General features: G+C 61.4%; 205 protein-coding genes and 3 tRNA genes (2 of these 208 running past the window's edge). 111 read left to right on the top strand and 97 right to left on the bottom strand.

Going from position 1 to position 226820, the window contains the following annotated elements; all coding sequences use genetic code 11:
* From hpt to obgE, 3 genes are all read left to right on the top strand, one after another.
* Positions 1-479 carry the 3' portion of a hypoxanthine phosphoribosyltransferase gene (gene hpt / locus OIS50_RS10140; protein ID WP_264690523.1) on the top strand. Its footprint begins 61 nt before the window's first position, so the window shows 479 of its 540 coding nt (coding positions 62-540); its start codon lies off the left edge, out of view; the stop codon is at positions 477-479.
* Positions 480-557: 78 nt separating this feature from the next.
* Complete coding sequence (locus OIS50_RS10135; protein WP_264690522.1) at positions 558-1181, top strand: adenylate kinase; 624 nt, start codon at positions 558-560, stop codon at positions 1179-1181.
* Positions 1182-1445: 264 nt separating this feature from the next.
* Positions 1446-2552 (top strand): GTPase ObgE, encoded by a 1107-nt coding sequence (gene obgE, locus OIS50_RS10130; protein WP_264690521.1) that lies wholly within the window; start codon positions 1446-1448, stop codon positions 2550-2552.
* Between the two features lie 14 nt (positions 2553-2566).
* On the opposite strand, the gene OIS50_RS10125 is transcribed toward obgE, so the two are convergent.
* A complete protein-coding gene (locus tag OIS50_RS10125) occupies positions 2567-3055 on the bottom strand; it encodes a GAF domain-containing protein (RefSeq protein ID WP_264690520.1) in 489 nt (162 codons plus the stop codon).
* 317 nt (positions 3056-3372) lie between these two features.
* Here OIS50_RS10125 and OIS50_RS10120 point away from each other — a divergent pair, with 317 nt between their 5' ends.
* The 9 genes from OIS50_RS10120 (at position 3373) to OIS50_RS10080 (ending at position 11818) form a co-directional block, all read left to right on the top strand.
* Positions 3373-3957 carry a nucleotide exchange factor GrpE gene (locus OIS50_RS10120; RefSeq protein ID WP_264690519.1) on the top strand — a complete coding sequence of 195 codons (585 nt, stop codon included), beginning with the start codon at positions 3373-3375 and terminating at the stop codon, positions 3955-3957.
* 88 nt (positions 3958-4045) lie between these two features.
* Positions 4046-5191: a molecular chaperone DnaJ gene (dnaJ, locus tag OIS50_RS10115; protein WP_264690518.1), complete on the top strand. Its 1146-nt coding sequence runs from the start codon at positions 4046-4048 to the stop codon at positions 5189-5191.
* 159 nt (positions 5192-5350) lie between these two features.
* Positions 5351-5854: an RNA polymerase sigma factor gene (locus tag OIS50_RS10110; protein WP_264690517.1), complete on the top strand. Its 504-nt coding sequence runs from the start codon at positions 5351-5353 to the stop codon at positions 5852-5854.
* Complete coding sequence (locus tag OIS50_RS10105; protein ID WP_264690516.1) at positions 5854-6483, top strand: hypothetical protein; 630 nt, start codon at positions 5854-5856, stop codon at positions 6481-6483. The genes OIS50_RS10110 and OIS50_RS10105 overlap by 1 nt, the downstream gene beginning before the upstream one ends.
* A 132-nt stretch (positions 6484-6615) precedes the next feature.
* Positions 6616-7569: an ABC transporter ATP-binding protein gene (locus OIS50_RS10100; RefSeq protein ID WP_264690515.1), complete on the top strand. Its 954-nt coding sequence runs from the start codon at positions 6616-6618 to the stop codon at positions 7567-7569.
* A 129-nt stretch (positions 7570-7698) separates the two neighbouring features.
* A complete protein-coding gene (locus OIS50_RS10095; protein WP_264690514.1) occupies positions 7699-9060 on the top strand; it encodes an ABC transporter permease in 1362 nt (453 codons plus the stop codon).
* 97 nt (positions 9061-9157) lie between these two features.
* Entirely contained in the window at positions 9158-9628 is a 471-nt protein-coding gene (locus tag OIS50_RS10090) for a hypothetical protein (RefSeq protein WP_264690513.1), read from the top strand.
* Positions 9629-9688: 60 nt separating this feature from the next.
* On the top strand, positions 9689-10558 hold the full coding sequence (locus tag OIS50_RS10085) for a ChaN family lipoprotein (protein ID WP_264690512.1): 870 nt from the start codon (positions 9689-9691) through the stop codon (positions 10556-10558).
* 624 nt (positions 10559-11182) lie between these two features.
* A complete protein-coding gene (locus tag OIS50_RS10080) occupies positions 11183-11818 on the top strand; it encodes a hypothetical protein (RefSeq protein ID WP_264690511.1) in 636 nt (211 codons plus the stop codon).
* 62 nt (positions 11819-11880) lie between these two features.
* Here OIS50_RS10080 and OIS50_RS10075 read toward each other — a convergent pair whose 3' ends face one another.
* Positions 11881-12237: a HesB/IscA family protein gene (locus OIS50_RS10075; protein WP_264690510.1), complete on the bottom strand. Its 357-nt coding sequence runs from the start codon at positions 12235-12237 to the stop codon at positions 11881-11883.
* A gap of 221 nt (positions 12238-12458) precedes the next feature.
* On the opposite strand from OIS50_RS10075, the gene OIS50_RS10070 reads away from it, so the two are divergent.
* Complete coding sequence (locus OIS50_RS10070) at positions 12459-12992, top strand: DUF7935 family protein (protein ID WP_264690509.1); 534 nt, start codon at positions 12459-12461, stop codon at positions 12990-12992.
* A 152-nt stretch (positions 12993-13144) separates the two neighbouring features.
* Here OIS50_RS10070 and bshA read toward each other — a convergent pair whose 3' ends face one another.
* Positions 13145-14281, bottom strand: a complete 1137-nt coding sequence (gene bshA, locus OIS50_RS10065; protein ID WP_264690508.1) for an N-acetyl-alpha-D-glucosaminyl L-malate synthase BshA — start codon at positions 14279-14281, stop codon at positions 13145-13147.
* 224 nt (positions 14282-14505) lie between these two features.
* Positions 14506-17484 (bottom strand): glycoside hydrolase family 3 N-terminal domain-containing protein, encoded by a 2979-nt coding sequence (locus tag OIS50_RS10060; RefSeq protein WP_264690507.1) that lies wholly within the window; start codon positions 17482-17484, stop codon positions 14506-14508.
* Positions 17485-17888: 404 nt separating this feature from the next.
* Here OIS50_RS10060 and mutL point away from each other — a divergent pair, with 404 nt between their 5' ends.
* From mutL to OIS50_RS10045, 3 genes are all read left to right on the top strand, one after another.
* Positions 17889-19910 carry a DNA mismatch repair endonuclease MutL gene (gene mutL / locus OIS50_RS10055; protein ID WP_264690506.1) on the top strand — a complete coding sequence of 674 codons (2022 nt, stop codon included), beginning with the start codon at positions 17889-17891 and terminating at the stop codon, positions 19908-19910.
* 221 nt (positions 19911-20131) lie between these two features.
* Complete coding sequence (locus OIS50_RS10050; RefSeq protein WP_264690505.1) at positions 20132-20920, top strand: rhomboid family intramembrane serine protease; 789 nt, start codon at positions 20132-20134, stop codon at positions 20918-20920.
* A gap of 14 nt (positions 20921-20934) precedes the next feature.
* Complete coding sequence (locus OIS50_RS10045) at positions 20935-21825, top strand: rhomboid family intramembrane serine protease (RefSeq protein ID WP_264690504.1); 891 nt, start codon at positions 20935-20937, stop codon at positions 21823-21825.
* Positions 21826-22086: 261 nt separating this feature from the next.
* Here OIS50_RS10045 and mdh read toward each other — a convergent pair whose 3' ends face one another.
* Positions 22087-23031 (bottom strand): malate dehydrogenase, encoded by a 945-nt coding sequence (gene mdh, locus OIS50_RS10040; protein ID WP_264690503.1) that lies wholly within the window; start codon positions 23029-23031, stop codon positions 22087-22089.
* Between the two features lie 226 nt (positions 23032-23257).
* Positions 23258-24592, bottom strand: a complete 1335-nt coding sequence (gene tilS, locus OIS50_RS10035) for a tRNA lysidine(34) synthetase TilS (RefSeq protein WP_264690502.1) — start codon at positions 24590-24592, stop codon at positions 23258-23260.
* 125 nt (positions 24593-24717) lie between these two features.
* On the opposite strand from tilS, the gene OIS50_RS10030 reads away from it, so the two are divergent.
* From OIS50_RS10030 to OIS50_RS09990, 10 genes are all read left to right on the top strand, one after another.
* Positions 24718-25680 carry a glycerophosphodiester phosphodiesterase gene (locus OIS50_RS10030; RefSeq protein ID WP_264690501.1) on the top strand — a complete coding sequence of 321 codons (963 nt, stop codon included), beginning with the start codon at positions 24718-24720 and terminating at the stop codon, positions 25678-25680.
* Between the two features lie 26 nt (positions 25681-25706).
* Positions 25707-27485, top strand: a complete 1779-nt coding sequence (locus OIS50_RS10025; RefSeq protein WP_264690500.1) for an OstA-like protein — start codon at positions 25707-25709, stop codon at positions 27483-27485.
* 101 nt (positions 27486-27586) lie between these two features.
* Entirely contained in the window at positions 27587-28435 is an 849-nt protein-coding gene (locus tag OIS50_RS10020) for an outer membrane protein assembly factor BamD (protein WP_264690499.1), read from the top strand.
* A 53-nt stretch (positions 28436-28488) separates the two neighbouring features.
* Entirely contained in the window at positions 28489-28830 is a 342-nt protein-coding gene (locus OIS50_RS10015; RefSeq protein ID WP_059067678.1) for a DNA-directed RNA polymerase subunit omega, read from the top strand.
* A 22-nt stretch (positions 28831-28852) separates the two neighbouring features.
* Positions 28853-29395 (top strand): flavoprotein, encoded by a 543-nt coding sequence (locus OIS50_RS20535; protein ID WP_319805288.1) that lies wholly within the window; start codon positions 28853-28855, stop codon positions 29393-29395.
* A complete protein-coding gene (locus tag OIS50_RS20530; RefSeq protein ID WP_319805287.1) occupies positions 29392-30123 on the top strand; it encodes a phosphopantothenoylcysteine decarboxylase in 732 nt (243 codons plus the stop codon). Before OIS50_RS20535 ends, OIS50_RS20530 begins: the two co-directional genes overlap by 4 nt.
* Positions 30113-31045, top strand: coding sequence for a type IX secretion system protein PorD (porD, locus tag OIS50_RS10005; protein WP_264690498.1), 933 nt, complete (start codon positions 30113-30115; stop codon positions 31043-31045). Before OIS50_RS20530 ends, porD begins: the two co-directional genes overlap by 11 nt.
* 243 nt (positions 31046-31288) lie before the next feature.
* Positions 31289-32968 carry a DNA repair protein RecN gene (gene recN, locus OIS50_RS10000; protein WP_264690497.1) on the top strand — a complete coding sequence of 560 codons (1680 nt, stop codon included), beginning with the start codon at positions 31289-31291 and terminating at the stop codon, positions 32966-32968.
* A 110-nt stretch (positions 32969-33078) separates the two neighbouring features.
* Positions 33079-33366, top strand: coding sequence for a GIY-YIG nuclease family protein (locus tag OIS50_RS09995; protein WP_264690496.1), 288 nt, complete (start codon positions 33079-33081; stop codon positions 33364-33366).
* A gap of 169 nt (positions 33367-33535) precedes the next feature.
* Positions 33536-34363, top strand: coding sequence for an enoyl-ACP reductase FabI (locus tag OIS50_RS09990; RefSeq protein ID WP_264690495.1), 828 nt, complete (start codon positions 33536-33538; stop codon positions 34361-34363).
* 68 nt (positions 34364-34431) lie between these two features.
* On the opposite strand, the gene OIS50_RS09985 is transcribed toward OIS50_RS09990, so the two are convergent.
* The 3 genes from OIS50_RS09985 to OIS50_RS09975 form a co-directional block, all read right to left on the bottom strand.
* Positions 34432-35307 carry a carboxypeptidase-like regulatory domain-containing protein gene (locus OIS50_RS09985; RefSeq protein ID WP_264690494.1) on the bottom strand — a complete coding sequence of 292 codons (876 nt, stop codon included), beginning with the start codon at positions 35305-35307 and terminating at the stop codon, positions 34432-34434.
* Between the two features lie 139 nt (positions 35308-35446).
* On the bottom strand, positions 35447-36382 hold the full coding sequence (locus tag OIS50_RS09980) for a D-2-hydroxyacid dehydrogenase (RefSeq protein WP_264690493.1): 936 nt from the start codon (positions 36380-36382) through the stop codon (positions 35447-35449).
* Between the two features lie 161 nt (positions 36383-36543).
* On the bottom strand, positions 36544-36951 hold the full coding sequence (locus OIS50_RS09975) for an ACT domain-containing protein (RefSeq protein WP_264690492.1): 408 nt from the start codon (positions 36949-36951) through the stop codon (positions 36544-36546).
* Between the two features lie 243 nt (positions 36952-37194).
* Between OIS50_RS09975 and OIS50_RS09970 the strand changes: the two genes are divergently transcribed.
* A complete protein-coding gene (locus OIS50_RS09970) occupies positions 37195-39327 on the top strand; it encodes a carboxy terminal-processing peptidase (RefSeq protein ID WP_264690491.1) in 2133 nt (710 codons plus the stop codon).
* 80 nt (positions 39328-39407) lie between these two features.
* Here OIS50_RS09970 and yiaA read toward each other — a convergent pair whose 3' ends face one another.
* Positions 39408-39851 carry an inner membrane protein YiaA gene (gene yiaA, locus OIS50_RS09965; RefSeq protein ID WP_264690490.1) on the bottom strand — a complete coding sequence of 148 codons (444 nt, stop codon included), beginning with the start codon at positions 39849-39851 and terminating at the stop codon, positions 39408-39410.
* Positions 39852-40199: 348 nt separating this feature from the next.
* Between yiaA and OIS50_RS09960 the strand changes: the two genes are divergently transcribed.
* Positions 40200-40619 carry a TerB family tellurite resistance protein gene (locus tag OIS50_RS09960; protein ID WP_264690489.1) on the top strand — a complete coding sequence of 140 codons (420 nt, stop codon included), beginning with the start codon at positions 40200-40202 and terminating at the stop codon, positions 40617-40619.
* Between the two features lie 78 nt (positions 40620-40697).
* On the opposite strand, the gene OIS50_RS09955 is transcribed toward OIS50_RS09960, so the two are convergent.
* The 3 genes from OIS50_RS09955 to OIS50_RS09945 all read right to left on the bottom strand — a co-directional run bounded on the left by OIS50_RS09955 (position 40698) and on the right by OIS50_RS09945 (position 42780).
* The gene (locus tag OIS50_RS09955; RefSeq protein WP_264690488.1) at positions 40698-41348 is read right to left on the bottom strand and encodes a class I SAM-dependent methyltransferase; all 651 of its coding nucleotides are present in this window, start codon (positions 41346-41348) and stop codon (positions 40698-40700) included.
* A 119-nt stretch (positions 41349-41467) separates the two neighbouring features.
* On the bottom strand, positions 41468-41761 hold the full coding sequence (locus OIS50_RS09950; RefSeq protein WP_264690487.1) for a hypothetical protein: 294 nt from the start codon (positions 41759-41761) through the stop codon (positions 41468-41470).
* A 53-nt stretch (positions 41762-41814) separates the two neighbouring features.
* On the bottom strand, positions 41815-42780 hold the full coding sequence (locus OIS50_RS09945; RefSeq protein WP_264690486.1) for a proline iminopeptidase-family hydrolase: 966 nt from the start codon (positions 42778-42780) through the stop codon (positions 41815-41817).
* A 147-nt stretch (positions 42781-42927) separates the two neighbouring features.
* Between OIS50_RS09945 and OIS50_RS09940 the strand changes: the two genes are divergently transcribed.
* Both OIS50_RS09940 and OIS50_RS09935 read left to right on the top strand, forming a co-directional pair.
* The gene (locus tag OIS50_RS09940) at positions 42928-44487 is read left to right on the top strand and encodes a M28 family metallopeptidase (RefSeq protein WP_264690485.1); all 1560 of its coding nucleotides are present in this window, start codon (positions 42928-42930) and stop codon (positions 44485-44487) included.
* 332 nt (positions 44488-44819) lie between these two features.
* A complete protein-coding gene (locus tag OIS50_RS09935) occupies positions 44820-46943 on the top strand; it encodes a T9SS type B sorting domain-containing protein (RefSeq protein ID WP_264690484.1) in 2124 nt (707 codons plus the stop codon).
* A 124-nt stretch (positions 46944-47067) separates the two neighbouring features.
* Here OIS50_RS09935 and OIS50_RS09930 read toward each other — a convergent pair whose 3' ends face one another.
* From OIS50_RS09930 to OIS50_RS09920, 3 genes are read right to left on the bottom strand one after another with little or no spacing between them, the layout of a single operon-like run.
* Positions 47068-47652 carry a hypothetical protein gene (locus OIS50_RS09930; RefSeq protein ID WP_264690483.1) on the bottom strand — a complete coding sequence of 195 codons (585 nt, stop codon included), beginning with the start codon at positions 47650-47652 and terminating at the stop codon, positions 47068-47070.
* On the bottom strand, positions 47649-48509 hold the full coding sequence (locus OIS50_RS09925; protein ID WP_264690482.1) for a dienelactone hydrolase family protein: 861 nt from the start codon (positions 48507-48509) through the stop codon (positions 47649-47651). The genes OIS50_RS09930 and OIS50_RS09925 overlap by 4 nt, the downstream gene beginning before the upstream one ends.
* Before the next feature lie 51 nt (positions 48510-48560).
* Complete coding sequence (locus OIS50_RS09920) at positions 48561-49229, bottom strand: hypothetical protein (protein WP_264690481.1); 669 nt, start codon at positions 49227-49229, stop codon at positions 48561-48563.
* A gap of 161 nt (positions 49230-49390) precedes the next feature.
* Here OIS50_RS09920 and OIS50_RS09915 point away from each other — a divergent pair, with 161 nt between their 5' ends.
* Genes OIS50_RS09915 through OIS50_RS09905 form a run of 3 tightly spaced genes read left to right on the top strand, consistent with a single transcriptional unit; the run spans position 49391 to position 51995 of the window.
* On the top strand, positions 49391-50167 hold the full coding sequence (locus tag OIS50_RS09915; RefSeq protein WP_264690480.1) for a hypothetical protein: 777 nt from the start codon (positions 49391-49393) through the stop codon (positions 50165-50167).
* A gap of 30 nt (positions 50168-50197) precedes the next feature.
* Entirely contained in the window at positions 50198-51256 is a 1059-nt protein-coding gene (locus OIS50_RS09910; protein WP_264690479.1) for a sensor histidine kinase, read from the top strand.
* Positions 51237-51995, top strand: coding sequence for a LytR/AlgR family response regulator transcription factor (locus OIS50_RS09905; protein ID WP_264690478.1), 759 nt, complete (start codon positions 51237-51239; stop codon positions 51993-51995). Before OIS50_RS09910 ends, OIS50_RS09905 begins: the two co-directional genes overlap by 20 nt.
* Positions 51996-52277: 282 nt before the next feature.
* Here OIS50_RS09905 and OIS50_RS09900 read toward each other — a convergent pair whose 3' ends face one another.
* Together OIS50_RS09900 and OIS50_RS09895 are read right to left on the bottom strand one after the other, a co-directional pair.
* Positions 52278-52646 carry a cupin domain-containing protein gene (locus tag OIS50_RS09900; RefSeq protein ID WP_264690477.1) on the bottom strand — a complete coding sequence of 123 codons (369 nt, stop codon included), beginning with the start codon at positions 52644-52646 and terminating at the stop codon, positions 52278-52280.
* 16 nt (positions 52647-52662) lie between these two features.
* The gene (locus OIS50_RS09895; RefSeq protein ID WP_264690476.1) at positions 52663-52908 is read right to left on the bottom strand and encodes a Kazal-type serine protease inhibitor domain-containing protein; all 246 of its coding nucleotides are present in this window, start codon (positions 52906-52908) and stop codon (positions 52663-52665) included.
* 258 nt (positions 52909-53166) lie between these two features.
* On the opposite strand from OIS50_RS09895, the gene OIS50_RS20525 reads away from it, so the two are divergent.
* Together OIS50_RS20525 and OIS50_RS09880 are read left to right on the top strand one after the other, a co-directional pair.
* Positions 53167-53601: a YtxH domain-containing protein gene (locus tag OIS50_RS20525; protein WP_319805286.1), complete on the top strand. Its 435-nt coding sequence runs from the start codon at positions 53167-53169 to the stop codon at positions 53599-53601.
* Between the two features lie 150 nt (positions 53602-53751).
* A complete protein-coding gene (locus OIS50_RS09880; RefSeq protein WP_264690475.1) occupies positions 53752-54435 on the top strand; it encodes a YtxH domain-containing protein in 684 nt (227 codons plus the stop codon).
* Between the two features lie 648 nt (positions 54436-55083).
* Here the strand turns inward: OIS50_RS09880 and lysS are convergent.
* From lysS to OIS50_RS09850, 6 genes are all read right to left on the bottom strand, one after another.
* The gene (gene lysS / locus OIS50_RS09875) at positions 55084-56646 is read right to left on the bottom strand and encodes a lysine--tRNA ligase (RefSeq protein WP_264690474.1); all 1563 of its coding nucleotides are present in this window, start codon (positions 56644-56646) and stop codon (positions 55084-55086) included.
* 332 nt (positions 56647-56978) lie between these two features.
* Positions 56979-58028, bottom strand: coding sequence for a hypothetical protein (locus tag OIS50_RS09870; protein ID WP_264690473.1), 1050 nt, complete (start codon positions 58026-58028; stop codon positions 56979-56981).
* A 264-nt stretch (positions 58029-58292) separates the two neighbouring features.
* On the bottom strand, positions 58293-60431 hold the full coding sequence (locus tag OIS50_RS09865) for a carboxy terminal-processing peptidase (RefSeq protein ID WP_264690472.1): 2139 nt from the start codon (positions 60429-60431) through the stop codon (positions 58293-58295).
* A 216-nt stretch (positions 60432-60647) separates the two neighbouring features.
* Positions 60648-61619 carry a hypothetical protein gene (locus OIS50_RS20520; RefSeq protein WP_319805285.1) on the bottom strand — a complete coding sequence of 324 codons (972 nt, stop codon included), beginning with the start codon at positions 61617-61619 and terminating at the stop codon, positions 60648-60650.
* Between the two features lie 170 nt (positions 61620-61789).
* Positions 61790-62158, bottom strand: coding sequence for a hypothetical protein (locus OIS50_RS09855; RefSeq protein WP_264690471.1), 369 nt, complete (start codon positions 62156-62158; stop codon positions 61790-61792).
* 110 nt (positions 62159-62268) lie between these two features.
* Positions 62269-63468 (bottom strand): proline dehydrogenase family protein, encoded by a 1200-nt coding sequence (locus tag OIS50_RS09850; protein ID WP_264690470.1) that lies wholly within the window; start codon positions 63466-63468, stop codon positions 62269-62271.
* A 155-nt stretch (positions 63469-63623) separates the two neighbouring features.
* Here OIS50_RS09850 and OIS50_RS09845 point away from each other — a divergent pair, with 155 nt between their 5' ends.
* Positions 63624-64706, top strand: coding sequence for a bifunctional 3-deoxy-7-phosphoheptulonate synthase/chorismate mutase type II (locus OIS50_RS09845; protein ID WP_264690469.1), 1083 nt, complete (start codon positions 63624-63626; stop codon positions 64704-64706).
* A gap of 48 nt (positions 64707-64754) precedes the next feature.
* Here OIS50_RS09845 and OIS50_RS09840 read toward each other — a convergent pair whose 3' ends face one another.
* The 4 genes from OIS50_RS09840 to OIS50_RS09825 all read right to left on the bottom strand — a co-directional run bounded on the left by OIS50_RS09840 (position 64755) and on the right by OIS50_RS09825 (position 66634).
* The gene (locus tag OIS50_RS09840; protein WP_264690468.1) at positions 64755-65216 is read right to left on the bottom strand and encodes a hypothetical protein; all 462 of its coding nucleotides are present in this window, start codon (positions 65214-65216) and stop codon (positions 64755-64757) included.
* A gap of 9 nt (positions 65217-65225) precedes the next feature.
* A complete protein-coding gene (locus tag OIS50_RS09835) occupies positions 65226-65657 on the bottom strand; it encodes a hypothetical protein (protein ID WP_264690467.1) in 432 nt (143 codons plus the stop codon).
* A gap of 10 nt (positions 65658-65667) precedes the next feature.
* Positions 65668-66075 (bottom strand): hypothetical protein, encoded by a 408-nt coding sequence (locus tag OIS50_RS09830; protein WP_264690466.1) that lies wholly within the window; start codon positions 66073-66075, stop codon positions 65668-65670.
* Positions 66076-66145: 70 nt separating this feature from the next.
* Positions 66146-66634, bottom strand: coding sequence for a YdeI/OmpD-associated family protein (locus tag OIS50_RS09825; RefSeq protein WP_264690465.1), 489 nt, complete (start codon positions 66632-66634; stop codon positions 66146-66148).
* Between the two features lie 111 nt (positions 66635-66745).
* On the opposite strand from OIS50_RS09825, the gene aroB reads away from it, so the two are divergent.
* Positions 66746-67786: a 3-dehydroquinate synthase gene (gene aroB / locus OIS50_RS09820; protein WP_264690464.1), complete on the top strand. Its 1041-nt coding sequence runs from the start codon at positions 66746-66748 to the stop codon at positions 67784-67786.
* Positions 67787-67859: 73 nt separating this feature from the next.
* Positions 67860-69113 (top strand): 3-phosphoshikimate 1-carboxyvinyltransferase, encoded by a 1254-nt coding sequence (locus OIS50_RS09815; RefSeq protein WP_264690463.1) that lies wholly within the window; start codon positions 67860-67862, stop codon positions 69111-69113.
* Between the two features lie 198 nt (positions 69114-69311).
* Here OIS50_RS09815 and OIS50_RS09810 read toward each other — a convergent pair whose 3' ends face one another.
* The 3 genes from OIS50_RS09810 to OIS50_RS09800 all read right to left on the bottom strand — a co-directional run bounded on the left by OIS50_RS09810 (position 69312) and on the right by OIS50_RS09800 (position 73055).
* A complete protein-coding gene (locus tag OIS50_RS09810) occupies positions 69312-70142 on the bottom strand; it encodes an ABC transporter substrate-binding protein (RefSeq protein ID WP_264690462.1) in 831 nt (276 codons plus the stop codon).
* 91 nt (positions 70143-70233) lie between these two features.
* Positions 70234-71304, bottom strand: coding sequence for a M42 family metallopeptidase (locus tag OIS50_RS09805; protein WP_264690461.1), 1071 nt, complete (start codon positions 71302-71304; stop codon positions 70234-70236).
* Positions 71305-71486: 182 nt separating this feature from the next.
* Positions 71487-73055 carry an acyl-CoA carboxylase subunit beta gene (locus OIS50_RS09800; protein WP_264690460.1) on the bottom strand — a complete coding sequence of 523 codons (1569 nt, stop codon included), beginning with the start codon at positions 73053-73055 and terminating at the stop codon, positions 71487-71489.
* Positions 73056-73591: 536 nt separating this feature from the next.
* Between OIS50_RS09800 and OIS50_RS09795 the strand changes: the two genes are divergently transcribed.
* The 4 genes from OIS50_RS09795 to OIS50_RS09780 are packed head-to-tail and all read left to right on the top strand — an operon-like array spanning position 73592 to position 77102.
* Positions 73592-74671 carry a DegT/DnrJ/EryC1/StrS family aminotransferase gene (locus tag OIS50_RS09795; RefSeq protein ID WP_264690459.1) on the top strand — a complete coding sequence of 360 codons (1080 nt, stop codon included), beginning with the start codon at positions 73592-73594 and terminating at the stop codon, positions 74669-74671.
* Positions 74672-74679: 8 nt separating this feature from the next.
* Positions 74680-75381 carry a WbqC family protein gene (locus tag OIS50_RS09790; RefSeq protein WP_264690458.1) on the top strand — a complete coding sequence of 234 codons (702 nt, stop codon included), beginning with the start codon at positions 74680-74682 and terminating at the stop codon, positions 75379-75381.
* A 43-nt stretch (positions 75382-75424) separates the two neighbouring features.
* Positions 75425-76087, top strand: a complete 663-nt coding sequence (locus OIS50_RS09785; RefSeq protein ID WP_264690457.1) for a methyltransferase domain-containing protein — start codon at positions 75425-75427, stop codon at positions 76085-76087.
* Positions 76088-76139: 52 nt separating this feature from the next.
* Positions 76140-77102 (top strand): glycosyltransferase family 2 protein, encoded by a 963-nt coding sequence (locus OIS50_RS09780; protein ID WP_264690456.1) that lies wholly within the window; start codon positions 76140-76142, stop codon positions 77100-77102.
* A 62-nt stretch (positions 77103-77164) separates the two neighbouring features.
* Here the strand turns inward: OIS50_RS09780 and OIS50_RS09775 are convergent, their stop codons facing one another.
* Together OIS50_RS09775 and OIS50_RS09770 are read right to left on the bottom strand one after the other, a co-directional pair.
* Positions 77165-79756, bottom strand: a complete 2592-nt coding sequence (locus OIS50_RS09775; protein WP_264690455.1) for an ATP-dependent Clp protease ATP-binding subunit — start codon at positions 79754-79756, stop codon at positions 77165-77167.
* Between the two features lie 72 nt (positions 79757-79828).
* A complete protein-coding gene (locus OIS50_RS09770; protein WP_264690454.1) occupies positions 79829-80485 on the bottom strand; it encodes a WbqC family protein in 657 nt (218 codons plus the stop codon).
* A 130-nt stretch (positions 80486-80615) separates the two neighbouring features.
* Here OIS50_RS09770 and OIS50_RS09765 point away from each other — a divergent pair, with 130 nt between their 5' ends.
* Both OIS50_RS09765 and OIS50_RS09760 read left to right on the top strand, forming a co-directional pair.
* Complete coding sequence (locus OIS50_RS09765) at positions 80616-81500, top strand: hypothetical protein (RefSeq protein WP_264690453.1); 885 nt, start codon at positions 80616-80618, stop codon at positions 81498-81500.
* The gene (locus tag OIS50_RS09760) at positions 81497-82399 is read left to right on the top strand and encodes a lysophospholipid acyltransferase family protein (RefSeq protein ID WP_264690452.1); all 903 of its coding nucleotides are present in this window, start codon (positions 81497-81499) and stop codon (positions 82397-82399) included. Before OIS50_RS09765 ends, OIS50_RS09760 begins: the two co-directional genes overlap by 4 nt.
* Before the next feature lie 112 nt (positions 82400-82511).
* Here OIS50_RS09760 and OIS50_RS09755 read toward each other — a convergent pair whose 3' ends face one another.
* Positions 82512-83141 carry an L-threonylcarbamoyladenylate synthase gene (locus tag OIS50_RS09755; protein WP_264690451.1) on the bottom strand — a complete coding sequence of 210 codons (630 nt, stop codon included), beginning with the start codon at positions 83139-83141 and terminating at the stop codon, positions 82512-82514.
* 373 nt (positions 83142-83514) lie between these two features.
* Between OIS50_RS09755 and mltG the strand changes: the two genes are divergently transcribed.
* The 7 genes from mltG (at position 83515) to OIS50_RS09720 (ending at position 89157) form a co-directional block, all read left to right on the top strand.
* Positions 83515-84588, top strand: a complete 1074-nt coding sequence (gene mltG, locus OIS50_RS09750; RefSeq protein ID WP_264690450.1) for an endolytic transglycosylase MltG — start codon at positions 83515-83517, stop codon at positions 84586-84588.
* 104 nt (positions 84589-84692) lie between these two features.
* Positions 84693-85106 (top strand): acyl-CoA thioesterase, encoded by a 414-nt coding sequence (locus OIS50_RS09745; RefSeq protein ID WP_264690449.1) that lies wholly within the window; start codon positions 84693-84695, stop codon positions 85104-85106.
* Between the two features lie 133 nt (positions 85107-85239).
* On the top strand, positions 85240-86208 hold the full coding sequence (locus OIS50_RS09740) for a YihY/virulence factor BrkB family protein (RefSeq protein ID WP_264690448.1): 969 nt from the start codon (positions 85240-85242) through the stop codon (positions 86206-86208).
* 131 nt (positions 86209-86339) lie between these two features.
* Positions 86340-86426, top strand: a tRNA-Ser gene (locus OIS50_RS09735).
* Positions 86427-86479: 53 nt separating this feature from the next.
* A tRNA-Ser gene (locus OIS50_RS09730) sits at positions 86480-86564 on the top strand.
* 199 nt (positions 86565-86763) lie between these two features.
* Positions 86764-87120, top strand: a complete 357-nt coding sequence (locus tag OIS50_RS09725) for a hypothetical protein (protein ID WP_264690447.1) — start codon at positions 86764-86766, stop codon at positions 87118-87120.
* A 27-nt stretch (positions 87121-87147) separates the two neighbouring features.
* Complete coding sequence (locus tag OIS50_RS09720) at positions 87148-89157, top strand: PAS domain-containing protein (protein ID WP_264690446.1); 2010 nt, start codon at positions 87148-87150, stop codon at positions 89155-89157.
* Positions 89158-89275: 118 nt separating this feature from the next.
* Here the strand turns inward: OIS50_RS09720 and OIS50_RS09715 are convergent, their stop codons facing one another.
* Positions 89276-90265, bottom strand: coding sequence for a 2-hydroxyacid dehydrogenase (locus OIS50_RS09715; RefSeq protein WP_264690445.1), 990 nt, complete (start codon positions 90263-90265; stop codon positions 89276-89278).
* Between the two features lie 67 nt (positions 90266-90332).
* Here OIS50_RS09715 and OIS50_RS09710 point away from each other — a divergent pair, with 67 nt between their 5' ends.
* Positions 90333-91085 carry an LOG family protein gene (locus OIS50_RS09710; protein WP_264690444.1) on the top strand — a complete coding sequence of 251 codons (753 nt, stop codon included), beginning with the start codon at positions 90333-90335 and terminating at the stop codon, positions 91083-91085.
* 13 nt (positions 91086-91098) lie between these two features.
* Here OIS50_RS09710 and OIS50_RS09705 read toward each other — a convergent pair whose 3' ends face one another.
* From OIS50_RS09705 to OIS50_RS09695, 3 genes are all read right to left on the bottom strand, one after another.
* The gene (locus OIS50_RS09705; RefSeq protein WP_264690443.1) at positions 91099-92496 is read right to left on the bottom strand and encodes an MBL fold metallo-hydrolase RNA specificity domain-containing protein; all 1398 of its coding nucleotides are present in this window, start codon (positions 92494-92496) and stop codon (positions 91099-91101) included.
* 100 nt (positions 92497-92596) lie between these two features.
* Complete coding sequence (locus tag OIS50_RS09700) at positions 92597-92974, bottom strand: cupredoxin domain-containing protein (RefSeq protein ID WP_264690442.1); 378 nt, start codon at positions 92972-92974, stop codon at positions 92597-92599.
* A 266-nt stretch (positions 92975-93240) separates the two neighbouring features.
* Positions 93241-95757 carry a heavy metal translocating P-type ATPase gene (locus OIS50_RS09695; protein ID WP_264694307.1) on the bottom strand — a complete coding sequence of 839 codons (2517 nt, stop codon included), beginning with the start codon at positions 95755-95757 and terminating at the stop codon, positions 93241-93243.
* A gap of 258 nt (positions 95758-96015) precedes the next feature.
* Between OIS50_RS09695 and OIS50_RS09690 the strand changes: the two genes are divergently transcribed.
* Both OIS50_RS09690 and OIS50_RS09685 read left to right on the top strand, forming a co-directional pair.
* Positions 96016-96306 carry a heavy metal-binding domain-containing protein gene (locus OIS50_RS09690; protein ID WP_264694305.1) on the top strand — a complete coding sequence of 97 codons (291 nt, stop codon included), beginning with the start codon at positions 96016-96018 and terminating at the stop codon, positions 96304-96306.
* A gap of 275 nt (positions 96307-96581) precedes the next feature.
* A complete protein-coding gene (locus OIS50_RS09685; RefSeq protein WP_264694304.1) occupies positions 96582-96791 on the top strand; it encodes a heavy-metal-associated domain-containing protein in 210 nt (69 codons plus the stop codon).
* A gap of 128 nt (positions 96792-96919) precedes the next feature.
* Here OIS50_RS09685 and OIS50_RS09680 read toward each other — a convergent pair whose 3' ends face one another.
* Positions 96920-97618, bottom strand: coding sequence for a TVP38/TMEM64 family protein (locus tag OIS50_RS09680; protein ID WP_264694302.1), 699 nt, complete (start codon positions 97616-97618; stop codon positions 96920-96922).
* A gap of 477 nt (positions 97619-98095) precedes the next feature.
* On the opposite strand from OIS50_RS09680, the gene OIS50_RS09675 reads away from it, so the two are divergent.
* The 3 genes from OIS50_RS09675 to OIS50_RS09665 all read left to right on the top strand — a co-directional run bounded on the left by OIS50_RS09675 (position 98096) and on the right by OIS50_RS09665 (position 104587).
* On the top strand, positions 98096-99349 hold the full coding sequence (locus OIS50_RS09675; protein ID WP_264694300.1) for a zinc dependent phospholipase C family protein: 1254 nt from the start codon (positions 98096-98098) through the stop codon (positions 99347-99349).
* Between the two features lie 336 nt (positions 99350-99685).
* Positions 99686-100654, top strand: coding sequence for an alpha/beta fold hydrolase (locus tag OIS50_RS09670; RefSeq protein ID WP_264694298.1), 969 nt, complete (start codon positions 99686-99688; stop codon positions 100652-100654).
* Between the two features lie 366 nt (positions 100655-101020).
* A complete protein-coding gene (locus tag OIS50_RS09665) occupies positions 101021-104587 on the top strand; it encodes a class I SAM-dependent DNA methyltransferase (protein WP_264694296.1) in 3567 nt (1188 codons plus the stop codon).
* Positions 104588-104871: 284 nt separating this feature from the next.
* Here the strand turns inward: OIS50_RS09665 and OIS50_RS09660 are convergent, their stop codons facing one another.
* From OIS50_RS09660 to OIS50_RS09640, 5 genes are all read right to left on the bottom strand, one after another.
* The gene (locus OIS50_RS09660) at positions 104872-105303 is read right to left on the bottom strand and encodes a hypothetical protein (RefSeq protein ID WP_264694294.1); all 432 of its coding nucleotides are present in this window, start codon (positions 105301-105303) and stop codon (positions 104872-104874) included.
* Positions 105304-105503: 200 nt separating this feature from the next.
* Positions 105504-106904: a TolC family protein gene (locus OIS50_RS09655; RefSeq protein ID WP_264694292.1), complete on the bottom strand. Its 1401-nt coding sequence runs from the start codon at positions 106902-106904 to the stop codon at positions 105504-105506.
* A gap of 326 nt (positions 106905-107230) precedes the next feature.
* The gene (locus tag OIS50_RS09650) at positions 107231-110350 is read right to left on the bottom strand and encodes an efflux RND transporter permease subunit (protein WP_264694290.1); all 3120 of its coding nucleotides are present in this window, start codon (positions 110348-110350) and stop codon (positions 107231-107233) included.
* Positions 110351-110450: 100 nt separating this feature from the next.
* Positions 110451-111626 carry an efflux RND transporter periplasmic adaptor subunit gene (locus OIS50_RS09645; RefSeq protein WP_264694288.1) on the bottom strand — a complete coding sequence of 392 codons (1176 nt, stop codon included), beginning with the start codon at positions 111624-111626 and terminating at the stop codon, positions 110451-110453.
* Between the two features lie 194 nt (positions 111627-111820).
* Entirely contained in the window at positions 111821-112324 is a 504-nt protein-coding gene (locus OIS50_RS09640) for a YciE/YciF ferroxidase family protein (protein WP_264694286.1), read from the bottom strand.
* A 179-nt stretch (positions 112325-112503) separates the two neighbouring features.
* On the opposite strand from OIS50_RS09640, the gene xseA reads away from it, so the two are divergent.
* The 8 genes from xseA (at position 112504) to OIS50_RS09600 (ending at position 119319) form a co-directional block, all read left to right on the top strand.
* Positions 112504-114009, top strand: a complete 1506-nt coding sequence (gene xseA, locus OIS50_RS09635) for an exodeoxyribonuclease VII large subunit (RefSeq protein WP_264694284.1) — start codon at positions 112504-112506, stop codon at positions 114007-114009.
* Between the two features lies 1 nt (position 114010).
* Entirely contained in the window at positions 114011-114271 is a 261-nt protein-coding gene (gene xseB, locus OIS50_RS09630) for an exodeoxyribonuclease VII small subunit (RefSeq protein WP_264694282.1), read from the top strand.
* A 279-nt stretch (positions 114272-114550) separates the two neighbouring features.
* Positions 114551-114862: a hypothetical protein gene (locus OIS50_RS09625; RefSeq protein WP_264694280.1), complete on the top strand. Its 312-nt coding sequence runs from the start codon at positions 114551-114553 to the stop codon at positions 114860-114862.
* 11 nt (positions 114863-114873) lie between these two features.
* Positions 114874-115563, top strand: coding sequence for a hypothetical protein (locus OIS50_RS09620; RefSeq protein WP_264694278.1), 690 nt, complete (start codon positions 114874-114876; stop codon positions 115561-115563).
* Positions 115564-115778: 215 nt separating this feature from the next.
* Complete coding sequence (locus tag OIS50_RS09615; RefSeq protein WP_264694276.1) at positions 115779-116612, top strand: sensor histidine kinase; 834 nt, start codon at positions 115779-115781, stop codon at positions 116610-116612.
* Complete coding sequence (locus OIS50_RS09610) at positions 116609-117001, top strand: response regulator (RefSeq protein ID WP_264694275.1); 393 nt, start codon at positions 116609-116611, stop codon at positions 116999-117001. Before OIS50_RS09615 ends, OIS50_RS09610 begins: the two co-directional genes overlap by 4 nt.
* A 30-nt stretch (positions 117002-117031) precedes the next feature.
* Complete coding sequence (locus tag OIS50_RS09605; RefSeq protein WP_264694273.1) at positions 117032-118453, top strand: hypothetical protein; 1422 nt, start codon at positions 117032-117034, stop codon at positions 118451-118453.
* 296 nt (positions 118454-118749) lie between these two features.
* Positions 118750-119319 (top strand): hypothetical protein, encoded by a 570-nt coding sequence (locus OIS50_RS09600; RefSeq protein WP_264694271.1) that lies wholly within the window; start codon positions 118750-118752, stop codon positions 119317-119319.
* A 15-nt stretch (positions 119320-119334) separates the two neighbouring features.
* On the opposite strand, the gene OIS50_RS09595 is transcribed toward OIS50_RS09600, so the two are convergent.
* The gene (locus tag OIS50_RS09595) at positions 119335-119691 is read right to left on the bottom strand and encodes an MGMT family protein (RefSeq protein WP_264694354.1); all 357 of its coding nucleotides are present in this window, start codon (positions 119689-119691) and stop codon (positions 119335-119337) included.
* Between the two features lie 139 nt (positions 119692-119830).
* Between OIS50_RS09595 and OIS50_RS09590 the strand changes: the two genes are divergently transcribed.
* Complete coding sequence (locus OIS50_RS09590) at positions 119831-121951, top strand: M13 family metallopeptidase (protein ID WP_264694269.1); 2121 nt, start codon at positions 119831-119833, stop codon at positions 121949-121951.
* A gap of 561 nt (positions 121952-122512) precedes the next feature.
* Positions 122513-122947: a hypothetical protein gene (locus OIS50_RS09585; protein ID WP_264694267.1), complete on the top strand. Its 435-nt coding sequence runs from the start codon at positions 122513-122515 to the stop codon at positions 122945-122947.
* Positions 122948-122962: 15 nt separating this feature from the next.
* On the opposite strand, the gene OIS50_RS09580 is transcribed toward OIS50_RS09585, so the two are convergent.
* Positions 122963-123733: a peptidylprolyl isomerase gene (locus tag OIS50_RS09580; RefSeq protein WP_264694265.1), complete on the bottom strand. Its 771-nt coding sequence runs from the start codon at positions 123731-123733 to the stop codon at positions 122963-122965.
* A 232-nt stretch (positions 123734-123965) separates the two neighbouring features.
* Positions 123966-125147, bottom strand: a complete 1182-nt coding sequence (locus tag OIS50_RS09575; RefSeq protein WP_264694263.1) for a zinc dependent phospholipase C family protein — start codon at positions 125145-125147, stop codon at positions 123966-123968.
* Between the two features lie 280 nt (positions 125148-125427).
* Between OIS50_RS09575 and OIS50_RS09570 the strand changes: the two genes are divergently transcribed.
* Positions 125428-126462 carry a hypothetical protein gene (locus OIS50_RS09570; protein ID WP_264694261.1) on the top strand — a complete coding sequence of 345 codons (1035 nt, stop codon included), beginning with the start codon at positions 125428-125430 and terminating at the stop codon, positions 126460-126462.
* A 61-nt stretch (positions 126463-126523) separates the two neighbouring features.
* Here the strand turns inward: OIS50_RS09570 and OIS50_RS09565 are convergent, their stop codons facing one another.
* The 3 genes from OIS50_RS09565 to OIS50_RS09555 all read right to left on the bottom strand — a co-directional run bounded on the left by OIS50_RS09565 (position 126524) and on the right by OIS50_RS09555 (position 129179).
* Entirely contained in the window at positions 126524-127183 is a 660-nt protein-coding gene (locus OIS50_RS09565; protein ID WP_264694259.1) for a hypothetical protein, read from the bottom strand.
* A gap of 68 nt (positions 127184-127251) precedes the next feature.
* Positions 127252-127767 carry a CinA family protein gene (locus tag OIS50_RS09560; RefSeq protein WP_264694257.1) on the bottom strand — a complete coding sequence of 172 codons (516 nt, stop codon included), beginning with the start codon at positions 127765-127767 and terminating at the stop codon, positions 127252-127254.
* Between the two features lie 107 nt (positions 127768-127874).
* Positions 127875-129179, bottom strand: a complete 1305-nt coding sequence (locus tag OIS50_RS09555; RefSeq protein WP_264694255.1) for a metal-dependent hydrolase family protein — start codon at positions 129177-129179, stop codon at positions 127875-127877.
* 114 nt (positions 129180-129293) lie between these two features.
* Here OIS50_RS09555 and OIS50_RS09550 point away from each other — a divergent pair, with 114 nt between their 5' ends.
* Entirely contained in the window at positions 129294-129554 is a 261-nt protein-coding gene (locus OIS50_RS09550) for an acyl-CoA-binding protein (protein ID WP_264694253.1), read from the top strand.
* Between the two features lie 277 nt (positions 129555-129831).
* Here the strand turns inward: OIS50_RS09550 and OIS50_RS09545 are convergent, their stop codons facing one another.
* Together OIS50_RS09545 and OIS50_RS09540 are read right to left on the bottom strand one after the other, a co-directional pair.
* Positions 129832-130056 (bottom strand): CDGSH iron-sulfur domain-containing protein, encoded by a 225-nt coding sequence (locus OIS50_RS09545; RefSeq protein WP_264694252.1) that lies wholly within the window; start codon positions 130054-130056, stop codon positions 129832-129834.
* A gap of 66 nt (positions 130057-130122) precedes the next feature.
* Positions 130123-130662 carry a GNAT family N-acetyltransferase gene (locus OIS50_RS09540; RefSeq protein ID WP_264694250.1) on the bottom strand — a complete coding sequence of 180 codons (540 nt, stop codon included), beginning with the start codon at positions 130660-130662 and terminating at the stop codon, positions 130123-130125.
* A 141-nt stretch (positions 130663-130803) separates the two neighbouring features.
* On the opposite strand from OIS50_RS09540, the gene OIS50_RS09535 reads away from it, so the two are divergent.
* Positions 130804-131541, top strand: coding sequence for a hypothetical protein (locus OIS50_RS09535; RefSeq protein WP_264694248.1), 738 nt, complete (start codon positions 130804-130806; stop codon positions 131539-131541).
* A 109-nt stretch (positions 131542-131650) separates the two neighbouring features.
* On the opposite strand, the gene OIS50_RS09530 is transcribed toward OIS50_RS09535, so the two are convergent.
* Positions 131651-132142 (bottom strand): hypothetical protein, encoded by a 492-nt coding sequence (locus tag OIS50_RS09530; protein ID WP_264694246.1) that lies wholly within the window; start codon positions 132140-132142, stop codon positions 131651-131653.
* Positions 132143-132253: 111 nt separating this feature from the next.
* Here OIS50_RS09530 and OIS50_RS09525 point away from each other — a divergent pair, with 111 nt between their 5' ends.
* The gene (locus OIS50_RS09525; protein ID WP_264694244.1) at positions 132254-132877 is read left to right on the top strand and encodes a deoxynucleoside kinase; all 624 of its coding nucleotides are present in this window, start codon (positions 132254-132256) and stop codon (positions 132875-132877) included.
* A 155-nt stretch (positions 132878-133032) separates the two neighbouring features.
* Here OIS50_RS09525 and OIS50_RS09520 read toward each other — a convergent pair whose 3' ends face one another.
* The 3 genes from OIS50_RS09520 to OIS50_RS09510 form a co-directional block, all read right to left on the bottom strand.
* A complete protein-coding gene (locus OIS50_RS09520) occupies positions 133033-133707 on the bottom strand; it encodes a DUF2461 domain-containing protein (RefSeq protein ID WP_264694243.1) in 675 nt (224 codons plus the stop codon).
* 101 nt (positions 133708-133808) lie between these two features.
* Positions 133809-134603 (bottom strand): DUF547 domain-containing protein, encoded by a 795-nt coding sequence (locus tag OIS50_RS09515; RefSeq protein ID WP_264694241.1) that lies wholly within the window; start codon positions 134601-134603, stop codon positions 133809-133811.
* Between the two features lie 328 nt (positions 134604-134931).
* Positions 134932-135756: an MOSC domain-containing protein gene (locus OIS50_RS09510; RefSeq protein WP_264694239.1), complete on the bottom strand. Its 825-nt coding sequence runs from the start codon at positions 135754-135756 to the stop codon at positions 134932-134934.
* Positions 135757-135845: 89 nt separating this feature from the next.
* Here OIS50_RS09510 and OIS50_RS09505 point away from each other — a divergent pair, with 89 nt between their 5' ends.
* Entirely contained in the window at positions 135846-136685 is an 840-nt protein-coding gene (locus OIS50_RS09505; protein WP_264694237.1) for a DUF3667 domain-containing protein, read from the top strand.
* A gap of 74 nt (positions 136686-136759) precedes the next feature.
* Here the strand turns inward: OIS50_RS09505 and OIS50_RS09500 are convergent, their stop codons facing one another.
* Complete coding sequence (locus OIS50_RS09500; protein ID WP_264694235.1) at positions 136760-137722, bottom strand: YitT family protein; 963 nt, start codon at positions 137720-137722, stop codon at positions 136760-136762.
* 123 nt (positions 137723-137845) lie between these two features.
* Positions 137846-139519, bottom strand: a complete 1674-nt coding sequence (locus OIS50_RS09495; protein WP_264694233.1) for a S8 family serine peptidase — start codon at positions 139517-139519, stop codon at positions 137846-137848.
* Positions 139520-139675: 156 nt separating this feature from the next.
* Here OIS50_RS09495 and OIS50_RS09490 point away from each other — a divergent pair, with 156 nt between their 5' ends.
* The 3 genes from OIS50_RS09490 (at position 139676) to OIS50_RS09480 (ending at position 144342) form a co-directional block, all read left to right on the top strand.
* Positions 139676-142321: a PIG-L family deacetylase gene (locus tag OIS50_RS09490; RefSeq protein ID WP_264694231.1), complete on the top strand. Its 2646-nt coding sequence runs from the start codon at positions 139676-139678 to the stop codon at positions 142319-142321.
* Between the two features lie 159 nt (positions 142322-142480).
* Complete coding sequence (locus OIS50_RS09485) at positions 142481-142621, top strand: hypothetical protein (RefSeq protein ID WP_264694229.1); 141 nt, start codon at positions 142481-142483, stop codon at positions 142619-142621.
* Positions 142618-144342, top strand: a complete 1725-nt coding sequence (locus OIS50_RS09480; RefSeq protein WP_264694227.1) for a sodium:solute symporter family protein — start codon at positions 142618-142620, stop codon at positions 144340-144342. The genes OIS50_RS09485 and OIS50_RS09480 overlap by 4 nt, the downstream gene beginning before the upstream one ends.
* A gap of 279 nt (positions 144343-144621) precedes the next feature.
* On the opposite strand, the gene OIS50_RS09475 is transcribed toward OIS50_RS09480, so the two are convergent.
* The 8 genes from OIS50_RS09475 to OIS50_RS09440 form a co-directional block, all read right to left on the bottom strand.
* Positions 144622-145506 (bottom strand): DUF2911 domain-containing protein, encoded by an 885-nt coding sequence (locus OIS50_RS09475; RefSeq protein WP_264694225.1) that lies wholly within the window; start codon positions 145504-145506, stop codon positions 144622-144624.
* A gap of 96 nt (positions 145507-145602) precedes the next feature.
* Positions 145603-145851: a hypothetical protein gene (locus OIS50_RS09470; protein ID WP_264694223.1), complete on the bottom strand. Its 249-nt coding sequence runs from the start codon at positions 145849-145851 to the stop codon at positions 145603-145605.
* 21 nt (positions 145852-145872) lie between these two features.
* Entirely contained in the window at positions 145873-146376 is a 504-nt protein-coding gene (locus OIS50_RS09465) for a hypothetical protein (RefSeq protein ID WP_264694221.1), read from the bottom strand.
* Between the two features lie 56 nt (positions 146377-146432).
* Positions 146433-148283 (bottom strand): ABC transporter ATP-binding protein, encoded by a 1851-nt coding sequence (locus OIS50_RS09460; RefSeq protein WP_264694218.1) that lies wholly within the window; start codon positions 148281-148283, stop codon positions 146433-146435.
* A gap of 58 nt (positions 148284-148341) precedes the next feature.
* Positions 148342-148821 (bottom strand): energy transducer TonB, encoded by a 480-nt coding sequence (locus tag OIS50_RS09455; RefSeq protein WP_264694216.1) that lies wholly within the window; start codon positions 148819-148821, stop codon positions 148342-148344.
* Between the two features lie 165 nt (positions 148822-148986).
* Positions 148987-150507 carry a sodium:solute symporter gene (locus OIS50_RS09450; RefSeq protein WP_264694215.1) on the bottom strand — a complete coding sequence of 507 codons (1521 nt, stop codon included), beginning with the start codon at positions 150505-150507 and terminating at the stop codon, positions 148987-148989.
* A gap of 143 nt (positions 150508-150650) precedes the next feature.
* Positions 150651-151148 carry a YciE/YciF ferroxidase family protein gene (locus tag OIS50_RS09445; RefSeq protein WP_264694213.1) on the bottom strand — a complete coding sequence of 166 codons (498 nt, stop codon included), beginning with the start codon at positions 151146-151148 and terminating at the stop codon, positions 150651-150653.
* Between the two features lie 72 nt (positions 151149-151220).
* A complete protein-coding gene (locus OIS50_RS09440) occupies positions 151221-152249 on the bottom strand; it encodes an MBL fold metallo-hydrolase (RefSeq protein WP_264694211.1) in 1029 nt (342 codons plus the stop codon).
* 133 nt (positions 152250-152382) lie between these two features.
* Here OIS50_RS09440 and OIS50_RS09435 point away from each other — a divergent pair, with 133 nt between their 5' ends.
* Positions 152383-153117, top strand: coding sequence for a Bax inhibitor-1 family protein (locus OIS50_RS09435; protein WP_264694209.1), 735 nt, complete (start codon positions 152383-152385; stop codon positions 153115-153117).
* Between the two features lie 76 nt (positions 153118-153193).
* Here the strand turns inward: OIS50_RS09435 and OIS50_RS09430 are convergent, their stop codons facing one another.
* The 3 genes from OIS50_RS09430 to OIS50_RS09420 all read right to left on the bottom strand — a co-directional run bounded on the left by OIS50_RS09430 (position 153194) and on the right by OIS50_RS09420 (position 157145).
* Positions 153194-154441: an MFS transporter gene (locus tag OIS50_RS09430; RefSeq protein ID WP_264694207.1), complete on the bottom strand. Its 1248-nt coding sequence runs from the start codon at positions 154439-154441 to the stop codon at positions 153194-153196.
* An 86-nt stretch (positions 154442-154527) separates the two neighbouring features.
* On the bottom strand, positions 154528-156438 hold the full coding sequence (locus OIS50_RS09425) for a M61 family metallopeptidase (RefSeq protein WP_264694205.1): 1911 nt from the start codon (positions 156436-156438) through the stop codon (positions 154528-154530).
* A 50-nt stretch (positions 156439-156488) separates the two neighbouring features.
* Positions 156489-157145 carry a class I SAM-dependent methyltransferase gene (locus OIS50_RS09420; RefSeq protein ID WP_264694203.1) on the bottom strand — a complete coding sequence of 219 codons (657 nt, stop codon included), beginning with the start codon at positions 157143-157145 and terminating at the stop codon, positions 156489-156491.
* A gap of 107 nt (positions 157146-157252) precedes the next feature.
* Between OIS50_RS09420 and OIS50_RS09415 the strand changes: the two genes are divergently transcribed.
* The 3 genes from OIS50_RS09415 (at position 157253) to OIS50_RS09405 (ending at position 158959) form a co-directional block, all read left to right on the top strand.
* Complete coding sequence (locus OIS50_RS09415) at positions 157253-157969, top strand: phosphatase PAP2 family protein (protein WP_264694201.1); 717 nt, start codon at positions 157253-157255, stop codon at positions 157967-157969.
* A 141-nt stretch (positions 157970-158110) separates the two neighbouring features.
* A tRNA-Leu gene (locus OIS50_RS09410) sits at positions 158111-158192 on the top strand.
* A 107-nt stretch (positions 158193-158299) separates the two neighbouring features.
* Positions 158300-158959, top strand: a complete 660-nt coding sequence (locus OIS50_RS09405) for a phosphatase PAP2 family protein (RefSeq protein ID WP_264694198.1) — start codon at positions 158300-158302, stop codon at positions 158957-158959.
* Between the two features lie 198 nt (positions 158960-159157).
* On the opposite strand, the gene OIS50_RS09400 is transcribed toward OIS50_RS09405, so the two are convergent.
* The 5 genes from OIS50_RS09400 to OIS50_RS09380 all read right to left on the bottom strand — a co-directional run bounded on the left by OIS50_RS09400 (position 159158) and on the right by OIS50_RS09380 (position 165554).
* Positions 159158-161494, bottom strand: coding sequence for a GAF domain-containing protein (locus tag OIS50_RS09400; RefSeq protein WP_264694196.1), 2337 nt, complete (start codon positions 161492-161494; stop codon positions 159158-159160).
* Positions 161495-161591: 97 nt separating this feature from the next.
* Complete coding sequence (locus OIS50_RS09395; RefSeq protein WP_264694194.1) at positions 161592-162167, bottom strand: hypothetical protein; 576 nt, start codon at positions 162165-162167, stop codon at positions 161592-161594.
* Positions 162168-162291: 124 nt separating this feature from the next.
* Positions 162292-163227: a T9SS type A sorting domain-containing protein gene (locus OIS50_RS09390; protein ID WP_264694191.1), complete on the bottom strand. Its 936-nt coding sequence runs from the start codon at positions 163225-163227 to the stop codon at positions 162292-162294.
* 140 nt (positions 163228-163367) lie between these two features.
* On the bottom strand, positions 163368-163868 hold the full coding sequence (locus OIS50_RS09385; RefSeq protein ID WP_264694189.1) for a hypothetical protein: 501 nt from the start codon (positions 163866-163868) through the stop codon (positions 163368-163370).
* A gap of 261 nt (positions 163869-164129) precedes the next feature.
* Entirely contained in the window at positions 164130-165554 is a 1425-nt protein-coding gene (locus OIS50_RS09380; protein ID WP_264694187.1) for a dicarboxylate/amino acid:cation symporter, read from the bottom strand.
* Positions 165555-165692: 138 nt separating this feature from the next.
* Between OIS50_RS09380 and OIS50_RS09375 the strand changes: the two genes are divergently transcribed.
* The gene (locus tag OIS50_RS09375) at positions 165693-166721 is read left to right on the top strand and encodes a dipeptide epimerase (RefSeq protein WP_264694186.1); all 1029 of its coding nucleotides are present in this window, start codon (positions 165693-165695) and stop codon (positions 166719-166721) included.
* Between the two features lie 71 nt (positions 166722-166792).
* Here the strand turns inward: OIS50_RS09375 and OIS50_RS09370 are convergent, their stop codons facing one another.
* Positions 166793-167389 carry a DUF6799 domain-containing protein gene (locus OIS50_RS09370; protein WP_264694184.1) on the bottom strand — a complete coding sequence of 199 codons (597 nt, stop codon included), beginning with the start codon at positions 167387-167389 and terminating at the stop codon, positions 166793-166795.
* 161 nt (positions 167390-167550) lie between these two features.
* Here OIS50_RS09370 and OIS50_RS09365 point away from each other — a divergent pair, with 161 nt between their 5' ends.
* Together OIS50_RS09365 and OIS50_RS09360 are read left to right on the top strand one after the other, a co-directional pair.
* Positions 167551-168000: a MarR family winged helix-turn-helix transcriptional regulator gene (locus OIS50_RS09365; protein ID WP_264694182.1), complete on the top strand. Its 450-nt coding sequence runs from the start codon at positions 167551-167553 to the stop codon at positions 167998-168000.
* Positions 168001-168046: 46 nt separating this feature from the next.
* Positions 168047-168703 (top strand): YceI family protein, encoded by a 657-nt coding sequence (locus OIS50_RS09360; protein WP_264694180.1) that lies wholly within the window; start codon positions 168047-168049, stop codon positions 168701-168703.
* A gap of 98 nt (positions 168704-168801) precedes the next feature.
* Here the strand turns inward: OIS50_RS09360 and OIS50_RS09355 are convergent, their stop codons facing one another.
* The 3 genes from OIS50_RS09355 to OIS50_RS09345 all read right to left on the bottom strand — a co-directional run bounded on the left by OIS50_RS09355 (position 168802) and on the right by OIS50_RS09345 (position 172906).
* Positions 168802-169539 (bottom strand): hypothetical protein, encoded by a 738-nt coding sequence (locus OIS50_RS09355; RefSeq protein ID WP_264694178.1) that lies wholly within the window; start codon positions 169537-169539, stop codon positions 168802-168804.
* Between the two features lie 155 nt (positions 169540-169694).
* Positions 169695-170249, bottom strand: coding sequence for a hypothetical protein (locus tag OIS50_RS09350; protein ID WP_264694176.1), 555 nt, complete (start codon positions 170247-170249; stop codon positions 169695-169697).
* Positions 170250-170674: 425 nt separating this feature from the next.
* Complete coding sequence (locus OIS50_RS09345) at positions 170675-172906, bottom strand: S9 family peptidase (RefSeq protein WP_264694174.1); 2232 nt, start codon at positions 172904-172906, stop codon at positions 170675-170677.
* Between the two features lie 175 nt (positions 172907-173081).
* Between OIS50_RS09345 and OIS50_RS09340 the strand changes: the two genes are divergently transcribed.
* From OIS50_RS09340 to OIS50_RS09320, 5 genes are all read left to right on the top strand, one after another.
* Positions 173082-173363, top strand: coding sequence for an ATP-dependent Clp protease adaptor ClpS (locus OIS50_RS09340; RefSeq protein ID WP_264694172.1), 282 nt, complete (start codon positions 173082-173084; stop codon positions 173361-173363).
* Between the two features lie 93 nt (positions 173364-173456).
* Positions 173457-174071: a recombination mediator RecR gene (gene recR / locus OIS50_RS09335; RefSeq protein WP_264694170.1), complete on the top strand. Its 615-nt coding sequence runs from the start codon at positions 173457-173459 to the stop codon at positions 174069-174071.
* 203 nt (positions 174072-174274) lie between these two features.
* Positions 174275-176266 (top strand): glycosyltransferase family 2 protein, encoded by a 1992-nt coding sequence (locus OIS50_RS09330; protein WP_264694168.1) that lies wholly within the window; start codon positions 174275-174277, stop codon positions 176264-176266.
* Between the two features lie 141 nt (positions 176267-176407).
* Entirely contained in the window at positions 176408-177631 is a 1224-nt protein-coding gene (locus OIS50_RS09325) for a pyridoxal phosphate-dependent aminotransferase (protein ID WP_264694166.1), read from the top strand.
* A 153-nt stretch (positions 177632-177784) separates the two neighbouring features.
* Positions 177785-178795, top strand: a complete 1011-nt coding sequence (locus OIS50_RS09320; protein ID WP_264694164.1) for a bifunctional heptose 7-phosphate kinase/heptose 1-phosphate adenyltransferase — start codon at positions 177785-177787, stop codon at positions 178793-178795.
* Between the two features lie 159 nt (positions 178796-178954).
* Here the strand turns inward: OIS50_RS09320 and hemE are convergent, their stop codons facing one another.
* Positions 178955-180001, bottom strand: coding sequence for a uroporphyrinogen decarboxylase (gene hemE, locus OIS50_RS09315; protein WP_264694162.1), 1047 nt, complete (start codon positions 179999-180001; stop codon positions 178955-178957).
* A gap of 117 nt (positions 180002-180118) precedes the next feature.
* Complete coding sequence (locus OIS50_RS09310; RefSeq protein ID WP_264694160.1) at positions 180119-180739, bottom strand: MarC family protein; 621 nt, start codon at positions 180737-180739, stop codon at positions 180119-180121.
* 139 nt (positions 180740-180878) lie between these two features.
* Here OIS50_RS09310 and purE point away from each other — a divergent pair, with 139 nt between their 5' ends.
* Both purE and OIS50_RS09300 read left to right on the top strand, forming a co-directional pair.
* A complete protein-coding gene (gene purE / locus OIS50_RS09305) occupies positions 180879-181424 on the top strand; it encodes a 5-(carboxyamino)imidazole ribonucleotide mutase (RefSeq protein ID WP_059067942.1) in 546 nt (181 codons plus the stop codon).
* Between the two features lie 146 nt (positions 181425-181570).
* Complete coding sequence (locus tag OIS50_RS09300; protein WP_264694155.1) at positions 181571-182764, top strand: endonuclease/exonuclease/phosphatase family protein; 1194 nt, start codon at positions 181571-181573, stop codon at positions 182762-182764.
* A 492-nt stretch (positions 182765-183256) separates the two neighbouring features.
* Here the strand turns inward: OIS50_RS09300 and OIS50_RS09295 are convergent, their stop codons facing one another.
* Positions 183257-184399: an FAD-dependent oxidoreductase gene (locus tag OIS50_RS09295; protein ID WP_264694153.1), complete on the bottom strand. Its 1143-nt coding sequence runs from the start codon at positions 184397-184399 to the stop codon at positions 183257-183259.
* Between the two features lie 243 nt (positions 184400-184642).
* Between OIS50_RS09295 and OIS50_RS09290 the strand changes: the two genes are divergently transcribed.
* Together OIS50_RS09290 and OIS50_RS09285 are read left to right on the top strand one after the other, a co-directional pair.
* On the top strand, positions 184643-185359 hold the full coding sequence (locus OIS50_RS09290; protein WP_264694150.1) for a hypothetical protein: 717 nt from the start codon (positions 184643-184645) through the stop codon (positions 185357-185359).
* A 75-nt stretch (positions 185360-185434) separates the two neighbouring features.
* Positions 185435-186151: a hypothetical protein gene (locus OIS50_RS09285; RefSeq protein WP_264694148.1), complete on the top strand. Its 717-nt coding sequence runs from the start codon at positions 185435-185437 to the stop codon at positions 186149-186151.
* Positions 186152-186256: 105 nt separating this feature from the next.
* Here OIS50_RS09285 and dnaK read toward each other — a convergent pair whose 3' ends face one another.
* Complete coding sequence (gene dnaK / locus OIS50_RS09280) at positions 186257-188215, bottom strand: molecular chaperone DnaK (RefSeq protein WP_264694146.1); 1959 nt, start codon at positions 188213-188215, stop codon at positions 186257-186259.
* 318 nt (positions 188216-188533) lie between these two features.
* On the opposite strand from dnaK, the gene OIS50_RS09275 reads away from it, so the two are divergent.
* Both OIS50_RS09275 and OIS50_RS09270 read left to right on the top strand, forming a co-directional pair.
* On the top strand, positions 188534-189118 hold the full coding sequence (locus OIS50_RS09275; RefSeq protein WP_264694144.1) for a Crp/Fnr family transcriptional regulator: 585 nt from the start codon (positions 188534-188536) through the stop codon (positions 189116-189118).
* Positions 189119-189209: 91 nt separating this feature from the next.
* Positions 189210-189584 (top strand): DUF4260 domain-containing protein, encoded by a 375-nt coding sequence (locus OIS50_RS09270; protein WP_264694142.1) that lies wholly within the window; start codon positions 189210-189212, stop codon positions 189582-189584.
* Between the two features lie 46 nt (positions 189585-189630).
* Here the strand turns inward: OIS50_RS09270 and OIS50_RS09265 are convergent, their stop codons facing one another.
* The 4 genes from OIS50_RS09265 to OIS50_RS09250 form a co-directional block, all read right to left on the bottom strand.
* Positions 189631-190599 (bottom strand): alpha/beta hydrolase, encoded by a 969-nt coding sequence (locus OIS50_RS09265; protein ID WP_264694140.1) that lies wholly within the window; start codon positions 190597-190599, stop codon positions 189631-189633.
* Positions 190600-190627: 28 nt separating this feature from the next.
* Entirely contained in the window at positions 190628-191551 is a 924-nt protein-coding gene (locus OIS50_RS09260) for a pseudouridine synthase (RefSeq protein ID WP_264694138.1), read from the bottom strand.
* A gap of 63 nt (positions 191552-191614) precedes the next feature.
* Positions 191615-192049: a hypothetical protein gene (locus OIS50_RS09255; protein WP_264694136.1), complete on the bottom strand. Its 435-nt coding sequence runs from the start codon at positions 192047-192049 to the stop codon at positions 191615-191617.
* Positions 192050-192187: 138 nt separating this feature from the next.
* Positions 192188-194257 (bottom strand): VWA domain-containing protein, encoded by a 2070-nt coding sequence (locus OIS50_RS09250; RefSeq protein ID WP_264694134.1) that lies wholly within the window; start codon positions 194255-194257, stop codon positions 192188-192190.
* A 320-nt stretch (positions 194258-194577) separates the two neighbouring features.
* On the opposite strand from OIS50_RS09250, the gene OIS50_RS09245 reads away from it, so the two are divergent.
* On the top strand, positions 194578-194994 hold the full coding sequence (locus OIS50_RS09245) for a hypothetical protein (RefSeq protein WP_264694133.1): 417 nt from the start codon (positions 194578-194580) through the stop codon (positions 194992-194994).
* A gap of 224 nt (positions 194995-195218) precedes the next feature.
* Here the strand turns inward: OIS50_RS09245 and fabG are convergent, their stop codons facing one another.
* Entirely contained in the window at positions 195219-195968 is a 750-nt protein-coding gene (gene fabG / locus OIS50_RS09240; RefSeq protein WP_264694131.1) for a 3-oxoacyl-[acyl-carrier-protein] reductase, read from the bottom strand.
* A gap of 261 nt (positions 195969-196229) precedes the next feature.
* On the opposite strand from fabG, the gene OIS50_RS09235 reads away from it, so the two are divergent.
* The 3 genes from OIS50_RS09235 (at position 196230) to OIS50_RS09225 (ending at position 200128) form a co-directional block, all read left to right on the top strand.
* Complete coding sequence (locus OIS50_RS09235) at positions 196230-198572, top strand: TonB-dependent receptor (protein ID WP_264694129.1); 2343 nt, start codon at positions 196230-196232, stop codon at positions 198570-198572.
* Between the two features lie 8 nt (positions 198573-198580).
* Positions 198581-199432, top strand: a complete 852-nt coding sequence (locus OIS50_RS09230) for a DUF4249 domain-containing protein (RefSeq protein WP_264694127.1) — start codon at positions 198581-198583, stop codon at positions 199430-199432.
* 75 nt (positions 199433-199507) lie between these two features.
* Complete coding sequence (locus OIS50_RS09225; RefSeq protein ID WP_264694125.1) at positions 199508-200128, top strand: Riean_0653 family protein; 621 nt, start codon at positions 199508-199510, stop codon at positions 200126-200128.
* A gap of 85 nt (positions 200129-200213) precedes the next feature.
* Here the strand turns inward: OIS50_RS09225 and OIS50_RS09220 are convergent, their stop codons facing one another.
* The 3 genes from OIS50_RS09220 to OIS50_RS09210 form a co-directional block, all read right to left on the bottom strand.
* Entirely contained in the window at positions 200214-201056 is an 843-nt protein-coding gene (locus tag OIS50_RS09220) for a purine-nucleoside phosphorylase (RefSeq protein WP_264694123.1), read from the bottom strand.
* 113 nt (positions 201057-201169) lie between these two features.
* Complete coding sequence (gene sppA / locus OIS50_RS09215; RefSeq protein ID WP_264694121.1) at positions 201170-202930, bottom strand: signal peptide peptidase SppA; 1761 nt, start codon at positions 202928-202930, stop codon at positions 201170-201172.
* A 259-nt stretch (positions 202931-203189) separates the two neighbouring features.
* Complete coding sequence (locus tag OIS50_RS09210; protein WP_264694119.1) at positions 203190-204500, bottom strand: replication-associated recombination protein A; 1311 nt, start codon at positions 204498-204500, stop codon at positions 203190-203192.
* A gap of 161 nt (positions 204501-204661) precedes the next feature.
* Here OIS50_RS09210 and OIS50_RS09205 point away from each other — a divergent pair, with 161 nt between their 5' ends.
* Positions 204662-205606, top strand: coding sequence for a DMT family transporter (locus tag OIS50_RS09205; RefSeq protein ID WP_264694117.1), 945 nt, complete (start codon positions 204662-204664; stop codon positions 205604-205606).
* Positions 205531-206181, top strand: coding sequence for a hypothetical protein (locus tag OIS50_RS09200; protein ID WP_264694439.1), 651 nt, complete (start codon positions 205531-205533; stop codon positions 206179-206181). The genes OIS50_RS09205 and OIS50_RS09200 overlap by 76 nt, the downstream gene beginning before the upstream one ends.
* Positions 206182-206201: 20 nt before the next feature.
* On the opposite strand, the gene OIS50_RS09195 is transcribed toward OIS50_RS09200, so the two are convergent.
* Entirely contained in the window at positions 206202-206423 is a 222-nt protein-coding gene (locus tag OIS50_RS09195) for a hypothetical protein (RefSeq protein ID WP_264694115.1), read from the bottom strand.
* A gap of 171 nt (positions 206424-206594) precedes the next feature.
* Here OIS50_RS09195 and OIS50_RS09190 point away from each other — a divergent pair, with 171 nt between their 5' ends.
* The 8 genes from OIS50_RS09190 (at position 206595) to OIS50_RS09155 (ending at position 216454) form a co-directional block, all read left to right on the top strand.
* Positions 206595-207272, top strand: coding sequence for a response regulator transcription factor (locus tag OIS50_RS09190; protein ID WP_264694114.1), 678 nt, complete (start codon positions 206595-206597; stop codon positions 207270-207272).
* A gap of 112 nt (positions 207273-207384) precedes the next feature.
* The gene (locus OIS50_RS09185; protein ID WP_264694112.1) at positions 207385-208779 is read left to right on the top strand and encodes a HAMP domain-containing sensor histidine kinase; all 1395 of its coding nucleotides are present in this window, start codon (positions 207385-207387) and stop codon (positions 208777-208779) included.
* 365 nt (positions 208780-209144) lie between these two features.
* Positions 209145-209420 (top strand): hypothetical protein, encoded by a 276-nt coding sequence (locus OIS50_RS09180; protein ID WP_264694111.1) that lies wholly within the window; start codon positions 209145-209147, stop codon positions 209418-209420.
* A 90-nt stretch (positions 209421-209510) separates the two neighbouring features.
* Positions 209511-210725, top strand: coding sequence for an efflux RND transporter periplasmic adaptor subunit (locus OIS50_RS09175; protein ID WP_264694109.1), 1215 nt, complete (start codon positions 209511-209513; stop codon positions 210723-210725).
* A gap of 232 nt (positions 210726-210957) precedes the next feature.
* A complete protein-coding gene (locus OIS50_RS09170) occupies positions 210958-214167 on the top strand; it encodes an efflux RND transporter permease subunit (protein WP_264694108.1) in 3210 nt (1069 codons plus the stop codon).
* A 214-nt stretch (positions 214168-214381) separates the two neighbouring features.
* Complete coding sequence (locus OIS50_RS09165; RefSeq protein ID WP_264694105.1) at positions 214382-215839, top strand: efflux transporter outer membrane subunit; 1458 nt, start codon at positions 214382-214384, stop codon at positions 215837-215839.
* A 48-nt stretch (positions 215840-215887) separates the two neighbouring features.
* Complete coding sequence (locus OIS50_RS09160; RefSeq protein WP_264694103.1) at positions 215888-216124, top strand: hypothetical protein; 237 nt, start codon at positions 215888-215890, stop codon at positions 216122-216124.
* 153 nt (positions 216125-216277) lie between these two features.
* Complete coding sequence (locus OIS50_RS09155) at positions 216278-216454, top strand: hypothetical protein (protein WP_264694101.1); 177 nt, start codon at positions 216278-216280, stop codon at positions 216452-216454.
* Between the two features lie 211 nt (positions 216455-216665).
* Here OIS50_RS09155 and OIS50_RS09150 read toward each other — a convergent pair whose 3' ends face one another.
* Complete coding sequence (locus OIS50_RS09150; protein ID WP_264694099.1) at positions 216666-216872, bottom strand: hypothetical protein; 207 nt, start codon at positions 216870-216872, stop codon at positions 216666-216668.
* 141 nt (positions 216873-217013) lie between these two features.
* On the opposite strand from OIS50_RS09150, the gene OIS50_RS09145 reads away from it, so the two are divergent.
* Entirely contained in the window at positions 217014-217991 is a 978-nt protein-coding gene (locus OIS50_RS09145; RefSeq protein ID WP_264694097.1) for an energy transducer TonB, read from the top strand.
* 114 nt (positions 217992-218105) lie between these two features.
* Here the strand turns inward: OIS50_RS09145 and lpdA are convergent, their stop codons facing one another.
* Positions 218106-219500 (bottom strand): dihydrolipoyl dehydrogenase, encoded by a 1395-nt coding sequence (gene lpdA / locus OIS50_RS09140; RefSeq protein ID WP_264694095.1) that lies wholly within the window; start codon positions 219498-219500, stop codon positions 218106-218108.
* Between the two features lie 192 nt (positions 219501-219692).
* On the opposite strand from lpdA, the gene OIS50_RS09135 reads away from it, so the two are divergent.
* Complete coding sequence (locus OIS50_RS09135; RefSeq protein WP_264694093.1) at positions 219693-220466, top strand: tetratricopeptide repeat protein; 774 nt, start codon at positions 219693-219695, stop codon at positions 220464-220466.
* Between the two features lie 15 nt (positions 220467-220481).
* Here OIS50_RS09135 and OIS50_RS09130 read toward each other — a convergent pair whose 3' ends face one another.
* From OIS50_RS09130 to OIS50_RS09120, 3 genes are all read right to left on the bottom strand, one after another.
* Positions 220482-221723, bottom strand: coding sequence for an NAD(P)/FAD-dependent oxidoreductase (locus tag OIS50_RS09130; RefSeq protein ID WP_264694091.1), 1242 nt, complete (start codon positions 221721-221723; stop codon positions 220482-220484).
* Between the two features lie 54 nt (positions 221724-221777).
* Positions 221778-222095 carry a thioredoxin gene (trxA, locus tag OIS50_RS09125; RefSeq protein WP_264694089.1) on the bottom strand — a complete coding sequence of 106 codons (318 nt, stop codon included), beginning with the start codon at positions 222093-222095 and terminating at the stop codon, positions 221778-221780.
* A 122-nt stretch (positions 222096-222217) separates the two neighbouring features.
* Positions 222218-222658: a hypothetical protein gene (locus tag OIS50_RS09120; protein ID WP_264694087.1), complete on the bottom strand. Its 441-nt coding sequence runs from the start codon at positions 222656-222658 to the stop codon at positions 222218-222220.
* Positions 222659-222913: 255 nt separating this feature from the next.
* Here OIS50_RS09120 and OIS50_RS09115 point away from each other — a divergent pair, with 255 nt between their 5' ends.
* Together OIS50_RS09115 and OIS50_RS09110 are read left to right on the top strand one after the other, a co-directional pair.
* Positions 222914-223231: an HNH endonuclease gene (locus OIS50_RS09115; RefSeq protein ID WP_264694085.1), complete on the top strand. Its 318-nt coding sequence runs from the start codon at positions 222914-222916 to the stop codon at positions 223229-223231.
* 30 nt (positions 223232-223261) lie between these two features.
* Positions 223262-224341 (top strand): DUF6687 family protein, encoded by a 1080-nt coding sequence (locus OIS50_RS09110; protein WP_264694083.1) that lies wholly within the window; start codon positions 223262-223264, stop codon positions 224339-224341.
* A 181-nt stretch (positions 224342-224522) separates the two neighbouring features.
* Here OIS50_RS09110 and OIS50_RS09105 read toward each other — a convergent pair whose 3' ends face one another.
* Positions 224523-226820: the 3' portion of an AAA family ATPase gene (locus OIS50_RS09105; RefSeq protein WP_264694081.1), read on the bottom strand. 1128 nt of this gene lie beyond the right edge of the window; only the last 2298 of its 3426 coding nucleotides appear in the window; the start codon falls outside the window, past its right edge; its stop codon occupies positions 224523-224525.

The following is a 226820-nucleotide window of genomic DNA, read 5'->3' as shown; positions in this document are numbered from 1 at the left end:
AGCTGATTGCTGCTGTGCGCGCAGTGGCCCAGCAACTCAACCGCGACTACGCCGGCAAAAAACCTTTGCTGCTGGCCGTGCTCAACGGCTCGTTTATGTTCGCCTCCGACCTGATGAAGGAGTTAAGCATCGACTGCGAAATCAGCTTCATCCGGGTGGCGTCGTACCAGGGCACCAGCAGCACCGGCGAGATAAAGGAAATCCTAGGTCTGCAAGAGGCCGTAGAAGGCCGGCACCTGGTGGTACTGGAAGACATTGTTGACACGGGCCACACCATGAAGGCCCTGCTCGAGCAATTGCAGGCCAAGCAGCCGGCATCGGTTGAGGTGGCGACCCTGCTCATCAAGCCCGAATGCCTGCAACACCAGCTCAACATCAAGTACCAGGGCTTAGCCATTCCGAACGACTTTGTGGTGGGCTACGGCCTCGACTACGATGGCCTCGGCCGCAACTACCGCGACCTGTACCGCGCTGTGTAGCGCGCCCAGACTTGGCTAATCTTTCTTATATTACACTCGCCCCCGTTTTTCTCACAATCCCTCCCGCTTTCTCGCGTCATGCTTAATATTGTGTTGTTCGGCCCTCCCGGGGCTGGTAAAGGAACCCAGAGCCAAAACCTCATTCAGCGTTATGGCCTGGTACACCTCTCCACCGGCGACTTGCTCCGCTCGCAAATTGCTCAAGGCACCGAGCTTGGCCTCACGGCCAAAAAACTCATGGATGCCGGCGAGTTGGTGCCCGATGCGGTGGTGATTGGCATGATCGAGACGCAACTGGCCAGCAACCGAACCGCCGGCGGCTTCATCTTCGACGGTTTTCCGCGTACGATTCCGCAGGCCGTGGCGCTCGACGAGCTGATGCAGCGCTACGACACCGGCATTTCGTGCATGATTGCCCTGGAGGTAACCGAAGACGAACTGGTGAAGCGCCTGCTCGAGCGCGGCAAAACCTCGGGCCGCCCCGACGACCAGAACGAAGAGCTGATCCGGCGCCGCGTGGTGGAGTACAACACCAAAACCGCCCAAGTGGCCTCGTACTACGCCGAGCAGGATAAATTCCACGCTGTAAACGGCATCGGCTCCATCGACGGCATCTTCCAGCAACTCTGCCACCTCATCGATTCGCACCAGCCCGCTACGGTGGTTGATGGCAGCCAGGCCGCCGACGAGGTAAAAGCATAACTTTGCGGCGTGGGTTTGGCCTGCCGAACCCGCTACCGATACCATCCCGTCATCCTGAGCCAAGCGAAGGACCTTATCACGCTGGAACGGTGTTTACCAAACCCGTTCCGTCCTGACAAGACCCTACGCTTTGCTCAGGATGACGGCTTTATTGGAATGAGTGGATGAACGGATGAGCAGATGAGTAGATACGCGGCCAACCCCGCGCAACTCATCCATTCATCCGCTCATTCGCTCATTCACTCATCCAATTACTGACCGCCTGTGGCTTCCAACAACTTCATCGACTACGTAAAAATCTGCTGCCGCTCGGGTAGGGGCGGAGCCGGTTCGCGCCATATGTTCCGCGCCAAAGGCAAGCCCCTAGGTGGCCCCGATGGCGGCGACGGTGGCCGCGGTGGTCATATCATCCTCAAAGGCAACAAGCAGCTCTGGACACTGCTGCACCTGCAGTACAAGAAGCACGTAATTGCCGGCCACGGCGAAGGCGGCGGCGAAAACCTGCGCACCGGCGCACAGGGCGAAGACATTATCCTGGAAGTGCCCCTGGGTACCATTGCCCGCGACGCCGAAACGGGCGAAGTGCGGGCCGAGATTACCGAAGACGGGCAGCAGATCATCCTGACGCCGGGCGGCCGCGGCGGCCTCGGCAACGACCACTTCAAGTCGGCCACCAACCAGGCGCCAACCTACGCGCAGCCCGGCGAGCCGGGCCAGGAAGTCTGGAATATTCTGGAGCTGAAGCTGCTGGCCGACGTGGGTTTGGTGGGCTTCCCGAACGCGGGCAAAAGCACGCTGCTGTCGGTGGTTTCGGCTGCCACGCCCAAAATTGCCGATTATGCCTTCACCACCCTGGTGCCCAACCTAGGGGTGGTAGGCTACCGCGACTACCAGTCGTTCGTGATGGCCGATATTCCGGGTATTATTGAGGGGGCGGCCGAGGGCAAAGGCCTGGGGCTGCGCTTTTTGCGGCACATCGAGCGCAACGCCACGCTGCTGTTCATGATTGCGGCCGACTCGCCGGATATTGCCGCCGAGTACCAGGTGCTGCTGAGCGAGCTGGAGCAGTTTAATCCCGACTTGCTGGAAAAGCGCCGAGTGCTGGCCATCACTAAATCCGATATGCTGGACGAGGAGCTGGAGGCCGAAATTACGGCCACGCTGCCCCACGATGTGCCGCACGTGTTCATCTCCAGCATCACCCAGAAAAACATTCAGAAGCTGAAGGACCTGCTCTGGCAGCAAATTCAAGAAGCCCGCCGCGAAGACCCCAAGCCGCTGCGCCACAGCATTTGGGTACAGAAAAGCAACGACGACGCGGACGAGTTCGAAGACGACGAGCAGGAATTGTCGGAGGACCAGTTCGACTAGTGCCGCCAACCGACCTAGGAAGCCGCTGGCCTTAGCTGCGCATAAAACAGCTGGGCGGCGGCTTCGAGCAGGGGCAAATCGGTGCTGCGCTCCTGGCAGCGCTGCATGTCGTAGTGGCAAAGCGTGCCGAATGGCTGGCCTTGCCCATCGCGGATAAGCACTCCGCAGTACGACACCACGGGTGTATCAACGATGCCTTTCACGCGCAAGTCGGTGGAGGCATCGTTTATTTCCAGGGGTTGTTGCTGCCGGCCCACCAACGAGCAATATGTTGCCTCCATGGGGGCATCGGCACCTTTCTCCTGCGTGGGGTTGTAGCGGTCGTACAGGGCCTCGTTGCGGAGCGTGTCGCCATCGAAGCGGAAAATACCCGTGTAGCGGTGCGGGGTGCGGTTGTTCAGGTATTTGAGGGCAGCGTGAATGCCGTGCAGGTGCAGAATGTGAGTAAACTCGCTTACCTCAAGCTGCATGGTTGAGTCTTGTAGTTGAGCGGTGGTTGTCATGGCAGGCGAGTGAACTTGGTGTGTAGGAGGACTGCTTTGGGGCAGCGGGCGGCGCTGTAAAGATACTTAGTCAGTATTAAGACTATAAACATTTTCAGAGCGAAATGGACCCCGGTGGCAGCGCAAACTATCGCCTGCAGCCGGGTGCGCCAATTGGCCGGCCAAGTGCGGCTGGCTGCGTTACTTTGTCTGAACTAAACCACCTAGGGCTGAGGTTTCTGTGCCACTATGTCACCACGGTGGCGTTTGGCAGGCTCCTTGTGCCTGCAGGTGTTCTGAAAAGGAACACCCATCCCCTGAAATAGAAGCTGTAAGGAATGGCTGACGCACAATATCCGCACACCGAAGAGTCGCAGCAAACCAATGGCGCGACCAACCACGCCGACCACGTAGCCGGCGAAATGTTTGACGAGCAAGCTACCGCCGAAACTGCCGACAACGGCGGGGCCGCGGCCGATGCCTCGCGTGCCGACCAGGAAATAGCCGATTTGAAAGACAAGTACCTGCGCCTCGCGGCCGAGTTCGAGAACTACAAGCGCCGCACCACCAAAGAGCGCGCCGACCTGTTCAAGACGGCCAACCAGGAGCTGATGATGGTGCTGCTACCCGTGCTCGATGACTTTGAGCGGGCCCGCCAGCACACCCAGAATACCGACGATGCCAATGTGGTGCGCGAAAGCATCGACATCATCTACGGCAAGATCACGAAAGCCCTGCAGCAAAAAGGCCTGCAGACGATGGAGACCAAAGGCGGGGCGTTCGACCCCGAATTGCACGAGGCCATTACCCAGATTCCGGCTCCGTCGGAAGACCTGAAGGGCAAGGTGGTCGACGAAGTGGAAAAGGGCTACTACCTCGGCGACAAAGTGATTCGCCACGCCAAGGTGGTGCTAGGACAGTAAATTTTTCTGGTAGTAGGTATTGGGTAGTTGGACTTAGGGCCAACATGATCTTAACACCTGATACTGAATACCTAATACCGACAACGTCATGTCGACGAAGCGAGACTATTACGAGATACTGGGCGTAGCCAAAAACGCGTCGGCCGATGAAATCAAGAAGGCGTACCGCAAGGTGGCCATCAAGTTTCACCCCGACAAGAACCCCGACGACCCTTCGGCCGAAGACAAGTTTAAGGAAGCCGCCGAGGCCTACGAGGTATTGTCGGACGACCAGAAGCGCGCCCGCTACGACCGGTTTGGCCACCAGGGCGTAGGCGGAGCCGGCGGCAACGGCCACGGACCGAGCATGGAGGACATCTTCTCGCAGTTCGGCGACATTTTCGGGGGCGGCGGCTTCGAGGGCTTTTTCGGCGGCGGTGCCCGCAGCCAGGGCCGGCGCGTGCGCAAAGGCTCCAACCTGCGCATCAAGCTGAAGCTCGACCTCGACGAAGTAGCCAACGGCGTTGAGAAGAAAATTAAGGTAAAGCGCTACACGGCTTGCAACACCTGCTCGGGCACGGGCGCCAAAAATGGCACCGAGGTGCACGATTGCGGCACCTGCCACGGCCAGGGCCAGGTAAAGCGCGTGGTGCAAACCATGCTCGGCCAAATGGTGAGCAGCAGCACCTGCCCCACCTGCCACGGCGAGGGCAAGGTGGTAACGAACAAGTGCGACGTGTGCCACGGCGAAGGCCGCCAGTTGCAGGAAGAAATCATTCCGATCAACATTCCGGCGGGCGTGGCCGAGGGCATGCAGCTGAGCATGAACGGCAAAGGCAACTACCCCGAGCGCGGCGGCGTACCCGGCGACCTGCTCATTCAGATTGAGGAGGAGCCGCACGAACTGCTGAAGCGCGACGGCAACAACGTGGTGCTCGATCAGTACATCTCCATCATCGATGCGGCCCTAGGTGCCAGCGTGGAGGTGCCCACCATTGAGGGCAAGGTGAAGGTGAAGATTGACCCGGGCACGCAGGCCGGCAAAATTCTGCGCCTGCGCGGCAAAGGCATTCCCGACCTGAATGGCTACGGCAAAGGCGACCAACTGATTCACATCAACGTCTGGACGCCCAAGAACGTGACCAACGAGGAGCGCGCCCTGCTCGAAAAGCTGCGTTCGTCGCCCAACTTTACGCCCAGCCCCGGCAAAAACGAGAAAGGCTTCTTCGAGAAAGTGAAAGAGTACTTTCAGTAAACCCCTGGCACCCTAGGTGCTACCGAAGCCCGATCTGCTAAGCAGATCGGGCTTTTTTGTTAGGCTTGCGAAACCCGCTGCTCTACCACCAGAAAAATATTCGGGGCTGGGTGTAATGCGTGCGCAGCAGGGGCGATTAATTCGTCGACTTAGTTGCTCATGAGCCCTGCCGCACCCTCATCTGCCGAATTTACCGCTCGCCTGGCCGAGCATCAGCCGTTGCTGTGGCGCGTGTGCCGCATGTACTGCCCCGATGCCACCGATCAGCAGGACCTGTACCAGGAAATTGTGCTGCAGCTGTGGCGCGCGTGGCCCCGCTACCAGCCCGGCGCGGCCAAGCTCAGCACCTGGCTCTACCGCGTAGCCCTCAACGTGGCCATATCCGATTTGCGGCGCCGCACCCGCCACCCCGGTACCGCCGAGCTCGAGCCCGATGCCCCCTACGCCGCCCCGCCCCCCGACGACCTAGGCGACGACCTGGCCCAGCTGTACCGCGCCATCGAGCGGTTGTCGGAAGTAGAGAAGGCCTTTGTGCTGCTGTACCTCGAAGAGCGCAGCTACGAAGAAATGGCCGATATCCTCGGCATCACCCAAAACAACGTGCGCGTGAAAATGCACCGCGTGCAAGAGAAACTTCGCACCCTGTTTGTTCGCCTCGTCTGATGGAACTTGATGACCTGCGGCGCCGCTGGCAACAAGCCGCGCCCACCGAACCCCGGGCCGCTACCGACGCGGCTAAGCTGGAACGCCTCGTGAGCCGCCGCTCCCAAAACGCTGTGGCCAAGATGCGCCGCAACGCCTGGCTGGAAATTGCCCTCGCTGTTGCCTTCGTGCTCGGAGCCGGCGCAAGCCTAGCCGCCGGGGTTACGGGGCAAGTGCGGGCCATGTTGGTGTACCTCGTGGTGGTGTGCCTGCTCAGCGGTTTCTACTATCACCGCAAGCTGACGGTGCTCAATCGGCTGGCCGATTTTTCGGGGGCGGTGCACGAGCACGTAGCGAGGCAGTTGGCCGGATTACGCGGGCTGGTGCGGCTTTACTACCGGGTTACGCTCTGGTCGACGCCAGTGGCGATGGGGATTTGCATCTTTTACATCGCGGGCGAAATCATGCAGCGCCTGAGCGGACGCGCCCTGTGGGTGGCGCTGGGCATAACGGGCTTGATATACCTCCTGTTTAGCGTGCTCATGTTTTTCGGAATCCGCTGGTTTACGCGTTGGTACCTGCAAACCCTGTACGGCCAACACCTCGACTACCTCGAAACCTCGCTGCGCGAGCTGAGCGCCGAGGAGTAGCCGCGCAGTCTGAGTTATCATTTCGCTGCTTGGTCGGGCCAAAACCACCGTTCAGGCAAGATTTCGGGCCGGCGCGTGCCGCCGTGCGTTCGAAGTCTCTACCTTGCTGTCCACAACCATTTCTCAACGGCCGTGAAACCAATTTTACAGGCGATTGACGTACGCAAGCAGTACGCCAACCACACCGCCCTCGATGGCGTGAGTCTCGAGGTGCCTGAAGGCTCCATTTTTGGCCTGCTCGGCCCCAACGGCGCCGGCAAAACCTCGCTCATCCGCATCATTACCCAAATTACGGGCCCCGACGGTGGCGAAATCCGGTTTCGGGGCGAGCGGCTGAACCCCGCCCACATCGGCCAGATTGGCTACCTGCCCGAGGAGCGCGGCCTCTACAAAAAGATGAAAGTAGGGGAGCAGCTGATGTACCTCGCGCAGCTGAAAGGCTTATCGAAGGCCGAGGCCAACCAGAAAATCCGGTACTGGCTCGATCGGTTCGACATCAAAACCTGGGCCGGCAAAAACGTAGAGGACCTCTCGAAGGGCATGCAGCAGAAGGTGCAGTTTGTGGCCACCGTGGTGCACGACCCCGCCCTGCTCATTCTCGACGAGCCGTTCTCGGGTTTCGACCCCATCAACGCCAACCTGCTGAAGGACGAAATCCTGGCCTTGCGCGAGCAGGGTACCACCATCATCTTCTCCACGCACCGCATGGAGTCGGTGGAGGAGCTCTGCGACCACATTGCCCTGATTAACCGCTCGCAGAAAGTGCTGGATGGGCAAGTGCGCGACGTGCGCAACGCCTACCGCACCCAAACCTACGAGGTGGAGGGCCGCGGCCAGCTGATGGTGGTGCACCCCGATTTTGAAGTGGTGGAGCAGAAGAAGCGCGAAAACGACCATTTCTACGCCCGCATCCGCATTTTGCACGACCTCACGCCCAACGATTTGCTGCGCTACCTCATCGGGGCCGGCGGGGTGGAGGTGCACGCTTTCCGCGAGCGTATCCCGAGCATCAACGAAATCTTTATCCGGCGCGTGCGCGAAACCCAGCCCGATTACGTGCCCGAAACCGACTCGGTAACGGCGTAAGGCAGGCTGCCTTTTGCGGCTGTGCCTAGGTGCTGCAAAGCCTTCGAACACCTAGGGGCCCGCCCAAGTGCTTGTGCTTGCTGCCCTACACGGCAGGCGCTATTCTTCTCTCAAAACATCAACACAATCATGTCTAAAATCTGGCTTATCGCGCAGCGCGAGTACCTCACTCGGGTGCGCAAAAAAAGCTTTATCATCATGTCGCTTATCGGGCCGCTGCTTACGGTGGCCTTGTTTGCGGTGCCGGTGCTCATCGCGAAAATGTCGGACAGCGGCAAGGTGGTAGCCATTGCCGATGCCGGCGGGTTGTTTGCCGATAAGCTGCCCGAAAGCAAGGACGACATCAGCTTCACGCGCGTATCGCCCGATTTGGCCACGGCCAAGCAGGAGTTTCAGAAAGCCAAGTACGACGCCCTGCTGTACGTACCGAAAATGGACATCGGCAACCCCGATGGGTTTCAGGTGTTTTCGCGGAAGGGCCTGAGCCTAACCCTCGAAAACGACATTCGGCGGGCTGCCAACAAAGCCATCGAAAACCGCCGGCTGCAGCAAGCCGGCATCGACCGCTCGGTGCTCGATAACCTCAAGGCCGACATCGATCTGCAAACCGTGAGCCTGAGTGATGAAGGCGAAAAGAGCTCCAGCACGGGCATCAGCACGGGCGTGGCGTACTTTTTCGGCTTCCTGATCTACATCTTCATTTTCCTCTACGGCGTGCAGATTATGCGCGGCGTGATGGAGGAAAAAACCAACCGCATTGTGGAGGTGGTAATTTCCTCCGTGAAGCCCTTCCAGCTGATGATGGGCAAGGTGCTGGGCATTGCCGGCGTGGGCTTTACGCAGCTGGCGTTGTGGGTGCTGCTTTCCATGGGCATCAGCACAGCAGCTTCTGCCTTCGTCAGCCCCGATAAGGCCGTGGCTAGCCAGGCCGCCAGCGTTTCGGGCACTACTGCCGATGTTGACGCTACAGCCATTGCCCGCAAGGATACGCCTGCCGACGAGGCCGCGAAAAAGGAGAACTTCTCGGCAAAAGCCTTTCAGGCCCTGGACAACGCCGACCTGAACATGCCCTTGCTGCTGGGCTGCTTCCTGTTCTACTTCCTGGGCGGGTACCTGTTCTACGGCGCCCTGTTCGGGGCCATCGGCTCGGCCGTGGACAGCGAAACCGACACCCAGCAGTTTATGATGCCCGTGACGATGCCGCTGGTACTCACGTTTGTGGTGTCGCAGGCCATCCTGACAACCAACCCCAACGGCTCGGTGGCGTTCTGGATGTCGATGATTCCGTTTACCTCGCCCATTGCCATGATGATGCGCCTGCCCTTCGGCGGCGTGCCGGCCTGGCAAATTGCCATGTCGATGGCGCTGCTGATTGCCGGTTTTATGGGCACCATCTGGCTGGCGGGCCGCATCTACCGCGTGGGTATTCTGATGTACGGCAAAAAAGTAACCTACGGCGAGCTGTCGAAGTGGCTCTTCTACAAAGGCTAGCCGCTTGCTTGCTCCCTTGATAACCGAAGCCCTTCCTGACCTAGGAAGGGCTTCGGTGCTTTACGGCCGAGGTAGTTTCTAATCGTTACTTTGGGGCATGAAACAACTGCTGCGCGCGCCCTTGCTGGTGTTGCTGGTGCTGGCTTTGCTGGCAAGCTGCGACGATGATCCGCTGAAGGACAAGGTAAAATACACCGTTGCGCTGCGGGTTACCGGCCAGAACCTCGCCGGCCTGGGCGCCGAAATGCACTACACCTCGGTACGAAACACCACCACCAACCCCCAGCCCGGCCCCAGCGGCCACTACACCTACGCCGTGCGGGCCGATAGCACGTACAACCTGGGCGAGTTTGGCTGGTACGACCACCTGGATGCCGCCATTGCCCTGCGCAACGTAAGCTGCAGCAGCGCGCTCCAGCCCGCTGCCAACAGTTGGCTGAAACTGGAAATGCTGGTAAACGGCCGCGTGGTAGATCGGGTGGAGTTGAACAGTGCCTCGCGCAATACCGTAACCTGTGCGCCCTATTGGCTTATTGGCATGGGTGCCGAAGGCGACGATTGGGACTAACACACAGGCAGCGTCGGGCTGCTCGCTACTATGATTCGAGTTTTGCTTGCTGCTCTGTTTATGCTCGCTACGGCAACGGCTTCTGCAACCGGCTCCGGCCCCGACAACACCGACGACCGGCCCGCCTACCGCCTCTTCACGGCCGATGGCAAGCCGGTATCATTCGGCCGGATGACCAAGGAGCTGGCTGGGGCCGATGTGGTGCTGTTCGGCGAGCAGCACAACGACCCCATGGCGCACTGGCTGGAGCTGCAGGTGGCCAAGGAGCTGGCGCAGCGCAAAGCGGGGCAGCTGGTCCTAGGTCTGGAAATGTTCGAGCGCGACGTGCAGCCCCTGGTGGAGCAGTACAACGTGGGCGAGCTGGACGACAAAGCGTTTGAGGAGCAAAGCCGCCCCTGGCCCAATTACCCCACCGACTACAAGCCCCTGCTGCTACTGGCCAGGCAACAGAAGCTGCGCGTGGTGGGCACCAACGTGCCCCGCCGCTTCGCGCAGCAAGTAGCCAAGGGCAGCCTCACGGCCCTCGATGCCCTAGGTGCCGACGAGAAAAAGTGGGTGGCGCCCTTGCCCATCAAGGTCGATTACAACCTGCCCGGCTACCAGAATATGTTTAAGATGTTCGGCGGCGACGCGGCCCACGCAGCCGGCGTGCAAAACATTGTGCAGGCCCAGGCCCTCAAAGACGCCACCATGGCGCACTTCATCCGCCAAAGCCGCCAGCCCGGCCAATTGCTGCTGCACCTAAACGGCGCGTACCACTCCGATAACCACGACGGCATTGTGTGGTACCTGCGCCAGGCCGAGCCTCAGCTACGCATTCTTACCATCAGCACCGTAACGCAGGAGCAACTCGGCAAGCTTGATAAGGAGCACCTGAAAAAAGCAGACTATGTGCTGGTGGTGCCGGCCGATATGACGAAGACGTATTGAACTAACCTAGGGATGAAGCCGGGCATCCGGCTCGGTCAGTGCCTGCGCCACGCGCTGGTACGCATTAGTTTACGCATGTCGGGCTTCAACAGCCACCGCATCCACAACCCATTGTCACGTGAAAAATTGCACAAGTAACATTGCCTGCTTGCTAACAGCGATTACCCTGGCTGGCTGTAACAGATGTGATGATGTAGACCCCCCGAACAGTTCGCTGGCCTTCTTGCTAGTGTCGCCGACAAGTCAAAACCTGATTGGGCGCTCTACTTCCCAATACCACCCCGACTCGATTAGAATAAGCTACCAGGGCGTAGCGGCTGACTTCACCGTGTATAACGAGTCTGTTGCAGGACCCGGCAGCGTGGTAGAACTGCGCCCCGTGGGATTCGATGGCAAATCTGACGCCCGATTGTTCATTCGTCTAAATCGTATGGATACCGACACGCTCGACATCACTTACACCATTAAAGAAAGCAAGTGCTTCGACGTCTTTCGGTACAACAGCGTATTCTACAATGGGCTACGGATGGGGCAAGACGGTAATGGGTTTTATCGGCTCATTAAGCGGTAATAGATAGGGTATAATTGTTCTTCTCAGCACATAAACGCTATTACGCTGTACATATGATTTCAACCCGCAACTACGCCGCCCTGCCCGACGCCCCAACCCTGCAACGCCTCTGCAAATCGTTGGCGGTGCTCGATGCCATCAACTCGCAGGAGTGGGAATACCGCTACCACACCTACGACCCCGCCTGGGGCCTGGGCGAGGAGCTGTTTGAAATGAACGACGGCGAGGGCGACCAGATGCTGGTGCTGTTCCGCAAGGAGGGTTGCTGCATCAACGGCTACCTGGAGGGCTACGACCAAGCCGATAAACAGCAGCTGACGCGCGGGCTGCCCGAAGCGTTCGAGGAGTTTATGTTTGGCGAGCCCGTCAGCTCCATCGGCACCACGTTTTGCTTGTGGTACACGCCCGAAACGGGTTGGCAAACCGGCCCGCCCACCCACGGCGAAGACGGTTCGGAGGAGCTGCTGTACATCTTCGATGGCAAGCCCGAAACCTATGCCGAGTGGGCCAACGGGTATTTCATCGAGGAAACTGACCGCCAGCCGTTGGCCCTAGGTGCCGTGGCGCACATCTACCGCGGGGAGGTACTTACCAAGGAGGTGGTGCGCGGCATCATTGCCGAGCTGGAGGATTGGCCCCAACTCGAAGCCGACCTGCAGGAAATCGGCTACCCTTACGATTTCAGCTAAAACCACAAGCCCCGGCAACTGCGCAGTTGCCGGGGCTTGTGGCTTGAAAACGACCTAGGGGCTTACGCCGAGAACGACGAGCCGCAGCCGCAGGTGCTTTTGGCCTGGGGGTTGCTGAAGGTGAAGCCGCGGGCGTTCAGGCCATCCTGGAAGTCGACTTCCATGCCCAACACGTACATTGCGTGCTTTTTATCCATGATCAGCTTTACGCCGTCCACGTCGAAGGTTTCGTCCTGGTCCTTGGCTTTGTCGAAGCCGAGCAGGTAGCTCAGGCCCGAGCAGCCGCCGCCCTGCACGCCTACGCGCAGGCCGTACTCGGCCGGGACGTTCTTCTCGCGGAGAATGTTTTTCACCTCTTCCAGTGCGCGCGATGTGAGCGTGATGGGAGCGGTTTTGGTGGAAGCCGTGGCAGTTGCCATAGTCAGAAGTTGTTGCGTAGAATCTTCGGTTGGGGAGGGCCTGCCGCCCTGGGCTACAAAGATACAGCCCAAGTGCCATAAGCCGTAACGATACCGTAACAGCGGCCGTAGGCGGCAGGTTCACCGTACTATATTTGCCGGCCCTAGGTGCGTTGGCGCCGTTTTTAGGGCATCAGCTATTACCCTCCACTGTGCCGCCAGCGCGGCGTGTTTCTTTCCGCATGGATACTGCCCTCATCATCGACCTGCTCAAGATTACCTTGCCCGCGCTCATCGTGGCCGGCACGGTGTACTTCCTGCTGCAGCAATACCTCGAAAAAGACCAGCAGCGCCGCCTCATTGCCTTGCGCTTCGAGAATGCCAAAACCGTGCTGCCCATCCGGCTGCAAGCTTACGAGCGCATAACGCTGCTGCTCGAGCGCATCACGCCCAACAACCTGCTGGTGCGCCTGAGCTCGGCCGGCCAAACCGCCACCGAGTACCACCGCCTGCTGGTGCAGGAAATCCGGGCTGAGTACGAGCACAACCTCTCGCAGCAGCTCTACATGAGCCCCGAAGCCTGGGCGCAGGTGCGGCAGGCCAAGGAAAACGTGCTTACCATGATTAACAAGGCCTACCAAACCCTGCCCAACCAGCAGCAGGCCCGCGGCACCGAGCTGGCCAAGCGCGTGCTCGAAACCCTGATTGCCGACGAAACCGACCCCACCACCCCGGCGCTAAACGCCGTTAAGCGCGAAGCCGCAGGGTTGTTTTAGGTTCCTTAAAAAGCTGTCATCCTTCATCTGTCGTCCGCAAAGCGAAGGACCTTATCGCGCAAGAACAAGACGGTGTTACGTCAGTTGTTCAGCCGCGATAAGGTCCTTCGCTTTGCGGACGACAGATGAAGGATGACCTGAAAAGAGCCATTTTACACCCCAGCCAGCACCGCGTCGATGGCGCGCTGGTAGCAGGCTTCGTAGCGGGGCACAATCTTCTCCACGGCAAACTCTTCGGCGTGGGTGCGGGCGGCGGCCTTAAATCGGGGTAGGTTATCGTCGTGGAGCACGTAGAGGGCGTTTTGTACCATGTCGGGCACGTCGCCGATGTTGCTGACCATGCCGGTGAGGCCGTGCACGTTCAGCTCCGGAATGCCGCCGGCGTTGGTGCTAATAACGGGCACTTCGCAGGCCATGGCCTCCAGGGCCGCCAGGCCAAAGCTTTCTTTCTCGGAAGGCATCAGGAACAGGTCGGAGATGCTCAGTACCTCTTCCACGGCTTCCATCTTGCCCAGGAAACGCACATCCTGGCAATGGCCCAGCTCGCGGCACAGCTTCTCGATGCGCGGGCGGTCGGGGCCGTCGCCCACCAGCAGCAGCTTCACGGGCATTTGCTCGCGCACCCCGGCAAAAATCCGCACCACGTCGTCGACGCGCTTCACGGAGCGGAAGTTGGAGGTGTGGATCAGCAGCTTTTCGCCCTCGGGCGCAATAGCCGCCCGAAAGTGCTCCTTGCGCTGTTTCTTGAAGCGCTCCAGGTTGATGAAGTTCGGGATAACCTCAATGTCTTTCTCCACCGCAAAGTAGCGGTAGGTTTCGTCCTTCAAATCAGCCGAAACCGACGTAACGGCATCGGACTGGTTGATGCTGAACGTAACCACCGGCTCGTACGAGGCATCTTTGCCCACCAGGGTAATATCGGTGCCGTGGAGCGTGGTAATTACCGGAATCTGAATGCCCTTGGTGCGCAGAATTTGCTTGGCCATGTACGCCGCCGAGGCGTGCGGAATAGCGTAGTGCACGTGCAGTACATCCAGTTTCTCGTTCTGCACGATGTCGACCATTTTGCTGGCCAGCGCCAGCTCGTAGGGCGGAAACTGAAACAGCGGGTACGGCGGAATGAAAACCTCGTGGTAAAACAGGTTTTCGTTGAAGAAATCGAGCCGAACGGGTTGGCTGTAGGTGATGAAGTGCACACGGTGGCCCTTCAGCGCCAGGGCTTTGCCCAACTCGGTGGCCACTACACCCGAGCCGCCGAAAGTAGGGTAACAGACAATGCCAATATTCATAGTGTGGGTGTGCAGCAGGGGCAGAAGGAGGAGGGGTTTGGCTGCCTAACAGCGCAAGCAGCGGCAAGTTGGAAAAACCCGCAGAATTATACGCGCCGACCTAGGCCGCAGCAGGTGTTAGAAGTGGGTTACGCCAAAAAAGAACGCGCCGTCCTGGTCAGGGACGACGCGCCGGTCAAGGGGTTGCTTGTTCCACACCACATAGAAATACGCTTCCCCTCTAATCAACTTTTGCCCTTGTCGGCGTCCGTCAGGATAGACTTGTAGATAACGTCGTGAATGCGCGTCCGGATGTTGTACTGGCGCAGCTTGTTGTTGCCGGCATCGGGGTACACCCGGTTCGACAAGAAAATATACATAATCTTGTTTTCCGGGTCCATCCACACGCAGGTGCCCGTGAAGCCGGTATGGCCGAAGGTGCTGGCCGGCGACAGGTTACTCGTAGGCCCTTCGGGCTTGGTGGGGTCGCCATGGTCCCAACCCAAGCCGCGGCGGTTAGCGGTGCTGGCCGAGCGGGCAAACTCCGCCACCACCGGCGTGTTGAAGAACCGGCGCCCGCCGTAGCGGCCATTCTGCAGGTTCATTTGCATCAGAATAGCCAGGTCGTTGGCGTTCGAAAACAACCCCGCGTGGCCGGCCACGCCACCCATGAGCGCCGCGGCCTGGTCGTGCACGGTGCCTTGCAACTGGGTGTGGCGGTAGTAGTTATCGTTTTCGGTAGGCGCAATGCACGACTTCGGAAACCGCTGCAGCGGGTTGTAAGTCATGGTGTTCAGGCCTAGTGGCGCGTAGAAAGTGCGCTGCAGAAACGCCTCGATGGGCTGGTTCAATACTTTTTCGGCCAGGCGCTTCAGAATGATGAAGCTCAGATCGGAGTACTCGGTGGGGTACACGCCGCCTTTGCCTTTCGGCAGCATGGAGCTGCGCTTGATCCACGTCCACACCGAGTCTTCGGCCGAGCGGGCCACGTAAGTGCCCGGAATCACCTCGCGGGCAAAGTCATCGGTGCGGGTGCTGGCATAAAAGGTGGGCTTCAGGCTGCCGGTGCGCGTAACGGTACGCTCCCAGGTGGGGATGCCCGCCTTCAGGCCGGCCTGGTGCAGCAGCACCTGCCGCACCGTCATGTCCTTCTTGTTGGTGCCTTTCAGGTCGGGGAGGTAATCCGATACTTTGCTGTCGAGGTTCAGCTTGCCCTCGTCTTTCAGCCACATGATGCTCTGCAGGGTACCGGCTACTTTCGAGATGGAGGCCAGATCGTACAGCGTCTCGTTGGTTACGGGCTGGCTCTTGTCGTAGGTGCAGTAGCCAAAGCTCTTGTCGTACACCACGGCGCCGTCTTTGGCTACCAGTACCTGGCAGCCGGGCGTGGCGGCGTAAGCAATGGCCTCGGTAGCTATGTTGTCGATTTGGGCCAGCACGCGCGAATCGAGGCCGACGGCTTCGGGCGTGGCGTAGCGCAAGCGGCGGAAATCGGCGGTGGGCAGCCCGGTGCCGGCCAGCATTTTTTCGGATACCGTAACGGGCAGGTTGCCTTTGGCCGGCAGCGCCCCGAACAGAATTTGCGGTACCACCGACTGCGACGTGAAGTTGTCTTCGTAGCCGCATACCAGGGTACGGGCATCTTCCACGTGCTTCAGGGCATACGCATTGCCCATTAGCACTACCACGGTTTTCAGGTTCTTGTTTTCTTGCAGCTTCTTCACGAACCGGAGGGCTCCGTCACCTAGGCCGTAGTTGTGGGCCGGGGTGTTGTTCATGTTATGAAAGCTAACCACCACCGTGTTGTAGGGGCTCAGCTTCGGCAGCAGGTTCTCAAAAGTCGAATCGGGGGCGTAGCGGTTCGGGATGGCGTAGGTGGCGCAGGGCATGTAGCGCTGCATCGTTTTGCCGAACTGGTTGCCGTTGGGCGCGCCAATGGTGATGGAGGCTACGCGGAGCGAATCGAGGTTGGTGAAGGGCAGCAGGTCGTCTTCGTTTTTCACCACGGTGGTGGCGTGCTCGTAGATGCTTTGCTGCACCACCCGGCTGAGCGGGCGGTTCAGGTTATTCATCAGATTGGGCACGTCGACCACAGGCTTGCGGTTGAGGCCAGCCCAAAACTTGGCGCGCAGCACTTTGCGTACGCGGTAGTCGATTTCTTCCTGCGAAATCTTGTTGGCCGCTACCAGGCCTTTAATCTTCTGGATGGCCATGGGCACATCCTCCGAAAACAGCAGTACATCGTTGCCAGCCAGCAAAGCCAGCGCATCCAGCTCGCCGGGCTTGTAGAGGTCGGCCACGCTCTTCATGTTAAGCGCATCGGTGAAAACCAAGCCTTTGTAGCCCATTTTCTCCTTCAGTAGCCCCGTAACGAGGTTGCGCGAAAGGGTAGTGGTTTGCGTACGTACCGTGTCGAAGAGGGGCATGTACAAATGGGCCACCATCACGCCCATTACGCCGGCCTCGAACGACTTCTGGAAAGGGTAGAGGTCGACGTTGGACAGGCGCACCATATCGGTGTTGATAACCGGCAGGGCCAGGTGCGAGTCCACGTCGGTGTCGCCGTGGCCGGGGAAGTGCTTGGCAACGGCCATTACGCCGTGGTCCTGCAAACCGCGGATGTAGGCCGTGCCTAACTTGGCTACCTGCTCTTTGTTTTCGCCGAAGGAGCGGTTGCCGATTACCGGGTTATTGGGGTTCGAGTTGACATCGACCACCGGCGAAAAGCTCACGTGCACACCTAGGGTGCGCATTTTCAGGGCAATTTCGCGGCCCATCTGGTACACGAACCGGTCGTCGTCCATGGCGCCGAGCGTCATTTGCTTGGCGAAGTGCATGGAGGAATCGAGGCGCATGTTCAGGCCCCACTCCGCATCCATGGCAATAAGCAGGGGGGTGCGGGCGGCAGTCTGGTAACGGTTGGTAAGCTGGGCCTGCCGGCGCGGGCCGCCCTGCAAAAACATGAGGCCGCCGATGTTGTACTCGCGCACCAAAAACTCCGTGTAGGTGGTGTGCTTCTTATCCTTGTTGGAGTAAGCAGCCACCATAAACAGCTGGCCCAGGCGCTGATCGGGCGTGAGCGAGGAAAAGACCGAATCGACCCACTGTTGCTCGGCTACGGAGCGGGGCTCTGCGCCCTTGTCGTGGGGGGCAGAGGACGACACGATCAGACCCGTAACGGCCAACAGCAGCAGTACCAATCCGATCCGAAATTCCTTGCCCATTGGCCTCTGTGTCGTGTCGCGTAAATGAAATGGCTAAGTCGGCCGCCTGCATCTGCGCCCTTCTGCGGAGGCCGGAACCTACGGGGAAGGGCGCCAAACAAACGGAGCGGAAATAACCGGCCGAAGCCCGTAAGACGATGGCCGACCAACTTACGAGCAAGCCCGCAAGCAAAAGCTGGCCACAAACTTACGCATTATTTCCCGTGGCGGATGAGTGCTAATTTGGGACCAATTACAGCCGGAACCAGCAAGCCGTTCATTTTCAGGAAATGTTACGACGCGGCTACGGGTAAAATCCCATGCTGAGTCCGGCTGACTCAGACCGGTGGCGCAAGCCGTCGGGCGGTGACGTACCTTTGCCCTTCATCAGAACAAACGCAACCCCCGTTGAGGTTCGTATTGCTATGTCCGATATCATTCAACTGCTGCCCGAATACCTAGCTAACCAGATTGCCGCCGGCGAGGTAGTGCAGCGCCCGGCTTCGGTGGTGAAAGAGCTACTGGAAAACGCCGTGGATGCCGGCGCTACCCAAATTCAGCTGATCGTGAAGGAGGCCGGCAAGCAGCTGGTGCAGGTAGTAGATAACGGCTCGGGCATGTCGGCTACGGATGCGCGCATGAGCCTGGAGCGGCACGCCACCAGTAAGATTCGTACGACGGAGGACCTGTTTCGGATTCGTACCCTCGGGTTTCGGGGCGAGGCGCTGGCCTCGATTGCGGCCGTGGCCCAGGTCGAAATCAAGTCGAAGCTGCGGGCGCAGGAAACCGGCACCCAGCTGCTGGTAGAAGGCTCGCAGGTGGCCAATCAGCAGCCCACGGCGTGCCCCGATGGCACCAGCATTGCCGTAAAAAACCTGTTTTACAACGTGCCGGCGCGCCGCAACTTTCTGAAGAGCAATGCGGTGGAAATGCGCCACATTCTCGACGAGTTTCAGCACGTGGCGCTGTCGAAGTCAAACATCAGCTTTTCGCTGTACCAGAACGACCTGGAGGTGTTTAACCTGCCGGCCGGCAAGCTCAGCCAGCGCGTGGTGTCGTTGCTTGGCAACAGCTACAAGGAGCAGCTGGCGCTGGTAGAGGAGGTTACGCCGTTTATTTCGGTGAAAGGCTACATCGGCAAGCCCGAATCGGCCAAAAAAAGCCGCGGCGACCAGTTTTTCTTCGTGAACGGGCGCTTTATCCGCTCGGCCTACCTGAACCACGCGGTGCTGGCCGCCTACGAGGGCCTGCTGCCCAAGGAGACGCACCCGTTTTACGTGCTGTTTCTGGAGCTCGACCCCAAGACCATCGACATCAACGTGCACCCCACCAAAACGGAAATCAAGTTCGAGGACGAGAAAACCGTGTACGCCATTGTGCGCGCCGCCGTAAAGCAGGCCCTAGGTCTGCACAACATGGCCCCGTCGTTGGACTTCGAGAGCAACGTGAACTTTGCGCCGCTGGCGGGCCTGCGCACGGGCTCGATATCAGACTTTGCCGACCCTGATGATAACGCGCACCACAACCTAGGGAACGAAGGCGGGGCTTTGGCCGCGGCCATGGCCGCCGCTGCCGCTCCCGCCCGACCCACGCGCGAGGCCACGCGCTGGACCGATGAAAAACCCCTGACGCCGCGCCCCACCGAGCAAGCCCGCAAAGCGCTGGAAGACTTTTATAAAACCCTGAGCCAGCCCGGCGCCCTCGATGACATTGAGGCCGAGGCGCCCGACGCCAAACCCGAGCCGTTGCCCGCCATTCCGGTGTTGCCGCCGGTGCCCACCGCGCCGGCTGCCGCAGCCCCAGCCTCGCCCGAGTTGCCGCTTACGCACGGCCCCAGCACCGGCGCCGCCGAGGGCGGTGCCGCAGCGCCGGGCGCGTTGCCCAGCCGCCGCGTGGTGCAGGTGCAGCAATACGTGCTGGTGCCCGTGAAATCGGGGCTGATGATGATTGACCACATTGCGGCCCGCGAGCGGATTTTGTACGAGCAGTACCAGCAGCAGATTGCCGAGGAGAGCAGCGCCTCGCAAACCCTGCTGTTTCCGCGCACGGTGGCTTTTTCGCCCAGCGACTTTGCCGTGCTGCGCGAGGTAACCACCGAGCTGCACGACCTAGGGTTCCGCTTCTCGGAGTTTGGGCCCAACACCATTGTGGTAGAAGGCCTGCCCGCGGATGTGCCCAGCCGCGCCAACGAAAAGGAGTTGCTCGAAGGCTTGCTGGAACAGTTTCGGATGCCGGGCGTGCGCGCCCGCCTCGACCGCCGCGAGCAACTGGCCCGCAGCCTCGCGCGCCGCGTAGCCGCCGCGGCCGCCGCCCGCCTGAGCGAGGTGGAAATGACGGCCCTCATCGACCGGCTGTTTGCCTGCCAAACCCCCGGCTACACGCCCGATGGCCAGCGCACCCTCGTGATGCTGGAGTTCGATCAGCTCCAGGCCTTTTTCCGGAGCTAAGCCCTAGGTGCTTTGCGGCAGGGGCGCGGTTAGGGGCACGGGCCCACCGGGGCGCTAAACTGGGCAGTTGGCCCGCTGGTTATACCTTCGTGCCGGGCGGTGCCCTGGCCGGGGTACCGCTACGCTTGCCCGTTTTGCGTAAGCAAGCGTAGCGTGGGCCGCAGCGGAAGATACCTTCCGGCGGCCTGCCAAGTCACTATCAGCCTTAATCTGCTCTGCGTATGCTCAATGTCACCCCCATGGTGCGCAACCTGCTCCTCATCAACATAGGGCTGTTGCTACTCGAAAGCATGGGTGCGCTTGGGGTGGTGCCGCGTTTGCTGGCCCTCTATCCCTGGACCTCCGAACTGTTTCAGCCGTTTCAGCACGTCACGTACATGTTCATGCACGCGGGCTGGGGCCACCTGCTATCCAACATGTTCGGCCTGTTTTCCTTCGGGCCGATGCTGGAAATGCGCTGGGGGCCGCAGCGGTTTCTGGCTTTCTGGCTGATCTGCGGGATAGGGGCAGGGGTGCTGTACTCGGGCATTCGGGAGTACGAGATAGGGCAAATGCGCGACGCGCGCAACGCCTTCGTAGAGTCGCCAAGCGCCGTAGAGTTCAGCGACTTTTTCCGCGACTACTACCCGCAGGCCCAAGGCTACGAGATGGTAGCCCGCGACATTCAGCTAAACCCCGGCAACCAAAGCAACATCAAGAGCGCAATCGAGAGCGTCGACACGATTTACGAGCGCGCCCTCAACGGCCCGATGGTGGGCGCTTCGGGGGCGCTTTTCGGCATTCTGCTGGCTTTTGCCTATCTTTTCCCCAATACGGAGCTGATGCTCCTGTTCTTCCCGTTCCCCATCAAGGCCAAGTATTTCGTGGCGTTGTACGGGCTGTACGAGCTCTACGCGGGCGTGGAGCGCAACCCCGGCGACAACGTGGCCCACTTCGCCCACCTGGGCGGAATGTTGTTCGGCTTCCTGCTGTTGAAATACTGGGAACGGCACCACTCGCGCTTCTACTAACCCACCCCCTTGCCATGAGCATCTTCGCCGATATTCAGCAAACCTTTACCCGCCGCGACAACGCGCTGAATCAGCTGTTGGTCATCAACGTGCTGGTGTTTGCGGTGCTGGTGGTGATGCGCGCGGTGCTGCACCTGAGCAGCGTGGGCGACGCCTACGACGTGGTGCTGCGCCAGCTGGCCATGCCCTCCGATTTGCCCAGCCTCGTGCGGCACCCCTGGACGGTGCTCACCTACGCCTTCACCCACGACGGCTTTTTCCACATCCTTTTCAACATGCTGAACCTGTACTGGTTTGGCATGCTGGTGCGCGAGTACCTCGGCGACCGGCGCCTCGTGAGCCTCTACATTCTGGGTGCCTTGGTGGGGGCGTTGTTTTTTGTGCTGAGCTACAACCTGCTGCCCGTGCTGCGCCCCGGTTTGGGCGTGCCCATGCTTGGGGCTTCGGGCGCCGTAACGGCCGTGATTGTAGCGGCCGCCACGCTTTTGCCCGATTACACCTTCAACTTGCTGCTCATCGGGCCGGTACGCATCAAGTACATAGCCGCGGCGGTGGTGCTGATTTCGATTGCCGGCATCAACGGCACCAACCCCGGCGGACAGATAGCCCACCTGGGCGGCGCGGTGTTGGGCTTCATCTACATCAACCAGCTGCAGCGCGGCCGCGACCTGGGCCGCCCGGTTATTGCCGTCGGCGAATGGATTAACGGCCTGTTGCACGGGCGCCCGCGCTTGCGCGTAACGCACCGCAGTGCGCCGGCCACCGCCGCAGGTGCCAAACGCGGCGGCCTGGCCCAGCCGCCCCAGGAAGAAATCGATCTGATACTCGATAAGATTTCGCGCTCCGGCTACGAGAGCCTTTCCAAGGAAGAAAAGCAGAAGCTGTTTCGGGCTAGCCAGCAGTAGCCACGGGCAGCCCCCAACGCAGCGGCCCCGCCTAGGTACCTAGGCGGGGCCGCTGCGTTTTTGTCATTGCGAGCGAAGCGCGGAATCAGGGGAGTATTGCTCTTTTCGAAATCATCATGAGCCCCGATTCTGGCACTGCTGACTCAGGCGCATCAGATGGCTGATTTCCCCGGATTCCGCGCTTCGCTCGGAATGACAGAAAACAAACGAGCCGCTGCACCCGAAGGCGCAGCGGCTCGCAAGCTTGGCCGTTAGGCCAGGTTACGCGTTGGCGGGCTGGCCCATTTTGTCCAGCGCGTCCATTACTTCTTTCACGTGGCCACGCGAGGTTTCAAGCAACGCTTTCTCCTCGTCGTTCAGCTGCAGCTCGATGATGCGCTCGATGCCGTTTTTGCCCAGGATTACCGGTGCACCCAGGTACACGCCGTCGATGCCGTATTCGCCTTTCAGCTCTACGCACACCGGGAACACGCGGCGCTGGTCGCGCACGATGGCCTCCACCATTTGCGCAGCGGCAGCACCCGGAGCGTACCAGGCCGAAGTACCCATCAGCTTCACCAGCTCGCCACCGCCTACGGCAGTGCGCTGCACAATGGCGTCGAGCTTGTCTTTCTCGATCAGCTCGGTAACCGGAATGCCGCCCACGGTGGTGTAGCGGGGCAGGGGCACCATGGTGTCGCCGTGGCCACCCATCAGTACTGCCTGAATGTCTTTGGGGCTCACGTTCAGGGCCTCGGCCAGGAATGCGCGGTAGCGGGCCGTATCGAGGATGCCGGCCATGCCGAACACCTTCATGCGGTCGAGGCCCGAGGTGAGGTGCGCCTGGTAGGTCATCACGTCGAGCGGGTTCGATACGACGATGATGATGGCGTTGGGCGAGTACTTTACTACTTGCTCCGTTACCGACTTCACGATGCCGGCGTTAACGGAAATAAGGTCGTCGCGGCTCATGCCGGGCTTGCGGGGCAGGCCCGAGGTAATTACCACCACGTCCGAATCGGCGGTGCGGCTGTAATCGTTGGTTACGCCGATGGTGCGCGAGTCGTAACCGATGATGGGAGCCTTCTGCCAAATGTCGAGGGCCTTGCCTTCGGCAATACCTTCTTTGATGTCGACGAGAACAATTTCGTTGGCGATTTCGCGGGTGGCGAGTACATCGGCGCAGGTAGCGCCCACGTTACCTGCCCCTACAACGGTTACTTTCATGGGGTACGGAATGGGAATTGAAAGATGGGGTTACGCGCTTGCAATGTAGAAAGAGTGCGGCGAAGTAGCGGTAACGAGGCGCATTTTCCATGTGCTGCGCTGTAGCGCGGACTTTGGCTACGCCTTCCTGCGGTTGTAGTCCGCGTCCTCGGATAGTATTCTCCTCGTAGAGCCTAGGTCAACGATTAGAAGTTACTATCCGAGGACGCGGACTACAAAGTCCGCGCTACTTCCGTTGCAAGCGCACTTCCAGCACCCGCTGCGTCTCCTCGGTAATCTTAAACCGATCATCGGGCCGGTGGCCCACCACCCAGGCTACCTTGCCATCGGGCGTAACCAGCAGCGGCACCTGCGGCTTCAGGTTCAGGGGTACTTTTTCGTCGATGAGGAAGTCGCTGAGCTTCTTCTTGCCTTTCAGGCCGATGGGCATAAACCAGTCGCCCTCGCGCCACTTGCGCAGCGTGAGCGGAAACTTCAGCTTGTCGGCATCGAAGGCGGCCACCTCGCGCGACCTAGGGATTTTGTAGCCCTCGGCGGGGCGCTCCGTTACCGTCAGGCGCAGGCCTTCGGCCACCAGCTCGGTTTGGCCCTGCTGCAGCTGAAAAGTGCCAAAGCCGCCTAGGTTTTTGGGCGTGATGACGAGCTGGTCGCGGTCTTTGACGAGCAAGTGCGTGGGCGACTCGAACTGCCGCCCCGAGGTAGCCCGAAACGAGGCCACAATATCCTTGACTACCAGCCACGAGAAATGAAAGGGCCGCAGCATTTCCTGCAGCACCACGGCGGTGGCGGGCGTGGCTTGCAGCACGCCTATGTTAAGGTACACGGCCTCGTTCTCGTCGCGGCGGGCCTGCTGAGTGGCCTGCTCCACCATGTGCTGCACCAGCTGCTCGGCGCCCTGCACGCGCTCGGCGGTGTGCTGCAGGGTTTCGTCGAGGTTGGGGTTTAGCTCGCGTAGGGTGGGCAGCACCTCGTGGCGCAGCTTGTTGCGCTGGTAGGCGGTGCTTTCGTTCGAGGAGTCTTCGCGCCACACCAGGCGGCGATCCACCACGTAGTCGAACATATCCTCTTTGCCGATGCCCAGCAGGGGGCGCACCACGTTGCCTTGCCGGGCAGGTATGCCGTGCAAACCGCGCAAACCCGTGCCGTGCGTAAGGTTCAGCAGCATGGTTTCGGCCGCGTCGCGGCGGTGGTGGGCGGTGGCAATGTAGCCGAGCTGCTGGGTGCGGCGCACCTGCTCGAACCACTGGTAGCGCAGCACGCGGGCCGCCATTTGGGTTGACAGGCCTTCTTGCGCGGCAAAACCCTTCGTGTCGAAGAACTCGGCGAAGTAAGGCGCCTCGTACTTCTTGGCCAGCTTGCGCACAAACTCTTCGTCGGCATCGGCCTCCTCGCCGCGCAGGCCGAAGTGGCAATGCGCCACCGCCACGCCCACGCCCAGGCGGTGCAGCACATCGAGCAGCACCACCGAGTCCATGCCGCCGCTCACGGCTACCAGCAGCTGATCGGTTTCGGGGTTGAAGAGGTTGTTTTCGGCAATGAACTCACGAACGCGGTCGAGCATACAGGCACAGTACTAGGAGAGGGGGCAAAGGTAGCGCCTGCCCGCCCCGCCGCGAAACCGCCTAGGTGGCTAAACCTAAGTTGCTGCCATTCAGTAGAGAGAGGAGTAAGTATAGCCATTGCTCTATGCTCAAATCTTACGCTGCTGTTGTCACCGCGCGCCGCGCCGCCTGGCTGATTTGCGTATTTGGCGTTGGGCTGGTAGCCTGCAGCCGCCACGCGGGCAGTGCTACCAGTAGTGCTAATCGCGCGCCGGTGCAGGTAATCGGGCACGCGGGCTCGGGTTTCTTCACGCCCATCAACCCTTTTAATCCACTGCCGCCCAGTAGCCTGGCCGGCGTAGCCGAGGCCCTAGGTGCCGGCGCCGATGGGGTGGAGGTGGACGTGCAGCTCAGCCGGGACAGTATACCCGTGCTCTACCACGATGCCGAGCTGCAAAGCATGACCACCGGCCAAGGTTGCGTAAGCCAGCACCCTGCCGCCGCGCTGCAGCAGCTGCGCTACCGCGGCGGGCCGCCCTACGATTGGTTTCAGCAGGAGCGCGTGGCCACGCTCGAGCAGCTGCTGCAGGAACTGAGCAAGCGGCCAACGTTTCCGTACCTGCACCTCGATCTGCACGAAAACGACGCCTGCCAACCCCGGCAGCCCTACGCCCGCTCGCCCCAGTTGGTGCGCGCCCTAGGTCGGCTGCTGCGGCAATACCAAGTGCCAGCCGAGCGGGTGCTAATTGTAACCGAGCACGTGCCCTCGCTTCGGCAGTTTAAAACCCAGCTGCCCGATGTGGCCCTAGGTCTGGAAATTACCGATGCATTTAATGAGCGGCTGCCAGTAGCGGCCGTGGAAGGGGTGCAGGCCGTGGTGCTGCCCAAGCGCCTGGCCACGCCCGAACACATGGCGCAGGCGCGCTCGGCGGGCCTGCAGGTGGTGCTTTTTGGCGGGCGTTCGGGCAAATCAATCAGGCGGTTGCTGGCCCTGCAGCCCGATGCCATTGAGGTGGATAACGTGCCACAAATGCTGAAGCAATTGGGACGAAATCGGGCTATGCGTAGCAATACGGCAAATGCACCAAACCTGACGAGTGTGCGTTAGGGCTGTGGTTCTGTACTTTTGCGCCGATGCGCCTTCGTTTCTTTTTATTCTGCTTTTTGTTGCTGCTGACCACGCCGCTAGCGTGGGCCCAGCGCCGCCCTGCCCAAACGGCCCCGCCGCAAAAAGGCCAGCGCATCGAGCTGCTGCCCGGCGCGGGCGAGCTGGTGGGCGGCGTGTTCAACGGCCGGCAAATCCGGAAGCTGATCGGCAACGTGAGTTTCCGGCAGGGCGACACGTATCTGTACTGCGACTCGGCCTACCAGTACGCCGACCGCAACGCCATTGAGGCCTTCAGCAACGTGCGCGTAGTGCAAAACGACACGGTTACCATCACCGGCGACCGGGGCTTTTACGACGGGGACGCCCGCTTGGCCCGCATGACGGGCAATGTAACCCTGCGCGACCCGCGCATTACGCTTACTACGCCCGCTCTCGATTACGACCTCAACCGCCGCATCGCCTTTTACCGCGACGGCGGCCACATCGTCGACCCCGAAAACACGCTCGATTCGCAGCGCGGCTACTACAACACCGAAACGCAGGTGTTCAGCTTCCGGGGCAACGTGCGCCTGCAAAGCCGCGACTACACCATCACCAACGATACGCTGCAGTTCAACACCCAAACCAAGGTGGCGTACTTCTTCGGGCCGACGCGCATTACGGGGCAGCAGGGCAACCTCTACGCCGAAAAGGGCACATACAACACCCGCACGCGGGTATCGGACTTCCAGCGCAACGCCAAGATTGAAACGCCGAACTACCTCCTGGGTGGCGACCAGCTGATTTACGACGAGGCCCGGCAATACGGCGTGGCCCGCGGCAACGTGTCGATGACGGCCAAAAAGGATAACGTGGTAATTCGCGGCGACGTGGGCCGCTACTGGCGCGCCCTAGGTCGGGCCAAGGTGTCGGGCTCACCGGTGATGCGCAGCATTGCCGACCGCGACACGCTGTACCTCGCCGCCGATACGCTGATGAGCGTGGAGCGCCGCGCCGCCAACGACCCCGGCATTATTTACGCTTACCGGCGCGTGAAGATTTACCGCGGCGAGCTGCAGGGCCGCTGCGACTCGCTTACCTACAACCGCCGCGACTCGGTGATTTACCTGAACACCAAGCCGGTGCTCTGGAACCAGAAAAACCAGCTCACGGCCGACTCGATGGAAATTCGGCTGCGGCGGCAGAAAATCGACCAGATGCGCCTGTACGCCAACTCGTTTATCGTGGGCCAGGATACCTTGCTGAACTTCAATCAGGTGAAAGGCCGCAACATGGTGGCGCACTTCAGCAACAGCAAGCTGCGCAAGGTTGATGTGCTGGGCAACGCCGAAAGCCTGTACTACGCCCTCGAAAACGACACCGCCACCACCGGCCTCAACAAAGCCGTGTCGGCCAACATGGCCCTGCGCTTTGCCGAAAACAAGCTGCAAACCATCACCTTCCTCACCAACCCCGACGCCAGCTTTATTCCGCCGCACGAGCTGAAAGAGGAGGATAAGCAGCTGAAAGGGTTTCAGTGGCTGATTGCGCAAAAGCCCACCCGCCGCGCCGTGTTGGGCAAGCACTTTGCGCCGGCCGCCAAGCCCAAAGGCAAGCCAGCCAAAAAGGTAGCCACCAGGAAATCGGCCGCTAAGGGCAAGGCCCCGGCCAAACCTGCAGCTAAGCCGGCTACTAAAGCAGCGGCTCCTAAACCGGCGGCCAAGCCTGCCAAGGCCGCACCGGCCACCAAAACCACGGCTCCGGCGGCCAAAGCAGCTCCTACACAAAAGCCCGCTACCTTGGGCAGCACCAAACCCAAACGTTAAGTGTTAGGCCCAGCAGCAGCGCAACCTTTGCGGCGGTGCTGGGCTCCTGTGGCTGAGCGGCTTTTGCGTTGGGCCGCCAAACCCTTACCTTTGTCCCCCTTATGTCCGTATTCCGCCTTCGCGTCGTCGCCCTGCTGATGAGCACCTTGCTGCTCGGTGCCTGCAGCTCTTACCAGAAGCTGCTGAAAAGCACCGACGTAAACAAGAAGTACACGGCGGCCATCGACTACTACGAGAAAAAGCAAGACTACTACAAGGCCGGTGCCTTGCTGGAGCCGCTGATTCCGTTGCTGAAGGGGCGCCCCGAGGCCGAGAAGGCCGAGTTCTACTTCGCCAACATCAACTACCGGCAGCGCAACTACACGCTAAGCGCGTACTACTTCGATCAGTTTGCGGCCACGTACCCCGCCTCACCGTTTGCCGAGGAGGCCGAATTCATGCACGCCAAGTCGCTGTTCAAGGATTCGCCCGAGTTCGAGCTCGACCAAACCAACACCTTCGCCGCGATTGAGTCCATTCAGGAGTTCCTGAACCGCCGGCCCGAAAGCAAGTTCCGCCCCGAGGCCGAAGGCATGTCAAACGAGCTGCAGAAGAAGCTGGATGTGAAGGCTTTCGAATCGGCCAAGCTGTACTATTCGCTGCGCTACTACCAATCGGCCGTAGTGGCCCTGAACGGTTTTCAGCAGCAATACCCTTCGTCGCCCTACGGCGAGCAGGTGGCTTATCTCAAGTTCGTGTCGCAGTACGAGCTGGCCCGCGAAAGCGTGGAAAACAAGCAGCGCGAGCGTTTTACCGAAGCTATTGCGTATTATCAGGCCTTTGTTGATGCCTTCCCGCAGAGCAAAAACCTGAAAGACGCGGAGCAGCTCTACGACGCCGCGCAGAAATTTTTGAAAGAAAACCAGCCGGCCAGCGAAGGAGCAACCGCCACCACGCCCAAGGCTCAGTAACCAAACCGCCGCGTTTGGCATATTTGTCCAGATTCCTCAACCATCACTTGGTTATGAAAGTACCTAGCAACGTTCCTGCTTCCATCGTTACCCGCAACCTGTCGGACTTCGTGAACGAAACCGGCAACGTGTACGAGTCGATTGCCATCATCTCGAAGCGCGCCAACCAGATTTCGGTGAAGCTCAAGGAGGAGCTGAACGGCAAGCTGGCCGAATTTGCAACTACCGTCGACAACCTCGAGGAGGTGTTTGAAAACCGCGAGCAAATCGAGATTTCGAAGCACTACGAGCGTCTGCCCAAGCCCACCAACCTCGCCATCGAGGAGTTCCTGGAAGGCAAAGTAACCTTCCGGATGCCCGAGCCGGAGGAGCCCACGGCCGAGAAAGCCGAGTAGTTTTAGTTTAGCCTAAGCCGCGATGCTGGCAGGTCGCCGCATATTGCTGGGCGTGAGTGGCAGCATCGCCGCTTACAAATCGGCCGCTTTGGTGCGGCTGCTGATAAAAGCCGAAGCCGAGGTGCAGGTAATCCTGACGCCCTCGGCTTCGGCTTTTGTTACGCCCATTACCCTGGCCACGCTCTCGAAGCGCCCGGTGCTGCAAGGGTTCATCAAAGACGAAGCCTCCGGCGTGTGGCACAACCACGTCGACCTAGGGCTGTGGGCCGATTTGCTGCTGATTGCCCCTGCCAGCGCCAACACCCTAGGTGCTTTGGCCAACGGCTTGTGCCCCAACCTGCTCACGGCCGTTTACCTCTCGGCCCGCTGCCCCACCATGGTGGCCCCGGCCATGGACCTCGATATGTACCAGCACCCGGCCACGCAGCGCAACCTCGAGCGCCTGCGCCAGGACGGCGTGCGCGTGCTCGACTCGCCCGCCGGCGAGCTGGCCAGCGGCCTCAGCGGCCCCGGCCGCATGCAGGAGCCGGAGGAAATTGTGAGAATTCTGAATGCTGAATTATGAATTCTGAATTAGCCAGCGACGTAACCAACTCAATTCAGAATTCAGCATTCAGAATTCAGAATTCGCCCCGCCGCGTACTGCTCACCGCTGGCCCAACGTACGAGCCCATCGACCCGGTGCGGTTTATCGGCAACCACTCCACTGGCAAAATGGGCTATGCCTTGGCGCAGGAGTTTGCTGATGCGGGGTTTGCGGTTACGTTGGTGAGCGGACCTACCAGCCTGAGCATCGAGCACCCGGCCGTGCAGGTGGTGCGGGTGCAAACCGCGCAGGAGATGTACGAAGCCGCGGCCGCCGTAGCGCAGCAGGCCGATATCTGGGTGTTTGCCGCCGCAGTGGCCGATTACCGGCCCGGCACCGTGGCTACGGAAAAGATCAAGAAGCGCGACGACGGCTCCAACGAAACGCTGGTGCTGGAGCTGGTAAAGAACATCGACATTGCCGCCACGCTGGGCCAAACCAAGCGGCCCGAACAATTTTCGGTGGGTTTTGCGTTGGAGACCCAGGACGAACTGCGCCACGCCCAGGATAAGCTGCGGCGCAAGAACTTCGACCTCGTGGTACTGAACTCGCTGCGCGATGCCGGCGCGGGTTTCCGCCACGATACCAACAAAATTACCCTCGTGGATGCCCACGGCGCCACGGCTTTCGAGCTAAAGCCCAAAGCCGCCGTAGCCCACGATATTGTTTCTGCCATTGTTGCCCGCCTTCAGCCCCATGTTGCGTAACGGTATTTTCTTCTGCCTAGGTTTGTTGCTGATGCTGCTGGCCGGCACCCGCCCGGCCGCAGCCCAGGAGCTGCTGGCTGAGGTAGAGGTAACGGCCCAAAACGTGGCCATAACCGATCCGCAGCTGATCAATCGGATGCAGAAGGAAATAGCCGACTTCCTGAATAACCGCCGCTGGACCAACGACGTGTACAAGCCGGAAGAGCGTATCCGGTGCCGCCTTTTCATCGGCATCAACGCCATCCCGCAGAACGGCACTTACCAAGTTACGGCGCGCATCCTGAGCACGCGCCCCGTGTACGGCACCGCCTACGAAACCAACCTGATGAGCTACGCCGAGTCGTGGCGGTTTACTTACCTGCCCGGCCAGCCGCTCGATTTTTCGGAGAACTCCTACGTCAACAACCTGTCGTCGATTCTGGGCTTCTATGCCTACATGATCATCGGCATGGACCAGGACAGCTTCTCGCCCCTAGGTGGCTCGCGCTACTTCGACCGCGCCCGCAACATCCTGCAGGTAGCGGCCGGCCAAAGCGCCGACGGCGACGATGGTTGGAAAGACAACGGCAAGCGCGACCAGCGCAGCCGCTATTGGCTGCTCAACGGCATGCAGGATCCGCAGCTCGAGGCCCTGCGCTCGGCCGTGTACGCCTACTACCGCCAGGGCCTCGATATCTTCATTCAGAAGCCCGACGACGCCCGCACCAGCATCTTCACGGCGTTGCAGGGCATTCAGCAGGCCAACCAGCGGCGGCCGGGCTCCACGCTAATCCGCTCGTTTTTCGAAACCAAGGCCGATGAAATTGCCAACATCTACCGCAGCAGCCAGTCGGCCGATCAGAAGCAGGGCGTAGTGGCGTTGCTGCAGGAAGTAGACCCCACCAACTCGGCCAAGTACCAGGCCATTTTGCAGCAGCGCTGACGCCCGACCTAGGCAGCTGAGCGACCATACATTAGCAGCGGCAAACCAACAAGGTTTGCCGCTGCTAATTTTTTTATCTGCGCCTGATTGCTTGGAAAGGCGATTTTTGTTATTATTTGCTAAATAGGTTAGAGGTTATGCTTGCGGATGGGCTAAACGTTTTAGTAAGTTTGTAAGTATCCACTTGGCCGCCGCACGCCTAGGTGGTGTTTGTCAATAACTATTTACGCAACCACCAACCTTATGCTGGTTGACCTCCGCATACAAAACTACGCCCTCATCGAGTCGCTGGAGCTGCGGCCCTCGTCGTTGCTGAACATTATCACGGGCGAAACCGGCGCCGGCAAGTCCATCATGCTCGGCGCCATTGGGCTGCTCCTCGGCAACCGGGCCGATTCGAAACTGCTTTTCAACACGGCCAAGAAGTGCGTGATCGAGGGGCATTTTGATATTTCGGGCTACCACCTGCAGGATATATTCGAGGCCGAAGACATCGACTACGACGCGCAGTGCATTCTGCGCCGCGAAATCAGCCCAAACGGCAAATCGCGCGCCTTTGTGAACGACACCCCCGTGACGGTGGAAACGCTGCGCAGAGTCGGCGCCAACCTCATGGACATCCACTCGCAGCACGATACGCTGCTGCTCGGCGACCCGGTGTTTCAGCTGAACCTGATTGACCTGTACGCCGGGCTGGTGCCCACCCGCACGCAGTACAGCAATGCCTACCGGCAGTACCGCAAGCTGGCCGCCGACCTCAAGCACCTCGAGGACCAGGTAGCCCAAGCCAACAAGGAGCTTGATTACCACAGCTTCTTGCTAAACGAGCTGGAGGAAGCCCGCCTCGATGGCGAAAACCAGGAGGCACTGGAGCAAGAGCTGAAAGAGCTGGAGCACGCCGAGGAAATCAAGCAGAAGCTGACGTACGCACTGCAAAGCCTGTCGGAAGGGGAGTACTGCGCCACCTCGTCGCTCAAGGAAGCCAGTATTATGCTGGGGCACATTGCCGGGTATTCGGAGTCGGTACGCCAGCTGAAGGAGCGGCTCGACTCGTGCCTGATTGAGCTGCGCGACATTGCCGACGAAACCGAAATGGCCGAGCAGCGCACCGAGGCCGACCCCAGGCGCCTCGATGAGCTGCAAGCCCGTCTGACGGTGCTCTACAACCTGCAGCGCAAGCACCAGGTGCGCGACCTGCCCGCCCTGCTGGCCGTGCGCGATGAGCTGCAGCAAAAGGTAGGCTCGGTGCTGAACCTCGACAAGGAAATTGCTCGCCTGCGCAAAGATGCCGAAGGCGCGTTGGCTACGGTAAACAAGCGGGCAGCGCACCTTTCGGAGCAGCGCCGCAAAGCCTTCCCGCAGTTTGAGCGCGAACTGGCCGAGTTGCTTGCCGACCTAGGGATGCCCAACGCCCGCTTGGTGGTGCAGCACAGCACCGGCCAACCCACAGCCAGCGGTACCGATGTTATCTGCCTGCTCTTTACGGCTAACAAAGGTGCCCACCCGCAAACGCTCAGTAAAGCCGCCTCGGGTGGCGAATTCTCGCGCCTGATGCTGTGCGTGAAGTACCTGCTGGCCGATAAGACTGCGCTGCCTACCATCGTGTTCGACGAAATCGACACCGGTATTTCGGGCGAAATAGCCGTGAAGGTGGGCCGCATGATGCAGCAAATGGCCAAAAAGCACCAGCTCATCACCATTTCGCACTTGCCGCAAATGGCCGCCGCCGGCGATGCGCACTTCTTCGTGTACAAGGAAGACCGCGCCGACCGCACCGTTAGCCGTATCCGCCGCCTGACGGAAGAGGAACGTATCCGCGAAATCGCCCAAATGATTTCGGGTGCCCGCGTTACGGAAAACGCCGTGCAAAGCGCCCGCGAGCTGCTCTCGATGCGCGGCGAAAGCGAGTTGGTAGCGGCGTAGGCCGGAATTGTCATGTCGAGCGGCAGCGAGACATCTGAGTTAGAATCGTAGCAGACGGTCCGTCCCCAGATGTTTCGCTGCCGCTCGACATGACAGAGGTTCTTATCTCTATGAAATATCACAACTATTACGTCTATATCGTTACCAACCCAAAGAAAACCGTGCTCTACATCGGCGTTACCAACGATATGGTGCGGCGTTTGGACGAGCACTTAGAGAATGCAGGAAAGCCACACACATTCGCTGGAAGGTACTGGTGTCATCTGCTTGTGCACTGGGAGCATTACGCCAGTGTTCAGCAGGCCATTGCGCGCGAGAAGGAGCTGAAGGGCTGGGGGCGCCCGAAGAAGGATGCACTAATCGCGGCGCACAACCCCGAGTGGAAGGCGCTGAACTAGGATGTGGGCGGGTACTAACTGTCATGTCGAACGCAGCGAGACATCTGGGTTGGAACTACCACGAACGGCCTGACTCAGATGTCTCGCCTAGCTCGACATGACAATCTAGACCGAAACCCTATTTTTGCCCATTCCATATTCCTTCCTCCGACTCGACTCAACCGTTTTTATGGCCAACAACCTACTTGCCGGCAAGCGCGGCATCATCTTCGGTGCCCTCAACGAACAATCCATTGCCTGGAAGGTAGCTCAGCGCTGCCACGAAGAAGGCGCAACGTTCGTGCTCAGCAACGCGCCGCTTGCCATGCGCATGGGCGAAATCAACAAGCTGGCCGAGCAGTGCAGCGCCCCGATCATTCCGGCCGATGCCACCGTGGTAGAAGACCTGGAAAAAGTATTCAGCGGCGCGGTGGAGCAACTGGGCGGCAAAATCGATTTCGTGCTGCACAGCATCGGCATGAGCCCGAACATCCGCAAGGGCAAGCACTACGGCGAGCTGAACTACGACTGGTTCCAGAAGACGCTCGACATTTCGGCTTTGTCGTTCCACAAGATGCTGCACGTAGCCGAGAAGCAGGACGCCCTGAATGAGTGGGGTTCGGTAGTAGCCCTGTCGTACATAGCGGCGCAACGCGCATTCCTCGACTACACCGATATGTCGCAGGCGAAGGCCGTGCTCGAAAGCATTGCCCGCAGCTACGGCCAGCGCCTAGGTACCCAGAAAAAGGTGCGCGTAAATACCATTTCGCAGTCGCCTACCAAAACCACGGCTGGTACCGGCATCAGCGGCTTCGATGCGTTCTACGAGTACGCCGACCGCCTCTCGCCGCTGGGCAACGCCCCGGCCGAAGCTTGCGCTGATTACTGCGTATCGCTGTTTTCGGACCTGACCCGCTACGTAACCATGCAGAACCTGATGCACGACGGTGGTTTCAGCACCACGGGCATTTCTGAGGCGATGGTAGAAGCTATTACCCATGCTACCAAGGAAGCTTAAGCTTCTGGAACTTTGATAAAGTAAAAGCCCGACCTCACCGGTCGGGCTTTTACTTTATCAAGCACTACTTAAAAGGAACAATACATAATCACGCTTACTTCTCTGTACTGCAATAAAGAATGTGCTGCCAAACCTACTCGAAAGCGGCGGCTTACGTCGAGCGAATGGAGCACCTGTCCTTGTAGCTGCCAGTAACCAGGCCAACGGAGAAAACGAGCTTCGGCTCCTAAGCGCAAAAAGAAAGGCCTGAACTCGTGGCTAAGCCCAGCTCCGTATCCCAAACCAGCAATTCTAAAGCCGGTAGCATCTGAAATAAAACGTTTCGCTGCGTACCCCGCTGTCAGATGTAGCCAAGGGCCAAACCATGGGCCGATGCGGTACTTTAATAGGCCAATTGTACCGGTGTAACTGATGAAATGCAAGTTTGCCGGCACAATCTGTAGCCACTGCCGCTCCAAATTGCTGCTCACAAAAAACCGTCCGTTGCGCGACCAGTTAGGGAGGGATAAAGTGCTGCGAAAAAAGTGGTTACGGTGTACATTGGACTGGTAAGTAAAGCCAATGCCGATAGGGTATTTGAAACCACGCATGCGGGTAAATAATCGTAAATCCGCGCCAAATGGGGCATAGCTCAAACCTGGCAGCAGACTGAAGCTACCCCAAAACGTGTGAGGCCGAGGGTGTGATGGTATCCGACTCGAATCAAGAGCTATTTCTGTATAGCTGTCCGGTGCTACTTGTACAAAACGCGTATCAAAACCGACGTTGGATACGGTCAGGGTCAAGCTGTCCGAAATGTTCTTTGTCGATAACTCGAAATGTCCATCAGAAGTAGACAATGTACCGTTCGTGGTACCTTTCTCGATGATAGTAGCTCTAGGTAGTGGTTGATTATCAGCTCGGCCGACAATGCGGCCGGTTATCTGCGCGATTTGAGCTTGCACAAAGCAAGGAGAAACAAGGCAAAGCAGCAGTAAGCGTAGAAGCATAAACAGGCATCCGTATCCGTCTGGTAATTAGATGCGCAGAAATGGCTAATTCCACATGGAGCGCCAAAAAGGATGCTGGACTGCTTGCTGTACCTTAATACCCCCGCGCCACATCGACCAAACTCTCCAGCGGCTCGCCATTTCGGAAGCGCCCTAGGTTCAGCAGAATCATATCCACCTTGCCACCATCTTCATCGGGCTGGCCGCCGGCGGAGTGTTGGGTAAGAATGACGTTGGGCATGCTCCAAAGCGGGTTGCTCACGGGCAGGGGCTCAACGGCGGTTACATCGAGCACGGCGCCGCCTAGGTGGCCCGACTGCAGCGCGGCAATCAGGGCGGGCTCGTCGGTGGTGTTGCCGCGGCCTACGCTGGCGTACACGCTGCCGGGCTTCATGGCTCCGATCAGCTCAGCGGAGTAAAAGCCTTCGGCGGTGCCGGGCAGGCAGTTGATAACCAAGTGAGTACCGGGCAGTACGGCTTTTAGGTCTTCGGGCGAGCGGAGCTGGGCTTCGGGGCTGGTGCGGGCCAGCAGCTGCGTGTGGCAGCCAAAGCCCGTGAGCTGCTGCCGCACCGCCAGGCCGATGTAACCGGCACCCAGGATTACCACGCGCTTGTGGCGCAGCAGCTGCATGTTGGCGCGAACGGGCGGGCCCACCCAGCGCTTTTCGGCTTGCAGCAGGGCCAGCTGCGGCAGGTTGCGGTACAGCGCCATGATACCCGCCACCATGGTTTCGGCGCAGGGCCAGGCAAAGTAGTCGCCCATGTTGGCCACGGGCACGGGTAGCTGCAGGCCGGTGTATTGCTCGAAGCCCGACGAATCGATTTGCCAGAACTGCAGGTTGGGCAGAGTGCCTGCGGCAAACCAGGCGCGCGGCGGGTTGCCCAGAATTACGTTGGCCGATTGGAAGGCGGGGCGCTGCTTGTCGTCGGCAAGCTCGTTGCGGAAGGATACCTGCACGTCGGCGGGCAAATGGGCCCGCAGGCGGGCGCGAAGCGTGTCGTCGAGCAGGGTATAAACGTACAGGTGCATGCAGAAGCGGAATAGAGGCTGCAAGTTAAGCCCATCGGTGCGGGCACCTAGGCGGCGCTTGGGCGAAGTTGGCCAAGTACCCGGCCGTAGCAGCCAATGGGGTAGCAGTCGGTACATACGCTTAGGGGCCAGGTGCCAGGCAGCTTACGGCCTTGGGCGACCTAGGCTCGCGCTGCCTCGGCCGAGAGCTGCCGCAATACACCTAGGGCGCGCTCGGCATCGGTTTGGGCCACAAAGAGGTGGTCGTGGTAGTAGGCGGCTACTACGTTGCAGCTGATGTTGGCTTGGGTAAGCGCCGTGGCAAACGCCGCCGTAAGTCCTACGGCCTCCAGGGCCGAGTGCACGGTAAGCGTAATCCAACTAGCTACGAACGAGTAGGGCAGACCCAGGGCATCGGCCGCGGCTTGCGGGAGGATTACCGTGAGGCCCTCCTGCTCCCGGAACAGGCACACGATATCGTCGGGGTTGAGGCCGCTGAGGCGGCGCACGGTGCAGAACACGTAGGCGCCGGGCTGCAACGCGGGCTGCAGGGTGCGCAGGAGTTGCCGAAGGTCGGTTTGGCCGGGCATGGCAAGAGGTTGGTTATCAGGAGCCGAAAGCAACACCCAGGCCCGGGGCCGAAAACTAACCCGGCCACCTAGGGGCGAATACCGCTGCCCGTTGCATATTGTGCGGCTTGCGCGTGCAACTGAGGTTGGCAACACGTGTTCTTCAATGGCAAAGCCCAAAGGTACAGCTTGCTCGGTGGCCCCACGCCCGGGGCCGCCGCAACGCCGGGGCTGCTTTCTCACGCTTTAGCTACGCTCCTAATTATGGCGTTTCGTTCTTCTTTAGGTTTGTACTCGGCGCTGCTGCCGGGCTTCTTGTTTTTTCTGCCGCCGGGCTCGGAGCGCCTCGCCGGCGATGTGCCGCCCCAGAAAAAGGGAATCTTGCTGAGCACGGTGGTGCAGGGCCTGGGCCTGGCCCACGTGCAGCCCACGCAGCTCGACGACGAACTTTCGCGCCGGGTGTATGCGCTGTACCTCAAGCGCCTCGACGGCAGCAAGAAGTTTTTGCTGCAGCCCGACGTGAAGCAGCTGCAGGTTTACGAAAAGCTCATCGATAACGAGATTAAGCAGGGCAAGCACGAGTTTCTCGACCTCAGCACCAAGCTCATCGATCAGCGCACCCGCGAGGCGCAGGTGCTCTACCGCGAGCTGCTGAGCCAGCCCTTCGAGTTTACGGCCAACGAAACCTTCGAAACCGATTCGGATAAGCTCGGCTACCCTGCCGACGAAGCCGCCCGCCGCGACATGTGGCGCCGCCTGCTGAAGTACCAAACCATGGTGCGCGTGGCCGAGATGATGGACGAGCAGGACCGGCAGCAAATCAAGTCGCTGGCCTCAACCAAAGCAGCCCCCTCGGGCGCGGTTATCTCGAAGCCCGTGCGTACCCCCGCCCAAATGGAAGCCGAGGCCCGCAAGCAGGTGCTGAAATACTACGACGAGCGGTTCCAGGACCTGCTGCAAACCGACGAGGCCGACCGCCTGGCCGAGTTTGCCAACACGGTAGCAAACACCTTCGACCCACACTCCGAGTACTTCGCGCCGCAGGATAAGACGAACTTCGACCTGGCCGTAACGGGCCGCCTCGAGGGCACCGGCGCCCAGCTCAGCGAGCGTGATGGCCAGATTGTGGTGGCCTACATCGTGCCCGGCTCGGCGGCGTACCGGCAAGGCGAGCTAAAGGCCGGCGACGTGATTCAGCGCGTGGCGCAAGGCGCGGCTGAGCCCGTAGCCGTGGATGGCATGCGCTTCGACAAAGTGGTGGGCCTGATTCGGGGCAAAAAAGGCACCGAGGTGCGCCTGACGGTGAAAAAGCCCGACGCCACCGTCAAGGTCATCCCGATTATCCGCGACGTGGTGGTGATTGAGGAAACCTACGCCCAATCGGCCGTCATCAACGAGGGCGGTAAGAAATTCGGCTACATCCTGCTGCCCAGCTTCTACGCCGACTTCAACCAGAACGGCGGCCGCAACTCGGCTGAGGATGTCAAGAAGGAACTGCTGAAGCTGAAGGCCGAAAACGTGCAGGGCGTGGTGCTCGATCTGCGCTTTAACGGCGGCGGCTCGCTCTACGATGCCGCCGAAATGGCCGGCTTGTTTATGGAAAGCGGCCCCATGGTGCAGGTGAAAGGCCGGCAGCGCACGCCCGAAGTCGTAACCGACCCCGACCCCAAAGTGCAGTACGGCGGCCCGCTGGTGGTGCTGGTAAACCGTTACAGCGCCTCGGCTTCGGAAATCCTGGCCGGTGCCATTCAGGATTACAAGCGCGGCATTGTGCTCGGCAATACCACCTACGGCAAAGGCACGGTGCAGCGTGTGTTCGAGCTGGATAACATCATGAACCCCGAGCTGGCGGCGCTCAAGCCCTTCGGCTCGCTCAAAATGACCATCCAGAAGTACTACCGCGTAAACGGTGCCTCCACGCAGTTTAAAGGCGTAACGCCCGACATCGTGGTGCCCGATGCTTACAGCACTTTGGCCGAGGGCGAGCAGGACACCGACTACCCGCTGCCCTGGGATGAAATTGCGCCGGCCAGCTACCGGCCGTGGGCCACGGCGCCGCCCGTGGCCAAGCTGGCCGCGGCCAGCAAGCAACGCGTAGCCTCGAACCAGGCTTTTGGTTTGCTCACCGACGCCGTGCAGAACATGGCCAAGCGCGAGAAAGTAACGCTGGCTTCGCTGAACCTGGCCACCTACCGCGCCGAGCAGAAAGCCCTGCAAGAAGCCACCGAGCGCTACAAGCAGGTGCAGCAGCAAGCCCCCGTGCTGGCCGTGGCGCCCCTAGGTGCCGCCCCCTCCACCGACAGCGTACAAACCAACCGCACCAACCGCTTTGTGCAGCCTCTGCGCAAAGACCTGACCCTGCGCGAGGCCGTGGCCGTGCTCAGCGACGAGGTGTAAATCCCTAGGTGCTTTTATCAGCAATCAGGCCCGCTGCACACTGTGCAGCGGGCCTGGTTGCTTCTTGTTCGGCAGTACACCTAGGCTTCCTGCTCGATGCGGGGGCGCTCTTCTGCGCGCGGCTTGGGCTGCTGCGCGGGTGCATCCTGGTTGTCGCGGGTGTTTTTTTGCACGGCAATAGCGGCAAACAGGCTCAGCGTGAACGACATGGCGTAGAAGCCTTTTTCGCTGAGGGTAAGCGTGGCGTTCCAGAGGCCCACCACCAGCAGCAGCACGGCCATAAGGGTGCACAGCCAGCTGATGCCGAAGTACAGGTTGGTTACCGGAATGCCCTCCATTCGGTCGCGCACGCTTTTCTGCACCGAAATAGCCGCAAACAGCCCGAACATGAGGATGGTGAAGTAATAACCCTTCTCGTTCAGGGCCATTTGCGCGTTCCAGAGGCCTACGTTGTAGGCCATGATGCCAATGAGCAGCGCAGCCCAGGAGGCACCTATAAAAGCGGTTGAAGGTTGTCGGTTCATGGCGGCGGTGTTGGGGTTGATGTTGGTTGGTGTGGAGGTGCTGAAGCAGTAGCCAATATTACTACTGTTGGGGGTGCGGCCGGCTCACATAATCGGGTGATTTCAGACTTTACAAAGCCCGAAAAGCGGTTCTGCTGATGCGATGATTTCCTGTTTACTGCAGGAAAATCAGCGTGATAAACGGGTGGCGGCCGGTGCTCGTCAGACTTTTGAAAACCCACCCAGGCAAGTGTCGAGCTTCGGGTGCGTGGGCCAACCTTCCCGGTAGCGGCGCGTTGAATGAGAAGCCGCCTGGCCGCAGGTGGGCTTCAAAATTCAGTTCCCCAACACTCCTGACTACGCACAGCCATGCAGCATCCGAAAGAGCTTGAACAGCTGCTCGATACCCAACAGAAAAAACTGGCCTTCTTTCAGAACCTGGTGCTGGTAGCCGCCGCCGACGGCCGCCTCGACAAACAAGAAGGCGACTTTTTGGTGCAGATTGGCCAACGCCTGGGCCTGACGCCCGACGACGTGAACCCCATTGCCGACAACCTCAACGTGCTCAGCTTCATTGTGGCTTCGGAAGGGCTGCAGCGCACCCTGGAACTGCAAACCCTGGTGCAGATGATGCTGCAGGACGGCCAGATTGACCCGCGCGAATACGGCCTGTGCCTGGAATACGCCAACCGCATCGGCTACGGCAAGGACATTCTCGACGATATGGTAACGCAGCTGGCCGGGGGCGCACCGGCCGGCACGCCCCGCAACCCGCCTACGGTTAGCTAACCCAGGGCCTGCCGCACCCGGTAGCCGAGCCGCCGGGCTGCCAACAAAAGAGCGTTGTGCCCGGCACAACGCTCTTTCTTATTTGCTGCTCGCGCCTGCGAGCTGGGCGATGATGATAAGATGCACCGAGGGCGTGCCATCGGGCCGGCCGAAGTGCTTGCGCACGAGCCCGGCCACGGCAAAGCCGTTGCGGGCTAGCTGCTCGCGCAGGTAGGCCTCCTGGTGGTAGTACACGTAGGCTTTGTGCTGCCCGTTGCTCGAGCTTTCGAAGCCGGATTGCTGGTAGTCGCCCTCGATGGCGCTGAGGTACAGCACGCCCGCATCGGTAAGCCGGGCAGCGCAGTCGTGTATCAGCCTGGCGCAATCGGCCCGCGAGAGGTAGGGCAGGCAAAAGCCGCACACAATGCCTTCGTACTGCTCGGATAGCTGGCCGAGGGCGCGGCAATCGAGCAGCTGGCACGTGGCCGTGGGGTTGTTTTGCCGGGCCAGCTGCACCATAGCCGGGGCTACGTCGGTAGCGGTAATGCGATAATCGGGGCGGCGGGCCAGCAGGTAGCGCGTAATGTTGCCGGGGCCGCAGCCAAGCTCCAGAATGCGCGCGTGGGGCTGGGGCAGCAAGGCGCAAAACGCAGCGTAGGTATCGTTGTACAAATCAAGCTCCATGTACCGATCCTGATAGGCCTGCGCCATCTTATCGAAGGCATCGAAGGTTAAGGCATAAGCGTCCATGCGGTGGGGGGGAGGTGTTGGGTGCTGCCTGGGGCCGGGCCACCTAGGGCCGGCGTGGCCGCCGGCAACTGCCGGAACGTTGGGCCAATGCGGGTTTGGCCTTTGCCGACGGCCGGCGGCTAGCGGATAAAGTTCAGGCTGATGAGCGCAATGGTAACGAACACGAGCACCAGGCCGCCCAGGAAAATTACCTCGGCCACGCGCTCGTACACCCCGCTACGATGCCCCGAGCTGCGCATCGACAGAAACGACAGGATGCTGCTGGTGATGAACAGCAACGTGGCCAGGGCCGTGAAATCGTCGATAACCGAGCCCACGGCCAATGCATTTACCTTGAGCGAGGTAAGCACGATAAAGCACAGCCCCATCAGGTTGGCAGAGGTGTTGAGAATGTGGGGCGACTTGTTCTCCATGATGCTGCTTGGATGGCGCAGACCGGCGCGCACCTAGGGCTGTGCCGCGCGGGCTAGCCTTTGCGCTCCGTTTTCCGCAGAAACTTAATCAGGGCCGGGAAGTAGTGCTTGGGGTCGTCCCACATGGCGTAGTGCGAGCCTTCGGGGCAGATGTAACGCTGGCTGTCGGGGATGCGCCGCTGCATATACTCGATGTCGGCCACCGGAACGAAGTCGTGCTTGGAGCCAATGATGAGCGTAGGCAGTTTGATGCTGGTCAGCCGCTCGCTGAAATCCCAGGCCAGCATGTAGGGCATAAAGTGGCCGGCGTAGGTGCGGGTAATATGCGCCTGGCTGCGCGTAAACGTGGGCGGCTCTTGCGGCAGGCGCATCATATGCAGGCTCCGGAACTCCTTGGTTACGGCCGGCGTGATGTACGGCGAAAGCGCCACCAACCCCATGGTATCGAGGCCGGCTATTGTTTTGCCTTCCTTGGCCGAGTGGCGCCGGATAATGTCGGCGTACTGGGAGTAGCGGTGCTTGTTGAACACCGTGGCTTTGTAGCCGATGTTGGAGGTAATCAGGCCTTTGATGTGCTGCGGGTACTTGCTGGCGTACTCCAGCGCCAGCATGCCGCCCCACGAGTGCCCGAGCAGGTAAAAGCTGTCCAGACCTAGGGCCTGGCGCACCTGCTCCACCTCCTCCACAAAGCGGGCAATGCGCCACACGTCTTTGTCGGGCGTTTTGTCGGAGTGGTACGAGTTGAGCTGGTCGTAGTAGTACAGCTCCACGCCCTCCTGGGCCAGGTGCTCCGGAAAGTTCTCGAAGTACTCGTGGGTATTGCCGGGGCCGCCGTGCAGCACCAGCAGCTTTATCTTGCCCTGGCCCACGCGCTGCGTCCAGACCTTGTACTTGCCATCGATGGAGACCATTTGCACGCCCGGGGCGCGCATTTTGGCGGCGTAGCTGCTATCGGGGGCTTGAGCGCGGGCGGGCACAAAAGCCAGCACGAGCAGCAGTAGGGTAAGGAGCGTTTTCACGGATACGAGGCAGGCATGACAGCAGGGAAAGATAAAATCGAGGGGAAAGATAGGCAGGCAGTTGCGCCACGCAACGTACCGGCCCAAACCTCGTCCATATCGTGTTTCTTTAGCCCGTCACCCCCCAACCCTTCACGCACCCTTCCGATGCAGAAACTCGTGTACCTGGCCGTGGCTTACGGCCTGAGCGCGGCCGCCCCCGCGCTGGCGCAGCAAGCCGAAAAGGTCGATCAGGCCATGATTGCCAAAATCAAGGACGAAGGCCTGAACCGCTCGCAGGTGATGAAAACCGCCTTTTACCTCACCGATGTAAGCGGCCCGCGCCTGGCCGGCTCCGAGGGCCTGAAGCGCGCCCACGACTGGACGCAAAAGCAAATGGCCCAATGGGGCCTCGCGAATGCGAAGGTGGAGCCCTGGGGCGAGTTCGGCCGCGGCTGGGACATCGAGAAGTCGTACGTGGCCATGACGGCGCCCTACTACCACGCCATGATTGGCGCGCCCAAAGCCTGGACGCCCGGCACCAACGGCGCCATCAAAAAGCAGATTGTGCTGGTGAAAGCCGCTACCGAAGCCGACCTCGACAAGTACAAAGGCCAGCTGCGCGACAAAATCGTGCTGACGGAAGTAGCCTCGGAGCCGAAAACCACCTTCACGGCCGATGCCAAGCGCCACACCGACGAGGAGCTGCAGAAGATGGCCGCCCCGGCCGAAGCCCGCCCCGCGCGCCAAGGCAACGACGATGCCATGGCCGCTTACCGCGCCCGCCTGGCTTTGCGCACCAAAATGGCCGAGCTGTTTATGCAGGAGGGCGCCGCGGCCGTGCTCAGCACCCGCGGCGGTTCGCACGGCACGTTCTTCACCTCCAACGGCGCGCCCTATGCCGCCGATGCCAAGCCCGTGCTGCCCGAAATCGAGATGTCGCCCGAAGACCAGCTGCGCCTGATTCGCCTGGTAGAGGCCGGCATCCCGGTGGAGGTAGAAATGGACACCAAAACCAAGTTCCAGACCCAGGACCTGCGCGGCTACAACGTGGTGGCCGAAATCCCGGGCACCGATAAAAAGCTGAAAAGCGAGGTGGTGATGCTCGGTGCCCACATCGACTCGTGGCACGCCGCCACCGGCGCCACCGACAACGCTGCCGGCTGCGCCGTGATGATGGAGGCCGTGCGCATCCTGAAAGCCGTGGGCGCCAAGCCGCGCCGCACCATTCGCATTGCCTTGTGGGGCGAAGAGGAGCAGGGCCTGCACGGCTCGCGCAACTATGTGAAAAACAACTTTGCCGACCCCGCCACCATGAAGCTGCTGCCCGCCCACGAGAAGCTGGCCGGCTACTTCAATCTCGATAACGGCTCGGGCAAAATCCGCGGCATCTACGCGCAAGGCAACGAGGGCGTGCAGCCCATCTTTGCCGAGTGGCTGAAGCCCTTCGCCGATATGGGCGCTACCACCGTTACGCCGCGCAACACCGGCGGCACCGACCACCTCGCCTTCGACGCCGTAGGCCTGCCCGGCTTCCAGTTTATCCAGGACGGCCTCGACTACAACACCCGCACCCACCACACCAACCAGGATACCTACGAGCGCCTGCAACCCGACGACCTCAAGCAGGCCTCGGTAATCGTGGCCACGTTTGTGTACAACACCGCCATGCGCGACCAAAAGCTGCCGCGCAAAGCCCTGCCGCAAGCTCCCCAGCCGAAATCGTAAGGCAAGCACCTAGGGAATCAAAGCAACGCCCCGCTCCGCACCGCGAGCGGGGCGTTGTACTACCCAGGGCCCGCCCGGGCGCAGCCTCACATATTGATGTGGTGCCTTCGGCGGCTTGGCCGGCACCGCGTACTTTGGCCCGAGGCAGCACTATCCAAGCCTTTATGTGGCTGAAGGCCGCTTTGCCCGCGGGCCTTTTGGGCGCTTAACTACCACGGAGGCCCTAGGTCAGAACCGGCTTTTGCCGACGAGGGGGCCCGTGGGCGGCAGCAGCTCAGCAAAGCCGGCGTCGCGCCAGGGCATTACTGTTTATGAGTTTACCCGAGCAATACATGCCAGCAGCACTACCCCGCCTATTTACGCAACCCCAGCAATTACCCGGCGCCAGCAGGCTGCTGATGTGGCTGATGCTCTGCTGGCCCGCGCTGGCCGGCGCCCAACGCGGCCCCGATAACTACTGGTTTTTCGGGCGCCAGGCCGGCATTGGCTTTACGGGCGGAGGCCCCAGCTCGGTGCGCTCCAACGCCATGGCCGCTTTCGAAAACTGCGCCATTGTATCCGACTCAACGGGGGCCTTGCAGTTCTACACCGACGGGCGCAGCGTCTGGAACGCGCGCCACCAACCCATGCTCAACGGCCAGCAGCTGTTGGGCAACCCCTCGGCCACGCAAGGCGCCCTCATCGTGCAGCATCCGGGGCGCGCCAGGCAGTATTTCCTGTTCACCATGGGCGAGGAGCTGGGGGCTGCCGGGCCCTACTACTACCTCGTGGATATGGCCCAGCAAAGCGGCCTGGGGGCCGTGAGCCGCAACGTGATGGCCCAGTTGCCAACCGCCCGCATGACGGAGCGCCTCACCGGCATTTTGCACGCCAACGGCCGCGATACGTGGGTTGTAACGCACGGGCTATTGAACTCCCGCTTTTACGCGTCGCTGGTGTCGCCGGCGGGCGTTGGTGCGCCCATCATCAGCAGCATTGGCCCCGTCGACAGCAGCCGCTATGGGCACCTGCAGGAATCGAGTTACATGGTGGCCAACAAGCAGGGCACCAAAATCGCCACCACCATCAACGGGCACATCTGCCTGTTCGATTTCGACAAAGCCACCGGGCAGGTAACCGGCGTAACGCGGCTGCCCATGCTGGTCCCGAAAAAGCCCACGTACGGCCTGGCGTTTTCGCCCGACGGCTCGCGGCTCTACGTGTCGATGTTCTCGAACATGCCGCGCACGCCGCTGCAGGTGGTAGCGCTGTTTCAGCTGGATGTAGCGCTGCCCACGGCTATGGAAATCTATGCCTCGGCCCAACGCATACCCATGGCCACGCGCCGGCCCGGGGCCCTGCTGCCCGGCCCCGACGGCCGCGTTTACGTGGCCTTTTTCGACAGCCCCTGGCTGGGTGTCATTCAGAACCCAAATGCCCGAGGCGCATTGGCCTGCAACCTGGAAATCAACGGGGTATCGTTGGCTTCGCGCACCGGCACGCGGAGCCTGCCCAACTTCCCCAACGCCTTCCCCCGTTCGCCCTACCTCACCTTCAACAACGGCCCGTTTTGCGTCAGCACTACAGCAAACTTCGCGGCCAGCCTTACGCCGGCCCTAAGCATTGCATCGGCCACCTGGGACTTTGGCGAGCCAGCCTCGGGGGGCAGCAACACGGCTACGGGTACCTCGGTTAGCCACACGTACCGGGCCTTAGGCACGTACAAAGTAACCCTGGAGGTGGTGCTGACAACCGGCGTGCAGTACACCAGCACGCAGCTCGTAACCATATCGCCGCCACCCAACGCGCAACTCGGGCCCGAACAGCTGGTGTGCCCCGGGCAACCGGTTACGCTAAGCCCCGGCACCCAACCCGACCGTACCAGTTATTTGTGGCAAGATGGCTCGACGCAGCCAACCTTTACCGCCACCCAAGCAGGCAAGTATTGGGTGCAGGTTACTTCGCCGCAGGGCTGCGTCAGTTCCGATACGATCCGCGTCGGTTACCAAGCTTCGCCCATCATTTCCCTAGGTCGCGATACCACAATTTGCATGGACCGGGGCTTGGTGTTGCGCCCCGAACCGCAGCGCGCAGGTGCCACCTACCGCTGGCAGGATGGCTCCACCAACCCCACGTACGAAGTGCTGAACCCCGGCAAGTACACCGTGGAGGTAACCGCCAATGGCTGCGTAAGCACCGCTGAAATAGAAATAACCGACGCGCGGTGCCCCGTTGAATTGCCCAACGCCATTACCCCCAACAACGACAACAAGAACGAGACTTTCGTGGTTAAGGGCTTGAACGCAAAGGCATTCAGCATCCGCATTTTTAACCGCTGGGGGCGCGAGGTTTTCCGTCAAGACAGCTACGACAACGGCTGGCGTGCCGAAGGGCAACCCGATGGGGTGTATTACTACATACTCGATAACCCTATAACCAAGCGGCAATACAAAGGGCGCATCGAGGTGATGCGCTGATAGGGCGTTGCCCTAAGTTGCCGCGCAAAGCCCAGCCCCAAGCTGCCCAGCCGAAGTCGTAAACGAAGTCTTAGTAGCAGGATGTTAAAACACCCGACCAGCTTAATAGAGCTGGCCGGGTGTTTTATTGTAGCTCTTGCCGCAGTGCTTGGAGAAGTTTCGCACGCGCTACTTCAGTCTCATCCGTTTGTGGGCCAAAATCGAGAGCATTGCGGTCCAAGCGACGCATAAAATCTTGTGTTTCCTTTCGCGATTTAAACCAAAAAGGTGAGCAACCATTGGCAGGCTGCCAACCACGTTGTGTCTTCCACCAAGAGATATCAACAGGAATAGATTCCGGAACTAAGGCAGCAGCTAAATCAGGAAAGCTGGGTTGACTCAAAATGTGTGCAACGATATGCTCTGGAAGCTTTACATGATGGCGTTCTATGTAGTGGGCCAATCCTTCGGGCCAGCAATAGGTGCCGTCGGTAAGGTCGGCAGCGCCCATATTGCCATCTGGTTCGCCACATTGAAAGCGGCACCAGCTATAGCCTGCCCAATAGATTAATTTATGTCCTTGTTGCAGGTAGCTTAATACCTTTCTCCTTTCCTCAGTTGACCAGTGCTCATCCACGAATTGAGAAGGTGCGGGCAAGTCTGGTTCGTAAAAGCTATACCAAAAACCAACACCAATGAGATGCTCCGGTGCTTCAGAAGGTTGGCTCATACCAACTGCTCCTTAAACAGCAGCAACGTTCGTTCCCAGGCCAGCTTAGCGGCAGCCTCGTTGTAGCGGGCCGGCGAAGAGTCGTTGTTGAAAGCATGCTGGGCGCCCTCGTACACAAACTGCTCGTACTGCACGCCGGCGGCTTTCAGGGCTTGCTCCCAGGTAGCCATGCCAGCATTTACGCGCTCATCCTGGCCGGCGTAGTGCATCATCAGGTGGGCTTTGATGTTGGCCGCAGCAGCAGTATCGGGTTGGCGGCCGTAGTAAGCCACGGCGGCGTTCAGCTTGGAGTCGTTGGCGGCGAGTTGGTTGGCCATGGCGCCGCCCCAGCAGAAGCCCACGCAGCCGGTGCGGCCGTTGCTATCGGGGCGGGAGCGGAGGTACTCCAGGCCGCGCAGGTAGTTGCTTAGGTTCTGCTGCGCATCGAGCTTACCGATCAGCTCGCGGCCTTTGTCTTCGTCGGTGGGCGTGCCCCCAAACGCCGACAGCGCATCGACACCTAGGGCCAGGTAGCCGGCTTTGGCCACGCGGCGCGTTACGTCTTTGATGTGCGGCGTGAGCCCGCGGTTTTCGTGGATAACCACCACGGCGCCGCGCTTCTTCTTGCCTTTGGGGCGCACCAGATAGCCCTTCATCGTGGTGCCGCCTTCGCCGGGCCAGCTTACTTCTTCGCTCAACAGGTCTTTGTCATCTTCGGGCACGGTGGCCGCTGCGGCGTAGCCGGGGTCGAGCACCGACAGCGCCGACATGGCAATGGCCATGCTGCCCGTGAGCTTCAGCAGCCGCTCCATAAACTCCTTGCGGGTAAGAGGCCGGTGGGTGTATTCGTCGAAGAGGTTGATGATGCGCTGATCCATGAGGCAAGAGTAGCAGTTGGGGCGGGGAAGGTAGCAGGCGGTGGGGCTTACTCAATAATCACGGGTATAGCGCGGGGCCATAAACGAATCGGGGTGGTTGTGGCGGTATAGCGCCAGGGTTTGCGTCAGCAGCCGCACGAAAAGCGGATTCGTGTGCGAATCGGGCGCCGTCATATACGCTTTGCGCTCGGGTAGGCCAGTTGCCTGCCGGTACAGCCGGTAAGCGGTGGCATGAAGCACCACGGAGTGCCGGCCATTCACCGTTCGCGCCGAGCCGTAATCCCGAAAAGCCGCGTCGTCGGCCCGAAAAACCGAATCGAGCAGGGCTATATAGGCTCGGTTGGAGGCCCAAGCGTTCTTTAGCGTAATGCTGTCTTGGGTATATGCCCCGTAGCGCCGTTGGTTTTCAATCAGGCGGCTGCCGGCGGCGTGTATTAAGCCAGGGAGCTGCGGGTTAGCAGCTGACATGGCCTTTAGTTCACGAATCAGGCTGTCTTGCACCGGGTCGGAATAACGCTTGATGCTGTCGCGACGCGCGTATACCAGCTTAGTGACGCGCGGGCCGCGCTGCACCCGGATAAGAAACGCCGTGCGCCCCATGTCGGGTTTGGATTCGATCAGGAGCGAATAAGCCAGCGGCCGTCGGGCGGCAATTGACGGGGCCGGAGAGGGCGGGATAAACGCCGTCAGCAGTTGGGCAACGAGCACAAGCAAAAGCATAAGCCAAGATACGAGTCGCCGTTGCCAACCCCGGCAGGTAGTTCGGCCCTTATTTTCCCCACACTCCCACGCTTTTTCCGGCACTCACCCGATTTCGCCTGCATCCGGCGGTGCCAGGGGCCAGTTTTGGGCATCCAATCACCCAAAAACAACCCCACGCCATGAACCCCACTGCCAAACTCCAGCGCGACGTGAAACTGCTGAAAACCTACGCCGCCGCTACCACGCTGCTACCCGCCCTCGGTTTGTTGTTCGCCTTCGGCAAGCCCGATAAGCCGCAGCGCTTTGCCGAAATATCGGTGGAGCGCATCAACGTGGTGGAGCGCGACGGCACCGTGAAAATGGTGATGTCGAACAAAGAGCGTTTCCCGAAGGGCATGACCATCGACGGCAAGTACCTGGAAAACAAGCGCGACGTGCCCGGCCTGCTGTTCTACAACGACAAAGGCGAGGAGTGCGGCGGGCTGATCTTCGCCGGCAACAAAGACGAAAAGGGCAACGTGAAAGCCGGCGGCCACCTCTCGTTCGACCGGTTCGGGCAGGATCAGGTAATTGCCCTTACGTACCAGCAAAACCAGCAGCACTACACCGCCGGCCTCACCTTCAACGACGCCCCTGCCGAGAGCATGCCCGTGCTGGAGGAGCGCTACAAAAACGCCACGCCCGAAGAAAAAAAGCAAGCCGTGCGCGAGGGCAAGCTGGGCCTGATGCCGCGCGTGTACATGGGCACCACGCTCAGCAAGTCGTCGGCGTTGGTGATGAACGACCAGCAGGGCCAGAACCGCCTGATGCTGGTGGTAAACAAAGATCAGTCGAAGCTCGATTTCAAAGACGCCCAGGGCGTTACGCGCCTCTCCATCGGCGTCGATCAGCAGGGCCAGCCGCTGCTGCGCTTCTTCGACGCGGCCGGCAAGGAGAGCAAGGCCATTACGCAGTAACTTGCCCGCTCACCTAGGAGGGGCTTAGCCATGCGCCGTTCGCCGCTGTTTTACTTGCTGGTTTTGGGGCTGGCCCTGCTCATGGCCGTGTACACGCGCCTGATCATGGCCAGCCGGCCCGAAGAGTTTTACCTGTTCCCCGACGCGCCCTTCTGGCTGTTTTTGCAGGCGCTGCTAGCCGTTACGCTGCTCGATGCCCTCAACCGCCGCTGGCTGGCCCGCGGGCAGGTGCCGCAGGGCGCGGGCTACTACTTCCGGCTGCTGGGCTGGGGCGCCCTGGCGTTCGTGGCCCTGCTGCTGGGTGCCGAGGCCCTGCTGAAGCTGCTGCACCTAGGGCAGCCCTACGGCCCGGATTGGTACCCGCACGTGCGCAGCTTTTTCTCGAACCTGTTTTTGTACCTGCTCGTGAGCGGCCTGTACCTGCCGTTTTTGTACCAGCAGCACGCCGCGGCCGCCCAAACCGAGCTGGAGCGGCTGGGCAAAGAGGCGGCCCGCGCCCAGCTGCACGCCCTGCAGCAGCACGTCGATCCGCATTTCCTGTTCAACAACCTCAACATCCTGGCCGCGCTCATCGAGCCCGGCAACGCCCCGGCCCGCGACTACGTGGTGCGCCTGGCCGAGGTGTACCGCTACCTGGTGCGCACCCGCGCCCAGGAGGTGGTGCCGCTCGCCGAGGAGCTGGCCTTTGCCCGCGACTACTGCCACCTGCTGCGCTGCCGCTTCGGGGCCGCGTATCAGTTCGCGGAAGACGTGCAGCTGCCCGCCGCCGAGCTGGCGCAGTTGCTGGTGCCGCCCGGCGCAGTGCAGGAGCTGCTTACCAACGCCGTGAAGCACAACGTGGGCAGCCGCAGCCGCCCCCTGGCCATTCGGCTGCTGATTACACCTAGGACCTTGGTGGTGCAAAACGAGCTGCGGCCCCGGCCCACCCCCGCCGACGGTACCGGCAGCGGCCTTGCGGGGCTGCGCGCCCGCGTGGCCCTGGTGGCCGCCGAGCCCTTGCGCGTAGAGGCCACCGCCGAAACCTATACCGTTACGCTGCCGCTTACGGCCGCGCTACCCTTACCCGCCCATGCGCATCCTGTTGCTTGAAGACGAAGAACCCGCCGCGGCGCAGGTGCGGCGCCTGCTGCTGCAATACAACCCCGCCGCCACCGTGGTGGCCGAGTTTCAGCAGGTAAGCGAGGCCGCCGACTACCTGCGCACGCACCCCGCGCCCGACCTGATCCTGTCCGACATCGAGCTGCTCGATGGCAACGTGTTCGGGCTGTTCCGGCAGGTGCAGGTTGGCAGCCCCGTGGTGTTCATTACCGCCTACGACTCGTTTTTGGTGCAGGCTTTCGAGCAAAACGGCATTGCCTACGTGCTCAAGCCGGTGCAGTACGCTCACTTTGCCGCCGCCCTCCAGAAGTACGAGCGGCTGCGGCAGGCTTTTCAGGGCGATGTGCTGCAGCAGCTGGCCGCCAGCCTGCGCCCGCCGGCCGCGCCGCAGTACAAGCAGCGCCTGGTAAGCAAATCGCGCACCGGGCTGTACCTGCTGGAGGTAGCCGAGCTGGCCTATTTTCAGCTGCGCCACGGCGTTACGCACGCCATCGACCGGCAGGGCCGCGCCTACGTGCTCAACGAAACCCTCAGCCAGCTCGAGGCCGTGCTCGATCCGGCGCAGTTCTTCCGCCTCAACCGCAGCGAAATCGTGCAGCTCAGCGCCATCGAACGCCTCGAGCCCTACTTCAATGATACCCTGGCCGTGAAGCTCAAAGCCCTCCCCGAGGCCGAACTCGTGAGCAGCACCCACCGCACCCCCGAGCTACGCAAGTGGCTGATGGGGTGAGGAACAAGAAGCCAGGAGTTAAGAGCAAGGAGCCCGTAACCTCAGGCGACAAAGCAGCGGCGGCCTGTAACCATCTGTCATCCTGAGGCGCGAGCCGAAGGACCTTACCGTGCCCGTACCACCTAAGCACAGCATTCCCTAGGTGGTGGTCATGCCGAGCTTGCCGAGGCTGCTCATTTGCTGACTTCAGGTAGCATACACTCCCCCTCTCCCTTTGGAGAGGGGGCCGGGGGGTGAGGTCCCAGTAAGGTCCTTCCTGCCTCAGGATGACAAAAGGGCCCGTTATTCCTCCCGGTTCACCGTATCCGGGCTAAACGCCGGCACACATATCGACCAATACTCGCACTCCTCCGCAAACGGGTTGGAGTAGCGGATGCGCGCCCCGGCCTTAATCAGCAAGGCCTGCCCGGCGCCGAGCTCCACCACGTCGCCGTCAATCTCGAAGCGTTTGCGGCCGCGCACCACAATGGTTATTTCGTCGAACTGCGGGGTTTGGTGCGGCTCGCTCCACTGCGGCGGGGCCACCATGTGGGCGAGGCTGTATTGGCCGGTGCCGGTACTGGCGTGGCCCACGTGCTCCTCAATGAGTTTGCCATCGGTGGTGGGCACCACAAAGGGCGCGGGGTTCAGAACGTAGCGTTTCTCAGCCATGATGCAGGTAGGGCAGTTAGTTGTTGGAGCCGGGGCATGCGCCCTTCGTGAACTTGGTTACGCCCGCGTTGGTGGCTACGCAGGCGTTGGAGTAGGTTTTGTTGTCGCAGCCGCACACCGGGTCGTACTGCATGGTACACATGGCGTCTTTCCGGATGTTGCTCTCGTTGATGCAATCGGCTGAGGCGGTGGGCGAAGCGCTTCGCTGGCAGGCACCCGAGAGTACCGAGGCCAGCAACGCAGCGGCTACAAGCAGGCGCATAGACATGGGGTAAGTGGGGGAGTAGTGGTGCCGAAAAGTACGTTGAAACCGCCATTGCCGGCCAAGTAAGCCAATTGCTGACCTAGGGAGTAGGGTTGAATAATCAATTACGCTAATATTGCGCCGGAGCTATTTTCTTGGGTTCTCCGCACAACTCATCGGTTGGCCTTGCGTATAGCACGGCAAATCAGCCGATGAGCTTCATTAGCCGATTTTCCTTACCTGAATCTTTCTTTCAACCCACACCCTCCTACAATCATGTCTTACAACGAAGACAACAACTCGGGCAAGATCCTGCTGGCCGTGCTGGCTGGCGCTAGCGCTGGTATCGTAGCCGGCCTGCTGATGGCCCCCGACAAAGGCAGCGCCACCCGCGGCAACCTGAAAAACTACGCCGGCAAATACGGCGACCAGCTGAACGATACCCTCTCGAAGCTCGGTACCCAACTCGATACCTCGTTCAAGAGCCTGACCGAAAAGCTGGAAGACCTGGGCGTAACCGGCGCCGGCAGCAGCCTGAACATGAAAGGCGACTGGAACGTGTCGAAAGGCAAGCTGAAGCAGCAGTACGCCCAGCTGACCGACGATGACCTGGTATACACCGAAGGCGCCGCCGACGACCTCGTAGGCCGCCTGCAGGACAAGCTCGGCAAGAGCAAGCGCGAAATCGTGAAGCTGCTGAACGACTTGTAAGCCAAGCGTTAGCTCCTTGCAAAAGGCCCCGTACCTCCCTGGTGCGGGGCCTTTTTTTGCACAACTTTCCCGGCGTATCCGCGTTAGGAACCTACCGGCCGCATGGCCACGCACTTTGTTCTCCCCCTTAACCTTAACACCCTGCTATTTATGAAAGACAACAGCGGTAAAGTACTCCTCGCGTTGTTGGCCGGCGCCAGCGCCGGTATTGTGGCTGGTCTGCTAATGGCCCCCGACGCGGGCACTGCTACACGCGAAAGCCTGGGCAAGTCGTTGGGTAAGTTCGGCGACGACCTGAACAAACTCCTGCAAGACGGCCTCTCGCGGCTTGATGCGATGAAAGGTGGGGGCGGCCAAGGCGGCAGCGCCGATAAGGCCGGTGCCGAAGATGCCCTGGCGGGCATGGGCGGCCAAGGTGGCGGCGGCAGCCGTTCGGGCGGTGGCTCGGGTGGTTCCGGCGGCGGCTCGTCGTCGGGTAGTGGCTCAGCCTCGGGCGGCGGTTCATCGTCGGCCGGTGGCGGTTCGGGTTCGGGCAGCTCCTCGGGCGGTGGCTCGGCATCCGGTGGGTCGTCTGCCGGAGGCGGCTCTTCTGCCGGTGGCTCGGGCTCAGGTGGCTCGTCGTCGGGCGGCGGCAGCGGTACCACGGGCAGCGCAGCCAGCACGGCCAGTTCGGCGGGCAGCAATGCCGGCCGCAGCGGTTCTTCGTCAACGGGCAGCGGCAGCTCAGCCGGCGGTAGTGGCTCGGGTAGCGCTTCGGGCGGCTCGGGTGGCACCAGCGCCACGGGCGGCGGCGTGGCAGGCAATGCTACCGGCTCGGGCGACACCAGCAAGTAAAATTTCGTTGTCGGCTGTAACCACTCAGCCGGCGTTGCGTTAAAGAACTTAGAAATCGACTTGAAATAGTCTTTGATTTAGCCCCCGAAGCAAAATTGCCGACGGTAGTGCTTCTGGCCGGACTGGTTAAACATCCGCCCAGCAAAATCTTACCGATCCATCGCAAGCTTCTTCGGATTAAGCTACTTCGTTGATCTGCTGAAGTTGATTCTGTGAAGAAGGCCTCGCACCGTTATTGGGTGCGAGGCCTTCTGATTTTTCCCCTAGGTCCTGATTTCAAAAAAATATTGCAACACCCACAACCTTTTGAGAGCGAGGGCGTTTATACAATTGAAATCGGTTAAAATTGAAAGTCGGATAGACGTTCCGAAGTAAAATTGCCGACCGTAGAGCTTCTGCCAGGATCTGGTCAAACAACCTGCGTAGTAAAATCGTACGTGTCCATCGCAAGCTTCTTCGTTTCGTACCGGCCGGATTGGTTAACGGATTTCATAAAAGAAAGCCCCCCGTACGTGATAGGTACGAGGGGCTTTCGACTTTTTGTAGCGCGGGCTTTAGCCCGCGTTTGCCAGAACAAAATCGTTGAGTTGTCGATGCAACAACGACATCGTTCACGCAAACGCGGGCTAAAGCCCGCGCTACATTGTTTTACTCTACTGGCTTCTCCGATTTCTCGGTCAGGGTTTCGGCCTTCTCCGGCTTCATCTGCGGGAAGAAGAGCACGTCCTGAATGGAGTGCGAGTTAGTCATAATCATCGACAAACGGTCGATGCCGATGCCCAGGCCAGCCGTGGGCGGCATGCCGTACTCCAGCGCGCGCAGGAAGTCCTCGTCGAGTACCATGGCCTCGGTGTCGCCGCGCTTGCCGAGCTCCAGCTGATCCTCAAAACGCTTGCGCTGGTCGATGGGGTCGTTGAGCTCGGAGAAGGCGTTGCAGATTTCTTTGCCGTTGCAGATGGCTTCGAAACGCTCCACGAGGCCCGGCTTCGAGCGGTGCTTCTTGGCCAGCGGCGACATCTCCACCGGGTAGTCGGTGATGAACGTCGGCTGAATCAGCTTGGGCTCCACGTGCTCCCCGAAAATCTCGTCGATGATTTTGGCCTTGCCCATGCTCGGGTCGAGGCCGACTTTCAGGTCTTTGGCGGCGGCGCGCAGCTCTTCTTCGCTCTTGCCCTCAATATTAAAGCCGGTGTAGTGCTCAATGGCTTCGGCCATGGTGAAGCGCTTCCAGGGGCGCTGGAAGTTGATGAGGTTCTCGCCCACCTTCACCTCGGTTTGGCCGTGCAGGGCCAGGGCTACGCGCTCCACCATTTCCTCTACCAGGTCCATCATCCAGTAGTAGTCTTTGTACGCTACGTACAGCTCCATCTGGGTGAACTCGGGGTTGTGGAAGCGCGACATGCCCTCGTTGCGGAAGTCCTTCGAGAATTCGTACACGCCATCAAAACCGCCCACGATCAGGCGCTTCAGGTACAACTCGTTGGCAATGCGCAGGTACAGCGTCATGTCCAAGGTGTTGTGGTGCGTTTTGAAGGGGCGCGCGGCGGCACCGCCGTACAAAGGCTGCAGGATGGGGGTTTCCACCTCCAGGTAGCCTTTGTCGTTGAGGTAGTTGCGCATGGCTTGCACCAGCAGCGTACGCTTCACGAAAGCGTCGCGCACGTGCGGGTTCACTACCAAGTCAACGTAGCGCTGGCGGTAGCGCTGCTCGGGGTCGGTGAAGGCGTCGTAGGTGATTTTCTCGCCGGTGGCTTCGTCTACGCGCTCCTTTACCACGGGTAGCGGGCGCAGGGCTTTCGAGAGCAGCTTGAAGCTGGTAACGTGCACCGAGGTTTCGCCTACCATCGTCTTGAACACGCGGCCCTCTACGGCGATAAAGTCGCCTAGGTCGAGCAGCTTCTTGAACACCGTATTGTAAAGCTCCTTGTCCTCGCCGGGGCAAATTTCGTCGCGGTTGATGTAGAGCTGAATGCGGCCCGAGGCGTCCTGCAGCTCGGCAAACGAGGCCTTGCCCTTTACCCGCACCGACATCAGACGGCCGGCCATGCGAACTTCCTGGAAGTTGTTCAGCTCGGGGTGATAGTTATCGTGAATTTCCTGGGCGTAGAAGTTCACGTCGAACAGCTCGGACGGATACGGCTCAATGCCGAGCTTTTGGAGTTCGTCGAGTTTCTGCCGACGAATCAGCTCCTGTTCGCTGAGGTGGTGCATAGGGTAGGGGTATATCAATCGGCCACGGCCGAAAAAGTCAAGCCGCAAAGATAGACCACAGATTGAAACGGATTTTTCGGATGTAACGGATTTTGTGGATGATTGCGCCGTTGCCGGTGAGCAGGGGCGCGGAGTGGTTCTCCGCGTAGCGACGCAGGCGCCATTCCCGCGCCTAGGTGCATGGCAGCTCCGGATGGCAGCCCAGAGGCTGCCCGCGGAGTACCACTCCGCGCCACGCGGCCGGCAAACAAAAAGCGCTGGCTCAGGGAGCCAGCGCTTAGGTGTATATGCAGTTGTCTACAAAATCGGTGTAATCCGGGGCAATCCTCGGTTTAGGCAGCAATGCCCATCTGCGGATCGGTTTCGGTGAAGTTCGGCTCAACGCGGGTGCGCAAGCGTTCCTCCACAAAGCCATGCTGCAAGTGCTTAGGCAGGTTGGCCACCAGTTCGCGGTAGCGTTCCACACCTAGGGCCTTGGCCACGTACGTCTCATGGATACCGTTGAGGTAGCTTACGATGTCGAGCAGCGACTGGTGGAACAGGCCGAAGTCGATGTCGGACTCCACGTAGCGCTCAATCTCGCGGCTGGTCTGCGAAATGCGCAGGCGGCCCAGCAGGTCGAAGATGGTGGTGTAACCCAGGCGCCAGGTAATCTGCTGCCAGTGCTGCGCGTTCCACTTCTCGAGCGGCTGCCCCGTCTTCTGGCTACGAATAGCCGTGGTGGGGTTGCTCTGCACCTGCTGACGCACGGCTACGGCCTTCTGCTTGCGGGTAGTGCGCAGGAACTGGCCAATTTGCGCCTGCGCATCAATGGCCTTACTGGCAATCTGCAGCCCGGCCTTGTAGCCGGCCAGCGGCAAGCGGTGAATGCTGAAGTCGCCGTACGAACCGGCAGCGTAGAACGATACCGGACGCGGATACGCATTGCGCACTACCAGGCGGCCCACCTCGCGGCGAATCAGCGAGGGGTTGTTGGTGCGTACGCCGGCCGTGTGCAGGAAAGCGTGCAAGCCAGCCATTACGGCATGGTAGGCCTGCGGGAACGTCCAGTGCAGGGCGTTGCGCAGGTAATCCTCGTCGCCTAGGTCGGCGGTGGCACGCAGGGCGTACTCGGTGCTCCAGCAGCTATGTAGGTACTTCTCTACCTGAGCGCGGTCGGCGTCGGTAAGCTCGGCCTGGTGCGCCCGGAAGAAAGGCAGGTGCTGCAGGCCACCCGTCGCGTCGTCGGCTTCGCGGATATGGTAGCTAAGCGCGAAGAAGTAGTTCAAGAACACCTGAGCCGGGATGGACTTGCGCCATGCCTCATCGTGCTGGGGCTGGGCTTCGTCGGCCACCGGAAGGTGCAGGATGTTATCGTTCAGTTGTTCGTTGTTCGTCATCATATCAGCACAACGCAGAATAACCCGATTGAGTGCCTAAATGCTAAAAAAATTGGGTGTTTATTATACTAATTTTAGCATTGATAATCAGGTGTTTACAAGATACCTGGTTAAAATGTTTGGCTTAGTAAATAGGCCTTGATTTTCAGCCTTTTGAAGCAAGCTTTTGCTAAGCACCTACGAACGGATTCGGCAAACAAAAAGCCCCTGTGCTGCAAGGCACAGGGGCTTTTGAGGAAGGCCCTAGGTGGGCCGAGGCTAACGGGCTTAGCGGCGGGTTACCTGGGGTGCATCGATCTGGTCTTTCACCACGGCCACAGCCTCGCGCAGGTTAATGTCCTTCACCAGGTTCTTCGACAAGCGGCGCACGCGGTTTTGCTTTACCGTATCCGACTGCACGGCGCGCAGGTCGGTGGGCAGCGGCGCAATAACCAGCGGCTGAGCGGCCTTCTGCAGCTCCTCGTAGCGCTTCGATTCGGCCTTGGCTTGCTCTTGCTCGGCGCGGTAAGCCGTCAGCTTCAGCGACACGCTGGTATCGTCCTTGCGCTTGCGCATACGCTCCACAATTTCCTGCACCAGCTTAAAGCTCGGGCTGTTGGCCACGCGGGTGTTCGAAGCAGCTTTCAGCTTATCGATTGCAGGGGCTTGCGGCCAGGTGCGGTAGCGGGCCGGGCTGATTTCGTCCCACTTCAGCGGGTACTCGGCATCCTTCTCGCCTTGGTCGAGGTAGCTGTAGGCATCGGGCAGCACAATATCAGGCACTACGCCTTTAAACTGCGTGGAGCCGCCGTTGATGCGGTAAAACTTCTGGGTAGTAAGCTTCAGCGAGCCAAAAGGCTTGATGGCATTGAACTCAGCCGGCAGCGCGTCGTCGAGGTTGAAGATGCGCTGCACCGTGCCTTTGCCGTAAGTGCTCGTCGAGCCCATAACCACGCCGCGCTTGTAGTCCTGAATGGCCGCGGCCAGAATCTCGGAGGCCGAAGCGCTGTATTTGTTCACCATCACCACCAGCGGGCCGTTGTACTGCACGCGCGGGTCGCGGTCGTTCAGCACCTGCGCCGAGCCCTGGCCCGAACGCACCTGCACCACGGGGCCGCTGTCGATAAATAAGCCAGCCATTTCCACGGCATCGGTAAGCGAGCCGCCGCCGTTGCTGCGCAGGTCGAACACGATGCCATGCACGCCTTCGGACTTTAGTTTCTCAATTTCCTTCTTCACGTCCTCGGCCGAGCTGCGGCCACCTTGCTCGTCGTTGAAGTTGGCGTAGAAGGTGGGCAGGCGCAGGTAGCCAATCTTTTTGCCGTTTTCGTTGATAACGGCCGACTGGGCGTAGGTTTCTTCCACAATTACCACGTCGCGCACAATCGGGATAACCTGCGTGCTGCCGTCGGGCTTTTTCACCGTCAGACGTACTTCGGTGCCTTTGGGGCCGCGGATGTAGGTGATGGCTTTGTCGAGGCGCATGCCTTCAACCGAAACCGGCTCGGCCGCACCTTGCGCCACGCGCTGAATGATGTCGCCGGCTTTAAGCTGGCCCTGGCGGTACGATGCCGAACCCGGAATGATGTCAGCCACTTTGATCTGGCCATCCTTCTCCTGCAGCGTAGCGCCAATGCCCTCGAAACGGCCCGTCATGGCAATGTCAAACGACTCCTTGTCCTTCGGGGCGAAGTACTCCGTGTGGGGGTCGTAGGTGTTGGCAATGGTATTGGCCCACAACGCCAAACGGTCGTTGTCGTCGTTCTGCATCAGGTCGTTAAACTGCTCGTCGAAGTACTTCAGCACGCGCTTGCGGGCTTCGGCCTCCATCTCCGCAGCCGACAGGGCAGGGGCGGTAGCTTTCTTGGGGTCGCGCTTGGCTTGCTCGTCCTGAATTTCTACCAAACGCGTCATGGTCAGGTACTTCAGGTAGCGGCGCCACTCGTCGCGCTGGGCGGTTTTATCGGCCGGGTATTGCGCTTTCTCGAAGTCCGTCTGGAAGGATTCTTCCGCCGTGAAATCCATGGGCTTGCTTAGCAACTCGCGGTACAGCGCCTGTGCTTCCTTGGTGCGCTGATCGACGAGGCGCGTGGCCAGGTCGATAAACTCGTGCGAGCCGCGCTTCACCTGGTCGTCGATGTCGGTTTGGAATTTGCGCAGCTGAGCTACGTCCGACTGCAGCAAGAACTTCTTCGAATAGTCGATGCGCTTCAGGTACAGGTCGAATACGCGGCGCGAGAAATTATCGTCGATTTGCTCGGGCTGGTAGTGCGCTTGGCTTAGGCCCTGCAGCATCGCCTTGATGAGAACTTCCTCCTTTTGCGGAATGCGGGCGTCGTTGCCCCGGTATAGCTTATACGAAGCCAGCACAAACACAGCGGCAACCACTGCGGCGTACAAGCCTATTTTCAGGCGAAGAAATGACATGGGCAAAAGCGCGAAAAAAAGTGGTCTTAAATGTACGTAAAGCCGCACCGAATGGTAAGGCCAAAACCGGGCCCATTCTGAAAGGCTAACGAGGTCAGCTAAACAATAGTGCCAAATTGCCAGGCCAGGTGCCGCCGCAGCTCATACCTAATAGTAACAAAAAAGACCCTCCCGGTTGCGGGAGGGTCTTTTGGCAAGCCGACTCTAAATAATCGACTAGTAGTAGATACGGTCGCCGTTGTGGCGGCGGAACTCGTCCTGGAAGTGGCGGGCATCTTCGTCGTTGCGCGGACGCACGCCCATTACGATACCGCCATTCTTGATGTCGTGCTCGTACTCGGCGGCGCGCTCTTCAGGAATACCCGAGCCTACCAGGGCGCCTACCAAGCCACCCGTGAGGCCACCGGCTCCGGCGCCGGCCAGTGCAGCTGCCAGCGGGCCGGCAATTACCAGGCCCAGGCCCGGCAGGGCTACCGAAGTACCGATAGCTGCGATAGCGCCGATTACAGCACCGGCGGTACCGCCGATAGCCGAACCTACGCCTGCGCCTTCCATGGCTTTGTTGCCCAGCTCAGAGTCGGGCGTGTGGTCGCCGAAGTGCGTCTTGCGCGTTTCGTCCGACATCATCAGGTTCACGTCGTCCTTGGTGTAACCGCGCGACGAAAGCGAGCTGTAAGCACGCTCAGCCGACTCACGGTCGCGGAACGTCGAAGTCAGGATACGGCCCGACTGGTTGCTCGAACCGTAGGTCGAATCGTTGCCAGTTACGGCGCGGGCGGCATCGCCGGCAGTGTTTTGCACGGCATCAACGCCGCGGCCAACTGCGGCACCCAGGCCGCCGGCCATAGCGCCGCCTTTTTCGGTAGCGCTGTAATCGTGGTGCTTCTGGTCGGGGTCGATGCCGCTGTTTTGCGGCGTGCCGTACGACGACGACGAACCCATGTTGCTATTGCCCAGCGACGAACCCGAGTTGTAGTTTGCGCCGGTGCTCTGATCGGTGCCCGAGCCGGTGCTCGAAGCGTTCGAAATGTTGCTGCTGGAGTTCAGTCCCGAGCTGCCCATCGAGCCGCTGCCCGAGTGCTTTTCGCTGCCGTAGCCGGCGCCTGCGCCAGTACCTTGGTTAGCGGGGTTCATCGAAGAGCCAGTGCCGGGCGTGTTGCCGAGGTTCGAATTATTGTCGGTGTTCATTTTGGTGAGGTTGTGGTTGGGTGAAAAAGGAAGGGAAATTCACCAAAGCCTGCTGCGGTTAGCCACTAAACAGACTCGATGGCTTCCTTAACGCGCCCCATCTACTTGAGGTTACACGACAGTGTCCAAATTAACCTGCCGAGTATCCTGTAAACCTCGCCGCTCTGCCCTTAGCCGAACTGCGCAAAGTTGTCGTCGTTGCGCCAGAAATCGCGGCAGGCGCTGCGCATTTCCTGCAGAAAATCAGGATTTTGCTTTAGCTCGCGCCAGGGGCCCATGCCCAGCCGCTCGCAAAGCTTGAAGAAATTATCGCCCTGGCCTTTCGAGCCTTCCACTTTTACCAGGCAGCTAAGCACGGGGCGGCCGGCGGTGTACTCGGTTTCCGATATTTCGGCCAGGATTTCGTTTAGGCGGGCCTTTTCGTGCGATATATCGAGATTAAGACCTAGCTCCGCTTCCTGAACTACCGTGAGGTAGCTGGCCGTACCGGTTTGGTGGCGCGAGTACTGAATAAGAAAGCGGCGTACGCGTGTAATCATGTTGTTGCTAAGATGTAGGGGAGAAGGGGAGGGGAAAATACCAAAAAAGCCCGTTGCGTTGGATACTTCCAAGGCAACGGGCTTTTTACCAATAACTATGCCGCTGAGGCTTAGCGTACTTTGTTTCGGCGGCGTTCCATTTCGCGCTTAATCAGCAGAAACTCGCGGCTGCTTTGGCCCGCTATGGCGGTGTTTTCATCGGCGCGGCGCAGCAGGTAAGGCATTACGGCTTCTACGGGGCCGTAGGGCACGTACTTGGCCGTGTTGTAACCGGCGTGGGCCAGGTTGTAGCTCAGGTTGTCGCTCATGCCGTAGAGCTGGGCAAACCACACGCGCTCGTCGTTGGGGGCGAGGCCGGCCTCGGCCAGCAACTCGGTGAGCAGGCGTGAGGAGGCCTCGTTGTGGGTGCCGGCGCAAATGGCCAGGCGCTCGATGTGCTCGACGGAAAAGCGCAGGGCCTCGTCGTACAGCTCGTCGGTGGCTTGCTTACTGGGGTTGATGGGGTTGCGGTAGCCGCGCTGCTGCGCCACGCGGCCTTCTTTCTCCATGTAGGCCCCGCGCACCAGCTTGGCTCCTAGGTAGTAACCCTCCTGCACGGCGTGGTCGTGGTCGGCTTTGAGGGCGTCGAGGCGGTCGTGGCGGTAAAGCTGGTAAGTGTTCCACACGATGGCGCGCTCGTGGTTGTAGCGGCGCATCATGTCGCGGGCAATGTCGTCGATGGTATCCTGAAACCAGCTCTCCTCGGCGTCGATGAAAATGCGCACGTTGCGCTCGTGGGCGCGGCGGCACAGCGCGTCGATGCGCTGCAGGGCGCGGTCGTAGGCTTGCTGCTCGGCGGCGGCAAGCGGCTGCTTGGCCTGCACTTTTTCGAGCAGGGCGCTATCGGCTACGCCCGTCACCTTAAACACCGAAAACGGAATGTGGGGGTGGCCGGCGGCCAGGTCGATGGTTTTCAGCAGCTCGTCGCGGGTGTGGTCGAAGCTGTGCTCGTTGCCTTCGCCCTCCACCGAGTAATCGAGGATGGTGCCGATGTTGAACTTGCCCAGCTCGGCAATCACGGGCTTGCACTCCGCAATGGTTTCGCCGCCGCAAAACTGCTTGAAGATGGTGTGCTTGATGATGGTTTTGCTGCCAGGCAGGCCCCAGCTCAGGGCGCGCTTCATCATGCCGCCGCCTAGGTCAACAAGGCCCTTGTTGTTCATGGCAGCAAACAGGGCGTACATCTGTTTCAGGTCGCCGTCCGACTTACTGGCGAAGGCCACGGCGGTATTGTCGAAGGAAACGCTCGGGTGGGTTTGGGGCTCGGGCATGCGGGGTGGTAGCTTTGGGCTGCGAAGATAGCCACGAAACATCGTTTTGGGCGGCGCTGTTATCATAAGCCAGCATGCCGGTGGCGTGCTTAAAACCCCTAGGTGGCAACGGCGGTTCCGGCAAATTGGGCGGGGCTGGCCAGCTGCCCTCAGCCATGGAACTCGACACGTATTTTACCCGGTTGCTGGCCCGCAAGGCGCAGCCCCTGCTGCTGGCCGGCCCCTGCTCGGCCGAAACCGAAGAACAAGTAATGGCTACCGCCCGTGGGCTGCAAGGCTTGGGCGTCGATTTGTTTAGAGCTGGTATCTGGAAGCCGCGCACCCGGCCGGGCTCCTTCGAAGGCATTGGGGCGGTGGGCCTCAAGTGGCTGCAGCGCGTGAAAGCGGAAACCGGCCTGGCCGTAACCGTTGAAGTAGCCACGCCTCGCCACGTAGAGGAATGCCTGGTGCACGGCGTGGATGTGGTTTGGATTGGCGCCCGCACCACCGTGAACCCCTTTGCCGTGCAGGAGCTGGCCGAGGCCCTGGGCGGCACCGGCGTGCCCGTGATGGTGAAGAACCCCGTGAACCCCGACCTGGCGTTGTGGGCTGGCGCCTTGGAGCGCCTCAGCCGTGCCGGCGTGCGCGATTTGGCGGCCATTCACCGTGGCTTCAGCACCGGGGCACCTAGCAAATACCGCAACGCGCCCACTTGGGCCATCCCCATCGAGCTGAAAACGCGCTTTCCGGAGCTGCCGCTGATCTGCGACCCGAGCCACATCAGCGGGCGGCGCGATTTGCTGCTGCCCGTGGCGCAAAAGGCCCTCGACCTGGACTACGACGGCCTGATGCTGGAAACCCACCCCGACCCGGAAAACGCCTGGAGCGACGCCGAGCAGCAGGTTACGCCCTTCCGGCTGGCCGAAATGATGCACGAGCTAAAGCACCGCTACCGCTCCACCGACAACCGCGACTACCTGAACAAGGCCGAAGACCTGCGCCATAAAATGGACGTGGCCGACCAGGAAATTATAGAGGCCCTGGCGCGCCGCATGGCTTTGGTGGAGGAACTGGCCGAGTACAAAAAGCAGAACAACATCAAGATTTTGCAGCTCGACCGCTGGAACGAAATCTACCAGAGCCGCCCCGAGTGGGCCGCCCGCCTGAACATGAACGACAAGTTTGTGGCCGAGCTCTACAAGCTTATCCACATCGAAAGCATCCGGAAGCAAACCGAAATAATGCAGCGGCCGGAGTAGCGGCCCTAGGTGCTAGGGCGCTGCTCCGGCCGGGGCAGCCGCACGGGGCTATTTGCCGGGAAGCGTGGTGGACGAGGCGCGGGCGTAGGTTTCGCGCACGGGCCAGCAGTTCATCACATCCTTGTAGTAGGGCGTGGTCCAGCGCAGGGTATCCTGTTGCAGTTCGTACGTCACGCCGCTGCTGCCTTGGCCGCTGTTGAGCGACAAGTAGCGCAGGCCTTGAGGCGCCTGCACGTTGCTCGGGAAACCGCGGTGCTCGAAAGTAGCCTCGTGCGTGAGGGTGTCGTTGCGGTAGAAGCGCAGGCGACCATCAGCCGAAAACTCCAGGCTGCGTTTGGGCAGCAGATGCCGGGGGTAATGTTGCTCGTGCTTGGGCACAACCCTGTCCCAGCGACCCAGCAAGGCCGCGTCGGAGGGTTGCACATCGTCGGTTTGCTGCTGGCAACCTAGGGCCGCAAAGCACAAAGCGGCAATCAGCAAGTCGCAGAAGAGTTGGACGGATTTGGCCATGGGGGCTGATTAGTTAGCGTTATCGGAAACCCAGCGGTAGCGCCGAATCACGCCATCCACGCAGATGTTGCCATCCAGGATCAGCTCGTCGCCTTTGATCTGGTAGGCGTACGTGATGCCCGGCTTGCTTGCCTCGTCGAAGCGCACTAGCTGCACCGGCTGGAGTTGCGTGCAGAAATTGCCGCTGGTGGGCCGCAGCCGGAACTGTTGCGCCAAGGCACCAGCCAGGTACAGGCGCACGGTGCTGTCGGGTGCAATGCGGAGCTCCTCGGGCGGCACAGTGGGGTTGGGCACCATGCCGCCGCTCACGGCCACCAACTGCCAGCGGCCAATCAGTGAGGTAGGCTTGGCTGTTTCGGCATCGATGGAATGGAGGTGGTTACAGGCACCCAGGCCCACGACGCCCGATGCGAACAGTAACCAGTAAGCAAGCTTGTGCATAACGGTGGAGTTAGCGTTCATACTGCGAGATGTAGCCATCGGCGGCTTCGTCGTAGAGCGTGAGGCGGTTCTCGGTTATCTCGAACGACTGCCCCAACGAGTTTTTGCCGTAGCGAATCAGGTTAGGCGTGTGGTTGTCGCCGGGCGAGGACGCGAAAAACAGCGCGTACGTATCCGTGTCGATGGTTTTGCCGTCGCGGATGCGGTAAAACTTACCGCTCGACTCGAAACGGATTTCCTCCTGGTAGCCCGTATTGGCCGGCGTGAGGCGCGCGCCCGCAATGCCGCCGGTGGTTTGTACCCAGCGCCAGGTGCCTTGCAGCTGCGCGTCGAGGGGTGCCACGTCGCGGTCGGCGGAGCAGCCAGCTAGCAGCAGCACGGCGCTCAGCAGCCCGAAAAAGTAGGTGCGTATGGGCATATGTCGGTGGCTTATATACCACAGGATGCCGGCCTAGGTGCGAAAGGTTGCACGCCATGGCAAGGACTTGTTATTTGCTCGGCGGCGTGGCCGCTCCGGCCTCTAGCCGCGCCAGCGCCGATACCATGCGCGCTACTTTGGCGTCGTCGGTGGGGGCGGCGCGCACCCAGTTTAGCCACGCGGTTTGCTCCGATGGGGAGAGGCGCGTGTAAGCTGCTTCGGCTAGGGGCGCATCGGCCAGGCAGGCAAGTAAATCGTCATCAGAAACAGATAAGGCCACGGCCTCGGGGTACAGCACAAGGCGTACGGTGTCGCCGGCCTGCTTACCAATGGCTTTTCGGATTTCCGCCTTCAGGGGCAAAAAGCTGCGGCCATTGCCCAGCGGCATCAGGGTGCTGAGCGGCAGCACGAACGCATCGATGGAGCCGGTTACCTTGGCCAGCCCGAAGGCATTGCGGCCGGGTATCTGCAGCGGCGGAAGCGGGGCGTACGTCCAGGCGCCCTTGCCCGAAAACTTTGCCAGGCGTACCTCGCCGTCGAAAAGCGCTATTGGTTCCACTGCTGCTGTTGCGCGGTTTGCGGTGCTCCGAAACAACCCAGGCCGGCTGCTCTTGGCCTTGCTCGTTGCTAATGTAGGCTACTAACGCCAGAACCCTGAACTTTACGCCCGATGACTGACGCAATCCACATCGGCCCCGAGGCGCTGCCGGCGTTGGCGGCGCTGCTCGGCCGCCCCGGCACCACACGCGTAGCCGTGCTGGCCGATACCAACACCGCCCGCCTGTGCTACCACGCCCTGAAGCCCTACCTGCCCGAAGCGCACCTGCTGATTGAGGTGCCCGCCGGCGAAGAGCACAAAACCCTCGCCACGAGCGAGCGGGTGTGGAGCGAGCTAACGGAGCACCGCTTCGACCGGCACAGCGTGCTGGTGTGCCTGGGGGGCGGCGTCATCTCCGACCTAGGCGGTTTTTGCGCGGCCCTCTACAAGCGGGGCATGCGCTGCGTGGTGGTGCCTACTACGTTGCTGGCGCAGGTGGATGCGGCCATCGGCGGCAAAACCGGCGTCGATTTCATGGGCTACAAAAACCACCTAGGGGTGTTTCAGCTGCCCGGAGCCGTGTGCATCGATACCACATTCCTGAGCACGCTCGACCCGCGCGAGCTGCGCGCCGGCTACGCCGAGGTGGTAAAGCACTGGCTTATTGCCGATGCCGCAGCCTTTGCCGAGCAGCGGCACCAAGGCTTGTTTGTGGAAGACTGGACGCCCGTGGTGCGCGAGTCGGTGCTGGTGAAGCAGTGCATTGTGGCGCAAGACCCCACCGAAAAAGGCCCGCGCAAGCTCCTGAACTTCGGCCACACCGTGGGCCACGCCCTCGAAAGCTACCTGCTGAGCCAGGCCGGCCGCAGCATTTTGCACGGCGAGGCCGTGGCCGCCGGCATCGTCTGCGAAAGCTGGCTGTCGGTGCAAAAAGGTTTGCTCATGGAGCGCGAGCTAAACCAGATCGAGACCTTCCTGTTCTCGGTATTCGAAAAGGTGCAGTTCGTAACCCTCGAAACCCAAGCCATTGCCGAACTGGCTCTGCAGGACAAGAAAAACCAAGGCAGCACCATCAACTGCACCCTGCTTGAGGGCATCGGCCGGGGCGTGTACGACCAGCCCGTAACGGTGGCCGAAATTGCCGAATCGCTCCGCTATTATCACCGGCTGTAACCGGGCCGGCCGCCGCCCAAGCGGCTGGCCGCAAGTTTAACCTAGGGCGCTACCTTCGGGCGCTCCTCTGCTAATGCACCAACCCACTTTCCCCGATACGCTGTCGTTGTGCTGGCCCGGTGGCCCGCTGCGCGGCACGGCCGTGTTGCCCGCCTCCAAAAGCGAAAGCAACCGTGCCCTCATCCTGCAAGCCCTGGCCGGTGGCGGCACGCTCACGCACCTTTCCGAAGCCAACGATACCCAACTGATGCGCCGCCTGTTGGCGCACCCCGAGGCCGAGGTGTTCGATGCCGAAGATGCCGGTACCGTGATGCGCTTCCTGACGGCCTACTTAGCTGTTACGGGGCGCCGTACCACCCTCACCGGCACGGCCCGTATGCTGGAGCGGCCTATTGGCGTGCTGGTTGATGCGCTGCGCAAGCTCGGCGCCAACATCGAATACCTGGGGCGCGAAGGCTACCCGCCGCTCCGGCTCAACGGTTTCGAGCCCGGCGCGGCTACTACGCTGGCCGTGCGCGGCGACATCAGCAGTCAGTTTATCTCGGCGCTGATGATGGTGGGTCCGCTCATTCCAGGCGGCCTTAACCTGCAGCTAACGGGGCACATCGGCTCGCGCCCCTACATCACCATGACGGCCAGCCTAATGCGCCACTTCGGAGCGCAGGTAGAAGTGCGCGAGCGGGATGTACGCGTGGCGCCCAAGCCCTACCAGCCCGCCGATTACACCATCGAGGCCGATTGGTCGGCGGCGAGCTACTGGTACGCCATGGTAGCCCTAGGCCCGGCCGGCTCGCAAATACACCTGCCCGGCCTGCGCCGCCAGTCGTGGCAGGGCGACCAGGCCATTATGCACCTAATGGACCCGCTGGGCGTGCACACCGAGTTCGTGGCCGATGGCGTGATTCTGCGGCAGGCGCCCGCCAAGGGCCGGGCCGGCCACGTGGCCATGAACTTTACCGATTGCCCCGATCTGGCCCAAACCATTGCCGTAGCCGCCGCCGCCACGGGCGTAACCGTTGACATGGTAGGCCTCGAGAGCCTGCGCATCAAGGAAACCGACCGCATTGCGGCTTTGCAGAACGAGCTGGGCAAGTTTGGCGCCTCGCTCACGGCCGAGGAGCGTGATATGTTCCGGGTATCGGCGCAGCAATTGCACGTAAACGGCCAAACCGTAGCCACCTACCACGACCACCGCATGGCTATGGCCTTTGCCCCGCTGGCCCTGCGCGGCAAAATAGAGGTGGAAACCCCGGCCGTGGTGCGTAAGTCGTATCCGTTTTTCTGGGAAGAGCTGCGCCAGGCTGGTTTCAAAATGGAGCCACTGTAGCGCGGTCTTTGCAGTTCGCGCCCGCAGGTAGTCATTTCTGATTTTTGACCTAGGACGGCAGTGCGTGTAGCGCGGGCTTTAGCCCGCGTTGGCGTGAACGAGCGGCTCTGCAGTAGCGCGGACTTTGTAGTCCGCAGCCCACAGATAGAATTCTCCAGTAGCCGCACCTATTAAGTATATACTATCTGCGGACGCGGACTACAAAGGCCGCGCTACACGCGCTGTTTCGTTCTGCAATTGCCGGAAATACGCCGCTGTGTGCCGCAAGCGGCTGCCATACCAGCTGAACAATTCGCCGTCAACCACCAGCACCTGCGCGTTGGAGCAAATTGCCTGGAACTCCGCCACGTGCTTTTCCTGAAACGGGTACGGCTCCGATGAAAGCAGAATCACCTGCGGAGCCGCAGCTGCCAGCTGCCCGGCGCTGATTTCGGGGTAGCGACCTAGGCCGCCGAACACGTTCCGGAAGCCTGCGCGCGGCAGCATATAATCGATGAAAGTGCCGGCAGCGGCCGCCATATAAGGCTTGCGCCAAATGAAATAGGCGGCCGAAAGGGGCTCGGCCACCGTTGGCAAAGCTTGCAGGCTGCTGTCAATTTCATTGGCCAGACGTTCGGCCCGCGCCTGCGTGCCGGTAATCAGGCCCACCTGCCGCATCATCCGCAGCGAATCACCTAGGGTAAAGATGTCACTCATCCACACGGGATATTCAGCGGCCAGCTGCTCGATGCCCTCTTGGTAGTTCTCTTCCTTATTGCCAATAATTAGATCGGGCTTCAGCTCCGCTATGTGTTCAAAGTTGAAGTTCTTGGTGCCGCCGATTACCCGAGCCTGCTGCCGCGCCTCCTGCGGGTGAATGCAAAACTTCGTCACGCCCACCACCCGCTTGCCCAGCCCTAGGTCGTAGAGCAACTCCGTTTGCGAAGGCACCAACGACACAATGCGCTGCGGCGGAAACGGCACCACCACGCGCCGGTTCATCTGGTCGGTAACCGTTAGCGGTGTTTGCACGAGCGGGGGCTGAAGCATGGGGTAAGAGGTTTTGTTTGTGCCTAAGGCTGCAAAACAAAAGCGGCCGCACCAATTGTGCGGCCGCCTGACTAAACTTTTGGGCTACTGCTTATTTAAAGTAGCGGAAATCGTGGTTGTCTTCGATGCGCAGCAGCGTTTCGTAGATCAGGTTGATAACGTTCTGCACGTCGTCGTTGTGCACGGTTTCCACGGTGGTGTGCATGTACTTCAGCGGCAGCGAAATCAGGGCCGAAGCCACGCCGGCGTTGGAGTACGCAAACGCATCGGTATCGGTGCCGGTGGCGCGGGTAGCGGCGGCGCGCTGGAACGGGATTTCCTTTTGCTGCGCCGTCTGGATAATCAGGTCGCGCAGGTTGTTCTGCACGGCCGGGCCGTAGGTAATTACCGGGCCTTTGCCGCAGTGAATATCGCCCGAGGTCTTCTTCTCGTACATCGGCGACTGCGTGTCGTGCGTCACGTCGGTAATGATGGCCACATCGGGCTTGATGCGGTGGGCAATCATTTCGGCGCCGCGCAGGCCAATTTCTTCCTGCACCGCATTCACGATGTACAAGCCGAACGGCAGCTTTTTGCCTTCCTCTTTCAGGCGGCGCGCCACTTCGGCAATCATAAAGCCGCCGATGCGGTTATCCAGCGCGCGGCCCACCAGGTACTTGTTGTTCAGCTCCATCAGCTCGTCTTCAAACGTAACCACGGAGCCCACGTGCACGCCCATTTCCTCCACTTCCTCGCGCGACGAAGCGCCGCAGTCCAGGAAAATGGTTTCAACGGTCGGGGCTTTGTCTTGCTCCACCTTGCGCACATGGATGGCCGGCCAGCCAAACACCGCCCGCACCGGGCCCTTGGCCGTGTGAATGATAACCCGCTTGGATGGGGCAATCAGGGCATCGGAGCCGCCGTTGCGGCGCAGGTAGATATAACCCTCCTTCGTGATGTAGTTTACAAACCAGCTGATTTCGTCGGCGTGGGCCTCGATTACTACTTTGTACTCGGCTTCCGGATTCACTACGCCCACCACGGTGCCGTAGGTATCCACGAAATACTCGTCGATGTAGGGCTTGATGTACTCCAGCCACAGCTTCTGGCCTTCCTTCTCGAAGCCGGTGGGAGAGGGGTTGTTTAGGTACTGATGAAGGAAGTCGAAGCTCTCTTTGCGCATATAAGAACGAATGTGGGGAAGCGATGGGAGTAGGCAGAAGTGTTGAAACGCGGCCGTCGGCGGCAGGTTTCGGGGCAAGCGCAGCGGCCGCCCTGGTAGGTCAGATAAAAATAAGCCTGTCAGGACAAAGAAGCGGTGCTATCCTTCCGAACAGCACCGCTCCCTCTCTCAATGATAACCTTTTATAGCGGAATGTTGCCGTGCTTTTTGCGCGGCAGCTGGTCCACCTTGTTTTCGAGCATCTTAAAAGCGCGAATCAGCTTCTGACGCGTCTGCGAAGGCACAATCACTTCGTCGACGAAGCCGCGGTGCGCGGCGCGGTACGGCGTGGCAAACTTGCGCTGGTAGTCGTCGACTTTCTCCTGCAGCTTGGCTTCGGGGTCTTCGGCCTGGGCAATTTCGCGCTTGAAGATGATTTCGGCTGCGCCCTTGGCGCCCATTACCGCAATTTCGGCGGTGGGCCAGGCGTAGTTCATGTCGGCCCCGATGTGCTTGGAGTTCATCACGTCGTAGGCACCGCCGTAAGCCTTGCGGGTAATTACTGTGATGCGCGGCACCGTGGCTTCGCAGAAGGCGTAGAGCAGCTTGGCGCCGTTGGTGATGATGCCGCGCCACTCCTGGTCGGTGCCGGGCAGGAAGCCCGGAACGTCTTCGAGTACCAGCAGCGGAATATTAAACGAGTCGCAGAAACGCACGAAACGCGCGGCTTTGGTCGAGGCGTTGATATCGAGCACCCCGGCCAGCACGGCCGGCTGGTTGCCCACAATGCCGATGCTGCGGCCACCTAGGCGGGCAAAACCCACCACAATGTTTTCGGCAAAGTTCTGGTGCACCTCCATAAACGAGTCCGTATCGATGATGCCGGTAATCACCTCGCGGATATCGTAGGGCTGGTTCGGGTTTTCGGGGATGATCGTGTCGAGCTCGGGGCGTAGTTCCTCGCCCTGCGGCTCGTAGGGGTAAATGGGGGCCGTATCTTCGCAGTTCTGCGGCATGTAGCTCAGCAGCTGCTTGATCTGCTGAATGCAGGCTACCTCGTTGGCCGCCGTAAAGTGCGTAACGCCGCTTTTGGTGCTGTGGGTGCTGGCACCGCCCAACTCTTCGCTGGTAACGGTTTCGTGCGTTACCGTTTTCACCACGTTGGGGCCCGTCACGAACATGTAGCTCGTGTTTTCCACCATCATGATAAAGTCGGTAATGGCCGGCGAGTACACCGCGCCGCCCGCGCACGGCCCCATAATGGCCGAAATCTGCGGTACCACGCCCGAGGCCAGCGTGTTCTTATAAAAGATGTCGGCGTAGCCACCCAGGCTCACCACGCCTTCCTGAATACGCGCCCCGCCCGAGTCGTTCAGGCCAATTACCGGCGCGCCGTTCTTCATGGCCAGGTCCATGATCTTCACAATCTTCTCGGCGTGGGTTTCGCTCAGCGAGCCGCCCAAAACCGTGAAATCCTGCGAGAACACATATACTAGGCGGCCGTTGATGGTGCCGTAGCCCGTCACCACACCGTCGCCTAGGTAGTACTCCTTATCAAGGCCAAAGTCTTTGGAGCGGTGCATCACAAACTTGCCGATTTCCTCGAACGAGCCCGGGTCCATGAGCAAGTCGAGCCGCTCGCGGGCCGTCAGCTTGCCCTTTTGGTGTTGGGCATCGATGCGGGCCTGGCCGCCGCCCAGCAGGGCTTCGGTATTCTTTTTTTCCAGTATTTCGAGTTTGCTCAGCGCGAGGTCGGCGTGCGGATCGGACATATGGTGGGAGAGGGTAGGCGGAAAGTCAGGTAAGAAAGGTTGCCAAAGGTAACCCGCGGGCACAAAAAAGCCGAACCCAGTTTTAGTGAAGTTCGGCACCAAACCTTGGATTCAGCTATTCATTGCATAGGTGTAAACTGGCACAAAATTCTCGATAGGTCTCAAGAAAACTTACGCCATTGGTTCCAACGCTTAATAGGTTGAATATAAAACGGTCGGTTGCGCAAACAGCCGGCCGTTTTGTTTCTGGTTCTTAGTCAGCTTACTCCGGCTTGCCTTCGGGAGCTTTAGGCGTTTCGGCCGGGCGCTCGTCGCAGATGAGGCCCGGACCTCGTTGCGGGCTGCTAACCATTGAGGTACTTTCTCTCCTTACGATGAGGGCCGCTGTGCTGACCTAGGAGAGTAGCACCATTGAGCTACTAACACATAAGTCAGAAAGTATATAACTTTGGCTGTTTGTTTGATTTCGAGTCGTCTCACTTCGGCACCCGAATTGTATCTTTCAATTTCTCGTCGAAGCGTACGGGCCCAGCTTAATGATTACAGTAACCAAAACGTTTCTGCCGCCGCTCGAGGAGTACCAAAAACTACTGAATGGCATTTGGGAACGGGGCTGGCTCACAAACGAAGGCCCGTTGGTAGAGCAGTTGGAGGAAGCGCTGAAGCAAGCCCTAGGGGTAAAGCATCTGCTTTTTGTGAGCAACGGCACCATTGCGTTACAATTGGCCATCAAAGCGTTGGGGCTGGAAGGCGACATTATCACAACGCCGTTTTCATACGTGGCCACGACCAGCAGCATTGTTTGGGAGGGCTGCCGGCCAGTGTTCGTGGATATTTGCCCCGATACCCTATGCTTGAACCCTGACCTGGTTGAAGCAGCAATTACTCCCACCACCCGCGCCATCCTGGCCACACACGTGTTCGGCACCCCATGCGATGTGGAGTCAATTGCCCGCATTGCCGGCCGCCACAACCTGCGCGTTATCTACGATGCCGCCCACGCATTCGGGGTAAACTACCTAGGGCACTCAGCGCTCAATTACGGCGACGTCAGTACCCTGAGCTTTCATGCCACCAAGCTTTTTCATACCGGAGAAGGTGGTGCTGTGGTAACCAACAACGATGAGTTGGCGCACAAGCTTGGTTATATGCGCAACTTCGGCCACGACGGACCAAACCAATTTATTGGCCTGGGCATCAATGCCAAAAACTCGGAGCTGCACGCCGCTATGGGGCTAAGCGTGCTGCCCTATGTGCCACAACTGATGCAGCGGCGGCAAGTTCTAGCAGCACTCTACGATGCCCTGCTCGCACCTCTGCACCTACAACAACCCATATTGCCGGCTGGGGCCGAGCCCAACTACTCGTATTACCCGGTATTGCTTCGGTCGGAGGAGCAGTTGCTGGCAGTAGTAGCCGCTCTGAACAGCAGCAATGTGTTTCCGCGCCGGTATTTTTACCCGGCCCTCACCAACCTGCCTTACCTGCAAGGCACAGCCGCCTGCCCAGTAGCCGCATCAGTAGCATCGCGCGTATTATGCCTGCCTTTGTACTACGGGTTGGCCGAGGCCGAAGTGGAGCATATTGCCCGTATTATAACCGCGGTTTGTAGCTGAGAGGGGGTATGCGCATAGCCATTATGCAGCCCTACTTGTTCCCTTACCTGGGGTACTTCCAGCTGCTGCACTGCGCCGATGCCTTTGTACTGCTCGATGATGTAGCGTTCATCAAAAGGGGCTGGATTAACCGGAACCGCATTCTGGTAAACGGCTCCGAGTACTTGTTCACTATACCCGTAGCCAGCGGCTCGCAGAACAATTTGATTCGGGATACCCACCTGCACACCGATCAAAAAATCCGACGCAAAGCACTGACAACCATTCGGCAGGCGTACAGCACAGCCCCGGGGCTGGCACAGGTCTTTCCGCTGATCGAGCAGATCCTGCTTTCGCCCGAAACAGACTTGACGACGCTGGTAAGTCATAGCCTGCACTTGATAAATGACTACGTAGCCGCGCCGGTACCCTTGCTGCGTAGTTCCGCCATCGATAAAGACAATAAGCTGAGCGGCCAGAACCGAATAATTGAAATATGCCAACGCCTAGGTGCTACGGAATACGTAAACGCCTCGGGAGGAATAGATCTTTATTCAGCTGCCGATTTCGCCAATTCCGGCATTGCCTTGCGGTTCCTTCAGCCTAACCTGCAGCCTTACCCCCAGGGTGGTAAATCGGCTTTTGTGCCTGGCTTGTCTGTAATCGATTTGCTGATGCACAACACCCCCGAGCAAGCCAAGGCCCTGTTCGGCCAAGGAACTTTGCTGTAAGACGCATTACCCGCCCCACAACCTGATAACCAAACCTGCAGCCATGAATCCATCAAATCCTGCCTACGCGCAGCACCATGTGATAGTAGCGCAATGCGAATCCTACCTGGCAACGCACGGCGACAACCACAAAGGCGTAGGCTGGCCAAACTACCACGACGCACAGCTTCGCTACCAAGTGATGCTCGAAGGCATCATGGCAGCTGCGCCGGCTGATGAACCCATACGGTTGCTCGATTTCGGCTGCGGTCCGGCACACTTCCGCCAGTTTCTGCAACAGCATGCAGGCCACATAGAGTACACGGGCCTCGACTTATCGGAAAAATACCTAGCCCTTGCCCGCCAGAAATTTCCGACCACCACTTTCCTGCAGCTCGATGTATTGAAGGAGCCGGAAGTGCTGCCTGTGTTCGATTACATTGTCCTGAACGGAATATTCACGCAGAAGTGCTCTAACAGCTTCGAGGAGATGTGGGCGTATTGCCAGAATATGCTGCGCACGTTGTGGCCCAGGGCTACAAGGGGCATAGCTTTCAATGTAATGACCAAACAGGTGGATTGGGAAAGAGAGGACCTTTTTCATATGCCCATGGACCTGCTGGCTTCGTTCTTAAAGAAAGAAATCACCCGAAATTTTGTCTTTCGGCACGATTACGGGTTGTATGAATACACTACCTACCTCTTCCGGGAGCCGAACCAGAGATAATCCGCAACCCGTGGAAAGCCGCCAGATTGGCTTTTTTGCTGCTTAATTCTTTATGAGTACACCCTTGGTGAGCGTGTGGTTGATAACCTACAACCACGAAAAGTACATCCGGCAAGCCATTGAGGGTGTGCTAATGCAGCAGACCAATTTTGCGGTGCAGTTAGTAATAGGGGAGGATTGTTCTACCGACGGCACGCGCGCCATTGTGCAGGAATACAAAGCGCAGTATCCCGATCGGATTACGCTCTATCTGCCAGAGCGTAATATGGGAATGGTTCCTATTCTGCGGCCAACGTACGCGCTCTGCACAGGCAAATACGTGGCCATGCTCGATGGCGACGATTACTGGACAGATCCGCTCAAACTGCAGAAGCAGATCGATTTAATGGAATCCGACCCTAATTGCCACGTCAGCTTCCACGCAATTCAGATTTACGATCAGAGTACGCAAGAGTATGGCGCCCCTGCTGATCCATGGTGGAGCAGCGTAGCAACCGCCTTGCATCTGCATGATTTAATCTACCTAGGGAATCCAATATTTACGCTTTCTGCCATATTTCGGCGACCTGAAGGCGAATTACCCTCGTATTATTTTGAATCTCCTTTCCCGGATCTGGCTATGTATTATTGGGTACTTGCCGAAGGAGGAACAGCTAATTTTCTGCCCGATGTAATGGGCATATACCGAATACATACGAACGGGTGCTTTTCTAGCCTGAGCTGGCTGCAAAAGCGGCGGCAATCTTTGGAGTTCTTCGAAAAAATTCGTGCGCATTTGCCGCTGCGGTACCACGAACAAATTGAGGCCGAACGACAAGTTGTTTTACGCGATTTATTTGTGGCCGCCTGCAAGCAAAAAGACGTGGTTTGGTCGCTACGGTATATGAGGCTAATTAATTGGGACAATATTCACGTGCCCGTGCCCTACAACAAACCGCAACGGCTATTGGCCTTGGGTTTGAAGAAACTGGCATCAGCTAAAAGGAGAAAAGGCGGCAGGTTACCTAATCAATAGCCACAAACAAAACGGCCGGCTGCGCAAGCAGCCGGCCGTTTTGTTGCTAACGCTAGGTCAGCTTACTCCGTCTTGCCTTCAGGAGCTTCCGGCGTTTCGGCCGGGCGCTCGTCGCTGGCTAGTTGTGGCGCTTCGTCGCTCTTGTACGAGCTGAAGAGAAGCTCCTCTTTGCCTTCCTCGTGGTCGGCTTTGATGACGTCGCCTTGCGTGAGCTGTGCCTTCAGGATTTCCTCCGCAATCGGGTCTTCGATGTACTTCTGGATAGCCCGGTTCAGCGGACGCGCACCGTACTTCGGATCGTAGCCTTTCTCCGCCACGAAGTTCTTCGCGGCTTCGGTCAGCTCGATGCGGTAGCCCAGGGCTTGTACGCGCTGGCGCAGCTTGGCAAGCGAGATGTCGATGATCTTGAAGATATCTTCCTTCTGCAGGCCATTGAACACAATCACGTCGTCGAGGCGGTTCAGGAATTCCGGCGCGAAGGTCTTGCGCAGTGCGCTGGCAATGGTGCCCTTCATCAACTCGTCCATGTTTTCCTGGCGGGCCTTGGTGCCGAAGCCGATACCCACACCGAAGTCAGCCAAATCACGGGCCCCGATGTTCGAGGTCATGATGATGATGGTGTTGCGGAAATCGACTTTGCGACCTAGGCCGTCGGTCAGGATACCGTCGTCGAGCACCTGCAGCAGCAGGTTGTACACGTCGGGGTGCGCCTTTTCAATTTCGTCGAGCAGGATTACCGAGTACGGCTTGCGGCGGATTTTCTCCGTCAGCTGGCCGCCTTCTTCGTAACCCACGTAGCCGGGAGGCGCGCCCACCAGGCGCGATACGCTGAATTTCTCCATGTACTCCGACATATCGATGCGCACCAGCGCATCTTCTTTGTCGAAGAGGTAAGTAGCCAGCACCTTGGCCAGCTCCGTCTTACCTACGCCGGTCGGACCTAGGAACACGAACGAGCCGATGGGCTTCTTCGGGTCCTTCAGACCTACGCGGGTACGCTGAATGGCCTTCACGAGCTGGGCAATGGCTTTGTCCTGGCCAATTACTTTGCCTTTCAGCTCTTCGCCCATCTTCAGCAGCTTCTCGCCTTCGTTCTGGGCTACGCGGCTCACCGGAATGCCGGTCATCATGGCAATAACTTCTGCCACGTTTTCCTCCTTCACGGTGTAGCGCTTCTTCTTGGTTTCTTCTTCCCAGTTGCGCTTCGCGGTGTCGAGCTGTTCGATGAGCTTCTTCTCCTTGTCGCGGAGCTGAGCGGCTTCTTCGTACTTCTGCGACTTCACCACGCGGTTCTTCTCCACCTTGATGTTCTCGATGCTTTCTTCGAGCTTCAGGATGTCTTCGGGAACCACGATGTTGTTGATGTGCACGCGCGCACCGGCCTCGTCAAGGATGTCGATGGCCTTATCGGGCAGGAAGCGGTCCGACATGTAGCGGTCCGAGAGCTTCACGCACGCCTCAATGGCCTTGTCAGTGTACACCACGTGGTGGTGGTCCTGGTACTTGTCCTTGATGTTGTGCAGAATCTCAATGGTTTCCTCGGGCGTGGTGGGGTCCACCATTACCATCTGGAAACGACGGGCCAGGGCGCCGTCTTTCTCGATGTACTGACGGTACTCATCGAGGGTGGTAGCACCGATGCATTGGATTTCGCCGCGGGCCAAAGCCGGCTTGAACATGTTCGAGGCGTCGAGCGAACCCGAGGCACCGCCGGCGCCCACAATGGTATGCAGCTCGTCGATAAACAGGATAACGTCGGGCGACTTCTCCAGCTCGTTCATCACGGCCTTCATGCGCTCCTCAAACTGGCCGCGGTACTTGGTACCGGCCACCAGCGAGGCGAGGTCGAGCGTAACGACGCGCTTGTTGAAAAGCACGCGCGATACTTTCTTCTGCACGATGCGCAGGGCAAGGCCTTCGGCAATAGCCGTTTTACCCACGCCCGGCTCGCCGATCAGGATCGGGTTGTTCTTTTTGCGGCGCGACAGAATTTGGGCTACGCGCTCAATTTCCTTTTCGCGGCCCACAATGGGGTCGAGTTTATCGTCTTCGGCCAGCTTGGTCAGGTCGCGGCCGAAATTGTCGAGCACCGGCGTGCGCGACTTTTCACCCGGCTTTTTGGCCGCGGCCGAGCCCGACGATTTGGACGAGCCAAACAGTTTGTCGTTGTCGTCGTCGTCGGTGTCCGAAGGGCCCGAGGTGGGGTTGTGGCTGGTGTTACCGTGGTAATCCAGCGAGTCGCGTACGGCTTCGTAGTTCACGTTAAACTTGCTCAGGATTTGGGAAGATATGTTGTCTTCATCGCGCAGAATCGAGAGTAGCAGGTGCTCGGTACCGATGATTTCGCTCTTGAAGATTTTGGCTTCGAGATACGTAATCTTCAGAACCTTCTCCGTCTGCTTCGTCAGCGGGATGCTACCCGTTATACTGATACCTTGGGTCGCAGTGTTACGTGTGGCTTGTTCGAGAGCGTATTTCAGCTCCTCTACGGATACGCCGAGCTTCTTCAACAGAGCAATGGCAGTACCCTCGCCCTCCCGAATCATACCCAGCAACAGGTGCTCGGTGCCTATATAGTCGTGGCCAAGTCGGATGGCTTCTTCCCGACTCAGGGAGATAACCTCCTTGACTCTATTTGAGAATTTCGCTTCCATGCAGATAAGGTGAGAAAGAATCCGGACGTGTACAAAACTTGTATCGCCGGATGCAAATACTTAAACCGGCTATTAGGGCAGAAGGTTCGCCGCCGGCGAGGAGGCTGGCACAAGGTAAGTGCCGGCCGCCGGACCCGCTGCAAACAGCAGATCCAGCACGCTTAGGCCAGGTACAAACTCCGCACCAAAGCACTGCCGGTAAGGCCGCTGCAGCCCCGCGCCTGACGGGCTGTCAGGCAGCTGCTTCGGGCTCAGCCAATCCCGCCGGTCGAGCACAGGTTCGGCCGGGTAGCGGGCGTGCCACTCGGTGGTGTACTCAACAGGGAGGGGTAAACGCAGGCACCGCAGCAGCAAGCGCAGCAGGGCCAGGTTCAGGTCAAAGAGCCTGTCTGGTTTACTTACGTAGATGTCGTGCAAATAGTCGGCATAGTACTCAAAATAAGAGCTGCCGCCGTACGCCGTTTGCAAGGTGCGCCAGTGGCGGTGAATCCAGTTCTGGCGGTAATCTATTTCGAGCGCGTCGATGCGAACCTTCTCGGAGCGGTTGCCATCGATTACCGGCACCGTAAGCGGCTGCACGCCTTGGGCCGTGAGTACCAGGCAGCGGTTGCGGTACGTTTGCTTGTGGTAATTTTCGTGCCGCTCCAGCAACAGCGAATCGGCCGTGAGTAGTTCGGCAAAAAAAGCGGCCGGCGGGCAGTAGGGCAGCTCAAACAATACGGCTGGCATGGCAGGAGAAAAGCGGCGTTACCTAGGAAAGAGGCGAAAGTACTACCCGAAGGTTGCTGCCCGAATTGGCACTACGGCCGACTTTTTGCGTTGTAGCGCCATATCATTCATCTACGTTGCCTGTTTGCCCATGCGTTTTCGTTTGCTGATGCCGCTTTTGCTGGTGCTGCTTGCTGTGGCCGCCCGCGCCGCTACGCCCACGCTGCTGCTCGATGTGGCCCGATTTAAAACCCTAGGTGCCAACACCTACGAGGTAGAAGTGTATGCCACCGTGCCCGGCAATGGCCTTACGTACATGCGCCGCGCCCCGGGTAGCTTTCAGGCCGCCGCCGCGGTTACGCTGCAGGTGCTGCGGGCCGACGGCAAGCCTGCCCATACCGAAACCGTTACGCTAAAGCCGCCCGTTATCAGCGACACCACCGCCGCGCTTAAAAACCCGCAGAGCTTTCTGAAGCGCCTAACGTTGCCGGCCGGGCAGTACACCCTGCGGGCCGAGCTGCGCGACCAATACCGCAAAGCCGCCCCCACGGTGGTGGAGCGGCCCTTGGTGCTCAACTACCCGGCCACGACCCCCGTGCTCAGCGACATTGCGTTTTTGAGCAAGCCGGCCAGCCAAACCACCGCGCAAACCAACTTTACGCGCGGCGGCTACCTGCTTACGCGCACGCCGGCCGGCAACTACGGCCGCGGCGCCGATCAGCTGTACTTCTACCTTGAACTCTACAACGCCACGCCCGGCCAGGCCCTCAAGCTGCACTACCACGTGGAGTCGGCCGAGGGGTTTGCGGCCGATGCCGATGCGCCCCTGGGTACTGCCAAGGCGGGCAGGCCCACAGCCGTGGCCGGCGAGCTGCCCCTAGGTGGCCTGAGCGCCTTGGGCATCAACACCGATGGCGAGTACACGCTTACGGTTGAGGTGCGCAACGCCGCCAACAAAGTGCTGGCCGCGCGTTCGGCTAAGTTCAACCGTAGCAGCGCCGAATACGCGCCCGGTGGTGCATCTTTGCCCCGATGAATCACCCGAAGCCCACGCGCCGCGATTTTGCGTGGTATTACCTCCCGCTTGAGTGGCTGCTCCTAGGTCTGTCGAGCTTGCCGATGCCGGTGCTCTACCTGGTGGCCGATTTTTTTTACGTGCTGATGCGCTACGTGCTGCGCTACCGCCACCGCGTGGTGTTCGGCAACATCCGCAACTCGTTCCCGGATAAGTCGGAGGCTTGGGTGCGCAACACCGCCCACGGCTTTTACCGCCACTTTGCCGATACCATCGTCGAGATTCTGAAGATGGCCACCATCAGCCACGCCGAGTTTAACCGGCGCGTGGTGGTAACCAACCCCGAGCTCGGCGACGCCTACTTTGCCAAAGGCCGCACCATCATGACGCTGGGCTCGCACCACGGCAACTGGGAGTGGATAGCCCCAGCCGGCGCCCAGCGCTGGCCGGGCAAGGTGGATGGCGTGTACAAGCCCCTGAGCAACCCGTTTTTCGACTACTTCATTTTCCGGCTGCGCACGCGCCTGGGTACCGGCCTTATTCCGATGCGCGAAACCCTGCGCGACATGGAAGCCAATCGGGGAAAGGTTCGCTCCCTGTGCATGCTCTCCGACCAGTGCCCGCCCAAAAGCAAGTACGCCTACTGGACGCGCACGCTCAACCAGGACACGGCCTTCTTCACCGGCTCCGACCGCCTGGCCGTGCAGTACAACTGCCCGGTGCTGTACGCCAGCATCCGGAAGGTGCGCCGCGGCTACTGCACCATCACCCTGGAGGAAATCTACGACGGCTCCTCGGAGCTGAATTTGGCCGAGCACCCCATCACCGAGGCTTTTGCCCGCCGCATCGAGCGCGACATTGTAGAACGACCCTCGGAGTACCTTTGGTCGCACCGCCGCTGGAAACTTCAGAAGAGTTAATGAGTTGGGGAGTTTTGAGTTTAAGAGTTGGGTAGGGGAGGAGTTGATACGTTTATCACTTCCTAACTCAAACCCCATTAACTCCTAAACTCAAAACTCCCCAACTCATTAACTACAAATACTGTTCGATGTCGCCGGCGCCCTGGCGCACTACTTCGTAGTCCTCGGTGGTACAGTCGACTACGGTGCTGGCTACGTTGTTGCCGAAGCCGCCGTCGATAACCAAATCCACCAGCGGGCGGTACTTCTCGTAAATCAGCTCGGGGTCGGTGCTGTACTCGATGATGCTGTCGTCGTCGTGAATGGACGTCGACACGATGGGGTTGCCCAGCTCCCGCACCAAGGCCATGGCAATGGCATTGTCGGGAATGCGGATGCCCACGGTTTTGCGCTTCACGCCGCCGTATTTGGGCGCCTTGGCACTGGCTTCGAAAATAAAGGTAAACGGCCCGGGCAGCGCTTTTTTCAGCAGCTTGTAGGTGGGCGTGGTAATGCCGTTGGCGTAGTCGCTGATGTGCGACAAATCGGAGCAGATAAACGAAAGGTTGGCTTTGTCGGGCTTCAGGCCCCGAATGCGGCACAGTTTCTCCACGGCCCGTTGGTTGGTGATGTCGCAGCCAAGCCCGTAAATGGTATCGGTGGGGTAAATGATAACACCGCCTTGGCGCAGCACCTGTACAGCTTGCTGAATTTTGTTGAGGGGCGGATTGTCGGGGTGAATACGCAGCAGGGTAGCAGCCATGGCAGGTCGTGAGCGTTAGTGAAGGGAAAGGCGGCTTAGTTACACAATACCCGTATGACGCGCAAGCGGGCAGCGGAGTTGTGTTTTCCTAGGGCGGTGCCGAAACAAGCACCCTAAGCAGCCCGCATCGGCAGGCCGTTGGCTGCCATTGCCAACCCGACCTAGGGCCGCAGCGGGGCCCATGGCAAGCACGATGCACCGGTACCGAGGCGCCGGCGGCCGGGCCCGGGGCCAAAGCACATTCCCTAGGTGGCGCATCAAAACGACGGCAAAGGGCCTTACTTTTGGCCGATGATTATTGCTGTGCGCAGCCCCCAACGGGGCCGCCGCGTTCGGCAAATAGCTTTTCTATCTGCTACTTCCAGCTCTCCCGATGCCAACTCCCGACGAGTACCGCGCCCGAGCCACCCGCCGCCGCAACCGCTTTGCCTATCCGCTGGGCATTTTCGGCATTCTGCTGATTACGTTCTCGTACTACTTCTACCAGATCTTCTACACGCCCAACGTGGAGACGAAAGGCCGCCCCACCTACGTGGTGGTGAAGCCTGGCCAAAGCGCCAAATCAGTGCTCGAAACCATCGACCAAAGCGGCGTTATCGTCGATAAGCTCTCGTTGCACTTTGTGGCCCGCCTCATGAAGTACGACCGACTTGTGAAGCCCGGCCGCTACGAGCTAAAAGACGGCTACACCAACCGCCAGCTCATCAACGACTTGCGCCGCGGTATTCAGGCCCCGCTCAAGCTCACGTTCCAGAACATCCGCCTGCGCCGCGACCTGGCCCGCAAGCTCAGCGAAAGCTTCGCTTCGCGGCCCCAGGAGTTCGACTCGCTCCTCAGCAGCAACGCCTACGCCCGCGACCTAGGGTTTCAGGACACCACGGCGCTGCTCACCATGTTCATCCCGAACACCTACGAGCTGTACTACACCACGCCTCCGCAAAAGGTACTCAAGCGCCTGAAAGAGGAGTACGAGAAGTTTTGGACGCCCGCCCGCGACGCCAAAGCCAAAGCCCTGGGCCTGAGCCGCGCCCAGGTGAGCACCCTGGCCAGCATTGTGGAGGCCGAGCAGCAGCAGCACGCCGATGAGCGCCCCCGCGTGGCGGGCGTGTACCTCAACCGCTTGGAGCGCGGCATGAAGCTGCAAGCCGACCCCACTGTGGTGTACGCCAACGGCGACTTCGGCATTCGGCGCGTGCTCAACGTGCACCTGCAGAAAGACTCGCCCTACAACACCTACAAATACGCCGGCCTGCCGCCCGGCCCCATCAACCTGCCCAGCATTGCCAGCATCGATGCCGTGCTGAACCCCGAGGAGCACAAGTACCTGTACTTCTGCGCCAAGGAGGATTTCAGCGGCTACCACGCTTTTGCCACCAACGAACGCGACCATATCCTGAACGCCCGCCGCTACCAGGCCGCCCTCACGCGCTCCGGCATCATGAAGTAAGCCTTTTCGTTTTTCGTTGTTCGCTTTTTTGTTGTTCGGTGCTGATCCTGAAGAGCAAAGCCACAACGAAAAACAAATAACCAAAAACGAGCAACGAAAAGAGCATGTATCAATCCGACGTTCATATCCGCGTCCGCTACGCCGAAACCGACCAAATGGGCTACGTGTACCACGGCAACTTCGCCGCGTACTTCGAGGTAGCCCGCACCGAGGCTTTCCGCCAGCTGGGCATCAGCTACAAGGAGCTGGAAGCCGAAGGCGTGGGCATGCCGGTAGGGGAGCTGCAGATCAAATTCCGGCGCCCGGCCCGCTACGACGACTTGCTGCGCGTGCGCATGTTACTCCGCCAAATGCCCGAAGGCTCGCGCGTGCTGTTCGAATACGAGATATACAACGAAGCCAACGAGCTACTCACCGAGGGCTCCACGCTCATGGTTTTCGTAAACAGCACCACTGGCCGGCCCACAGCCATTCCAGCGCATGTGCTCGATAGCATCAGGCCGTATTTTAGTGTTTAGGTATTAGGGCTTAGGTTTTAGGACTTGGGGCTAGGTATTGGTAATAAGGTGCTGCGCCCAGGAGCCACCGTCAGCCGATACCTAAGGCTACATCCACAAAACCTAATACCTAAGCCCTAGTCCCTATCTGACCATGGAGCTTCCCGATCGTTACCGCAAGGCGCTCATTCTGCGGCGCCGCCGCACCTACCGCCGCTTTATTCAGTGGCTGGCCGGGTTCCGGTTGCGCAACGGCGTTTCGATGTACGATGTGGTTGATCATATGCTCGACGAGCTGCGCTTCGACTCCATTACCAAGCGCAGCTCCTACATGGCCTTCAATTTCACGGTGGCCGTGTTTCCTACTATTATCTTCTTGTTCACGCTCATTCCCTACATCCAGATTCCGGGCCTGAGCATTGACATTCTGCAGTTTCTGGGCGACATCATGCCCAAGGAGATGTACGCTGCCACCCGCGAAACCATCGAGGACATCGTGTACATCCCGCACGGCGGCCTGCTGTCGTTTGGTTTTGCCACGGCGCTGGTGCTCAGCTCCAACGGCATCATGGCCCTGCTCGATGCCTTCGATAAAAAGCACAGCATTTTTAAGCGCCGCAGCTACCTGCGCAAGCGGGTAATTGCCACGGTGCTCACGGTGGTGCTGTCGTTGGCCTTGCTGGTGGCCGTGGCCGGCATCTTCTTCGGCACCTACATCATCGATGCCCTGGTGTACTACGAGATTGTGCCCGAGCGCCTCACCGAGTTTCTGATTTCGTTGCTGCGTTACGGCTCGGTGGTGGGGCTGTTCCTGTTCGTTACCTGCATGATTTATTACTACGTGCCGGCCGTGCAGGACCGGTGGCCGTTCCTGTCGGCCGGGGCCATCATCGCCACCGTGCTTATTCTGCTGGTGTCGTTCATGTTCGTGCTCTACATCAAGATCTTCGATAGCTACAACCACTTTTACGGCTCTATCGGTACGCTTGTCGGGTTTATGGTGTGGCTCGACTTCGTGTGCATGACCCTGATTCTGGGTTTTGAGGTGAACGTGAGCGTGGATGCCGTAACGGGTAGGGGCAAGGCCCGCAGGGCCAGCCAGGCAGCCAAAGCCTCGGCCTGAAAAATATCGGACTGAAAGCCAGCCAAGTGTGGGGCCAGAGGCCCAGGCAAAAGATTTTTTTGCCCAGTGTACTTGCATCGGGCAACATGGCCTACTAGTTTTGCAGTCCCCAAACCACTCATTTGGGCTACAGAGAGGTGGCAGAGTGGTCGAATGCGACGGATTCGAAATCCGTTATACCGGCAACGGTATCGGGGGTTCGAATCCCCCCCTCTCTGCAAAAAGGCTTTTTCGGCGCTGGAAAAGCCTTTTTTTATACCAAGCGCCAGCCAGAGGAGTGGCAGAGTGGTCGATTGCGGCGGTCTTGAAAACCGTTGAGGGTAACACCTCCGGGGGTTCGAATCCCTCCTCCTCTGCAAGCAAAAGTGCTGCCCCATCACCGGGGCAGCACTTTTGCTTTTAGTGCATCATCGTTGAGCTTGGTACGTATAAAGTTGTATTGTTGAGTTATGCTTTGCGTACAAATACTTATTGCCTTGGCGCACCCCTAGGGTAAGGGGGAAGTTTTGTTTACTTGCCTTGCGCCTCATTTGAGTTATTGGTTTTTTAACCTACATGTCCGACCTGCTATTCGACGTAAACCTGCAGCAGCTCCCAGATGAATATCTGACGGGTGCGTGGCGCGTGGCGGACAAGGTGCTGAACCGAACCGACCCCAGCACCCCGCTGGCCCAAGCTACGTTTGTGCACCTGCAGGCCAACACGTTGCACCTCGAGGGCGGGCAGCAGCTGCCGGGTAGCTGGAGCGTTCAGCGTGATGAAATGCTGAACCGGCCCTACATAGAGATTGAGGTGGCCCAGGAGAAAACCCGGGCCCTGATAACACGCTTGCGCCGCTCGGCCGATGGCCTGCAAAGCCAGCTTAATCTGTACTTCTTGTCGGGGATGGAAATGCAGCTGACCCAGCCGTAGCCCATTCCACCCTTGTACCTGACTGCAATGCAGAATTCCGAAACCGTTTCCGATTACGAACGCCTGCAAACCGCCGTGGAGGCGGCCGGCGTGGGCACCTGGGACTTTAACCCCATCACGGGCGAGCTGCAATGGTCGAACCGTTGCAAGGAGCTGTTTGGCTTGCCCCCCACGGCCGAGGTTGATTACCCCCGCTTTCTGGAAGGACTGCACCCCGACGACCGGGAGCCCACCGACAAGGTGGTGCAACAGGCCCTCGATCCGAAAGGCACCGGCTCGTACGACGTAGAATACCGTACCGTAGGGCTCGAAGACGGCGAGTTGCGCTGGGTACGCGCTACGGGCCGCGCTTTCTTCGATGCGGCGCGCAGCCAGGCCGTGCGTTTCATTGGCACCATCACCGACATTACGGCCTCCCGGCAAACCGAAAACAACTACCGCTTTCTGGCCGAAAATGCGCCCCTGCTGCTGCTGGTAACCAACGCGGCCGGCGAGCCAACCTACGCCAACAACAGCCTGCTGAAGTTTACCGGCTACACCTTGGCGCAACTGCAGGAAAGCTGGGCCGGCATTGTGCACCCCGACGACCTGGCCATGCTGGCCGAACGCTGGCAGCGTGCCATCGACCACGGCATTCCGTACCAGGCCGAATACCGGCTGCGCCGCCACGACGGCGAGTACTTCTGGTACCTCAACAACACCCAGCCGCAGCTCGATGCCGATGGCCAGGTGGTGCAGTGGGTGAACACCAGCACCGATATCGATGCCCGCCACCGTGCCGAGCAGCAGCTCGGCCAGCAGCAGGAAGAAATGCGCTGGGTAACGGAGCTGATGCCGCAAATGGTATGGGTAACCGATCCGCAGGGCTACCACACGTACTTCAACCAGCGCTGGATTGAGTTTACGGGCTACAACGTGGAGCAAAGCCAGGGCACCGAAATGTGGAACAACCTGCTGCACCCCGACGACCAGCAGCGGGCCCGCACCGTTTGGACGCACTCGCTCACGACCGGCGCGCCCTACGAAATCGAATATCGTTTTAAGTCGAAAGAAGGCGACTACCGCTGGTTTTTGGCCCGGGCGCTGCCCATGCGCGACGAGCAGGGGCAGATTACCAAGTGGTTTGGCACCTGCACCGACATCAACGAGCAAAAGCTGGCCTCGGAGCGGTTGCGCTGGAGCGAAGAGCGGTACGCCATGGCCTCGCTGGCTACCAACGACGCCATTTGGGATTGGAACCTCGAAACCAACGCCTTAACCTGGAATAACGCCATTGAACGCGTGTTTCAGTACCAGCCCGGCGAGGTGCAGGAAACCTCCGAATGGTGGTACAACCACATTCACCCGGAGGATGCCGAGCGCATCGTGCACGGCATTCATGAGGTGATTGACGGGGGCGGCAAATTGTGGAAGGACAGCTACCGCTACCGCCGCGCCGACGGCACCTACGCCGAGGTAATCGACCGGGGCCACATTGCGCACAACGAGGCCGGCAAGCCCGTGCGCATGATTGGCGCCATGCAGGACGTAAGCGAGCAGCGCCGCGCCGCGGCCGAGCTGCGCCGCCGCGAAGAGGAGTTCAGCACCCTGGCCGACAACGTGGCCCAGCTGGCCTGGATGGCCGAGGCCAACGGCGACATCTATTGGTACAACAAGCGCTGGTACGAGTTTACGGGCACCACGCTGGAGGAAATGCGCGGCTGGGGCTGGGAGAAAGTGCACCACCCCGACCACATCGAGCGGGTAGTGGCGTTTGTGCGCCAAGCCTGGGGGGCCGGCAAGGCCTGGGAGCTGTCGTTTCCGCTGCGCAGCCACGAGGGCGAGTACCGCTGGTTTCTGACGCGGGCCGTACCCGTGCACAACGAGCAGGGCGAAGTGGTGCGCTGGCTTGGCACCAACACCGACGTAACCGACATGCGCCAGATGCAGGAGCGCCTGGAGCGCGCCTACAACGACCTGGAGCTGAAAATCACGTTCCGCACGCTGGAGCTGGAGCGCGAAGTACAAAGCCTGAAACAGCAGCTCGGGCAAGCCTAGGTGTCTGCGGTATTGATAACGGCAAGGCCCCAACCGCCACAAGCGGTTGGGGCCTTGCCGTTGCGTGCGGATAGGGGTGCCGCCCTAGGTGGTGCGGCCGCCCCAGGGCAAAGGCACACTACAACTCGTGCGGCGAAGCCTCCCGGCGGGCCCAGCAATTGAGGTGCTCAACGGTGGTGTCGGCTATGTTTTGCAGGGCTTCGCGCGTCAGGAAAGCCTGGTGGCCGGTGATGAGCACGTTTTTGAAGGCCAGCAGGCGCGCAAACGTGTCGTCGGCGGGTAGCGGCTCGTGCGAATGATCGAAAAAAAACAGGCCTTTCTCGTGCTCGTACACATCGAGCCCCAGGGCGCCTAGGTGCCCGCTCCGGAGGGCGGCAATGGCAGCTTCGGTATCGAGCACGCCCCCGCGGCCCGTGTTGATGAGCATGGCGCCGGGCTTCATTTGCTGCAGCAGCCCGGCCCCGATAAAGTGGCGGGTGTGCTCGTTGAGCGGGGCATGGATGCTTACGATGTCGGACTGCGCAAACACCTCTTCGAGCGAAGTATACGCCAGGCCGTAGCGCTCGGTGAGGGCGGCGTTCGGGGCCGGATCGTAGCCGAGCAGCCGGCAGCCGAAGCCGTGCAGAATACGCGCCAGCACCCCGCCGATGCGCCCGCAGCCCACAATGCCCACGGTTTTGCCGTTCATATCAAACCCCACCAGCCCATCGAGCCGGAAATCGTAGTTGCGCAGGTTGTAATCGGCCTGGCGCAGGCGGCGGTTCAGGGCCAGCATGAGGGCCACGGCGTGCTCGGCCACGGAGTAGGGCGAGTACTCGGGCACGTTGGCCACGCGCAGCCCTAGGTGGCGCGCGTGGGGCAGGGCCACCTGGTCGTGGCCGGCGGCGCGCACGGCCACATGGCGTACCCCGGCGGCGCGCAGGGCCTCGAGCACCGGAGCCGAGGCGTCGTCGTTGGTGAAAATGGATACGGCCTCGGCGCCCGCAGCCAGGTGGGCGGTGGCGCTGCTCAGGCTGGCTGGCTCAAATATCAATTGGTGCCGGCCGGCGTTGGCCTGCTCCAGGTAGGGCTGTTCGTAAGGTTTGGTGCTGAATACAACCGTTCGCATAAAATTGCTTGATTGGCAGCCGGCAAAGTTGCGCAGCCGTGCCGCCGCGCCCGCCGTACTGCCTGCTATGAACGACGACGACGCCAATATATCACGGCTGCCGCTCAACGAAACGTACTCGGCCCGCAACCAGGAGCGCAAGTTTCTGGAAGGGCCCAAGTCGCGGCGCAGCGAGCTAAAGTTCTTGTTTGAGGTGCTGCGCGATTTTGTGCGCGGCCTGCGCACGCTCCACAACGTGGGCCCGTGCGTTTCGGTGTTCGGCTCGGCGCGCGTGAAGGAGGGTTCGGCGTTCTACGAGCAGGCCCGGGCCCTGGGGGCCGGCGTCAGCCGCATGGGCTTTACGGTGCTTACGGGCGGCGGGCCGGGCATTATGGAAGCCGCCAACCGCGGCGCCCGCGAGGCCGGCGGCCTGTCGGTGGGCCTGAATATTCTGCTGCCGCACGAGCAATCGAGCAACCAATACCTCGATAAGTGGCTGACGTGCCGCTACTTTTTCGTGCGCAAAGTGCTGCTGATCAAGTATTCCTACGCCTTCGTGATTATGCCCGGCGGCATCGGCACCATGGACGAGTTCTTCGAGGCCCTTACGCTGATTCAGAACAAGAAAATCGACCACTTTCCGGTGGTGATTGTGGGCAAAGAGTACTGGGAGCCGCTCGAAAACCTGATGGCCGAAATGGCCGCCAACGGCATGATTTCGTCGGAAGACCTGCAGTTGCTTACCTACACCGACTCGGTGGAGGAGGCCCTGGCGCACATCGAGGAACACGCCATCCGAAAGTTTCGGCTGGCCTACGGCCGCCGGCGCCCTAGGTGGTAGCCGGCCCCGCCGGCTAAATGCCCCGAAACAGCTCCACGGTTTGCAGGTAGTTGGGCACCGTTACCGAGGGCCAGTGCCGCTCCTGCTCCAGGGCCTGCTGCAAACCTAGGGCGCCGGCGGCCTCGCCGTGCACGATGAAGGTGCGCTTGGGCGGTTTGCCGAAGTGGCCAAGCCAGCGCAGCAGCTCGGTGCGGTCGGCGTGGGCCGAGAAACCGTCGAGCAACTCCACGTGGCAACGCACCGGCACCAGCTCGCCGAATAGCTTAATGGCGGTGGCGCCCTCCTGCAAGCTGCGGCCGCGGGTGCCCTCGGCCTGGTAGCCCACCAGCAGCACGGTATCGTGGGGGCGGGGCAGGCGGTGCGCGAGGTGGTGCAAAATGCGGCCGCCCGTGCACATGCCGCTGGCCGAAATAATAATGGCGCCGCCTGCCAGGCTGTTCAGGTTTTTCGACTCCGACTGCTCCTGCACAAAGCGCAGCCCATCAAAGTCGAACACGTTGCCCTCGCCGAGCTTGTGGTCGTCGGGGTGGCGCGGGTACAGGCCCGAAATGCTGATGGCCATGGGGCTATCCACGTACACCGGCACCCGCGGAATGCGGCCCAGCTTGCGCAGGCGCTTGAGGTGGTAGAGCAGGGTTTGGGTGCGCCCCACGGCAAAGGCCGGAATCACGAGGCAACCGCCCCGGCCCAGGGCCTCGTTGACGATGCGCGCCAGCTCGCCCTCAGGGTCGGCCACGCGGTTGTCGCGGTTGCCGTAGGTCGATTCGACGAGCAGCACATCGGCCGCGGCAATGGGCGTGGGGTCGTGCAGCAGCGGGGTGTCGTAGCGGCCCAGGTCGCCCGAAAACACCAGGCGCTTGAGCTGCTCGTCGCCCTGCACCTGCATTTGCACAATGGCTGAGCCCAGAATGTGCCCGGCATCGCGAAACACTACCGAAACGCCTTCTACCACCGGCACGGGCGTATCGTAACGGAAGCTTTGCACCAACTCCAGCACGCGCTCGGCATCGGCGGTGGTGTAGAGCGGCAGGGCAGGGTGGTGCTTGGAGTAGCCGCGGTGGTTGGCAAAAGCAGCTTCTTCTTCCTGCAGCTTGGCCGAATCGAGCAGCAAAATGCGGAGCATGTCGTGGGTGGCGGCGGTGCACAGAATGCGCCCCCGGAAGCCGTCCTTGTGCAGCCGCGGCAGGTAGCCCGAGTGGTCGATGTGGGCGTGGGTGAGCACCACGGCGTCGAGGTCGGCGGGTTCGAGCGGCAGCGGCTCGCGGTTGCGCAGGCGCAGCTCCTTCAGCCCCTGAAACAGGCCGCAATCGACGAGCAGCTGGTGCCGCCGCTGCGGGCCCCGAAAATCGAGCAGATACTTGGAGCCGGTAACTGTGTGAGCTCCGCCCAAAAACCTAATATCCAAATCCATAACGCCAACGGTAGCTTGTGCGGGCAGCCATAAAAAAGCCCGGCCGCACCTAGGTGGTGGGCCGGGCTAAAGAACGGATTTCCTGTGGGCTTGCCAACGGTTATTTCACTACCAAGCTGCCGCGCAGCATGCCCATGCCGCAGGTAAAGCTGAAACGGCCGGCCTGCTGGGGCAGCAGCTCGATAAGCGTGGTTTGGAAAGCGGGCAGCTCGCGCCGGATGTTGAAATCGGGAAACACGATTTCCTCGGAGCAGCTGGCATCTTCGTCGCGGTAAAAATGGAGCTGCACGGGCTTGCCGTGTTCCACCTCGATGACATCGGGCGAGTAGCCGCCCTTCACGGTCACGTCGATCTGCTGCAAGCCGGTGCTTGAGGATACGGCGCTTACGGCTTGATGCGGAGCCAGGAAGAAGTACCAGATGACCAGCACAGCCAGGCCAAGGCCGACGGTGGTTACGATGATTACGGCGGTATCCATTGGGCGGGAGTTGTTAGGGGTGATGTAGCGCGGTGTAGCGCGTTGTAGCGCGAACTTTGTAGTCCGCGTCCACAGATAATAATGTCTGACCTAGGGTGCGGCGCGGTGTAGCGCGGGCTTCAGCCCGCGTTTGCTAGAACGATTGTCCCTATGCGGTTTCGTCCTAACGATTTCGTTCACGCAAACGCGGGCTGAAGCCCGCGCTACACGCAACGATTGATTTTACTATCTGTGGACGCGGACTACAAAGTCCGCGCTACAACGCGCTACTGCTGTTCTGCTTTGAAGCCGCGCAGGCGCAGCGAGTTGGTGAGCACCGACACCGAGCTGAGGGCCATGGCGGCCGCAGCCAGCATGGGCGAGAGCAGTATGCCGAAGAAGGGGTAAAGCAAGCCCGCCGCCACCGGAATACCCAAGGTGTTGTAGATGAAGGCGAAGAACAGGTTTTGCTTGATGATGCGGATGGTTTGGCGCGAAAGGTCGATGGCCGTAACCACGCCCTGCAAATCGGAGCGCATGAGCGTGATGCTGGCGGCCTCCATGGCCACATCGGTGCCCGAGCTGATGGCCATGCCCACATCGGCCTGGGCCAGGGCCGGCGCATCGTTGATGCCGTCGCCTACCATAGCCACGGTATGGCCTTCGGCTTGCAGCTCTTTCACTTTGCTGGCCTTGTGCTGCGGCATTACCTCGGCGAAGTAGCGCCCAATGCCCACTTGCTCGGCCACTTTGGCGGCGGTGTGGCGGTTGTCGCCGGTCATCATCACCACCTCAATGCCCAGGCGCTGCAGCCGCTGAATGGCCGCCCGCGAGGAGTCGCGTACCGTATCGGCCACGGCAACCATGGCGGCCAGCTGCCCGCCTACGGCCGCGTAGAGCACCGTTTTGGCTTCGTTGAGCAACCGCTCGGCCTGCTGCTCCTGCTCGGCCGAAAGCGCTACGTTGTGCTCGGCCAGCAGGCGGCGGTTGCCGATGAGTACCGGCTGGCCCGCCACCGTGGCGCCGGCCCCGCGCCCCTCGTAGGCCTCGAAACCGGTAGCGGCCAGCTTTTCGGTGGTTTGCTGCTCGGCGTAGCGCACCACGGCCTCGGCCAGCGGGTGCTCCGATTGGCGCTCCACGGCGGCCAGCAGGGCCAGCAGCTGGCCGGGCGCGGGGGTACCTAGGGCGGGTACAAAGTCGGTTACGCTGGGCTCGCCGCGCGTAATGGTGCCGGTTTTATCGAGCAGCACGGCCGTTACCTGGTGCGCTTTTTCGAGGGCTTCGGCGTTGCGTACCAGCACGCCGTGCTCGGCGCCTTTGCCCGAGCCTACCATAATGGCCGTGGGCGTGGCCAGGCCAAGGGCGCAGGGGCAGGCGATAATCAGCACGGCCACAAAGTTGACCAGGGCCAGCGGCAGGCGGGCTTCCACCGGGGCCAGATCGAACCACAGCACGAAGGTGAGGATGGCAATAACCACCACCGTGGGCACGAAGATGGCGCTGATTTTATCAGCCAGGCGTTGGATGGGTGCGCGCGAGCCCTGCGCATCTTCCACCATTTTAATGATGTGCGCCAGCATGGTGTCGGCCCCCACTTTGGTAACCCGGAAGCGAAACGCGCCGGTCTTGTTGAGCGTGGCCCCGAACACGTTGTCGCCGGGTTTTTTCTCGACGGGCAGGCTCTCGCCGGTGAGCATGGCCTCATCCACGGCCGAGCGGCCTTCGAGCACCACGCCATCGGTGGCTACTTTTTCGCCGGGGCGCACCAGCACCACGTCGTGCAGGCGCACCTGCTCGATGGGCACATCGGCCTCCTGGCCATCGGGGCGCAGCACGCGGGCGGTGCGGGCCTGCAGGCCTATGAGCTTGCGAATAGCGGCCGAGGTTTGGGTTTTGGCGCGCAGCTCGAGCACCTTGCCCAGCAAAATAAGCGTGATGATGGTGGCTGTGGTGTCGTAATACACCTCGGGCATGATGCCGCGGCTGGTGAACACCTGCGGCGCTACCGTGGCCACGAGGCTGTAGAGGAAAGCCGCACCAGTGCCCACGGCAATCAGCGTATCCATGTTGGCGGCGCGGTGGCGCAGGGCGTTCCAGGCCGAGGTGTAAAATTCGCGGCCGCTGTAGAGCAGCACCGGCAGGGTGAGCACCAGCAGCACGTAGTTGAGCACGGGCATCGAGATGCGCGTCATCAGGGCCGGCCACAGCATCAGCATAGAAGCGGGCATGATGATGGCCGTGAGCCCGGCCGACACCCAAAACCGGCGTTTCAGCTTGGCAAAGGCAGCGGCTTTCTGGCGCTCCAGCTCCGCGGTGCGCTCGGCGGCCGAGGTGGTGGGCGCGGGCGGAGCCGCTACGCCGAACCCGGCATTTACCACGGCGGCCTCCAGTCCGGGCCGGTCGATTTCGGTGGGGCGGTACTCTACGGTGGCTTTTTCGGTGGCCAGGTTTACCACGGCGCGCTGCACCCCGGGCGTGCGGCTGAGCGCGCGCTCCACAAAGTTTACGCACGAGGCGCACGTCATGCCCTCGATGTCGAGGGTTTCGGTGCGGGTAGGCTGGGCAGCAGCCACCGGGGCGGGGTGGCCCGCGGGCTGGGGCGTGTGCCCTAGGTGCCGGGCCGTGCTAGCTGCGGCAACAGCCACGGCGGGCTCGGGCTGCAGGTAAGCGGCAGGGTCGGCAGCGAATTTCGATTGGCAGGACGCGGAGCAGAAGACATAGTCTTGCCCGGCGTGGTGCGAGCGGTGGCGGGCCGTGGTGGCATCCACGCGCATGCCGCATACAGGGTCGCGTTGCATGGTCATGGCAGGGGAGTAGTTCGGGGTGACATGCGGCGGAAAACAGCTAGCCCTCCGACTCTACAAAGAACGTAACGACCTAGGGCGGCGGCGGTACGGAATTGCGCGCTCCGCCGTACGGGATTATGCCCCTGCTGCGGGCTTTGTACAGAATGGCACGCAGGCACTTACACAATTCGGCGCCGGCAAAAGGCTCGGCGGCGGAGTTATACCTTTGTGGCCAGCAACGCAACCGTTGGTTTTCCACCGTTTCAACCCATACCCATGAACAAGCTTTTCTCGCTGCTGCTCGCCGCCAGCCTGCTCACTGCCTGCAACAACAAGCCCACCAACGACGTGGATACCGCCGCGCCCACCGCCGCCACCGCCGATTCGGCCAAAATCGAGCAGCCCGCCGACGAAGTATCGCGCCCCTCGACGGAAGGCGGCACCGGCGACCAAACCAACACCGGCCAAACCACCAGCTACGTGTGCCCCATGAAGTGCGAAGGCGGCGTGAGCAACCAGCCCGGCAAGTGCCCCACCTGCGGCATGGACCTGGAAAAGCAAGGCTAGTAGCCGAACCCAAATCGAGCCAGCATCGGCCCCGTGTCAATTTGGTGCGGGGCTTTTGCATGCAGGCGCCAGGCAGTGCCTCCAACGACCTGGGGGCTGACAAGCCCGACAGGGCCTACCATTGGTCGGCCGCCGGTACGCTGCAGCAGGCCGCGGAAATGTTGTAAGCGCCGCCCCCTAATCCTGTACCGGCTACCCAGCACCTGGGGCGTAGTTTTGTCGTTGTAGTGACATGGGTAGCCGCTGGCTGCCTTTTCCAGATAAGCGTTCTTGCCATGAACACCCTTCGCTTCAAAACCAATATCAACTGCGGTGGCTGCATCAAAGCCGTTACGCCCACCCTCAACCAGGTAGCAGGCCAGGGCAACTGGCAGGTAGACACCAACGTGCCCGAAAAAATCCTGACGGTACAAACCGATACCACCACCGCCCAGCAAGTAGTAGCGGCCATACAGGAGGCTGGCTTCGAAATTCAGCCGGCGTAGCCAACCCTGCCCAACAGCCCGCAGGCCCGCCCAACATGCGTTCGGCGGGCCTGCTTGTTTTTGGGTTGAGAGCCGCGCAAGGCCCTAGGTGCCCGATTGCTGAGGTGGCACCGGGGAGGGGCAGGCAGTTACTTACGGCGGCGCTTATCCCACCAGATATAGCCGCCAAACAGCAGCAACCCCACGCCCGACACCCACAGCAAACCGGTTTTAAGCCGGTCGCTATCCTGGCCGAGGTAGGCGAGCAGCCCGATCAGCGGCAGAATAGCCACTGCCGTAACGCCGATAAACCGGAAATAGCCCATGCGCGCCACGCCGCCCACAAAGCTGATGGCATCGTTGGAAATGATGGGCGTAAGGCGGGCCAGCGCCACCGCGCCCAGGCCGTAGCGCTCCACAAACTCGGTTACTTTCTGCTGGTTTTTGTGGCCCAGCAGCTTCGTTACAAACGCTTCGCCCAGGCCGCGGCCAATCCAATACCCCACGCTGGAGGTTACGATAACCCCCGCCCAGGCCAGCGCCGCGCCCCACACCGGCCCGTAGGCCAGTATGGCCACCAGTATCAACAAGGCATTGTTGATAACCACCAGAAACATCTGCGCTATCATGGCCAGCACCAGCACCACCGGGCCCCAGTAGCCAAACTGCTGCACCCATTGGGCCACGCGCTGCTGCTCGCCGCTGCGCAGGGCTGCCCAACCCGCCTGCACCTGCTCCTGAAAAGCCGGCCACAAAAAATAGCAGGCTGCCAACGAGCCGATTATGCCCATGGAAATGAAAAGCGGCAAGCGCGAGGATTTGGGTTCGGCAGGGGTAGGAGAGGTCATATGCAAAAACCAGGTGTGTCCCTGCTAACGGCAAGCCAGCCCTGGAGTTGGGCGGGTGGGTGGCTGGTATGTACCCCACCTGTCATCCTGACGAAGGAAGGGCCTTGCCCCCGGGCCCCTGCCCAATGCGGGGAGCCGAGCGACCTAGGGCGTTTGGGCAACAGAGCAGCGGGCAGCGCGGCGGCGAAGGCGCAAGCCGCAGCCGCCGCAATCGTTGCTGACTGCCGCGCCGCCGTGGCTCCCCCTTCCCCATGTCGCGCATCGAGCGAGGTAGGGGCCGGGGGTGAGGCCCCAACGTCAGCAACGATTATCAACCACCCCGGCGTCAGCTAAAGCTGCCGCATCCCCTCCTCATCTGAGGAGGGGAGCATGCTTCGCGCCAGCCCTTAACCCCTACCAACTTATGCGCAACGGCCGCGTATTAGCAGGGCTGCCAACGCGCCGGGTACCCGGCCGGGCGCGCAGCGCCACACACCTATGCGCATATTGTTTGGGGCCTGTTTGCTCCTGGGTTGGCTTGCCGCGTTGCCAGCCCACGGGTACTCGGTGCTTACCCACATGGCCAACATCGACTCTACCTGGAGGCGGTGCCTGGTACCCACCATCGAGCGGCGTTTTCCGGGAGCTACCCCCGATGAGCTGCGCGAGGCCAAAGCCCACGCCTACGGCGGCGCCATTATTCAGGACATGGGTTTTTACCCGTTCGGCTCCAAGCTCTTCACCAACCTAACGCACTACGTACGCAGCGGCGACTTCGTGCGCGCCCTGCTCGACTCGGCCCGCACCCGCGACGAATACGCCTTTGCCCTGGGTGCTTTGGCCCACTACGTATCCGACATCCACGGCCACCCCGAGGGCACCAACCGCGCCATGGCCTCGGTGTACCCCGAGCTGGCCGCCCAATACGGCCCCACCATCACCTACGAAGAAGCCCCCAAGCAGCACACGCAGCTCGAGTTTGCCTTCGATGTGGTGCAGGTAGCCGCCGGCCGCTACCGCTCCGACGACTACCACCAGGCCATTGGCTTTAAGGTGAGCAAAGAGGTGCTGGAGCGCGCGTTTCTGGCCACCTACGGCCTCAAGCTGGGCCAAACCATTGCCAACGTCGACCTGAGCATTGCCTCGTACCGCTTCAGCATCAGCCAGCTGATACCCACCGCCACCCGGGCCGCCTGGCACAGCCAGCGCGACGAAATCCGGAAGCTCAGCCCCAACGCCCGCCGCCGCGACTACGTGTACCGCTACAACGAGCGGCAGTACCGGCGCGAGTTTGGCGGGGCCTACCAGCGCCCCGGCCTGGGGGCCCGCCTGCTGAGCGGCGTGGTGCGCGTAATTCCCAAAATCGGCCCCCTCAGGCCGTTTGCCTTCACGCTGCCCACGCCCGAGGCGCAGCGGTTTTTCCGGCAAAGCTTCCGGACCGTGTTGCAGCAGTACTGCACCGCCGTGGAGCAGCAGCAGGCCCAGCCGCCGCACCGCCTCATCAACACCGATTTCGATACGGGCAAGCCTACCCGCGCCGGCGAGTACTCCCTCACCGACGAAACCTACGGCGAGTGGGTGCGCCGCCTCGCCGACGACAAATTCGCCGCCGTTACGCCGGCCGTGCAGCAAAACGTCCTACGCTTTTTCGACAACCCGCTTCGCCCGATAACGTCCGAAGAGGAGCGCAAAGCCAAAACCCAGGCGCAAACCCAGGAGGCCCTGCAGCAGCTCCGCAGCTGGAAACGGTAGGGGGTGTTGCGGCGCTGTGGCCTCACCCCCGGCCCCTCTCCGGGGAGAGAGGGGAGCCACGGCGGCGCGGCCGTCAGCAACCTCAGCAACGATTGCGGGGCCGCCGAACTTAGGTTCGGCGGCCCCGCCGCGTTTCCGGCACCTAGGGCGCATGTAGCGCGGAAATCCGTTGGCTACGCCGGGGCGGCGGCGAAGGCGCGAGCCGCAGCCGCCGCAATCGTTGCTGACGGCCGCGCCGCCGTGGCTCCCCTCTCTCCCCGGAGAGGGGCCGGGGGTGAGGCCACACCCAACCCCAACCCATACCTTTGCCGCTCTCCCAACACCCATTCCCATTTTATGCTACCTGCACACCTAGGGCAGCTGCGCCGCGCGGCGCTTGGCCTGTTTCTGCTGCTGATTTTTGTCCCCGCCTTCGCCGCCCCCGCCGATGGCCCCAAGCCCGCCCTCACCAACGGCACGCCTACCATCACCACCTCCGATGGCATCCGGCTCTTCACCAAAATCACGGGCCAGGGCCGGCCGTGCGTGTTCATCCACGGCGGGCCCGGCGCCTGGAGCGGTATGCCCGAAACCTTCATCGACCCGCTGGTGAAGGACAAGCTGCAAATGGTGTGGTACGACCAGCGCGGCAGCGGCCGCACCCCCAACGACCCCAACAAAAACTACTCGCTCGAGCGCCAGATTCAGGACCTCGAAGACCTGCGCCAGCAGCTCGGCCTGGAGCAGTGGCTGGTAATGGCGCACTCCTTTGGCGGTACCATTGCCACCGAGTACGCTGCCCGCTACCCCCAGCGCGTGCAAGGCCTCGTGCTGCTCAATTGCACGCTTAGCCTCGAAGAAGCCATGAAAAACACCGTGGCCGGCGCCTTGCCCTACCTGCCCGCCGAGGCCAAAGCCCCGCTGCAGGATGCCGCTAAGTCGGCCGAGGAGCGCTTTGGTATGCTGATGCCCCAGATGAAGCCCGAAATCTGGCAGAAGCTGCAGTACCAAACCATCGAAAGCCACCAGAAGGTAACCGAGGCCGACAAAGGCAACCCCGGCACCGGCGAGTTCGGCTCCTACGGCTTCAGCCTGCCCGATTACCGCAAAAACTTCCTCGCCCTAACGCCCCAAATCAAAGCTCCCGTGCTGGTGGTTACCGGCAAAATCGACAACTGCGTGGGCCCCGAGCACTACAAGCTGTTCCGCTTCCCCAACCAGCAAGTAGCCCAAATGCAAACCGGCCACGTGCCCTTCGTAGAGGAGCCCCAGGCCGTAGCCAAAGCCATTGCCCACTGGCTGAAAAAGCTCCCCCGCAAAGCCTAGGTGCCGTAGCCGCGTGTAGCGCGCCGTAGCGCGGTGTAGCGCGGTGTAGCGCGGACTTTGTAGTCCGCGTCCACAGAAAGTAATTTCTGACCTAGGGCGGAAGCGCGTGTAGCGTGGGCTTTAGCCCGCGTGTGCCAGAACGATTGGTCCTGCGCGGTTTCGCCCCGTCGATTTCGTTCGAGTAAATGCGAATTAGAAGTTTGCGCTACCGGCAACGATTAAGGTTACTATCTGTGGACGCGGACTACAAAGTCCGCGCTACACCGCGCTACACCGCGCCGCCGTGGCTCCCCCTCTCTTTTGGAGAGGGGGCCGGGGGGTGAGGTCCCCTTTGTACCTTGCCAAAAAGTTACCCCACCATCCTCCGTGACCTACCCCGAGTTTGAAGCCCGCTGGGCCGCCGCCGGCGGCGCCGAGCGCGCCAACTACGCCCTATTCCTCCACGACCTCTGCCACCTCCTCGGTGTCGAGCCGCCCCAGCCCACCACCGCCCAGCGCCAGCACGATGCCTACGTGCTGGAGCGCGACGTAACCTTCCCCGACGGCACCCACGGCCGCATCGACCTCTACAAGCGCGGCTGCTTTGTGCTCGAAACCAAGCAAGGCACCGATGCCCAGGATGCCGCCGCCCAGCGCGAGCGCCACGACCTAGGCCTCTCGCCCGAGCGCCGCCGCCGCGGCCACGCCCTGCGCGGCACCCGCAAGTGGGATGAAATGATGCAGCAGGCCCGCCACCAGGCCCTCGGCTACGTGCGCGCCCTGCCCCCACAGGAGCCGCGCCCGCCCTTTGTGGTCGTCGTCGATGTGGGCTTCTGCCTCGATCTGTACGCCAACTTCTCGGGCACCACCGATGCCTACGCGCCCTTCCTCGATTTGCTCTCGGGCCTGCCCGAGCGCCGCGAGCAGCAGCGCCACCTAGGGGCCAACGCCTACCGCGTGCGGCTCGCCGATCTGGCCGACGAGCAGGTGCGCCAGCGCCTCGCCCTGCTGTTTACCCAGCCCCAGGAGCTCGACCCCTCGCGCCGCGCCGCCCGCGTAACGCGCGCCCTCGCCGCCCAGCTCGCCGCCCTCAGCCAGCAGCTCGAGCAGGCCGGCCACGCCTCCGAGGTGGTGGCGCAGTTTCTCATGCGCTGCCTCTTCACCATGTTCGCCGAGGATGTGCAGCTCATCCCGCAGGATGCCTTTACCGGCCTGCTGCGCCAGTACCAGCAGGAGGAGCTGCGCGCCCTGCTGCCCGACGTGCTCCAGAGCCTCTGGCACAGCATGGACCTGGGCGGCTTTGCGCCCGCCCTGCACACGCGCCTGCCGCGCTTCAACGGGCAGCTGTTCCACAACGCCACCGCCTTGCCGCTTACCCGCGCCCAAATGGAGCTGCTGCTGCAAGCCGCCGAGGCCGACTGGCGCGAGGTGGAGCCCGCCATTTTCGGCACCCTGCTCGAGCGCGCCCTCGACCCCCACGAGCGCCACCGCCTGGGCGCCCACTACACCCCGCGCCGCTACGTCGAGCGCCTCGTGCTGCCCACCGTGCTCGAGCCCCTGCGCCGCGAGTGGGCCGCCGCGCAAGCCGCCGCCACCCGCCGCCACGACGAAGGCAACGACCAGCAGGCCCGCCAGGAGCTCGTGAAGTTCCTCAACCGCCTCACCTCGCTGCGCATCCTCGACCCCGCCTGCGGCTCCGGCAACTTCCTCTACGTAACGCTCGAGCACCTCAAGCGCCTCGAAGGCGAGGTGCTGGCCGCCATCAACCGCTTCGGCCACTCCCAGATGCTCGATTTGGCCGGCGCCACCACCGTGTCGCCGCAGCAGCTGCTGGGCCTCGAACTGAACCCCCGCGCCGCCGCCATTGCCGATGTGGTGCTGCGCATTGGCTACCTGCAGTGGCACCTGCGCACCCACGGCCCCACCCAGCTGCGCGAGCCCCTGCTCGACAACTACCAGAACATTCGGCAGCAAGACGCCGTGCTGGCCCACGACGCGCCCACGCCCCGCCTCGATGCCCACGGCCAGCCCGTGCGCCGCTGGGACGGCCGCACCACCAAGCTGCACCCCGCCACCGGCCGCGAAGTGCCCGACGAAACCGCCCAGGTGCCCGTGCTCGATTACCCCAATCCGCGCCCCGCCGAGTGGCCCCAAGCCGATTTCATCGTGGGCAACCCGCCGTTCCTAGGCCCAGCCCGCATGCGCGAAGCCCTAGGTGATGGCTACGCCGAAGCCCTGCGCCAGGCCTACAAAGGCCAGGTGCCCGATTCGGCCGATTTGGTAATGTACTGGTGGCACAAAGCCGGGCAGGTTACGGCGCAAGGCCCCACCGAACGCTTCGGCTTCATCACCACCAACAGCCTCAAGCAAACCTTCAACCGCCGCGTGTTGCAGCCCTTCCTCGATGGCGACAACGCGCCGCTCATGCTCGATTTCGCCATTCCCGACCACCCGTGGATTGACAGCGGCGACGGTGCCGCCGTGCGCATCGCCATGACGGTTGCCGAACCTAGGGCCAACGGCCAGGCCACCGGGCAACTGCTCATGGTGAAAAGCGAAGCTGTGGCCGAAGGCGACGAAGCCGCAGACGTTTCGTTCAGTCAGCAGGAGGGGAAGATTTTGGCTGATTTGTCGATAGGAGCGGAGCTGGATTCAGCCAAGCCGCTGAAGGCAAATGAATCAATTGCAAGCCCCGGCGTAAAGCTCCACGGTGCAGGTTTTATTGTTTCACCTGAAACAGCGGCAAGCCTAGGTTTGGGAGTAATTGAAGGCTTGGAGAAGCACATTCGCCCATACCGAAACGGCAGGGATTTGACCGCCAAGCCACGCGAATCAATGGTTATTGATTTGTTTGGGCTTGATGATAAAGAAGTGCTGGTTCGCTTTCCAAATGTTTATCAGCATGTCGTTGAGCAGGTAAAACCAGAGCGAGATGCAAAAGGCAGCTCGAAAGACGGAGCAGCTTACGCACGTCTTTGGTGGCTTTTTGGTAAGCCTCGAAGCGAAATGAGAAAGGCTTTGCGTGGGCTGAACCGTTACATAGCTACTGTTGAAACGGCCAAGCATCGGTTGTTCCAGTTCTTGAATGCCGACGTGTTGCCCGACAACATGCTCATTGCCATTGCTCTTGATGACGCTTTCCACCTAGGGGTTTTGTCAAGCAGAATACATGAAACGTGGTCACTAGCAGCAGGTGGAATTCTTGGTGTTGGTGCAACACCCCGCTACAACAAATCCCGCTGCTTCGACCCATTTCCCTTCCCCGACGCCACGCCCGAGCAGCAGGCGCGCATCCGCGAGCTGGCCGAAACCCTCGACGCGCACCGCAAGCGCCAGCAGGCCCTGCACCCCACGCTCACCCTCACCGACCTCTACAACGTGGTGGAGAAGCTGCGCGCCGGCCACGAGCTCACGGCCAAGGAAAAGCAAACCAACCAGCTGGGCCTCGCCTCCGTGCTCCTGAGCCTGCACCAGCAGCTCGATGCCGCCGTGGCCGAGGCCTACGGCTGGCCCGCCAACCTGCCCGAAGCCGAGCTGCTGCAGCGCCTCGTGCACCTCAACCACCAGCGCGCCCGCGAGGAGCAGGCCGGCCACATCCGCTACCTGCGCCCCGCCTACCAGGCCCCCGAGCAGGTGCAAGCCCACCTAGGGCTGCCCACCCCGGCCCCGGAGGCCGCAGCCCCCAGCGGCAAAGCGCCCAAAGGCAAAGCCGCCAAAGCCAGCCCTGCCGCGCCGGCCTTGGTAGCCGCCGGCGCCGATACCTTCCCGCAGGATTTGGCCCAGCAAATGCAAGCCGTGCGCACCCTCGTACAGCAGTCCGAAGCCCCGCTCACGGCCCGGCAGGTAGCCCAGCAGTTCCGCCGCCTCCGCCCCGAAAAAGTGCAGCCCCTGCTCGATACCCTCGCCGCCCTAGGTTTGCTGCGCCAAACCCCCGAAGGCAGCTATGCCGGGTGATTTGGGTAACAGGTGACAAGTAACAGGTGACAGGCCACTGACGCCCGGCAAGCGGAGCGAAGCACAAACTCCCCTCCTCAGATGAGGAGGGGACGCTTTGGCTTTAGCCAAAGCCGGGGTGGTTGACAATCGTTGCTGACGTTGCTTATACCACAACTAGCATCGAGTACGACCAAAACGAACTGCTGGCAATATCGTTGCTGACGTTGCTTATACCACAACCCGCCGCACCGGCACCCCGCCAAGCCCAGGCGCAGCCAACCAAAAACCAACCCGCCGCGCCGTTAGCCCTGGCCCAGCAGCCACTGCACGGCCGGGCCTTCGTCCATAAAAATCTGCAGGGTATAGGGCTGCGTAGCCGCCTGCGAGGCAGCCACCGTTTGCGCCAGGGCCGCCGTAGCCTGTATGGCCTCCACCCGCGCCGGCGACAACAGGTAAGCCACATACAACTGCGCCGGCCGCAAACCCGCCGCCGCCTCGGGCAGCAAGTGCTGCGCCACCCACCCCGATGAGCTGGCGTTCAGCTCGGCCCGGCGGCGCACATCCACCAGCCAGTGCGTGGCGCGGTGCGCCAGCCCCAGGTGCAGCGCCGCCCGAAAGCCCGCCTGCAGCTCCGCAAACGATACATCGCGCAACCACCGCACCGTCAGCACGCGCAAATCGGGGCGGTACTGCAAGTCGAGGTATTCGGCGTAGAAATCGGCAGCGGTGCTCATACCGCAAACTTACACCGAAGAAACTCCCCTCCTCAGATGAGGAGGGGACGCTTTGGCGGCAGCCAAAGCCGGGGTGGTTGACAATCGTTGCTGACGTTGGGCAGGATGCCGTTCGGCGTTGTTTATGCTGTCATCCCGACGAAGGCAGGGTAACAGACAGAAGCACAACAGCCAATAGCTAACAGCTAAAAGCCAACAGCTTACCGTCCTTCCTGCACCAGCTCGCCGCTGAGCTGGCGCAGCACGGTTTCGGCTTGCTTGGCGTTGAAGCGCGCATCGAGCAAGCGGGCCTCGGCATTTAGCTGGTTGCGCTGGGCTTCGCGCAGGGCCAGCGGCGTGAGCAGGCCCAGGCGGTAGCGCTCCAGGGCAATGGCCACGTTCTGGCGGGCCAGCCGAATGTTGTCTTCTTCGAGCTGCAGCAGCTGCAGGCGGTTTTGGTACTGCAGGTAGGCCTGCTCGGCCGCCGAGGTTACGTTCAGCTGCGTTTGGTCGAGGCGCAGCTTGCTTTGCTCGATGGCAATGCGGGCGTTTTGCTCGAGGCGGCGGCGGTTGAAGCCGTCGAAAATGGGCACCGAGGCCACCACGCCGTAGTTGAAGCCCTGCGTGCGGCCGGTGTTGGTAATGAGGTTGCCCCCGAAAAAGGCCGCGCCGTTTACGTTGCGGTTCAGGCCGTAGCCGCTCGTCAGGTTTACCTGCGGCAGGCGCGAGGCCGCCACCAGCCGCCGGTCGAAGTTGGCAATATCCACACCCAGGCGGGCCTGCTGCAGCTGCGTGTTGCGCTGCTGAATGCCTTGCAGCACGGTTTCGCGCACCAAAGTGTTGCTCACCACAATCGAGTCGGCGGGGCTGAAGTCGGTTTCGGGGGTGCGGCTGAGCAGGTTGTTCAGGTTTACCTTGGCCGTGGCCAGCAACTCCTGCTGCTGAATCAGGGCCGAGCGGTCGGCGTTGAAATCGACCTGCGCCGTAAGCAGCTCCACTTTGGCCGCCACGCCCACGTTCACCTGCGCCTGCGTCAGATCAATGCGCGCCTGCCCGATTTTCAGGGCTTCCTCAAACGCCCGGATTTTGCCCGCCTCGCGCACCACGGCAAAGTACGCATCGGTGATATCGGCCACGGTTTGCTCCACGGTAGCGCGCGTAACCTGCTGCTGCTGGGCCTCCAGGGTGCGCAGCCGGTCGTAGGCGATAAACATGCCCAGGCCGTCGAACACCGTCCAGGTAAGGGCCACGTTGCCGTTCAGCTGGTTGGAGCGGGCACCCTGGGCTACGCTCGGCTCGGGCCGGTTCGAGGCCTCCTGCCGCACGTTGTTGATGGTGTAGTTGCGCGTAAAGTTGCCGTTGACGGTGGGCAGCTGCCCCGCGTTGCCCCGCGTTACGTTGTTGCGCGCAATCTGCTCGTCGCGCTGCGCAATCCGGATACCGTAGTTGTTTTCGAGCCCAATGCTGATGGCCTCCTGCAGCGACAACGCCGGGCCCGGCGCCACCGTGCGGGGCTGCGCCGTTTGCGGGCCGGGGTTGGGTACCGGTGTGGCAGGCCGCTGGGCCTGGGCCAGCTCCGGCAGCAGCAACGATATTGCGACGGGGAATACGAAACGAAGCACTGTTGAGTAATTCAGGACGGTAGGTTGGTTGGGTAGGGAAGGAGCAGCCCTAGGTCGTTGGGCCGAAGCAGGAGCGAAAGAGGCAGTACGGACGTTTTATTAGCTCCTGTCATGTCGAGCAACGCGAGACATCTGGGGTGCTGACGTTGGTTACTAACTGTCATCCTGACGAGGAGCCTCACCCCCCGGCCCCCTCTCCGTGGGAGAGGGGGAGCGGATGCCATCTGGAGTCATTGCGCCAGATGTCTCGCTTCGCTCGACATGACAGCCGCTCCCTAGGTCGCCAAGCTCCCCCTCTCCCCGGAGAGGGGGTTGGGGGGTGAGGCCTACGCCACGGCTGGCTCCTGCACCGGCTTATCGGGCACCTGGGCTTCTTCCTGGGGCTGCACGTGGGCTTTGCGGTTTTTGGCCGTAGCGAAGTACGAGTACATTACCGGCACAATGTACAAGGTGAGTATGGTGGAGAACAGCAGGCCGCCCACCACACCAATACCCATGGCACGGCGGCTCAGGGCACCCGCGCCCGTAGCCAGCGCAATCGGCAGAATACCCAGAATGGCGCACAGCGAGGTCATCAGAATGGGGCGGAAGCGCGTAGCCGAAGCCTCTACCAGCGCCTCCATGTAGTGCACGCCCTGCTCGGCCCGCTGGTTGGCGAATTCCACGATCAGAATACCGTTTTTGGTTACCAGGCCGATCAGCATAATCACGCCGATTTGCGAGAAGATGTTGAGCGACTGGTTGAAGTACCACAAGCTGAGCAGCGCCCCGGCCAAGGCCAGCGGCACCGTTACCATGATGATGGCGGGGTCCTTGAAGCTTTCGAACTGCGCGGCCAGCGTCAGGTAAATCAGCAGCAGCGCCAGCCCGAAGGCAAACAGCAGCGAGGAGGAGCTTTCTTCGAAGTCGCGCGAGGCGCCCGAAAGCTCCGTCGAGAACGTTTCGTCGAGGTTTTCCTGAGCAATGCGGCGCATGGCGGCAATGCCGTCACCCAGGGTTTTGCCCTTGGCCAACGAGGCCGACACCGTGGCCGAGTTGTAGCGGTTGAAGCGGAACAGCTGCGGCGGCGTGCTGCTTTCTTCCAGCCGAATCACGTTGTCGAGCTGCACCAGCTGGCCCTGGCGGTTTTTCACCGTCAGCAGGCGCACGTCTAGGGGTTGGTTGCGGTTTTCGCGCGCCACCTGCCCGATAATCTGGTACTGCTTGCCCTCCCGGATAAAGTAGCCGTAGCGCTGTCCGCTCAGGCCGGCCTGCAGCACCTGCGAAATATCCTGCACCGACACACCTAGGGTTTGCGCCTTTTCGCGGTCGATGATAACGCGCAGCTCGGGCTTGTTGAACTTCAGGTTCACGTCCACGAACTGGAAGGTAGGGTCCTGGCGGGCCGCTTCGAGGAACTTGGGCACGGCCGTGCGCAGCTTCTCGAAGTCCTGGGTTTGCACCACAAACTGCACCGGCAAACCGCCGCCGCCGCCCGAGCCAATGCTTTGGTCCTGCGACACGGAGGTGCGGGCTTCGGAAATCTGCTTCACGCCGGCGCTCAGCACGTCGTTGAGCTGCTGCTGGGTGGCTTCGCGCTTGTCGGCATCCACCAGCAGCACGCGGGCAATGCCCGAGTTGGTGCCGCCGCCCCCGCCAAAGCCCGGCGAGGTTACCGTAAACACGCTGCTCAGGTTCTGGCCCGTCGAGTCGAGCACCACCTTCGTGAGCTTGGCCATGTACTGATCCATGAACTCGAACGAAGCGCCCTCGGGGCCGGTGGCGTTTACGTTGATGCGGCTGCGGTCTTCCACCGGGGCCAGCTCCGAGGGTATCGTCTGGAAGAAGTAGTACGAGCCACCTAGGGTAGCCAGCACCACCACCCAGGCCCAATGGCGTGCGGCCAGAAAGGACTCGAGGCTGCTGCGGTAGCCGTTGGTGAGCTTCTCGAAGAAAGGCTCGGTTTTGCGGTAAAACCAGTTGGGCTTGTCCTGATGCTTCAGCAGGCGCGAGCACATCATGGGCGTGAGCGTAAGCGACACGAAGGCCGAAATCAGCACCGAGCCCGCCACCACAATGCCGAACTCGCGGAACAAGCGCCCCGTGATGCCCTCCAGGAATACCACCGGCAAGAATACCGCCGCCAGTACTACCGTGGTCGACACGATGGCGAAGAAGATTTCGGCCGAGCCTTTCTGGGCGGCCTCCATCGGCGACTCGCCCGCCTCGATGCGGGCGTAGATGTTCTCAAGCACCACAATGGCGTCGTCGACCACCAGGCCAATGGCCAGCACGATGCCCAGCATCGTCAGCACGTTGATGGAGAAGTTGAGTAGGTACATCACGAAGAAGATACCCACCAACGACACCGGAATGGCCACCACCGGAATGAGCGTGGAGCGCCAGTCGCGCAAGAACAGGAAGATGATAACCACCACCAGCACAAAGGCCTCGAAGATGGTTTTGCGCACCTCGGCCAGCGAGTTGCGGATGAAGATGGAGTTGTCGAAGCCGGGGCTCAGCTTCAGGTCCTGGGGCAGGTCGCCGCGGTATTGCTCGAGGCGCTTGTTAAACTCGTCGGCAATTTCAATCTGATTGGAGCCCGGCTGCGGAATCACGGCCATGCCCACCATCGGCACGCCGTTCACCCGGAAGATGGTCTGGTCGTTTTCGGGGTACAGCTCGGCGTAGCCCACATCCGACATGCGAATAAGCGAAGTGGAGTCGCGGCGCAAAATCAGGTTGTTGAAATCCTTTTCCGACGACAGCCGGCCCATGGTGCGCAGCGTGAGCTGGGTGTTGGCGCCCTGCACCGCGCCCGAGGGCAGCTCCACGTTTTCGCGGGCCAGGGCCTGCTGCACCTCCACGGGGCTCACGCGCAGCGCGGTAAGGCGCACCGGATCGAGCCACAGGCGCATGGAGTATTTCCGCTCGCCGTACACGCGCACTTCCGATACGCCCGGAATCGTCTGGAGGCGCTCCTTCAGGGTGTTGTTGGCGTAGTCGGTCAGCTCCAGCAGGCTGCGCTTGTCGGAGCTGAGGTAGGTCATCACAATCGGCTGCGAGTCGGCGTTGGCCTTGCTCACGGTGGCCGGGTCCATGTCGCGCGGCAGGCGGCCCGCCGCCCCCGATACCTTGTCGCGCACGTCGTTGGCGGCGGCCTCCAGGTCGGTTTCCAGGTCGAACTCTACGGTAATCGTCGAGCGGCCGTCGCGCGAGGTCGAGGTCAGGTTTTTAATGCCCGCAATGCCGTTCAGGGCTTCTTCGAGCGGCTCCGTCACCTGCGACTGAATCACGTCGGCCGAGGCCCCGGTGTAGTTCGAGGACACGGTGATAATCGGCGGATCGACGCTCGGGTACTCGCGCACCGAGAGGTAGCGGTACCCGATTACGCCGAACAGCACGATAACCAGACTCATCACAATGGCGAGTACCGGCCGGCTAATACTGGTGGATGATAAACTCATGGATTCGCTGGTTTCCGGTTTAGCCCGCAGAAGACGCAGAACGACTCAGCGCCCTCTGCGCAAACTGCTGTGCCTTCTGCGGGCTAAAATCAACTACACTTTACTTCTGCACCTTAATCTTATCCCCCGGCTTCACCTGCAGGATGCCGGTGCGCATAATGGTGTCGCCGGCACCTAGGCCCTCGGTTACCTGAATCAGCTTTTCGGAGCGGATGCCGATTTTTACGGGCTGGGGCTGGGCCTTGCCGCCTACTACCTTAAATACGCGGTAGCCGCTGGCCTCGGGCGTAACGGCCTCGGTGGGCACCTGAATGGCTTCCTCCACCTGCCCGATCTGCAGATTGACGCGCACAAACGCGCCGGGGCGCAGCTCCTGCTTGGTGTTGGGGTAGGTAGCCCGCACCGAGAGCGTGCGCGAAACCGGGTCGATTTGCGGGTTGATGGCGTACACCCGGGCCAGGTATTTTTTGCCGTTGGCTTCGTCGAGCACCTCCACCTCGTCGCCGGCCTTCACGGCATTGGCGTAGCGGCCCGGCACGGCAAAGTCTACCTTAACCGGCGTAATGCGCGACACCGTGGTAATCGGCGTGTTGGGCGACACGTAAGCGCCCTGCGACACCGAGCGCAGCCCGGCAATGCCGCTGAACGGGGCCCGCACGTAGGCCTTGGCCAGCTGGGCCTGCAGGGCCTGCAAATCGGCGCGGGCCGTGAGCAGCTGGTTGTTGGCCTGCTCGTACTCCTGCTGGCTGATAAACTCTTTTTCGAGCAGGGTGCGCTGGCGCTTTTCCTGGTCGCTGAACAGCTTGATGTTGTAGCGCAGCTTTTGCAGCTGGGCCTGTATTTCGTCGGCGTTGATGGTAAGCAGCAGCTGGCCTTTGCTCACGGGCTGCCCCTCCCGAAAGTTGAGGCTGGTAATGCGCCCGTTGATTTCGCTGCGAATCGTCACCTGCTCGTCGGCCAGCACCGAGCCCGTGGCGGCTACGGCATCGGTGAGGCGCGTGGGCTGCACCACGTACACCTGCGCCGGCACGGCACCGCCGCGGCCGCCCGGCCCGCCCTTGCCGCCACCGGCTGCGCCGGGGCCGCCTTTGCCCGCGCCGCCTCCTTTGCCGCCCTCGGCGGTAGGCGAGGGGAAAAACTTCATCTTAACAAACGCCAGCGCGGCTACCACGGCCACGGCCAGCAGCCACCAACGCCACGCCCCGCCGCGGCGGGGTTCGGGGTCGTACGCGTTGTGCACGTTCGCGGAGTCGGTTAGCGGCTCAATTTGTGGCATGAGGAAGGGTAAGTAAGAACGCAAAAAGTGCGGGGCGTGGGCCCCATTCGGCAAGACCGCCTATAACAACCTAGGGCAAACAAAAAGTTTTGACGTGGATGCAGCGCTGCGTCGGTTCAGCTTCCACGGACACAAAAAAAGCCTGCGCGTTGCAGGCTTTTTCTGAAAAAAACGGGGCCGGCAGCCCGCGTTTATTACATAGCGCGCTGGTTGATATAGCCTTTGGCCAGGTCATTCAGCTTGGTGTCAGTGAGTTGCTCCTCTTGCAGGGTTTGCGAGAGCAGCGAGGCGGCCTCGGTGTGGCCCAGGCGCTCGGCAAAGTGGCGGGCGGTGCCGTAGCCCGAAATTTCGTAGTGCTCGATGCGCTGCGAAGCGGCAATCAGGGCGGCGTCTTTTACCTCGTGGGTAGCGTTTTCGCTCAGGGTTTCCTTGCCTTCGGCTACCAGCCCCTGCATGGCTTTGCAGGTGTGGCCACCTAGGTCGAGGTTAAGGCCGCGGCCGATCTGCTCCAGGCGGGCAACCTGGTTTTGGGTTTCCTGCAGGTGCATTTCGAATGCCTGGCGCAAGCGCGGGTCGTTGGCTTCCTGGGCCATCATCGGCAGGGCTTTCACCAGCTGCGTTTCGGCGCTGTACAAGTCTTTCAGTTGCTCGGCGAACAGGTCTTCGAGCGAGTTCAGTTTGCCTTCAAAGAATGCCATAAGAAAAGGTGTTTGGGTGATTAGGAATGGGTACTGATTGATGCGGAGGTAACTAGCGGCTTAGTGGGCATGATGTACGCACCGAGGCAAAGCAGGGTTGAGAGCGGGCGGCATCTTCTGCGCTATTCGCGCAACTTGATGCTGGCTTGCCGGGGGCGTTTCTGTACCTTGCGGGTCGCATGGCTCTTCGTAGTTCCCGCCGTACCGTTGCCCCGCAGCTTGCGCTGGCGCCCGTGCCCCTGGCCGAGCTGCTGCGCCGCGTGCGCGATGTTTTGTCGCTGGCTTTCGACGATGCCTACTGGGTGACGGCCGAAATAGCCGAGCTTACCTTGCCGCGCTTTGGCGCCGGCCATTGCTACCTCACCCTCACCGACCCCGCGGCCGCCGGCCTGGGCGGCGCCGAGGTGCGCACGCAGGTGCGGGCCACCATCTGGCGCAACCGCTACGAGGTGCTGGGCCCCCACTTCGAGCAGCAAACCGGGCAGCCGCTCCGCGCGGGCATGCGCGTGCTGGCCCGCTGCCAGGTGCGGTTTCACGAGCAGTACGGCCTGAGCCTCGATATCATTGCCCTCGACGCCTCCTACACCGTGGGCGACCTGGCCCGGCAGCGCGCCGAAACCATTGCCAAGCTCGAAGCGCGCGATTTGCTGCAGCGCAACAAGCGCCTTTCGTTGGCGCTGGCGCCGCAGCGCCTGGCCGTAATCTCGTCGGCTACGGCCGCGGGCTGGCAGGACTTTGTGCGCCAGCTGGAGGAGGCACCCTATGCCTTTAGCGTGGCGCTGTTTCCGGCGGCCATGCAAGGGCAGGAGGCCCCGGCCAGCATCCTGGGGGCGCTGGAGCAAATCCGGCGGCAGCGCCGCCATTTCGATGCTGTCGTCATCATTCGGGGCGGTGGCTCGCGCACCGATTTGCTGTGCTTCGACGACTACGGGCTGGCGGCGGGCATCGGCGCGTTTCCGCTGCCCGTGCTCACCGGCATCGGCCACGACCGCGACGAAGCCGTGGCCGACCTCACGGCCCACACCGCCCTGAAAACGCCCACCGCTGTGGCCATATTTCTGGTGGAGCGGCTGGCCCGCCTCGAGGCCGCCCTCGATGGCTACGGCGTGCGCATTCATGAGCTGTGCACCCAGCAGCTGGGCCACTACAGCGCGGGGCTGCAGCGCCTAGCTCGGCAGGTGGTGCAGCTTAGCCAGGGGCGCATCGGCCAGGAGCAAACCACCTTGCGGCAGCGCCTGCGCCGCGCCACCGAGGCTCCCCGCGAGGCCCTGCAGCGAGAAGCCCGGCAGCTAACCCAGCAGCAGCAACACCTGCGCCGCGCGGCCCTGCAGGCCGCCGACCGCCAGCGCCGGCACGTGCGCCACCTAGGCCGGCTGGTGCTGCGCCGCTTCCGGCAGCTGCACCAGCGCCGCCGCGAGGCCTTGCTGCGGCAGCGCTACCAGCTTGAGGTTGCCGCCGTGCGCGCCACCGCCCGCCACGCCCTGGCCCTGGCTGCCGCCATTACCCGCCACGCCGCCCACGATCCGCAGCACCTGGGGCGGCGCGGCTACCTGCGCGCCGACAGCCTGCAGCCCATTACGCCCACCACGCCCGCCGGCACCCTGCTGCTGCTGCAATTGCCCGAAGGCCCCTTGCCGGTGCAGGTGGTCGATCTGGCTGCTACTTCCGATCCGCTTTCCCTCTAGTATGCCTACCCCCGACGCTACCTCGCCCGACCGTACCTACCGCGACGCCATTGCCGAGCTCGAAACGCTGCTCCGCCGCCTCGAAACCGAGAACGTAGACGTCGACGACCTTACCGCCAACGCCCAGCGTGCCGCCGAGCTGATCCGCTTTTGCAAGCAACGCCTGCGCACCGCCGAGGCCACCCTCGACCGCGTGTTCGACGCCCTCGACGACGAAGACGACGAGCCCGCCACCACCGCCGCCGACGACGATGCCTTGTAGCCGCTCGGTTAGGCCAGGCGCTCAGGTGTTTGGGTGAGGCCGGGTGCGCCAAGCAGGGTGCTAACGGCCACTAAACCCGGCTGTTGGGTGGGCGTCAGGCATTCGGCACCTAGGGCTGCCGCTGCCCACACGACACCGCCGGGAAAATAAACCCAGCAAAGCGTTTAGTTGAGGCAGTCTTCGAATCCTGTTGCATTCGGATAACAATATATTTGTGCGCCTTATTCCCAAGGCTTATTGCTTTTCTCTCATTCCACCTCTCAACAACCTTTACCCACAATGACATTTTCCGGCGACGAAGGCAGCTTCATCAGCGAAGCAGACGGTGTAGCCCTCACCAAGCGTTACCAGGAGTGCGGCCTCAACCCCAATAAAGCCATATTTCTGGGCAAGGAGCACCTGCGCAAGCTTCTGGAGCAAGACGGTGCCCAGGGCATCCGCTTTTATTTCGGGCTGAAAGACGACGAGAAGCTGACGCTGGTGGCCGTAGCCGCCAACGCCGAGGGCAACGACCTCGATTCGTTGGTGCTAAACCGCGGCTTCGAATGCCCTGATAACTGCGCGCACAACAGTCCGTTCTGCGCCGAGTAACCGCTTACCCTATGCCAACGCCCATTCCCGAGTGGCTGGATATATTGAGCACCCTCCTGAACCGCGCGTCCATGTTTGGCGTGCTCGTGCCCGCAGTATTGGGGGTGTGGCGTTGGCGTAGCCTTTCCAAACCGGCGCACATCCTGGTTTGGTACTTCGCGTTTTGGAGCGCCGATGCCTTCGTGGATATGTGGAGCCGCAAGGTGCTGCACACCAACATGTACCTGTTCCACGTTACGGTGCTCGTCGAAACCTGGCTGCTGGGCTGGGCTTACTACCACGCGTTGCAGCAACCTTGGGTAAAGCGCTGGCTGCCGGTGGTGGGGGTAGCGTTTACGCTGGTGTGTCTGGCCGATGCGTTCTGGTGGTCGGGTCTTCATCGGCCCAACGTGTACGCCCGCGCCGTGCAGGTGGTGCTCATGATTACGCTCGTGCTGCTCTACTTCGAGCAGTGGCTGCAGCAATTGCGCGCCCTCAACCCCTGGTACGACTTTATGTTTCTGGTGAGCGTGGCCCAGGCTATTTACTACGCCGGTTCTGTTACCAGCTACCTGCTGAAATCAGAGAAAGGGGCTGCCGGTCGGTGGATGTCCGTCATCATCGACGGTACCTACCTGGCAGGGCTGGTACTGATGACGCTGGCATTGTGGCGCGATGGCCGCCCGCACCCCCAAAATCAGCCTAAGCGCACCATTGCCTAGGGGCGCGCCGGAGTAATTGCCCAGGGCTTAGCCGCTGGCGCCCAGTTACCACGTGGGTTGTCGGTGCAGTAAATCCGCGCGCTTCTGCGTAGTTTTATTGCCTCAAGCTGATATACTTACGGCTTGCCGCCCCGGAACAATACCGATATGTTGAATTCTTCTTTATATTAGATTGTGGCTATTCTTAAGCCGTGTATTTATCCGCTTCGTGTTCAATGAGTCCCTTGCTTACATCATTACTCCTCGTAACGCCGGTACTGCTGTTGCTTACCGTGGGCATCGTGGGGTTTGTGCTGCGCTACCAGCGGCGCCTGCTGCTGCAACAAGAGGAACTGCGCCACGAGCGTGAGCAGGCCCAGTCGCAAGCGCTGGAGGCGGCCCTGTTTGCACAGGAAGAAGAGCGCCGCCGCATCGCGGCCGATCTGCACGATGCCGTGGGTACCATGCTTTCTATCGTAAAGCTGCACCTGAGCGCCATGCCCGAGTCGACGGCCACCAGCGAAATGTCGGGCATGCTCGATCAGGCCATTTCCGAGGTGCGGCGCATTTCGCGCAACCTGCTGCCGGCCGTGCTCGAAAAGTTCGGACTCTCGTTTGCCCTCGAAACCTTGTGCCGCGCGGTGCCCGAGGGCGGCGCCCGGGTAGTGCTGCAGCAGCTTGGCGAACCCCGGCGCATGTCGGCCAAGCACGAGCTGGCCGTGTACCGCGTGGTGCAAGAGTTGATCGGCAACGGGCTGAAGCACGCCAACGCCAACGAAATCGTGGTGCGCCTGCAGTTCGGCCCCGATCGGCTGGGCATCGAATACGCCGACGACGGTGTGGGTTTTAACCTGACTGCCACCGAGGCCCAACCCGCTTCCGGCACACGCTCGGGCTTGGGTTTAACCAACTTACGTAGCCGGGTTGTCGTTTTGCGGGGTATATTGCGCCACGAGTCGGCTCCCGGAGCCGGCACCCGCGTCTGGATTTCCTTTCCGGCTGTTTACCTGCCTGCCACTACCGCTACCAACCCTGCAGCAACACCTGTTTCCGTATCGTTAGCCTCATGAGCCCCACTATCCGAGTAGCTATTGCCGACGACCACATCCTGTTCCGGAAAGGCCTGCGGGCCCTGCTTACCGCGTTCGACGAGGTAGAAGTACTATTTGAGGCCGGCGACGGGCAGGAGCTGCTCGAACGCATCGATGCCCTGACGCACCATCCCGACGTAGTGCTGATGGATTTGCAGATGCCCGTGCTCGACGGCCTGCAAACCACCCGCCTGCTGCGCGTGCAGTACCCCGCCATCCGCATCATCATCATCTCGATGCACGACGAGCCCGAGCTGATCGACAGCCTGAAAGCCGAGGGCGCGTACGGCTACCTGCTGAAGAACGCCAACCCCGAAGAAATGCGCCGCCTGATTAAAGGAGCGGTGGCGCATACAGTAGTGGCGTAGCCCCACCCAGGCCCAGCGCGCCAAAGCATCATGAAATTTCTGTACGTAAAGCAGCGCGCCCGGCGCCTGCTTGGCTTGGCGGGGCTGTTGGCAGCCACCGCACCGGCCGCTATGGCCCAGCACGGCCGCCACTACATCAACCTGCAAACGCAGGTGCTGCCGGCCCCGTTTCGGCCGGGGCGCATTGTGCGCGTGCTCGATGCCCGCCCCGACCGCACCCACGTAGGCTGGGTGCAAACCGGCCTCGACAACAACCGCGTGGCCGCCGACTTTAAGGAAGGCCTGGCCGCAGCCTTCGAGAAGGTACTAAGCACCGCTCCGCCCGCCCTCGATACTGTGCGCTACGCCCTGCGGGTGCACCAGTTTACGGTGGGCGAAATCACGACGGCTAATTCCGAAGCTGCCAGCGCCGACCTCGTAGCCGACTTGCTGCGCCTGCGGCCCGATGGGCAGTACGATTTGCTGGCCCGCAGTGCCGTTGCCGTGGAGCGCAAGGGCATTGAGGTAACCGGTATGCACGCCGGCAATGCTGCCCAGGTGTTGCAGCAGTGTCTGGCCCGGTTCGAGCAGAGCGCGCCGGCCCAGCTGCCGGCGCTGGCCGTGCTAAGTCCCGAGCAGGCTGCCCAGCCCGAGGCCTCGCTGGTGTCGTTGCTGCCGCTGCCTTTCCTGGCGGAGGCCAAGCATCGCCCCGGCGTGTACCAAACCCTGGCCGAGCTGCAGCAAAACGCGCCGGGCATCAATAGGGTAGTAGCCCTGAGCAAAACGCCGCGCAAAAAAGAGTGGGCCGGCACCGACGACGTGGAGCTATACTACGTGGCCGAAAACGGCGTGCGCACCCCCGTGCGCAACGTGTGGGGCTACTGCGACGGCCGCGACGTATACATACTGTACCGGCGCGACTACTACCTGCTCACGCCCACGCCCGAGGGCTTTGAGTTTCTGGCTCCCAGTGCCCCCAAAGGCTCCGAGGTAATGGCCGGCGCCATGCTCGGCGGCGTGGTGGGCGCAGGCATTGCCGCCGCGGCTTCGGGTGGGTACCCGCAGCGCCACAGCGTAAATTTGTTTACCGGGCGCATTACGGCGCTGCCGCTGGAAAGCAAGTTTGCGGACGCCAGCCCGACCAGTGTCGAGGGGCGCATAGTAGTGTACCGCCGCCGGCCCGAGGCGGCGCCCGTGGCCGTTTCGGCCAACGGCCTGGCCGTGGGCCAGCTCAGCCCCGAAACCGTGAGCGTAGCCCTGCCCTGGGCCGATAAGCGGCGCGCGGCCAAGCTATGCGTAGGCAGTGGCGCCGCGGCCTCCGAAGCCTGCACCGAGGCCCTGCCCCTGGCCGGCGAAACCTTGTATTACGAGTTGGAGGCCACGGGTACTGGCGCCAACTTTAAGCCGGTATCAGCCAAGGAGGCGTTGTTCGAAATAAGGCGCGCCGAGCTGCGGGCCCGCGCTGCCAAGTAACAGGCGGCCACCTTGGTACCTAGGGCTGCACTCCGGCGCTGGGGGCTTAGCAACGCTGGGCTAAATCCGGCTCTTTATCATCAATTACGTCTACGTCTTCGGCTGCCACGGCCTTTTGCATGGCCGAGGGCGCGTACGGCTACCTGCTGAAGAACGCCAACCCCGAAAAAATGCGCCGCCTGATTAAAGGTGCGGTGGCGCATACGGTTGCCGTGTAGTAGCTTTGCCACGTAATGCCCTGCTAATCTGGCAATGGCGTATTGTAGTTGCCAGGGTAGGGTAGTGCCCATTGTTGTATGTTGTTTGATGTAGCGCCCATGCGCTTAGCTTCGTTGTCGGTTGCATTCGGCGTAGCCATGCTGTTTGCCGGAGGGCGTGCGCAAGCCGGGGGCGGCCCGGGCTCCGGCTGGGCGGTGGCCGGCCGGGAGTGGGCCTCTGCTACAACTTCAGCCGCCCCCGCCGACAACCCCGCTAACCCGGCCAGGCACAAAAAAACGGCTACTGCCGCGCCGCACACCCATACCGATAGCACCCGGCTGGTGGTGTTCCATCGGCCCGTGAGCACCCAGCCCGACGTGGAAGTGAGCGTGAACGGCGACGTGGTGGGCAACATTGCCGACAAGGGCTTTGTGCTGGTGCCCTGGCCCAATGCGCCCAACGAGCTAAGCCTGTGCCCCACCGCGCGCGCCGCCACCTGCGTAGCGGTGCATCCGCAGCATTGCCGCGTAAATTATTACGAGTTGGTGCCGGGCTACGGCAAGCACGCCGCTACGCTAAAGCCGGTTTCGGCCAAAGAGGGCGAGTTTTACCTGCGCTTGCTGCAGCAGCGCGCCCAGGAGCAGGGCATGCAGGCTGCCCGCCGCTAGCAGCCCCTGCGGCACCTAGGGCTGAAGCTCGGTGCTGGGGTCCCAGAAGCGCTGGGCGAAATCCGGCACCTTATCCTCGACGACGGGTACGCCTTCGGCCTCCAACGCCGCCTGCATAGCCGAGGGCGGGTTGTAGAACTGCTTGCCCGTGAGCATACCCAGGCGGTTGATAACGCGGTGGCAGGGCACGTACTCATCGCCGCGCAGGTCGTGGGCCGCCTGCATGGCCCAGCCAACCGTGCGGGCGCCCTGCTTGCTGCCCAGGTAATGCGCAATGGCACCGTAGGTAGAAACGCGCCCTGGCGGAATGAGGCGCACTACCTCGTACACATCCTGAAAGAAGTTGCGGTAACGTTCGTTGGGTTCCTTCATCAGCCCGAAGATACGGGCCCTAGGTGGCCGCGGCTGAACTTGGCCCAAGGGCAACGGGTTTTGGCCCAAGCAGAGCAGGAATAAATGCAACCATCTGCCTACCTTACAAGCCAAATCTCACCCTCACCTATCGTTTCGTATGAAAAACCGCAACCGCGTGTCGATCGTGGTGGCTGCCTGGGGCGCCTTGGCGCTGTGGGGCTGTGCATCGAGCTCCAAAACCGCCAGCACCACCGCCACGCAAACGACGGCAAGCACCACTACCGCAGCTCCGGCTGCCGAATCGTTCCCCGCCGGCGTGGGCCTGAACGTGGCCAACATCGACAAGTCAGTGTCGGCCTGCGACGACTTCAACCAATACGCCTCGGGCAACTGGTACAAAAACAACCCCATTCCGGCCGCTGAGGTACGTTGGGGCTCGTTCAACGAGCTGGCTGACAAGAACAACGCCGTAATGCGGCAAATCCTCGACGAAGCTGCCGCCAACAAAAGCGCCGCCAAAGGCACCAACGCCCAGAAAGTAGGCGACTACTACGCCTCGGCGATGGACACGGCAGCTATTGAAGCCGCTGGCCTAAAGTACCTGCAGCCCGAACTGGCCCGCATCAGCGCCGCCAAAGACCTGAAGAGCCTGCAAAACCAGCTGGTGCGCGCCCAAATGCTGCAAACCGGTGCCGTGTTCAACACCTACGTTGGCCAGGACGACAAAATCAGCTCGCAGTACGCCGTAAACCTGTACCAGGGCGGCCTGAGCCTGCCCGACCGCGATTATTACCTGAAGGACGACGCGCGCTCGAAGGGCATTCGGGCGGCGTACATGACGTACCTGACGAACACCTTTAAGCTGCTCGGCGACAACGAGGCCACGGCCCGCAAAAACGCCGAAACGGTAATGCGCCTCGAAACGCGCCTGGCCAAGGCCTCGAAAAGCCGCGTGGACCTGCGCGACCCCTACGCCAACTACAACAAAATGACGGTGGCCGAAGCCAACAAGCGCTTCCCCAACTTAGGGCTGAGCACGATGCTGCCGCAGTTGGGCCTGGGTGCGGCCAAAGAGGTAATCGTGGGTCAGCCGGCGTTCTTTCAGGAAGCCAGCAACGCCCTGAAAGCCGAGCCGCTCAACGACTGGAAAACCTACCTGCGCTGGCACCTGGTGTCGTCGGTGCCGTCGGCTTTGCCGCAGGCTTTCAACGACGAGTCGTTCCGTTTCCAGCAAGTACTCACGGGGGCCAAAAAGCAGCAGCCCCGCTGGAAGCGCATGATCCGGGCTACCGACGGTGCCCTGGGCGAAGCTTTCGGCCAGTTGTACGTCGACAAAGCTTTCACGCCCGAGGCCAAAGCCAAGGCGCTGGAAATGGTGGCCAACATCAAGGAGGCCATGGGTGAGCACATCCAGAGCAACGACTGGATGAGCGACGCCACCAAGAAGGAAGCCATGAAGAAGCTCAACGCCTTCACGGTGAAGATTGGCTACCCCGATCAGTGGAAGGACTACTCGGCGCTGAACATCTCGCGCGAGTCGTACCTGAAAAACGTGCTGGCCTCGCGCGAGTGGGCTTACCGCGACATGGCCAGCAAGTTTGGCAAGCCCATCGACCGCAAGGAGTGGGGCATGACGCCGCCCACCGTGAATGCCTACTACAATCCGTCGATGAACGAGATTGTATTCCCGGCCGGCATCATGCAGCCGCCCTTCTTCGATCCGAAAGCCGATGATGCCGTGAACTACGGCGGCATGGGCGCGGTAATCGGCCACGAAATCACCCACGGCTTCGACGACCAGGGCCGCCAGTACGATGCCGAAGGCAACCTGAAAGACTGGTGGACCAAGGAAGACGCCGAGAAGTTCGAGGCCCGCGCGGCCGTAGTTGGCAAGCAGTACTCGGCCTTCCAGCCGCTCGACTCGGTGTACGTGAACGGCAAGCTGACCATGGGCGAGAACCTGGCCGACCTAGGGGGCCTGAGCATTGCCCACTCGGCCCTGCAAAAGCAGCTGAAAAAGCAGTACCCCAACGGCAACGTGCCCAAGTACGACGGCCTCACGCCCGACCAGCGCTTCTTCCTGGCCTGGGCCCAGATCTGGCGTACCAACGCGCGGCCGGAGTTCCTGCGTCAGCAAGTACTCACCGACCCGCACTCGCCGGCGCAGTTCCGTACCAACGGCCCGCTGATGAACATGCCGCAGTTCTTTGAAGCTTTCGGCTGCAAAGAGGATGCAAAAATGGTACGCGCCAAAACCGAGCGTGCCAAGATTTGGTAAGCCGATTGGCTCCTGATTGAAAAAGCGGCCCGCGCAGTTAGCGCGGGCCGCTTTTTCTTTGCCGATTTATCGTCCGCAGTCGTATAGCCAGGCAGCGGCCAAGGTGTTTCAGCTGAAATCGGAGGCAGGTTTAACTGCTTTCTCTAGGCGGTGTCTGTAAACTCCAGAACGGTCATGCTGAGCCTGTCGAAGCATCTCTACCGCTTCGTGGAACGAGCCCAGACGAAGCGGTAGAGATGCTTCGACAGGCTCAGCATGACGACCAGGAGGCTTGAAGCAACTTTTCAGACACAGCCTAGGTCGTTGTCATGTCGAGCTTGTCGAGACATCTCGCGTGCTGATGCCAGATAGAAAATTACTATCCGCCGAGATGTCTCGACTGCGCTCGACATGACGACCTAGGAAAGCAGGCGAAGCGGTAGAGATGCTTGGCTTACGCCTTCCTTCGGTTCGACAAGCGGACGCCAGATGAAGCAGACGGTTATTACCTAGCGAGCTACCTCAACAAGCTCGACATGACGTTCTTTGGGCATTGAAGCGTATTCATCCAAACCACTTCGCATGAACAAGCTTTTATCCGCCGCCCTAGGTGCTTTGTTGCTCCTGAGCGCCTGCCAGCGCAAGGACGCACGCAAAATCGCCACCGCCGATAGTGCCCCAGCTGCCGCCACACCCGCGCCCGCTGCCCCCGACCAAACCGCCGCGTACCTCAGCAACCCGCAAGTGGGCGACGTGCTGGTGGTGCGCTTCTTTCCGGAGGGCGGCGCGCAGGAGCAGTTCTATTTCTACCGCGTGTTCCGCGTGAGCGGCGACAGTATCCTGACGAACCCGGCGCGCAACCCCGCCAGCAGCGCCACGGCCGATGTAAGCGGCATGGATGTGTTTGCGCCGCAGGCAGTGCGCGCCTACACGCGACAGGAGCTGGTTGATTTTCAGAAAGAAGACCCCACCGACCGGCAACACGCTAAGCTGGTGCAGGTTCGGCGGGGCCAGTAGACCTAGGCGAGCGGGCTATTTCAGGATTTCCACCTTCATGCCTACGTCCTTGAGGGGCCAGTTGTAGGCATCAACGGGCACCTGGTTGATTTTCTCGACCACGTCCATGCCCTCCACCACTTCACCGAACACGGTGTACTGGCCATCGAGAGCGGGTACGCCGCCATCGGTGGCGTATGCTTTTACCTGCTCGGGCGTAAGCTTGCGCCCCGCCACGGCCTGCGCCTGCGGCGCTTTCAGGGGCTTGCCGACGGTGAAGTAGAAATCGTGCGAGGAGGAGAGACGGCCGGGGTTCTTCTCGTCGTCGTAGCGGGCCATGCCCACGGCCCCGCGGCGGTGGAAGTACTCGGGCTTGATTTCGGGCGGCAGGTGGTACTTGCCCAGGCTGATGGTGCGCTTATCGGAGTTGCCGCCCTGCACCACAAAGCCCTTCTCCACGCGGTAAAACACCGTCTGATCGAGGTAGCCTTTATTGGCCAGCAGCAGGAAATTGGCGCGGTGCAGCGGGGTATCCTTAAACAAGCGCACCTTCACCGGGCCCATATCCGTTTTGATCAGCACCTCGGTTTGCGGATGCTCCTGGCCGTACTTCGTCAGGATTTCCACCACGTTCTGGTCGTTGATCTTGGTCAGGTCGGGGCCGGGCCGGCCCGAGCCATCGGCCGATACGGGCGCGGCTTGTTCCTGCGCCGGCTGCTGCCGGTTGCAGGCAACCGCCGAAAGCAAGGCGGCACCTAGGGCGGCGTAGGCGAGGGTGGGGCGGATGCGGGTAGCGGTGGTGGTCATGGCAGCAAGAAAAATCTTTCGATCCTGGGGCAAGTCCGGAAAGCAAACATACACGGCTTCGGCAACTCGGCGCCAGGTGGCCGCCCGGCCCGCTGCTTTATAACGTGCGCGCTGCGCATTCGGGACAAACGCAGCGCCGGTGCAAGCCAGCAATATTGCACCGAGCAACAAAAAACGCCCCTGCCGAGCAGGGGCGTTTGGGAGAGGGCAAGCCGCCGCCGGAGCGGGTGGCCTATTTGTCGTTGAAGGGGCTGTTGTCGTCCTTCTTCTTGGCTTTGGTTTTTTCCTTCTGCTTGTCGTTGTCGCGCTTTTCCTTGGTCTTCACCTTGTCGGGCTCGGGCGCGGCGGGGGCCGCCGGGGCGGCTTCGGGAGCCGGAGCGGGGGCGGCGCCATCGGCCGAGCCTACCACGTCGGGCTTTTCGGCGGCTTTCTCCTTTTGCATCGAGAGCAGCATGTTCAGGGGCACCAGCTGGTTGTCCTTCCAGGCTTCAAGCTGTTCGTCGAGCAGCTTCTTTTCTTCTTTGCTGAGCTTGCCGGGGCGCATCAGGGTGTTCAGGTCGGGGCTACCGGCGTCTTTCCAGGCCGTGTACCACATCGAGGCCACCAGCGTGGGGGCACCTTTCAGGCGATAGGCCACCATGCCGCCCACTTTTTTGTGGTACTCCTTGGCAAACTCATCGGAGTAGGAGCGGCGCGTTTTGCCGTATTTGTGCGAGTAGGAGTACTTCTTTTCGGTGGTGAAGTTCTTGCTCAGCTCCATCTCGTAGTCGAAGGTGGCCCCCAGGAAGCCGTACGACTCCTGCACCACTTTCCAGATGGCCGACTTCGGGTCTTTGACGTACTCGGCCTTTTCCGAATCGAGCTTGTACTCGGCAATAAACATTTCGGGCAGCTTCGACTCCCACAACGAGTGCAGGCCGGTTTGCTTGGTAAGCTGGCCGTCGTAGTTCTCGGTGGTGTGCAGCGGCACAAACGCATCGGCCACGTAGTGGTTCAGGTCGGCCGACAAGGCAATAATGGCCGTGGTGTCGCGCTGCTTGAAGGCTTCGGTCAGCTTCTCCTTGGTTTCGAGCACTACCCACGGCACCACGCCGTACTTCTTCAGCGTATCGGCGGTGTACTTGGCTACGGCCTTGTCGTAGTCTTTCGGCATCATCCCGAAGGGGTTGTCGCCGAAATGGTCCATGTCGATGAAGTGCTTGGTGGCCTCGGTGGGGTCGTCGTTGCGGCGCTCATCGGGAGCGGTGCTCAGCTTCACGAGCTGGGGCATGTGCCGGTAGTAGAAACCCTGCAAGCTGGAAGGCAGCGCGTACACGGCAATTTGCGTGATGGTGCGGTGGCCAAAAAAGCCCCAACCGGGCGAAAGCACCGGCACCAGCATGGCCAGCGCCAGGGAGAATAAAGCTTTTTTCATGGAAGAGTGCCAAAAGGCGGGAAAAGGCCTTTAAAGTTCGGGAAATTTTGCTCTCGGTGTAGCGCGGAGCGGTGCTCGGTGCAGGCATAGAAGGCGCCAATGCGGAACTGCGCAGCGGGATGTACGCCCAGGTGCTTTGTAGCCTGTGTGAAGCACTGGCGCAAGCCCGAACCCGCCGGGCTAATGCTCGCGCCGGTAACTTGCTCGCCTGCTACAACGCAACACCCACCTAGGGCATTTTGCGTTACAGTAGCCTCATCAGCACCCAGCCACCCGCCCCTTGAACGAAATATCCAAAAAGAAACCCTCGTACCGCATCAGCCAGCCGCTGCGCGAGTACCTGCACCTCTACGACCGCGAAACGCGCCTGCCCGTTACTTACGGCGACTTGCTGCGCTCCACGGGCTCGTTTCCGCTGCTCGACCGCCAAGGCACCGACACCCTCTGGGAAACCGTGCACTACGAGCCGCACACCTTGCTGGAGCTCAGCCAGGGCCTGACGCAGGTGTACGCGCTGCTGAAAACCGACGGCGACCTGTCGTTTACGGAGCACCTGATTGCCGACCGCGTGGATTACTGCCGGTTCGGCAACTCCAACCCGTTTCGGGTGCGCATCGTCAACCAGTTCAACGACAACTACGACTACTTTTACGTGAAGCGAGCCGACGCCTCGCGCGTGTACGGGCTGGAGCTGGAGCACCTGTTGTCACCCAACAGCATCAACTTTCTGGTGGCCGGCGACACGCTAATCGAGGAGCACATTGCCGGCATTCCGGGCGACGATTTTATCCGTACGCGCCTCGACCGGCCGCATCTCAACCAGGTGCGTATTGCCAAGGAGTTCGTGAAGTTCAACGAGCGGTGCTTTGCGCGCTTGCTCGGCGATATGCGCTCCTACAACTACGTTATCGACGTGACGCCCGACTTCGAGGACGAGCAATACCGTGTGCGGGCCATCGACTTCGACCAGCAGAGCTACGAGGGGCACAAGGCCATGTACCTGCCGCAGTACTTCCGCGACAACCGCCCCGTGGTGGAGCTGGTGCGGCAGCTGCTCTCGCCCGAAACCATCCGGCAGTACCAAACCGAGGAGCGCACCCTGATGGCCCGCCGCGCCCGCGCCGAGCGTTACCGCCTGAAAGACCTCATCGATTGCATGCGACAGGAAGACCTCTCGCCGCCCGATAAAATCGCGCAGCTCAAGAAAGAGCTAAACCTGCACCACCAGTCCACGGAGTTCGACCGTTGCGACTCCATCGGCGACGTGGTGCGCATGAACCTGCGCCTCGTGCTCGGCCGACCCCGAATAGCCTAGGTGCCGCACCAGCGCCGAACCAGCAGGAGCTGCTACGATTCTCGGGGGGGCGGAAGGGAGGCTAGTTCCCCAGGCCCAGCAGAAAAGCCAACGACAGCTCCGGGCCACCCGGGCCGAAAAGGCGCACCAGGCTGCGCATTTCTTTGCTGGGGCGGCCGTTGGAGGCGTAGTGGTAAGTGGCAGGGTCGCCGGTGAAAACCAAGCCGTAGCCAATTGTGCCCAGCATGGCAAAGCGGCCGGGCTGCCAGCGCAAACCGCTGCGCAGGTGCAGCACGCCGCTGGGCCTGAGCGAGTACTGCACTTCTTCGCTGTCGAGGGCAAGGCTAACGTTGGCAAAGCGCCCGGAGCGGGCAAGGTTGGCGGCGAAAAACGGCGACACGCGCTTTGCGGGCTCGAGGTAATACCGCACGCCCACGCCAATCTTACCGCCCATGCCCACGCCCAGCCCGCCATTCACCTCCAGGTTAGCCGACACGAGCTGGCTGTACTCGAGCCCCCAGCCGTAGGGCGCGCCCCAGCCCAGGCTCAGACCTAGGGAGCTGGCAGGGTAAAGCGGCGGCTGGCTTAGGGGCGCAGGGCCGGCGGGCGGCGAAAGCGGCCGGGCCGCCAGCTTGGTAGTATCGGGCCGGGCGGCCAGTTCCGACTGCGCCTGTGCCGATGGGGTTGCAAATACGGCCAGGCTAAAAGCGGCCACGATAGAGCTAATGGTATAGTTTGCCATGGCCGCAAAAATGCGCGAAAGCAGCCGGTTTCGGCTGCTTTCGCGGGTAGTTCGGCGGCAAAAATTTTTTAACTGCCCTTCACGGTTTCGCTCGGGCTGTTCTGGCGCCGGTCGAGCAGCTCGCCGAGCTTGGCGAAGATGAATTCGGCGGCCAGCTCGCGCAGCTTTTCGGTGGGGCCTTTGAGCACCTCGCGGTACTCGTGGGCGCGGCCGGCAAGCATAATCGTGACGAAGATGGTGCCCGAAGGCTTATCGGGCGTTTCGGAGGCGCCGGGCCCGAACAGGCCGGTAATGGCCACGCACACATCGGCGGGCAGCTGCTTGTGCAGGCCGTCCACCATTTCGTTGGTGGTTTGCTGGCTTTCGGCCGAGTACTCCTCCAGGGTTTTCTTCTTGACACCTAGCAGGCGCTGCTTGGCCTCGCCGTGGTACGTAACCACCGAGCCCAGTAGCACATTGCTCACGCCCTGGGCCGGTGCCAGCTGAGCCGCTACCCAGCCGCAGGTACAGCTTTCGGCCAGGGCCAGCGTAAGCTTGTGTTGCAGGAATTTCTTAACGAGCGAGTCGACGTCGGGTGTTTTCATAGCAGTAGGGGGCGGCATGCTGCCTTACGCGTACAAGCACAGCTGAGTTAGTCCCACGCTTGGGTTTAGGGCTAAAATCAGCCAACATACCGCGCTACTGCCCGAGTTTACTCCTGCCGGTACACCACGCCCTGCTTCATCACAAAGCGCACGCGCTGCATGGTTTTAATGTCCTGCAGCGGGTCGCCGTCCACGGCTACCACATCGGCCAGCTTGCCGGGCTCCAGGGCGCCTAGGTTGGGCGTTTGGCCCAGCAGCTCGGCAGCGTTGAGGGTGGCAGCGCGCAACGCCTCCAGCGCCGGCATGCCCGCCTCCACCATGTACTGAAACTCCATGGCATTTACGCCGTGCCGGAACACCGAGGCATCGGTACCGAACGCAATCTTAACACCTGCCTTGTAGGCCTTGCCGAAAGTGCCTTGCAGCTTAGGGCCGATGGCCAGGGCTTTGGGCGTAACCAGCGGCGGGTAATAATTGGGGTACTTGGCGGCCGAGTCGGCTACGGATTTGCCGGCCGTGATGGTGGGCACGTACCAGGTGCCGTACTTCTTCATCAGCTTAATGGTCTCGTCGTCCATCAGGGTGCCGTGCTCGATGCTGGTAACGCCCGCCCGGATGGCGCGCTTCATGCCCTCGGCGCCGTGGGCGTGGCAGGCCACGTTCAGGCCCAGGTCGCGGGCGGTTTCTACCACGGCCTTGATTTCCTCCTCGGTAAACTGCGGGGCCGAGCCATCTTTGGCCACCGACAGCACGCCGCCCGTCGAGGCAATCTTGATGAGGTCGGCGCCGCGCTTGTACTGCTCGCGCACGGCCTGGCGGCATTGGTCGGGGCCGTTGGCCACGCCCTCGGCCGGGCCGGGCACGCCCATCAAATCGAGGCGGTAGCCGTTGGTGGGGTCCATGTGGCCGCCCGTGCCGCTAATGGCTTTGCCCACCGTGAAGATGCGCGGCCCCGCCACCTGCCCGCGGTTGATGGCGTTGCGCAGGGAGATATTGATGCCCGAGCCGCCTAGGTCGCGCACGGTGGTAAAGCCGGCCAGCAGGGTGGTGCGGGCGTGGGCCTCGGCCGCGTAAGCTACGTCGCCAGGGTTTTCGGTAAACTCTTTCAGGAAGTTGTCTTTGCTGGTTTCGCCCTCCACGTGCACGTGGCAGTCGATGAGGCCGGGCAGCACGGTGCGGTTCTTCAGGTCGATGACCTTATCGGCCGCGCCGCCGGGCGTGGCGTAGCCGGCCTGCAGGGCCTGCACGCGCCCGTTTTCGATAACCAGGGTTTGCTCCGTCAGCAGCTTGCCGGCGCGCACATCGAGCAGGCGGCCGCAGTGCAGGTAAGTTTTTTGCGCGAAGGCGGCCGTGCTCAGGCCAAGCAGCAACGCCGTACTAAACAAGCGTTTGGCAGGGGTAGAAAGGGGCATGGTGGGGGTATTGCGGTGAGTAGCCACCCAAGGTAAGGTATGCGCGGCATCGGATGAATGCGTATGTTAGGCGTGCCGAATATTCGGCAGCGTATCTAACCCACTGTCAGACCTATGGCCACCCCCGAAGAATTTGAACAAGCCGCCCAACGCGCTCAGCAACTGCCCAAAAAGCCCGACAACATGACGCTGCTCAAGCTCTACGCTTTGTACAAGCAAGCTTCGGAAGGCGACGTAAGCGGCGACCGGCCGGGCGGGTTCGACTTCAAAGCCATTGCCAAGTACGACGCCTGGGCCGGCCTCAACGGCAAAAGCCAGGACGACGCCCGCCAGGAGTACGTTGACCTGGTAAACCAGCTCTTTCAGCAGGCCTAGACCACGGATTCAAGCGGGTTTGTCGGATTTGGCTTACGCTTTCCTTCGGTTCGCGGATTTCGTGGACGGCTAAAGCCAATACCGGGGCCCGGAGCGCATTGCTCCGGGTCTTTTTTGTGGCGCAGGCCCGGCCGACCTAGGGCGTGGCCGGGGCCGACGAACGGCAGTTCGGCCGGGCCCAAACAAGAACAGCCCGGCCACCAGGCCGGGCTGTCGGAGACAAACTGAATCGGCCGCAAAATCCGCCAAATCCGACGAATCCGCCCGAATCCGTGGTCTAGGCTTTGCGGGGCGGCAGGTCGAAGGCCACGGCGTTGTGCTCGAAGTGGCCTTTGTGCGAACCGTCGCAGAAGGGTTTCTGGCTGGAGAGGCCGCAGCGGCAAATGCTGACGAGCGTGCGGCCCTGCAGGCCGTACTCGTTGCCCTGGGCATCGACGATGATGAAGTCTTCGCCTTCGACGCGCAAAGAGCCGTTGTTGTTGACGGTGAGTTTAGTGGGCATAGGAAAAAGGGGTGTAGGAAAAGCAGTGAAACCCTAGGTGCCCGGGGCGCCGGCCGTGCCGGGCACCTAGGCGAAGGGCAGAATTTTGGCCTGCAGCGGCTTACGCATCACGTAATCGTTCATCCAGTAGGGGCCGATGGGAACATCCTCTTCGCGGTGCTGCTGAAAGCCCAGGTGTTCGTAGAAACCCAGGGCCGGGTTGTGGCGGTTTACATTCAGCTCCAGCCACAGGCCGCCGGCGTCGCGGGCCGCATCCTCCACGGCCGTTACGAGCTGCTGACCTAGGCGCCGGCCCTGGTGCGAAGGCAGCACGTACAGCTTGTGCAGCTTAAACGTGCCCGGCTCGGTGGCCCGCTCGCTGAAGGACGCATAGCCCGCCGGGCGCCCCTCGTAGTGCAGCACCAGAAAGCGGTGGCCTTCGTCGGCCATCTGGCGCTGCAGCGAGGCCGGCGTGTAGATGACGCGGTACATGTACTCGATTTGCTCCTTCGAAATGATGAAGCGGTACGTCGGCTCCCAGGTGGCTTCGGCCACCTCAATAATCGTCGGGATATCGGCCAGCGTGGCGGGTTGTATGGCTACGGCAGCAGCGGCTGAATCGGGCATAAGGCGCAAAAAGGGCATAATTTCGGTAAAAAACGAGCGTTTTAGGGCCAGCGCCGCATGTTTGGCCCGAATTTTAGATAGTACGTACCTATGCCTGGGGCCCACCGCCCCGCTCTTACCCCGAAACCACACTTCCCCGATATGAAATCCACCGTTCTTTCAAGCCTGTTTGCTGCTTCGTTGCTTGCCTGCGCGGCGCCCGGTGCCTCGGCCCAAACGCGCCCGGCTACTACGCCGCCGGCCGCGCAGCAGAAGCCGCAGCAGGCCCCGTCGCAGAAGCCCGCGCCGCGCCCGGCCCCCAGCTCCACGAGCACGGAGGTGCGGCAGGCCGCCACGTCGGTTGAGCGCGACCTGGGCATTTTCCGCGACTGGGTAAACGACAAGCTCGAGCGCGCCGAAACCGGTGCCCGCCGCGATTTACCGCGCGTTATGGACGAGTTCGATTACCAGAGCAAGCGCATCGACAAAGCCGTGGACAGCCTCTCGGCCCAGGGCAAGCGCGAGTACGGCAACCTCAAGAGCCGCTACCACAACTGGGAAGCCACCCAGCGCCGCCTGCAGGAAGAAGCCGGCCAGCCGCAAACCCAGCAACAGGCCCAAACGCAAATCCTGGGCGAAAACGTGAACCTGGCCACCGTGCGGGCCGCGGAAATGCACGACCTGTACGGCCGCTTCATCGACTACGTGCGCGTAAACCGCCACGACTGGGACCCCGAGGATTGGGCCGTGGCCAGCAACGTGCTCACCAAGATGAACGGGCGCTACGAGAAAGTGCGCGAGCAGATTCCGATGGAGGAGCGCCTGCGCATTCGTTCGTGGCAGGCCGAGTTCCGCACGCTCGAAAAAGCCAAGCAAACCAAAAAGGCCCTCGACGAATAGGGCTGAAGCTCACCTGCTTTTCGCACCACGGGCGGTCCGATCCTGCATGCAGGGTTGGGCCGCCCGTTGTTGTTGGAAGCGGGTAGGGAGCACGCGCCCATGGCTTCGGCTAGGCAGCCGAGGTACTGTTTGTTTTTGGGGCCCGTTGGCGCAGCCATTTCCAGGCCACGGGCAGGCTGTAAAACATGCGCAGCTCAATTTCCTCGCCGATGGCATCGGCCACGCTCGTGTTTTCGAGCGACATGGGCGTGTCCGGGTCCATCACGTAGGCAAAGGCATGGAGCCCGTTTTTCTTGGCCCGCGGCAGCCACTCAAACTGAATCCAGTCGATGGAGTCGCCCCAGTCGCCGGTGGTGCCGCGCTTGTCGTTTACCAAACCCAGGGGGTGCAGCTGCTCAATCCAGGGCAGGCTGGCCTCGCCCACCTGAATTACCAGCTCGCCGGTGAGGTGCCCGTGCCAGCACACGTACAGCACCCGCTCGGCCACGAAGTAGTTGAATTCGGCAACGGTAGCGCCCGAGGGGTCGGCTACGCGATGCACCAGCTCGGCGCTCGAGTGTGCTTTCGAACCGCCCGGCTGAGGGCTTAAGGGCTGCGGCATGTGACTTAAGTTACAATAATTTGAAACAGTAGCCAATGAGCAACAACAACGATAATCGGCTGATGGGTTTGCCTTACTTTTGTGCGCTCATTTCTGATTTCGCCCCTGCTCATGCACATCGCCATCGTTGGCAATATAGGTGCCGGTAAAACCACGCTCGCTCACAAGCTGGCCCACCACTTCAATTGGGAAGTGTTTCTGGAAGACGTCGACCACAATCCTTACCTCAAGGATTTTTACGACGATATGCCCCGCTGGTCGTTTCACCTGCAGGTGTATTTTCTTAATAGCCGCTTCCGCCAAACGCAGCGCATCAAAGAGATGAAGACGATTGGCAAAGGCGTGATTCAGGACCGCACCATCTACGAGGATGCCCACATCTTCGCGGCCAACCTGCACGAGTCGGGCATGATGATCGAGCGCGACTACCAGAACTACCTAGGGCTGTTCGAGTCGATGATCAGCATGGTCGATCCGCCCGATTTGCTGCTCTACCTCAAAGCCGATTTGCCCAAGCTCATCCATCAGATCGAGAAGCGCGGCCGCGACTACGAAAACAACATGCGCATCGAGTACCTGCGCAACCTCAACGAGCACTACGAACGCTGGATCAGCAACTACAAGCACGGCAAGCTGCTGATTGTGGACGTAAGCCAGCTCGACTACGTAAGCCGCCCCGAAGACCTGGGCACCATCATCGAGAAGATTCAGGCCAACCTGTTCGGTTTGTTTTAGTTAGGGCTTAGGTGTTAGGTTTTAGGGGCTAGGCACCTAGGGCAAACCAACACAAAAAAAGAGGCGCAACCCACGTTGCGCCTCTTTTTTTGTAGCCCTTGGGCCAGACTAACATATACCCTAACACCTAACACCTAACACCTAACACCTAACACCTACCCTTCCTGCATAGCTTCGTTGAGGAAGTGCACCAGGGGTAGGGCGGCTTGCCAGGCGGCCAGCACGCGCTCGGGGAAATCGGGGCGGAGCACTTCCTTATCGCTGAACGTGCGCCACACGAAATAGCTTTTGAGCCGCAGCCACTCGATGTCGGGGTCGTGGCGGTCGTAGCCTTTGGGGGCGGTGCGCAGCGCCTGGCTCATGTCGAGGCCCGCCGGAAATTCGCGCAGCAAAGCCGCATCCTGGCGCAAGGCATAGAAAGCCTCGGGGTTGTAGTGAATTTCCTGCCGGATGCGGGCCAGCTGCTGCGGCTCGGGCTGCCAGCGGCCAGCGCCCACGTAGGTTTCGCCCCCGGGCTCGATGGCCACAAAAAAGCCCGCCCACGGCGACTGGCGCCCGTCGCGCTTCAGGCCCGCGCCCATGTGGCGCTTGTAGGGCTCGTCGCTTTGCTGAAACCGATCGTTTTTGTTGATGCGGTACATCACATCGGAGGGCGAGAGCGGCAGCAAAGCAGGCTCGAACTGCTGCGCCCGGGCCAGCAAGTTGGTTACCAGCGCCGTGAACACCTTCCGGGCCTGTTGGTAATCGGCGCGGTGCGCGTCCATCCAGGGCTTGTTGTTGTTTTGGGCCAGCTGGCCCAGGAAATCGAGCAAAAAGGCTAGGTCCTTCAAAGCGTTGGGGCAAGAGGGGGTAGACTACGGAACGGCAAAGGTGCAGCCCCAAAACAAAACAGCCGCTTCGGCGGAAGCGGCTGTTGTGGTGGTGTGGTGGCTTAGCGCTTGCGTTGGGCTACTACGCCAGGCCCGCGCGAATCGTTGAGCGTCCAGTCGTAGGGCACGTAGGCTACCGAGGCCGTTGGCCCGACGGGCGTGGTGGCGTAGCGGTTGATAAACTCAAACAGCTGCGCTTTGCTGCCGAAATCGGCCGCGTACCAATCGAACAGGCTGGAAAGCTGCACGCTGCCCGCTTCCAGCGCGTTGCGGAGCGGGTCGTTGATGAAGCGGGCGGTTTGCTGCGTGAGCTGCGCATCGAGGCGGCTGCCCTCGTAGGGCTCGGGCAGCAGCGTGGGCGACGACACGGCCGCGCAGTGCAGGGCAAAGTGGCGGCGCGGCTCGTTGGGCAGCAGCTCGGGCAAAATTTCGCGCTCAATCTGCTTCAGGGTGTACTGCTTGCCGCCGATGTTTACTTCGGGCGCTTCCCACACCGAGCGTTGGCCGCCCACGGCTTTAATCTTGATGTCGCTGAGGCGCTCGACGGGGTAGTACTGAATGGCGAGGTACAGCGTGTAGGCGTTGTAGGTGTTCAGCCAGAACGCGGCCTGGTCGTAGCGGCTCCAGCTGGGCAGGGGCGGGCGGCTGCTCAGGCTTTGCAGGTAGGCCAGCAGCTCGTCTTCGTCGTCGGCGAGGCCTTCGTAGTTCACGCGGCCATCGGGCAGCACGTGGCGTTTCAGCAGGGCCTCGTAAACGGGCGAATCGGCCAGCGGCGCCGGCTGGTGGGCCTGGGCCACGGTAGCCAAGAGCAGCGCCAGCAAAAGCAGGAGCTGCCGAAATAAGTAGTTGTGCTGCATTAGGTGAAGGTAGGGCGGGGCGGACCCATACGCAGCCGGCAGCTTTTGGCTTTTCGGCATACCGTACGGATGCTCAAAAATAGTCGGTATGTAGTACCATATCAATTGTTTTTAACTTTTTCCGGGAAATATTTTACGCCTAAATGCTTAAAAAGGCGTGAGTTATTGCCACACGGTGCCTCTGCAGCTGTTTATGCATTAAAACGAATATAGCGGCGCCTGAACCAGGCCGGATTTCTGGTACAAAAACAGGCGCCACCGGCAGCGCGGGGCTGCCAGGTAGCGCCTGATATGCGAGTTGGCCGGGCCATTGGGCCTAGGTGAAAAATCAGTTGCGGTAGCCGAGCACCTCCACGGTGTCGCCCACGCGAAGGCGGCCGGTTTCGGGGCCCACCACGTTCAGGCCAAACATTACGTGCTTGCCCACGGTGCGGTATTGGGCCAGGGTGCGCAGGGGCTCGGGGGTGCGTTCGGCCGTTTGCTGATCGGTGGTGATGAGCACGCAGCGGCCGCACGTGCGCACGCCCTCAAAAGCGTTGCCGCCGATGGCAAAGCTGCCCCAGGCATCTTCGGCGTAGGCCTCGGCACCGTGCACCACCAGGTTGGGCCGGAAACGATTCATCAGCACGGGCTCGGCGAGGCGGCGGTTTAGGTCGTCGAGCGAGGCCTGGCCGATGAGCAGGAAAGGGTAGGCATCGGCAAAGCTTACCAGGCCGCGGGCCTCGCCGCCATCGGCGGTGCGCAGGGCCGCTTCGGGCATGTGCACCAGGCGGCAGGGCTGGCCCAGGGCCTCGGAAAACCATTCGTCGTGCTCGCGCAGGCCGCGGAAAGCAAACACCATGTCGTCCCACACGGTTACAAACTGCGTGCCCTTGTGCTCGGCCTCGAAGGGCACCAGCAGGGGTTTCAGCTCGGGCCGCTGTATGTGCCGCACAATAAAGCCGTTGTGGGCGTACTCGAGGTGCAGCAGGGCCATTGTGGGCTGGCTGCGCTGCGTCAGGAACTGGCCGCGCTCGTCGACGAGCAGCCAGCGGCGGTCGTGGCGCAGGCCCCGCGGCTCGATGGCCGCCTCGGGCACGCGAAAACCACCCAGGGACTTAACGGGGTAGAGGTAAAGATCGGAAAGCGTAAGCGGGGCGCGGGTATCAGCCATAAGACGAAGGTAGTGCTTGCGCGGCAGTCGGAAAGCAGGTAAACTGCATAGCGCGTGCCTAATACATGCCTGCCAAACCCCCGTAGCCTATGTTGCCGCTCGGTACCTCCGTTGTTGCTGACGCCAAACCGGCCGCACCCGCACCCACCCAAGAAGTTGCTGCACCGCCCGTTGCCGGGCCGTGCCCCAATTGCGAGCAGGCTCTGGCCGCCGGCCCTTTTTGCCCCCACTGCGGCCAGGCGCGGCCCCACCGCCTCAGCACCGCCCACGTGCTGCACGAGCTGGTGCACGTGTTTACGCACGCCGACAAAAGCATTTTCGGTTTTGCCAGGCAGGTGCTGCTCGCGCCCGGGCAGGTGTTTGCCGACTACCTGGCCGGCCGCCGGAAGCGGTATTTCAACCCGTTTCAGTTTTTGCTGCTGGCCGTGGGCCTGGCTACGCTGCTCTCGGTGAAGCTGCACTACTACGAGCTGATCGGCGAGAACGTGCAGCGCGGTTTTCAGCTGCGCGGGGCCTCGGCCGAGCAGGTGCGCCGCGTGGGGGAGTACTTTGGGGCGGTAGGCAAGTATTTCAACGTGTGGTGGTTGTCGTTGGTGCCGGTGCACACGTTGGTGGCGTGGGGCGTGTACCGCCGCCGGCTCAACTACGCCGAGTCGTTTTTGCTGCTGGTGCTGGTGGGCTGCGCCTTTCAGCTGCTGCTGATTGCGGCACTGGTATCGGTGTTTTTGGTGGCGGGCCGCGAGCCAGGCAGCAGCACCGCGCTTATGCAAGCCGGCGTGTACGTGCTGTACCTAACCTGGATTGGCCGCCGGGGCCTGCGCTTAAGCTGGCCCGCGGCCATTGCCAGCGCGTTGGCTGTGAGCCTGGCGGCGGGTTGTATTAACTACGGCGTCAACATGCTCATTTTCAGGTGGTACGTCTTTGGCTGACAGGCCCTAGGTCAGGCAAACACCAAACCGGGGAGGCAGCCAGCAGTGGGTTGCCGACTTCTCACTCCTCAGACCTAGTGCAGCGGCTTCTTCTTGATGACGCCGCCGTGGGTGTCTTTGATGCTGTGCATCAGAATAAATGCCTGGTGGTCGATGGCTTCTACTTCGGCTTTGAGGCGCGTGAGCTCGAGGCGCGTTACGGCCGTGAACACGATATCGAGCGACTGGCGCTGCACGCCGTTGGCGCTGTAGCCGGTGCGGCCGCTGTAAATGGTTACGCCGTGGCCCAGGTTTTCGGTAAGCACCCGCCGAATGGCCTCGCTGCGCTTCGAGATGATGGTGACGCCGGTGTATTCCTCGAGGCCGTCGATCATGAAATCGACGGTTTTGGCGGCCGAGAGGTACGCCAGAATGGAGTACATGGCGGCCTCGACGGAGAGCAGCAAAGCCGCCACGCCGAAGATGAAAATGTTGATGACCAGGATGACGTCGCCCACGCTCATGGGGCTTTTGCGGCTGATGAACACCGACAGGATTTCGGTGCCATCGAGCACGCCGCCCCCCCGGATGGTAAGGCCGATGCCAGCACCTAGGAAAAACCCACCGAACACCGAAATCAGGAGCTTATCGTGGGTGAGCACCGGGAAGGAAACCAGCCACAGCACCACCGCCAGCCCCGTAATGGCCAGCAGGGTTTTCACGGCCACCACGCGGTCGAGCTGAAAGTAGGCCAGCACCACAAACGGCGCGTTAATCACCAGGATCAGCACCGAAAGCGGCACGCCCGTAACCTGCGCCGTGAGCAGCGAAATGCCCGTTACGCCGCCGTCGATAAAGCCGTTGGGCAGCAAAAAACCTTTCAGGCCCAAAGCCGCCGAAAAAATGCCGGCCACCACCAAAGCCGTGTTGGTGAGCTGCCGCCGCAACAGCCGCAGTGCAAAACGCAGCACGGGCCCGCCGCCTTTGTGGCCGGGCGGTAAGCCTTGCGGGTATTTTTTGCGCAGTACACTGCGGATGAGGAGTTGCTGGAACAACATGCAGGTATGGTTGTGGGTGGTTGTGCGGCACCGCCCGGCAGCCGCGGCGGCTACCAACAAAAACGGGCAACGGCGTTTGCCGTTGCCCGTTGGCGGTAAGTTGCGCCTAGGTGCTTTGGGTGCCTAGCGGCCCGAGGTGCCCGGCGTAGCCGCGGCTTTGGCGCCCTGCTGGCCGGCCAGCTGCACGGCCCGGTACAGGTTGATGACGCCGCCCGTGCTCGAGAGCTGCGCGAAATCGACGCTCTTTTTGTCGCCGGGCTTTTGCACCTTGGTGTGCACCGGCTCGGCCGATTGCATGATGATGCGCTTGAGGTCGGTAGCCGTGAGCTGCGGGTAGTACGCCTTCAGCACGGCCGCCACGCCCGCGGCCGTGGGGGCCGCCATGCTGGTGCCGCTTTCGTTGCCGTATTTGCTGCCGGGCAAGGTGGAGTAAATGTTTACGCCCGGGGCGAATACATCCACGCGCTTGCCGTAGTTGCTGAAATCGGCCACCAGCTTATCGTTGTTTTTGTTGGCCGAGGCGCCCACCGTCAGCAGGTTGGGGTGGGCGGTTTTGCCATCCTTGGCTACCGGCGAGGGGAAGTGCGTTACCACGTCGATGTTGTTCGACTCGTTGCCGGCGGCGTGTACCAGCAGCACGCCTTTCTGGCCGGCGTACTTAATGGCCTCGTCGACGGCTGGGCGCTGCGGCGAGTAGTACTTGCCGAAGCTCATGTTGATGATCTGCGCCCCGTTGTCGACGGCGTAGCGGATGGCGTGGGCCACGTCCTTGTCGTGCTCGTCGCCGTTGGGCACGGCCCGCAGCGTCATGATGCGCACCGGGGCATCGGCCACGCCCAAAATTCCTAGGTTGTTTTGGCGGTCGGCGGCGATGATGCCCGATACGTGGGTGCCGTGCGTGGGGTCGGGGCCCATTACATCGGGGTTGCCGTAGCCGCGTTCCTGCAGGTTCTCCTCGTTGTCCTGCACAATGTCGGCGCGGGGGTTAAACTTCAGGTTCAGCGAGTACTCCACGCGCTTTTTGGCTTCGGCCGAGGCCTCGCGCATCTGCACCACCACCGATTCCATATCGGGCGCGCCCGACTGAATCAGGCTGCTGTGGAGCTGCGAGGTAATCTGCAGCACGCCGGCCTCCTTGGTGGGCGGGCGGCGCAGCACGGCCGTATCGAGGCGCTCCACGCCCAATACCTGCTTTAGCTGGCCGGTAATGCCATCGAGCTGCTCGGCCAGCGGGCCCAGCTCCTGGTACTGCTCGGTGTCTTCCTTCAGCTTTTTCTCGTAGTCCTTTTTCACGCGCAGGTACAGGTCGTACTCGGCTTGTTTGGCCTTGGGCAGGCTGGTGCGCGCCTTGCCCTCGTACAGCGGCTGCAGCCTGGCCAGCAGGCGGGTTTCCTCGTAGGTGTCCACGTCCACGTTGCGGCCGTCTTTGCCCCCCAGAAAATTCCAGCCGTACACGTCGTCGACGTAGCCGTTCTGGTCGTCGTCTTTGCCGTTGCCCACAATTTCCTTGGTGTTGCGCCACAGCACGCGCTTCAGGTCCTCGTGGGTGGTGTCGATGCCGGCGTCAATTACGGCCACCACCACGGGCGTAGGTTGGCGGTTTTTTAGCAGCTCGGCGTAGGTGCGTGCGGTGCTGATGCCCATTACGCGGTCGGCTTTGGGGTCGAGGTGCGTCCATTGCTGCGCAGCGGCTGCCGGCTTAGCAGCAGGCGGCGCGCTTTGGGCAAACGAGGTGGCGGGCTGAACCAGCAGCGCCAGACCTAGGGCCGATAACCAAGGACGAGGGAATAAGCTCATGCAAAAATCGGGTTGAACAGGGGAGGGCATCCCCAAATGCGCGGTAAGTTATGCCACCGACGGCAGCCGGGCCGCAACCGTTGCGGCAAAGCCGGGTTTTTATCCCGCCTACTTAAACCAATACCTTTACGCCCCTCGTTCCATTCGCTTTCCCGAATGCTCCTCGCTCGCCTCCGCGCCGCGCTGCCGGCCCTCCTCGTTCTTCATTCTTCCTTCTTCCTTGCGGCCCAGGCCCAGGCGCCCAAAACGTATTCGTCGTCGGAAATCCTGCTGGGCCTGAAAAAGCTCAACGTGCTGGGCTCGGTGCTCTACATCGCCGCCCACCCCGACGACGAGAACACCCGCATGATTGCCTACCTCGCCAACGGGCGCCTCCTGGAAACCGGCTACTTCAGCTGCACCCGCGGCGACGGCGGCCAGAACCTCATCGGCCCCGAGCTGCGCGAAGCCCTAGGTGTAATCCGGACGCAGGAGCTGCTGGCCGCCCGGCGCATCGACGGCGGCCGGCAGTTTTTCTCGCGCGCCAACGACTTCGGCTTCAGCAAAACCGCCGAAGAAACCTTCACCATCTGGGACAAAGAGCAGGTACTCGCCGATATGGTGTGGGTAATCCGGCAGCGCCGCCCCGATGTGCTCATCACCCGCTTTCCGCCCGACGCCCGCGCCGGCCACGGCCACCACACCGCCTCGGCCATGCTCGCCCTCGAAGCCTTCGACGCCGCCGGCGACCCGAAGCGCTTTCCGGAGCAGCTGCAGTACGTGCAGCCCTGGCAACCCAAACGCCTGTTCTGGAACACCGGCTCGTTTTTCGTGAAGCCCGGCGAGGACATGAGCGGCTACCTGAAGGTGGATGCCGGTGGGTACAACGCGCTCCTGGGCCAGAGCTACGGCGAAATCGCCGCCCGCAGCCGTTCGCAGCACCAAAGCCAGGGCATGGGCGCCAGCGCCACCCGCGGCGAAGCCATTGAGTACCTGCAGCAGATGAAAGGGGAAAAGGTCAGCAAAGACCCGCTCGAGGGCGTGGACATGACCTGGAACCGGGTGAAGGGCGGGGCGGCGGTGCAGAAACTGATTGACGAGGTCATTGAGAAGTACGACCCAAGCAAACCGGAGGCCTCGGTGGCGGGCCTGTTGAAAGTGCGCGAGGCCTTGCAACAACTTCTTTCGGCGGAAGCAGGCTTTTGGCAACAGGAGAAGTGGGCTGAAACCCAACAGCTGCTGCAAGCGTGCCAAGGACTGTACGCAGAACTCACCGCCGCCGAAGCCACCGTGGTAGCCGGCCAACCGCTGCGGCTGACGTTGGAGGTAACCAACCGCTCTGATCAGCCGATAAAAGTTGCGGCGCTGCTCCCTATGTACGCGCTTGATGCGGACACTACGCTGAGCGAAGCAATTGAAGTAAAGGCAGGTAAGAGTCTCCGCTTGCCCTTGCGCGGCAAAATTCATCCGTTTGTTGCCAATACACAGCCCTATTGGTTGCGCGAGGCTGCCAGCCTAGGAATGTACCGCGTGCCAAAACAGTACCCGCTGGGTCGGCAAGGTTACACGGTTTACCCGCCCCTTTCTGTGCTTCCTTTCCCAGAGTTGTACACAGAAAAGCGAAAAAAGCGCGTAGCCACAGGAAAAGAATTGGTTCCGGGTATTACGCTAACGGGACTTGCAGAAAATCCGCCGGTGGCTGAGCTAGCGGTGCTCTTGCAAAATGATGCCCTGGCTCCGCTTCACGTACCCATTCAATTCAAGCGCACCGACCCCGTGTATGGCGAGCTGTACCGGCCGCTCACGGTGGTGCCGCCCGTAGCCGTAAACCTCAGCGGCCATGCCTATGTGTTCGCCGAAAACCAGCCCAAAACGGTGCCGGTAACGCTAAAAGCCGGCCGTGCTGATGCCAAAGGCACAGTTGCCCTGCAGGTGCCGGCCGGCTGGAAGGTGGAGCCCGCCAGTATTCCGTTCGAGCTGAAAAACAAGGACGAGGAGCGCACGGTGGAGTTTCAGGTGCAGCCTAGTGCCGACAAAGGGGCCAACCAGGAAAGTGCCGGGCAGCTACGCGCCGTTGCTACCGTGGATGGGCAGCAATACGCGCGCGGCATCCAGAACATCAACTACACCCACATTCCGGCCCAAACGCTCTTCCCCGAAGCCGTGGCACCGCTTGTGAAGCTCGACCTGAAGCGCAAGGCCAACCACATTGGCTACCTCATGGGCGCCGGCGACGAAGTGCCCGATGCCCTGCGCCAGATTGGCTACTCGGTAACGCTGCTCAAGCCCGAGGATATTTCTGCCCAGAGCCTGCGCCGCTTCGATGCGGTGGTGCTGGGCGTGCGGGCCTACAACACCGTGGAGCGCCTGCGCTACCTGCAGCCCGTGCTGCTCGACTACGTGGAGAAAGGCGGCAACCTGGTGGTGCAGTACACCGTGAACCGCGGCACCGTTCTGTCCGAAATTGGCCCGTATCCAATGAAGCTGAGCAACGACCGGGTAACGGTGGAAAGCGCCCCGGTGAAGTTTCTGAAGCCCGAGCACCCATTGCTCAACGCCCCGAACAAGATTACCGAGCGCGACTTTCAGGGCTGGGTGCAGGAGCAGGGTTTGTACTACCCCAGCTCCTGGGATGCCAAATACCAAACCATCATCAGCAGCCACGACCCCGGCGAATCGGCCAAGGAAAGCGCCATTTTGGTGGCCGAGTACGGCAAGGGACACTACATCTACACGGGGCTGTCTTTCTTCCGCGAGTTGCCGGCCGGCGTGCCCGGCGCCTACCGCTTGTTTACCAACATGATTGAACTGGGCAAGAAGTAGCGCTGGGTGATACTCGGCGTTGGCGCCGCAGGCGCCAATCCGGAACCGCGCCGTTCGGGCTTGCAAGGCGTAGCACAGCATGGTCAGCTTCGCCGACCGCGCCGAGTGCCACTCAGCGCCACTTTTTACCGTTCTTCGTAGCATTCCCCGTTTCCACCCATGCCGCATTCCGCTCATTCGCACTCCGATAACAAGCCGCCCTTGCTGCCCTCGTGGCGGGCGTGGTACTGGCTGGTGTTAGGAGCATTGGCCGCCGAAATTGCGGTGTTTGTGTGGCTTAGCCGCTGGTTTGCAACGTGAGTGCGCTCGATTGGCTGGTGCTCACGGGCACCCTGGCGTTTATTATCGGCTACGGCACCTGGCGCACCCGCACGGCCGGCGCCTCGCTCGATGGCTACCTGCTGGGCGGGCGGCAAACGCGCTGGTGGGGCGTGGGCCTCAGCATCATTGCCACACAGGCCTCGGCCATTACCTTCCTGAGCACGCCGGGGCAAGCCTTTGCCGATGGCATGCGGTTTATTCAGTTCTACTTCGGGCTGCCGGTGGCCATGGTGCTCATTGCCATTGTGGCGGTGCCCATTTACCACCGGCTGCGCGTGTACACGGCCTACGAGTACCTGCAACGCCGCTTCGACCGGCGCACGCGCACCTTGGCGGCGGGGCTGTTTTTGCTGCAACGGGGGCTTAGCAACGGCCTTTCGCTGTATGCGCCGGCCCTGGTGCTGTCGGCTATTCTGGGCTGGAATACCACCGTTACGGTGTGCCTCCTAGGAGCCGCCATCATCGGCTATACCGTGAGCGGGGGCACCCGGGCCGTTACGGTAACGCAACAGGGGCAGGTAGCGGTAATCTTCAGCGGAATGGCCATTGCGGGCTATTTGCTGGTGCATTACCTGCCGCCGCAAGTGGGCTTTGCCGATGCCATGCACGTGGCCGGCCGCATGGGCAAGCTCAACCTCGTCGATTTCAATTTCGACTGGCAGAACCGCTACAACTTCTGGACGGGCATGACGGGCGGCCTGTTTCTGGCCCTGTCGTACTTCGGCACCGACCAAAGCCAGGTGCAGCGCTACCTCTCGGGCCAGAGCATTACGCAAAGCCGCCTAGGTCTGCTGATGAACGGGCTGATTAAGGTGCCCATGCAGTTCGGTATTTTGCTGATTGGGGTGCTGCTGTTCGTGTTTTACTTGTTTCAGCCGGCGCCGCTCACCTTTAACCGGCCGGTGTACGAGAAGGTGATGAGCAACCCGGCAGTATCGGCTCAGGCACGCCAGCTCGAAAGCCAGTACGCCGCGGTGCAGGGGGCGCAGCAAGAGGCCGCTACAGCCCTGGTTGCCGCCCGCCAAAGCAACGATGCCCAGCTGCAGGTGGCCGCTCAGCAACGGTTGCAAACCACGCAGGCCGCCGCCGGTGGGTTGCGGAAATCGTGGGAGGTACTGGTAAAGCAAGCCGCGCCGGCCGCCGACAGCAAGGACACCGATTACGTGTTCATTTCGTTTGTGCTGCGCTACCTGCCGAAGGGTTTGGTGGGCTTGCTGGTAGCCGTGGTGCTGAGCGCGGCCATGAGCAGTGCCGCCGGTGGCCTCAACTCCCTGGGTTCCACCACGCTCATCGATTTGTATCGGCCTTTCACGCGCCGGCAGCACTGCACCGAGGCGCACCTAGTGCGGGTGTCGCGCTGGGCCACGGTGGGTTGGGGCACGCTGGGCGTGGGGTTTGCGCTGTTTGCCAGCCGTATGGAAAACCTGATTCAGGCCGTCAACATCCTGGGCTCGTTGTTCTACGGCACCATTCTGGGCATTTTCGCGGTGGCGTTTTTCCAGAAGCACGTACACGGCCGGGCGGTGTTTTGGGCGGCTGTGGTTACGCAAGTGGCAACAGTATTGGCTTTCTGGCTGACGGATATTGCCTATTTGTGGTACAATATCCTGGGCTGTTTTGCGGTGATGCTGCTGGCGGCACTGCTGCAGAAGCTGCTGCCTCAGGCGGTGCCGGACGCGCAGCCGAGCATGGCGACCTAGGGGCCTCACGTTGCCTCACCCCCCGGCCCCCTACCTCGCTCCATGCGCGACATGGGGAGAGGGTGAGCCACGGCGGCGCGGATGTCAGCAACGATTGCGGCGGCTGCGGCTAGCGCCTCCGCCGCCGCCCCGGTGTAGCGCGCGTATCCGGAACCGCGCAGCACCACATACGCGCCCTTGGCGCGTCGCGGAACGGATTTCCGCGCTACATAAATGCACCACGGCCCGGCTGCCTTAGGCAACCGGGCCGTGGTGTAAATGCTTCAGCGAAGCTACCGATTACAGCTTGCCAACTTTCTTGGCTTCCACAATCAGGTCTTCGTTCATCTTCACGTAGTCGGCGTTTTTGGCGTCGAGGGCTAGCTTCTTCGACTGCTCGGCGGCGGTAACGGCACCTTTGTAATCCTTCATTTTCATGCGGATTTTGGCTTCGGTGTGCACGTTCCAGAACTTCGGCTCGTTGGCGTTGGCCTTCTGAATCCACTCCAGGGCCTGCTTCTGATCCTTGTTGTTGTCGTAGTAGTACACGGCGGCCGCGGCCAGGTCGTTGGCGCTGGGGCTGGCGTTTTTCACCACTTTCTCGTCGATCTGGGCCATTACCTTGGGGTCCACATCGGAAGTGATTTTAAACTTAGCGCCCGTCAGCTCCCACTGCAGATCCACGTTAGCGGTGGCGGGGGTGAGGTCGGTGAAGTTGATGGTGAAGGTTTCGACCTTCGAGGGCAGTTTGTAGGGCTTTACGGAGAAGCGGGCCACGTCCTGGTCGTCCTTGAAGTTCTCCACGTCGGCGCCGCGCTTGGTGTCCTTGTTCAGCACCACCAGCCACTCCGCTTTGTTCGGGATGGTGTAGATGCCGTACTCACCGGCCGGCACCTTTTTGCCTTCCACTGTCACCTCGTCGGAAAACTTGATGGTGGTGGTTTGGTTGGCACCCGTGCGCCAGCGGCGGCCGAAGGGCACCAGCGAGCCGAATACGGTACGGCCTTTGGCGCTGGGCCGGGCGTAGGTGATGGTTACGTCGGTGAGGCCCACGCGCTGCTGCACGGTGCTTTTGGGGCTGGCGGCGGGGGTGCTGAGCTGGGCTTGGGCGGCCGGAGCCGAGAAAAGGATTGCGCCTGCCAGGGCAGTGCCGGCCAGTAGCGAAGTCCGGTTCTTTAGCAACATAGGAACGGGTAGAGAGGGTTGATTAACTGCGGTAAAAGTACGCTTTTCGGCCGATGCGGCGCGGGCTTTTTGCTAACGGTTTTGGCCTAGGTGGTTTCAGGCCGCGTACGGCCGGCCATCCACCAAGAGGCGCGCAAACGGGTCGTGGTGGTGCAGCAGGCGGCAAAACCGGAACAACGACTGTTCGGTGCGGTAGCCGTACACCACAAACGACACCGCCGTGCGCCCGAGGTTGCGGCCGCGGCTTACGCGCGCATCGGCATCGAGGCACTCGTAAAACAGGCGGCGCACGGTGTCGGCATCGAGGTAGTTTTCGTTGAAGGTAGCCGTAACGCGGGTTTGCATAGCCGTGGGTGCCAGCCGGAGTTACTTCAATACAACGCCTTTATCGGCCAGCAGCTGCAGCAGGGCGGCCTCGGTGGCGGGCGGTTGCACGCGCCCTAGGTCGATGAGGTGCGTGGCCGGGGCAGTAGTAGTGAGCATAAGCCAGTTGCGGCGGCGCTGGGCTTCGGTGATGGTGTCCCAGCGTACGTCGAGCGCGTCGCTTTGGCGGCCGGTTACGGTCAGGCGCTTCGCGTCGAAGGTGTAATCAAGCGCGTCGTAGGCCAGGCCCGAGGCCTCGTAGCTTTTCCGGATTTGCCCTAGGTAGTACACCAGCCCGGCCGCAACCAAGGCCAGCACCAGCACCAGCGGCGGCCCGTAGAACCACGGCGTGGCGAGGTAGCGCACGTTGGCCAGGGCAATGATGATGCCTACCACGATGACCAGTGGCACCGCGAAATACATCATCGAGCGGTAGGTAAGCGAGAAGTAAAGCCGGCGGTAATCGGCAAATGGTACCCGTACTCCGGAAACAACAATCGGCTGCATGCGGCCAAGTTAGCCACAGGCAGCCGATTTGGGCTGATGATAACCAATCGTCGGGCCTAGGTAAGCTCGAACTGCAGCTTCAGCAGGTTGGCGTACAGGCCGTTCTCGTTTTCGCTTAGCTCCTCGTGCGAGCCTTGCTCCACGATGCGGCCGCCGTCGATAACCAGAATCTTATCAACCTTGCGGATGGTGCTGAGGCGGTGCGCGATGATGATGCTGGTGCGGTTCTGCATCAGCTCGTCCATGGCCTGCTGCACCAGCTTCTCGCTTTCCGAGTCGAGGGCCGAGGTGGCTTCGTCGAGCAGCAGAATGGCCGGGTTTTTCAGGATGGCGCGGGCAATGGCAATGCGCTGGCGCTGGCCACCCGAGAGCTTGATGCCCCGCTCGCCCACCACGGTTTCGAGGCCTTCGGGGAACGACTGGATGAACTGCCAGGCGTTGGCCCGGCGGGCTGCATCCACCACGTCGGCTTCGGGGGCATCGGGGCGGCCGTAGAGGATGTTTTCGCGGATGGTGCCGCCGAACAGCAGCGTCTCCTGCGGCACGATGCCAATGTTGCGGCGCAAATCCGTCAAATCAATCTGCTCCAGCTCGTGGCCATCGATGCGAATGTGGCCGCCGCTAAGCTGGTAGAAGTGCATTAGCAGCTGCACGATGGTGCTTTTGCCCGAGCCTGAGGGGCCCACCAGGGCTACCTTCTCGCCAGCCTCAATGCTGAAGCTGATGTCCTTGAGCACGGCCAGATCGGGGCGGGTGGGGTAGCGGAACTGCACGTTGGCGTACTCGATGTCGCCGCGCAGCTGTACGGGGGCCGCGCCGGCCGGCCTAGCCGCGTGCACCGGCTCCGACTGCTCATCCAGGATTTCCAGAATGCGCTCCGATGCGCCGAGGCTGCTTTGAATCTTACCGTACATTTCACCTAGGCCCGCCACCGAGGCCCCGATGAACATGGTGTAGAGAATAAACGATACCAGGTCGCCCATGGGCAGGTGGCGCGGATCGGAGGCGGGCAGCTCCACGTAGGTAGCGCCGCGCCACAGCACCAGAAAGATGCCGCCAAAAATGGCCACGATGATAAACGACACAAAGCCGCCGCGGAATACGCTGGCTTTCAGGGCAGCCTGCACGGTGCGGTTGAGGCCGGCGCCGTAGCGACTCACCTCGTGCTGCTCGCTCGTAAAGGCTTTCACCGAGTTGATGCCCTGCATCGTTTCTTCCACGATGACGTTGGTTTTGGCCAGCTCATCCTGGGTTTGCTTCGAGAGTTTACGGATGCTGCGCCCGAACAAAAACGCCAGCAGCACCAACGGCGGAAACGTGGCCAGCATAAACAACGAAAGCCGCCACGACTCCCACATGATAAAAGCCACGCCCGCGAGCAGCGTCAGGATTTGGCGGGCAAATTCGGCCAGCGTGAGGGTAAACGTGTCCTGGATGTTGGCTACGTCCGAGGTCAGGCGGGAGGTGATTTCGCCTACCCGGCGCTGCTCAAAAAACGGAATGGGCAGCGTAACGAGCTTCTGGTAGAGCGTGCGCCGGATGTCGCGCACCGAAAACTCGCTAACCCGGGCGAAAAAGAAGATCCGGAAAAACGAGAACACGCCCTGCAGCAGCACCACCCCAAACAGCACCAGCGCAATGCCGGTAATGGTTTTGGGCAAAAAAGCTGGCAGCGTATCGGTTTGGTGATTGGCGATGTTGACGAGGTAGCCCAGCATTTTGGGCATTACCATGGTGGATACGCTGCTGAGCAACAGCAGCAGCAGGCCCGCGATAAACGGGGCCTTGTAAGGCAGCACAAAGCGGAAAATCCGCATGCCGCGCTTGAAGTTCTCTTTGGTAAGCTTGACTTTGGGTACTTCGGCACCTACTGTACCGCTCGTATTCAATCCGCTTCTGGCTGCCATATGTATTCAGTCGGGGCAAGGCTACCGCGCTTCGGCGGCCTCCGCATTCCAGACGTCTCTATTCAAACTTTACTTTATTCTTCTCTACCTGCAGCGTTGCGGGGTTGCCGAACGGAATGGGCACCTGCACCTGCACGGCTACGGGTTGGCCTTTGCGGGTGGCGGGTTTCCAGGCCGGCATCAGGCCAAGCACCCGCAGGGCTTCGGCGTCGCACTCGGGCGAGAGGCCTTGCACCACTTTGGGCTGGGTTACTTTGCCATCGGCGGCTACCACAAAGGTTGTGAGCACGTTGCCGCTAAGCTGCCTGCTGCGCGCGGCCTCGGGGTACTGCACTTGCTCTTGCACAAACTGACCTAGGGCCTTTTGCCCACCCGGAAACTGCGGCGCCACATCGGGGCGGTTGGCCGCCGGGCGCGCTTGCGCCTGCATGTGGCCCGGGCGCAACACCGTAGGCTGGTTGGCTGGGGCGGCTGGGGCGGTTTGCGCCGAAGCGGCGCAAGCGAGCAGCGAGAAGACGACGAGTAGGTAATATTTCACGGGCAAGGCAAAATGTAGCGCGAACCGCAGGGCTGGCAAAGGCAAGCTCCCGCTTCGCGTATGGCTGAACGATAACGCAATGACACGATACCGATGCAGCAATACGCGAAACGGGAGCCTGACTGCGTCGACCTCCGATTCGCGCTGCGGGCGCAAAGGTACGCCCTAGCTAACCAATTCGCGGGCTATGGGGTTCACTGCCTCTTCAACCTGGGCTTTGCGCGAAATCAGCCACAGGCCCACGAACGTGAGCAGCCCGTTGTAAATCAGTTTCTCGAAGCCCATTTCGTAGCCGCCAAACCAGGCAGCGGAGTTCTTCACCAGCACCCACGTAACGATGGGCGACAGCACGCACACCACGGGCACCCAGATATCCTGCGGCCGGCGCCGGGTGTACAGCCCGAAGGCGTAGAGGCCCAGCAACGGCCCGTAGGTGTAGCCCGCCGCATCGAACACGGCCGATACTACGTTTTGGTCGTTGAGGGCCCGGAAAACCAGGATAATCACGATCAGCACCACCGTAAAGGCCAAGTGCGTAGCCTGGCGCATGGTTTTTTGCTGCGCCTCGGAGTAGCGGCTGATGTTGAGGAAGTCGACGCAGAAGGAAGTGGTAAGCGCCGTGAGGGCCGAATCGGCCGAGGCGTAGGTTACGGCGATGATGCCCAGCACGAACACCACGCCCGCAAACAGCGAGAAGTGCGTGGTAGCCAGGTACGGAAATACCTTGTCGGTATCGAGCTTGCCCTTGAGGTTGAGCAGGCTGGGTATCTGATCAAGGGCAATGCCCTTCACCTCGGCGAACTTATACAGCAGCACACCCAGGGAGAGGAACAGCAGGTTGACGAATACCAGCGTGAGCGTAAACCAGAACATGTTTTTCTGGGCGTCGCGCAAGTTGCGGCAGCTCAGGTTCTTCTGCATCAGGTCCTGATCGAGGCCCGTCATGGTGATGGTGATGAACATGCCGGCCGCGAACAGCTTCCAGAAGTACTTCTTGTCGTTGGCATCGGCGAAGAAGAACGTTTCGGACAGCGGCGACTCGCGCACGGTTTGCACCAGGCCGGCCCACCCCAGGTTGAGCTCGTTGCCGATCAGACCAATGCTGACGATTACGCACAGCAGCATGGCCAGGGTCTGGAAGGTATCGGTCCAGAGAATGGTTTTGAGGCCGCCGCGGAAGGTGTAGAGGTAAATCAGCAGAATGCTGACGGTAACGGTAACCGCGAAGGGCACGCCCATTTGCTCGAATACAATTACCTGCAGCACGCCCGCCACCAGAAACAAGCGAAACGCCGCCCCAATGGCCCTGGAAAGCAGAAAGAAAAACGCCCCGGTTTTGTAGCTCCAAAACCCGAAGCGCTGCTCCAGGTAGGTGTAAATACTGATGAGGTTGAGGCGGTAGTACAGCGGCAGCAGCACCGTGGCAATTACGGCGTAACCGGCTACGTAGCCCAGCACCATGCCCATGTAGCTCCACTGGCCCGTAAGCACTTGCCCCGGCACCGACACGAACGTGACGCCCGACAAGGAGGTGCCGATCATGGCAAACGCCACCATGTACCACGGCGCGTTGCGGTTGGCCACGAAGAACGAGGCGCTGGTTGCCTTGCGCGAGGTAAGCAAGGCAATGATGATGAGCACGACGAAATAGCCGGCAATCAAACTCAGGACGAGGGAGGGCGACATAGGCGGGGAAATAGGGTGTAAAGATAACGCTCCCGCGCATGTGTGCCCGGTGCCCCGGGCGCAGGCCCAAACAAAAGCCCCGGCCGCCGAAGCGGCCGGGGCTTTTGCCAATTACAACGCAAAGGCACGGCGCCCTAGGTGGCTTACATGGCCTTCTGGTTCAGGTAGTTCTTGGCCAGGTCGTTCAGGCGGGTGTCGGTGTCCTGCTCCTCCTCCAACGACTTGCGCAGCAGCTGCGCCACCTGCGCGTGGCCCAGGCGGTCGGCGTAGTGGTGGGCGGTGCCGTAGCTGGCAATTTCGTAGTGCTCGATTTTTTGCGAGGCGGCAATCAAAGCGGCGTCCATCACCTCGTCGGTAGCCCGCTCCGACATGGTGGCCTGGCCTTCTTTGATCAGCCCTTGCATGGCCACGCAGGTGTGGCCGCCGAGGTCCTGGTCGAGGTCTTTGGCAATGCGCTCGAGGCGCTCTACCTGGCGCTCGGTTTCGTGCAGGTGGCGCTCGAAGCCGCGGCGCAACCGGCCGTCTTTGGCAGCGGCGGCCATTTGGGGCAGGGCGTCAACCAGCTGCTTTTCGGCGCTGTAAAGGTCTTTCAGCTGCATAACGAGCAAGTCGTCGAGCGTTTCCATTTTATCGAACAACATAGGCGTAGTGGTTGGTAGCAAATGTGCCTACGCGCGCCCTAGGTGCCCGGGTTACTGCCGACGTGCGGGAGGTTACTCCATTGCGGCAATGTTGAGGGGCTCGCCCACGGCGGGCACGTGCAGCGCGGCACTCAGCCAACCTTCCGCCGCAATTTGCCTGAGCAGGCGCAGCGGCTCCGAGGCCGGCTCGTCGGAGAGGTCGTAGGTGCCGTAGTGCATCGGCACGAGGTGGCCGGCGCGCAGCTGGTTGCTCACTTTGGCGGCTTCGTGGGGGTTCATGTGCGAGCGGTTCATCATGAAGGCCGGTTTATAGGCCCCGATGGGCAGCAGCACAATATCCAGCGGGCCGAATTGCTCCTCGATCTGGTAGAAGTGCGGGCCCTCGGCCGAGTCGCCGCCGAAGTAGAGCGTACGGCCCGTGGCCGCTTCGCGCAGCAAAAACGAGCCCCAGAGCACGGTGTTCAGGTCGCCGATGCCGCGGCGGTGCCAGTGGGCGGCGGGCAGGTAAAACACCTCGATGGGCGCATTGGGCCCTAGGTCGAACTGCTGCCACCAGCCGGCCTCCTGCGTAGGGGGCAACGTGCCGGCCGTGCGCTTCAGCAGCTTGGCTGCGCCAAGCGGGCCCAGTAGCTGCATCCGCGGGTTTTGGCGGGCTAGCAACCGAATGGAGTTATCGTCGAGGTGGTCGCGGTGGCCGTGCGAAAGCAGCAGGTAATCGATGCCCGTGAGGTCGGTGGGGGCGCAGGGCAGGGCGTGGCGGCGCCTAATGAGCGGCAGGTTGAACAGCACCGGATCGAACAGAAACGTGCGGCCGCCCCAGCTCAGCCAAAACGAGGCGTGGCCCAGCCAGACTAACGTATCGGCTTGCCGCTGCCCGATAACCTCGGTGCAGGACTGCACGGCGGGCGCCCAGGTGTCCTGTTTTTTTTCCTGGGCCTGCGGGTTTTTGGTCAGAAACTTCCAGCGCAGCACGTTCGAAAACGTGGGTTCGTAGAGCTCCTCGTTGGCGTTGGCGAATGCGCGCCCGATCATCAGGTTGCCTTCGTAGCGGGAGCGGATGGTGCGCAGCTGCTCGTTGCGGACGCGGCGGCTTGTTGGCATAGGCTGAAGTGTGGTTTAAGCAAGAAAAGTATGCATTACGCAGAAGGGTGTAGTGCCCGTGATGTGCAATCAACTATTTTAGGATCAGTATTGCTTGCCAACCGCCCAAACCGCCGTTACTGCCCCACCGCATATGCAAGAAATTGTACCCCAAGAAGGCCAGGAGCTACAACCCGCATCGGCCGCCCTGACGGCCGAGCAGGTAGCCGACTTACAGGCTTATTTCATGACGCAGGTGCTCGGGTGGCTTACCGGCGCACTGGCCCTGTCGGGCGGCACGGCCATGGTGGTGGCCGCCTCGCCCGAGTTGCAGGCGGTGCTGTTTGGTACGGCCTGGGTGTTTGTGGGGGTGGTGGCAGTGCTGATCGTTACGGGCCTGTTGGTGGCGCCCCGCTTTGCCGCCCAAAATACGCTTGCCCTGGTGGCCGCGTTCGTGGTGTGCGTGCTGGCCGGGGGGCTGGCCTTGGGGGTGGTGTTTCGGGAGTACTCGGCGCATTCGCTGGGCGCTACTTTCTTCATCGCGTCGGCGGTGGTGGGCAGCATGCTGTTGTACGGCTACTTTGCCCGCGCGAAAATGAGCAGCTGGGCCGGCATGCTGCTGGTGCTCCTGATTACGCTGGCCCTGGCGGCCATCGGCAACATGCTGTGGCCCCACAGCCTTGCCGCCGAGCTGAGCAGCGCCGCCGGGGTGCTGCTGTTTGTGCCCCTCACGGCCTACGATGCCAACAAACTGAAAGGCAAAGCGTTTTTGGGCCTGGGCGACGAAAACATCGACCGTAAAGTAGCCGTGCGCAGTGCTTTTGGCTTATACTTCAACCTGCTCTGTCTTTTTCTGAGCTTGCTGAGCCTTACGGGCGTACCCCTCTAAGCTCGCCGGGTTTGTTAGCCTTTTGGCCCCGGTTGGTGCACGGCACCAGCCGGGGCTTTGCCGTTGTAGGGCCGGCTTAACCCAGGGCCTCGGCCGGCTCGGGGGTGGGCTGAGCTGCGCTGAGGTGCCGGCTCATCAGCCAGGCTACGCCACCTAGGCAAAGCGCGAACCACAGCCACGGCAAGCGCAGATCGAGGGCCGACAGCCCGGCAAATACCAGCGTAGAGGCAAAGCTGGCCAACCCCTGCACGGCCTGGTTCAGCCCGAAAATTTCGCCGCGGTCGGCAGCGGTGGTGCGCTGCGCAATCAGGCCCTCCAGCAAGCCTTGGATAAGCGAAAGCGTGAGGCAATCGAATACCACGATGATGTACAACCCTACCCGCGAGCTGCCCACCAGCCCGTAGGCCAGCAGCACCGGCACACCTAGGGTAGCCAGCCACCGAATGGCGCGCCGCTGGTTGATGCGGTCGGCCACCAGGCCGAAGAAGATGTAATTGATGGCAATGCTGAGCGCCCCGAAAAACATGAAAAAGTAGGAAATGGCGCGGGCATCCATGCGCAGCTGGCCCAGGCTGATGTAGGGCACGAAGTAGTAATAGCAGCCGATGCTGAGCGTGAGCAGGGCCTGGGTAGCCACGAGTTGCAGCAGGCCGGGGTGCGACTGGTTTTTGGCTTGCAGGCGGTGCCAGAGCGAGGGCAGGTGCAAGGCTTCGGCCACCGCGGCACCCAGAGCGCTGCGGCTTACCCCGGTGCGCTGAGGGTGCGGCTCGCGCAGCACAAAGCTCAGGGCCACATTCAGCACGGCCAACGCCACGCCCAGGCCCACTACTGCCTGCACTTGCCGGGCGGCTTCTACGTCGAACACCGTCAGCAGCAGCCCCGAAGCCATGGGGCCGAGCACGAAGCCCAGCGAAATAATGGCGCCCTCGAGCCCTAGGTTGCGAAACAGGCGCTCGGGCGGGGAGAGGTCGGTAATGGCCGAGCGAATGGTGGCGTACATGCCGTTGGTAAGCCCATCGGACAGGCGGTTGGCGAAGTACAGGCCCGCCCGCACCGGCCACAGCAGGCAGTTGGCCGCCAACGTGCCCAGGGCCGACAAAATCAGCACGGGCCGCCGGCCGTAGCCATCGGAGAGCTTGCCCAGCAACGGCGCCGAAAACAGCTGAATGCCCAGGAACAACCCCGTGCCCAACGACAGCCACAGCTGCGGCCGGGGCAGCCCCCGCACAAACTCGGGCATTACCGGACCTAGGGCCGCCCCCGCCACCACATCAATCAGGATAATGGCATAGATGAGCCGGAGCCGGTAATCGGAGCGGGGCATACGGGCGAGATAAAACACGAAAAAGCCGGGCCCGCGCGGGCCCGGCTTTTACAAACGTAAACGGCGCCGGATGTTTGCCCTAGGTACTAGGGCTGCGCTTTGCTGCCCAGCCAGGCCTTTCGGAACGCAAGCTGCTCGGGCGTGGGCTGCTGGCCCGCTTGCTCGGCCGGCACCACCTCCAGCGTGGGGTCGGGGGCCAGGGCAATTTGCGCGGTGCGCACCTGCCCCCGCGAGCGGTATTCCAGTGGTACGGTGTCGGTGGGTTTGTGCTTTTTCAGAATGGCCGCCAGCGCCTTTTCGTCTTTCAGCGGCTTGCCGTCGAGCTTCAGCAGCTCGTCGTCGCGGTCGAGGCCGGCCTGGTACAGCGGCGTGCCCACGAGCGTGTTATAGGTAATCAGGCAGCGGCCGTTCACGAAATCTACCTGGCCCGGCATACCCAGGGCAGCCGCATTGGGCCTGGCCTGCCGCACCACCAGGCCGGCCGGGGCCAGCAGCGCGGCGTAGTCGTGCGGGGTGGTGGCGTTGTAGATGTGCTGGCGGAAAAACTGGCCGGCAAAAGCGGTATCTTTGCTCACCTCGCCCAAAATGCGCTGCAAATCGGGCACGGTGTAGGGGCGTGCGGGGGCGTAGTTTTGCTGCGGCTTGCCGTGCTGCTGCCACACGGCGCGCATGTAGGTATCGAGGTCGGTGCGGTGCTTCTGGCGCAGCAGCAAATCGAGGGCAAGGGCATTGGCCCCGCCCACGTAGTAGTAGGATTGGTACGTGTTGGCGCGGTTGGTGGGGTCGATGGATTTGGCCGCATCAACAAACGGCGCCTGCTGGCTCATGTAAATTGCTCCATAGCGCTTAGCGCCCGGTACTTCCATCGAGTTTACCAACCCCGTAAGGGCCTCCCGCGAATACTGCTCATCGGTGGTGTAGGCACCCGAGCGGCGCAGCAGCAGCTCGCCGTAATACTGCGTGAAGCCCTCGGCAAACCAGAGCATGTCGCTCATGTTGGCGCGGTCGAAGTCGAACGGCTCCAGGTCGCTCGGCCGGATGCGTTCCACGTTCCAGCTGTGCACAAACTCGTGCGACACGGTGCCTAGGTTATCGAGCACGTTGGGGCCACCGAGGGGGCGCGAGCTGGTAACCGAGGTAGAGTTGCGGTGCTCCATGCCGTCGCCGCTGGCCTGGGGCAAGTAGTTGGCTATAAACGTATAGCGCCCGAAATCGAAGGTCGGTAGCTCCCCGAAAACCGCTTGCGCCTCGCGTACCACGTTCTTGGTGAGGTCGGCGTAGCGGTCGAGGTCGGCGTCGGAGCCGGCGTGCAGCACCTGCATCTCAATTTGCTGCCCGCCAACCTGCCAGGCCCGCGTTTTCTGGGCGCCCAGCGAAGTGGGCGAGTCCATGAAATACTGCAGATGCGGCGCGAAGTAGCGGCCCGGCACCGGCTGGCCGCTTTCGGTTGCCGGCTGCAACTGCGTGGCCACCTTCCAGTCGGCGGGCAGCTGCTCGAAGTTCACGTACACGGGGCGTTGCTCCAGCCCGCGGGCGTAGGCAAACGTGGCCGGTATGTTCAGGTGGGCGTGCTGGGCATCAATGCCGGCGTAGGTGCCATCGGTCCGGTCGCCGTAGAGCGTGTAGCTAAAGCGCACGGTGCCATCGGGGCCCGGCGTTATTTCCCAGCCATAGGGGTCGGGGTGGCGGATGGGGAGCGGCTTGCCCTGGCCGTCGGTGGCCCGAACGTTGTATACGTTCTTGGCAAACTCGTGCAGGGCATAGCGCCCCGGCGAGGAGCGGGCCATGCGCACCTGCAGCGGCCGCCCGGCGGGCACTTTCTGGAAGGTGGCCACTACCTGCGCCTCGTGGTGTACGGCATTCGGAAACTGAATGCTGTACTGCACCGGCGCTTCAGTGGCAGTGGTGCGGGGTGCGGTGTTTTGGGCTGCCCCAACCAGCGGGGCCGAAAGCAAACCTAAGCCCAGCACAAACCGGGCAGCTGATGAATGACGCATAGGTGGGATGAGGAGTGGCCCGAATGTACATCGGCGACGCCACACGCTACCTATTGCTTTGGGCTTAGGGGCGCGCCGTACACGCTGGCCTCTACCAAGCCCCCGCGCCAGTGCTGCTGCCACCTAGGCGCAAGGCCCAGTGTTGCCATAGCGGCTGCAATGTTGGGTAGGCGGCGCCCGCGCACCCCGGCCGTCAGCCCAAAAAAGGTGTACATGAGCCAGTGCAACCCCCGCTGCCACCAGCGCTGGGGCGGGGTAAAGTCGGCCACCAGCCACTGAGTGCCCGCGTGGGTGTGTCGGCGCAAGTGGTTGAGCATAGCGGCTAGTTCGGGCTCCGGAAATAAATCGAACAGAAAAAACGCCACCACGGCATCAAACTGCTCGTTGGCCCGCAAGCTGGTTTCTGAGCCGTGCCGAAAGCTGATGCGCCGGGCCACGCCGCCGGGCAGCTCGCGCACCCGGGCTTGCGCTTGCGCCAGCATCGCGGCCGACGCCTCCAGGTATAGCACCTCGGCCATGGGGCGCAGCGCAACCAGCTTTGGCAGTACCTCGCCGCTGCCGCCTCCGATGAACAATACCCTAGGTGCCCCGGCGGGCAGGCCCTCGGCCAGGGCTGCACATTGGGCCTGCAGCAGCGTGGTGCCAAATACCAGCTGCGACAACGGGTCGTAGAAGCGGGCTACTCGATCGAAGTTGGGAGTGGGCACGGGCGGCAAAGCTGATGATGCTGCAACTTACGTAAGCAGCCAGGAGCCGGGCACATCCTAAGCCCAACGGTTTTCGTTTCTGCAGCATCCACCATCCCTCTTTCTGCATGACTGGTTTTCTCCGACGGCTGCTGGCTGGTGCGGCGTTGTTCGTAACCGAGTTTGCGCTTATCCTGGTCATCGGCACGGCCGGGGTGGTGCTGTTTCTGCTGCTCGGCCGGCAGGTGCTCGGCGACGGGCAGCTGGATTTCGACGAAGGCGCCTTTGCGTGGTCGCATCGCTTTTTGGGCGAAGAAAACCGCCCCTGGGTTGATTTCTTCACGTTCCTGGCCTCGCGCAACTTCATTATCGTGGCGGCCCTGGCGGTAATCGGCTACTTCCTGCTGATTCGGCAGCACCGTTGGTACTCGCTCAAGGTGCCGGTGGTGGCCCTAGGTAGCATCACGCTCAATCTGCTGCTTAAGGAGTTTTACAACCGGCCCCGGCCGGTGCTGCCGCTTACCTCGGCGTCGGGCCTGAGCTTCCCGAGCGGCCACGCCATGATTTCGGCCTCTTTCTACGGCCTGCTGATTTACCTGGCCTGGCGCCACGTCGAGAGCCGCTCGCTGCGCTGGCTGTTGGTGCTGCTGCTTAGCGTGCTGATCTTGTTTATCGGGCTTACGCGGGTGTATTTGCGCGTGCACTACGCCTCCGATGTGCTGGCCGGCTTTGCCGCCGGGGTGCTGTGGCTGCTGCTGGCTATACCCTTGCTCAACCGCCTCGAACACGTCATCAGGCGGCGCGTGCGCTCGGCTATGCCTGCTGGTAGCGCCCTGAATGAATAAAATTTGTACCTGATAATCAGACCCTAGGTAACAATAGGGTAAAAAAGTTTAGGCAGGCGCTTGACAACAAGCGCCTCCTTGCTCTACTTTTGTATCACAATTCGCCGCTGCACTACCAACAGCGGCGAGTTTTTGAAAGCTGCGGTTGTGGCGAAATTGGTAGACGCGCTGTCTTCAGGCGGCAGTTCCGAAAGGTGTGAGAGTTCGAGTCTCTCCGACCGCACAACAGAAAGCCGGTTCCGAAAGGGCCGGCTTTCTTGTTTTTAGCCCCCGAATTTCCTTAGTTCCGCGGCAGCCGCATCAGCGGTAATTCGTGCTCCTGCCTGTGCCATGAACCGCCTGTCGCAATTTTTGCTACGCCTTACCGGTCAGCTCACCGCCGAGCTGCTGGTGCTGGTGGGGGCTTTTATCGGTAGCTTTCTGCTCTTCGTGCTGCTTACGCGCCTGGTTTTCGTGGCCGGGCCCGAGCAGTTCGACCAGGCCGCTTTCGATGCCTTCGATCAGTTACGGATGGCCTTGCCGGGGCTCACGCCCTGGGTGCTGCGCGTTACGTTCTTCGGGTCGGCGCTGTGGTTTGTGGTGGTAGCGCTGGTGCTGCCTGCGTGGCTGTGGTGGCGCAAGCACCGCCGCGAAGCGGTGGAGCTGTTTGCCGCTATCGTGGGCTCGGCTTTGCTTAATCAGCTGCTCAAAACCGCTTTCGGGCGCGTGAGGCCACTCACTGCCCTTATCTACCAGCCCGGTCTGAGCTTCCCGAGCGGCCACGCCATGATCGGCCTGGCCATGTACGGCATGTTGGCCTGGCAGCTGTGGCGCTACCGGCACCACCCCGTATGGGCCGCGCTGCTGCTGCTATGGGCTCTGCTGATTGGCCTGTCGCGGGTGTACCTGCACGTGCACTACGCTACCGATGTGCTGGCCGGCTTTGCCGCCGCCATTGCCTGGGTAATACTGGTGCGTACGGCCGTGCAGCAGCGCCTCGGTAGGAGGTAGTTGGTATTGATTATTGGGTACGGGGTAGCAAGTAGCGGGCAGTTAGTATTGAGAAAGGTGCACGGCAGCGCAACCCAGGCCCTAGGTCGGCCATACGCACCTAACACCTAACACCTAACACCTAACACCTAACACCTAACACCTAACACCTAACACCTAACACCTAACACCTAACACCTAACACCTAACACCTAACTCCTAACTCATCTTCACCTTCACGCGCATTGCCATCAGACCTTTTACGCCTTGCAGTTCCTCCAGCTCAAGCTCTTCTACTTCGGGTTCGAGCATGTTGCGGTCTTGCAGGTAGTCGATGTACTCCTGGTATTCGGCGGCTTCGCGGGCCTGGGCGTACACCAAGGCAATGTGGCCGGGCTGGGTTAGCCGCTCGCCGGTACCCACCACTGTGGCTTTGTCAATCCGCTTCTTGATGATTTCGTAGCGGATGTTGTAGGCGCCATCCACGTCGAACTGGCGCTCATCGGTGCGGAAGCGGATGCTCAGGGCTTGGCTGTGAATGAGAATGAGCTGGGTGGTTTCGAGCGGCACGGGTAGGGTAGGCTTGAGGCGGTGCGTGAGCCGGGTAACTTCGCAGCTTATCAGCAACTGCCACAAACGCAGGTTTTTAAGGAAGATCAGGTCGAAGGTTTTATCGTGCACCAAGGAGGCTCCGATGTAGATGTTGTACTCTACGCCATCGGTTTTGAAGCGCTGGAAGTAGTGCGGAAACATCTGCTGGGCCCGCCGATTTTCCTCGTCGAGGTAGTCGCTCACGGCATCGTTCAGCTGCGTAATGCTTTGCTCGAAGGCCTTGCGGCGCTTGTACAAAATGCCCAGTTCGGGGTCGATGTTCGACCAATAGTCGCTGATGACGGGCCGCAGCTCGGGGGTGTGCTGGGCCAGGTACTCGAACAGCGGCTCCACCTCGGTTTTTACCGATTCCAGGATGTTCACCTCGTCGCCGGTAAGGATGCCCTGGCGCAGGCGGCGCAGGTTTTTGGTGACGTAGAACTTGAGCTCGTCGAGGATGGGCAGGGCCTGGTACTCGGTGGCTTTTTTGAGCACGCGGTTGGCCAGCGTCAGGTGCTCTACCAGGTCGCCCTGAATGGCCTCGTTGCGGGCCGTGCTGGAGCCGCGCACGTCGGAGGAGCCGTAGAGCGGGTACACATCGTGAAACACGATGGGCTCCATTTCGGCGTTTTTATTGCCCTCGTCGAGCTTTTCGAGCAGGTTGATGGCCGCATCAGTAAAGCGCCACTCCAGGCTAGGGTGGATGGCCGTAAACTTCTCCTTGATGATGGCCTGCACCCGCGTCTGGATTTCCTCGGCGTTGCGCTTTACGGCCACCGCAAACAGCGGCAGAAACGCATTCACGTTGTCGAGGGCAAACTCATCCAGGTCGCCGGCTTTGGGCGAGCCCAGCTCCAGCAGGCCCACCGCGTCGTCGCCGTAGGGCAGCAGGGCCAGAATAGCCGAGCGGATGCCGATGCTCAGCAGCTGCTCGCGCAAATCCTCCGGGATGTCGGCGGTTTGCACATCCTCCAGCACCAACGGCCGCCGCTGTTGCGACACCTGCGCGTAGATGCGCCGGAAGCCGGAGTTGGCATCCTGGCGCTGCAGCTGCTTCATCAGGAAGCTGTGGTTGATTTTCCGGCCGAAGTCGACGAATGCCTTTTTCTTTTCGTCGTAGGCGGCGATGCCCAGCTGCAAAAAAGGGCGCCCAAACAGCACGCGCAGCTTTTCCTGAATCTGCTCGAGCCGGTCGGAGGCTTGCAGCACATCGCGCTCGAGCAGGTCGTATTTCAGCTCCGACAGGATTTCCTGGTTCGTGACGTCGCTCAGGTGCAACACGTTGAAGCCTTCGAGCGCGAAGTTTTCTGGGGGCAGCAGCGTGCGCCACAGCTCCGTGTTGTAGGGGTTGCGCCGGAGCTGTTCCATTTGCTCCACCGCAAGCTCGGGGCGCTGGCCTACCACCCGAATATCCAGAAAAGCCGAGTTGAACGACACGCTGTAGTGGCGGTACAGGCCGATGTGGTAATCGGGCACCGTGAAGATGACGGTGCCATTGCTGTCGGGCAGATCTACGCCGTAGAGCTTCTCCAGAATCTGGGCGTACACCATGTGCACCATGTGGCGCTCCATGGTGGCCGAATCGATGTTGAGCGGCTGCTTTACGCGCTTATCGGGGGCCAGCAGCACCTCCGCGAACCTAGGCGTGTGGTAAAAGCTGTAGCGCTGAAACGGCGGAATGGCCCCGCTGATTTCGATATCGAACGAGGCCGGCGGAAACACGGCCACCATCAGGGCCTGCACCAGGGTTTGGTGCGTATCGAGCACGCTGGGCTCGGTGATGGTGCCGCGCAGCTCGGGCACGCGCTCCACCTCGCGCATGATGCCGCGGGCCAGCAGCGCAATGCCGGGGTTGGCATCCTCGGTGCGGGCCTGCCACCACGCAATGATGGGTTCGAGGCTTAGGGTGGTCTGAAAAAAGAATATCGGCGCGGGGGCCGTGGTAACGTCGGACGACTGGGGCATAGGGGAGGGCAACTGCCGGGTGGCAAACCGGGGCGGTTTGCGGTAGCACTAAGTACTATACGCAGTTGGCCGGCCCCCGGACGTAGCCCTTGCGCCCCTAGCGCGTGAGGACGGTAACGGCGGGTTGGGCCCCGGCGCCCGTGGTGGCCTCCACGAAGGTATTGTTGAGGTAAAACGACTTCTCCGTGTTCTGGTAGCAGGTGCAGCAGTCATCGGCCTCCACCTTGCCTTTCAGGGTAATGCCGCCGATGAAATAGCGCTTGCGCACCGGCGAGTTACGCGCCGCACCGGTAAGCAGAATGGCGTAGCGGTGCGAGTCGCGCGGCTCGGGCATACCCAGCTTACGCCCGAAGCGCTGCGTGAAGGGCTCGGTGTTGTCGATGACGATGGGCGTGAAAGCCGTGGCGCGCGTGCGAGTCAGGCGCACGGTGTCGGTTTTTTGCACGTTGAGCGAATCGTCGGGCCAGATGCTGTTGTAGCGCACAAGCACCACGTTGGTTAGCTCGGCTGCCCGGAAACCGCGCCCGTTGCTGGCCGAGTCGGCGCTGAACTGAAAAATCAGGGCATCGGTGCGGTAGTTCCGGCAGTTGCAGGCCACGGAGCCGCAGCAGCCGGCAAAAAGAGCCGCACCCAGCAGCGGCAGCACAAACATCAGAAACAATCGACGAAGCATAGCGCGAAGGTAACGCCCCTGCGGCACCGCTAGTACCTAGGGCCAGCCGTACATTGCCCTAAACGCAACAAGCCGCCCCTAGGTGGGGCGGCCTGTGCCGGAATATGGGAGGTTGCAGGGGCGTTTACTCCTTCACGAACCGTCGGGTTTCGGTGTGGCCCTTGCTCGTGATTTTGTAGAGGTAAGTGCCACGGCCTAGGTCGGCGAGGTTCACGTCGAGCGAGTGGGTGCCCTTGTCCTGCTTGCCGTCGAAGAGGGTGCGCAGGGTTTTGCCGCGCTCATCGAGCAGCTCCACCTTCACGTTGCCATCCTTTTTCACCTCGTACTCGAGGCGCTGCGAGCTACTGGCCGGGTTGGGGTACAAGGCGGCGCGGCCGGTGCCGGCGTTGCGCTCGGCTTTGGCCGGGGCGTTGGGGTTCATCAGCAAAAAGCGCGAGGGCCCGAAGAAGTTCTGGCGGTTGCCGGAGCCGTTACCGCGCTTCTGCTGCCACTGCGCACGCTTTTGCTGCTGCTCGGGCGTGAGGTTTTTCTGGGACAGCGCCTGTAAATCGGCGGCCCACTTGTCGCGCTGGGGCTTTACCTCCTCGGCCAGGCGGTTTATTTGCGCGTCGTACTTCTGCGCCAGGCGGGCTACGTTCTCCATCACGGCCTTGCGCTCGGTGCGTAGCTGCTGCAGTTGCTGCTTCTGGGCATCCGTCAGGGGCACGCGCTGGCCTTTGGGCGTACCCTCGGGGCGGAAGCTCTTGCGCAGCGCCGCCTGCCGCTCACCCAGGCTTTTCAGCTGGCCACGGTAGGTTTCGAGCTGCGTTTTATCGGCGCTGCTCATTTGGGCATCCAGCTTCTGGCGCTGCTGGCGTACCACGGGCATCACGTTTTCGCGCAGGTAGGTGCGCACTTCGGGGTTGGCTTTGCGCGGGCCGCCGCGGTGGCCGTGCTTGCCCATGCCCTGGGCATTTTGCTGGGTGCCGCGCACCTGGGCCCAAGCCGTGCCGACGGTGGCAGTAGCGGGCAGGAGGGCGAACGAGAAGGCCAGCGCCTTAAGCCAGGAATTGGTTTTCATGCTTATGTGAGTAGAAGGAAGTTGTTACCTGTTTTCTACTCGCATAGATGCCGCAACGTGCCTGGGGTTTAATGCCGGGCAAAAAGTTTGCTGGGCCCCAGGCCTGCATGCTGGGCAGGCGCGCCGCAGCACCTAGGGCGTCAGCGCTTCACGAAGGCTACATCGAAACGGCCGTCGGTTAGCTGCACCACATCGGAGGGTACTTCGCCCAACCCTTTTACGCGCACCAGCTTGCCGCCGAAGCTGCCCGCAATGGTGCGGGTGGCGGCGTCGTAGCGCGTAATGGTCAGGGTGCCGCCCTTGGTGGAGACGTAGTAATTGAGGGCGTCCTGGGTGCCTTTGGGGTAATAGAAAACCTTGGCGTACTTCTCCATGCTCTGCACGCCCAGCGGCAGGGTGGCCGGCACCTCCGGAAACGACGCCGGCATGATTTCGATCATCACGTGGCTGCCGTCGGCCAGATTGCCGCCCAAATTCAGCGCATTCATCATCAGAATGCAGGTGTTGAAGCCCGGCTTGCCCGTCAGCGACTTGCCGTTCACCTTCACACTAAAAGTGTTGGCCGGTGCCGCTGCCCGAAAGCCAAACAACATCAGCAGAAGCGCCGGCGCTACAAACCGACCAATAGCAGAAGTTTTCATGGGGCACGAACGGTTGAAGAACATAGGCAACACACGGTGCCGCAAAGCCAGCTGCCGCGTAAGGCCGGTTATTAAGTTAGCTGATTTGAATTGTGGCGCAAACGATAAAGCTTAGGATAAATCAGGGTTGAGCAGAAGTGGCAGCTTTAGGTAAACCTGCCGCATTGCCGGCCTGAAAAAGCAGCAGCCCGGGCCCCGCACGTTGCGGAACCCGGGCTGCTGTGCTTGCCTGGCGGTAGCTGCGCAGTGCAGCACCTAGGGCTAGTGGTTGCGCGAGGCGGCCACCGGGGTAGAGGTTTCTTCCTCAAACAAGTCATCGATAGGCTCGCCCTGGTAGTTATCCACAAACTCGCCTTCCCAGCGGGCAATTACGGCCGTGGCCAGGCAGTTGCCCATTACGTTTACGGCGGTGCGGGCCATGTCCATCAGCGCATCAATGCCCAGAATGATGAACACCGGCCACGAGGGCAGGTTGAACGAGGCTACCGTAGCCAGCAGAATTACCAGCGAGGCGCGCGGCACGCCGGCCACGCCTTTCGAGGTGAGCATCAGCGTGAACACCATTACCAATTGCTGACCTAGGGTCAGCTCGATGCCGGCCGCCTGGGCCACGAACACGGCCGCCAGCGAGAGGTACAGCGTGGTGCCATCGAGGTTGAAGGAGTAGCCCGTGGGCATTACGAAGGCCACCACGCGGCGCGGTACGCCGATGCTTTCCATCGCCTCCATGGCGCGGGGCAGCGCCGCCTCCGACGAGGTAGTGGCAAAGGCAATGCTCACCGGCTCGGCAATGGCCTGCACAAAGCGCTTAATCGGGATGCGTGCAATCAGGGCCATCGGCAGCAGAATCAGCACCACAAAGGCAATAAGGGCCACGTAGAGCGTGAGCAGCAGCTGCAAGGCATTGAGCAGCGGCGCAAAACCCATTTTGCCAACCGTGTAGGCAATGGCGCCGCCCACACCCAGGGGCGCGAAGAACATAACCACGTTGGTGAACTTGAACATCACCTCCGACAGGCTTTCCGACCACTCCAGGATGGGTTTGCGGTGCTGCTCTTTCACCATGGCCAGGCCAATGGCGAAGATGATGGCAAACACCACCACCTGCAGCACTTGGCCCTCGGCCACTGATTTGGCAATGTTTTCGGGGAAGATGTGCAGAATGATGTCGGCCGTGGTTTGCTTCACGGTCTGCAGCGTTTCGGTTTCGGTGTTGCCGGCCTGGCTGATGCCCACGCCCGCGCGCGACAGGTTGATGGCCGCCAAGCCGATGAACAGCGCGAAGGTGGTAACCACCTCGAAGTAAATGAGGGCTTTGAGGCCCATGCGGCCCACCTTTTTCAGGTCGGAGTGGCCGGCAATACCTACCACCAGCGTGGCAAATACCAGCGGGGCGATGATGGTTTTGACCAAGCGCAGGAACACATCCGACAGCACCTTAAGGCTTTGGGCCTCCTGCGGGAAATCGGCGCCCACTTCGGCCCCAACCAGCATGCTCACCACAATCCAGAAGGTGAGGGAGCGGCGGACCGAAGCCCAAACGACGATGGCCACCAGGGCTGCCCAGCGGGCGGCCATGGGCACGGCGGGCGGCAGGGCAACCACGCCGTAATGCGACAAGGCGGTGAGGAGGGCAGCCAGCAGCAGCAAGGCTATGGCCGGCACGGCAACGCGCGTAAGCTTCATAAGCAGCAATAAGTCCAGTCTTCGGCTCGGATGGGGGTGCCGAAGGTGGACAAAGATAGACGTTTGGGCGGCAGTCTGCGGATGTGCGCGGCCGGCTTAATTTGCACCCCTGCCCGGGTGGGCTCGTATTGCTTCGTTATGCTGCACTGGTCCATCAGCTCGCTCGAGCTGCCGCTTCGCTTTACCTGGAAGATTTCGCGCAACGCTTCCGATGCCAAAACCAACCTGCTGGTGCGCGTAGGCGAGGGCCCGCAGGCCGGTTGGGGCGAGGCCGCGCCCAACGTGCGCTACGCCGAAACGCCCGAGCTGCTGCTGGCCCAGTTTGCCGCCTTGCAGCAAGCCGGCCTGGGGCACGTGCAGCACCTCGACGACCTCACGGCCCTGCTCGAGGTGGCCCAGCCTGCCCACGCGCTGCGCTTCGCGGTGGAGTCGGCGTACGTGCACTACCTGGCCAAGCAACAGCAGGTAAGCGTGCCCGAATTGCTGCAGGTGCCCACGCCCGCGGCAGCCGTGCCCACAGCCTTTACCTTGCCCATTATGGAGCCCGGCGCCGTGGCGGCGTTTGTAGCGGCGCAGGGCATGGCCCGCTTCCCGCTGCTGAAAGTGAAAGTAAACCAGGAAGGCGGCGCCGATTTGCTGCGCGAGCTGACGCGGCTGCTCCCCGGCCACCCCTTGCTGGTGGATGGCAACGAAGCCTGGCACGACGCCGACGGCCTGCTGCGCTTTGTGGAAGCCGTACGCGACTTGCCCGGCCTGAATGTGCAGCTGCTGGAACAGCCGCTGCCCGCCCATTGCGCCGACGACTACCGCCACCTGCACAGCCGTAGCCCCTGGCCGCTCATCGCCGACGAATCGGTGACCGACACGGCCGATTTCGCGGCCATTGCGCGGCAGTTTCACGTGCTGAACATGAAGCTGATGAAAGCCGGCGGCTACCTCAACGGCGTGCGGCTACTGCGGCAGGCGCAAGCGCACGGTTTGCGCACCATGATTGGCTGCATGGTCGAAACAAGCCTAGGTATCTGGTCGGCGCTGCAGCTCAGCGGCCTGGCCGAGGTCTGCGACCTGGATGGCTTCCTCATCGTGCGCGACGAGCCGTACGGCCTGGTGCACGAAGCCAACGGCCACCTCGCGGCGCAACCGGAGATACCAGTTGTTAGCTATTAGCTGCTGGCTGTCAGCCCTAGGTCGAAAGCTAGCAGCTGACAGCCAGCAGCTAACAACTAATAACCAACAGCTTATTTTACGTTGCGCATTTGCTCGTCGAGGGCCTTAATCTGGCTGTCGAGCTGGCTGGTATCGGGCAGTTTGGGGTGCCCCTGGCTTAGCAGCGAAATCTTTTGGTTGAGCAGCTGCAGCTTCTGGGCCATCAGCTCGACGCGGCGGCCTAGGTCGGCAATGCGCTGCTCGGCCTCGGCAGTGCTGGGCACCGCGCCCTGGTCGAGGGTGCCGAACTTGGCGTCGGCGGGGGCGGTTTCGCCGCGGGCAGCGGCGGCGCTTTGCGGCGTGGCGTACACAATGCTGCCGTCGGCGCGCACGTAGTCGCCTTCTTTCAGGGTGGTAATCTTGCCGCCGGGCAGCTCCACAATACCGCTCTTCACGTTTACTTTGGTGCCGTTGGGCAGGCGCACGTTCTGGCTCAGGCCGGTGGTTTTGGTGCCGCTGCGCTTTACCACCGAGCCGTTTTGCATGACAAACTGGTCGGTGTTTTGCAACTCGCGCTGGTTATCTTGCTGTGCAGCTTGGGTTTGCCCTGGCGTGTTTTGGGCCTGCACGGCCGATGCCGTGGTAAGCAGAGCGCCAAAAGCGAGCAGGAGGGAGGTCAGCTGTTTCATACGAGGGAAGGAGTGTGGTCTGATTTGTGCTATTGCCGCACGCCCCTCCATACGGCAACTGCCAAACAAAAGGTAGGGCATGCAGCTTATGAAAAAATAGCGGAACGATGTTGCTACATATAATGTATGTACATATATTTGCATCGCATTCCAGATAACGCATGAAGCTCGAAGACGAAATCCAGCAGCGGGTGTTCAAAAGCGCCTACCAAAAAGCCTACCTGAATGTGGTTTTTACGGCAGGGTGGCTGCAGCAACGTCTGGCCGCCGCCTTCAAGCCCTATGGCATTACACTGCCGCAGTACAACGTGCTGCGCATTTTGCGGGGGCAGCACCCCAAGCCCGCTACGGTGAATCTGCTCATCGAACGCATGCTCGATAAAACCAGCAACGCCTCGCGCATTGTGGATAAGCTGGAAGCCAAAGGCCTGGTAACGCGGCAGGTGTGCCCCAGCAACCGCCGCGCCGTCGACATCCGCATTACCGAAGCCGGCCTCGATTTGCTGCAGCGCACCGAGGACCTGGCCAATGCCCAGCACAGCGGCCTCGAAAACCTCAGCGCCGAAGAGGCTGCGCAACTCAGCGACTTACTCGATAAAATCCGCAGCTAAACCCTGGCTGCTCATACAACCTCCGTTCTCTCACACGCTTAAAATCATGAAAAAATTCGTTCTGCCCCTGCTGCTCGTAGGCGCTCTGTTTACTGCTCCGGCCCACGCTCAGGAGAAGTTTGGCGTTAAGAAAACCACCCCTGGCACCGCCAAGGCCAACAACAACGCCTACGCCGTGCAGCCGCAGCTGAGCACCCTAGGTTGGGTGGGCAAAAAAGTAGGTGGCCAGCACAACGGCACCGTGGCCCTGAAAGAAGGCCAAGTGCTGGTGCGTGGCAACCAGGTTACGGGTGGCACCTTCACCTTCGACATGAACTCGATTAAGGTGGATGACATCAAGGATGCCGACTACAACGGCAAACTGGTGGGCCACCTGAAGAACGACGACTTCTTCGGCGCTGAGAAATTCCCGACCGCCACTTTCGTCATCACCAACCTGAAGCCCCTGAAAGGCGACGCCAACGGCAACAACGCCCTGGTAACCGGCAACCTCACCATCAAAGGCAAAACCAACGCGGTTAGCTTCCCGGCCAAAGTAGGCGTGAAGGACGGTGTGGCTTCGGCCTCGGGCGTGGCTACCGTCGACCGCACCAAGTACGACGTGAAATACGGCTCGACCTTGTTCGGCGCTGCTGCCGACAAAGCCATCGACGACAATTTCACGCTGAGCTTCAACGTAATTGCTAAGCAGCAAGCTCAGTAATCGACCTCTTACTCAGTAAGACCACAAGCGAGAACGGCCCCACCTGCAGTGCAGGTGGGGCCGTTCTCGCTTGTGGCACTCAGAGCACCTAGGGCTGGTTAGTGCTGGCCACCGTTGTTGGCGGGGGCGGGGCTGGCTGCAGGGGCCGGCGCCGCCGCAGGCGCTTCGGGCGTAGTAGCCGGGGCCGCGGCGGGCGTGGCGGCGGTGCTGTTGCGTAGTACTACGCGCAGCGGGGCTACGTTGACTTCGCGCAGCGGCAGAATGCCGTGCACCGTTTCGCCCGGCTTAATTACCTTGTTGGTGAGGTCGTAGGTGGCAAACTCGTTGCGGAGGTTTTTGTTGGCGCCGCTGGCACCCAGCATGTTGCCTACTGCTACGGCCGGGCCCCACGGGAATAGCGTGCCGCCGGTGGTCTGGCCGGTCATGGGGTCGGTAGAGCCGCCTAGGCGCCCGATGCCGAGCACGTAGAGCAGGTAAATGGCCACGCCCTGTTTCAGGTCGTTGGCGGCCTGCACCGACGGAACGGCTTGCACCGGACGGTCGCCGAAGTACAATTCCAGGTCGCGCGAGAAGTTGATGTCGGCGCTGGTGTTGTTTTTCACGCTCACAGCCACTACCTGGTAGCCCTGCTTGCGCTCTTTCTTGACGTACTTTTTGTTTGGCCCGTTGGTAATGAGGGCGCTGTACTTGTAGCCGAACTCAACGGGTGAGTTAGCAGCGCTTACCGATTGGTACGTGGCAATGCGTGCCGGACGGATGGGCGAATAGCTGCCTGCACAGCTCGTCAGGCCGAGGAATGCACAACCGGTAAGAATACGGGTAAGGTTTTTCTGCATAATTGGATGAAGAAGGGAGTTGAAGCGTGTAACTGCAGTAAGCTCAGCCTTCAAATCTAAATGGGTTTCCGCATCCTATCTTAATATTTTTATACAATAACCATTTTGTTATAACAATTGTGGCTTAAGCGCAAGAGCCCGTCAACGGACATGCTTTACAGGTGCGGTAGCTCCAGTTCTTTGGGCAACGCGTAGCGCAGCTGGCGGTGCTTTTCGTGGGCGCGCAGCGTAGTCAGTATTTCATCGATTTCGGGTTTGTACTCCAGCCACAAATCCTCGTGCAGCTTGGGCACCAGCTTGGCCGTGCGCAGCAGCATGCGCACCGTAGCCACGTAAAACGACTGGAAGTAGCCGTTGAAAAACTCGCTGTACTCCTCCAGCACCAGGCGCAGTGTGTAAAGGCTGAGTTCCACCTCCAGGCGTTTGTCTTTGGTGATGCGCTTGGCCCGGGCAATTTCCTTGGCGGCTTTACCCAGGGCCCGCGAAAGGGCGCGGTTCATTACGCGGCCGTTGGCTTTTTGCAACAGCTCGGCAATGCGCTCGGCGTGCTCGTCCTGGATAATGCGCAGATCTACCTCAGGCAGAATTTCGTAGCGCAGCAAGTCGTACAGCTCGGCGTCGCGGCGCACGGCTTTCAGCAACAGATCTTCTTTTTCTTTATCGGAAAGCTGCCGCAGGGCGCGTTTGAAGTCGGTGGAAGGAGCGGGCATTCTTTGGGCGAAGGAAGAATGAGGAATGAAGAAGGAGGTGGTGGGTTGGTTGGGCTGCGGTTTTTCGGCTGTCATCCTGAAGCGCGAGCCGAACCGAAGGTCGACGTAGTCAAGGACCTTATCACGCCTGAACAACCTAGGGTTAAAACCTCATGCCGAGCTTGTAGAGGCATCTCGCGTGCGAACGCCGGATAGTATCCGCTCCCTCTCTACGATGTCGCGCATGGAGCGAGGTAGGGGGGCGTGCTCCGGAGGGGTCCCGTGAGGCCCTGACGTGGTAAGGTCCTTCGCTTTGCTCAGGATGACAATACTATCCGGCGTCAACACCCCAGATGTCTCGCTTTGCTCGACATGACAGCCGTGCAGCCGTGGCTCCTCCTCTCTTTGGATAGGGGGCCGTGCCCCGAAGGGGTCCCGTGAGGCCCTTACTGCCCGCTGGTGTTGCTGCCCGCGGCCGGGGTTTCCGGTTTAAGGTACATATCGAGGTAGTTTGTGATTTTGGTGTAGAGGTGCACCCGGTCTTTGCCGCCTACGTTGTGCGGGTGGCCAGGGTACACAAAATAGTCGAGCTGCACGCCTTTATCGACGGCGGTTTTGAGGTAGGCTTGGCTGTGCTGCCACACCACCACATCGTCGATGGTGCCGTGGATCATCAGCAGCGGCGCCTTTAGGTTCTCTACGTAGTTCAGCAGGTTGGCCTTTTGGTAACCCTCGGGGTTTTCCTGCGGGGTGTCCATGTAGCGCTCGGTGTACATCACCTCGTACAGGCGCCAGTCGATAACGGGGCCGCCGGCCACGCCTACCTTAAAGGTGCCTTGCGGCGCGCGCGTAAGCATAGTCGTGGTCATGAAACCGCCGTAGCTCCAACCGTGCACGCCAATGCGCTGGGCATCCACGTAGGGCAGCGACTTCAGGTAATCAACACCCTTGAGCTGATCGGCCAGCTCCTGCGTGCCCAACTGCCGGTGGGTGGCCTGCTCGAATGGCAAGCCGCGGTTGCCCGAGCCGCGCGAATCGACGGTGAACACCACGTATCCTTTTTCGGCCATCATCTGCATCCAGAGGTTGCCCCCGCCCAGCCACGAATCGGTTACAAGCTGCACGTGCGGGCCGCCGTACACGTAAATCACGGCCGGGTACTTCTTGTTCGGGTCGAAGTTGGGCGGCGTGATGATGCGGGCGTATAGGTCGGTTTGCCCATCGGCGGCCTTAATCGGAAACACCTTGGTGGCACCTAGGCGGTAGTTGGCCAAAGGGTTGGGTGCGTTCAGCAGCTGCAATTGGCTTTTGCCATCCTTGGTGCCCAGCACGGCAATGGTGCGCGGCGTAATCTGGCTGCTGTACGAATCAATCAGTAGCTCGCCCGAGGGGCTGAGCGTGCCGGTGTGGGTGCCCGCCCCGCTGCTGATGCGGCGCGGCTTGCCGCCACCTAGGGGCAGCGCGTAAAGCTGGCGCTGAATGGTGCCTTCCTGGTTGCTGGCGAAGTAGATGGTTTTGCCTTTGCCATCGAAGCCGAGCACATCGGTTACCAGCCACGGGCCTTTGGTGAGCTGGCGCAGCAGCTTGCCCGCGGTGTTGTAGAGGTAGAGGTGGTTGTAGCCATCGCGCTGGCTTTGCCACACAAATTGCTCGGGCTGGCCGGGCACAAACTGCAGCGGGTGCTGCGGCTCCACGTACTCCTTGTCGGTTTCCTCGAACAGGGTTTTTACCAGCGCGCCGGTAGCGGCATCGTACTGGCGCAGCCACATGTGGTTTTGCTCGCGGTTGAGCACGGCCACGTACACCGATTTTTCGTCGGGGCTCCAGCTGATGTTGGTGAGGTATTGCTCCTTCGGCTCGCCGGTTTGCAGAAACACGGTTTTGCCCGAGGCCACATCGTACACGCCCACGGTTACCTGGTGGCTTTTGTCGCCGGCCATGGGGTACTTAATGGGCTCGGCCTTGGCCGGCACTTCCGCGGTGTTAATCAGCGGGTAGTCCGTTACCATGGTCTGATCCATGCGGTAGTAGGCCAGCTTGTTGCCTTTGGGGCTCCAGAACGTGCCTTTGGTAATGCCGAACTCGGAGCGGTGCGCGGCCTGGCCATTCACAATGGCCGGGTTGCTTTCCGAGGTAACGGCCACGTTCTCCTTGCCGGCTTGGCTGATGAACAGGTTCTGCTCTTTGGTGTAGGCCACCCGCGTTTTGGTCGGGTCGAAATCCACGTTGTCGGCCCCGGCCTGGTAGCCAAACAGCTTGGTGGCCTTGCCATCGGTGGTGGAGTAGCGGAACACCTCGCGGCTGGGCATCGCAACCAGAAAAGCATCGGGCCCGAGCCACTGCACCTGCGGAAAGCCGGTGGCTTTTACGGCCGGGGCCCCGGCGGCCTGCAGCGCCTGCCCTAGGTTGCCGAGCGTTACCACGGTTTGCAGCGGCCCGCCTACGCGGCCACGCACCAGCTCGTCCTGCCCGCCTTGCGCCGGCTCGGCGGTGCGCACAAAGCTGTATTCGTCTTTCGAGCCGGGTATCCAGCTAAGCTGCCGCAGGTTGGCGGGGTTAAGGGCGGGGTTGCGGAAAGCGTCCTCTACGGTGAGGAGCTGCTGCTGCGCCAGCGCGGGCGAGCCGGCCAAAGCCAGCAATACTAGGGGCAGCGAAAGCCGCCGCAACATGAGGTGCATAAAACGCGAAAAGTGGGTGAGGACCGGGTAGGAATGTGCCCGAAAATTACAGCGGAATCAACAGATGTGCGGCCCCACAAATTCCGGCGCCGCGGCAACTATACCACGCCGCGGCATGTTATGCAGTACCATCGCGCGGCCCGCAACCTACCACCTGAAGCTGTACCTTTACGCCATGAACACTAAACCGCTGATTGCCCCGGAAGTGGATGTGTTGGTGCTGGAAGAAAGCACCGACCTGCGCGACCTTGTGGTATACAACGACGACGTAAATACCTTCGACCACGTCATCAAGACGCTTATTGATGTGTGCGGCCACGAGCCCATGCAGGCCGAGCAATGCACCCTGCTGATTCATTACAAAGGCCAGTGCACCGTAAAGGTCGGCTCGTACGATGAGCTGGAGCCCCTGTGTACGGCCATTCACGACCGCGGCATTTCGGCCGACGTAGTTTAGCCAGCTATTAGCCATTGGCGGTTAGCCATCAGCTTTTTTGCTGATGGCTGGCAACTAATAGCTAACAGCTAATAGCCAATAGCTTATTTCCGAATGGAATTTCCCTCCAAACTGATCGAAAACGCGGTAGCGGAACTCTCGAAGCTGCCCGGCATCGGCCGCAAAACGGCGTTGCGCCTGGCGCTGCACCTGCTGAAAGCCGAAACGGAAACGACCAGCTCGCTGGCCGAGGCCCTGGCCAAAATGCGCTTCGATATTCGCTACTGCAACACCTGCTACAACATCTCCGACACGGAGCAGTGCTCGATTTGCGCCAACCCGCTGCGCGACCATAGCACGGTGTGCGTCGTGTCGGACATCCGCGATGTAATTGCCATCGAAAACACCGGCCAGTACCAGGGCGTGTACCACGTGCTGGGCGGCGTTATCTCGCCCATCGAGGGCATCGGCCCCGGCGACTTGCACATCGAGCCGCTGATGAGCCGCATGCAAGGCGAGGACAGCGAAGTGAAGGAAGTTATCTTGGCCATCAGCCCCACGATGGAAGGCGACACCACGGCGTTTTACCTCACGCGTCGCCTGCGCGAGTTCCCCGAGGTGCACATCAGCTCCATTGCCCGCGGCATTCCGGTGGGCGGCGAGCTGGAGTACGCCGACGAGATTACCCTAGGTCGTTCGATTGTGGAGCGCCAGCGGCAGCTGCGCTAAGGCCGTATTCGCCATGCAAAACCGCCCCGGCTTTGTTGCCGGGGCGGTTTTTTGTTTTCAGGCCCAGGCAGTGCTGCTCTGGCGGCGGGCGGCGGCATATTAAAGAATCGAAACCTAGCGGTTAAGAAATCTAGAAGATGCAGCTCGTGCGTAGGTAGGGCATTAGCAAAGTCGCTAACTTTCGGTGTATTGCCTCTCCGCCCGTGCCCGCGTACCCCAAGCTTTCCGTCGTCATCGTTAATTACAATGTTTGCTACTTTCTGGAGCAGACGCTGTTATCGGTGCGCCGCGCTGTCGAAAAGCTGGGGCAGCCGGTAGAGGTTTTCGTGGTCGACAACAACTCCGTCGACCGCTCGGTGGCCATGGTGCGGCAGCGCTTTCCGGAGGTCATCCTCATCGAAAACCAGGACAACCCCGGCTTCAGCAAAGCCAACAACCAGGCCTTGCGCCAAGCCAAGGGCGAGTACCTGCTGCTGCTGAACCCCGATACGGTGGTGGAGGAAGATACCTTCCGGGCGTGCTGCGAGTTTATGGATGCCCACCCCAAAGCCGGCGGCCTGGGCGTGAAGATGCTCGACGGCCAGGGCAAGTTTCTGCCCGAAAGCAAGCGCAGCCTGCCCACGCCCTGGATTGCCTTCTACAAAGTGTTTGGCTTAGCGGCCCTGTTTCCTAAGTCGCGCAAATTCGGCCGCTACCACCTAGGGTTTCTCGACCAAGACCAGACGCACGAGATTGAGGTGCTGAGCGGCGCGTTTATGCTGATGCGCAAAGCCGCCCTTGAGCAAGTAGGCCTGCTCGACGAGGACTACTTTATGTACGGCGAGGACATCGACCTCTCGTACCGGCTTACGCAGGGCGGCTGGAAAAACTACTATTACCCCGGCACGCGCATCATCCACTACAAGGGCGAAAGCACCAAGCGCACCTCGGTAAACTACGTGTTCGTGTTTTACCGGGCCATGGTCATTTTCGCCCAAAAGCACTTCGCGCCCAAGCAAGCCGGCGCGTTTTCGCTGCTGATCAACTTTGCCATCTGGCTGCGCGCCGGGGTGGCCCTAGGTCGGCGCTTCTGGGACAAGGCCTGGCCCGTGCTGCTCGATGCAGGTATCATCCTGGGCGGCATGTACTTCCTGAAGGATTACTGGGAGCAGAACCACAAGTTTGTGCCCACGCCGTATCCGCCGCAGTACATGCTGGTGGCCGTGCCGGCCTACATTGTGGTGTGGCTTAGCTCGGCCTACCTCAGCGGCTCCTACGACGAACCGGCCAAAACTTCGCGCATTGCGCACGGTATCCTCATCGGTACAGTGCTGATTTCGGCTATTTCCAACTTCCTCGACGCCTGGCGTTTTTCGAAGGCGCTGATCATCCTGGGCGGCGTGTGGGCCGTGGGCGCCATGGTGGCGCGCCGCGTGGTGCAGCACTTCATCCGCTACCGCGACCTGCGCCTCTCGGAGCAGCCGCCCAAGCACATTGCCATTGTGGGCTCGGAGGCCGAGAGCCAGCGCGTACGTAGGCTGCTGGGTGCCGCAGCGGTGCAAGCACGCATCCTGGGCTTCATCAGTCCCTCCGACGAAGGCTCGGCCGCCGCTACGCCCGCCGACCAGTTGGGCTCGTTGCGTCAGCTGGCCGAAGTGCTGCGCATTTACGACGTGACGGAGCTGGTGTTCTGTGGCAAAGACCTCACGGCCAGTCAGATTATGGGCAACATGGTGCAGCTGCAGGATACGCACCCCGAGGTGGCCTTCAAGATATTGCCCGAAGACAGCGACTACATCATCGGCAGCTCTTCCAAAGATTCGCCCGGCGACTATTACGCCCTCGAAATCGAGCTGAACCTCTACAAGCCCCAGCAGCGGCGCGTGAAGCGCCTGCTCGATATTGTCATCAGCGTGGTTGTGTTGGTGGGCACGCCCTTGGTAGTGTTGCGCCAGCGCGCTACCCTAGGTGGTTTTTTGCGCAACGTGCTGCGGGTGCTGCTGGGGCGGCGCACGTGGGTGGGGCTGCGCTACATGGCGCCGCGCACCGGCACGCCGCGGGCCGTGTTTTCGCCGGCCGACGAGGCCGTGCATGCCAACTTCGCGCTGAACGACGCCACACGCCGCCGCCTGGAGCTGATTTACGCCCGCGACTACTCGCCCGCCGACGATCTGCGGCTGGTGCTGCGCAATTTTCAGGTGCTGGGGCAGGAGTAGGAGGGGTGCAACCCAGGGTTGCTTCGTCCGGTTGATTGGGTGTGGTTTGTGCAAAGCGGGCCCGTGTGCTATACTGCGTGCCGCGCCTATCTGCGTACCTTTGCGCTTTCCCCATTTCCTACCCCAAGCCTGCATTCCCCCATGTCGAACGCTGCCGCAACGCTAGCAACCTCGTTCTTATCCGACCGCATCAACGCGTTGGAAGAGTCGCAAACCATTGGCATGGCCAAAAAGGCCCGCGAGCTGGCGGCCCAAGGCGTCGACGTGATTAGCCTGAGCTTCGGCGAGCCGGACTTTCAGACCCCGCAATACATCAAGGACGCGGCCAAAAAGGCCATCGACGACGGCTATACCTTTTACACGCCTGTGCCCGGCTACCCCGAGCTGCGCGCCGCCATTGCCGAGAAGTTCAAGCGCGACAACAACCTCGACTACAAGCCCGAAAACATTGTGGTGAGCACGGGCGCCAAGCAGAGTATTGCCAACGCCGTGATGAGCCTGGTGAACCCCGGCGACGAGGTGCTCATCTTCTCGCCTTATTGGGTTAGCTACGAGGAGATTGTGAAGCTGGCCGAGGGCACGCCCATCAAGCTGGTGGGCACCCTCGAAAACGACTACAAAGTAACCGCCGAGCAGCTCGAAGAGGCCATTACGCCCCGCACCAAGCTGGTAATGTACTCGTCGCCGTGCAACCCCACCGGCTCGGTGTTCTCGCGCGAAGAGCTGGCCGCCATTGCCGAGGTAGTGGCCCGCAACCCCCACGTGCACGTAATTGCCGACGAGATTTACGAGTACATCAACTTTGTGGGTGAGCACGTGAGCCTGGCGCAATTTGCCGAGGTTAAGGACCAGATAATCACCGTCAACGGCTTCTCGAAGGGCTATGCCATGACGGGCTGGCGCATTGGCTACCTGGCGGCCCGCAAGGAAATTGCCGCCGCCTGCGAGAAAATGCAAAGCCAGATTACCTCGGGCACCTGCTCCGTGGCGCAGCGCGCCGCCCTGGCCGCCCTGCAAGGTGGCCGCACCTCGGCCGACGAGATGGTGGAGGCCTACCGCCGCCGCCGCGACCTGGTGCTGGAACTCGTGCGCGACATTCCGGGCCTGAAAACGCCCACCCCGAGCGGCGCTTTCTACGTGTTCCCGGAGGTGTCGTCGTACTTTGGCAAAACCACGCCCGAGGGGCAGGTAATCGACAACGCCTGCGACCTGGCCATTTACCTGCTCAACGACGGCCACGTGGCCACCGTTGATGGTGGTGCCTTCGGGGCGCCGCAGTGCCTGCGCATGAGCACCGCCGCCGCCGACGAGAAGCTGCGCGAGGCTTTCCGCCGCATCAAGGTTAGTCTGGCCAAGCTGGCTTAAGCGCATACCCGAAATTGCCTTAGGTAACCAGGCCGCACCCCGTTAGGGTGCGGCTTTTTGTTGGGCCGCCCCGGGTGCCTGCCTACAAACCCAGGCCACACACTACCTAGCCGCGGGCTATCTTTGCGGCTTCATTCGCCATTCTGCTTTCCGATGCCTGCAGCCGCTTTGTCGTCGTCCGCCACGCTTACCGATCTTTTTGCCGCTTTCAACGACCTGACCGTGCTCATCGTGGGCGACGTGATGGTGGATGCCTACGTGTGGGGCAAAGCCGGGCGCCTGTCGCCGGAGGCCCCCGTGCCCATCGTGAACGTGACGCGCACCGAGCAGCGCCTGGGCGGAGCGGCCAACGTGGCCCTGAACGTGCAAGCCCTAGGTGCCACGCCGCTGCTGTGCGCCGTGATTGGCGACGATGCCGGCGGCGACCAGCTACTGCACCTGCTGCACGAGCGGCACCTGCCCGCCGATGGCCTGGTGCGCAGCGCCGAGCGGCCCACCACGGTAAAGCAGCGCATCCTGGCCCACGGCCAGCACCTGCTCCGCATCGACTCGGAAGTTGAAACCGACCTGACTACCACCGAAGACGCCGCCCTGACCGAAGCCTACGAACAATTGCTCGACCGCGCCGATGTGGTCATCTTCGAAGACTACGACAAAGGGGTATTGAACGCCGAACGCATTGCCAACTTCATTGCGCTTGCACGCCAGAAGGGCGTACCCACCGTCGTCGACCCGAAAAAGCGCAACTTCCTGGCTTACCGCGGCTGCACGCTCTTCAAGCCCAACCTGAAAGAGCTGCGCGAAGGCCTGAAGCTGGAGTTTGCCGACGGCGACAACGCGGGCCTCGAACACGCCGTTGCGGTGCTGCGCCAGCACCTCGCGCCCGAAATGGTGCTGGTTACGTTGTCGGAGCGCGGCGTTTTCTGCGATGCTATGTCGGGCCCGGTGTACCTGCCCGCCCACGTGCGCGCCATTTCCGATGTTTCGGGTGCCGGCGACACGGTAATCAGCATTGCCGCGCTGTGCGTAGCCCTCGGCACCAGCCCCGAGGCCATGGCCGCCCTGGCCAACCTAGGCGGTGGTTTGGTGTGCGAGCAAGTGGGCGTAGTGCCAATTGAGAAAGGTCGACTGCTGCAAGAAGCTGAAGCTGCCGAAGTGCTGTAAGCTGCTTACGCGCCGAGTACCGCATTCATCGTTTGTCATCCTGAGCAAAGCGAAGGACCTTATCACGCCAGGTAGATATTACTATCCAACGTGATAAGGTCCTTCGCTTTGCGTACGCTAGATGCAGGATGACAAAATGCGGAACGACAGTGGATTGCCCTACGCCAGATCCTGGCGCATGCGGGTGCTGTGCTCCTTCACCGTTTCCACAAAAACCTTTACACGGTCGGGGTTGGTGTCGGGGTATACGCCGTGGCCCAGGTTGGCAATGTGGCGCTGCGGGCCGAAACGCTCCAGCATTTCGATGGTGGCGGCGCGCACTTGCTCGGGCGAGCCGTAGAGGGCGCAGGGGTCGAGGTTGCCTTGCAGGGTTTTGTCGCCCACGAGCTGGCGCACGGCCCGGGGGTCTTCGTTCCAGTCGAGGCCGATGGTGCGGCAGGGCATCTGGGCGAAGTCCTGGTGCGCGAAGAAAGCCCCTTTGGCAAACACCGTTACGGGCACATCGGCGGGCATAGCCGCGCAAATTTCGCCGATGTAGCGGGCCGAAAACTCGTGGTAGTGCTGCGGGTTCAGGATGCCCGCCCACGAGTCGAACACCTGCAACATATTGGCGCCGGCCTCAACTTGGGCGCGCAGGTAGGCAATGGTGGTATCGGTGATTTTGCGCAGCAGCTGGTGCGAGAGCTCCGGATTTTGGAACAGCATGCGGCGCGCTTTGCTGAAGGTTTTGGAGCCGTGGCCCTCCACCATGTAGGCCAGAATCGTCCAGGGGGCGCCGGCAAAACCAATCAGCGGCACGCGGCCACCCAGGGCTTTTTTGGTGACGCGCAGGGCCTCCAGCACATACCCTAGGTGCTCCTCGGGGTCGGCAACGCGCAGGCGGGCCACGTCGGCGGCCGATTTCACGGTTTCCGGAAACAGCGGGCCGCGGGCTTCCACCATTTCGTAGGTAAGGCCCATGGCCTCGGGCACCACCAGAATGTCGCTGAAGATGATAGCTGCGTCGACGTCGAGCGCATCAATGGGCTGAATGGTTACCTCGGCCGCGAGGTCGGGCGTTTCAACCAGTTCCTTAAAACCGCTCAACTTGGCGCGCAACGCGCGGTACTCGGGCAAAATGCGGCCGGCCTGGCGCATCAGCCATACAGGAGTACGTTCGGTTTGTTCGCCGCGGGCGGCACGCAGGATCAGGTCGTTCTTCAGCATCGGATAAGCGGTTTCGGGCCGCAAAGATAGCCTACGGACGCTTGTGCTGTTGGGTGATAGTTGTCAAGTGTTTTCAGCCCCTGAGAATAGCTTTCCGATGCGGGGGAGCCAGGTTCATCAGCTTTCCTGAAACAGCGCCTTGATGGCCGAGGCCAGGAAATTTACCCCGATAGCCAGCGTAATAAAGCCCATAATGCGCGCCAGCGCCGCCATGCCCGGCCGGCCCAGGAAGCGCGTGAGGCGCAACGACGACAGCAGAATCATGTAGCTGGCCAAGGCCACGAGCACGAAGCCGAACACGATCAGGGCCATATCGAAGTAGCTGAGCCGCTCGGTAAACAGGCCGATGCACACGGCAATGGAGCCCGGACCCGAGAGCATGGGCATGGCCAGCGGCGTAAAGCTGATGTCGTCTTTGTGCAGGCTTTCCTCGAGCACGGCCGGGCCTACCCGGTCGCGGTTGGCGCCGGGCGTCAGCAGGTCGAAAGCCGAGCGCATCAGCAGAATGCCGCCCGCAATGCGCAGGTGGTGGATATTGATACCGAAGAAGTTGAGCACGTACTGCCCCGCAAAAAACGACACGGCCAGCACGCCCACCATGTAGGTGCAGGCCCGCAGGGCGGTGGCAGCCCGGTGCTGGGCGGTGTCGGCCTCGGTCAGGGTCAGAAACACGGGCATGGCCCCGAACGGATTGACAACCGAAAACAGCGTAGTGAAGGTGGCGAGCAGTATCTCCATGCAACGGGCAATATATTCTGGCTAAAGGTAGTCGGGAAGCGCATACAGTCCCGATTTTGTTGGCTCCGGCAGGGCCTATCTGCGTATGTATACTGCCGGGCTTACTCCCAGCTCCCCCACGGCCTTCCCCCGCACTGCCATGACTACCCTGCCCCCCGATCACAACGCTCCCGATGCCTCCACGCCGGTGGTGGGCATTATTATGGGCAGCCAATCCGACCTGCGCGTGATGAACGTGGCGGCCGAAGTGCTGCGCCAGTTTCAGGTACCCTTCGAGATTACGCTGGTGTCGCCGCACCGCACCCCGCACCGTTTGGTGGAGTACGCCGAGTCGGCGCGCAAGCGGGGGCTGCGGGTGGTAATTGCCGGTGGGGGCGGGGCGGCGCACTTGCCCGGCATGGTGGCAGCCTTTACCACGCTACCAGTTATTGGCGTGCCCATCAATGCCGCCACCAGCATTGCCGGGCTCGATTCGGTGCTCTCGATGCTGCAAATGCCAGCGGGCGTGCCCGTGGCCACCGTGGCCCTCGACAACGCCGCCAACGCCGCCATTCTGGCCGTGCAGATGCTGGCCATCGGCAATGCCCGCCTGGCCGATGCGCTCGAAAAATACCGCGCCGCCCTGCGCGACAAAGTAATGCGCACCGTGGACGAGCTGCGCAAAGGTGGCCTCGACGATTTTTAGCACCCAGCACCTAGGGGCGGGTACGGGCCCGACGGAATAGCCGCGCTGTGGCTGCTCGCGTATATAGCCCTAAGTATATGCAGCCGCAACTTAGTTAACGCGCCGCAGTACAATAGCTCAACCGTTCTTCTTCGCTCAACCCGCCCGTGCTAACCTTTTTGCTAACCTTATTTACGCGCGTGCTCGATGGCCTGGTGGCCATTGTGGGCACCGCAGCCCTGGTTGCTACCCTGCTGCCGCTGGCGCGCCGCGAGGCGTGGTGGATCAGGGTATTCGACTTTCCGCGCCTGCAAGTGGTGGGTGCGCTGGCGGTGGCGTTGGTGGGTAGCGTGGTGCTCAACTTCTGGCAGTTCGATTGGCTCGGGCCGTTGTTTATCCTGACGCTGGCCGGAGCCATCGTGTATCAGATGCTGCGCATCTTGCCCTACACCAACCTGATGGGCAAAAAGGTGCTCGACAGCACCCGCCCCACTACCGACAACGACAACCACCTGAGCCTGCTGGTTACCAACGTGCTGATGACCAACCGCGACGCTTCGCGCTGCCTGGGCGTCATTCGCAACTGCAACCCCGACATCATCCTGGCCGTGGAAACCGACCAATGGTGGTTGGAGCAACTGCGCAGTCTCGAAGAAACCCACCCGTACACGGCCTACGCCCCGCTGCCCAATACGTACGGTATGCTGGTGTTTTCGCGCCTGCCGCTGCACAACCCCGAAATCAAGTTTCTGCTCGACGACGACATACCCTCTTTCCATGCCTTCGTGGAGATGCCCAACGGCCTGCGGGTGCGCCTCTACTGCCTGCACCCCAAGCCGCCCGCGCCGCAAGAGTCGAAAACCAGCACCAAGCGCGATGCCGAGCTGCTGCTGGTAGGCCACGAAATTGAGGACCACGACGGACCCACGGTGGTAGCCGGCGACATGAACGACGTGGCCTGGTCGCACACCTCCGAGCTGTTCCGGCGCATCAGCCGCCTGCTCGATCCGCGCATGGGCCGGGGGCTGCTGCCTACCTTTCATGCCGATTACCGCCTGCTGCGCTGGCCCCTCGACCACGTATTCCATTCGGCTCACTTTAAGGTAGCCAGCATCGAGCGGCTGCCCCACGTCGGCTCCGACCACTTTCCCATCTACATCCGGCTGAGCTACGAGCCGCATGCCAAAATGCAGCACCTGGCCAACATGGAGCGCCCCGACGAGAGCGACTTTCAGGAGGCCGCCGAGAAAATCCAAAAGGGTTTCGAGGAAGAAAGCGAGCAGGAGTCGGCCGAGGCCAAAGGCCAGCCCCAGCCGGTGCCCATCGAGCTGCAGCAGCCCGCCCGGCCCAGCGCCACCTAGGGCTGCAACCGTTCCTCCGGGTGTCATTGCGAGGACGAAGGACGAAGCAATCGGTCCTGAACTTGGTACGACCGTTCAGCCAGCACTAAGCGAAAACCACCTAGGGCGAGGTAGCGCGGACTTTAGCTACGCCGACCTTCGATTGTAGTCCGCGTCCACGGATAGTATTTTCTGTTTCTGACCTAGGGCGCCGAACGGTGTAGCGTGGGCTTTAGCCCGCGTTTGCCCGAACGACCGGTTTCCCGCGGTATCGGCTCAACTATTTAGTTCACGCCAACGCGGGCTAAAGCCCGCGCTACCGGCAACGATTGATGTTATTATCCGTGGACGCGGACAACAACCGAAGGTCGGCGTAGCTAAAGTCCGCGCTACCTCGCCCTAGGTGGTTTTCGCTTAGTGCTGGCTGAACGGTCGTACCAAGTTCAGGACCGATTGACGCCGCTCGATGCGCGGAATGTCCTTCGTCCTCGCAATGACAGCGGGTGCAACGGCTTAGACTCCTTTGTACAAAAACTGCATTTGCCGCTTGTTCACGGAGTTGGGTACGCGGCGCATTACGGCGTTGCGCAGCTTCACCAGCCACGGCTGCGAAAACTGCGCAACCTGGCCTAGTTGCCACGATTGCCGCACGATGCGGGTGGTGCGCGGTAGTCGGCGTTGCTCGAACAACCGAAATGCCGCCTGCACCTCGGGCTGCTCGCGCAGGCAACGGGCCAGCATGGCGGCGTCTTCTACGGCTTGCCCGGCGCCTTGGCCCATGTTGGGCGTGGTGGCGTGGGCGGCATCACCTAGGAGCAACACACGGCCATAGGCGAAGTGCTTTAGCGGCTTCAGGTCGATGATGTCGCCCCAAATCAGCTGCTCGTCGGTGGTAAGCGCCAGTAGCTCCGGAATGGGCGAATGGAAGCCGGCGAAATGCCGCTGCACATCGGCCAGCCGGAAGGCTTTGTAGGCCGGGTTTTGTGGCGCGGCGCTGTTGATGCAGGCAAACCAGTATACCTGCCCGTTGCCGAGCGGCACCATGCCAAAGCGCCCCGCTGCCCCCCACGACTCGGTGCTGCGCCCGGCCAGCTGCGGCAGGGCGGCCCCCTCGATAACGCCCCGCCAGCACGTGTACCCGGCGTAGCGCGGTTGGCTGTGGGGCAGCAATTGCAGGCGCACCCGCGAGCGGATGCCATCGGCGGCCAGCAGGGCATCGGCCGTGGCGGAGCTGCCATCGGTGAAGTAGGCCGTTACCTGATTGCCGTGTTGCTCGAACCGCTCCAGGGCTTTGCCCAGGTGCAGCACGCCAGCCGGAAGGTACCCGAGCAGCACGCGCTGCAGATCGGCCCGATGGATGGCGAGGTTGTCGTAGCCGAGGTGCTCGGTAAACGGGCGCGTGTCTACGTCGTTGAGTACCTGGCCGCGCTCATCGAGCAGGCTGATGCGCTTCACGGCAAAGCCGGCGGCGTGCACCGCATCGTGCAGGCCTAGGTGCCCCAGGGCCTGCATGGCATTGGCACCCAGCACAACACCGGCACCGATTTCGCGCAGGGCAGGAGCGGCTTCGTAGAGGGCAACCTGGTGGCCCTGCTGGTGCAGCGCCAGGGCTGTGGTAAGGCCCGCAATGCCGGCGCCAATTATCAGGAAATGCATGGCGCAAGGTAGGAAAGACGGCCGTAGCCCAAATCGAACAGCCGACATGGCCAAACCAAAGCCAGCCCAGAAGCAGTTAATCCTTGACGGCAGCCGCTGGTAAATGAATTAGAATAGTTATATTGATAATATGATTAGTTAAAGTTGTTGACTGCAAGGGCGCGGTGCCGGGGTAGGTTGCAATGAACTTCCGACCGCCGGGCAACGGTTGGAGCCAAGCAGCCCACTCAACTCCATCTGCGCATGTCTGCCTTATCCACTCTTACGCTCGCAGCCGCTTTGTTAGGCCCGCTGCAAACCAAGCCTGCGCAAGCAGCCATAGCCTTCGACGCCGCCTCCTTGCCCACGAAGGCTGCCCGCACGGCTGCCTTTGTGCCCACCGGCTGGCTGCTGGAGCGCCAGATTTCGGGCGACCTGAACGGCGACAAGCGCGCCGACCCCGTGTTGGTGCTGGTTGAGCGGCCTTCGCCCACCGCGCCCGAAGCCCGCCGGGAGCGCGCCGTGGTGGTGCTGCTGGCCGATGCTGCCGGGCAGTTGCAGCGCGTCGCCGCCTCGGGGCAACTGCTCTACGGCATCGGCGGGCCCGATTTGCTGATCAGCTCCGATAAAATGCCCGACGTGAAAGTGGAGAAAGGCGCTTTGGTGGTGCGGCATATTTCGGGCACCGAGCAAAACCTCGAGCTTACGCACCGCTTCAGCTACGACACCGGCACCAACAAAATGCGTTTGGTAGGCGAGGAGCAGATCAGGAGCAACCGCCAAACGCTCGATACCACCATCAAAAGCACCGATTACCTCACGGGCAAGCAACGCTCCGAGCGCGTGTACCGCGACCCCGCCGACCCGGCCGGGCAGCGCCAGCTTACCTCGCGCAAGGATGTAACGCTGCCCAAAACCGCCAAGCGCTACCTCGAAGACGTGGACGTGCGCAAAGCCACCCTCGAATCGGGCGTTAAGTAAGTTTGCCGTGTGGTAAACGCCAGCGCAACGGGGCGCAACGGCCAGTGCGGCCGTTGCGCCCCGTATTTTTGGCCCATGCTCAACCTTACCCTTTCGTTGCTGATTGCTGCCAGCCTAGGTCGGCTTACTGCCGCCGGCCCCCGGCAGCACGAACCCCGCGTGCTCGATGCCCGGCGGCTGCCGCTTGCGGCCGCCCAGCCCGCCGCCTTTGTGCCCAAAGGCTGGCAGCTGGAGCAACAACTTTCCGGCGACCTGAATGCCGACCAGCGCCCCGACAAAGTGCTGATGCTGATTGAACAACAATCGCCCGACCCGGACGACGATACCCGCTACCGCGCCCTGGTAGTGCTGCTAACGCAGCCCAACGGCAGCCTGCAGCGCGTGGGCGTGGGCGGCAAGCTGCTCTACTGCACCAGCTGTTTCGGGGCCCTAGGTGGCGAAGGCACCCGGCCCGAGCTGCGCATCGCGCGGGGCGTGTTGCTGGTGTCGCACTACGCCGGCTCGCGCTGGGCCTATCAGGTGCTGCAACGCTTCCGGTACGAGGGCGCCACGGGCCGCATGCGCCTGATCGGCGAAGATTACACCAGCACCGACCGGGCCAGCGGTGCCAGCAAAAGCCTGAGCACCAACATGCTTAACGGGCAGCAGGTGATAGAAGCGCAGCCGGCCGAAGGGCAGCCCAAAACCGCGCCGCAGCGCCGCACCGTGCGCGTGCCCAAGTTGTACCTGGAGGACGTAGACCCCGATTCGGACCAATCGGCGAGCTGGACGCCCAAGGGCTTTCTGGGCTAGGCTGCCGGCCAGCCAGCGGGGCCGAGGCACCTAGGGCAGGGCCAAAAGAAAAAGGCCGGGGAGCAGCTCCCCGGCCTTTTCACTATTGTTTATGGTTGGCAGCAATTACTTGTTGCCGTCCACTTCTTCGTAATCCACGTCCGTCACGTTGTCGTGCGGGGCGCCTTGGGCTTGCTGGCCGTTGCCGCCGGGCTGGCCGCCCTGGAAGCCGCTGGCGTCGCCGCCGGGGTAGCCTTGCGGGCCACCTTGCGCGCCGCTCTGGGCGTACATCTCCTGCGAGGCAGCCTGCCAGGCAGCGTTGATGGCCGTCATGGCGGAATCGACGCGGGCAACGTCCTTGGTTTCGTGGGCCGAGCGCAGGTCAGCCAGTGCCGATTCGATAGCCGATTTGTTGCCGGCGCTCAGCTTGTCGCCGTACTCCTTCAGCTGCTTCTCGGTCTGGAAGATCATCGAGTCGGCCTGGTTCAGCTTATCGATCCGCTCGCGCTCGGCTTTGTCGGCGTCGGCGTTGGCCTGAGCCTCCTGGCGCATGCGCTCGATATCGGCGTCGGAGAGGCCCGACGAAGCTTCGATGCGGATCTTCTGCTCCTTGCCGGTGCCTTTGTCCTTAGCCGTTACGTGCAGGATACCGTTGGCGTCGATGTCGAAGATTACTTCGATTTGCGGAACGCCGCGGGGTGCCGGCGGAATGTCGGTGAGGTGGAAGCGGCCGATGGTGCGGTTCTGCGAAGCCATCGGACGTTCGCCCTGCAGCACGTGAATCTCAACCGAAGGCTGGTTGTCGGAAGCCGTCGAGAACGTCTCCGATTTCTTGGTCGGGATGGTGGTGTTGGCTTCGATGAGCTTGGTCATTACACCGCCCATCGTTTCGATGCCGAGGCTTAGCGGGGTTACGTCGAGCAGCAGCACGTCCTTCACCTCGCCCGTCAGTACACCACCCTGGATGGCAGCGCCCACGGCTACTACTTCGTCGGGGTTCACGCCCTTCGAAGGCTTCTTGCCGAAGAACTTCTCTACCTCTTCCTGGATGCGCGGAATGCGGGTGGAGCCACCTACCAGAATCACGTCGTTGATGTCCGAAGCCGACAGTCCGGCGTCTTGCAAGGCCTTGCGTACGGGCTCCATCGAACGACGGATCAGCGAATCGGCCAGTTGCTCGAACTTGGCGCGGCTCAGCTTCACCACCAAGTGCTTGGGGCCGGTGGCCGTGGCGGTGATGTAGGGCAGGTTAATCTCCGTCTCCGTCGACGACGACAGCTCAATCTTGGCTTTTTCAGCGGCTTCTTTCAAACGCTGCAGGGCCATGGCGTCTTTGCGCAGGTCCATGCCTTCGTTTTCCGAAGCAAACTGGTCGGCCAGGAAGTTGATGATAACCTGGTCGAAGTCATCGCCACCCAGGTGGGTGTCGCCGTTGGTGCTCAGCACCTCGAACACGCCGTTGTCGAGCTCGAGGATGGAAATATCAAACGTACCACCGCCGAGGTCGTACACGGCAACTTTGTGGTTCGAGTGGTCTTTGTCGAGGCCGTAGGCCAGGGCAGCGGCCGTGGGCTCGTTGATGATGCGCTTCACATCGAGGCCCGCAATGGCACCGGCTTCTTTGGTAGCCTGGCGCTGGGCGTCGTTGAAGTAAGCCGGAACGGTAATAACCGCTTCGGTTACGGGCTGGCCGAGGTAGTCTTCGGCGGTTTGCTTCATCTTCTGAAGCACCATGGCCGAAATTTCCTGCGGGGTGTACTGACGGTCGCCGATTTGCACGGTTACCGTGTTGTTCGAGCCGCTGGCCAATTGGTACGCCACGTGCTTGGTTTCCTCGGTTACTTCCGAGAAACGGCGGCCCATGAAGCGCTTAATTGACTGGATGGTGTTATGCGGGTTGGTAATAGCCTGGCGCTTGGCAGGGTCGCCTACCTTACGTTCGCCTTTGCCATTATCGAGAAAGGCCACAATCGACGGCGTCGTGCGGCGGCCTTCGCTGTTCGGAATTACAACCGGTTCGTTGCCTTCCATTACGGCCACGCACGAGTTGGTCGTGCCGAGGTCAATACCGATAATCTTTCCCATTGGTATGGATGAGTAGGAGTGAAGGTGTCTTAGTTCAGTTAGCCGCCCTAGGTGCGGGCGGCTGCCGGGCTAGTTACAAGCAGCGTACCAAGGCCAAAACCTGTCGTTTTGGCTGTCAGATTGTCACCGCGGCTTTGGCCGAGCTGACTGGTTGCTGACGAAAGTTGTCTTACGGGAAAGCGCGGGCGACAGATGTTCAGCCTGCAAGTACCCTCCGAGCAGCTAACCCATTTCTGAGGTGCTGTGCAACGGGCCAGCAGCGTGGAGCCGAACACGCAGCAGCACCTCGGAATTGCCGAACGCGCTTACTTTGCCGGCATGCACCCACTACTCGCCTACATGCGCCGGTTTGTGCCCGAACTTACCGATGCCGAGTGGGCGCAGCTGGCCGTAGCCCTTAGGTGCGAGCGGTTGGCCCGCGGCAATTATTTCGTGCAAGCCGGGCAGCACCGCCCGCAAGTGGCGTTGGTAATCAGCGGGGCCTTACGGCTGTACTATCCCCGGCCCGACGGCGAGGAGCGTACCACCTATTTCTTCTTTGAAAACCACTTGCTGGCCGATTACCCGAGCTGCCTTACGGGGCAGCCGAGCCAGCTCAGCATACAGGCCCTGACCGACGCAGAGCTGGTCGTATTCGATTACGCCGTACTGCGCAGCCTTTACGATCGGTGCCCCGTGTACGAGCGGTTTGGCCGCCTGGTGGCCGAATACCACCTACTTGGCACCGATTCCCGCTTGGTCGAGCAGCTGTTGTTGTCGCCCGAGGAGCGGTACCGCGCCCTGCTGGCATCGGGCAAAACCAAGATACTGGAGCGCATACCGCAGCACTTAGTGGCCAACTACCTAGGCATTACACCGGTGTCGCTGAGCCGGATAAGGGCCCGCGTAGCGCGCAATGGGTAGGTTTTCTTAGCTTTTGTTAACGTCGGGCAGCACTACGGTGCCACACCTTTGGGGCGTTGGTTTTGTCTCACTACATCCGAGCCCCGGCGCCATGAAAACCCTGCTGAAAACCGAAGAATTAGCCCAATTGCTGCTGGCCGTTGTGGTATTTGCCCACTTGCCATTTGCCTGGTGGGTGCTGCCCGCCGTATTTCTGCTGCCCGACCTGAGCGCCCTGGGTTACTTGGCCGGCCCGCGCCTAGGTGCCCTGAGCTATAATGCGTTTCACCACAAAGCGGTGGCGCTGGCCTGCGGCCTTGCGGGTTGGCTTTTGGGCATGCCCGTGCTGCTGTTGGCCGGCGCTGTGCTGCTCGCCCACGCCGCCTTCGACCGCCTGCTGGGCTATGGCCTTAAGTACCCAACCGGTTTTCAGGATACGCACCTAGGGCGCATCGGGCGCGTGGGGCAGCCGCAGCAGGTAGTTTGAGGTTTTGGCCGAGCGGCGGCCGGTTGGATTGCGTGCAGTACTGCCGCTACCTGCTCCCGGGCTTCGCCCCGCCATCGGCCGCGAGGTGCGGGCGCAAAAACGCTCCGATTGCCCGCTGCCACGCCTCCGGATGCTTGCGCCAGTACGGCTCGTGCCCGCTGCCTTCAAAGTCGTGGCGCTGCTTGGGGCCACCTAGGGCGGCGAAGATGGCATCGGTTTCCGGGCGCGTTACGCGCGGGTCGGCAGTGCCCCACATCAATAGCGTGGGCGTTTTGTTGTTGGCGGCGTAGGCTTCGGCAGAGAGGCCGAAAGCCCAGAAGCCGTTCTGTACGCCGCCCCAAAACACCAGTAGGTTGGCCATCGGGAAAACCGGTACACCCATCGAGGCGAACCGGTTTTGGGCGGTTTGCAGCATGCTGCCGTAGGGGCACTCAATGATGTTAGCCGTGGCTTGCACGCCCAGCTCGCTTTCGGCCCGCAGAATAGCTACCGCGCCCATGCTGATGCCGTAGAGCACCACGCGCTGCCCAGGATGTTGCTGCTGCAACCAGCGCACCACCGCCGCCACATCGTCGGCCTCGTGGTGGCCAACGGTAATGCGGTAGCCCTCGGAGCCGCCGGCACCGGCAAAGTCGGTGAGCAAAACCGAGTACCCTAGGTGGCGGAAGTAGGCAGCCTCGCGGAGCAGGCGCGATTTGTCGCTGGTGTAGCCGTGAAACAGCGCTACGGTGCCGCGTGCCTGAGGCACTGGGGCGTACCAGCTCTCGAGCCGGCCATTGGGGCTGCTGATATAAACCGTGCGGTACGCGAAAGGGGGCGCCGCAGCACCGACGGGTTTGGGGTTGCGAATGCCGGTGGCCAGTAGCCACAACTTATCGCCCAACGACAGCTGTTCGGGGCTGGCTGTGTGGCGGCCCCGCTCGGCCGAAAAGTACGTGAAGCGCCAGGCGTGGTTAAAGGCCACCGCATTAACCAGCACAAAAAGCAGCAGCGCCGCCTGTACCAGCCGGTACAAGCGGCGCCGCGGTTGCCGTAGCGGTTGGCTAGCGCGAGCCACGGGTGCCCCGGCCCGGTGATGCTGGGCGCCCGTTGCCCGAGCGGGCGGGGCCGGTGCCGCTAGGCTTGCCACCCGAGCGCGGCGCTGAGCTGCCGCCAGCCGGCTTGCCACCACGTGGGGCAGCGTTTGCCGGGCGGCTGCCACGGCCGGTACCCAGGCCATCGGCCGGGCGGCCTCCGGATTTCTGGCTTTTGGGGCCGCGCGCCGGGCCAAACTTGCCAGCAGCGGCCTTGTTAGCTTGCGCCGCTTTGCGGGCCGCAATCTTCTGCTCGAAGTTGGGGTCGTAGCGCTCGGTGGGCTTTTTGCGGGCGGGCGCCGTTTCGCCGGGCAGGTTGGCGGCCGTGAGCTGCTTCAAGGCCTGAATTTCGGTTGCCGTAAGCTCGCGCCATTGCCCAGGGGCCAGCTTATTGAGCGTGAGCGTGGCAATACCTGTCCGGATAAGGCGCAGGGTAGGGAAGCCTACGGCCGCCGTCATTTTGCGCACCTGCCGGTTCATGCCTTCCGAAATGGTCAGCTCGATCCAACTCGTCGGGATGTTTGCGCGGAAGCGCACCGGCTTGCTGCGCTCCCACACCTGGGCGGGTGCCTCGGGCAGCAGGCGAGCTTCGGCCGGCGACGTAAAACCATCTTTGATCTGCACGCCGCGGCGCAATTGCTCCAGGGCTTCGTCGGTCGGAATACCCTCTACCTGCACCCAGTAGGTTTTGGGCACTTTGTAGCGCGGCTCGGCCAACCGAAACTGCATTTGTTTATCGTCGGTGAGCAGCATCAGGCCCTCGGAGTCGTAGTCGAGGCGGCCGACAGGGTATACGTCGGGCACCGCCACGAACTGCTTGAGGGTGGCACGGCCGGCCTCGTCGGTAAACTGGGGCAGGACTTCGTATGGTTTGTTGACGAGGATGTAGCGCATATTGCCACAAAGGTACGGCGTTCCGCCGCGGCTTGCGTTATGCCTAGGTGCCGGCTGGGCGGCTTACTCGAGCCAGGTAGCTACCTCGCGGCGGATCGAGTCGAACTCGCCGGCCAGTACGAAGTTCCAGCCCAGCTCAATGGCTTTTACGGCGCGGGTCATTTCCTGCACATCGGCCACCTCAAAGCCCGATTCTTGCTCTACCCATTGGGCGTAACGGCGGCCGGTGGTCAGCAGGTTATTCACGGCGTACACCAATGGCCGATCAATGGTTTGCGCCTTGACTTCGGTAGCGGCTTCCGAAGGCTGCTCGCCATTGAGGTGCACGTTCACGGCCTCAAAGCACTCCAGGATGTTTTCGGCCAGTGGCTGCACAGGCCGAAACCCTTTCTTGTCGCTGATCAGGAACAACGTGTGCAGAAAGTCGTCGGCGGTGGCTTTGTGCTTGGAGGTGCCGGCGTGGCGTTGGAGGCGTTCGAGAGCGGCGGGGTAGTCCATAGGGAGCGAGGTTATTCGTAGTTTGAAGTGTCATCCTGAACACAGCGAAGGACCTTATCACGTCAGAAAGCCCTGGACTTGGGTGGTTACTAACTAATGTGACAAGGTCTTTCGCTGTGCTCAGGATGACAGCAAAAATCAAATGCTACCCGAATACCGGCGGATAGTCCACTCGGCCGTAGCCAATGCCAGCAGCAGGAAGAACAGCCACTTCTCGTCGATGATATCCTTGAGTTCCTCTTGCGTGTAGAGGACCGGCTTAAACTTGGCTTGCAACAACTGCTGCTCAAGTTGCTGCAATTGGGCGGGGTAGTAGAGACGGCCGCCGCTGCGCTGCGCAAGTTGGTAAAGCATGTTGTGGTCGGCGCGCGAGGCGGCGGCTTCCAGTTGCTGCTCCTGCACGAGTATTTCGCCGCGGTCTTCCTGAGCCTGGCCGGCCACGGTGGCGCGGGCGGTGTACCGGTAGAGGCCGCCGGGCAAGGTGCCCAGGTTTAGGGGGCCGCCGTTTTCGCGGTTGGTGAAGCTGAAGGTGCGCGGGCGGTTCTGCTCGTCGGTGAGCGTGAGGGTTATGCGCTGCCCGTATACGCGCTCAAACACGGCATTGTACGTTTCGACACCTAAGGTTACCTCATCGGTGGTGTTGAAGGCGTCTTGCGTGGGGTACACATCGAGGCGCTTGCGGCGGCTGTCCTGCGTGAGCAATTGCAGCAGGCGCGTCATCAGGCCATCGTAGGCGCTGGGCTTGTCGTCGTGCGAGGCAGCCTCTTCGAGGCGCCATTGCCAGCTGCCGTCGGTAAGCAGGGTGGCCTGGCGCTGGCCGGCCTGGCCCGCCACCACCAACAGGGGGCGGTTGGTGCGGGTGCCATTTACCTGCTGACGCAAGATTACTTCGGCACCCCCGCCTAGTTGCGTTGCGCCCACTACAGGCACTTGCGGATAATCAGTTAGGCGCGAGGCCACACCGGCATCCAGGGCAAAGCGCGTGAAGTTGGGGTTGAGTACCGGCGAGGCTTCGGCACCAGAGCTGCCGCTCACGCGCACGCCAGTACCTAGGTTGTTGTAGGCGCCTAGGTCGGATTGGGCACCTAGGATGTAGAGGGCCGGCAGGCGGCGCGTGCGCACGTACTGCACAATGTCGCGGCCCTCGGCGGTGCGGCTGGGCAGCTGGTGCAGCACGGCCACATCGTAATCTTGGTTGGGTCGCAGCGGCGCGATGCCGGGCAGTACCAGCGTCAAGTCGAAGTTATCGTTCTGGATGAGCGCGGCGCGCAGGGCTTTCAGGTCGGGGTGGGGCACGGCGCCGGCCAGCAGCACGCGCAGGCGGCCTTTTACTACCTCCACGTAGGCGTTGCGGGCGTTGTTGAGCAAAGTAAACTCGCCGGGTTGCTGCTCCACCAGTACCTCGTAGCGGTGCTTGCCGGGGGCAGCGGCCGTCAGCAGAAACTGCGTGCGTTGCAGGCGGCGGTTGGGGCTGAGCTGGATGGTTTGGCGAGCCAGCACGCGGCCGTTCTCGCGGATGAGCACCGTAGCCGAGCCGCCGGTAAAACCGTCGTAGCCAATCTCAGCCTCGACGGGGAAGCGGTTGCCCGAAAACGCCACGCGGTTGTAGCGCAGGTCGGTTACGCGCAAATCGCGGCGGGGCACGGTGTCACCTAGGGCCAGCGGGTAAATCGGGTAGGTGAAGTCGGCGTACACAGGCGGGCGGCCCTGGTTGGCCAGGCCATCGGAGGCCAGCACCACGGCGGCCAAATTGCGGCCTTGGTAGCCTTCCTGCAAGCCGGTAAGCAGCTGATCGAGGTTGGTGGCCGACTGGCGAAAGCGCAGCTGCGCCGCCTGGGCGGGCGCGGCTGTATCGAGGGTGCGGAGTTGCACATCGTAGCCGGCGGCCCGCAACCGCTGGGCCATGGCATCGAGGCCCGAAAGCGTGCGGCGCAGGCTGGTGCTATCGGCCGTGTAGAGCGGCACCGAGCGCGAGTCGTCGACGGCCAATACCACGGTGGGGGCTTCCTCGGTGGTGGTGTTGCGCCGGATAATCGGACCTAGGAGCAGCCAGCACAACAGGCTTACCAACGCGAAGCGCAGCAAGGCAAGGCCGTAGTTTACGGCTTTGCTCCAGGGCGCGCGTTTGGAGTACAGCAGCGCCGCGTAGCCCGCGCCTACGGCCAAGCATAGCAGGAGAAACCAAGGGGAGTAGGCGGTCGTCAGCAACGGAAAAAATCGGGAAGGGAATAGCAATAACTCTGTTGCAAGCTAAACAGTTGCTCGCAGAAGCCTCTACACACGCAATTGCTAGGTAGTTATTGGAAGGCGACCACAACTTTGTTAAGCTGAACATACACAGGGGTAATCATGAGCTTGCACGGTCAAGCCTTGATCCAGTTAGCATTCATAACAATGGGCTATATATAACCGATTGAATTATTAATTTATTTATTTAGTGTTATTCTGTATAAAAATTATTACATAGTACTCATGTGAAGTTGTAACTTGTTGTAAGTCATTGTAAAACACCTTGTGCACAAACGATTATGAAAAATCAACTTTACCTCATCTGTACAGCATTCGTGTGCGCTGCAACACTTGTTTCCGGTTGTACTAAAACCTCTGATCAGGTAAGCCCCAAAAGCTCTGTTGCGCTGCCAACGGAGCAGAACAGTGTTCCCGGCTACGGATCTACTGTTGGGTTCGGATGTTGGCAACCTGGTTTTGTGCTGGGACTTCCATGCAATGTGTACATGACAATTGTTTCCGAAGCTTTGATACCAGGGCAATCAGGAGGAATTGTCGCTCGATGGACGGGTAAAGCCGCATGCCCGCCTGCTGAGAAACTGTCTTACAAAACCAACTACACCACGGAAACGGGTATTTATTATGAATATCAATCGGTTACAGAAACAAATGGTGATGTTAAGATGGTGACTTTTTACCTCCCTGCTAAGCAATGATTATGGCATATAAGCCTAACTAGCCTGTTAAAAGTTATAACGCTTTCAGGTGGGTATTAGCGGAAGCCGCCGCTCTCCCAAAGCAAACGGCCGCCCAATTGGGCGGCCGTTTGCTTTGGGAGAGCGGCGGCTTCCGCTGGGGGCTAAAAAAACTAGCCTGGGCTTGAATGCAAAAAAACTTTACCATCAGGAGTTTAGGTGCACGCCAAGTGTGCATTCCAACCCTAGGTCAGCATACCGCCATCGACCTGCAGCACCTGGCCGGTGATGTAGGCCGAATCATCAGAAGCCAGGAAGGCAGTGGCTTTGGCCACGTCTTCGGGGGTGCCGCCGCGCTTCAGCGGAATGGCCTTGCGCCACTCGTCAACAACTTTCTGGTCCAGCTCGCCGGTCATTTCGGTTTCGATGAAGCCCGGCGCAATGGCGTTGCAGCGGATGTTGCGCGAGCCCAGTTCCAGGGCCACCGACTTGGTGAAGCCGATGATGCCCGACTTGGAGGCCGCGTAGTTGGCCTGGCCGGCGTTGCCTTTGATGCCCACCACCGACGTCATGTTGATGATGCTGCCCGATTTGGCACGCATCATGGGCTTGGTGGCGGCTTTGGTCAGGTTGAACACCGATTTCAGGTTCACGTTCAGCACCTGGTCCCACTGCTCCTCGCTCATGCGCATCAGCAGGCCGTCTTTGGTGATGCCGGCGTTGTTCACCAGCACATCGAGCTTGCCGAACTCGGCAATTACATCGTCAACGAGCTTTTCGGCTTGCTGGTAGTCGGAGGCATCGGAGCGGTAGCCTTTCACTTTGGTGCCGAAGGCCGCCAGCTCATGTTCGAGCTGCTGGCCCTTCTCCACGCTGGAGAGGTACGTGAAGGCAACCTGAGCGCCCAGTTGGGCAAAATGCTGGGCAATGGCCCGGCCAATTCCTTTCGAAGCGCCCGTAATCAGGGCTACTTTTCCGTCGAGCAGTTTGGTCATAAGGGCAAAGCTAAACCACCAACGAAGCTTGCGCCGCTGATTCAGCGGATTTTTTGTGCGAGCTAAAGCCCTGATCCGAATTATGTAAGCCCATTCGGGCAATACTGTAAGCGGGCTTCCGAAACCGCTGACCACCTTTGCAGCCGCAAGCTGCGTAGTGCTTGCAAGCCACCCTTTCGCCCGGCCGGTAATCAAACTATTCTACTGATGAGTGGGTTAGCCACAGGCCGCCGAAGTACTTCGCGTGCTTTACCTGTATTCATGGTTCGTTTACGCTCGTTCCGATTTGTTTTTTCGGTGCTGCTGCTCGTGGCAGCGCCGCTTAGTTTGCTGGCCCAGGTGGTATTGCGTGGCACCGTGCGCGGCTCCGATGGCAGCGCCTTGCCCGGGGCCAACGTGGCCGTGCCGCGCCTGGGGCTGGGCACCGCCACCAACCCCGACGGCAGCTACGAGCTAAGCTTGCCCGCCGGGCGCCACAGCGTGCAGGCCTCGTTTATCGGCTACCAAAGCCAAACCCTGGAGGTAAACCTGCGCAACACGCAACGCCTCGATTTTGCGCTGCCCCTGGGCGGCACCGAGCTGCAGGAAGTGGTAATTGAAGGCTCCGGTACGCTCGAGCAGAAGCTGCAAACCACCCAAATGGGTGCCGAGCGCATCACGGCCCGCGAAGCCAAGCTGCTGCCGGCGTTGTTTGGCGAGGTCGACATCCTGAAAACCCTGCAGCTGAAGCCCGGCGTGCAAAACGGCGGCGAGGGCACCAGCGGCCTGTTTGTGCGCGGCGGCTCGGCCGACCAAAACTTGTTTCTGCTCGACGACGCGGTGGTGTACAACCCCAACCACTTGTTCGGGCTGTTCAGCACCTTCAACTCCGATGTGGTGCAGTCCGTCGATTTGTACAAATCGGGCTACCCGGCACAGTACGGCGGGCGGCTGTCGTCGGTGGTGGATGTGAAGCTGCGCGAAGGCAGCCGCGACTCCCTGGGGGTAAGCGGCGGCATCGGGCTGATTTCGTCGCGCCTGGCGGTGGAGGCGCCCATTAAAAAGGGCAAGGGCTCGTTTATCGTGGCCGGCCGGCGCACGTATTTCGACGTGTTTACGCGGCAGATCAACAAGCTGAACGCCGACGACCCCGACTACAACCCCATTCCGGATTACTACTTCTACGACCTCAACGCGAAGGCCAATTACCAGCTCGGCGACAAAGATCAGGTGTTCCTGAGCGGCTACCTCGGCAACGACGTGTTCGGGTTTAGCTCCACGCGCGGCTTCAACTTCGATTTTCGGTGGGGCAACCGCGCGGCCACGGCCCGCTGGAGCCACGTGTTCGGCCCTAGGTTGTTTACCAATACCTCGGCCACGGCATCGTACTACACCTACAACATTGCCAACCGGCTCGATCAGTTCAGCTTCGGCCTGAGCAGCAGCATCCGCGACTACAACCTGCGCTCCGACTGGGAGTGGCGGCCCGAGGGCGGCAAGCACGTCATCCGGTTTGGCGGCAGCGGCACCTTTCACCACTTCGGGGTGGGTCGCCTGCAGGCCGGCTCCGAGGACCAGGAGCTGAGCCTAGGTCAGGACGTGCAGTACGACGGGCAGGAGGGTGGCTTGTACGCAGCCGACAACTTTACGGTAACCGACCGGCTGGCCCTCGATTACGGCCTGCGCCTCTCGGGCTTCCGCTCGGGCCGCAACGACTACGGCGGGCTCGAGCCGCGGGCGGCGGCGCGCTACACGTTGTCGCCAAAAACCACGCTCAAGGCCAGCTACGCCCTCATGTACCAGTACGCGCACCTGGTTACCAACTCGGGGGCGTCCTTGCCCACCGACATCTGGTACCCTTCGCGCCTTTCGGTGAAGCCGCAACGCTCGCAGCAGGTATCGGCCGGGGTGAGCTGGCTGTTTGCCGGCGGCAAGCTGCTGCTCACCAACGAGGTGTACTACAAATGGGCGCAGCGCCAGATCGATTTCCGCGACGGCGCCCAGCTGTTCGTGAACCCCGAGCTCGACCAAGAGTTTTTGTTTGGCCGCGGCTGGGCCTACGGCAACGAGGTGTACCTCGAAAAGAAGGACGGCAACACCACCGGCTGGCTGGGCTACACCCTGGCCTGGACGAAGCGCGAGTTTGAGCCCCAGCGCGGCACCGACGGCATCAACGGCGGCCGGCCGTTTTTCCCCACCTACGACCGCCGCCACAACCTCACGCTGGTGCTGCTGCACCGGCTCAACAAGCGCATCAACCTCACCGGCTCGTTTGTGTACACCTCGGGCAACCCCACCACGCTGCCCACGGGCCGCATTGCTGTGCAGGACGTGTTTGGCGGCGAGCTGGAGGCCGTGCCCTTGTACCCCGACCGCAACTCCTTCCGGCTGCCCAGCTACAACCGCCTCGACCTAGGCGTGGTGTACAAGCTGCGGCCCATGCGCTGGGGCGGCGAGTCGGACCTGACGCTGAGCATTTACAACGCCTACAACCGCCGCAACCCGTACTTCATTTACATCGATGAGGTGCGCGACGCCGACACCGAGCAAGTGCTGCGCTACCGCGCCCGGCAGGTGTCGTTGTTCCCCGTGATTCCGTCGGTTACCTACAACTTCAAATTCTAAGCTGAACGATGCCATTGCCTTCAACAGCATCTGCTTTACGCCTGCTCGGGCCCACGCTGACCCTGGTTGCGGCGGGCTGCCTGAGCGGCTGCGGCTTGCAGAAAGACGTGGACGTGGAGCTGCCCGCGCCGCCCGCCCAGCTGGTAGCCGAGTGCTACCTCGAGTCGGGCCAGATTCCGCAGCTTACCATTACCGAAACGGTGCCGTACCTCAGCGAGCCGAGCAACCAGCTGCTTACCGATGTAACCGTTACGCTTACCGGGCCCACGGGCCGCATCGATACCCTGCGCTTTGGCCCGGGCCAGAATGCCGGCACCAAAAAGTTCTTCACGCACCGGGGGCGCCGCCGCCTCACCATCCGGCCCGGCGACACCTACCGCCTCGATGTGAAGGACACCAAGGGCCGCCACCTGTTTGGCACCTCCACCATGCCCGCCACGGTGCCCATCGACACGATCGAGTGGAAGTTTAACGACCGCACCGGCGAACAGCGCAAAGCCTACGTGCTCACCAAGTTCGACGACCCGGCCGCTACCGTCGATTTTTACCGCCTGCAGGTGCACCGCCGCCGCATCAACGACAACCCCGCGGTGGATTACCTGCCCGAAGACCGCCTGCTGAACGGCCAGCGCTTTGTGCTGGGCACCAGCTACGAGTTTTCGCCCAACGACACCCTGTTCGTCACGCTCTTCCACCTGGAGCGGCCGTACTACGATTTCCTGCGCTCCATCGACGACGCCCAATCGGCCAACGGCAACCCTTTTGGGCAACCGGCCAAAGTGCGAAGCACGGTGGAGGGCGGCATTGGCGTGTTCACCATTCTCAACTACCAGCGGCGGCGGATAATTTTAAAAGAATAATTCAGCCTGCCTGACAACCTTGCCCGCAGCCGGCGGCTCTGCCCTTTATAGCGCTACCTAATCCGCTTACTGTTCATGATACTACGATACGCTTGGGTTTGCTTGTTTGGCCTGCCGGCACTGGTGGCTTGCCGCAAGGATACGTTCGAGCCCGACCCAGCCAACAAGCAGTTGCCCCTGTACACCGAAAAAGGCAATAATGCGGGCGGTGCCCTTATCAACGGGCAAGTATGGCGGGCCTACATGAACCAGGGCCTGCTTGGCCGCCGCAAGCCGCTGGTGATTGAGGCGCAAGAAGATACGCTGTTTATCAATTTCGACGGGGAGATGCAGAACAGCAGCGCTGCCGACCCCCGGGAGGGCTTTGTTTTTGCCCTGCGCCGCGACGGCCGCGTGCCCTTTACCCTGGATTCGCTCCTAAACCTGAACAACCGCCGCTTCGTGCTCGACGGCCGGCGGCACTTCGCCCGCATGGATTGGCTCGGAAACTACACCGATTACGGCTCCGGGCGGGGCGAGCTGCACGTGCGACGGGTACAGAAAAAGGTGTCGTCCAATACAACCGTCGGCGGGCAGCCTTACACCGAGTACATCCTGTCGGGTACATTCCGCTTTACCGCGTACCGCCGCTCCGATTCGGTACAGGTCGTAGATGGGCGCTTCGACCATCGCATCAATCGTTTGGGGTACTATTAGGCCCTGTCAGGAAAGCAACTGCGGGGCCGGCAGAATGATACGTCTGCCGGCCCCGCAGTTGCTTTCCTGGTAGAAACGGATTCCCTTACTGCATCTCCACCACGCGCTTCAGCAACGCCGTGAGGCGCGGCTCGGCATCGGCGGCGGCGGCCAAAATATGGGCCAGATCAACCGGTTTGAGGTGCTCGGGGCTGGCCAGGTCGGTGATGACAGAAACAGCCAATACCGGCAGGCCCATGTGGCGGGCGGCAATTACCTCGGGCACGGTGCTCATGCCTACGGCATCGGAGCCGATGGTGCGCAGGTAGCGGTACTCGGCGGGCGTTTCGAGCATGGGGCCGGGCAACGAGGCGTACACGCCGCGGCGCACGCGCGGGCCAAATCCTAGGTCGGCGGCGGCGGCCTGGGCCTGGGCAAGCAGGCCGGCATCGTACGGCGCAAACATATCGGGGAAGCGCGGGCCCAGCTCATCGAGGTTGGGGCCCACGAGCGGGTTGGTAGGCTGCAGGTTGATGTGGTCGTCGATCAGCATCAGGTCGCTGATGCGGAACTCGGGGTGCAGGCCGCCGGCGGCGTTGCTCACAAACAGCTTGCTGATGCCCAGCAGCTTCAGCACCCGCACCGGAAACACCACCTGCTGCATGGTGTAGCCCTCGTAGTAGTGGAAGCGCCCCTGCAGCACCGCCACCCGCCGGCCACCTAGGGTACCCAGCAGCAACCGGCCCGCGTGGCTTTCCACCGTCGATACCGGAAAGTGCGGAATATCGGCGTAGCTGAGCGTGTGCTCTACCTGCACCTCCTTGGCCAAGGCACCCAGGCCGGTACCCAGGATAATGCCGAATTCGGGCTGAAAAGCAGCGGTTTGTTGCTGAATGTACGCGGCGGCTTCGCGCAGTTGGGAGAGTTGTTCGGCGGCAGTTTGGGGCATAAAAAAGCGCCGCCGACAAGTGCCGGCGGCGCGTAAAAGTAGCTCCAAGTTGAGCTTCGCAGCATTTTGGGTCGGGCTGATTTTTGTCAAGCCTCCAGCCCCAAGCAATGTGCTTACTGAATCGTCAGCTCGTAGGGCAGGCGGGCCTGCACGCCCTGCATCTGCGTAACGGTGCGGTACTGCTCGTAGATGGGGTACAACGGGCCCAGCTTGGCTTTGAGGGCGCGGGCTTCGGCCTCTTCCGAGTCGCCAAAGAAGGCCACAAAGCTTTCGAAGGCCGATTTGCGGCGGGGCAGGCTTTGCAGGCGGTAGTCGCCTTTTTCGAGCTTAGCGCGCTTGGCAGCCATGGCAACGGCGTCGTCGAAGTCGCCGAGCACATCCACCAGGCCGCGCTCCTTGGCTTCGGTGCCCGACCACACCCGGCCCGAGGCCAGGCGGCGCAGGCGCTCCACCGGAATTTTCCGACCCAGGGCCGCTTTGCTGGTGAAATCGGCGTAGGTGCGCTCCACTTCGCGCTGCAGCTGCTGCTGCTCGAAGGGCGTGAGGCGGCGCGTAACAGTCGGAATGTCGGAGAACTTGCCCGTGTTTACGCGGTCGACGGTGATGCCGAGCTTATCGGAGAGCAGCGGCCCTAAGTTGGGCAGCACGCCAAATACCCCGATGGAGCCGGTAATGGTGTTGGGGTGGGCCACAATCGCGTCGCAGCCCATGGCAATGTAGTAGCCGCCCGAAGCCGCCACGTCCGACATCGAGGCAATTACCGGCTTCTCTTTTTTGGCCAGCAGCACCTCGCGGTAAATCACATCCGAAGCCAGGGCCGAGCCGCCGGGCGAGTTGATGCGCAGCACAATGGCTTTCACCTTTTTATCGAGGCGGGCTTTGCGGATGGCCTCGGCGAACTTGGTGCCGCCGATGCTTTCCTCGCCGCCCTTGCCGCTCACGATGTCGCCTTCGGCATAAATCACGGCAATGCGGTTGGTGCTCACCTCTTCCTCGTCCTTGTCGGCCTTGCTATAGGTGCTCAGGCTGATGAGGCTGGGCTTTTTGTCTTTGCCCAGGTTCAGCTTGGTGCGCATGTAGTCGAGCACTTCGTCGTAGTAGCCCAGCTTGGTTACCAGGCCGTAGCGCTTGGCATCCTCGGCGTTGTGCACCAGCATCGAATCCTGCACGGCCTTCAGGCGGGCTACCGGCAGCTTGCGCGCTGCGGCAATTTGCTGCACGGTGTGGTTGTTGATGGAGTTCAGGAACGACACCGTTTGGTAGCGGGCCGAGTCGGAGAAATTCTCGCGCATAAAGGGCTCCACGGCGCTCTTAAACGAGCCCACCCGGAAGATATACGGCTCGACGCCGAGCTTATCGAACAGGCGCTTGTAGAAAAACACCTCCGTGGAAAGGCCGTTGAACTCGAGCAAACCTTGCGGGTGCAGGTACACCTCATCGGCCACCGACGACAGGTAGTAGCCCTTTTCGGAGCCGGTTTCGTGGTAGGCCACCACAAACTTGCCCGATTTCTTGAAGTCGATAAGCGCGTCGCGCACTTCTTCGAGCGAAGCCATGCCGCCCGACACCACATCGAGGTTCAGCAGAATGCCGCGGATGTCGTCGTCGGTTTTGGCCCGGCCAATGGCTTCTTTCAGGTTGACGAGGCCAATGGAGGAGTTGCCCGCGCCAAAGGGCGTGAACTCGGCCTCCTGCTTGCGCTCGGTAATCGGCTTATCGAGCTTGAGCTCCAGCACCGAGTTGCTGGCCACGGTTACTTCGTCGGAGGAGCTACCTAGGGCAGCTACCATGGCAACGAACAAGAACAGGCCCACCACCGAGAACAGGATCAGCCCGACGATGGTAGCCAGTACGTATTTAAGAAATTGACGCATTGTTGAGGAAGAAGGGTATCAGCGGCTAATAAACAAAAGTAGAAGGGTTTTGGTATCGGGTTGCACGAAGTAGTGCTGAATGGTGCTCGGTGCTAAAATTCGCGCCAGTGGTTTCCTGGGTCAGAATGTTGCAACAGGTATTAATGAAGCTGATAAGAATTGTTCTTGCGGCGCAGACGCCCGTCAACCACCCCAGCCGCAGCTAAAGCTGCGGCGTCCCCTCCTCATCTGAGGAGGGGAGCTTTGAGTTTTGCTTTGGTTAATAACCGTACTTCTCGCCCCACCAATAGCGCAGCCGCTCCAGCATTTTGGCTTCGGTGGGGTTGTCGCCTGGGGTGTAGAAGCGCTTGTGGCCGAGGCCATCGGGCATAAACTCCTGGAACACGAAGTTGCCTTCGCCGTCGTGCGAGTAGTGGTACTCGGTGCCGTAATTCAGCTGCTTCATGAGCTTGGTGGGGGCGTTGCGTAGCTGCAGCGGCACCGAAGCCACGCCGTTTTGCCGCACAAAAGCCCGCGCCTCCCGAATGGCCATGTACGAGGCGTTACTCTTGGGCGAAGTGGCCAAATACACCACGCACTGACCCAAGATGATATCCGACTCGGGCATGCCGATAACCGTAACGGCCTGAAACGTGCTCTGGGCCAGCAGCAAGGCGTTGGGGTTGGCGTTGCCCACATCTTCCGAAGCCAGAATGAGCAGGCGGCGGGCAATAAACTTGGGGTCTTCGCCGCCTTCGAGCATCACGGCCAGGTAGTAGAGCGCGGCGTTGGGGTCGGAGCCCCGAATGCTTTTGATAAAGGCCGAAATGACATCGTAGTGCATTTCGCCGCCTTTGTCGTAGCGGGAGAGGTTTTGCTGGGCCAGCTGCTGCACCACCTCGTCGTTCACCACCACTTCGCCGGTTTCAGGGTTGGCTTTGGCGGCCTGCACCACAATTTCGAGCAGGTTGAGCAGCTTGCGCGCATCGCCGCCCGAAATGCGCAGCAGCGCGTCGTAGCTCTCCAGGCGTACGGGCCGGCGGCGCAGGGCTTCGTCGTCGCGCAGGGCCCGGTCCACGAGGCCAGTAAGCTCGTCCTTACCTAGGGGCTCGAGCACGTACACCTGCGCCCGGCTCAGGATAGCCGGAATTACCTCGAACGAGGGGTTTTCGGTGGTGGCGCCTACGAGCGTAACAATGCCCTGCTCCACGGCCCCGAGCAGCGCATCCTGCTGCGACTTGCTGAAGCGGTGAATCTCGTCGATAAACAGCACCGTGTTGCGGCGCGATTTGGCTTGCTGGATTACGTCGCGCACATCCTTCACGCCGGCGTTAATGGCGCTCAGGGCCACAAACGGCAGCTTGAGCTGCGCGGCCAGCAAGTGGGCCAGCGTGGTTTTGCCCACACCCGGCGGGCCCCACAAAATCAGCGAAGGCAACCGACCGGCTTCGAGGTAGCGGCGCAGCACGCCGCCTTCGCCGATAAGGTGTTGCTGGCCCACGTACTCGTCCAAAGTGCGGGGGCGAAGGCGTTCGGCCAGCGGGGCGCCGGGGCGCGGCTGATCGGCGGGTGGGTCGAAGAGTGAGTTCATACGAGAGGAGCAAGGCGGGCATGCGCGGGTGCCGTTGCACAACGAAGATGTAGCACCTAGGCCGTACTTCGCGTATCAGCACACGATTGTAGCTCCGCACATACGCGAAGTGCCGCCGCAGCGCTACATCTTCGCATCCTCATCCTCATAGTCTTTGTTGCGTGAATCAGCCTTCAAACCCGCTGCGCGTGCATACCGCGCTGTTTATCGTGTCGCTGATTTACGCCGCCAACTACAGCCTCTCCAAGGAGGTGATGCCGCATCACGTAGGGCCCTACGGCATTGTGGTGCTGCGCGTGGTTACGGCCGCGGTGGTGTTCGAGGTGCTGGCGCGGCTGTTTGCCAAGGAGCGCATTACCGGCCGCGCCGATAACATCCGCTCCATTCTGTGCGGCATTTCGGGCATTGGCCTGAATCAGCTGCTGTTTTTCGGCGGACTGAACCTGACCACGCCCATCAGCGCCTCGCTGGTGCAAACCATTTCGCCCATTGTGGTGGTGCTGGCCTCGGTGGTGCTGCTCGGCGAGCGTATTACTCTCAAGCGCGCCCTGGGTATCGGCCTTGCCGGAACCGGAGCGGCCATGGTAATCCTGAGCCGGGGCCCGGCCGGTGCCGCCGGCCAATCGGTAGCCCTAGGTAATTTGCTGATTCTGCTGAACGCTACCTTCTTCGGGCTGTACCTGGTGCTGGTAGCGCCCCTGATGCGCAAGTACCACGCCTTTACGGTGCTGGCGCGCAGCTTTTTGGTGGGCGCATTTATTGTGGTGCCATTCGGGCTGAAGCAAGCTTTGGCCCCCGATTACGCCCACTTGCCCATGCGCATCTGGGTTATCATCCTGTACATGATTGTGATGCTGACGGTGGTGGCCTACCTGCTCAACAACTGGGCCCTGAAGCACGCCTCGCCGGCGTTGCTGGGCGTGTATATCTACCTGCAACCCATTCTGGCCGTGCTCATTGCCGTGGCCCTAGGTCGCGACCACCTCACCTGGGCCCGGGCCCTGCAAGGCCTGCTGATTTTTGCCGGGGTGTGGCTGGTAAGCCAGAAGCCGAAGCACAAGACGGTGATTGGCAAGGAAGTGCCGCTGGAGCCGGTGCAGGACTGACCATTAACTGGCCATTAATAGAATTACAAATGAGGATTTACACTGCTTGGAAGTACTGCCTAACGCTGCTCATACTCCTGCTCGCTGGATGTAGCGCAAACAACAGATTTGTCCGTAACGTGTATGGAGTGCGAGTTGAGTATGAAAAGCAAGATGGCTGGAGCGTACGTGTAGCCGATTCTACTGCTTCTTCCTACTCATTGGTTTTTATTCCAGATACAGCTTCTGCTGCAACCGCAGGAGCTAATCTCGTGATGGTAATAACTCCAAAAAGCCCCGGCGAAACGGCGTCTGCGTTGTTTGAATACATCCGGCGTCCCGAAGGCCAGCAGCAAGGAACCGAGCTTCTCCCTGAAACAGGAGTGCTTAGTTGGAACGGACATGATTTCCTGATCACCAGTCGGTTAGTTCACCGTCCGGCTAAGCTCGATTTGTTGCAGCGTTCCTACATTACCGAAGTAGGGTCCTGTCTGGTGAGTTTTGTTGCTACGCGGCCTAGCAACGATGTAGATATGGAAGTTCGATTTCGAAATTTGATGCGCTCTATTTACCTAGCCCCTGAGGCGGCTCGATGATGCTTTAGGAGTAAAAGGGGTTACGCATCGAGCAGTTGGCGGTTTACGCGCCAGCCCCAGCGCACAAAAAGCACTAGCAACAGCACTTTGGCCAGCAGCACGCAGCTCAGGCCCAACAGCAGGCCGCCATCGGCCAGCAGCGGCGAGAGGTTGGCGAGCTTGAAAAACGCGCCCAAACCGGCCAGCACGAGGCCACCCAGCAATAGGTACAGCAGTTTCCAGAAGGTGAGGAGCGACTTCATGCAGAGTGGTGCTTGGGGTTGAGCTTACATTAGGTAGGAGCGGAAGCCAACGATAACGAAAACTCGGCAATTGCCGAAACTTTGCGGGCCGCTCGCGGTAATCCTGGCAGCCGACCTTACCCTTGGCGGCTGCGTACCTTTGTGTGGCAATTATTGCCCTGCCCCGCGCCTATGAAGCTATTGTTGGTTGAGGACGAGCCCAAGCTGGCCTCGTTTATCCGAAAAGGGTTCGAAAACGAGGCCTACGAGATAGAAGTAGCCTACGACGGCCGCGTGGGCAAATCGTTGCTCGACCGCAACCGCTACGACGTGGTTATTCTCGACGTAAACCTGCCCTACATCAACGGCTTTGAGCTGTGCCGCCAGCTGCGCGAGCACGACGCCCACGTGCCCGTGCTCATGCTCACGGCCCTCGATAGCCTCGACGACAAAGTGGCCGGCTTCGAGGCCGGCGCCGATGATTACCTCGTTAAGCCCTTTGAGTTCAAGGAGTTGCTGCTGCGCACCCGCGCCCTGGGCAAGCGCAACCACGAGGCCGCCACCGCCAAGCGCACCCTACGCATGGCCGACCTCGAACTGAACCTCGACGGCCGCTACGTAACCCGCGCCGGCCAGCGCATCGACCTGACCACCCGCGAGTATTCCCTGCTCGAGTACCTGCTCCTGAACCGCGGCAAAACCGTTACGCGCGTGGACATTGCCGAGCGCGTGTGGGAGCTGAACTTTGACACCAACACCAATATCATCGACGTGTACGTGAGCTATTTGCGCAAGAAAATCGACAAAGATTTCTCGCCCAAGCTCATTCACACCGTGGTAGGCATGGGCTACACCATGCGCGAAGGCTGATGCCTTTTAATTATGAATTAGTAATTAATAATTATGAATTGCTTGTGCCTCCAACCATTTCGGTGCTGTTGCAATTACTAATTCATAATTATTAATTACTAATTAACCCGCCATGCTGATTCGCAACAAACTGATTCTGCGCTTTACGCTGCTGGTATTGGCTATACAGCTGTGCTTTTCGCTGTTTATCTACTACTTCAATGCGGCCACGCGCGAGAAGAAGTTTCAGAACCGCATGGCGGGCAAGGTGGAGCTTACGGGCCGCATTTTACTTAAGCGCGACAACCTGCGCCGGGGCATCCTGAGCGCGCTGCGCCGCCGTGACCTGCTGACGCACGCCGGCGAACAAATCAGCATCTTCAGCCCGCAGGGGCGGCTCATCTACGCCTCCGACGACCACATCGACCAGCGCGGCAACCTCGCCCATCTTCGGCAGGTGCAGCCCAACCACCAAGTGGCTTTTAAGTACGGCGGGCGCGAGTGCCTGGGCGTGTACTACGAGCACCAGGGGCAGGGCTACCGCATTTTTGCCGCCGGCTACGACGAAGTGGGCCATCAGCAATTGGGCAAGCTGCTGCTGATTTTGCTGGTGGGCAACATTGGCGCGCTGGCCCTCACGGTGGTGGCCGGCTGGTACTTCGCCGAAGAATCCCTGAAACCCATTGCGCGCATTGTGCGCGAGGTGCGCCGCATTACGGCCTCCAACCTAGGGCAGCGCGTGCACGAGGGCAACCAAAAGGACGAAATTGCCCAACTGGCCATCACCTTCAACCGCATGCTGGAGGGGCTGGAGCAGGCGTTCGATGCCCACAAAAGCTTTGTGGCCCACGCCTCGCACGAGCTGCGCACGCCCTTGGCCAACGCCCTGGGTACCCTCGAAACCTCGCTGAGCTACGACACCGATTTGGCCGAAGCCAAGCGCAGCATGCAATCTTCTATCGAGGAGCTGCGCCGCATTATCGAGCTGACCAACGGCCTGTTGGCCCTGGCCAAAGCCGACGAAACCAGCTTCAAGCGCAACCCTGTGCGCCTCGATGAGTGCCTCACGCAGGCCATTGATTACTGCACGGCCAAGCACACCAGCTGCGCGGTGCAGCTGCACTTCGGCTACCTGCCCGACGATGTGGAGGACCCGTTCATGGTGCTCGGCAACGAGCACCTGCTCACCACCGCGCTGTTCAACCTCCTCGATAACGCCTGCAAATACTCCGGCAAGCCCGTAACGGTGCAACTGGGCTACCACAACCGCAAAACCTTGCTGGTAACGGTTGCCGACCAAGGTATCGGCATCGAGCCACAAGCCTTGCAGCGCGTGTTCGAGCCGCTGTTCCGGGCCGAAAACGGCCGCTCCAGGCCGGGCCACGGCATTGGCCTGCCCATCACGCAGAAAGTGGTGCGCCTGCACAAAGGCGAGCTTACCATAAGCTCCGAGCCGGGGCAGGGCACCACCGCCACCGTGCGCCTGCCGGCCTACGTAGCCGCTGCCGAGCCTAAAGCGGCACACTAGCACCTAGGGCTTGGCTGTCATGCCGAGCATGTTGCGCATCGAGCAAGGAACCGAGGCATCTGGCGTGCTGCTGTTGGGGCCTCACGGGACCCCTACGGGGCACGGCCCCCTACCTCGCTCCAGGCGCGACATGAGGGAGAGGGGGAGTGTATGCTATCAGGCGTCCGTGCACCAGATGTCTCGGTTCCTTGCTCGATGCGCAACATGCTCGGCATGACACCTATTCCCTAGGTTGCCAGGCTCCCCTCTCTTTTGGAGAGGGGCCGGGGGTGAGGCCCTGGCCCCCTTAATCTTTTCTAATCCCGTTCTCACGTGGCTCTAATGCCCTGAAGCCTCCTTCGTGGCTGATCAGTGCATTTATGCCCATGAAAAAGCATCGTCGGCCGACGCAGCTGCCAGCCATTTTGCTGCTGGCAGGGTTGCTGTTGTCGGCCAGCCTGAATTGCTACTTGCTGTACCCCAGCGCCGACCACCTCCTCGACCGCGAAGCCGTGGCCGACACCCGCGCCGACGAATCGGCGGTGGAACTGCGCCTGATGCAAGGCCAGCTGGCCGATTGCCAGGCCGAGCAGCTACGCAAGGATAGCCTGCTCGTGAGCCTGCTGCGGCAAGAGCAACCCACCGCCCAAACGCGGCTCTAATCTTTTCTAATCTCAGCCTAATGCGGCTCTAATGCTGTAGCTACAGCTTTGCGCCGTTGTTGCACCTCGTGGCCTTTGGGCCAATTTGTTATGTCATTACCGCTACCCCGAATACTCTGCCTATCCGTACTTACCGCTGCCCTAGGTGGCCTGGCCCTGGCGGGCTGCACGGCCAAAGGCGAAACCGAACAATCGGCTACCGGCGCGGCCGCCGACGACACGCCCGTGCTGCCCGTAACGCAGCTGGTAGCCAAGGATACCGTGCTGTTTCGCAAGTACGTGGCCGACATTCAGGCCCTGCGCAACGTGGAGGTGCGCGGCCGCGTGCAAGGCTTCCTCGATAGGATTCACGTCGACGAAGGGCAGGAGGTAAAGCAGGGCCAGCTGCTGTTCAGCATCAACGACGCGCCCTACCGCACCCAAATCAGCAAAGCCAAAGCCGCCCTGGCCAGCGCCCAGGCCGCCACGCGCGTGGCCGAGCTGGAGGTAAAGCAGGTAACGCTGCTGGTGGATAAAAACATCGTGTCGAAAACCGAGCTGGAGGTGGCGCAGGCCAAGCTGAAGGCCGCCCAATCCGAAGCTGCGCAGGCCCGCTCGTCGTTGGCCGATGCCCAGCTGCACCTTTCGTACACGCAGGTGCGCGCGCCCTTCGACGGCATCATCGACCGCATTCCGCTGAAAGTCGGCAGCCTGGTTGATGATGGCACGCTGCTTACCACCGTGTCCGACATCCGGGCGGTGTTTGCCTACTTCACGGTGTCGGAGGGCGAGTACCTCGATTACATGAAGCGCCGCGCCAAAGGCCCCAACAGCCACGCCGACGAGGTGCAGCTGGTGCTGGCCGATGGCTCGCCGTATCCGCACCTGGGGCGCATCGAAACCGTGGAAAGCGAGTTCGACGCCAACACCGGCTCCATTGCTTTCCGGGCGCGTTTCCAAAACCCCGACAAGCTCCTGAAGCACGGCGCCACGGGCCGCGTAAAGCTGGCCAACGAGGTGGAGGATGCCGTGCTGCTGCCGCAAAAAGCCGTGTTCGAGCTGCAGGATAAAAACTACGTGTTCCTCGTCGACCAGCACAACCGCCTGCGCCAAACGCACTTCGTGCCCAAAACCCGCCTTTCGCACTTCTACGTGGTGGAGGCCGGCCTGAAACCCGGCGACCGGGTGGTGTACGAAGGCGTGCAGGACGCCCGCGACGGCATGCGCATCCGGCCCCGCCCCGTGGGCCTCGATAGCCTGCTGGCACCTAGGGCCCAGCCCGCCGGCGGCGGTGGCGGCTCCGGGGCCACCGTGCACGCCTACTAAAATTCCCGCCCCGATGGCGCAGGCGTCCACCAAAAGCGCCCGCGCCATCCGCCCGCCAAAGCTGCGGTGCCGCAACCCCGACCCGAGCCATAATTTTTTTCCGTGGAGAAAAAGGTGAATGGTGTGGTTCTGGTCGGCTGGCACCGCGACTTTCGGCGGGCGTGAGGGGGAGGCAGCCAGCCCTGGGTGGCCGGGCTGCCGGCCCCACCTACCACCACCACCTGCCGCTCCGATGCTCGCACTGTTTATAAAACGACCGGTACTCTCGCTGGTCATTTCGCTGATTTTTGTGCTGTTGGGCGGGCTGGCGTTCCTGACGCTGCCCATCACGCAGTTCCCCGAAATCGTGCCGCCCTCCGTAACCGTTACGGCCAAGTACACCGGCGCCAACGCCGAGGTGTGCGCCAAGGCCGTGGCCACGCCGCTGGAGCGCGCCATCAACGGCGTGCCGGGCATGACGTACATGTCCACCGTTACCTCCAACAACGGCATCACGGCCATTCAGGTGTTTTTTGAGGTGGGCACCGACCCCGACCTCGCGGCCGTGAACGTGCAGAACCGCGTCACGACCATCATCGACGAACTGCCCGAAGAGGTAATCAAGGCCGGCGTAACTACCGAGAAGGAGGTGAACAGCATGCTCCTGTACCTCAATGTAATGAGCGACGACCCCTCGGCCGACGAGGAGTTCATTTACAACTTCGCCGACATCAACATTCTGCAGGAGCTCAAGCGCATCGAGGGCGTGGGCCGGGCCGAAATCATGGGCTCGCGCGAGTACTCCATGCGCGTGTGGCTGAAGCCCGACCGCCTGCTGGCTTACGACGTTTCGGCTGATGAAGTGGTGGAGGCCATTCGGGCCCAGAACGTGGAGGCCGCGCCCGGCCAAACCGGCGAAAGCTCGGGCCGCACCGCTCAAATGCTGCAGTACGTGCTGCGCTACACGGGCAAGCTCTTCGAGCCCGAGCAGTACAAGAACATCGTAATCCGGGCCAACGCCGATGGCTCGGTGCTGAAGCTGCGCGACGTAGCCGACGTGGAGTTTGGCACGCTGAGCTACGGCATGGCCTCCAAAACCGATGGCCGGCCTTCGGCGGCTATTATGATGAAGCAGCGCCCCGGCTCCAACGCCCGCGAGGTAATCGAGAACGTGAAAACCCGCATGGCCGAGCTGAAGCAAACCAGCTTCCCGCCGGGCATGACGTACAACATCAGCTACGACGTGTCGCGCTTCCTCGATGCTTCTATCCATGAGGTAGTACGCACGCTGTTTGAGGCCTTCCTGCTGGTGTTTGTGGTGGTGTACCTGTTCTTGCAGGATTGGCGCTCCACGCTTATTCCGGCCCTGGCCGTGCCGGTAGCACTGGTGGGCACGCTGGCTTTTATGCAGATGTTCGGCTTCAGCATCAACCTGCTCACCTTGTTCGCGCTGGTGCTGGCCATTGGCATTGTGGTGGATAACGCCATTGTGGTGGTGGAGGCCGTGCACGTGAAAATGCACGAAGAGCACCTTTCGGCGCGCAAAGCCACCCTGGCCGCTATGGGCGAGATTGGCGGTGCCATTGTGGCCATCACGCTGGTAATGTCGGCGGTGTTTGTGCCGGTGGCGTTTATGTCGGGCCCGGTGGGCGTGTTCTACCGGCAGTTCTCGCTCACGCTGGCCATTTCCATTGTCATTTCAGGTGTCAACGCCCTTACGCTTACGCCGGCATTGTGCGCGCTGCTGCTGAAGCCCACGCACGCTATTGAGGGCGACACGCCCGATGACGATGGCAAGCGACCCGGTTTGCTGGCGCGCTTTTTTGCCGGCTTCAACCGCCGCTACGATGCCGTGGCCCGCGGCTACGAACGCCTGCTGCGCCGCTGGGCGCCCAAGCGGGCGGTTACCCTAGGTCTGTTTGCCTTGTTCTGCGCTGCCACCTTTGGGCTGAGCCTGATTCTGCCCACGGGCTTTATCCCGACGGAAGACCAGGGCATGATTTACGTGAACGTAACGGCGCCCGCCGGGGCCACCGTGGAGCGCACCGAAAAAGTGCTCGACCAGATTCAGCAGCAAGCCGCCAAGCTCGATGCCGTAGAGTCGGTTTCGACGTTGGCCGGCTACAGCCTGCTGAACGAAGTGGCCGGGGCCTCCTACGGCATGGGCATGATCAACCTGAAACCCTGGGACCAACGCAAGCTGTCGGTGCAGGAGCTGATTGAGGAGTTGAACAAGCGCACGGCCGGCATCAGCGACGCCCGCATCGAGTTCTTCTCGCCGCCTACCGTACCGGGCTTCGGCAACAGCAGCGGTTTTGAGCTGCGCGTGCTCGATAAAACCGGCCGCGGCGACTTGCAGCAGACGGCCGCCGTGTCGAACAAGTTTATCACGGCCTTGGCCAAAACGCCCGAAATCGGCTCGGCCTTCACCACCTTCGACGCCAGCTTCCCGCAGTACCTCATCCACGTCGATCAGGAAATGGCCGCCAAAAAGGGCGTAACCGTCGACCGCGCCATGAGCACCCTGCAAACGCTGCTGGGCTCGTTCTACGCCTCCAACTTCATCCGCTTCGGGCAGATGTACAAGGTGATGGTGCAGGCCGCGCCCAACTACCGCGCCGCGCCCGAAGACGTGCTGAAGCTGTACGTGAAAAACGACCGCGGCGAGATGGTGCCCTACGCCACCTTCCTGACGATGGAGCGCGTGTACGGCCCCGAGCAGCTCACGCGCTACAACATGTACACTTCGGCCATGCTCAACGGCGACGCCGCCCCCGGCTTCAGCTCCGGCGACGCCATTGCCGCCGTGGAGCGCGTGGCCAGCAAGGAGCTGCCGCGCGGCTTCAGTTTCGAGTGGTCGGGCATGACGCGCGAGCAGATCCTGTCGGGCAACCAGGCCATCTACATCTTCCTGGTGGTTATCGTGTTCGTGTACTTGCTGCTGGCGGCGCAGTACGAGAGCTTCCTGCTGCCGCTGCCGGTGCTGCTGTCGTTGCCCACGGGGGTGTTCGGCGCCTTCCTGTCGCTGAAAGTCCTGGGGCTCGAAAACAACATTTACGCGCAAGTGGCGCTGGTCATGCTCATCGGCCTCCTAGGTAAAAACGCCATTCTCATCATCGAGGTAGCCAACCAGCGCCGGCAGCAGGGCGCCCCGGTGCTCGAGGCCGCCGTCGAGGGTGCCGTGTCGCGCCTGCGGCCTATTCTGATGACGTCGTTCGCGTTCATCGCGGGCCTGATTCCGCTGGTAATTGCCACGGGCGCCGGGGCCATGGGCAACCGCTCCATCGGCACGGCCTCGGCGGGCGGTATGCTCATCGGTACCCTGTTTGGGGTGGTGCTGATTCCGGGCCTGTACGTGCTGTTTGCGGGCCTGAGCAAACCCGCCGCGCCCGACGAGGACGACGAAGAAGATGCTGTTGAAAACCAACGCGCGGTGCGGCGCCTCGAGCCCGAACACGCCTAAACCATACAACTGCTTAAACGCCTAGGTGGCAAGGCCACTTACCGTTGTGCCGGGCACAGCCAGGCTTCGCACCGACAAGCCAGCAAATGGCTACGGTTGGGGAACCGCTATTTGGCGAAGCGGTGCCGAAGCTTCGGCTTGTGCCCTGCACAACGCGCTACACCACCCAGGCCGGGAACCGCCCCTGCGGCAGCCCGCCCATATGCTCCAACTCATGCTTTCTCAACGCCTCTATTTTCTGCTGAGCTTGCTGCTGATGGCCGGCTGCAAAGTAACCGAGCCTACACCACCTAGGGCTGCGGCCGTGCTGCCGGCGCAGTACGGCCCCGCCGCCGCTACCGACTCGGTCAGCATTGCCGAGCGGCCCTGGCGCGAGTTCTTCGCCGATACCCGGCTGGTCAGCCTTATCGACACCGCCCTGCAAAACAACCTCGATGTGCGCATGGCCGTGCAACGCATCGAGCAGGCCCGCGCGGCCGTGGTGGCGGCCCGCGGGGCGCTGCTGCCAACGGTAAGCGGAGTAGCCGCCGCCGGCTTCGACCGGTGGGGCAAGTACACGCTCAACGGCGTGGGCAACTACGACACCAACCTCTCGCCCAATATCCGCGGCGACCAGCGCATCCCCAACCCCGCCACGCCCGATTATTTCCTGGGCCTGCGCAGCACCTGGGAAATCGACCTGTGGGGCAAGCTGCGGCAGCGCCGCCAGGCGGCCTACGCCCGTTTGCTGGCCACCGAGCAGGGCCGATACCTGGTTACTACCTCGCTGGTGGCGCAAGTAGCCAGCCTGTACTACGAGCTGCTGGCCCTCGACTCGGAGCTGGATGTGCTGGTGCGCAACGCCCGCCTGCAGGAGCGCGCCCTCGAGATTGTGAAGGTGCAGAAAACCGGTGGCCGTGCTACCGAGCTGGCCGTGCAGCAGTTTACGGCGCAGTTGCTGCGCACCCAAAGCCTCGAGCAGCAGGTGCGCCAGCGCATCGTGCGGGCCGAAAACGAGCTTAATCAGCTCCTGGGTCGCTATCCGCAGCGCGTTGTGCGGGGGGCACCCATTCGGCAGCAGGCACTGCCCGATAGCGTAGCCGCCGGCGTGCCCACCCGCCTGTTGCTGCGCCGCCCCGATATCCGGCAGACCGAGCTGGAACTCACGGCCAACCGCGCCGACGTGGCCGCCGCCCGGGCCGCGTTTCTGCCTTCGCTCACCATCACGCCCTACGTAGGCCTGAATGCCTACCGCACCTCGCTGCTGTTTCAGCCGCAATCGGTGGCGTTTGGGCTGCTTGCCGGGCTGGCCGCGCCGGTGTTCAACCGCAGCCAGATCAGGGCCGATTACCAGCGCGCCACCGCCGCCGAGCGCGAGGCCGTGTTTGCCTACCAGAAAGCCTTGCAAACGGGTTTCCGGGAGGTGCATACCAACCTGAGCGGCCTGGCTTATTTCCGGCGGGCCTACGCCCTGAAACAGCAGGAAGTAGCCGCGCTCAACCGGGCCGTGGAGGCCTCCAATAACCTCTACGTGGCCAACCGTGCCACTTACCTGGAGGTGATTACCGCCCAGCGCAACGTGCTCGATGCCGAGCTCGAAGCCACGCAGCTGCGCAAAGAGCAGTTTCAGCTGCTGATAGAGTTGTACCGCGCCCTAGGTGGCGGCTGGGATACGGCACCAACCAACCCATAACCAACCTCCCGCAGCGCGGAGGCGCCGCATGCCCCGCGCCGTTGCCGCATGAAAGAATATGAGTTAAACGAAGTGGGCTTTGTACCGGCCGACTGGATTCCGAGCGATACACGCTACCTCGAAGGGCAGTTGCTCGTGCGCATGCACGAGCGGGGCATCCTGCGGCTGTTCATCCCGAATGCCGGCGCCGAGGTAGAGCTGTCGTCGGGCAGCCTGTACGAGCCGATAGTGCACTACGTGGGCGCCCTCGAGGGCATAGCAGCCGCGCTCGAAAAGCTGCTTTAGCCAATGGAGCCCGCTGGCACCTAGGCGCATAGCAATGCCACAACAGGCCACCAAGCAAGTGCGCTGACAACTCGCAAACCTGTTTCTGCAAGCATAGCAATAAGTGTATATTGGGTAGCGCTGCAACGCCGTTGCTATCAATGCGCCACCCCTATGCCCTTATCTACCCGCATTGCCCTGCAGGCTGCTTGCGCAAGCCTAGGTGTCGGGTTGCTGAACAGCTGTGGCTTCAGCAAACAAGCCGCATCAGCAACAACCCTGCGCCCGCCTGCCGATGCCGCGCTGTTCCGGACTATTGCACCCACCGAGGTAATTACGTCAAGGTTATAATGCTTGACGCGGTAGCCCTTGCCATCAGCGGCAGTATGTAAGGATTCCTTACTAGGCTGTGTCTGAGAAGTTGCTTCAAGCCTCGTGGTCGTCATGCTGAGCCTGTCGAAGCATCGCTACCGCTTCGTCTGGGCTCGTTCCACGAAGCGGTAGCGATGCTTGGCTTACGCCTTCCTTCGGTTCGACAGGCTCAGCATGACCGTTCTGGAGTTTACCGACACAGCCTAACTGATTCTTCGGCCAGCTCACCTTCTTTGAACACGTTGCGCACGTGCATGGTAACGTTGGGACGCGAGACGTCGAACAGCTCCGCCATTTGCGCCTGCGTGAGCCACACGGTTTCGTTTTGCAGGTGTACTTGCAGCTGCGCCTGCCCGTTGGGGGACTGGTAGAGGAGGATGTCGGTAGCGGAGGACATAAAGTAAAATAGGGGAACTAATGTAATCCGAAGCCCCGATAACCCAACCGCAGCCGGAAACTTGCGGCACTTGGTGAGCGGGCGAGGGTCTTGGTATCTTGCGGTTTGATAGCATGTCTCTCCCTATCTGATGGCAATTCGGTGAAACGCTTTTTTACCCTTGTCGGGCTTACGGCAGGCTTTGGCCTGCTCAGCCGTCCGGTGCATAGCCAACAACCAGCCCAGGCCCCTGCCAAGGAGTACCGCTACACCGAAACCATGCCCGTATTTCCGGGCGGCTTGGATCAGCTTAAGGCCATTATCCGCGACAGCCTGCGCTACCCCGCGCAGGCCCTGCGCGAGGGCGTTGCCGGCAAGGTACTGGTGCAGTTCACCGTCAGCCCCGAGGGCCGCACCACCGATGTGAGCCTCAAGCAAGGCGTCCGCGCCGACCTCGACCGCGAGGCCCTGCGCGTCGTGGGCCTCTTCAACCACTGGACCTGGCAGCCCGCTACCCAGAACGGCCGCCCCGTGAGCGTGGTGTATACCATGCCGGTTACGTTTGGGGTACCCGGCGTAGCTTCCCAGGTGGCGGCCGGGCCCGATTCACTGGATCTGCTGCCGCTTAAGGGGCTGCAGCCTGCGCTGAACTATTGGAGCCCCGACCGCGGCATTATCCCACCCGACAAGGGAATCGTGTACGGCAGTTGTGTGCAACGCTTGGGCTTCAGCAGCGGCGGTTTCGGGCAGTACGTGCGCCTCGTCAATCTCGGCACCGGCAAAGCCGTGCGGCTGGAGGTGAAGCCGGCCTTCAAATCGGCGCGCAGCAACAGCTTCTGCTTCGCGGTGCCGCCCGGCCGTTACGCCCTGCACTTCTACGAATACACCGAAAGCAAATGGTACGGCGGCGAAACGTTCACCGAAAACCTGCGCAAAGCCGCTAATCCGGCCAACGCCGTAGCCGCCACCCGATACGTCTTCACCGTTGCCGCGGGCCAGGTACACTACCTGGGCACCTGGCACTTCGAGCAGCCCGGCCAGCCCCGCTTCACCGACGACAAAGCCGACTTGGACGCGCGGCTGCGTGGCACTTACAAGAAGCTGCCCTTCGACGCGGCACGAACCGCGCTGCCGCAGTAGCGTTGGCGCTGGTGGCTGCGGCGTATGGATGCATAAAACCACCTGAGAGATACGCACAACGGCCCGCCGGAACACTGTTCCGGCGGGCCGTTGGCACGTAAGATAACCTAGGGCTTACAGGTGAATTACCTCCCCGTAAGCAGCGGCAGCAGCCTCCATCACCGCCTCCGACATGGTGGGGTGGGGGTGAATGGCCTTGATGATTTCGTGGCCGGTGGTTTCGAGCTTGCGCGCCACCACGGCTTCGGCAATCATGTCGGTTACGCCGGCGCCGATCATGTGGGCACCCAGCCATTCGCCGTACTTCTTGTCGAAGATGACCTTCACGAAGCCGTCCTTGGCACCCGAAGCCGAAGCTTTGCCCGAGGCCGAGAAGGGGAACTTGCCCACCAGCACGTCGTAGCCCTGCTTTTTGGCTTCTTCTTCGGTGAGGCCCACCGAGGCAATTTCGGGGTAGCAGTAGGTGCAGCCGGGGATGTTGCCGTAGTTGATGGGCTCGGGGTGGTGGCCGGCAATGGCCTCCACGCAGGTAATGCCCTCGGCCGAGGCCACGTGCGCCAGCGCCGGGCCGGGCACGATGTCGCCAATGGCGTAGATGCCGGGCACGTTGGTGCGGTAGTACTCATCCACCTTAATGCGGCCTTTCTCCACCGTAATGCCCAGCTCCTCAAGGCCTAGGTTCTCGAGGTTCGGCTGAATGCCCACGGCGCTCAGCACCACGTCGGCGTCCATCTGCTGCTCGCCTTTGGCGGTTTTGATGGTCACTTTGCAGCCGGGGCCGCTGGTGTCCACCTTCTCCACCGAGGCGTTGGTGAGGATATCGATGCCCGATTTCTTGAACGAACGCTCCAGCTGCTTCGACACTTCTTCGTCCTCCACCGGCACGATGCGCGGCATGAACTCCACGATGGTCACCTTAGTGCCCATGGTGGCGTAGAAGTAGGCAAACTCCACGCCGATGGCGCCGGAGCCCACCACTACCATCGTTTTGGGCTGCTCGGGCAGCACCATGGCGTCGCGGTAGCCCAGGATTTTCTTGTGGTCGATGGGCAGGTTCGGCAGCTCGCGGGCGCGGGCGCCGGTAGCCAGAATGATGTGCTTGGCCTGGATGGTTTCGCTGCCGCCATCGGCCTTGGTTACGGCCACTTCGCCGGGCTTGCTGATTTTGGCCGTGCCCGAAATGACATCAACCTTGTTTTTCTTCAGCAGGAAGGTAACGCCCTTGCTCATGCCCTCGGCCACGCCGCGGCTGCGCTTTACCACGGCCGCAAAGTCGTAGCCGACGTTGTCGGCCGAGAGACCGTACTCCTGCGGGTGCTTCAGGTAGTCGAATACCTGCGCCGATTTCAGCAGGGCTTTGGTGGGGATGCAGCCCCAGTTGAGGCAGATGCCACCGAGCGATTCGCGCTCTACCACGCCTACTTTCAGGCCAAGCTGCGAGGCGCGAATGGCCGCTACGTAGCCGCCAGGGCCCGAGCCAATCACGACTACGTCGTACTGCAATGCCATATAAGGTTGTCTGATGGGAAAGATGGGCAATTGAAAGCCGGGCCCAGCCTGGGCTCGGGTGGGCAAAGATAGCCGCCCCGGCAATACCGCCCCAATGCGCGGTACTTCGGCGGCGCGCTGCCGTATACTAAACCGCGGAGCCCGGGTTTGGGCTTTCCGGCGTTTGCTTTCTTTTACCCTGATCAACTCCCGATGAAACCAGCTATACAATCCTTGCCGGCCCTAGGTGGCCTGCTGCTGATTTTGCTGACGGCCCAGTGCTCGGCCACCCGCGAAAACGAAACGCCCACCATGGCCGCCCGTGCGCGCCTGAACGAGGCCGCTGCCGCCGCCGCGGCCGACTCGGGCCGGGCGCTTGCCCCCGCGGCTGCCACGCCGGTGGCCAGCACCGAGCCGGCCCTAGGTGCCGCAGCACCCGAGGCGGCCGTGGCACCTGGGGCCGGCGCAGCCGAGCGCCGCACGCCCGCCGATTTTCGGGCCGAGATTAAAGCCGCCGATGCCCGCCTGAAAGCTAACCCGCGCAACGCCGACGCCCTGATTGCGCGCGGCCGCGCCAAGGCCCAGCTCAAGGATTACCGCAATGCGCTAACCGATTTCAATGCCGCCTTGCGCATCAAAGCCACCAACCCAGTGGCCTTGTACAACCGGGGCCTCACGCGCCTGCGGCTGAAAGAGTACAACGCCGCCATCAGCGACTTCGGCAAAACCCTGCGCTACAACCCCACCGATAAAGAAGCTTACTTCGGCCGCGGCATTGCCAAAATGCAGCTCGGGAATTACAAGGGCGCCATGCCCGATTTCAACAAGGCCATCGAACTTGATGCGCAGTACGCCGATGCCTACGAGTACCGCGGTATTTGCTACGCCTCGCTCAACAAGCCCGAAGACGCCCGCCGCGACTTGGAGCGCGCCTCCGAGCTAAACCCCGAAGCCAACAAGAGCCTGCGCCGCTTCGCCGGCAAGTAGCGGCACCTAGGGCGCTCATTTGCCAGCCAGCAGGCGCAGGTAAAACGACGGTTGCCGCAGCCGCTCGCGCAAGTCCAGGTCGAGGAACATGGCCGATAAGGTTTCGGCCAGGGTAGGGTTGCGGGCAGCACGGTTGGCCACAAAGTTGAACAAGCTCGGCCAGCGCAGCAGCCGCTGCATGCCGTGGCTCAGGCGCAGCTCCTTACCCAGGCGGCGGTACACGGCGGCATCGTAGCCCTGCAGAAAGCGGGCTGACGTATCGTTGGCAGCCAAAGCCCGGGCGGCCCAGTCGGCGGCGTGCCTACCCGAAATCATGGCGTGGCCGATGCCCTCGCCGGTAAACGGGTCGATGAGGGAGCCGGCGTCGCCGAGGAGCAGGTAGCCGTTGCCGGAAAGCGGGCGGCGCTTCGAACCTAGGGGCAAGCCAAAACCGCGCACCGGGCCCTCGGGGGTGGCCTCGGCAAACCGCTCGCGCAGCTTGGGGTGCGTGGTAAGCAGCTCGTGCAGCCGCTCGCGCAGGTTCACGCGCTTGCGCGACACTTCCTTCGTAAGCATGCCCACGCCCACGTTGGCGGCGCCATCGGGCAGCGGAAAAATCCAGAGGTAACCCGGCAAAAAATCGGGCAGAAAATGCAGCTCGATAAAGTTGTGCGGGTGCAGCTGGCGCACCCCGCGGTAGTACACCCGCAGGCCGGCGCAGTGGTGCGCGGGCTCCAGGGCGTGGCCGCCAATTTGCCGGGCAAACGCCGACTGCGCCCCGTTGGCCACCAGCAGCAACCGCGCCGTAATGATGGGCCGATCGGCGGCATCGAGCAGCAGCCAGCGGCCGTCGGCACCTAGGCGGTGGTTGGCCACGGTGGTGCCCTCGAGCAGCTCTACTTCGGGGCGCAGGCGCAGCTCATCCACCAACAATTGGTCGAAATCGAGGCGGCGGGCTACGTGGCCGGCGGGGGCTTCGGTATCGGGGTTGTAGCGGGGCCGAAAGGGTACGCTGAGCCGCTGCCCGTTGGGCGCAAAGAAGTCGATGCCCCAGCTGGGCAGCTGGCCGGGCCAGGCGGCCAACTTGGCCGGCAGGGCTTCGTCGATGCGGCGCAGCTCCATCAGCACCTTGCCGCTCAGGGCATCGCCGCACACCTTGTCGCGTGGGAAAGTGGCCTTGTCGAGCACGGTTACGCGGTGGCTGGCGTTGGCCAGGTGCAGGGCGGCGGTGGCGCCGGCGGGTCCGGCCCCAAGAATGCAGATATCAGCGTGGCGCATAAAAAACGGCCGGCGCAACAGCGCCGGCCGCACAAGATAAGGCGCGTAAGCGGCTTAGGCGCGCTGGCCCACGTAGCCGGCGAGTACCTGGTTGAGCTGCGGCTCGGGCACCACGCCCGACTGCCGCCACACTGGCTGGCCTTTGTGAAACAGGATTAGGGTAGGAATGCCCTGCACCCGAAACTGCTGCGCGGCGGCCGGGTTGCGGTCCACATCTACTTTTATCACCTTGATTTTGCCTTGGTGCCGCGCCGCCACTTGCTCCAGAATGGGGGCCATGGCTTTGCACGGGCCGCACCAATCGGCGTAGAAATCGACCAGCACGGGCATGCCGGGGCTGTTGATGAGCTCGTTGAAGGATTTTTTGGCCATGAGTACAAGGGCTTGGTGCTGCAAGGTTATACGGCACCCGAGGCCAGCGGGGTAAGGGCACTAAAAAGCCGCCCGGCGCGTGGGTGCGGGCCGGGCGGCTTGTTGTACGAGCGGCGGAGCAACTATTTCTTGGCGCGCTCCACTACCGTTACGTCGTTCGACACGGCCGGCAGCGAAAAGCGGCCGCCACCGGCACGCTTGCCGCTTACCTCGCACACCCAGGTGTAGTCGCCGGGGGCGCCGTTGGCCGCAATGCCGGTTTCCGTCTGGAAGAAATCGGCCTCGGTGGCCGGGCTCGGGAAGATGACGTCCACGCCGTTCTGGCCGTTCTGCACGTCCTTCACCAGGGTGTAGCTTTTGCCCGATGCCTGGCTTGTAACGGTGAATTTGGCCTTGTAGGCGCCAAGCTGCCCGAACTTGTCAGCAACGCCGATCCGCACGAACGGGTCGGTTGATACCATCCAGGTTTGGGCCTTGGCGCTAGGCGAGCACAGCAGCAACACAACAAGCAGCGCGGCAAGGCTGCTCATGCGTTTCCACAAAGCAAGGGTAGGAGTGTTCATAGGGCGGAGTGTGTGAAATGAATTGAAGAGGTACCAGGGGAGGGAGGCGGGTGGTAGGGTAGGAGCGGAAGCTCAGCGCGGGCCCGAACAGCTAGGTAAGAAATTGACTTATTGGACCTTTGGCACACTGATGCTACCAAATATATAAATCTGACAAACGCCCTGGAAAAAGCACAAGTAATTTTTTTCTGAACGCACGGTTTCCGTATGCAGCCCTGGGCATCCTGCTATCCGACCTTCGCGTAAGCCCGCTTTGTGGCTTCACGACGGAAAGTAACTTTTGCAGCCGCGGCCCCGCCGCCCGAACCCACCTGCCAACTATGCGAGCGGCAGGTGCAGCAGGTATCGCGCCACCATTTGGTGCCCCGCGAGGAGGGCGGCCGCTACGGGCCCACCATCGACTTGTGCCAGCCCTGCCACAGCACCGTGCACTTGTTGCTTACCAACAAAGCCCTGGCCCGCCAGTACCATTCGGTAGAGGCGCTGCGCAGTGCCGACGAGCTGCAGAAGTACTTGCACTGGATAAAGCGCAGCCGCGTGGAGCGCATCAGCAACCGCCGGCGGCGCCGCTAATTGGCCCGGCGGCTGTTTCTTTGCCGGCGTATGCCCCTGCTTGCTTTTCTGCCGTTTGCTCAGGCCCGCCGCCAGGCCGTCGCCACCGTTGTCGTCGATAGCATCCTGCCCAGAGCGGCCCTTACGCTGGCCCACTGGCGCCAGGCCCCCACGCCCCAGCCCTACCGCGACGATACCAGCGCCGGCTCGGCCTTGCGGGCGCTGCGCACCCCGCCCCACGAGCTGCAGCGGGCCCAATTCGTCACGGCCAACCACTTCGATGTGGATGGGTTTGTGGGCGTGTGGGCGCTGCTGAACCCCGAGCTGGCGTTGCAGCACGAAACCCTGCTGCGCATGGTAGCAACCCTAGGTGATTTTCGGGAGCTGGACTGGCAGCACCCCCTGGCCGACACCGCCCTGCAGCTGGTTTGCTGGCTGAACGCCAAGGAAAAAGAGCTGTTTTACCCGCCGTTCGGCGCGCCTGAGCTGCGCCGCCGCGAAGACGAAGCCTCGGCGGAAAAGTTTGCCTGGTTTCTGCCGGCCTTTGCCGAGGTGTTGCAAACCCCCGACCTAGGGCGCACCGCCTGGGCCCCAGAGCACGAGCGTGTGCGCCAAGGCATTGCCGCCATGCAAAGCCCCGCCACGCAGCTGCGCCGCTACCCCGAGTTGGGCTTGGTGGTACTACACTCGCCCGAGCCGCTGCCTTACTACGCCCTGTTTGGCCCCACCGCCGGCTACGATGTGGTACTGAGCTGCTACCACGGCCAGCGCTACGAGCTGGAGTACAAATACACCACCTGGGTCGATCTGGAATCGCGGCCCACGTTGCCCCGCCTGCCGCTTGCGCCCTTGGCCGAGCGCCTGAATGAGCTGGAAACCTCCCGCCGCCTCTGGACGTGCGACGCCGTAACCGATACCGGCCCCTTGCTGCGCCTCTCGGACCGCGGCCTCAGCAAAGTGCAGCGCTACGCCGACCCCGATCAGCGGCCTATCTATGCCTCATCCATCTCCGCCACTGAGTTGGAGCAGGAAGTCGTCGGCTTCTTGCAAAAGCAATACGCCGGAATCGAGCCGCGGCGGTATTGGAGCTGGGAGGAAATACGCGCCGCTGGGGTGGCCGCGCAATTGTAGCGCGGTGCAGCGCGTGTAGCGCGAACTTGTAGTTCGCGTCTTCAACTCGTAATTTCTGTTTTCGGACCTAGGGCGGCAGTGCGTGTAGCGCGGGCTGAAGCCCGCGCTACACGCAACGATTAGAAAATACTGTCTGTGGACGCGGACTACAAAGTCCGCGCTACACCGCGCTACTGCTGTGCTACGCCTCAGTGCCGAAACCTACTACGCGGAGCGAGCTGACGCCGCCGGCGCCGCGCCGCACGTGAATCTGGGTGCTCACGCGTTCCTTCAGGGCCTCTACGTGCGAGATGATGCCGATCATTTTGCCCGTGCCCTGCAGCGTTTCGAGGGCCGAAAGCGCCACGTCGAGCGTATCGGGGTCGAGGGTGCCGAAGCCTTCGTCGATGAACAGCGTGTCGATCTGGGTCTTGCGGCCGGCCAGCTCCGACAGACCTAGGGCCAGGGCCAGGCTTACCAAAAAGCTTTCACCGCCCGAGAGCGAGTTCATCGAGCGGGTGCTGCCGGCCTGGTACTCGTCCACAATCAGCAGATCGAGGTGCTCGTGCGGGTTGCGCGTAATGCGGTACCGGTCGTTGAGGCGGGCCAGGTGGCGGTTGGCCAGCTCCACGAGGCGGGCCAGCGTGAGGCCCTGCGCAAACTCGCTGAACTTCTTGCCATCGGCCGAGCCAATGAGCTCGGCCAGGCGGCGCCAGCGGCGGGCTTCCTGCAATTGCTTGTCCAGCTCGGCCACAATCTGGGCGTGGCGCTCCTGCCCGCTGCGGTGGTCGGCAAGGCGCTGCTGGCGCTGGCCCAGCTGCTGGTTGAGGGCGGCCAGCTGCTGCTCGGCCTCGCGCAGCTGCCCCAATACCACCTCAGCGGGTTCGGTGGTGAGGGCGCGGGCCTGCTCGGTTTGGTGCTGATGCGTGAGCTCCGTAATGCTGTGTTGCGCGGTTGCCACGGCGCGTTCGTGGGCTTGCAACTGCTCGGCCAGGCGGTGCACCTCGTGCTCGGGCAGCAGGCGGGCAGCCAGCGCGGCGCCATCGGCGGGCAGGCCGGCGGCTTGCAGGTCGGCCAGCAAAGCGGCGTGGCGTTGGTCGCGCTGCTGCTGTTGCTGCGCGATTTCCTCGGCCAGCTGCTGATGGCGTTCGTCGTGGCGGGCCAGGGTAGCTTCCTGCTCACAAAAGGCTTTATCGTGGCGCTCATACGCCTCGGCGGCCTGGCGCACGGCCTCGGCCAGCTGCGCCCGTGCCTGGGCCACATCGGTACCGGTAAAGAACTCCTGGCGCTGGGCACGCAATTGCTCAATGGCCTTGAAGCGCTGCATCAGCACCTCTCTGTTGGCCGTGAGCCACTGCTGGTTGTCGGCGCGGCTTTTGGTCAGCTCCTCGGTGCGGGCCTGGGCTGTGCTGAGCAGCTTGTCCACATCGGTGCGGGCTTGCTTTTTCCGCGCAAACTCGGCGCTCAGGCCCTTCAGTTGCTCCACCAGCGTAGCGCCGTTTTCGCCCGTAAACTGCAGCCCAAACGAGCTCAGCAGGCTGCCGATGGTGTCGCGCACCACGGGCACACGCTCCCCGGCATCGGCCAAACGAATTTGCAGGGCGGCTAGCTCCTGGCCAATTTGCTGCTGCTGAGCCGCCGCTTGCTGGTGCTGGCCTTGGGCTTTGGTAAAGGCCACCTCCAGGTCGTGCTGCTGCTGGGCCAGCTCGCGCAACTGCTGGCCCACGGCCCGAACGGCTTTGGGCGCGGCCTCTTCGTCGGCTTCGGTAAGCAGGGGTAGCAGGGTAGGCGCTTCGGCCGCGGCGGCATTGCCGCCGGCGTGTTCGAGCAGACCCGTAAGGCTTTGCATGCGGTTGAGGCGCGCATTCAGGGTGCGCACCAGCTGGCCCAGCTCTTCTTCGCGCTGCTGGTCGCGCTGCAGCGAATCGTGGCTGATGCCCAGCACGCCCGCGGCATACGGATGCTCGGTGGCGCCGCACAGCGGGCACGGCTCGCCGGCCACCAGGTGCTGGCGGGCTTCTTCGTGCGTCAGAATAAGCTGGTGGGCCTGGGTGAGGCGGCGCAGGTCGTCCCAGCGCTGCTCTTGCTCGCGGTGCTGGCGCTGCAGGGCTGCCACGTGGTGCAGCAGGCGGCGCAGCCACTGGTCGCGCTCGGTGGCGGCAGCCTGGTGCAGTTGGCGCACGGCAGCAAGGCGCTGCTGCGTGGTTTCGGTTTCCGTTTGGCCGCGCTGCGCGGCCGCAGTGGCGGCGGCCAGGCGGGTTTTGAGGTCGGCTTCGGCTTTGCTCAGCTCGCCCAATTCGGCCTGCAGGCTCGTCCAAACCTGCAGTTCGCTGGTGAGGTCGGGCAGGGCCGCGGGCAGCTCGGCCAGGCGTTGGTTGTGCTGCAGCCACTGGTCGAGGTCGTGCAGCTCGGTGCCGAGGGTTTGCACCTGCGCGGTGGTTTGCTCCAGCGTGGCGGCGGCCTGCTTGTGTTGCTCCAGGCGTTGGTCGTAATCCAGGCG

The sequence above is a fragment of the Hymenobacter sp. YIM 151858-1 genome (genome assembly GCF_025979705.1).
Taxonomy (GTDB): domain Bacteria; phylum Bacteroidota; class Bacteroidia; order Cytophagales; family Hymenobacteraceae; genus Solirubrum.
Note: the sequence above shows the minus strand (reverse complement) of the source record. Positions and strands in the feature narration are given on the sequence as shown.

Bases quoted from the DNA above. Each gene is read 5' to 3' on its own strand.
- OIS50_RS09340 (WP_264694172.1), top strand. From the start codon at position 173,082: ATGAACACTAAACCGCTGATTGCCCCGGAAGTGGATGTGTTGGTGCTG.
- OIS50_RS09275 (WP_264694144.1), top strand. From the start codon at position 188,534: ATGCACCCACTACTCGCCTACATGCGCCGGTTTGTGCCCGAACTTACC.
- OIS50_RS09525 (WP_264694244.1), top strand. From the start codon at position 132,254: ATGCACATCGCCATCGTTGGCAATATAGGTGCCGGTAAAACCACGCTC.
- OIS50_RS09235 (WP_264694129.1), top strand. From the start codon at position 196,230: ATGGTTCGTTTACGCTCGTTCCGATTTGTTTTTTCGGTGCTGCTGCTC.
- OIS50_RS09465 (WP_264694221.1), bottom strand. From the start codon at position 146,376: ATGCAGCCGATTGTTGTTTCCGGAGTACGGGTACCATTTGCCGATTAC.
- OIS50_RS09500 (WP_264694235.1), bottom strand. From the start codon at position 137,722: ATGTTGTTCCAGCAACTCCTCATCCGCAGTGTACTGCGCAAAAAATAC.
- OIS50_RS09160 (WP_264694103.1), top strand. From the start codon at position 215,888: ATGAAAGAATATGAGTTAAACGAAGTGGGCTTTGTACCGGCCGACTGG.
- tilS (WP_264690502.1), bottom strand. From the start codon at position 24,592: ATGCTCGACCGCGTTCGTGAGTTCATTGCCGAAAACAACCTCTTCAAC.
- OIS50_RS09680 (WP_264694302.1), bottom strand. From the start codon at position 97,618: ATGACCTCTCCTACCCCTGCCGAACCCAAATCCTCGCGCTTGCCGCTT.
- OIS50_RS09110 (WP_264694083.1), top strand. From the start codon at position 223,262: ATGCCCCTGCTTGCTTTTCTGCCGTTTGCTCAGGCCCGCCGCCAGGCC.
- OIS50_RS09550 (WP_264694253.1), top strand. From the start codon at position 129,294: ATGGCCACCCCCGAAGAATTTGAACAAGCCGCCCAACGCGCTCAGCAA.
- OIS50_RS09565 (WP_264694259.1), bottom strand. From the start codon at position 127,183: ATGGCAAACTATACCATTAGCTCTATCGTGGCCGCTTTTAGCCTGGCC.
- OIS50_RS09460 (WP_264694218.1), bottom strand. From the start codon at position 148,283: ATGGCAGCCAGAAGCGGATTGAATACGAGCGGTACAGTAGGTGCCGAA.
- OIS50_RS09785 (WP_264690457.1), top strand. From the start codon at position 75,425: ATGAATCCATCAAATCCTGCCTACGCGCAGCACCATGTGATAGTAGCG.
- OIS50_RS10110 (WP_264690517.1), top strand. From the start codon at position 5,351: ATGAGCCCTGCCGCACCCTCATCTGCCGAATTTACCGCTCGCCTGGCC.
- sppA (WP_264694121.1), bottom strand. From the start codon at position 202,930: ATGCGTCAATTTCTTAAATACGTACTGGCTACCATCGTCGGGCTGATC.
- OIS50_RS09765 (WP_264690453.1), top strand. From the start codon at position 80,616: ATGCGTTTTCGTTTGCTGATGCCGCTTTTGCTGGTGCTGCTTGCTGTG.
- OIS50_RS09745 (WP_264690449.1), top strand. From the start codon at position 84,693: ATGTATCAATCCGACGTTCATATCCGCGTCCGCTACGCCGAAACCGAC.
- OIS50_RS09650 (WP_264694290.1), bottom strand. From the start codon at position 110,350: ATGAGTTTATCATCCACCAGTATTAGCCGGCCGGTACTCGCCATTGTG.
- OIS50_RS09510 (WP_264694239.1), bottom strand. From the start codon at position 135,756: ATGGCTGATACCCGCGCCCCGCTTACGCTTTCCGATCTTTACCTCTAC.
- OIS50_RS09905 (WP_264690478.1), top strand. From the start codon at position 51,237: ATGCGCATCCTGTTGCTTGAAGACGAAGAACCCGCCGCGGCGCAGGTG.
- OIS50_RS09815 (WP_264690463.1), top strand. From the start codon at position 67,860: ATGCACCAACCCACTTTCCCCGATACGCTGTCGTTGTGCTGGCCCGGT.
- OIS50_RS09720 (WP_264690446.1), top strand. From the start codon at position 87,148: ATGCAGAATTCCGAAACCGTTTCCGATTACGAACGCCTGCAAACCGCC.
- OIS50_RS09695 (WP_264694307.1), bottom strand. From the start codon at position 95,757: ATGACCATGCAACGCGACCCTGTATGCGGCATGCGCGTGGATGCCACC.
- OIS50_RS09285 (WP_264694148.1), top strand. From the start codon at position 185,435: ATGCTCAACCTTACCCTTTCGTTGCTGATTGCTGCCAGCCTAGGTCGG.
- OIS50_RS09260 (WP_264694138.1), bottom strand. From the start codon at position 191,551: ATGCGCTACATCCTCGTCAACAAACCATACGAAGTCCTGCCCCAGTTT.
- OIS50_RS09575 (WP_264694263.1), bottom strand. From the start codon at position 125,147: ATGAAAAAAGCTTTATTCTCCCTGGCGCTGGCCATGCTGGTGCCGGTG.
- OIS50_RS09475 (WP_264694225.1), bottom strand. From the start codon at position 145,506: ATGTTGCTAAAGAACCGGACTTCGCTACTGGCCGGCACTGCCCTGGCA.
- OIS50_RS09675 (WP_264694300.1), top strand. From the start codon at position 98,096: ATGCGCATATTGTTTGGGGCCTGTTTGCTCCTGGGTTGGCTTGCCGCG.
- OIS50_RS09385 (WP_264694189.1), bottom strand. From the start codon at position 163,868: ATGAAAACTTCTGCTATTGGTCGGTTTGTAGCGCCGGCGCTTCTGCTG.
- purE (WP_059067942.1), top strand. From the start codon at position 180,879: ATGACTACCCTGCCCCCCGATCACAACGCTCCCGATGCCTCCACGCCG.
- OIS50_RS09430 (WP_264694207.1), bottom strand. From the start codon at position 154,441: ATGCCCCGCTCCGATTACCGGCTCCGGCTCATCTATGCCATTATCCTG.
- mltG (WP_264690450.1), top strand. From the start codon at position 83,515: ATGCCAACTCCCGACGAGTACCGCGCCCGAGCCACCCGCCGCCGCAAC.
- OIS50_RS09415 (WP_264694201.1), top strand. From the start codon at position 157,253: ATGACTGGTTTTCTCCGACGGCTGCTGGCTGGTGCGGCGTTGTTCGTA.
- OIS50_RS09900 (WP_264690477.1), bottom strand. From the start codon at position 52,646: ATGGCTGAGAAACGCTACGTTCTGAACCCCGCGCCCTTTGTGGTGCCC.
- OIS50_RS09755 (WP_264690451.1), bottom strand. From the start codon at position 83,141: ATGGCTGCTACCCTGCTGCGTATTCACCCCGACAATCCGCCCCTCAAC.
- OIS50_RS09175 (WP_264694109.1), top strand. From the start codon at position 209,511: ATGTCATTACCGCTACCCCGAATACTCTGCCTATCCGTACTTACCGCT.
- OIS50_RS09185 (WP_264694112.1), top strand. From the start codon at position 207,385: ATGCTGATTCGCAACAAACTGATTCTGCGCTTTACGCTGCTGGTATTG.
- OIS50_RS09595 (WP_264694354.1), bottom strand. From the start codon at position 119,691: ATGAAGGAACCCAACGAACGTTACCGCAACTTCTTTCAGGATGTGTAC.
- OIS50_RS09440 (WP_264694211.1), bottom strand. From the start codon at position 152,249: ATGCCAACAAGCCGCCGCGTCCGCAACGAGCAGCTGCGCACCATCCGC.
- OIS50_RS10070 (WP_264690509.1), top strand. From the start codon at position 12,459: ATGGATACTGCCCTCATCATCGACCTGCTCAAGATTACCTTGCCCGCG.
- OIS50_RS09870 (WP_264690473.1), bottom strand. From the start codon at position 58,028: ATGATGACGAACAACGAACAACTGAACGATAACATCCTGCACCTTCCG.
- OIS50_RS10120 (WP_264690519.1), top strand. From the start codon at position 3,373: ATGGCTGACGCACAATATCCGCACACCGAAGAGTCGCAGCAAACCAAT.
- OIS50_RS09365 (WP_264694182.1), top strand. From the start codon at position 167,551: ATGAAGCTCGAAGACGAAATCCAGCAGCGGGTGTTCAAAAGCGCCTAC.
- OIS50_RS09775 (WP_264690455.1), bottom strand. From the start codon at position 79,756: ATGGAAGCGAAATTCTCAAATAGAGTCAAGGAGGTTATCTCCCTGAGT.
- OIS50_RS09790 (WP_264690458.1), top strand. From the start codon at position 74,680: ATGCGCATAGCCATTATGCAGCCCTACTTGTTCCCTTACCTGGGGTAC.
- OIS50_RS09855 (WP_264690471.1), bottom strand. From the start codon at position 62,158: ATGATTACACGCGTACGCCGCTTTCTTATTCAGTACTCGCGCCACCAA.
- OIS50_RS09990 (WP_264690495.1), top strand. From the start codon at position 33,536: ATGGCCAACAACCTACTTGCCGGCAAGCGCGGCATCATCTTCGGTGCC.
- OIS50_RS09245 (WP_264694133.1), top strand. From the start codon at position 194,578: ATGAAAAATCAACTTTACCTCATCTGTACAGCATTCGTGTGCGCTGCA.
- OIS50_RS10060 (WP_264690507.1), bottom strand. From the start codon at position 17,484: ATGGGCAAGGAATTTCGGATCGGATTGGTACTGCTGCTGTTGGCCGTT.
- OIS50_RS09810 (WP_264690462.1), bottom strand. From the start codon at position 70,142: ATGCTTCAGCCCCCGCTCGTGCAAACACCGCTAACGGTTACCGACCAG.
- OIS50_RS09380 (WP_264694187.1), bottom strand. From the start codon at position 165,554: ATGAAGCTTACGCGCGTTGCCGTGCCGGCCATAGCCTTGCTGCTGCTG.
- OIS50_RS09770 (WP_264690454.1), bottom strand. From the start codon at position 80,485: ATGCCAGCCGTATTGTTTGAGCTGCCCTACTGCCCGCCGGCCGCTTTT.
- OIS50_RS10095 (WP_264690514.1), top strand. From the start codon at position 7,699: ATGTCTAAAATCTGGCTTATCGCGCAGCGCGAGTACCTCACTCGGGTG.
- OIS50_RS20535 (WP_319805288.1), top strand. From the start codon at position 28,853: ATGCTGGCAGGTCGCCGCATATTGCTGGGCGTGAGTGGCAGCATCGCC.
- OIS50_RS09400 (WP_264694196.1), bottom strand. From the start codon at position 161,494: ATGCCCCAGTCGTCCGACGTTACCACGGCCCCCGCGCCGATATTCTTT.
- OIS50_RS09255 (WP_264694136.1), bottom strand. From the start codon at position 192,049: ATGGACTACCCCGCCGCTCTCGAACGCCTCCAACGCCACGCCGGCACC.
- OIS50_RS09375 (WP_264694186.1), top strand. From the start codon at position 165,693: ATGCTGCACTGGTCCATCAGCTCGCTCGAGCTGCCGCTTCGCTTTACC.
- OIS50_RS09495 (WP_264694233.1), bottom strand. From the start codon at position 139,519: ATGAGCTTATTCCCTCGTCCTTGGTTATCGGCCCTAGGTCTGGCGCTG.
- OIS50_RS09895 (WP_264690476.1), bottom strand. From the start codon at position 52,908: ATGCGCCTGCTTGTAGCCGCTGCGTTGCTGGCCTCGGTACTCTCGGGT.
- OIS50_RS09555 (WP_264694255.1), bottom strand. From the start codon at position 129,179: ATGCCCCTTTCTACCCCTGCCAAACGCTTGTTTAGTACGGCGTTGCTG.
- hemE (WP_264694162.1), bottom strand. From the start codon at position 180,001: ATGCTGAAGAACGACCTGATCCTGCGTGCCGCCCGCGGCGAACAAACC.
- OIS50_RS09840 (WP_264690468.1), bottom strand. From the start codon at position 65,216: ATGGCCAAATCCGTCCAACTCTTCTGCGACTTGCTGATTGCCGCTTTG.
- OIS50_RS09355 (WP_264694178.1), bottom strand. From the start codon at position 169,539: ATGCAGAAAAACCTTACCCGTATTCTTACCGGTTGTGCATTCCTCGGC.
- OIS50_RS09805 (WP_264690461.1), bottom strand. From the start codon at position 71,304: ATGCGCAAAGAGAGCTTCGACTTCCTTCATCAGTACCTAAACAACCCC.
- bshA (WP_264690508.1), bottom strand. From the start codon at position 14,281: ATGAATATTGGCATTGTCTGTTACCCTACTTTCGGCGGCTCGGGTGTA.
- OIS50_RS09190 (WP_264694114.1), top strand. From the start codon at position 206,595: ATGAAGCTATTGTTGGTTGAGGACGAGCCCAAGCTGGCCTCGTTTATC.
- OIS50_RS09660 (WP_264694294.1), bottom strand. From the start codon at position 105,303: ATGAGCACCGCTGCCGATTTCTACGCCGAATACCTCGACTTGCAGTAC.
- OIS50_RS20525 (WP_319805286.1), top strand. From the start codon at position 53,167: ATGTCTTACAACGAAGACAACAACTCGGGCAAGATCCTGCTGGCCGTG.
- OIS50_RS09670 (WP_264694298.1), top strand. From the start codon at position 99,686: ATGCTACCTGCACACCTAGGGCAGCTGCGCCGCGCGGCGCTTGGCCTG.
- OIS50_RS09445 (WP_264694213.1), bottom strand. From the start codon at position 151,148: ATGTTGTTCGATAAAATGGAAACGCTCGACGACTTGCTCGTTATGCAG.
- OIS50_RS09705 (WP_264690443.1), bottom strand. From the start codon at position 92,496: ATGGATTTGGATATTAGGTTTTTGGGCGGAGCTCACACAGTTACCGGC.
- OIS50_RS10090 (WP_264690513.1), top strand. From the start codon at position 9,158: ATGAAACAACTGCTGCGCGCGCCCTTGCTGGTGTTGCTGGTGCTGGCT.
- OIS50_RS09910 (WP_264690479.1), top strand. From the start codon at position 50,198: ATGCGCCGTTCGCCGCTGTTTTACTTGCTGGTTTTGGGGCTGGCCCTG.
- OIS50_RS09130 (WP_264694091.1), bottom strand. From the start codon at position 221,723: ATGCGCCACGCTGATATCTGCATTCTTGGGGCCGGACCCGCCGGCGCC.
- OIS50_RS09120 (WP_264694087.1), bottom strand. From the start codon at position 222,658: ATGAACACTCCTACCCTTGCTTTGTGGAAACGCATGAGCAGCCTTGCC.
- OIS50_RS09350 (WP_264694176.1), bottom strand. From the start codon at position 170,249: ATGCCCGCTCCTTCCACCGACTTCAAACGCGCCCTGCGGCAGCTTTCC.
- OIS50_RS09590 (WP_264694269.1), top strand. From the start codon at position 119,831: ATGAAAAACCGCAACCGCGTGTCGATCGTGGTGGCTGCCTGGGGCGCC.
- OIS50_RS09540 (WP_264694250.1), bottom strand. From the start codon at position 130,662: ATGCCCGATTCAGCCGCTGCTGCCGTAGCCATACAACCCGCCACGCTG.
- OIS50_RS10030 (WP_264690501.1), top strand. From the start codon at position 24,718: ATGCTCAAATCTTACGCTGCTGTTGTCACCGCGCGCCGCGCCGCCTGG.
- OIS50_RS09640 (WP_264694286.1), bottom strand. From the start codon at position 112,324: ATGGCATTCTTTGAAGGCAAACTGAACTCGCTCGAAGACCTGTTCGCC.
- OIS50_RS09950 (WP_264690487.1), bottom strand. From the start codon at position 41,761: ATGGAGAACAAGTCGCCCCACATTCTCAACACCTCTGCCAACCTGATG.
- OIS50_RS10015 (WP_059067678.1), top strand. From the start codon at position 28,489: ATGAAAGTACCTAGCAACGTTCCTGCTTCCATCGTTACCCGCAACCTG.
- OIS50_RS09940 (WP_264690485.1), top strand. From the start codon at position 42,928: ATGCAGAAACTCGTGTACCTGGCCGTGGCTTACGGCCTGAGCGCGGCC.
- aroB (WP_264690464.1), top strand. From the start codon at position 66,746: ATGACTGACGCAATCCACATCGGCCCCGAGGCGCTGCCGGCGTTGGCG.
- OIS50_RS09930 (WP_264690483.1), bottom strand. From the start codon at position 47,652: ATGAGCCAACCTTCTGAAGCACCGGAGCATCTCATTGGTGTTGGTTTT.
- fabG (WP_264694131.1), bottom strand. From the start codon at position 195,968: ATGACCAAACTGCTCGACGGAAAAGTAGCCCTGATTACGGGCGCTTCG.
- OIS50_RS10135 (WP_264690522.1), top strand. From the start codon at position 558: ATGCTTAATATTGTGTTGTTCGGCCCTCCCGGGGCTGGTAAAGGAACC.
- OIS50_RS09610 (WP_264694275.1), top strand. From the start codon at position 116,609: ATGAGCCCCACTATCCGAGTAGCTATTGCCGACGACCACATCCTGTTC.
- OIS50_RS09370 (WP_264694184.1), bottom strand. From the start codon at position 167,389: ATGAAACAGCTGACCTCCCTCCTGCTCGCTTTTGGCGCTCTGCTTACC.
- trxA (WP_264694089.1), bottom strand. From the start codon at position 222,095: ATGGCCAAAAAATCCTTCAACGAGCTCATCAACAGCCCCGGCATGCCC.
- OIS50_RS10045 (WP_264690504.1), top strand. From the start codon at position 20,935: ATGAGCATCTTCGCCGATATTCAGCAAACCTTTACCCGCCGCGACAAC.
- OIS50_RS09180 (WP_264694111.1), top strand. From the start codon at position 209,145: ATGAAAAAGCATCGTCGGCCGACGCAGCTGCCAGCCATTTTGCTGCTG.
- mutL (WP_264690506.1), top strand. From the start codon at position 17,889: ATGTCCGATATCATTCAACTGCTGCCCGAATACCTAGCTAACCAGATT.
- OIS50_RS09600 (WP_264694271.1), top strand. From the start codon at position 118,750: ATGTTGTTTGATGTAGCGCCCATGCGCTTAGCTTCGTTGTCGGTTGCA.
- OIS50_RS09690 (WP_264694305.1), top strand. From the start codon at position 96,016: ATGAACAAGCTTTTCTCGCTGCTGCTCGCCGCCAGCCTGCTCACTGCC.
- OIS50_RS09975 (WP_264690492.1), bottom strand. From the start codon at position 36,951: ATGCCCGGCCAAACCGACCTTCGGCAACTCCTGCGCACCCTGCAGCCC.
- OIS50_RS09150 (WP_264694099.1), bottom strand. From the start codon at position 216,872: ATGTCCTCCGCTACCGACATCCTCCTCTACCAGTCCCCCAACGGGCAG.
- OIS50_RS09390 (WP_264694191.1), bottom strand. From the start codon at position 163,227: ATGAAAACCAATTCCTGGCTTAAGGCGCTGGCCTTCTCGTTCGCCCTC.
- OIS50_RS09995 (WP_264690496.1), top strand. From the start codon at position 33,079: ATGAAATATCACAACTATTACGTCTATATCGTTACCAACCCAAAGAAA.
- OIS50_RS09780 (WP_264690456.1), top strand. From the start codon at position 76,140: ATGAGTACACCCTTGGTGAGCGTGTGGTTGATAACCTACAACCACGAA.
- OIS50_RS09925 (WP_264690482.1), bottom strand. From the start codon at position 48,509: ATGGATCAGCGCATCATCAACCTCTTCGACGAATACACCCACCGGCCT.
- OIS50_RS09450 (WP_264694215.1), bottom strand. From the start codon at position 150,507: ATGTCGCCCTCCCTCGTCCTGAGTTTGATTGCCGGCTATTTCGTCGTG.
- OIS50_RS09360 (WP_264694180.1), top strand. From the start codon at position 168,047: ATGAAAAAATTCGTTCTGCCCCTGCTGCTCGTAGGCGCTCTGTTTACT.
- dnaK (WP_264694146.1), bottom strand. From the start codon at position 188,215: ATGGGAAAGATTATCGGTATTGACCTCGGCACGACCAACTCGTGCGTG.
- OIS50_RS09685 (WP_264694304.1), top strand. From the start codon at position 96,582: ATGAACACCCTTCGCTTCAAAACCAATATCAACTGCGGTGGCTGCATC.
- OIS50_RS09980 (WP_264690493.1), bottom strand. From the start codon at position 36,382: ATGCACCTGTACGTTTATACCCTGCTCGACGACACGCTTCGCGCCCGC.
- OIS50_RS10085 (WP_264690512.1), top strand. From the start codon at position 9,689: ATGCTCGCTACGGCAACGGCTTCTGCAACCGGCTCCGGCCCCGACAAC.
- recN (WP_264690497.1), top strand. From the start codon at position 31,289: ATGCTGGTTGACCTCCGCATACAAAACTACGCCCTCATCGAGTCGCTG.
- OIS50_RS09165 (WP_264694105.1), top strand. From the start codon at position 214,382: ATGCTTTCTCAACGCCTCTATTTTCTGCTGAGCTTGCTGCTGATGGCC.
- OIS50_RS09920 (WP_264690481.1), bottom strand. From the start codon at position 49,229: ATGCTTTTGCTTGTGCTCGTTGCCCAACTGCTGACGGCGTTTATCCCG.
- OIS50_RS09715 (WP_264690445.1), bottom strand. From the start codon at position 90,265: ATGCGAACGGTTGTATTCAGCACCAAACCTTACGAACAGCCCTACCTG.
- yiaA (WP_264690490.1), bottom strand. From the start codon at position 39,851: ATGAACCGACAACCTTCAACCGCTTTTATAGGTGCCTCCTGGGCTGCG.
- OIS50_RS09740 (WP_264690448.1), top strand. From the start codon at position 85,240: ATGGAGCTTCCCGATCGTTACCGCAAGGCGCTCATTCTGCGGCGCCGC.
- OIS50_RS09725 (WP_264690447.1), top strand. From the start codon at position 86,764: ATGTCCGACCTGCTATTCGACGTAAACCTGCAGCAGCTCCCAGATGAA.
- recR (WP_264694170.1), top strand. From the start codon at position 173,457: ATGGAATTTCCCTCCAAACTGATCGAAAACGCGGTAGCGGAACTCTCG.
- OIS50_RS09435 (WP_264694209.1), top strand. From the start codon at position 152,383: ATGCAAGAAATTGTACCCCAAGAAGGCCAGGAGCTACAACCCGCATCG.
- OIS50_RS09625 (WP_264694280.1), top strand. From the start codon at position 114,551: ATGACATTTTCCGGCGACGAAGGCAGCTTCATCAGCGAAGCAGACGGT.
- OIS50_RS09830 (WP_264690466.1), bottom strand. From the start codon at position 66,075: ATGCCCATACGCACCTACTTTTTCGGGCTGCTGAGCGCCGTGCTGCTG.
- OIS50_RS09970 (WP_264690491.1), top strand. From the start codon at position 37,195: ATGGCGTTTCGTTCTTCTTTAGGTTTGTACTCGGCGCTGCTGCCGGGC.
- OIS50_RS09135 (WP_264694093.1), top strand. From the start codon at position 219,693: ATGAAACCAGCTATACAATCCTTGCCGGCCCTAGGTGGCCTGCTGCTG.
- OIS50_RS09760 (WP_264690452.1), top strand. From the start codon at position 81,497: ATGAATCACCCGAAGCCCACGCGCCGCGATTTTGCGTGGTATTACCTC.
- OIS50_RS09545 (WP_264694252.1), bottom strand. From the start codon at position 130,056: ATGCCCACTAAACTCACCGTCAACAACAACGGCTCTTTGCGCGTCGAA.
- OIS50_RS09170 (WP_264694108.1), top strand. From the start codon at position 210,958: ATGCTCGCACTGTTTATAAAACGACCGGTACTCTCGCTGGTCATTTCG.
- OIS50_RS09845 (WP_264690469.1), top strand. From the start codon at position 63,624: ATGGAACTCGACACGTATTTTACCCGGTTGCTGGCCCGCAAGGCGCAG.
- OIS50_RS09320 (WP_264694164.1), top strand. From the start codon at position 177,785: ATGCCTGCAGCCGCTTTGTCGTCGTCCGCCACGCTTACCGATCTTTTT.
- OIS50_RS09325 (WP_264694166.1), top strand. From the start codon at position 176,408: ATGTCGAACGCTGCCGCAACGCTAGCAACCTCGTTCTTATCCGACCGC.
- OIS50_RS09795 (WP_264690459.1), top strand. From the start codon at position 73,592: ATGATTACAGTAACCAAAACGTTTCTGCCGCCGCTCGAGGAGTACCAA.
- lpdA (WP_264694095.1), bottom strand. From the start codon at position 219,500: ATGGCATTGCAGTACGACGTAGTCGTGATTGGCTCGGGCCCTGGCGGC.
- OIS50_RS09530 (WP_264694246.1), bottom strand. From the start codon at position 132,142: ATGCCGCAGCCCTTAAGCCCTCAGCCGGGCGGTTCGAAAGCACACTCG.
- OIS50_RS09345 (WP_264694174.1), bottom strand. From the start codon at position 172,906: ATGCACCTCATGTTGCGGCGGCTTTCGCTGCCCCTAGTATTGCTGGCT.
- OIS50_RS09230 (WP_264694127.1), top strand. From the start codon at position 198,581: ATGCCATTGCCTTCAACAGCATCTGCTTTACGCCTGCTCGGGCCCACG.
- OIS50_RS09425 (WP_264694205.1), bottom strand. From the start codon at position 156,438: ATGCGTCATTCATCAGCTGCCCGGTTTGTGCTGGGCTTAGGTTTGCTT.
- OIS50_RS09220 (WP_264694123.1), bottom strand. From the start codon at position 201,056: ATGCCCCAAACTGCCGCCGAACAACTCTCCCAACTGCGCGAAGCCGCC.
- lysS (WP_264690474.1), bottom strand. From the start codon at position 56,646: ATGCACCACCTCAGCGAACAGGAGCTGATTCGTCGGCAGAAACTCGAC.
- OIS50_RS09800 (WP_264690460.1), bottom strand. From the start codon at position 73,055: ATGTCCGATCCGCACGCCGACCTCGCGCTGAGCAAACTCGAAATACTG.
- OIS50_RS09880 (WP_264690475.1), top strand. From the start codon at position 53,752: ATGAAAGACAACAGCGGTAAAGTACTCCTCGCGTTGTTGGCCGGCGCC.
- OIS50_RS09155 (WP_264694101.1), top strand. From the start codon at position 216,278: ATGCCCTTATCTACCCGCATTGCCCTGCAGGCTGCTTGCGCAAGCCTA.
- OIS50_RS09645 (WP_264694288.1), bottom strand. From the start codon at position 111,626: ATGCCACAAATTGAGCCGCTAACCGACTCCGCGAACGTGCACAACGCG.
- mdh (WP_264690503.1), bottom strand. From the start codon at position 23,031: ATGAAAGTAACCGTTGTAGGGGCAGGTAACGTGGGCGCTACCTGCGCC.
- OIS50_RS09505 (WP_264694237.1), top strand. From the start codon at position 135,846: ATGTTGCCGCTCGGTACCTCCGTTGTTGCTGACGCCAAACCGGCCGCA.
- OIS50_RS09580 (WP_264694265.1), bottom strand. From the start codon at position 123,733: ATGACCACCACCGCTACCCGCATCCGCCCCACCCTCGCCTACGCCGCC.
- OIS50_RS10105 (WP_264690516.1), top strand. From the start codon at position 5,854: ATGGAACTTGATGACCTGCGGCGCCGCTGGCAACAAGCCGCGCCCACC.
- OIS50_RS09485 (WP_264694229.1), top strand. From the start codon at position 142,481: ATGCCGCATTCCGCTCATTCGCACTCCGATAACAAGCCGCCCTTGCTG.
- porD (WP_264690498.1), top strand. From the start codon at position 30,113: ATGTTGCGTAACGGTATTTTCTTCTGCCTAGGTTTGTTGCTGATGCTG.
- OIS50_RS09700 (WP_264690442.1), bottom strand. From the start codon at position 92,974: ATGGATACCGCCGTAATCATCGTAACCACCGTCGGCCTTGGCCTGGCT.
- OIS50_RS09395 (WP_264694194.1), bottom strand. From the start codon at position 162,167: ATGCTTCGTCGATTGTTTCTGATGTTTGTGCTGCCGCTGCTGGGTGCG.
- OIS50_RS20530 (WP_319805287.1), top strand. From the start codon at position 29,392: ATGAATTCTGAATTAGCCAGCGACGTAACCAACTCAATTCAGAATTCA.
- OIS50_RS09835 (WP_264690467.1), bottom strand. From the start codon at position 65,657: ATGCACAAGCTTGCTTACTGGTTACTGTTCGCATCGGGCGTCGTGGGC.
- OIS50_RS09535 (WP_264694248.1), top strand. From the start codon at position 130,804: ATGAAATCCACCGTTCTTTCAAGCCTGTTTGCTGCTTCGTTGCTTGCC.
- OIS50_RS09270 (WP_264694142.1), top strand. From the start codon at position 189,210: ATGAAAACCCTGCTGAAAACCGAAGAATTAGCCCAATTGCTGCTGGCC.
- OIS50_RS10075 (WP_264690510.1), bottom strand. From the start codon at position 12,237: ATGGCAACTGCCACGGCTTCCACCAAAACCGCTCCCATCACGCTCACA.
- OIS50_RS09955 (WP_264690488.1), bottom strand. From the start codon at position 41,348: ATGGACGCTTATGCCTTAACCTTCGATGCCTTCGATAAGATGGCGCAG.
- xseA (WP_264694284.1), top strand. From the start codon at position 112,504: ATGGCTCTTCGTAGTTCCCGCCGTACCGTTGCCCCGCAGCTTGCGCTG.
- OIS50_RS10125 (WP_264690520.1), bottom strand. From the start codon at position 3,055: ATGACAACCACCGCTCAACTACAAGACTCAACCATGCAGCTTGAGGTA.
- OIS50_RS09295 (WP_264694153.1), bottom strand. From the start codon at position 184,399: ATGCATTTCCTGATAATTGGCGCCGGCATTGCGGGCCTTACCACAGCC.
- OIS50_RS09515 (WP_264694241.1), bottom strand. From the start codon at position 134,603: ATGCAGCACAACTACTTATTTCGGCAGCTCCTGCTTTTGCTGGCGCTG.
- OIS50_RS09405 (WP_264694198.1), top strand. From the start codon at position 158,300: ATGAACCGCCTGTCGCAATTTTTGCTACGCCTTACCGGTCAGCTCACC.
- OIS50_RS09290 (WP_264694150.1), top strand. From the start codon at position 184,643: ATGTCTGCCTTATCCACTCTTACGCTCGCAGCCGCTTTGTTAGGCCCG.
- OIS50_RS09620 (WP_264694278.1), top strand. From the start codon at position 114,874: ATGCCAACGCCCATTCCCGAGTGGCTGGATATATTGAGCACCCTCCTG.
- OIS50_RS10020 (WP_264690499.1), top strand. From the start codon at position 27,587: ATGTCCGTATTCCGCCTTCGCGTCGTCGCCCTGCTGATGAGCACCTTG.
- OIS50_RS09960 (WP_264690489.1), top strand. From the start codon at position 40,200: ATGCAGCATCCGAAAGAGCTTGAACAGCTGCTCGATACCCAACAGAAA.
- OIS50_RS10080 (WP_264690511.1), top strand. From the start codon at position 11,183: ATGATTTCAACCCGCAACTACGCCGCCCTGCCCGACGCCCCAACCCTG.
- dnaJ (WP_264690518.1), top strand. From the start codon at position 4,046: ATGTCGACGAAGCGAGACTATTACGAGATACTGGGCGTAGCCAAAAAC.
- OIS50_RS09615 (WP_264694276.1), top strand. From the start codon at position 115,779: ATGAGTCCCTTGCTTACATCATTACTCCTCGTAACGCCGGTACTGCTG.
- OIS50_RS20520 (WP_319805285.1), bottom strand. From the start codon at position 61,619: ATGAACACCGACAATAATTCGAACCTCGGCAACACGCCCGGCACTGGC.
- OIS50_RS09470 (WP_264694223.1), bottom strand. From the start codon at position 145,851: ATGCAAACCCGCGTTACGGCTACCTTCAACGAAAACTACCTCGATGCC.
- OIS50_RS10025 (WP_264690500.1), top strand. From the start codon at position 25,707: ATGCGCCTTCGTTTCTTTTTATTCTGCTTTTTGTTGCTGCTGACCACG.
- OIS50_RS09310 (WP_264694160.1), bottom strand. From the start codon at position 180,739: ATGGAGATACTGCTCGCCACCTTCACTACGCTGTTTTCGGTTGTCAAT.
- OIS50_RS09210 (WP_264694119.1), bottom strand. From the start codon at position 204,500: ATGAACTCACTCTTCGACCCACCCGCCGATCAGCCGCGCCCCGGCGCC.
- OIS50_RS09560 (WP_264694257.1), bottom strand. From the start codon at position 127,767: ATGAAAACACCCGACGTCGACTCGCTCGTTAAGAAATTCCTGCAACAC.
- OIS50_RS09195 (WP_264694115.1), bottom strand. From the start codon at position 206,423: ATGAAGTCGCTCCTCACCTTCTGGAAACTGCTGTACCTATTGCTGGGT.
- OIS50_RS09935 (WP_264690484.1), top strand. From the start codon at position 44,820: ATGCCAGCAGCACTACCCCGCCTATTTACGCAACCCCAGCAATTACCC.
- OIS50_RS09490 (WP_264694231.1), top strand. From the start codon at position 139,676: ATGCTCCTCGCTCGCCTCCGCGCCGCGCTGCCGGCCCTCCTCGTTCTT.
- xseB (WP_264694282.1), top strand. From the start codon at position 114,011: ATGCCTACCCCCGACGCTACCTCGCCCGACCGTACCTACCGCGACGCC.
- OIS50_RS09865 (WP_264690472.1), bottom strand. From the start codon at position 60,431: ATGTCATTTCTTCGCCTGAAAATAGGCTTGTACGCCGCAGTGGTTGCC.
- OIS50_RS09710 (WP_264690444.1), top strand. From the start codon at position 90,333: ATGAACGACGACGACGCCAATATATCACGGCTGCCGCTCAACGAAACG.
- OIS50_RS09605 (WP_264694273.1), top strand. From the start codon at position 117,032: ATGAAATTTCTGTACGTAAAGCAGCGCGCCCGGCGCCTGCTTGGCTTG.
- OIS50_RS09225 (WP_264694125.1), top strand. From the start codon at position 199,508: ATGATACTACGATACGCTTGGGTTTGCTTGTTTGGCCTGCCGGCACTG.
- OIS50_RS09850 (WP_264690470.1), bottom strand. From the start codon at position 63,468: ATGCCCGAGCCCCAAACCCACCCGAGCGTTTCCTTCGACAATACCGCC.
- OIS50_RS10050 (WP_264690505.1), top strand. From the start codon at position 20,132: ATGCTCAATGTCACCCCCATGGTGCGCAACCTGCTCCTCATCAACATA.
- OIS50_RS09585 (WP_264694267.1), top strand. From the start codon at position 122,513: ATGAACAAGCTTTTATCCGCCGCCCTAGGTGCTTTGTTGCTCCTGAGC.
- OIS50_RS09915 (WP_264690480.1), top strand. From the start codon at position 49,391: ATGAACCCCACTGCCAAACTCCAGCGCGACGTGAAACTGCTGAAAACC.